This window comes from Acinetobacter sp. MB5 (genome assembly GCF_003261585.1).
In the GTDB taxonomy this organism is placed as follows: domain Bacteria; phylum Pseudomonadota; class Gammaproteobacteria; order Pseudomonadales; family Moraxellaceae; genus Acinetobacter.
The window spans coordinates 1-230,686 of the sequence record NZ_POVU01000004.1 but is presented as its reverse complement, the minus strand read 5'-3'; the positions used below and the strand labels follow the sequence as shown (position 1 = coordinate 230,686).

Below are 230,686 nucleotides of genomic sequence, written 5' to 3'. Positions count from 1 at the left end.
CGCATGACCATTAACCGCGCCTTACGTGAATTGACTGAGCAGCGCTTTTTGACCCGTATTCAGGGTGTGGGTTCATTTGTGGCGGAGCGACAAAACGAAGCTGCATTATTCCAGATTGACAATATCGCCAAAGAGATTGAAAGCCGTAACCATCGCCATCGTTCCGAGATTATTTTGCTAGAACAGATTCGGGCCAACAAAGAACAATGTCTGCAAATGCAGGTCGCGATTGGGCAAAAACTCTATCATTCAATTTTGATTCATTTTGAAAATGATATTCCTGTACAGCTCGAAGATCGCTTGGTCAATGCTGCGCTGATTCCCAATTATATTCAGCAGGATTTTACCCAAATCACCCCGAATGATTATTTGGTAAAACGTGTGCCGATTAGTCAGGGCGAACACATTGTGGAAGCGATTTTAGCCAATGCCAAAGAATGCAAATGGTTAGAAATCAGCAAAACCGAGCCATGTCTTTTGCTGAAGCGTCGGACTTGGACAGGGGAGCATATCGTGTCGAGCGCCCGCCTGATTTACCCAGGCAGCCGTTATTATTTGAAAGGAAAATTTACCCCAACCACGCGTTATTAACTTGTCTAAAAAACAGGTCAAGTTGTACAGGTAATCTGGGGGATGCGCTAAAAAAACACCTTAAAAAATCGATAAATGAGCCATTTTGGTGCGCCTAAAAACAGCGTTTTTTGCCTAAAAAATGACAGTATAATGAAATTGATCATAAAAATATTATTATAAAATAATATCTTATTAAATTTTTATAAAAATTTTAGCCCTTTCTCTATTTTTTTAAAAAAAACTGATTTATATTTCGACTTGTATATACAAGTTTATACATGTACAGGATGTAAAGAGCGCCATTTTGATGCGCTCTTATAAAGCGAAACGCAACGGTAGCGAGTAAATACACGTGGGAAATATGATTTCGGAACAGCTTAAAGCTGAAGCAAACCACAACAAACAGGATTTTGCAGTGGAGACTCATCTCTCCTATGCACAAGAAAATAACAGCGCATGGATGACCTATCTCGCACAGATTGAACGTGTGAAACCGTATCTGGGCGACCTCACCAAATATATTGATACCTTAAAAAATCCAAAGCGTGCGCTCATTGTGGATGTGCCTGTGGTGATGGATGACGGTTCGATTCGTCATTTTGAAGGCTATCGGGTACAGCACAACTTATCTCGCGGCCCAGGTAAGGGCGGGATTCGTTTTCATCCCAATGTCGATCTCAATGAAGTGATGGCGTTGTCGGCATGGATGACCATTAAAACAGCGGTACTGAATCTGCCATTCGGTGGCGCAAAAGGCGGCATTCGTGTTGATCCACGTCAGTTGTCAGATGCCGAGCTTGAGCGTTTGACTCGCCGTTATACCAGTGAAATTGGTCATATTATTGGCCCTCAAAAAGATATTCCAGCACCCGATGTCGGCACCAATCCGCGTGTAATGGCATGGGTCATGGACACCTATTCGATTGAACAAGGGCATACCGTGACAGGTGTGGTGACAGGGAAACCTGTGCACTTGGGCGGTTCTTTGGGTCGTGTCAAAGCCACGGGTCGTGGTGTGTTTGTCACAGGTTGTCAGATTGCACAGAAAATTGGTTTGTCGGTTGCAGACAGCCGCGTTGCTGTACAAGGCTTTGGTAATGTCGGCAGTGAAGCCGCGATTTTGTTTGCTGAAACAGGTGCCAAAGTAGTGTGCGTACAAGACCACACGGGCACCATTTTTAATGAAGCAGGTTTAAATACTCAAGCTTTACAACAGCATGTGCAGCAGCACGGTGGCGTGGCAGGATTTGCCGATGCGACTGAAATTGAAGCAGAAGCATTTTGGGATGTTCAAGCCGAGATCCTGATTCCTGCGGCACTCGAAGGTCAAATCACCGCAGAACGTGCAGAAAAACTACAGGCACGTTTGGTTTTAGAAGGTGCTAATGGCCCAACCTACCCAGAAGCGGATGATATTTTGCATCGCCGTGGCATTATTGTGGTGCCAGACGTGATTTGTAATGCAGGCGGTGTGACCGTGAGTTACTTCGAGTGGGTACAGGACATGTCGAGCTTCTTCTGGAGTGAAACGGAAATTAACCAGCGTCTCGATACCATCATGCGTGATGCGATTGCCGATGTCTGGAACAAGGCACAAGAAAAGAGCTGCAATTTGCGGACTTCAGCCTATATTTTGGCGTGTGAGCGCATTCTCATGGCACGTAAAGAACGCGGGATTTACCCAGGAAAATAATTTAATGCAGATTGTGCCCAAGTGGCGCAAACTGGAAATGGACTCAGTTTGAATAGGGGTGAAAATTTCCCCCTATGCATCATCTGATGGCAGGTGAACTTGCCGTCAGACCTCTATGAACAGGGTGCTAAGTGGTTTAGCCCCACATAGAACAAACGCGACACAGTGCTGCCGTGGCTTGCTTGGTGCATAAAATGAAATTGGCTATTTTTCAATGAATTAGAGGTTAATATGAATCAGCCAATGACGATTACCCGTAATGACTTTAACCAGTGGATGGTGCCTGTATTTGCACCTGCCAATTTTATTTTGGTACGTGGCGAAGGTTCACGTGTCTGGGATCAGCAAGGTAAAGAATATATTGATTTTGCTGGGGGAATCGCGGTCAATGCATTGGGGCATGCCCATCCTGTTGCGGTACAGGCATTGACTGAACAAGCACAAAAGCTTTGGCATATTGGTAACGGTTATACCAACGAGCCTGTTTTACGTTTAGCGAAACAACTGACCGATTCAACGTTTGCCGAAAAAGTCTTTTTTGCCAATTCAGGCGCGGAAGCCAACGAAGCGGCGCTGAAACTGGCACGTAAATATGGCAATGACAGCGGTGTTGAAGGCAAAAACCAGATTGTGGCGTTTAACAATGCCTTTCATGGTCGTACCTTATTTACCGTGACTGCGGGCGGTCAACCGAAATATTCACAAGATTTTGCACCATTACCAGAAGGCATTCAGCACGTTGCTTATAACGATTTAGACGCAGCGGCTGCGGTGATTAATGACAAAACTTGTGCGGTGATTGTTGAACCAATTCAGGGTGAAGGTGGTGTGTTACCTGCCGATGCTGAATTTTTAAAAGGCTTGCGTGAATTGTGTGATCGTCACAATGCCTTGTTGATTTTTGATGAAGTACAAACAGGCGTTGGTCGTACAGGTGCGCTGTATGCCTATATGAATACCGAAGTGGTGCCTGATGTCTTGACCACAGCCAAAGCGTTGGGCGGTGGTTTCCCAATTGGTGCCATGCTGACAACTGATGCTTTGGCAAAAGTGCTGACTGTGGGTTCACATGGAACAACTTACGGTGGCAATCCATTGGCTTGTGCGGTTGCCAATGCGGTGTTTGGCTTTATTAATACACCAGAAGTGCTTGAAGGCGTGAAAGTGCGTCATCAGCAGTTTGTCGCAGGCATTGAAGCGATTAATGCTAAATATCCTGTATTTAGCCAAGTGCGTGGCGAAGGTCTGTTGATCGGCTGTGTACTTAAAGATGAATATGCAGGTCAAGCGAAACAAGTCACCAATCTGGCTGCCGAAGAAGGATTACTGGCACTGGTGGCAGGTACAGACGTGGTGCGTTTTACGCCATCGCTGATTATCCCTGAAGCGGATATTATCGAAGGATTACAACGCTTTGAACGCGCTGTTGCCCGTCTCGTAAAATAAGGATATTGCCCCATGATGATCGTACGCCACGCCGAGCACCGCGATTTAGACGACATTTATCAGCTTGCCACCAAGGCAGGCACAGGCTTGACTTCCTTGCCACCAAATAAAGAGATCTTGTCGGCACGAATCGAACGAACCCGTAACACCTTAAACGGTGAAGCCAGCAAACATGAACAGGGTTATCTGTTCGTGCTGGAAGACCAGTCCAATGGACGTGTGGTCGGGGTCAGTGCCTTGGAAGTCGCGGTTGGTCTGACCGAGCCGTGGTACAACTTCCATGTCGGTACGCAGGTGCATGCGTCGAAGGCGTTGAATGTCTATAAAGTTTTGCCAACACTGTTCTTAAGCAATGACCATACAGGTTATAGCGAACTGTGTACCTTGTTTCTTGATCCCGATTATCGGCATAGCAACAATGGCAAATTTCTGTCGAAAATCCGCTTCTTGTTTATTGCGGCATTTCGTCAGTTCTTTCAACAACATCTACTCGCAGAAATGCGTGGGGTATCCGATGAGCAGGGGCGCTCACCATTTTGGGATGAACTGGGTAAGCACTTCTTTAATATGGACTTCTCTACAGCGGATTATTTAAGTGGCATCGGGCAAAAAGTCTTTATTGCCGAACTGATGCCGCGTTATCCGCTATATGTGGACTTGCTGCCTGAGAGCGCACGCAATGTGATTGGTAAGGTGCATCCGCAGACGTTGCCTGCCTACCGTGTGCTGGAGGCAGAAGGTCTGCGTTATCAGGGTTATGTCGATATTTTTGATGCAGGGCCGACCATTGAAGCGGAACTGGATGACTTGCGTGCCGTCAAGGATAGCCGTTTGGTTAGCGTCAGCATTGGTGCAGTCGACAGTAAAAAATCCCGTTCCCATTATTTAGTTGCAAACGAAGCGTACTACGACTATCGCGCCTTGCTGATTCAAGGTCAATTGCACGATGAAACGCTGTATTTAACTGCCGAGCAGGCACAACAGCTTGAAGTAATTGAAGGGCAGTCAGTACGTATTTTGGCACTTAATCCATTGGAAAAATAACATGTCAGAACAGGCTTTATATATTGCAGGAACATGGCTGCAAGGGCGAGGTACGTCCTTAGAAAAAACCAATCCTGTGACCAATCAGTTGATTTGGAAATCAAATTCAGCAAATTCAGCCGATGTGGATGCCGCTTGTCAGGCAGCCCGCAGCACATTTAAACACTGGGCGCGTCAAAGTTTGGACGCGCGTGTTGAAGTCGTCCAACGTTTTGCCAGTTTGCTTGAGCAGAACAAAAGCCAGTTGGCGGAAGTCATTAGCCAAGAAACCAGTAAACCCTACTGGGAAACCTTGACCGAAGTACAAGCCATGATCGGGAAAGTGGCGATTTCGCTACGTGCCTATGAACAGCGTACAGGGGCGAGCAGCACGAGCATGGCAGATGGTGTGGCATCGTTACGTCACCGTCCACACGGTGTACTTGCTGTGTTTGGCCCATATAATTTCCCTGGGCATTTACCCAATGGACACATTGTCCCTGCATTGATTGCGGGCAACAGCATTGTGTTTAAACCGAGTGAACTCACCCCGTGGACTGCCGAAGAAACTGTGAAGTTGTGGCAACAGGCAGGTTTACCTGCGGGTGTCTTGAACTTGGTGCAAGGTGGTCGTGAAACAGGTGAAGCGCTTGCACAACATGCTGAAATTGATGGCTTATTGTTTACGGGTAGCGCCAATACGGGCTATCAGTTAAATCGTCAGTTGGCAGGTGCGCCTGAGAAAATCTTGGCACTGGAAATGGGCGGCAACAACGCGCTGATCGTGGAAGATTTTGAAGATGTCGATGCTGCGGTGAATGTCGCGATTCAGTCGGCCTTTATTTCTGCGGGACAACGCTGTACCTGTGCCCGTCGTATTTTGGTGAAACGTGGCGCACAAGGTGATGCGTTCATTCAGCGTTTGGTTGAAGTGGCTGGCAAGCTCCAGATTGGCGCTTGGGATGCTGAACCACAACCCTTTATGGGCGGCGTGATTTCATCGGTTGCGGCTGAGCGTATGTTACAGGCACAGCAAGCCTTTGTTGATTTGGGTGCAACCTCATTGCTCAGCATGACCCGTTTACAAGCCGACAGCAGCTTACTCAGCGCAGGCATTTTAGAAGTGACAGACGTTGCGAATGTGCCTGATGAAGAATATTTCGGCCCATTAACTTGCATTCAGCGTTATGACGATTTTGCACAAGCAGTAGAACTGGCGAACAAAACTCGTTTTGGCTTGGCAGTCGGTCTGATTGCAACGCAACGCGCCTTGTTTGATGAGCTGTTGATTGAAGCGCGTGCAGGGATTGTTAACTGGAACAAACCATTAACAGGTGCATCGAGTGCTGCACCGTTTGGCGGTGTCGGTGCATCGGGCAACCATCGTCCGAGTGCGTTCTATGCAGCAGATTACTGTGCATGGCCAATGGCTTCACTGGAAACAGACAGCCTGAGCTTGCCTGAAAAATTAACACCAGGGTTGGTGTTGGAATAAGCCACGGAAATTGGAGAAGAAAATGTTAGGTTACGAAGTCAATTTTGATGGTTTAGTTGGCCCCACCCATCACTATGCAGGTTTGTCGTTTGGCAATGAAGCCTCAACCAAACACCGCAATCTGGTGTCGAACCCGAAACTTGCGGCCAAGCAAGGTTTAGCAAAAATGAAAGCCCTCAGTGATTTGGGCTTGAAGCAAGGTGTGTTGGTGCCGCATGAGCGCCCACATTTGCCGATGTTACGCAAACTCGGTTTCCGTGGTGATGATGCCAGCGTGTTGGCGCAGGCGATGCAGTACGCACCGCAACTACTCTCGTCACTCAGTTCAGCGTCGTGCATGTGGACAGCTAATGCTGCAACCGTGTCACCGTCTGCGGACAGTGCCGATGGACGGGTGCATTTTACCGCAGCTAACCTGAACAACAAGTTTCACCGTTCGATTGAAGCCGACACCACTTCACAGGTTTTAAAGGCAATTTTCCGTGACGAGCAACATTTCGCCCATCATGCAGCGTTGCCGCAAGTGGCACTGTTTGGTGATGAAGGTGCAGCCAACCACAACCGTTTGGGCGGGAGCTATGCGGATCGTAGTGTGCAGGTGTTTGTCTATGGACAGCAGCATTTTAATGGTGAAGCAGGGCCAAAACGCTATCCAGCGCGTCAAACCCGCGAAGCCAGTGAAGCGATTGCACGTTTGCATCAGTTGGATGCTGCGCACACCGTTTTTGTGCAGCAACATCCTGACGTGATTGATCAGGGCGTTTTCCATAATGACGTGATCGCGGTGAGCAACCAGCAAGTATTGTTCCACCATCAACAGGCATTTTTACATCAGGCTCAGGCGCTTGATGAAATCCGCCGCAAAATGGCGACCATTGAGCAAGAACTGATTGCGATTGAAGTGCCGACTCAGCGTGTTTCGGTGGATGATGCCGTTGCGACGTATCTGTTTAATAGTCAGATTTTGACCCGTCCAGATGGTGGTATGAGTATTGTTGTGCCTGAAGAATCTCGCAAAAATGCAGCAGTTTGGGGCTACCTCAATGACATGATTCAAATGGGCACACCAATTGACGACATTAAGGTGTTTGACCTGCGTGAAAGTATGCAAAACGGCGGCGGCCCTGCGTGCCTACGTTTACGTGTTGCATTGAATGAACAGGAATTACACGCGGTGAATCCGAAAGTGTTGATGAATGAACAACTCTTTACCGCACTGAATCAATGGGTGGATCGTCATTACCGTGACCGTTTAACCCAAGCTGATCTGGTTGATCCACAGTTGTTGATCGAAAGCCGTCAGGCACTCGATGAGCTAACGGTGTTGATGAATTTAGGTTCAATCTACCCATTCCAACAAATTTAGGCGGGGCAGTGATGCAGGATTTCTTGGCGATGACGCTCAGTGGACAATTCCCTGAGCCACAGCAGGGGCAGCAGCACGGTTTTACTTGGCATTGGTTGGCTGAAGGTGTACTGGAACTGACCCCAGTACAGGGCTATCACAAGGTGGTGGTGCTTTCGGCAGGCATTCATGGCAATGAAACTGCGCCGATTGAATTGCTGAATCAGCTTTGTTCCGATTTGTTTTCGGGCAAGCTCAGCTTGCAGGTACGTTTGCTGATTATCTTGGGCAATCCAGACGCGATGCGTCAGGGCGAGCGCTACCTGACGGCTGACCTGAACCGCATGTTTATGGGCGGTGTCAGTGGCTTTGCGGAAAGTGCTGAAACTGCACGTGCCAAAGGCTTAGAGCAACTGGTGCAGCATTTTATGCAGCAGAGTGACCCACAGGCGGTTCGTCTGCACTATGACTTGCACACCGCCATTCGTGCATCACTTTTTCCGACCTTCGGTTTACTACCTTATAAAACCGAAGCGTTCGATCCTGAATTTTTAAGCTCACTAGAGGCTGCCGATCTGGATGCTCTGGTTCATCACCAAAGCCTTGGACGCACTTTTAGCCAGTTGACCGCAGAAACCTGCCAAGCCTCTAGCTGCACGCTGGAGCTGGGCAAAGCTTTGCCATTTGGCTGCAATGACCTGACTCAGTTCCAAGCAACGGATGCCATGTTACGCAGTGTGGTGGCAAATCAACCTTTACCACGACGTGGTAAAACCAGTGCGATGCGTCAGTTCAATGTGCAGTATTCACTGCTCAAACAACATGATGACTTCAAGCTGTACCTCAGTGATGATGCCCCGAATTTTACCGTGTTCGAGCAGGGAGACTTATTGTGTACCCAGCAACAGCAGGAAACACGGGCGCAGCACGCCAAAGAATGGATTTTATTTCCTAACCCACACGTACAAAAAGGACTACGTGCAGGGCTGATGCTGACAGAGGATTGAGGGGCTTAGCCCCCAACATCGAACAGCACAGAAATGAATGGATATCATGACCAGTTGACAATAGCGCAACGCTTGCTTAGGAGTGGCGATGAATCGGGAACATAACGATAATCACGCATTAATGGGGGATGGTGATCTGATTGGTCATCATCATTTGGCAGAAGAACCGCATCTTGACCGTGCCTTAACCAACCGACATATCCAGTTGATCGCCATTGGAGGTGCAATCGGGACGGGACTGTTTATGGGTTCGGGGCAGACCATTTCTTCCTCGGGAACCTCGGTCTTACTGACCTATATGATCGTTGGCTTTTTCTTCTTCTTTGTCATGCGTGCCATGGGAGAGTTGTTGCTGTCCAACACCAACTATAAGTCATTTGTGGATTTTGCCACTGCTTATTTAGGCCCGTGGGCAGGCTTCTTTCTAGGTTGGTCGTACTGGCTGGGTTGGATCGTCACCGCCATCGCCGATATTATTGCCATTGGCGGTTATATGCAGTTTTGGTATCCCGACTTGCCTGTCTGGTTGCCTGCCTTAGCCACTGTGGGCATTTTGACCACACTCAACTTGCTGACCGTGAAAATGTTTGGTGAAACCGAGTTCTGGTTCGCCATGATCAAGATTGTCGCGATTGTTGCCTTCCTCATTTTGGGGATTAGCTTGGTGAGCATTGGCTTTGTTTCACCGAATGGTGTGAAAGCATCGCTGTCACATGTCACCAATCCCGATGCCTTTTTACCGCATGGCGTGACAGGCTTCTTAGGTGGCTTCCAAATGGCGGTATTTGCATTCTTGGGTATTGAGCTAGTCGGAACCACCGCAGCAGAAACCAAAAATCCTGAACAATCTCTTCCAAAAGCCATTAACTCGATTCCTTGGCGGATTCTGTTGTTCTATATCGGTGCTTTACTGGTGATTATCTCAGTCATTTCTTGGCAGCATGTTGACCCAGCACAAAGCCCATTTGTAGCGATGTTCAAACTGGTTGGACTGACTGCGGCAGCCTCTGTGGTGAACTTTGTGGTATTGACCTCAGCGATGTCTTCGGCGAACAGCGGTATCTTTGCCACCAGCCGTATGCTGTATGGTTTGGCGGTTGAAAAAGACGCACCGCAACGCTTTAAAACCTTGTCGAAAGGCAAAGTCCCTGTGCAAGCGATTTTATGTTCAATGGGCTGTGTGGTCGCAGGAACACTGATTCTGTTCGTTACACCAAATGTCATGACTGCCTTTAATATCGTGACCGCATTTACTTCGATTTTAACGGTATTTGCCTTTGCCATGATCTTGCTGTCGTACTTGGCTTACCGCAAACAACGCCCTGATTTGCATGAACAATCGGTTTATAAAATGCCAGCAGGGATTTTTATGAGCTGGGCAGGCATTGCATTTATGGTGTTTGTCGTGGCGATTCTGTGTCTTGATCATGATACGCGTATTTCACTGTTCGCTTCACCAATCTGGTTTATCGGACTATTGATTGCTTATAAGCGCCGTGGTCGTAAAGACAGCGAACGCACTTGGATTTTGGAGAATGGTCGTCGCATTGAATCTGAACAAGAATAAAAAATAAAACCGAACCATCAGCAACTGCCTTGTTTCGGGGGAGATGGGCAGTTGCTTCCCCTAAAAATATCAATATTCATCAGCAATACACCTGACTCGGTTTTGCACGGGGTGGGGATAACAAAATCAATCTATTAAAAAAATTTATTATTTACGGGAACATCATCATGAACAAAAAAATTGCACAACTGACGTTAATGCTTGGGTTTGCCTGTTCTAGCCTGCAACCTGTCCTCGCAGCCTTACCGTTGACCAATCAGATTTCCGCACAGCAAACCATCGCGCCACAAGCCAATGCATGGGTGGAAATTAACGTACAGGCCTTTGAGCAAAATATTCAGACTTTACATCAGCAGTTACACGACAAAAGCCAAATTTGTGCAGTAATGAAAGCCGATGCCTATGGGCATGGCATTGCTTTACTGATGCCGAGCATTATCAAACTGAATGTGCCTTGCGTCGGAATCACCAGTAATGCCGAAGCCGCAACGGTGCGTCAAAGTGGTTATACAGGACGCATTTTGCGCTTGCGTGCCGCCACTGATCATGAGATTCAAAATGCCGCATCGCTGCATGTTGAAGAGTTATTGGGGAACTTTGAACAGGCACAGCGCTTATCTCAATGGGCAGCGCAGCAAAATCTGACTTTGGCCTATCATTTGGCGTTGAACTCAGGCGGTATGGATCGTAACGGTTTAGATTTGCAAATGCCTGAAGCCAAGAAGCAGGCACTTGCCATGACCAAATTGCCGCATTTAAAACTGGTCGGCATCATGAGTCATTATGCGGTGGAAGATCAAAACTATGTGCGTGAACATTTGGCGATTTTCAATGCACAAACCAACTGGCTGATTCATACCGCCAAACTCGACCGTAAGCAGTTGACTTTACACACCGCCAATTCCTTTGCGACCTTGACTGTGCCTGAGTCACATCTGGATATGGTACGGGCAGGTGGTGTGTTGTATGGAGACAGCATTCCTGAGCGCACCGAATACCAAAAAATCATGAGCTTCAAGACCCAAGTCGCAACCGTCAATCATTATGCCAAAGGCACAACAGTGGGTTACGACCAGACCTATACTTTAAAGCGTGACTCGTACTTGGCAAACTTGCCTGTAGGTTACTCGGACGGTTATCGCCGTGCTTTTAGTAACAAGGCGTATGTGTTGATTCGTGGGCATAAAGTGCCTGTGGTTGGACGAACTTCCATGAACACGACCATGGTGGATGTCACTGATTTTCCAGATATTCGTGCTGAAGATGAAGTGATCCTGTTCGGACGACAAGGCAATGTCGAAGTCAAGCAAAGTGATCTTGAAGAATATAATGGTGCGCTACTTGCCGATGTCTACACGATATGGGGGAACTCCAACCCGAAAGTCGCGGTTCGGTATTAACGCTGCATTGAATTAATTTAATACATATTTCTACCCATAGACCCTCAAAGTTATGACAACTTTGGGGGTGTATTTTTTATTGCAGATGATTGAGAGAATTGATCCTGAATCTGTGATATAAATAAAATCGCTCTTTATAATTAAAGTCTATATAAAGTATTGTTTTTCTATAAAGATTTACATGAAGCTGCTTTCATCGCTATTTACACCCTCTTGGTTTTTCTCCCAGAGGGAGAAAGAAAATCAACAATGAAAGTCGCTTATTCAAAAGTCAGAAGCTTATTTTGTTTAGATATCAAATCGAACCTATTTTTAAAGGTGTATCATGCAGCAGCTTATTGCAGGTGCAAATACGGTTTTAGCGACCCCGTCAGTCGAGCTTGTAATCCGAGCGCGTATTCCCCAAGCCATAGATCTAGACATTACTGCCTACCTGCTGGCGCAGACCACGCAAAAAGTCCGTGGCGATGCCGACATGATTTTCTATGGACAAACCCAAACTCCAAATCAAAGTGTGCAATTGTTTGAAGTGGGGAGCAAACCCGATGTTGTAACCCGCATTCGTATCAATACCACATTGCTCGACAGTGCCATTGGTAAGATCGCGATTTGTGCCACGCTCAATGAGTCCGCGCACATTCGCGATGTGCAGCAACTCAGCATTGATTTACTCAGCGATGGTCATGTGGTTGCAACATCCGAGATCAATACTCAGAGCAAAACAGAAAAGGCACTGATTTTGGCGGAAGTGTATAACCACAATGGTCGCTGGAAATATCGTTTTGTCGATCAGGGCTTTAACGGTGGTTTAAAACCACTGGCAGAAAATTTTGGTGTCGATGTGGCTGAACCATCGGCGGCGCCTGCACCACAGCCAAGTCCGAGCGCTGCGCCACCAAGTTCAAACCCAAGCAGCAATCAGAATATTTTTGGTCAGCCTGTCAGTTCGACCACAGCCACGCCAAATGCCCAACCGACACCGCCACCCAGTTCGATTAATTTGTCCAAGATTCGTTTAGATAAACCCAATTCATCGATTAACCTGACCAAGCACAATGGTTCGTTTGGCAAGATTGAGGTAAATCTGAACTGGAACCGCTCAGGGGGAGATCGCAGCAAGAGTTTCTTCCGTAAACTCAGTGCTTCGCAATCGGTCGATCTGGACTTGGGTGCGATGATTGAGATGCAAAATGGCGCGATTCATATTATTCAGGCACTGGGTAACCGTTTTGGCAGTTATGAAAAATCGCCTTATGCCGAGTTGCAAGGCGATGACCGCACAGGCTCAGCCTTAAATGGTGAAAATCTGTGGATCAATGGTGAACATTGGGATCAGATTAAACGTATTGTTATTTATACATATATTTACGAAGGCGCAGCAAACTGGGCGGCAACCGATGCTATTGTAAACATGAAGCTTCCCAATCAGCCTCCGATTGAAGTGCCTGTCAATGAAGGCGGCTACCTCAATACCTGTGCCATTGTGGAATTAAAAAATGTCGGTGGGCAAATTCAGGCCAACCGCCAAGTGCAATATTTTCATGACCAGCAAAAGCTCGATGAACACTATGGCTTTGGCTTTAGATGGACGGTCGGGCGTAAATAGTTGAAATTAGAGGAAACAATAAAATGGCCATTACATTAAATAAAGGCGGCAATCTTTCACTCAGCAAAACTGATCCGTCATTGACTCAAGTACTTGTGGGTTTGGGCTGGGATGCACGTGCAACCGATGGCGTGGACTTTGATTTGGATGCTTCGGCATTTTTATTGGGTGCGAACGACAAAGTACGTGGCGAACACGATTTTATCTTTTATAACCAACCGCGTTCACCTGAAGGTTCAGTCGAACACACTGGCGACAACCGCACAGGTGCGGGTGATGGCGATGATGAAAGCTTAAAAATTGATTTAACCCGTTTACCTGCCGATGTACAAAAAATCATTTTTACCGTGACCATTCACGATGCAGAAGCGCGTCGCCAAAACTTCGGTCAGGTGCAAAATGCTTTTATCCGCATCGTAAATAATGCTTCACAACATGAGATTGTGCGTTTCGACTTAAATGAAGATTATTCAACTGAAACCGCAATGGTGTTTGGTGAGTTGTATCGTCACAACGGCGAATGGAAGTTCCGTGCAGTTGGGCAAGGTTATGCAGGTGGTCTACGCATGATGTGCCATCAATATGGCATCAATATCTAACTGAACAGGCTACATGAAGCATTTTCGGTTTGGTGATCGGCGCGATGTTTGTTCGATCACTGACCATTTGCCTAGTTGAAAAAGGCACGTTGGATGCCTATATATTTTTAGAGCATGGTGCACACTATGCGATTGGCGCGCTGGCATTGATTATGCTCGCGAGTGGTACGGGTGTGCATGTGCCTGAAGTGGTCACTGGTTTGATCGGGATTGCCTTGATTGTCTGGGCAGTTTTATCTTCGATCTCTTATAGCAAAAAACAACAGTAATTTAATTTGATACAGCAGAAGGAAATTTAAATCATGGCAATTAACTTGTCTAAAGGCGGCAACATTAACTTATCGAAAACCGCACCGAGCATGAACCTTGTTGATCTTGGTTTGGGCTGGAACCCGCGTGTGACTGATGGTAAGGCATTTGACCTTGATGCTGTGGCATTCCTTGTCAGTGAAAGTGGTAAAGTTCGTCGTGATGCCGACTTTATTTTCTTTAACCAAAAACAGTCAGACTGTGGCTCAGTGGTTCACAACGGTGACAACCGTACTGGTGAAGGCGATGGCGATGATGAAACTGTATCGGTTAATTTAGGCAAAGTGCCTGCGGATGTGGCAAAAGTGATTTTTGCGGTGAACATTCACGAAGGTCAGCAAAACGGTCAAAACTTTGGTCAGGTCGACAAGGCTTATATCCGTGTCTTGAACAAAGACAATTCCAACGAAGAAGTGGCACGTTTTGACTTGTCAGAAGATGGCAGCACAGAAACTGCAATGATTTTTGGTGAATTGTACCGTCACAACGGTGAGTGGAAATTCAAAGCTGTTGGTCAGGGCTTCAATGGCGGTTTGGGCGCATTGGCTGCGAGCTATGGCGTAGCGGTATAACCACGCTGTCACGGTGCTAAAAGAGCAATCTTTTAGCACTTGAAAGACTGTCTAGCCGCAGTTTTTCAAGTGCTAATCGACAAGACCAATACACATGGAACTCATCTCAGGGCAAAAGCTCCCGCTGAAAAACTTATTCGAACAACAGCAATTTCGTATACGCGTTCAATTCAATACCCCACATCACCTTGATCTGTCCTGTTTTGCTTTAGACCAGCGGGATCGACTGATTCATGATGATTACATGGTGTTCTATAATCAGCCGAGTTCGCCAAACAAAGAGGTTCGTTATAGTCAGGCAGGCAGTATTCATGAGTTTCAAATTGATTTAGCCAAAACCAATCCCAACACCGTTTCCCGTCTGGTGTTCTGTGCCACATTGGACAATCCACAGCTCAGCATGCACGATATTCAAAGTGGTGTGGTGGAGCTGATTAACAGCAAGTCTGAAGTCGTTGCCAGTTACCGCCTGCTTGGTAGCAGCTTTCGCCAAGAAAAAGCTTTGATGTTGATTGAAATCTATTTTAAAAATGATTTATGGCGTCTGGCTGCGATTGGTCAGGGCTTTGGTGGTGGTTTACAGACCTTGGTGGAACACTTTGGCGCTGAAGTCAGTGCGGCTCCGACACCGCCTAAAACGCCGACCATTTCAACCGTCGATCTGCGTAAAAAAGTGGTGCTCGATAAAATTCAGGCGACTGCGCCACAACTGCTCGACTTAACCAAAAAGTCTCTGATTAGTCTGGAAAAAAATCAGCTCATCGGCGTGAAGGCACGAGTGGCTTTGGTACTGGATTATTCAGGTTCAATGCTGGGTCAGTATCGCCGTGGTGATGTGCAGCGTGTGCTGGATCGGGTGATGCCACTGGCGGTCAATTTTGATGATGATGCCAATTTTGAATGTTGGGCATTTGCCGAACGTCCCTTACGTTTAAGTGATGTATCGCTGGACAACCTGCACGATTTTATTAACCAAGAACAGGGCGGTTATAAAAAATGGCAGGCAGGTGCGTGTATCAACAATGAACCTGCGGTGATACAGGATGTGGTGCAATATTTCCTGAAAGAACAGCCGAGTGATTTACCTGTTTATATCGTATTTATTTCCGATGGCGGTGTGGGCAGTGCGGCTCAGATCAAACGCTTGCTGCGTGAAAACTCCAATCAGCCGATTTTCTGGCAGTTTATCGGGATTGGTGGACGGGGTTATGGAGTCTTGGAAAAGCTCGATACGCTGACCGATCGGGTCGTAGACAACTGCAATTTCTTTGCGATTGATCATTTGCAAAGCCTGCCTGAAAGTGAACTCTACGACCTGATGCTGCAAGAATTTCCACAATGGCTGGAACAAGCCAAAGCCAAACAAATTTTAAATTAAGAGGATCACAAGATGGCTGAATTTAATCTGGTCGGTAGCCCTGAACCATTTTTACATGTCTCAATGCGTCAGGGTGAAAAGATCTACTGTGAATCGGATGCCATGGTGATGATGGAGTCTAACTTAGAGTTGGGCGGCCAGTTACGTGGAGGGTTGTTTCAGTCCGTGATGCGTAAATTCACCACAGGTGAATCTTTATTCCAGCAAGAAATTAAAGCGTCGTTTGGTGCGGGTGAATGTTTATTGTCTCCAAACCTTGATGGTGACATGCAAATCTTAAATATTGGTCAGCAGCAATATGTACTGTCTGACGGTGCATTTGTGGCCTCGACCGAACAGGTCAATGTCAAAGCTAAAGTCCAGACTAACTTGGGCGGTAGCCTGTTTGGGGACAATGGCGGTTTTGTAGTGATGGAAACTTCTGGGCAAGGGCAACTGTGTATTTCAGGTTGCGGTACGCTGATGGAAGTTGAGGTCAATCCGCAAAATGGTGAAACCGTGATTGATAATGGGCATGTCGTGGCGTGGGATTCATCGCTTAGCTACAACATTGGCATGCCAAGTTCCCGAAATCGTGGCATGTTGGGGAATTTGTTAAATAGTGTCACCAGTGGCGAAGGCATGGTTTTGAAGTTTCAGGGCTATGGTAAAGTCATCATCTGTTCGAGAAATCGCAACAGTTATATTACTTGGTTGGCGTCAGTACTTAATTTAGGCCAACGATCATAAAATAGGAAAAAAAATGAGCATTAGCTTAGTTAAAGGTCAGAAAATCTCACTAGAAAAACAAGACGGTTCCAGCTTATCTAAAATCTTTTTAGGTGCAGGTTGGGACGTTGCTAAAAGTGGTGGTTTGTTTGGTATGTTTGGTGGAGGCAATAAAAGCATTGATCTGGATGTTTCAGCGATCACCTTCGATGCCAATAAACGCCAAGTCGACAATGTCTATTTTGGGCAATTGCGTAGCCGTGACGGCAGTATTGTGCATTCAGGCGATAACTTGACAGGTGCAGGCGATGGCGATGACGAAGTCGTACATGTGGATTTGAGCCAAGTGCCAAGCAATGTTCAATCTATTGTGTTTACCATTAGTAGTTTCCGTGGGCAAACCTTTGAAAAAGTGGAAAATGCCTTCTGTCGTTTGGTCGATCAGAGTACCAATCAGCAAATCGCACACTATAACTTGTCTGCAAAAGGCAACTATACCGCGCTGATTATTGCCAAAGTCTATCGCCATGACGGTGCATGGAAAATGTCGGCACTCGGTGAAACCTGTAATGGTCGTACCTTGCATGACATCGTGCCACATGTGGTGAATTATCTTTAAAATCAAAAAATAGAATGATTTTAAAAAGCCTGAGTGATGTTGGTCGCTCAGGCTTTTTTGTTCTGATTAAATAATTTTCAGTGTGGCAAATATCGGTATAGTTTTACAGTAGAAATATCCTAGATAGCGTCTTATAGAAATTATGCACCAGCGCTCATCGTGTGAATTTATGAAGAATTTTGTCCTCAGCAAACGGCATACAATCGCTAATCCTTGGGGCGGTAGGACCTGTAGGATATTTTCTTAAACTACGAAGTATATTGGATCAAGAATGGGTATTCAGGAAGGACGTACCTTGCATCAGGCAGGTATCGCTCGGCATGGTTCAAAGCGAGCAATGACACAATCAAGAAGCGGAAGCACTACAAAGTCCCTCTTGCAACCGATGCGTATGGATTATCGATTAATTTTAAAATCACTGGAGTGAAGTCCATGCCAGCCAAGTTGCAGGACAGTTGAACTCTGAAATAGGTTAGATGAATTATCTGATTACACATAAAAAAGGTGAAGATTCAGAAAAAATCAGGATCTTGACAATGAAGCAATGTATTTTGCCTATCATTTAAATGGGGTCAGATACGAAGAGAAAAATTAAAATTTGATAAGTACTTATATCGCTTATGGTATTTAGCTGAAAATATCTTTGCGAGATTAGCCGCCCGATTTGATAAGCTGGCACGAAATTATCAGTCTATGGATTACATTGTTTGCATGTTGATTTTCTGCAAAGCCAGATGAGGATACATCCTAATTTAATTTCTATTTAAAATATAATATTTTTTTTAAATAAAAAATATTATTAATTGTATGGACTCATAATTTAATAAAATTAAATACTACTAAAAATAATAAGGAATTTATGTGCTAATTAAATATAGTGAAAGTAGATACTACTAAAAATAATAAGGAATTTATGTGTTAATTAAATATAATGAAAGTAGATACTACTAATAAATATAAGGGATTTAAACTATGATAAAATTCCAATTTGTTTTGCTTTAATCATTGCCTTTGTTCTCGTATTTACAGATAACTTTTTATATATATTTTTAAGATGACATTCAACTGTATGAATAGATATACAGAGCTTATCTGAAATCTCTCGATTACTTAGACCAGAAGCAATGAGTCTGAGAATAATAGATTCTCTTTTTGAAATTAAATTATTTTCATTACTTTGATTTTTAATGATTTTATTTTTTAATTTATGAATCAGATTGTGTCCCATGATCGGGTCAATCGGAAACCCTCCTTCTAAAAAATTCTTAATTGCGATCATCATTTCGATGTCACTTTTGTGTTTAAGAATATAACCTGATATGCCTTGGTCAATACATTTAATAAAATTCTCTTCTTCTTCATTTGAGGAAAATGCTAATATTTTTATGTTTTTAATTTTTTTTTGAACATCTGATAAAAAATCATATCCCTTAGGATGGTCTAAGTCCAAAAAGCAAATCAGCAGATTGTCTTTATCATAACTATAATTCAGGTGATCAGTGAAACGGATGTTCTCAGATTTTATTCCTATTTGAAGAAGGATTAAATTTAATCGCATCCGAAGCGTTTCATCATGCATAAATATAAGCGCAAAATCTTTCATAGACATAGTTTATTCCTTTTATTTTTAGATACATTATCATCACTGGAATTGGTTATTTAAATACCAAATTTTAAGTATTTTTCACTTAATTAATACTTAAAAATTTAAAAATTTTTATTAAAAATAAATCTATGTTTTATATTGATTTAATTCTGTTTTAAAAAATATGTTTAATATATATATTTATTGTTTGGAATGTGCACTTATAAATTACTTGTTTCTAGGGATGTGATTCATTTATTTAAAAAAAGAGAATTATAAAACTTATAAATAAATTTGAAGGGTACGATAATGAATAAATTTTATCGATTGGTGTGGGATGAACTCACCCAATCATTTACAGCCGTATCAGAAATAGCAAAAGCCAAAGGGAAAAAATCCAGTAAGAAAACTTTGTTGGCAGCAACAACCGTATTGTCTTTAATGGGGGGAGTACAAACAGCACATGCTGACTGTCTAGCTGATCTAAGTGCATATATACCTATTTTAGGCTCAGCTACTGTATCAGCATTATGTACTTCAGAAGATACAGCATCAACTGCGGCAGTGTCATCAGCAAGCTCAGCAACGGCATCTGCTAGCTCGGCGACAGCTTCCGCTAGTTCTGCAGCAAATTCTTTAAGTTCAGCAATTGCATCACAAAGTTCAGCGACGAACTCACAAAGTTCAGCTGTTGTTGCTTCGACAGCTGCGATCTCATCAGCCAGTTCAGCAACGAACTCGGCTAGCTCAGCAACAGCGTCAGCAAGTTCGGCAACAGACTCCTTAAGCTCAGCGACAGCATCAGCAAGTTCGGCGACTGTATCAAGTGATTGGGCTATAAGTTCAGCATATTATGCTGGAGCAGCATCAACTTCGGCGACAGCATCTGCGAGCTCAGCAACACTAGCAAGTGGTTATGCTGATGCAGCATCGACCTCAGCGGTATCATCAGCGAGCTCAGCAACGGCATCTGCTAATTCAGCGACACAGGCCTCTACATCAGCAGTATCGTCGGCCAGTTCAGCAACACTAGCAGGCGGTTATGCAGATGCAGCGTCGACCTCAGCGGTATCATCTGCAAGTTCAGCAATTCTAGCTGGTGGTTACGCAGATGCAGCCTCTACATCAGCAGTATCATCAGCGAGTTCAGCGACTCTAGCAGGCAGTTCTGCAAGTGCAGCTGCTATTTCTGCATCTTCAGCCTCTACCTCTGCAGTATCATCAGCGAGTTCAGCGACTGTAGCAGGCAGTTATGCAAGTTCAGCTTCTACCTCAGCAACAGCCTCTGCAAGTTCGGCAACCTCAGCAGCAGAATCGGCATCTACAGCGGTAGCGGCTGTAAATAGTATTGATGAAACATTCCGTAATAGTTCTTCATATAAAGATTTAACAAATCAAATGAATAACAATAGAAAAATAGCAGCGCAGGGTATTGCTGGTATTGCGGCTATGAATAATATTCCAACTCCTGCTGAAGCTGGTGCGACGAGCTTTGGTATGGGCTATGGATATTTTGATAGTCAATCTGCAATTGCAATTGGTGCAAGTCATTATTTCGAAAATGGTTTTGCAATCAAAGGCTCAGTATCTAGCGGGTTAAATGATGCCAATACAACCGCTGTAGGAGCTGGTGTTTCTTATACTTGGAAATAAATAAATGTTCGTAATCCAGTATTTTTTATAGACAGATTAAATAGTAGAGTCTAAGGACTCTACTATTTTTTAATTTTTAAAGGCATAAAATAAAAAGGTAATTCAATGAAGAATAAAGATTTATATGTTGGGATTAGTTTTCATCTTGATGAGGGATCTGTAAGTGATATTTTTGCCAATGGTGCATTGCAGAACATCTTTTTCTTATATTTTTTATTGAAAAAAATTCCTTTTATTAAAAAAGTGAGCATTGTTTATTTGGGGAATAAATCAGAGCCTCACGGAGGGCTGATGCTCGATGAGTTGGGCATTGAGTTTGAAAATTTGAATGATGTTGCAGGGCAATTAGATCTGCTTATTGAAGGAACAGTGATTATTGAGCCTGAGCATGCCAAGGCAGTGCATGACCGAGGTGGGAAAGTTGTAAGTTATAGAATCGGCAATGATTTTGTTTTAGAAATGCAGTCTTTTCTCTTCGATCAGAAAGGTGGGCGTTTTTTTAATGGTGCAGAATTCGATGCAGTTTGGACAATCCCTCAACATGAAAATACATGTAAGTCTTATTTTTCAATCATGTTGCGCTGCCCGATCACGATTTTACCGCATATTTGGTCTCCGATTTTTTTAGATAAGTCGATTGAGCAGCTCAAAGGCAATCAGATTACATTTGGTTATCAGCCTAGAGTGGGCAAAAAACGTGTCTCTAATTTTGAAGCAAATCGAGATATTGTGAAGACCTGCTATATTCCAGTCTTGATCTGCGAAAAACTGTATCGTGAAAATAAAGACTGTATAGAGCATGTCTATTTATGTAATACCTATGATAAAAAAGACAGATTGGCATTTTTCAATTTTATTGGTCGGACTGATCTTGTTCGAGATAATGTGATGACGGTTGAAGGGAGATATAAAATCTCAGATTTTCTGTCTCGATATACAGACATTGTGGTCGCACACCAGTGGGAAAATGCCTTAAATTACGCCTATTATGAAGCTTTATATGGTGGATACCCATTGGTTCATAACTCACCCATGTTACCAGTAGGATACTATTATTCTGAATTTGATGCAGAGCAAGGCGCTACGATTTTATCTGATGTCATTGCTTCTCATGATTTGAATCATGCGGCTTATGTAAAGTCTGCGAAAGATTTTCTGGAAACTTTGTCTGTTGATCATCCATCTAATATCGAAGCTTATGCAAAAGCTATTCAAGAGCTAATGTAGGATAAAATAAAAATATATTATATTCAGTATTTTAGTTGATTTTTTTTGACTGGTTCTCTGAATGAGATGTAACCATATTTTTGCTCTCTGAAACTATGTTGGGTATTAAGATCCGCTTATTTATGATTTTTAATGGCTGGCACTTTTTCTATTACTTTTACTTCTGTTAAAAACTTGAAGCGCCACAGCCCATCGTTAAATTTATTTTGAGCATCATCATTCTTGGGCTGACATCAATATTGAGCTACATGGCTTTATTCAATGTGGAAGCTTGGCTTAAATACCATAAAAAATATTTGAAAGATTGAGCTAAAAATTCAAGCAAAATGTTCATCTGTACCCATATATCGGTGTGGTTTTTCGGGGTTGAACTGTCTTTGTAAAAATCGCCTAAACTGTTTAGGCGCGCTCATTGAAATTTTAGGCATAAAAATATTATATCTGATCAGTCTGTGTTAATAATGATTTGTTTTTATTCTATTTATATTTTTTTATTTTTGACTTATTGGTATTTATTTAAAATAAAAACTTCAAATAGTATTTTTCAAAATTTTAATTTTAGGCTTTGGATTTATTTGACGCATTTTTCGCGCCAAAAAAACACAGTTTTAATTTTTTTGACCTGCGTTTGTGCAGTTTAAAAATGATTCTAATGATAAAAAATAGTGCACAAAAAATAAATTTACAATTAATTGCCTTTTCAAAGTCTTTTTTTGGGTTTTTCTAAAAAGCATGCAATTTTATAAGTTATTAATTTAAAAATAAAAAATATTTAAAATGTGAATTTATTGTGCTTTTTTAATGCAATTTGCACTAAAAAATATCGTTCAAAAAATGTTTGACATGTCAAATAAATTGATGCATTTTGAATCTAAAATTTACGCCATATTTATAATCTGAGGTGGGTGTATGGATAATATTTTTTGTAAAAAAATGGCTTTAGGTTCAGGGGAAACTAAAGTTGCGGTGAAAGATAGTATTCATATTCAGGGGTTTCAAACTTTAGCTGGAAGTCAATCTTTATTAAATAGTGATAAAGCTAAACATAATGCTGAAATCATCGATTTAATCATAAAAAATAATTGTCAAATCGTGGGGAAAACCAATTTGCATGAATTGGCTTTTGGAATTACAGGGATTAATCATTTTACTGGAACGCCGATTAATCCGAAGTTTCCAGAGCTGATTCCTGGGGGGTCTTCAAGCGGTTCAGCGGCTGCAGTCGCTGCAAAATTAGTTGATTTTTCAATTGGTACAGACACGGGTGGCTCAATCCGAATGCCTGCGGCTTGCTGCAATATTTTTGGGTTAAAACCGACATTTGGCCGAGTGAGTCGCAAGGGGGTTTTGCCTGAGCAAACGTCTTTGGATTGTGTTGGCCCTTTTGCCAATGATTTGCCTACGCTGATTCAGGCGATGCAGATTATTGACCCAAGTTTCAATGGAGAACTTGTTCAAACTTTATCGGGTCAGGCACCAAAACTGGTGGTTCTGGATGTGTCTGCCACCGATGAAGTTTGGCAGACCGTGAAAATGTTTCTCAACGCTGCTGGATTTGAACATGCTCCCCACGTTCAGGTCGAATTGTTTGATGAAGCATACCGCGCAGGGATGCAAATTATTAATTATGAAACTTGGCAGGCGTTTGGTGAGCTGGTGGCAACAGGTGATGTTGCTCCTGATGTTGCCAATCGACTGCTCAAAGCTTCTGAGACCACTTTGGATGAAGTGGCGGTTGCCAATCAGATTCGAGACAAGTTTAAGCAAGCCATAGATGATCTTTTAAATCAGTATGATGCTGTTGTTTTACCGACTTTACCTCAAATTCCGCCCAAGGTTGCAGATGCTGAAAACACGGTCGCATTTTTGAATATGACGGCACTCATTCGACCATTTAACTTGTCTGGGCATCCTGCAATCACACTTCCATTGCTGTCAGAACAGTACAACCCAGTTGGGCTTCAAATCGTCACCAAAAATCATACAGATGAACAGTTATGTGCCATTGCGACATATCTCAGCTGTGCAGCACTCAAAAATAGTTAGGAGCGGAACCGTATGAATGGTCTATCTATGGTTGGTGTTAGTAATAACATCACCGATGATGTTGATTTAGAAACTCTTTGTCAGGAAATCAGAGAGCGGGCAATCACAGGTGAGTTTGATGAGCAAGGCTACATCTCCCTCGACATTATCGAAAAGTTGAAAAAAATCGGGGTGTATCGTGCGTTGGTTCCTGCACGTTTTGGTGGCGATGAAGTTACACCGCGTGAGTTTTGCGAATTAATTGAAAAACTGTCTATGGCCGATGGTTCGGTCGGTTGGGTCGCCAGCTTTGGGATGAGCCCAGCGTATTTGGCGGCTTTACCAGAAGCGACTTTGGCGGAAATCTATCAATATGGCCCTGATGTGGTCTTTGCTGGCGGTATTTTTCCACCGCAACCTGCGGAAGTGACCGAGAGCGGCATGATCGTAAATGGTCGCTGGAAATTCTCCAGTGGTTGCATGGGCGCAGACGTGATTGGGGTGGGTATTTCACCTGTACGTGGACAAGAAACACAAGGCTTGCCGCGTATGGCAGTCATGCCAGCCGATCAAGTTCAGATTGAAATGACTTGGGATACCGTGGGCCTCAGAGGCACAGGTAGTCATGATCTGATCGTGAAGGATGTACTGGTCAAAGAAAACTGGACTTTTGTTCGTGGTGAAGCATCGAAATTACCTGAACCATTTTTCAAATATCCATCTTTGTCATTTGCAACACAGGTGTTGACTGTGGTGGGCATTGGCGTTGCGGCTGCGGCACTTGAAGAATTTAAAAAGCTTGCACCAGGAAAATCCTCCATTACAGGTGGTGCACAGATTGCACAGCGCCCTGTCACACAATACGAATTCGCACAGGCTGAAGCCGAATTTTTAGCATCGAAAGCATGGTTTTATCAATCGATTGATGCCGTATGGGATGTGATTTTAAAAGGTCAGCAACCGACGCCTGAGCAAATTAGTCAAATGCGTTTGTCGTCCACGCATGCTGCACGTGTCGCTGCCAAAGTTGCCCGCAAAATGCAGATGCTTGCAGGCATGACTGCGATTTATACCAACAATGTGTTTAGCCGTTTTGTCAACGATGCCAACGTGGTGACACAACATGCCTTTATGGGGGATGCAACCTTACTCAATGCAGGTGCAATGAGCTTTGGAATCGACCCAACCCCTGGATATTTATAAGTTTAGAAGCTGAATTAAGGAACTACCATGGAAACGAAAAAATCATTACGTGTGCTGTTTTGTATGGGCATTAACCAGAATTTCTTTGATGCACCGCCAGCAGAAGCCAAAGCAGTCTGGGCGGCATTTGGAGAAATGTGGCATGGCATTCATGACCTGCCAGGGGTAACCGTCTACGGCAGTCTGGATGATGACCAGAGTATGGTTGGCCCAAGCGCAGGTTGGCCGTGGACAACGTATCTGTTGGCGGATGTGCCAGACATTGAGACTGTCCATGCGGCATGCAATCTGTTCCGCACCACCGTGGTGGGTGAAGGGCCGTACAAGCTCTGGAAATATTGCAAAGTTGAAGCACGCGTGGGTCGTGAACTGATTATTCAACGCTAATTTGGGGTGAACTGAGCATGCAGCAATGGGAACAGATTCTTCAACGTCTTGAAAAGCTTGAAGCCAGCAACAGCATTCGTAACTCAATGAATCGTTATATGCAGATTTGTGATGACTTAAATGCAGCGACCAATCTGGATGAGTTGATGGATCTGTTCGATCAGGATGCGATCTGGGAAGGAGTGGGTGCTCGCTACAAAGCCAGCTTTGGCCGCTATGAAGGCAAAGACAAGATAGCCGCCATGTTTGCCAGCTATACGCAGCAAGACGCGCACTTCGCCATGAATGCTCATTTTGTCAGTTCAGAACAAATCGAGGTGCAAGATGACCATGCAACAGCACACTGGCTCATGCTGCAAACCTCAACATTTCGAGATCAGCGTGCACATTTAAATGCCGCCAAGCTCAGCGTTGCCTATAAAAAACAAGCCGATGGTCAGTGGAAAATCGCGCATTTTCAAACTGAAAACATCTTTAGTCGACCAGTTTCATATTGGGAGAGTGACGCGACTCTTCCTGTACCAAACGCAGATAAAAATTAAGGAATACCCAGATGAACAGTTTAATTCCAGTCACACCGATTGAAACCGATTACAACGAACTTGTCCAAGCGGATCGTGTCCATACCTCTTTGTACAAAGACGAAAAAATCTTTACTGACGAGATGGACAAAATCTTCTGCAACACTTGGGTTTGGGTGGCACATGCCAGCGAAATTCCAGAAGCGGGCAGTTTTAAAACCATCAATATTGGTCAGCAACCTGTCGTGGTGGTGCGAGATCGTAAAAAACAGGTGCATGTTTTATTGAACCGTTGCCGTCACCGTGCAGCAACCGTGTGTGAACACAAAAAAGGTAAAACCAACAGCTTTGTCTGTCCGTACCACGGCTGGAGCTATGCCCTAGATGGCACGCTGCGCGGTGTTCCTGCACCTGAAAGCTATGGCGAATGTCTGGATAAAAGCGAATTTCCATTGGTGAGCCTGCGTGTTGAAGAATACCAAGGCATGATTTTCGCGTCATTTAAGCAAGATATTGAACCGTTGGTGGACTTCCTTGGCCCTGCTAAAAAATGGATGGATCTGTTCATGAAACAGGGCGCGGGCTATCCAATTAAAGTCTTGGGTGAACACCGTTTCCGCTTCCCGGGCAACTGGAAAATCCAGCTCGAAAACACTACCGATGCTTACCATTTCCCATTGGTGCACAAATCATTCTTGAGTTCGGTCGATGAACAGACTGAACGCATGTTGGACTTTGTTCGTGGTCCGGGTTATGTCGAAGATTTGGGCAATGGTCATAGTGTGATGGTGATGATTCCTGAACTGATTGATCTTGAAGAAGAACTTATGGAACGTGATATTCCAGAACGTTTTGAAGATTTGGCTCAGGCCTTACGTGACGAAGGTCATGAAGAATTACAAGTGCGTCGTATTGTGCGTGCGGTGGGTGGTTCGGGCTTTAACCTGAATTTATTTCCGAACATTGCTTGTTCAATGGCATTTTTCCGTGTTCTGCAACCTGTTTCAGTCGATGAAACCGAGATTCACCATTCTGTCATCACCATGGATGGCGGCCCGCAAATTGCCAATCAGTACCGTTTACGTCTGCATGAACATTTCCAAGGGCCTTTGGGTTTTGGAACACCAGATGACTCAGAAGCATGGGAACGTGTTCAGCACGGCGCACAGGCAGGGCATGATTTGTGGATTATGTTGAACCGTGGTCTACCAGGTGAAGTGAAAACGGAAGATGGTCTCAAGAGTGATGTCAGTGCTGAAACAGGTATGCGTGCTGCATATCAGCAATGGAAAAAAATGATGACTGCCTAATCGGATCAAAGGAAAAACAAGATGAATATTAATTTGAATTTACTCAATGAAGTGACTGCTTTTATCTGGTCTGAGGCGGACATGCTCGATCATGGTGAATACCACAACTGGCTCGATCTTTGGGCGGAACAAGGCAAGTACATTATCCCGATCGACCCACAACTGACCGATTATGAAAATAGTCTGAACTATGCCTATGACGATCACCACATGCGTAAATTGCGTGTGGAGCGTCTGGAAAATGGCGAAGCGATTTCAACAACACCGAAAGCCAACACCATCCGTTCGATTTCACGCGTGCGGATTTTGCAGGAAGAAGGCGATGCTGTGGTACTGCGCTGTGCGCAAAACCTGCGTGAATTCCGTAAAGAAAACTTGCGCCACTACACGGCTGATGTGACGTATCACTTAAGTCGTGAGGCTTCGGGCGATTTCAAGATTCAGCGCAAAGTGGTGAGCTTGATTAACTCGACCGATACGCTGTCAGGCATTAGTTACATTCTATAAAGAGGAAGAAAGGTCATGGAAAAAGTCGCATTGGTGACTGGCGCGGCATCGGGTTTGGGCAATGTGATTGCAACCTATTTGGCAAGTTTGGGCTATCAGGTGATTGCTTCAGACACTTCTTTGGAAAAAGCTGAACAAGCGATTGCTCAAAGTGCCTATTCAGCCAATATGCATCCGTTGAAACTGGATATTTCGGTTGAGTCGGACTTTCATGCAGCAGTGCAGTGGCTTGAAGAAAAATTTTCTCGATTGGATGTGCTCGTCAACAATGCTTCTGTGACCAAAGCAACGCCTGTTTTAGACATTACCGCTGAGGAATTTGACTGGGTTTCTCAAATTAATCAACGCGGGACATTTCAGTCGTGTCAGATTCTGGGCAAGTACATGGCAGCTAAAGGCTATGGACGCATCATCAATATGGCCTCTTTGGCTGGACAAAATGGGGGAACCGCAACGGGTGCCCACTATGCAGCCACCAAAGGCGCGATTGTGACCCTGACCAAAATCTTTGCCAAACAGTTTGCAGCGCAAGGTGTCACGGTCAATGCCATTGCACCGGGGCCAATGGATTCACCTGCGGTACGCAGTATTGTCCCTGCCGAAAAACTGGATCAGTTTATTGAAAATATTCCAGTCAAAGCTTTGGGCAGTATGCAGTTTATTGCGGAAACCATCGGGCTTTTAGCCAGTGAAAATGCGTCGTTTGTGACAGGCGCAACGTGGGATATTAATGGCGGTTTATTTATGCGCTAAGCCTGAAAAGGGGTTGAAGCAAATAAATAAAGGATGGTTATGATGACAGAAACATATCAAGTAATTGTAAAAGACCGCCATATTGAAGGCGGAAATGTCGCGGTATTGGCATTGCAAGCAGAGCAAGGTCAAACCCTGCCACAAGTTGAGGCGGGTGCGCATATTGATCTGCATTTGCCGAACGGGTTGATTCGCCAATATTCATTGTGTCAAAACCCAGCAGAGCGGAACCTGTTTCGTTTGGGGATTTTAAATGACCCTGAGTCACGTGGCGGTTCGCTTTGCGCATTTAACGACATTCAGCAAGGCATGCAGTTGCAGGTCAGTGCGCCGCGTAATCTATTTCCACTGAGTCCAGCCAAACATAGCATCCTGATTGGTGGTGGTATTGGCATTACCCCACTGATTACCATGGCGTATCAGCTTAAGGCGCAAGGGGCTTCGTTTGAACTGCATTATTGTGGAAAAAGTGCAGTAAGTAGTGCCTTTGTCGATGAGTTAAAACAAGGCGAGCTTGCCGCTTTTACCCATTTTCACTTTAAGGAAGAAGGCGCAAATCACCGCGAGTTTTTCCAAAATAGCCTGAAAGATGTAGATGCCGCCAGTCATATTTATACCTGTGGCCCCAATGGTTTTATGGACTGGATCATCAATCTGGCACAGTCACAAAACTTCCCTGATGCACAAATTCATAAAGAGCATTTTCAGGTGGATACCGACCTGACTGGGGATCGTTTTGAAATCGTGGCGCAGCGCAGTGGCAAAATTATTGTGGTCAATGAAGATGAAACGATTTTGGCAGCCTTGGGGAAAGAGGGCATCAAAATTGAAATGTCCTGCGAGCAAGGGGTGTGTGGAACCTGCATGTGCGATGTGATTGAAGGTGAGCCTGACCATCGTGATGTGTATTTCACAGATGAAGAAAAAGCCAGCAATGAACAGATTTTGGTGTGTTGTTCACGTTCAAAAACACCACGTTTAGTTCTTGATATTTAACACGTTGAACCACCAAGGGGTCTCAATGTGGTGGTGGGAGATTAATAATGAATGCATCGCAAGACATCAAAGTGGCTCAGCTTGATCCATTACAATTTCGCCGTGCACTGGGGAATTTTGCAACAGGCGTGACCATTGTTACGGCTCAAAATGCCCAAGGCGAAAAAGTTGGGGTAACGGCCAACAGTTTTAATTCAGTTTCGCTCGATCCTGCGCTGATTTTATGGAGTATTGATAAACGCTCGACCAGTTTTCCTGTATTTGAGCAGGCGAGCCATTTCGTCGTCAATATTTTGTCAGGTGCTCAGATTGAATTGTCGAATCGCTTTGCCCGAAAAAATATTGATAAATTTGAAGGCACTCAGTTTCATCACGGAGCGGGTTTTGCCCCTGTACTTGATAATTGCTCGGCGGTATTTGAGTGTGAACGTCACCAAGTTTTAGAAGGTGGTGATCACTGGATTATTGTGGGTAAAGTGGTCAATTTCACTGACGAGGGGCGTAGTCCTTTGCTTTATCATCAAGGGGCTTACTCAAGTGTAATGCCGCATCCGAGTTTAGGACTTGCTTTGGAGGCATGTACCGATTCGGCAAAAAAAGAGCAGCTTTTCCAAACCCGACTGTATCGTAATGCGGGCTTTCTGATGAGTCGTGCCATGCAGGGTTATTTGAAGCGTTATGCACCGAAACAAATGACCTCTGGTTTGCGTACCAGTGAAGCCCGTTTGCTGATGGTACTTGCAGGTGAAACGGCTACCTCAAAAGAGGAATTGCTGCGGGATGTTGCGGTTCCGATGCTGGAAATTGACCGCGCTACTGAAATTCTGGAAAACATGAATTTGCTGGAAAATCATGAAGACTTTTTTGCCTTGACAGAAAAAGGTAAAGAGGCGGCAGAGCAGTTATTTGATATTGCCGATGGTCATCAAACAGAAGTCTTTAAAAAGTATAGCGATCAGGAAAAAGAAGCGTTCTTTACGATTTTAAGAGATTTGATTGGTTTTAATGCTTAAAAAATTCGGTGCAGAACAAGTCAATATTTAACTGCTTTCATCATGCTCTTTATTAGACTTCTTTCATCAGCCCTTTTTATTTCTCCCTATGGGAGAAAAATAAAGAGGGTGTAAGTAATGATGAAAGAAGTCTATTTTTTATATTAGAACAAATAAAGAAGATGTTGATTAAAATGAAAGTGAGTTTTTTAATATTGGCTTGTTTTTATTTTATAAAATAAATCATTTAATGTTAAATAAAAATCAAAAATCTTCTCTTATATTTGTCTATCAATATTTTTTTATAGCTTATATTTAATCTGATTACTCATTTAAATAAAAATTACGCTGATTTAGGGTTAATTTTTTGGTGCATTAAAAATTATTATTCTGTATTTATGTAACAAAATATAAGCGAAATACTCGTAATTTAATAGAAATGTCAGTTAAATATTGCTGTTTAAAAAATAACAGGCTTTGTTTAATAAAAAACCAAAAAATGCTGCACTAGATTGGTGTTTATACGGTTTGATTGAGTTTTTGATGGAAATTTGAGCAAAATTGGTGCACCTCATAAAATTGACATGTCAATTAAATAAATAGATATTCATATTATATCTACGGCGCAAAACGATTTTTTTGAGGGGTTGTTATGGGTAATTCTGTTTTATTTTCGAGGAATATGAATAAAACCTATTTAATGGTTTTATTGGGGGTGGCTGGTTTAAATAGTGCACATGCTGATTTTTTTAGTGACAGTAAGACTTCTATTTATTTAAGAAACTTTTATGTCGATCGTGATTATTATGAAGGTGGAAAATCGAATATTGGGAGCTGGAGCCAGGCAGTATCAACCAAGTTTGAATCGGGTTATACCGACACTCCAATTCAAGTCGGTTTGGATTTAACAGCACAGTATGCATTTCGTCTCAATAATATGTATGATACTCGGGATGATATGGTCTTGCCTTATAATAAAAGCACAGGCAAGCAAGAGCGTGACTATTCAAAATTTGGTGCAACCTTAAAGCTCAAATACAGCAAAACAGAATTAAAAGTGGGTGAACTCTATCCAACCACACCTGTGATTTTTATCGACGACTCACGCCAGTTGCCCACCACCTATATGGGGGCAATGCTTGAATCTAAGGAAATTAAAGATCTAAAAGTCACTCTAGGTCGTATCACGCGCATTAATGCCCGTAACGATGATGAATATGAAAAAATGACTTTGTTTAAACCAGGCGTCATTGATCCAAAAGATCCAACTAAACAAAGTGATGGGATGAATCTGGTGGGTTTGGATTACAACTTTACACCTTCGATTTCTGGGGCGTACTGGTTTGGTCAGTTAGAAGATATTTATCATCAACACTATGTAAATCTGGCGTATTCTACCGCAGTCAAAAGCACCAAGATTAAACTGGATGGGCGTTATTTTAATAGTTCAGAAGATGGCAGCGCGATTGACGGTAAAGTTGATAGCCAGTCTTTTGGTCTGATGACCACTTTGAAAAATGGCATGCATACCTTGGCATTCGGTGCACGCAAAAACTACGGTACAACCAATTTCCCAACCATTGGAAACTATCCGCCGCAACCGTATTTACATGCATGGTCGAACCTCGGGTTTATCGCACCCGATGAGTTGATGTGGCATGTGGCTTATACCTACGATTTTACCGATGCGGGTGTCCCTGGTTTGTCGACAACTTTCCGTTATTTACATGGTACAGGTATGTCACGCACCAAACTGACAGGAATTGCTGGTTTGCCTGATAATAAGGAATACGAAAAAATTGCAACCGTTGCCTATATGGTGCCAAAAGGCAAATTTAAAGGTTTAGGCTTGCAGGCATCTTATATTGTTGCGGATCAGAAGTATCAGTCTTCAAACAACAATGTAGGGAATAAATTTAAAGAAACCCGTTTAATTGTCAGCTACAAATATACGTTCTAATGTGGGGTTGATGGGAAGAAAAGAGTCTCTTTGGGAGGCTCTTTTTTTATGTCTATCGCGTTGTTTTTTAGGCTGTGAATAGTTGATTAAAATAGTATTCTTTTTGAGCATTTTTTTGTATGATTGATTCATCATAGGGCATAAAAAATATTTGAAATGTATATGTAATTATAAAAAGACAAGGAGGGATAATATAATTTTAAGTAATTGATTTAAAATAATTTAAAAAATAATTTTATTCTCAATAATGGCATGGAATGTGCATTAATTAACTCTGTAATATTTTTGATCTTTCAATTAAATTTCTAAGCGTTCGGCAAATAGGAGGATTTGGGATGAATTTGATCAAAACAGTAGTGTTTACGTCGATCTTAGCAACCACAGTATCAACAGCATTTGCTGATATTAAAGTTGGGGTGATTAGTTCAGCCAGTGGCCCAGTGGCCATGGTGGGAATTCCACAAAAAAATACCATTGCTTTATTGCCAAAAACCATTGGTGGGCAACGCGTGCAATACATCTCGATTGATGATGCCAGTGACCCAACCGCATCGGTCAAAGCGGTCAATAAACTCATCAAAGAAAACAATGTTGATGCGATCATTGGGCCATCAGGTTCTCCAAATGTCATGGCCGTGATTGGCACTATTGCTAAAGCAGGTGTTCCATTGCTTGCGCCTGTTGGTACTTCTGCGGCGGTTTTACCGATGAATCCTCAGAAAAAATGGGTGTTTAAGACCACACAAAATGATGATTTGATTGCATCTGCCTTAGTGCAGGACATGGTGAAGCGAAAGATCAAGACCTTAGGTTTTATTGGTACGGCTGATCCGTATGGTGATAACTGGAATAAAGTGATTACGGCATTGGCGGCAAAAAATGGCATTAGCGTTGTTGCCAAAGAAAGCTTCCAGCGTCAGGACACCTCATTAACAGGTCAGGCACTGAAACTGATTGCCAAAAGACCACAGGCAATTTTGGTCGCAGCACCAGGCAGTTCGGCAGTCACGCCGCAAGTCGCACTCTATGACCGTGGATATCGCGGGCAAATGTATCAAACTCATGGAGCGGCTCTCGATCAGTTCCTGAAAATGGGCGGGGAAAAAGTCAATCACACCATTTTGGCTGCAAGCCTGATGCTGGTGATTAATGAGATTCCAAACAACAATCCATCTAAGCCTGTTGCACTGACTTATATGAATAATTACAAGAAGTTATATGGAGATTACCCAGCAACATTCGGTGCGAACGTTTACGATGCGGGACTTCTGTTGCAACGTGCAGTTCCTGTTGCGTTGAAGAAAGGAAAACCAGGCACTCTACAATTCCGCCAAGCATTGCGTACCGCGCTTGAAAATACAAAAAACCTTGCAGGGACTCAGGGGGTATACAACATGACACCAATGGATCACAGCGGATTTGACCAGCGTGGTCGCGTCATGATCGCTGTCCTGAACGGACACTGGAAGTTGCTGAAATAATCTTTTAGCCAACACTTTTACCTATCAGCTGAATTTTTTTAGGGGAAATTTTTCTCCTAGAGGGCGCTTTTTCTCTAAAAAATACGAAGGTTAGGCGTATGGATTTAAATATTGCGTTAATTCTTGGTCAGGATGGTATTACTAGCGGTGCAATTTATGCCTTGCTCGCGCTGTGTATCATTCTCGTGTTCACCGTAACACGCATTTTGTTGATTCCGCTGGGTGAGTTTGCAGTTTTTGGCGCTTTAACACTGGCGTCGATCCAAGCAGGCACACCGAGTCATGTGGTGTGGTTAGTCAGTGCTTTATATGTGATTAACCTTGGATTAGATGGATACAGCTATTTAAGACATCAACAGGCTTTTCACTGGAAAGCGAAAGCAGGGTTGGGGGCTTATATTCTGATTTTACTCGGCTGTATGTATAAATTGCCGCTGGCAAACATGCCGATGTTTTTCCAGATTTTACTGACCCTTGCCGTGATTACACCGCTCGGCCCAATGATTTATCGAACCTGTTTCCAATCTTTGGCTTCTGCAAAATCACTGGTGTTATTGATTGTTTCTATCGCAACTCACGTCACACTGGTGGGTCTGGGATTAATCATTTTTGGTCCAAATGGTGCGCAAACTACACCATTTAGTAATGCAACGTTTGATGTGGGCAGTTTAACTGTAAACAGCCAGACGCTGTGTATCTTAGCGGCTTTTCTTATTTTGATTGTGGCGCTGTGGTTTTTCTTCTCCAAAACCTTGTATGGCAAAGCACTACATGCCACTTCAGTCAATCGTGTTGGCGCACAGCTCATGGGGATTTCTCCGATTTTTGCAGGCAAGCTGACCTTCTCGTTGGCAGCATTTATCGGGGCTTTATCGGGCATTTTAATTTCACCGATTACCACCTTGTACTATGACTCAGGCTTCCTGATCAGCTTAAAAGGCTTTGTTGGTTCGATTATTGGCGGTTTGGTAAGTTTCCCTGTCGCAGCGATTGGTTCAATTGTGGTGGGGCTGATCGAATCATTTTCGATGTTCTGGGCCAGTGATTATAAAGAAATTATCGTCTTTACCATCATTATCCCGTTTCTCATCTGGAAATCTTTAACGTCGCGTCACTCAGAGGAGGATGGGGAATGAAAGCAAAATATATCTTCTTCGGTTTTATCGTACTGATGTTCATCAGCCCTGTCGTGTTACCTGCCTACCAAGTGACATTAATGAACTACATTGGCTTGAATGCCTTAGTGGTGTTGGGGTTGGTGCTGTTAACAGGTGTCGGTGGCATGACCAGTTTTGGTCAGGCGGCGTTGGTCGGCATCGGTGCTTATGCAACAGCCTATATCACCGCAACTGAGCAGCTACCGCATTGGTTGAGCTGGACAGCAGGCAGTCCATGGGCGGGTCTGTTGATTGGTCTGATGATTACCATGTTCTCTGCACTGATTGTTGGCTGTATGACTCTGAAACTTTCAGGACATTACTTGCCACTAGGTACGATTGCGTGGGGTATCTCGCTGTATTACCTCTTTTCCAATATCGATGGTTTGGGTGGCCCGTCAGGCATGTCCAACATTCCGAGCATTAGCATCTTGGGTGCAGCCGTCGACAGCAGTAACAAGATGTTCTACCTGATCTGGGTGATTTTATTTGCCGCGATTGTGGTCACCAAAAACTTGCTGAATTCGCGTGAAGGTCGTGCGATCCGTGCCTTAAATGGTGGTCAGCTCATGGCTGAGTCAATGGGGGTAAATACCTTCAGATCGAAAATGGTGATTTTTATGATCGCTTCAATTTTCGCGTCTATCTCAGGCTGGTTGTATGCACATAACCAAGCTTTTATTAACCCAACACCATTTGGCTTGCAGGCGGGGATTGATTACCTGTTCATGGCATTGCTTGGCGGTGTAGGCAGTATTTGGGGAGCCATTTTAGGTGCGGGTATTTTTACCATGGCACGTCAATGGTTACAGGATTTTCTGCCGCTGATTTTTGGTGCAGAAGGGCACTATGAAACGATCGTGTTTGGCTTGCTGATCATTGTACTCATGCAAAAAGCACCATCGGGCTTGTGGCCGCTCTTGATGAAATGCATTCCACAGCGCTTTAAAGCCAAAGATCAACACGTTTCAATTCAACCACCCACCCGTGAATTGCCATCTTTAGAGTTGCCTTTAAAAGGTTCAGTGATTTTGGAAGCGAAAGATGTCACCAAAAAATTTGGGGGGCTGGTCGCGAACAATCAAATGAATCTAACCATTCATGCAGGTGAAATTCTGGCGTTAATCGGGCCAAACGGTGCAGGCAAAAGTACCATGTTTAACCAGCTTTCAGGTGTCGATGAGCCAACCAGTGGCGACGTAATTTTCCAAGGTAAAAAAATCAATGGCTTGGGCTCACGTGAAATTGCAAAACGCGGCTTAAGCCGAACATTCCAGCACGTGAAAATCTTGCCTGAAATGACCGTTCTAGAAAATGTCGCGATTGGCGCCCATCTGCGTGGGATTAAAGGCGTGATGGCGTCGATTTTGCAGTTCGACCGTGAAGAAGAAAACAACCTGTTAAATGAAGCCAAACTGCAACTTGATCGTGTTGGCTTGGGTGAATTTCTATATACCGAAGCAGGCAATCTGGCTTTGGGGCAACAACGGATTCTGGAAATCGCACGTGCCTTGTGTGCACGACCTTCATTGCTACTGCTCGATGAACCTGCGGCGGGTCTACGTCTCAAAGAGAAACAGGCGCTGGCAGATTTGTTGATCAAGCTGCGTGCTGAAGGCATGGCAATTTTACTGGTTGAGCATGATATGGACTTCGTGATGAATCTGGTTGATCGCATTGTGGTGATGGAATTCGGACAAAAAATTGCGGAAGGTTTGCCTGAAGAAATTCAAAAAAATGAGGCAGTTCTTGAAGCGTATTTGGGAGGTGCAGCATGAAAATTGTAGAAGCGAACGACCAAGGCAAAAGCCTGCTGGAAGTGAAAAACCTCAGTGTGAACTACGGCAAAGTTGAAGCACTCAACAGCTTCAACATGCGGGTCAACGAAGGGCAAATCGTGTCGGTGGTCGGGCCGAATGGTGCAGGAAAAACCACGCTGTTGTCTGCGATTATGGGCGTTTTAGGCTCTAAAGGTGATGTCGAGTTTGACGGACAAGTCGATCAGTGCCCGCAAATTGAACGCATGGTGGTGCGTGGTTTGGGGTTGGTACCCGAAAAGCGCGAGCTGTTTAGTTCGATGAGCATAGAAGACAATTTGATGCTGGGTGCTTTTCAGCGCTATCGCCAAGGTGATCGCAGCTATAAAGACACGCTAGAGCATGTCTACAGCATTTTTCCGCGTCTCAAAGAGCGTCGTGTTCAGGAAGCGGGCACTTTGTCGGGTGGTGAGCGTCAAATGCTGGCAGTGGGTCGGGCCTTAATGGCAAAGCCGAAGCTGCTGATGCTCGATGAACCGAGTCTAGGGCTTGCACCTTTGATTACCCGAGAAATTTTTAAAATTATTGACCAGTTACGTGGCCAAGGCGTGTCGATTTTGTTGGTTGAACAAAACGCACGTGCTGCCCTGAAATTGGCTGACTACGCCTATGTACTGGAAATGGGCGAGTTGTCAATGGAAGGCAAAGGCAGCCATTTGGTTGAAGATCCACGCATTATTGAAAGCTATTTAGGTAGTAACAGTAAGCATCAAGATGTATTAGCGGTTTGAGGTAAGTAAGAGATGGATAAACAGGCCAAGATCTGTGTTTTGGGTGCAGGTGCAATCGGTTGTACAGTGGCTGCGCGATTAATTCTCGCGGGTTTTGAACATGTAGCTTTGGTGGCACGCGGTCAGAACCGCACCGTATTGATGGAACACGGCATTCACTTGACCGATTTAACGGGTGAGCATCATGTTTACCCCGATATGGTGGTGGAAGATATTTCTAGTCTGCCAGCGCAGGATGTGGTGTTTATTGCAACTAAAGCCGATGCCCTTAAAAATGTGGTGGATGGTTTAAATACGGTCTTGCATGAAAGCAGCCTAGTGATTCCTCTGATGAATGGCATTCCATTTTGGTATTTCTATATTGGCCAAGAACGCCAAGAAATCCAGTCGATTCAATGCCTTGATCAGGATGAAATGCTGATTCAGAAGTTCCCGTTTCAGCAATTGATTGGTTCGGTGGTGTTTATTACTGCGGAATTGCTCAGTCATGGCGTGGTGAAATCCAATAATCCCTATCTGTTGATTTTTGGTGAGCCTGAACACCAGAAAACCCCACGGATTGAAGCCTTGGCAGCCTTGTTTGCCGACACCTCCATCGAAGCGCGTGTGGTGGACAATATCCGCGATCAAATTTGGACCAAAGTCATTGCTAACTTGAGTTCTAATCCTTTGTCAGTGGTGACAGGTGCAACACTGCAAGACATTTATTCGCATCCGAAGCTGCATACCCTCGTTACGCAAATCATGCAGGAAATTCGACTGGTGGCCGTGAGTTACGGTGCACGAATTTCGATCGACCCGCACAGCTTTTTAAAGCTCGGTGCACAAATGGGCGATGTGCATACTTCCATGTGGCAAGACTACCAGCACAAACGACCACTCGAACTCAACAGTATTGCCATGGCCGTTTTTGAACTGGCAGAGCGTTATGAATGTCAAATGCCGATTACCCAAAACATTTGCAGCTTGACCCAATATCTCAGTGAACAATCACGAACAACAACAGCATGTTAAGAAGGAATGGATAATGAATACACAAGTCAATACAGTGAAAAATATGTCTCAGGAAGAATGGGATTTACGTGTGAAATTGGCACAGTGCTATCACTTGGTCGATTTTTTTGGGTGGACAGAAACCATTTTTAACCATATTTCTGCGCGTTTGCCGGGTGAACAAGAGCATTACTTGGTGAATCCGTTTGGTTTGAACTACACCGAGATTACCCCTGAAAACTTGTTGAAAGTCGATCATACAGGTCACAAAGTTGAACCGTCCGATTACGATGGCAACCCTGCTGGTTTTGCGCTGCACAGTGCGATTCACACGGCGCGTGAAGACATTTTTTGCCTGATTCATACCCATACGACGCCAATCAGCGCAATTGTTCAGAAAAAACAAGCTTTTAAACATGACAATTTCTATGGCGCACAGCTTTATGGTCGTATTGGCTACCATGCGTTTGAAGGGATTACCTTATTCCAAGAAGAAAAACAGCGCATGATCGAAAGCTTGGGCGACAAGCATATTTTAGTGTTACGCAATCATGGCATTGCTGTGGGTGAAAGTAGCATTGAAAAAGCCTTTTTCTTGCTTTGGACAGTACAGCGTGCAGCAGAAATTCAGTGCCAAGCCGACGCGATTGGCGGCGAAGATGTGTTGTTGGAAGAAGACATTAAGGAAAAATGTGCAGACCTCACCGCAATGTTGATTCGTGAGAGTGGTTTTGCAACCAAATTCTTTGATGCCATGGTTCGTAAAATGGATGCTTCTAAAAAAGCATAATCTTGTTTGGGTAAGGTGAGGATAATGAAATGCAAAATCTCATTTTAAAAGAAACCATTAAAACGGCATCTGCTTGGCTCGGCAAAGATCTCAAACACGATCAGCGCTGGCAATATGTGTTTTCAGAACATGATCTGGCAACTTTTGATCAGCTTGTTCGGCAGCTAGAGCAAAAAGGTCTTGCTGCCCCTGACTTTACCCAAGAGGATTTTGTGATCCAAGATCCAGCATTATTGTTACTGATTGGAAAATGGGTCAATGAACTGGAACATGGTTTTGGGTTTTGTGTACTCAAGGGGCTTTCCTTGGAGCGATATACTGAAGCTGAGTTAGCCAACATCTATTATGGTTTAGGCTTGTACATGGGTTTACCCGTGACGCAAAACCCGAGAGGTGACTTGCTCGGTGTGGTGGCGAATGTGGGAGACAAAACCCAGAAAACCACACGAACCTATGAAACCAACAGCTATTTGCCGTATCACACCGATTTATCCGATGTGGTCGGGTTGCTGTGTATTCGCAAGGCAAAAGAAGGGGGTCTCAGCAGTCTGGTCAGTGCCAGCATGGTCTATAACCACATTTTGGAACATTATCCTGAATATCTGGGATATTACTATTACCCAACTTATTGCGACCATTTGGGGGATGATCAGCCAACCCTCACCCCAATTTTTAGCTATCACCAAAACAAACTCAGTTGTCGCTATTTACGCGCTTATATTGAATTGGGGCATGAACGAAAAAATGTGCCCCTTGCTGAAGTTGAAAAGCAGGCACTCGATATTTTTGATGGGTTTATTCATCATCCTGATTTTCGCCTAGATATGATGCTTGAACCGGGTGACATCCAGTTTTGTAATAACTATGTCGTGATGCATTCGAGAACGGGGTTTGAGGATTATGATGAACTCGAACAACGCCGAAAACTCTTAAGATTGTGGCTCAAAATGCCCAATGCACGGGAGCTTGCACCTGATTTCCCAGGCCGAAATGGCATTGCGAAAAAAATTGAAGTGGCTGCATAAAGTGCAGGTTGCGCATGCATTTAAGCTGTTGATGATGGCTTTATGAGTGGGTAACTTAATGATTGACTCAAAGGTAGGTTTGATTGAAAAGTAAGATAAAAACGAAGTTGGAGAATAGATCATTAAATTCATGTTATCGTGTAGATGATTCGGCTAGAATCAATAATGGACAACGGTTTTACACTCTTTTTTATTCGATAACTTTGGAATTTAGTTAAACAGATGTCAAACAAATATTCGAAATATTTTCCAGTACATGATGATTTTAATATAGATGATTTTCCATACTATTGGATTGCACAAGTCTATGGGCTTTATATTAATAAAATGGATGACTCGCTTAAAAAATACGGTCTCGACAACTCGCGACGCCGCATTATTTTAGCGTCTCATGCGCGACCAAATGCCAGTATTTCTGAACTTGCAGAAATGTCGATTATCAAAATCCCGACTGCGACAAAAATCATCTACCGTTTAAAAGATGAAGGCTTACTCGATACCTCTGAGTCTGAAGTGGACAGTCGTGTTACACGGGTGAATTTGACCGAAAAAGGCCATGAGATGGTGATTAAAATTAATGAAATTACTTCTTTATTATTTAATGATAGCTTTTCGGGTTTAAAACCAGGCGATATTAAAAAGCTCAATGAAAGCCTGAAGACCATTAAACATAATTTGGAGTGATTGACTCGATTTTAGAGGGTAAATTCGATTAGATACAGAATCAGTTGATTGATTTGATGAATATAAAAATGATTTTCCGATTTGGAATCAAGGGTAATCTGTTATAGATAGCCCTTTACATAACTTTTAAATTAATCATTTAAAAAGAAAAAAGGCGCTTACCTTTCGATAAGCGCCTTTTGAATTTGGAGCGGGAAACGAGACTCGAACTCGCGACCCCAACCTTGGCAAGGTTATGCTCTACCAACTGAGCTATTCCCGCATATTGAGCAGTTTTTACTAAAACTTACACTTAAAACACCAAATCTGGAGCGGGAAACGAGACTCGAACTCGCGACCCCAACCTTGGCAAGGTTATGCTCTACCAACTGAGCTATTCCCGCGTGACGCATATATTACATCAAGTAGATTTAGAATCAATAAGTTTTCAGGTTTTCTTGAACTAATTGCATAAAATAAAAGCAAAATCCTCAAAATTGAGGCTAAAAAACAATTCAGCCGATGCATTGATGAGAAAGCCCTGTGAATCCAAGAAAAATTGCTATACTCAAAACAAAGATCTTTTTGTACGACAGGACAGTTTCTCATGACTTTAGAGCAACAACTCATCGAACGTTTACAACAACTCCAGCCGACTCATTTGGAAGTCATCAATGAGTCATCAGGGCACGGTGGTTACTATCCTGGTAAAGAATCACATTTTAAAGTGGTGATTGTCAGTGAAGATTTTACAGGGCTGCGCGCTGTACAGCGTCATCAAAAAATTTATGCCTTAGCTGCCGAATTGCTTGCTCCAAGTGCCATTCATGCTTTAGCGATTCATGCCTATTTGCCAAGTGAGTGGGAAGGGCAAGCCCCAGCAAGTCCTGAATGTGCTCATGCACCTAAAAGCTAAAGGTGCTGCATGACGACTTTTTTGTTACTCAAGATTGTGCATGGCATTGGCATTTTATTGTTGCTACTGATGTTGACCTTAAGCTCCTTACGTTTGTTTCGTATGAAGGATGAACAACTCGCAGGGCAAACCCCGCGTTTTGTGATTGCGCTCCAACATTCAACCATTACCTTGTTATTGCTGACGGGTGGTGCATTATTGTGGATGAAACATTTTCAGGTGCAACCTTGGTTTTATGCAAAAGCCGTTTTGTTTGTGGTGATGTTTTCTTCACTGATCAAAGCTTTTCGCCGTAAAGAGGGAATTTTGCTGGTGCAGCGCCGCGCAGGTATCGTGATTGCTTGGATTGCATTGTTCGCTATTTTACTTTTAGTGAAGATTCAACCAGTATTTACATAATTGTTGGACAGCTTTAATCACGGTCAAAAGGCTCTAGGTTAGACTAGAGCTTAAGGCCATTAAAATAATTAGGATAGAACTATGCTGACACGCGTCATTTTTAATCAGAAAGGTGGTGTTGGAAAATCAAGTATTACCGTGAATCTTGCCAGTATTAGTGCGCAACATGGCTTGAAAACATTGGTGATTGATCTTGATCCACAGTCTAACTCGAGCCAGTATCTGCTTGGAGATGCTGCAAGTTTTAATGGTCGCCAGCAGGCACTAGAGCCGAATATCGAAAGCTTTTATCAGGAAGTTTTGGGCACAGCCAATAAAAGCCTGATTGGGAACACACTCGGGGCTTTGCTCAAGTCTCGTTCGCAAGGTTTGGAAAGTTATACACATCAGTCACCTTTTAATCATCTGGATGTTTTGGTGGCAAGTCCAAGTCTTGGCGCACTGGAACATAGCCTACAAAGTAAACATAAAATTTATAAATTGCGTGATGCGATTGGCGAGCTTTCGGGTAAATATGACCGCATTTATATCGATACACCCCCTGCATTTAATTTCTTTACCTTATCTGCATTAATTGCGGCCGATCGTGTGTTGATTCCATTTGATTGTGACGTATTTTCCCAACGTGCTTTACAAACATTGATTGAAAATATTCTAGAAACGCAAGATGATCATAATCAGCGACTGGAAATCGAAGGGATTGTCGTGAACCAGTTTCAGGCTCAGGCAAAGCTGCCACGTGAGGTGGTTCAGCAACTCAAAGATCAAGGTTTGCCTGTCTTGGACAATATGTTACCGCCATCAGTCCTCATGAAAGAATCTCATCACAAGAATAAACCTTTGATTCACCTCGCACCTGAGCACAAACTAAGTCAAGCTTATTCGGCTTTGTTTGCGGAAATAGAACAACTTCCTTGAGGTGGAATATGAAAAACTGGGCAATCTTAACCAGTACGATATTGGGTTTGGCATTGACTGGCTGTGCTACGGCACCCATTCAACCGGATTATGTTTCACCAACCCAGTATCAGGCATTGAATTGTACGCAGTTGCAAAGCGAATATAATCGGATTCAGCAGTATCTAGAACATGGCGTAGAGCCAGAAAAGCGCACAGGTGTTGGCGTTGGTGTAGGTTTGGGCGGAGGTTTTGGTCGAGGAGGTTGGGGCTTTGGTCCAACAATTTCATTAAATCTGGGACAATCTTCAAGTACGAAACGTTCGGAAACAGCGCAGTTGCTTGGGCAACAAGATGCGATTGTACAAGCTGCGCATTTTAAAAACTGTCCGATTGCGACGGTGAAAAAACAGTAAGTATAAAAAAGGTCGAAACATCGACCTTTTTCTTTTTTAGAGTGATTTTTGACGTGATTTTTTTGCACTGAATTTAGCACGGGCAAACTCAAAAATCGCAGGCAACAAGCTAAAAACAATAATTCCAAGCATCAGGTGGCTAAAGTTGTCTTTGACAAAAGGACGCGTGCCAAAGAAATAACCCACAGTAATAAATGAGCCAACCCATGCCAAGCCACCAATGGCATTAAAAGTTAAAAAATGTTTATAATTCATGCGCCCTGCACCCGCAACAAAAGGGGCAAAAGTCCGAATGAAAGGCATAAAGCGCGCAATAATAATGGTTTTTCCACCATGCTTCTCAAAGAATTGATGTGTTTTGATTAGGTGATCCTTATGAATAAAGCGGGATTCCATCTCAAAGATACGTGGCCCAATATGACGCCCGATATGATAATTCAGCGTATCGCCAAGGACTGCGGCAATAAACAGTAAAGCAATTAAGACCCATGGATCCATTTGACCTGTCGATGCGGCTAAAGCACCTGCTGCAAATAGCATACTGTCCCCTGGTAGGAAAGGCATGACCACAAGGCCTGTTTCGACAAAAACGATCAAAAACAGAATTGCATAAATCCAGACACCATATTGTTTAATAAATTCAAGTAGATGTTGGTCAATGTGTAGAATGAAATTGATAAGTTCCATGAGGGAATGGCAGCAGTAAAGTGTGGACTAGATGCTAGCAGTCCCTACATGGAATGTCAGTAACCAAGCCATGCAAAGTTACGATTTAGCACATTTTATTTTTTGGTATATTGTTTGCCGTCAATCACAGCTTGCCAGTGTCCTTTGAGTAAATAGGGTGCTTTATCAATTTTAAAGCGATTGCCAAAGTCAGTATTCCCAACCTGAATATAGTGGGTGTCTAAGGCCGTAATGGGTGCGGTAATGTCCGATTGTTCTTCACTTTCAGATTGGCTGTGTGCAGTATGTTGTTCTTGATGCTGGCTTTCATGATATTGCAATTGCCCATCACGGTGAATCTGGAGTTCACTATGAGGACTTTGCCAAGTGCCAATCCAGTTGTCTTGACCTTTAAAAATCGGATTAGTTTGAGCACAGGCAATTAGCGGTACGCAGCATCCAACAATCATCATAAGACTCAGTAGTCGCATTGGTTCACCTATTTCATTTGTTGTTTTAATTCTAGTGTTGAGCAATTTAAGCTAAAAATCATTTCAAGATTTACATCACAAGCGTGAACGAATTTTTTAGAGTTGTGAAAAAATGCAGTTTTTAAGTTTGTTTTAACGAAAAGGCTTGGCTGTATAGTCATTGGCTATATAAAAAAAGGACTCGAGAGAGTCCTTTTTGGGTTTAGAGAAATTCTCTAAATCTTAGAAACGTGCTTTAGCGTTTAGACCAACAGTGTCTGTATCTAAAGTATTGCCATCAGTTGCATTTGCTTTCACATAAGAAGCACCAACTGAAATTGCTGGAGTTACGAAGTAATTTACGTCAGCACCCCAAACGTGGTCGAAACCAGAGTCAAGCTGAGAAGTATCAGCAAATGAAACACCAATGCTTAATGCTGGGTTCAAGAACAAATCAGTTTTTAAGCTATAAGCACCACGATCACTGTTGAAGATGCCTTTTGCTTCAAAGCCAAGTGACATGTTTGTGCCATCGATTGCACCTACATATTTTGCACGAGCAGTCGTGAAGTCTTTGTTATTGCTGAAAGTTGACTCGCCAAATGATTTCGCAATACCGTAGCTCAAGACATCAGATGTATCGAGTGCAAATGGATTTGTGCGAGTGTAACCTACTGCAAGCAAGAAGTTGTCAGTTGGCATCGCACCGACTTCTAATGCATAACGTTCGCCATTGTTGTCTGGAGAAACCGCATTTTTACCATCTGCATCTGTGTGGTTATACGATGCGCTTGCATATAACGGAATTGATGAAGTGTAAGGTGTTGTGAAGTATGCCTCACCTTTTAAACCATAAGTACCGACTTGGTAGTCTTCACCATGTTTTACGTTATATTGTTCATATGTATATGCAGCAGACACGTTAGATGCTTTGTTTAAGAACGCAGCTTCAGCTAAAGGACCTTTAGTTGCATCAACGTCTTTAAAGTAATAAGTACCTTTAAGGTCACCAGTGTAGTTTTGGTCATTTGCAGTAGTATTTAGATATTCAGACTGACCTTGTACTTCAAATTGGTACGCGTGAGCACCAGTCATTGCGCATAGAACTGCAGCGGCTAAACCGATTTTTTTCATGTTGAGTTCCAGTATGTTTACTTTGATTCTTGAGGTTATTCTATTGTTACAAAATATTAAGTCAATGAATGTAAATAGATTATATTTGTAATTAGAGTCATAAAAATTTAACAATGATTAAAAAAACATCATATAAAATTATTTTTTTTCATCTTGAAATTTATCGTATTAACAATCAACTATCCAAAATATGAATGAATTGTGTAAGAAAAATTGATCATTTAGTATACATCTTATGATCGTTTAAAGTGATTAAAAATCATATTTTAATTCGTAAAAACACAAACAGAAGCAGATGTAATAATTCTTATTATGCAAATAATTTACATTTTTATTTGAAGTTTCATGCATTAAAATTATAAAAATCATAGTGTTGATAAATTATTCTATAATTACATTATGTTACTTTAATTACACATGATTACATTGAAAATTACAAAACTACGTTCAGAAAAGCAAATGATTTCTAAATGAATTTAAAAAAAAGTGATTCTGTTAAAAAATAGGGACTCAATATAAAAAAGAGACGCAGAGTTAGACCATGCATCTCGATCAAATGAGGAGCTAAAAAAGGATTAGACAGTCTGTAAAAGTGGTTTTAAGAAACGTCCAGTATGAGAAAGGGTAACCTCTGCAACTTGTTCAGGCGTACCTTCAGCAATAATTTCCCCTCCGCCTGAACCTCCTTCAGGCCCTAAATCCACAATCCAGTCCGCGGTTTTAATCACATCCAGATTATGCTCAATCACCACAATGGTATTTCCTTTGTTGCGAAGCTCATGCAAGATATCGAGCAGCTTGGCAATGTCGTGAAAGTGTAGACCCGTTGTTGGTTCATCCAGAATATACAGGGTTTTACCCGTGTCGCGTTTTGCCAGTTCGCGTGCCAGTTTCACCCGCTGTGCTTCACCACCAGACAGGGTAGTAGCTGCCTGACCCAAACGGATATAGCCCAAGCCAACCTGCATCAAGGTGTCTAAGCGGCGGTGAATGACGGGAATCGCATTAAAGAACTCGGCGGCATCTTCAACCGTCATGTTGAGCACATCGGAAATGTTCTTGCCTTTATAGCCGACTTCTAGTGTTTCACGGTTATAGCGTTTGCCATGACAGGCATCACAAGGGACGTACATATCAGGTAAAAAGTGCATCGCGACTTTAATCATACCGTCGCCTTCACAGGCTTCACAGCGTCCGCCTTTGACATTGAAGGAGAAACGTCCAGCACTATAACCACGGGCTTTTGCTTCAGGAGTCTGAGCAAACAGTTCACGAATCGGAGTGAACACGCCTGTATAGGTGGCAGGGTTGGAACGTGGTGTACGTCCAATCGGGCTTTGATCAATATCAACCACTTTATCGAGATGTTGCAAACCATCAATCGACTGGTATTTTTCCGCAGTTAGTGTGGTTGCACCGTTGAGTTCGGTTGCTGCAAGTGGCAATAAAGTACGGTTAATTAAAGTCGATTTGCCTGAACCTGAAACGCCTGTGATACAGGTCATCACGCCTAAAGGCAGGTTTAAGGTGACATTTTTCAGGTTATGTCCAGCCGCACCGCAAAGCTGAATAGTATTTTCAGGGTTCGGTGGGGTCACGCGTTGTTCAGGCACTGCAATTTTCAGTTTGCCTGCCAAGTATTGACCAGTTAGCGAGTTTTTGTTTTTTGCCAGTTGTTTGGCTGTGCCCTCGGCAATAATTTCCCCACCATGGACGCCTGCGCCAGGGCCAATATCAATGATATGGTCGGCGGCACGAATCGCATCTTCATCATGTTCAACCACCAGTACCGTGTTGCCCAAGTCACGCAGGCGAATCAGGGTTTGCAGCAGGCGATCATTGTCCCGTTGATGCAGACCAATCGACGGTTCATCGAGGACATACATCACGCCCATTAAGCCTGCACCGATTTGTGAAGCGAGTCGGATGCGCTGTGCTTCACCCCCTGACAAGGTTTCAGCCGAACGCGATAGGCTCAGGTAATTGAGTCCGACACTGACCAAAAATTGCAGGCGTTCACGAATTTCCTTAAAGATTTTATCGGCAATTTCGCCTTTTGCCCCTTCAAGGTTTAAGTCTTGATAATAGCTTGCGGCATCGCCAATCGACATGCGAGTGATGTGTTCAATGCTGTGGTCTTTGACTTTGACATGCCGTGAAATTTCATTCAGGCGTGAACCACCGCAGGCATCACAGGCGGCATTGGATAAGTACTGTGCCAAATCATCACGGATATAGTTGCTTTCGGTTTCGCGGTAGCGGCGTTCCAGATGGGGCAACACACCTTCAAATGCCATGACACGACTGTGTTTACGTCCGCGTTCATCAATATAGCTCAGGTCGATTTTCTCTTTGCCTGTACCATTCAGAAATTTCTTTTGGGTGTCTTTACTGAGGTCTTGCCACGGACAATCTAAATCAAAGCCGTAGTGGGCAGCGACTTTTTCTAACATGCTGTAGTAGTAAGGACGCTGACGATCCCAGCCACGAATCGCGCCTTGATGGATGGAAAGATGCGGATTGGGAATGAGTTTTTCTGCACTGAAATGGCTGCGTGTGCCTAAGCCATCGCAGACAGGGCAAGCGCCAAACGGGTTATTGAATGAGAACATGCGTGGTTCAAGTTCTGCCACGGCACGGTCACATTCAGGGCAGGAGTGACGTGCTGAAAACACGCGGTCAGGTTGTTCGCCTTTCATCCACGTTAAAATCGCCAAGTCTCCGCCTAGACGCAGGGCAGTTTCAAAGGATTCGGCCAGACGGTTGCCGAGATCATCACGCACTTTAAAGCGGTCGATCACCACTTCAATGCTGTGTTTTTTCTTTTTATCCAGCTCGGGTGGGCTGTCGATGTCAATGATTTCGCCATCGACACGAGCACGCACAAAACCTTGGCTTTGCAGTTGTTCAAACAGGGTGCTGTATTCGCCTTTACGCTCACGCACCACAGGGGCAAGAAGCATCAGTGCGGTGCCTTCTTCCAAGGCTTTAACGGCATCGACCATTTCAGAGACGGTTTGTGCCACCATCGGCAAGTCGTGTTCAGGGCAATACGGTGTTCCGACACGTGCATAGAGCAAACGCAAATAGTCGTAAATTTCGGTAATGGTTCCCACAGTTGAGCGTGGGTTGTGGCTGGTGGATTTCTGCTCAATGGCAATCGCAGGGCTTAAGCCTTCAATCGAGTCGACTTCGGGTTTTTCCATTTGTGATAAAAACTGGCGGGCATAGGCAGACAGTGATTCGACATAACGGCGTTGCCCTTCGGCATAGAGAGTGTCGAATGCCAGTGAGGATTTTCCTGATCCCGAAAGTCCCGTAATCACCACAAATTTATCGCGTGGAATATCAAGGGACACATTTTTTAGGTTATGGGTACGTGCGCCTCGAATACGGATATGACTGTGACTCATAAGATCTCTCGGTAATAAGCAAGTAGAAACTGCTATATGATAACGATTTAAAATTGTTCAAGCTGTAACAAAACGATTTTAGGCGTCAGATTGTGTCGGGTAAATGAAGAAGGAAAATAAAAATGTGGATTGCAAAACTATTGATTGCGCTGATTGGCATTTTACATGTCTATATTCTGGTTTTAGAGATGTTTTTATGGGACAAGCCCCAAGGTTTAAAAGCCTTTGGCAACACCTTGGAAAAAGCCAAACAGACCAAAGTTTTGGCACAAAATCAGGGGCTATATAATGGCTTTCTTGCTGCGGGATTGTTTTGGTCATTGCTGGTCAGCGACCCTGATTTTTCCCGCGCCATTACCACCTTCTTTTTAGGCTGTGTGTTGGTCGCAGGGATTTATGGTGGACTCACTGCCAGTAAGAAAATTATTTATATTCAGGCTGTTCCAGCATTTCTGACTTTGTGTGTGCTGTATCTGGTCTAGATCGGGCATTTAGAAATAAAAAAAAGCACAGGGAAACCTGTGCGATGGAGGAAAGCCAATCAATTTAAAACTAGGCACAAGTGCGATGAAATTCGCGCTCGAAAATGGATTCAACCTGTTCAAAAGCAAGCTGACGCGGTTGTTGGTGTGCAAAAGCATAATGAATCACGCGTTGCTCGAGTTGCGATAAAAACAGTTCATAGTCGTGTTGGAAATGACTGAAATCGAGCAAGTCTAAATGCTTGGAATGGTTGCAGTTATAGCGCCCGATAAAATCAAGCATCTGCTTTTGAATGTCCCGATCTGTAAAATACAACAAGTAAGTGGCGGCTGAACCACAGTGTAAACAGCCTTGATGAATATAGATTTCTTCATGATTAAACCAGCATTGTCGCAGGGTAATCATGGCTCTGAGGGCTTCTGTACCTTGTGTTTCATTGGGCATGATGGTCATCTCAAGATTAATTGATAATGATTATTATTTATATCTTGAGTGATTGTTGCTGCAAAAGCAAGCAACAATTGCAATAAAACATCGGCAAGTGCTGTATTGTTTGTAAAATGCAGATCGGAATGGGTAAGGTGGAGAAGGATTTATGTGGGCATTAGCATTTAAATGTATGTTGGGCGCGTTGGTGGTGCTACTGATTTCAGTGCTGTCGAAAAGCAAGTCTTTTTATATAGCAGGGCTTGTGCCACTGTTCCCAACCTTTGCTCTGATTGCCCATGTGATTGTGTTTCAGCAGCAAGGGGCGGATGCGCTGCGCCGTACTGCACTGTTTGGCTTATGGTCACTGATTCCGTATGCGATTTACCTGATTGTGGTGTATCTGCTCGCCACCCAAATGTCCGTGTTGAGCTGTTTAAGTCTGGCAACACTGGCTTGGGCAGTCGCAGCAGGAATTTTGTTGTATGGCTGGTATTTATGGGCTTAATCGCTGGCAGATTGCTGGTTACTCACAGCAATACCAATGGAGGCTGAGACAATCAGCAATAAAGCAATCCACTGGAAAACCGTGAGTTGTTCAGCCAGTAAAATACAGCCTGTGAGTGCAGCAATCACAGGGGATAGACTGGTTAAAATACTATAATGCAGTCGTGCCAAATGCTTGAGCGCAATCAAGTCCAGTGCATAAGGCAGAGCTGTGGCTAAAATTGCAATCATCAGTCCAAGCCACCAATATTGCACCGCAAACAGTTCATGTGGATGTTGCCAGAGTTCCAAAGGCAATAGCAGCAGCGCGGAAAAGCTAATCGCAATACTGAGCATGTGCATGCCGATATTTTGCCGAACCACCTTATGCCCAAAATAGATATAGGCTGCCCAAAACAGACCTGCCCCAATCGCAAGGCACATGCCGATAAAAGAAAAATCTTTGCTGTGCTGTCCCCAAGGAATAATCAACACAATTCCTAAAATTGAACAACTCACCCAAATCAGATCACGGCGGCTTTGAATCGAACATAAAGCCAGCCCTAAAGGTCCAATAAACTCTAAACCAACTGCCAAGCCTAAAGGTAAGTGACTCAGCGAATTGTAAAATAACAAGTTCATGAGCCCCAATGAGGCGCTATAACACAGCAGATTTGACCAATTTAGGGTTTTAAATTTCGGAAGAATCCGCCACGAACGAAATATCACAATCACAATAATTGCGGCAAAACACAGCCGAAACATGGTGACGGTTAAGGGGCTGACATGGCTAAACAGTTGTTTGGCGAAACTGGCACTGACCTGATAAGACACCATCGACAACAACATGCAGGCTGTCGCAAAAAGTTGTGAATTCATGTTCGGCTTCTCCGAGAAAAAAAGTTCATTACGACAATGCCAAGAAAGACAAAAACCGCGCCGACAATAAAGTTCAGTTCAATGTGCTCATGGAGCAGAATCACACTAAACAGCACGCCAAAAATGGGCGTTAAAAATGAAAATATCCCTAGGCCAGAAGCCACATATTGCTTAAGCAGCCAGAACCAGACCAGAAAACTGGCAAAGGAAACCACCACAATCTGGAAGGTCAGACTGGTGAGTACCAGTGGGGTAAAATGAATTAGCGTCTGACCTGTCAGTAGTGCAAACAAGGACAGAATGATGAAACTACCAATCAGTTGATAACTTAGCGTTTGTGTCGCAGGTGCTTCGGATAATACGCTGAGCCGTACAGTGACCGTGGTCGTGCCCAAAGCGACACCTGCGCCAAGTGCCAAAGCATCCCCCCATAAAACCCGCTGAATGTCCTGTGAACTACTCTGGTCGTTCCATAAAAAAGCCACCAATAATCCAAAAAAGGTAATGCCAATGCCGAGCCATTGCATCCGATTCAGGCGTTCACTGGGGAGCTGGAAATGCAGTGCCAGTGCCACAAAAATCGGTGCCGTATACAACAGCACAATGCTGTGAGAGGCATAGGTATAATGGAGAGATTCTGCGACCAATAAAAATTCGAGTGAGAATAGCACCGCTACTTTGCAGCCTGCTTTGAATAAAGCTTTCTGAAAAAAGCCTGACAGAGCCTGATGGCGAAACAACAGAATGATGAGCAGGGCTGAGCAGCCTGAACGAATCGCAAGTTGCAAAATGGGGGCAATATCTGCTGCGACCATTTTCAGGAAAATCTGTTGCAAGCCCCAGATCATGGTTAAAGCTGTCATGATACTGCCTGCTTGTAGATCCAGCGATTTACGAAGTTCCATCGTTTTACCCACCACGGTAGAAGTGATGCTTGATATGCTAGCTTTGATCAGAATCAAAGATATAATCCAAAATAGACAATCGATCGCTCTTTTTATACATTCGGTCAAATTATGAAAAAAAGACTTGCCGCTAACTTGCAAGAAATGACGCCTTACAACGAGGTGCCTGCCAATCGCTGGATTCGTTTTGTCGATACCCAGTTGGGCGTGAGTTATAAGGAACATCGACATCGTTGGGGGGAGTTTATTTATGTATTTCAGGGCACACTGGAAATTAAAGTGGCAGGAATCAGTTATGTGGTTCCACCATCTTATGCCATCTGGCTGCCGCCTTATACGGAACATGGTTCGCTGAACTGGGGAGAAATGTCACACAGTGTTTTTTATATAGAACAGCAAGACTGTATGCATATGCCCAATAACACCTGTATTTTGATGACGACGCCCCTCATCCGTGCGCTGTTACAGCATTTACGACAGAATCCACCCGATTTTCCGTTGACTGAAGAAAACCGGCATTTGCTGTTGGTGCTGTCTGAACAGCTTAAACATGCCGATGTGATTGACAGCTATTTGCCGACGACTTCACATACCGCCTTGGCTGAATTATTGGATTATTTGCAGGCACATCCTGCCTGTACCGATTCATTGGCAGAATTGGCCGATCGGGTGCATATGACAGAAAAAACCCTGACCCGTTATAGTCAAAAAGAGTTGGGTATGTCACTACATGAGTGGAAACAGCGTATGAAGCTCATGCATGCGATAAAAATGCTGGAGCAGGGTTGTACAGTTGAATCTATTGCATTATCAGTTGGTTATAGCACGCCGACGGCATTTATTAATATGTTTAAAAAACGCATGCATTATTCACCGAACCAGTTTAGACAATTGGTACAGGCCTAACCTGGATCGGGAGTTGTTAGATTCATAACTTTTTTCTATATAAAAATTAAAATAATATCAATTACATAAATATAACAGCCCTCAAAAAGTAGATTGGTTAAGGTAAAACTGAATAACTGCGTGTGAGCAGCTATTTTTGAGGAGAAACAACAACAACGAGGGCTATCATGACTTCTGAAAAGCCAAAATGGTATGCCAATGTTTATCCACGGGTGTTTTTGAGTACCGTGATAATTATTGGGATTTTTCTTGCCTTGGTGTTATTGACACCCAATGCATTTGACTTGATTACCAAGCAATTGAATCAGTGGATGATCCATTCCTTTAGCTGGTTCTATGTGCTGTCAGTCGCATTGTTTTTAATCAGCTTAATTTATATTGCCTTGTCCAAAATGGGGGAGATCAAACTCGGCCCTGACCACAGTCAGCCTGAATATGGAAACGGTTCATGGTTTGCCATGCTGTTTACCGCAGGGATGGGAATTGGACTGATGTTTTTTGGGGTAGCTGAACCCATGATGCATTACGTCTCACCACCGACAGGACAAGGTAAAACTCTCGAAGCCGCACAGCAAGCCATGCGCATTACCTTTTTCCACTGGGGACTACATGCATGGGCGATCTATGCCGTAGTGGGATTGGCACTGGCTTATTTTGCGTATCGGCATGAACTTCCCCTAAAAGTCCGTTCGGCGCTGTATCCCTTGATCGGGCAGCGTATTTATGGGCCGTTGGGAGATGCCGCAGATACCTTTGCCACTATCGGGACGGTATTTGGTGTTGCAACTTCGCTGGGCTTTGGCGTCACCCAAATGAATTCGGGGTTGAACTATTTATTTGGCTGGCCACAAAGTACCACGATTCAGGTGGCTTTGATTATTGGGGTCAGTATTCTGGCATCGCTCTCGGTCTTTTTAGGACTGGACAAAGGCGTCAAGCGTTTATCTGAAATCAATCTATTGCTGGCGGTGGTTTTACTGCTCTTTGTCTTTTTGACCAGTTCCAGTATTTTCTTGCTGCAAACCACCATTCAAAACCTTGGTCAGTATTTATCGAATCTGTTCACCATGACTTTCAATCTTCAGGCTTATCAGCCGAATGGTTGGATTGGTGGATGGACGATTATGTACTGGGCATGGTGGATTTCATGGTCGCCATTTGTCGGGATGTTTATTGCACGGGTTTCCCGCGGGCGTACCATTCGCGAGTTTATTGTGGGCGTGTTGCTGATTCCGACAGGCTTTACCGTGCTCTGGATGGGCTTCATGGGCAATGCAGCCTTGTTCAATGTGATTCATCAGCATAACGATGCTTTGCTGCTCTCGATTCAAAAAGACAGCTCCATGGCGCTGTTTGAGTTTTTGTCGACCTTGCCACTCTCAAGTGTGACCAGTTTCCTTGCCACCTTGCTGGTCTTACTGTTCTTTGTCACTTCAGCAGACTCAGGGGCTTTGGTCACCGATTATCTCACTGCGAAGAAAGATGGTTCGCCTGTCTGGCAACGTCTGTTCTGGACTGTGCTGATGGCGCTATTGGCGATCATTTTATTGCTGGCAGGCGGCTTGGGCGCATTGCAATCCGCAACGATTATGAGTGCTTTACCATTCTCGATTGTGATGCTGTTTATTTTGTGGGGACTACTGAAAGCCCTGCATTTAGACGCAACCAAAATGCAGGCACGTTTGTATGCGCGAACGACACCTCGTGCGATTCATAATCCACGAAGCTGGCAGCAACGTTTGGGCTTGATCATGCATTATCCACATGGGCAACGGGACGTTGAACAGTATATTCAACAGCGTGTGAGTCGGGCATTTGCCAACATTCAGCAGGAGTTTGAACGTCGTGAGTTACAGGTCAAGATTACCCAAGTTGAAGGCGAACATCAGGGCTTACAGCTTAAGGTCGACCATCATGATGAGATTAATTTTGTCTATCAGGTGATTGCGACTAACACCAATCCACCGAGCTTTTTGCAGAATGATACCACTCAAGAAGATTATTATCTGGCAGAGGTGTTCCTGAAAGAAGGGGGTCAACACTATGACGTGATGGACTGGACGGAAGATGACCTGATTCAGGATGTGCTGGATCAATACGAACGCCATCTCCACTTTTTACGGACTATTCGTCCACGTCCTTAAATGAATAAAAAATAAGGCTGCCATGTGCAGCCTTATTTTTTGAGCGTCTTTCATCAATCTTGTGCTGGTCGGGTTTTATCACTAAAGAATTTCTTGCGAATCCAGAAACTGACACTGACCAGTGAGATCAGCACAGGGACTTCGACCAGTGGCCCAATCACGGTGGTAAACGCCACAGGTGAAGCCAGTCCAAAGGTTGCCACTGCAACTGCCAACGCCAGTTCAAAGTTATTTCCCGCAGCAGTAAATGAAATGGATGTACTGCGTGCGTAGTTATTGCCGAGCCATTTGCTCATGGCAAAACTCAGGAAAAACATCACAATAAAGTAGATGGTCAGTGGAATGGCAATCCGTAACACATCGCTTGGTAAGCTCAGTACTTCACCACCTTTTAGACTAAACATCGCCACGATGGTAAACAGTAGCGCCAGTAAGCTGATCGGGCTGATTTTGGGTAAAAAATGGCTTTGATACCAATTTAAGCCTTTGGCTTTGACCAAGATGCTGCGTGTCAGAAAACCTGCAAAAAATGGAATACCCAAATAAATCAGCACGGCTTTGCTAATGTCGAGGAAACTGACATCGATCACCTGACCTTTTAAACCAAAATAGGGCGGTAAGAAGCTGAGGAAAAACCAGGCATAGGTACTGAAAAACAGGATTTGGAACAGACTGTTAAAGGCTACCAGTGCTGCAACATATTGATTGTCACCACAAGCCAGACCATTCCAGACCAGTACCATCGCGATACAACGCGCCAGACCAATCAGGATCAGCCCCGTCATGTATGCAGGTGAGTCATGCAGAAAAATCACCGCGAGCGAAAACATCAGTACAGGCGCAATCAGCCAGTTTTGCACCAAAGACAAGGTCAGGGTTTTCTTGTCTTTAAAAATTTCAGGCAACGCTGCATAGTCCACTTTGGCCAGTGGTGGATACATCATTAAAACTAGACCGATTGCAATCGGCAGATTGATCGTGCCGATACTCAAATGATTGAGGGTTGTAGAGGCTTGTGGGAGAAATTGCGAAATCGCAATGCCGAGTCCCATCGCCAGAAAAATCCACAGCGTCAGATTACGATCAAGAAACGATAAGCGAGATTGAGCCATAAAAAGGGTCATCTAAAAATTAATCACAGCAACGCACTGAACTTGACGCTGCTGCTGGTAATGAAAGGGGAGCTTGCTGCTGGACGATCTGTAAAATCTCAATACACCAGACTGGAAGTTGCTCATGCAGGCGGTAATAGACCCATTGACCTTTACGACGATCTTGGAGCACACCTAAATTGCGTAGCAGTGCCAAATGTCGAGAAATTTTGGGTTGACTGAGCTGAAGTTTTTCAGTCAGATCGCACACGCATAATTCCTGATGTTCAACGACCAGCAGCACTAGACTGAGGCGAGTTTCATCGGCAAGGCATTTAAAAAATTGAACTTGATCCATATTTTTAACCAGATACACGTTTTCCGTGTTCATCAATGATCTGTTCGCCATCTTCTTTAGTAAAAGCACCGAGCTGCGGCAACGGTAAAATATCCAGAACCACTTCAGATGGACGGCACAGACGCGTTCCTTGTTCAGTAACCACAAATGGGCGGTTAATTAAGATGGGATACTGTGTCATAAAATGCAGCAAAGCGTCATCCGACCAATGGCTTTCTTCAAGATGCAGGTTGGCATACGGTTCAACATTGCTACGTATCGCTTCACGTACGGTTAAGCCTGCATCAGCAATCATTTTCACCAGTTCTTCTTGGCTTGGCGGTGTTTTTAAGTATTCGATAACTTCAGGTTCTACACCAGTGTTTTGAATCAGGGCAAGGGTATTGCGTGAGGTTCCACATGCAGGGTTATGATAAATTTTAATGCGAGTTGACATGTCCGATACTCAAGATACACATTCGATAGAAAACATTATATATGAATATACGTATATATGAATGAAAAATGTGTACCCGATAAAAAAGCGCCGAATTTAGGCGCTTTTGATTTTGATCAACTTATTCTAGGTCAAGACTTGGCCAATGCTTTTGATGATAGGCACTGTCCCAGAACAGCCACTCCAGCTCGGCACCACGTCGGTAAGCCTGTTGCATTTTCGCCAAGGTATCGGCATCACAGCGTTCAGCCACCTTGTCGATGGTGGCAATCACATTACGAACTGCGTTATGAAATTCTTCACCTGCATAAGTGTCAATCCAAGCCTGATACGGGTTATTGGCTGCCGAATTTTCAACAATTGCCAGACCCACTTCAGCATAAATCCAGAAACACGGCAGAATCGCGGCAAGAACCACAGGGTAACTTTCCGACCATGCGGTTGCCAATAAAAATGAGGTGTAGTGATGGCAAGCCAAGGTCAAAGGGGTATTGGCAAACTGTTCAGGGCTAATCCCGAATTGTTGCATAAAGCCCTCATGCAAACTTCGCTCGACAATAATCGCTATTTTAGCACCTTCAGAAAATTGCATGATGTCATCGGCATCAAAGGCTTTGGCAGCCGCGACCGCCAGCACTCGGCCATAGGCCAGTAAATAGTGAGAATCCTGAACAATATAGTGCTGAAAAACTTCAGGTTTTAAGATGCCTTGTGCCAGTTCTTGATTAAATGGGTGCTGGACGATTTTTTGATATAAGGCAAGGTTGTTCTGCCAGAGCTGCTCTGAAAAACGCATCGTAACTCCATGATTAAGCGAAAACAGCAATATAGCGTGTTTTTCAGATTTAAATAGGTAAAAAAATAGAAGCAGGTATAATGTTGATTATTCCTTTCTGATACATGTGAACACAACATGTACGTTTTATCTTATAGGTCAGTTCCATGAAACATTTTCGTTTCTCATTTTTTTTCAGCATCGTCTGTCTCGGTATCGCAGCGTACTGGGGATTCACCCACGGTCCAGCCGCTGGGGTATCGACTATGCTGCAAGCACTGTCTGTGACCGCCATTTTGGCGATTATGGAAGTGTCATTATCTTTCGATAATGCCGTGGTCAATGCTTCGGTACTTCGCAGTTGGGATCATTTCTGGAAAATGATTTTCCTCACCGTGGGGATGATTATCGCGGTGTTTGGTATGCGTTTGGTGTTCCCGATTGTGATTGTGGCAGTGACTGCCAACATGAACATGATGGATGTGGTCAGTATGGCACTGAATGATCCAAAAACTTATTCGATGCGTTTGATTGAACACCATGCCGAAATTGCCGCTTTTGGTGGTTCATTCCTTGGCTTGGTGTTTTTAAACTTCTTCCTCGATGAAGAAAAAGACACTCACTGGTTTAAGTGGCTGGAACGACGCCTCACCAATTTGGCCAATGTACCTGCGATGTCAGTGTTTTTAACCCTGATTTCGTTATTGATCATGGCGCACAATGTTGTGGAAAGCGAACGGTTGGCCGTGACGCTGGCAGGGATCTGGGGCATTGTGGTCTATATTGGTGTACAAGTGCTAGGTCACTTGCTCGGTGGTGAACCCGAAGTCGATGAAGATGAAAGCAATGCAGGTAATGCAGCCAATGGTCTGATCAAAGCAGGAATTGGTGGATTTTTGTATCTGGAAGTGCTGGATGCTTCGTTCAGTTTTGACGGGGTGATCGGTGCATTTGCGATTACTTCTGATGTCGTGATCATCATGCTCGGACTGGCAATTGGTGCGATGTTCGTACGTTCCATGACGATTTATTTGGTCGAAAAAGGCACGCTAGATGCTTATATTTACTTGGAACATGGCGCGCACTATGCGATTGGTGCATTGGCCGTGATTATGTTTGCCAGTGGTACAGGCATGCACATTCCTGAAGTGGTGACAGGACTGATCGGAATTGCATTTATTGTTTGGGCAGTGATTGCTTCAATTCAATATAGCAAGCATCAGGTCGCTGATTAAGCCAAATTTCAGGAAAATGTATAAAATGGATGGGGTACAATAATTTTGTACCCCATTTTTTATGCTTTGCCCGTTTATCCTAAAGAGATTACAGACCGATATGATGAATGCTTTAGAACGCCGTTCCACCTTTGCCTTAAGCAGTATTTTTGCATTACGAATGTTGGGATTGTTCATGATTATTCCTGTTTTTGCAGTCGCAGGACAATCATATCAATACGCAACGCCAGCACTGCTTGGTCTTGCGGTGGGTGTTTACGGTTTATCTCAAGCCACTTTACAGATTCCATTTAGCCTTTTGGCTGACCGCTTTAGCCGTAAACCTTTGGTGGTGCTTGGCTTGTTACTCTTTGCTTTGGGCGGTGCGATTGCGGCCATGTCACATACCATTTACGGGGTGATTTTAGGACGTGCAGTGGCAGGTGCAGGTGCGGTGTCTGCGGTGGTGATGGCATTGCTTGCCGATGTGACCCGTGAAGAAAACCGTACCAAAGCCATGGCGACCATGGGCATGAGTATCGGGTTATCCTTTGTGGTCGCGTTTAGTATCGGGCCTTGGTTGACGCATATTGTGGGGATTTCAGGATTATTCTGGGTGACGACCATCATGGGGCTGTGTGCCATTATGATGCTGTTTTTGGTGCCGAAAACCACACGTCACCATCGTAATTTTGAACATGGTTATTTGCAGCAACTTAAACATGTGCTGAAAATGGCGGATCTGAATCGTCTACATTTTTCTATTTTTTCTCTCCATTTACTGCTCACTGCGATGTTCATTTATGTGCCATCGCAATTGATTGAATATGCAGGCATTCCTTTATCAAAACATGGTTTAGTGTACTTACCCTTGTTGCTGATCGGGGTATTCTGTTCATTCCCGAGCATCATCATTGCTGAAAAACACCGTAAGATGCGTGGCATTTTCTTGGGTGCGATTGTTGGCGTAGTGGTGGGTTTATTGGTACTAACTTTCGGTTATCACTCGAAATATACCTTGCTGCTTGGCTTAGGCATCTTCTTTGTCGCTTTTAACGTGATGGAAGCATTATTGCCATCTTGGTTGTCGAAAGCGGCTCCAATCCAATCCAAAGCGACAGCCATGGGGGTGAATGCCAGCTCTCAATTCTTTGGTGCATTCCTTGGTGGTACGCTCGGCGGTCAATTATTAATGTTACATAATGCGTCAACAGGTTGGGGTATTTTGACAGGAATTGCCGTGATCTGGACCTTGGTCAGCTTTGGTTTGAAGCAACCACGCTATTTATCTTCTGTGATTTTGCGTTTGCCTGAGGGTAAACAAACAGATGAATGGACTATCCAGCTTTTGGCAATTCATGGTATTGAAGAAGTGGTGGTCATGCTGGATCAGCAAGTCGCTTACGTGAAACTAGATAAAAAGCAGCTCGATGAATCTGCACGACAACATTTAACGCACTTGTTAGGCAAAGAGCTAGTCATTTGAAGATAACTCTTATAAAGTAAAACGTAGAAACATATAGGAAGATAGTAGCGAATGCGTGGTGTTAATAAAGTTATTTTAGTCGGTACATTAGGTCGAGATCCTGAAACTAAGACCTTTCCAAATGGTGGGTCTTTAACCCAGTTTTCTATCGCAACGAGTGATTCTTGGGTAGATAAAAGTACAGGCGAGCGAAAAGAACAAACAGAATGGCATCGTATTGTATTGCATAACCGTTTAGGTGAAATTGCACAGCAATATTTGCGTAAAGGCTCGAAAGTGTATATCGAAGGTTCATTACGTACTCGTCAATGGACAGATCAAAATGGTCAGGAGCGTTACAGCACTGAAATCCGTGGTGATCAAATGCAAATGTTAGACTCAACTCGTGGTCAGTCTGAACAGGGCGCAGGCGATAACTCTGGTTATGGTCAGCCTCGTTTTAACAATAACAATCAGCAAGGTGGTAACAACTACGGTGGTGGTTATGGTCAAAACACGGGCTTTAATAACCAGCCAGCGGGTGGACAAGGCGGTGGTTTTAACAACTATGGCGCAGGCAACAACAATGCGAACCAAGGCGGTTACAATAACCAAGCTGCGAAACCAAAACCAGCGGCAGCCCCTGCACCCGCAGATCTAGATGACGATTTGCCGTTCTAAAAGCGCTGAACTGAACCAAAATAAAAAATCTCTTATCTGAATAGATAAGAGATTTTTTTTATTGTTCCTAAAAAAGCATGCACTTTTAAAGCCAATATCGTTACTATAGCTGCTTGCGTTTTAGTTTAGTGTCATGACGTTTGGGAAATATGAAGATTGTTCAATTACTTTCAACTTTTGATCGCGCGACCATTGAGCGAAGTCGCGGATATATCAGTGAGATTGATGCCGAACAAATTTCAGTACATGCTCAACCGACCAACAAATGGTTAATCGAAGCCCAAGTTCAAGGGCGGCAGCCTTATCGCACCCGTGTGACGCTCGATGCCAATCAACAACAGGTTCTACAGACCCGTTGTAGTTGCCCCGTGGGCGATCACTGTAAACATGCTGCGGCTATCGTGCAGTATGCCGTGCAGCATCAGTTGATTGCTAGCTCACCTGCGCAGGAAAACCGTTCGGCGTGGTCGCAGCGTTTTGAATCGACACTTAATCACTTTCAGGTCAGCACTGAAACGCCTGCATTTTTAGATGAAAACCATTTTATTTATATCGTAGAGCGCCAGCAAACAGGGCTGAATACCCTGCAACTGTATAAGGTTCGCCGCAACAAACAGGGTGAATTGCGTGAAGCCAAACAATATACCAACTATGCCAATATTCTAAATTCACATGTCGATGCCACGGTGCAAGAACGTGTACTGTTTCAGCAAATTTATAGCGCATTAAATACCGAAAAAGATAATCAACTACCGCCACATACCCTAAGCCTCAAAGGCTTGCCAGCCAGTTTATTACAGCAAGCCGCACAGTCTGGCTGGTTATATGCTGACGATTATAAAACCGCTACATTGCAGTGGTCAGATGCGGTTTATCGACTGGATTTTACTTGGGAAACGCAGGCAGATGGCCAGTCCGAGCTGTTGATTGCCGACATTTATGCGCTTGGCAGTAAAAATGAGTTAAAACATGCGCCGCATATTCGCATTCTCAATACACAGCCGTTGAGTTATGTCGATACGAAACAGAAAACTATTGGTCGGGTCGATGCGGAATATCGTTATGAGATTATTGATGATTTGCTGAAAATGCCTGCGATTCCAAGTCATTTGCTGGGGCAAATGGAGCAGACTTTACAGCGTTATCGGGTCGATCAAAATGTAACGCTAGCATCCTCAGACAAAAAACTAAAAAAAATCTCAGGGCAGCCCAAAGCGGTTTTACGTTTTGGTGATCAGGTACAGCTTGATCGGATGTTCTCAAAAAATGAATTGGCTTGTGCCAGTGTATTTTTTGACTATCCTGCGGGGCGTGTCGCAGCCAATACACCTGAAGACAGTTTTGTCGGGCAGCAACAGCAAAAGCCTGTGCGGCAAATGCGTGATCTTGAAAAAGAACAGCAGTTATTGAAAATGCTGTGGGACAGCCTGCCTGATATTGCATGGCTGGAACAACTGCCACAGATTCAATTGCCACATGTCGATACAGGCAATTTACTGTGTATCGATGCGCATGAACTGATTGCGGCACTGTTACCTGTCAACCAGATTGAAGCCCTCGGCTGGACTGTCGAGCATGGCGCGCAAAGTCTGTTTAATTTACAGCTTGCCCAACATGTCGATATTGCCCTGAGCCAAGCCGATGAGCGTTATGAATGGTTTAACATCGGCATGACCATTCAGGATCAACGTGGCAATAAACATAATCTGGCGGAACTACTGGCACGTCTGATTCAGTTGCATCCGAAATTGCTCGACATGCAGCGTATGCATGAGTTTGATGAAGAACATTATTTTGTGGTTCCAATTGGCAATGCGCCGAGTCTGCTGATTTATTTTAAAGACATTAAGCCGATTCTGGTTCATCTGAATCAGTTGTTTAATCAGGATGATGACATTCAATTGGATGTCTATGATGTCGCGCTGCTATCTCAAGCCACCGATTTAAATTTGAATCTGTACCATGCCGATCGTTTGAAACAGTTTATTCAGCGTTTGCAGCAAGGAGAGCAGCAGGCTTTGGCAACGCCTGAAGGTTTCTGTGGAGAACTGAGAAGTTATCAACAGCAAGGTTTGGGCTGGTTGCAGTTTCTGACTGAAACCCGTCATGGCGGTATTTTGGCCGATGACATGGGCTTGGGTAAAACCGCGCAAACGCTCGCACATATCTTGTTGCAGCAGCAGGCAGGGCAGCTCAATAAAACCCCTGTGCTGATCATTTGCCCGACCTCACTGACTTCGAACTGGTTTAAAGAAGCACAAAAATTTGCACCGCAACTCAAAGTGCTGGTGTTGCATGGACATAACCGTCATGTGCATTTTCAGCGTTTGGCTGAATATGATGTGGTAATCAGTACCTATCCTCTATTGGCGCGTGACATTCATCTGTTGAAAGATCAAAAGTTTCACATGGCGGTGCTCGATGAAGCACATTACATCAAAAACCCGAATGCCAAAGTCTCACAAGCTGCGCGGCAGTTACAAGCACAGCATCGTTTGTGCCTGACAGGGACGCCGCTAGAAAACCATTTGGGTGAGTTGTGGTCGTTGTTCCATTTTCTAATGCCCGGTTTCTTGGGGACGCAAGACCACTTTAACCGCAAATACCGCTACCCGATTGAGCGACAGCAGCGTATTGATCTGCAAGAAAAACTGGTGCTGCGTACCCGTCCGTTTATTTTGCGCCGTCTGAAAAATGAAGTGGCGAAAGAGCTGCCGAAGAAAACCACCATTGAAGTCAATATCGACATGAATGATGCGCAGCTCAAGTTGTATGAAGCACTGCGTACCGCGATGCAAAGCAATGTGCGTCGCATTCTGGCGGAGCGTGGGCTAAAACGCAGTCATATTCAGATTTTGGATGCCTTGCTGAAATTGCGTCAGGTGTGTTGCCATCCTCGTTTATTGAATTTGGAAGGGATGAACAGTCACAAGATTCATTCTGCCAAACTCGATTATTTAATGGATACCTTGCCTGACATGTTGCAGGAAGGGCGTAAGATTCTAATTTTCTCACAATTTACCAGCATGCTCAGTCTGATAGGTGATGCCTTGCAAAAACAGGGCATTGAGTACGTCAAACTGACAGGTCAGACCCAAAAGCGTGATGATGTGATTCAGCGTTTCCAGTCGGGTGAAGTACCGATTTTCCTGATTAGCCTGAAAGCAGGTGGGGTGGGGCTGAACCTGACTGCTGCTGATACCGTGATTCACTATGATCCGTGGTGGAACCCTGCCGCAGAAGATCAGGCTTCAGATCGGGCATGGCGCATTGGGCAGGACAAACCTGTATTCGTTTATAAACTGCTGATGAATCAGAGTATTGAAGAAAAAATCCTGTTGATGCAGAAAAATAAGGCGCAACTGGCGCAGTCGATTTTATCGAAAAACAGTCAGATCAATACGTCCTTTAGTGAAGATGAATTACTGCAATTGTTTGATGCCACTTAATCGACGTGTTGCATCATCCCAATAAATAAAAAAACAGCGATGTTGGGGGACATCGCTGGGGGTAAAAAAGGGGTGTTGTTCAAGTTTTTGTGGTTTTAATTATTAGATTTCTTTCATAAGTCCTTTTTATTTCTCTTGCGCTGTATTGAAATATATTTCAATTTGGCTCAGGGAGAAAAATAAAGAGGGTGTAGACATTTATGGAAGAAATTTATTTGTCCAAAGTTTTACAGAGTGAGCAGATGGTGCCGCTATGTTTGTGTGAGAACATCACATCTGGGCGTTCATAGGCTTCATCGCACACCACGCAGCTATACACAGTTGCCACAGGTGTTCCCTCAGCGTCATAACGCGGTTCTTTAATGCCGTCATGCTCTTGTTTTATATAGTATTTTCCACCAGTCAGTAAGCCCATCACTGGAGTCAGTACAAAGGCAACCACAAGCGCAATCAATGGTGAGTAGGCTGCAAGGAAGCTCCCAAATAATCCGAAGAATGCTGCAATCGAAAGACCTGCTGCGGCAAGGAAAGCCACCATGCCCACAGGGTTGATGTTGTAAAGCATGTCGCGGCGGTATTCAGGTTCTTTCGGTGAAAGTTTCAAGACATATTTGTTGATGGCAATGTCAGTCGCAACCACCACCACCCAAGCAATTGCAAAGTTTGAGTAGAAGCCTAAGATTTTACCCAACACCGCGAACATGTTACCTTCCATGAGTGCGAGAGCAATCGCCAAGTTCACCAAGACAAAGATGATACGCCCTGGATAATGTTTGCTGATACGGGTGTACGCACTGGTCCACGCCAAAGAGCCTGAGTAAGCATTGGTCACGTTAATTTTGATTTGTGAAATCACCACCAAAATTACCGCCAAGGCCAAGGCTAACCAACCTGGAAGCATGTCATGGAAAGCGGCATTGAACTGTTGTACAGGTTCAGTGGCATTCACGCCTGGTAATTTGGTCAGCAAGTAGAAGCCTAAGAATGCACCGATGATTTGTTTGAGCGCACCCAAAATCACCCAGCCTGGCCCTGCGGAAATGACGGCTGCCCACCATTGTTTGCTGTTGTCTTTGGTTTTGGCTGGCATAAAGCGCAGGTAGTCGATTTGTTCACCAATTTGCATGATCAATGATAAACACACGCCTGCACCGAGCATAATCGCGGCCATATCCATCGGGGCAAAGCCGTCATGACCTGTAAATTGAGCAAACTGACCGACCAGATTTGGCTCTTTATTGATGAGGTATGCCACAGGGCCAATCATCAGAATCAACCAGACAGGAGTCGTCCAGACCTGTAATTTACTCAAGGCTTTCATGCCGTAAATCACCAGTGGAATTACCATAAAGGTTGAAAGCAGATAGCCTGCCCACAGCGGAATGCCGAGACCGAGTAGCAAACCTTGCGCCATGATCGAACCTTCGAGCGCAAAGAAAATGAAGGTAAAACTAGCAAAAATAATACTGGTCAGCACCGAACCGAAGTAGCCAAAACCTGCACCACGGGTAATCAGATCGAGGTCGATGTTATAACGTGCAGCGTAGTAGGCGAGCGGAATACCTGTCAGGAAAATGATGATTGCGGCAAATAAAATTGAGAACACGGCATTGGTGGTACCGTAAGACATGCCAATACTCGCACCAATCGAGAAATCCGCGAGGTAGGCAATGCCACCGAGTGCGGTAATCGCCACCACTTTCGGACTCCAACGTCTAAAACTGTGTGGTGCATAACGCAGGGTATAGTCTTCTAATGTTTCGTTGACTGCTTTTTGATTGTCACTGCTGCCTTGCAGGCTGTTTACATCTGAATGTTGAGATACGCTCATAATCGCCATCCTCCCCGATATCGATGCTGAATTTTTGAGTTGCATTCAGTGTGGCTTGTCAGGGCAAAATCGAAAATACGTTATATTGCGTATCTGTACGCAGGATAAAAGCATGGTCAAAATCGGTAAATTTTGGCAAAGTGCAAGCAGCACTTGAATGTTCATGCCTTGCTGGAATTCCATCATGCCGAAATCGCCAACGCCACCTTCAGCCCCGCAACGGGTGATTCCAACCCGCCGTGAGTACAACATTTGGGTGGCGGATGAGAGTATTGAAGATTTTGCCTTGCGCTATGCACCGCGCTCGGTACGGAAATGGTCGCCGTGGATGGTAACCAATACCGCCATGTCGACGGTGAGTTTTCTGGCGATGGAAGCGATTGGCGCGACCCTGCTGTGGCAATACGGTTTTAGCAATGCGTTGATGGCAGCGATTGTGGTGTGTAGCCTGATTTTTCTGACCAGTTGGCCGATCAGTTACTATGCCGCCAAATACAATGTCGATGTAGATCTACTCACCCGTGGCGCGGGTTTTGGCTATATCGGCTCGACCATTACTTCAGTGATTTATGCCAGTTTCACTTTTATTTTGCTAGCGTTTGAAGCTGCGATTATGGCGATGGCACTGGAGCTGGCGCTGCATATTCCACAGAGCATCGGCTATCTGATTTCCGCCCTGATCATCTTGCCTCTGGTGGTGAAAGGGGTTGGCTTTATCAATAAAGTTCAGGCGATTACCCAACCGATCTGGCTGATTTTACTGCTGTTGCCGTGGATCTTTGTATGGTGGAAACAGCCGCAACTGCTCGAACAAAGTATGCAGTTTGTCGGCATTACCTCACATTCAACCGCATTTAACCTGACGTATTTTGGCGCAGCCTGCACCTTACTGTTTGTGTTTGTGATTCAGATTGGCGAACAAGCCGACTATTTGCGCTTTTTACCACCGCGTGAGCAACATCCGCGTTCATGGTTGCTGGCGGTGTTTTTGGGTGGGCCATCTTGGATTATTTTTGGTTTTGTCAAAATCCTGATGGGCATGCTGCTGATGGTATTGGCTTATCGCTATGCCATCCCGCAGACTGAACTCAGTAATCCGACCTATCTGTACTGGTTCGCTTTTCAGCAAGGCATTTCCTCGGCAGATGTCGCGCTTTGGCTCACGGTGCTACTGGTGTGTCTAGCTCAAATCAAGATCAACATGACCAATGCCTATGCAGGTTCACTGGCATGGTCGAACTTCTTTGCGCGTTTAACTCATAGTCACCCAGGGCGGATTGTCTGGCTGATTTTCAATATCCTGATCGCCATCATGCTGATGGAAATGGGTATCAGCCATGCGGTTGAGCAGATTTTAGGGTTGTACAGCAATATCGCATTGGCATGGATGGGCGCGGTGGTTGCGGACTTAATCATTTGTAAACCTTTAGGATTAAGCCCAAAAGGCATCGAGTTTCGCCGTGCCTATCTGTATGACATTAACCCTGTCGGGGTGGGGGCGCTGCTGTTGGCATCGTTGCTGTCGATGCTGAGTTATCTGGGATTTTTCGGAGAACTGGCAAAAGGCTTGGCGAGTTTTATTGCACTGGGCACAGCCATGTTAAGTGTCCCGATCATTGCCTATTTGACCCGAGGGAAATATTACCTTGCCCGTCAGCCTGAAGCTTTAGCCATGACTTCAGTGGCAACCTGCGTGGTGTGTCAGCGTGAATATGAAGTGGCTGATATGGCCAGTTGTCCTGCGTATAACGGGGAAATTTGCTCCTTGTGCTGCTCGCTGGAAGCGCGTTGCCATGACCGTTGCAAACCGCATGCGCGCTGGTCGGAACAATGGAAAAGCTTGCTGATTCGTTACCTGCCGAGTACGTGGGCGCAGCGCCTGAATACCCGTCTGAGTCTGTATTTACTGGTGATGCTGAGTTTGGCGCTGGCACTGGCGGTCTGTCTGAGCTTGGTGTATTTGCAGGAAAAAAGCAGCTTGGACGCGATTCATACCGCAGGGCAGCAGCAACTGTTTGCCCTGTTTGTGAAAATTTACTGCATTTTATTTCTCTTGATCAGTGTAGCGGCGTGGTGGCTGGTGCTGAATGATGAAAGCCGCCGTAATGCCGAACAGGAAAGTGAACAGCAAAATAGTCTGCTCCTCGAAGAAATAGCGGCGCACGAAGTCACCTCACAACATTTGCAGGATGCACGGATTCAGGCAGAAAAAGCCAACGAAGCCAAAAGTCGTTATGTGATTGGGATTAGTCATGAACTGCGTACGCCACTGAACAGTATTTTGGGTTACAGCCAGTTATTGCAAAAGCAGGAAAAACTCTCGGAACAGGGTGAAAAGGCACTGGGCGTGATCAGTCGTAGCGGGCAGCATTTGACGTCATTGATTGATGGTCTGTTGGATTTGGCGCGCATCGAAACAGGCAAGATTTCCCTGAATATGGTGGATATCCATTTCCCTGATTTTATTCAGCAAATTGTGCAGATGTTTCAGCCGCAGATTGAGCAGAAGCACCTGAAATTTGTCTGTGAGATCAGTGAACACCTGCCGCAATATGTGCGTAGCGACAAAAAACGTCTGGAACAGGTGCTGATTAATGTCTTGGGCAATGCCCTGAAATTTACCCGAAAAGGTGAAATCCGTTTACAGGTCGATTACCGTTTTCAGACTGCCTATTTTACGGTTCAGGACACAGGCTGCGGGATTGCGAAGGAAGATTTACAGCGTATTTTCACGCCTTTTGAACGTGGGCGTAATGTGGTGCAGGGCGGTTTTTCGGGGACAGGATTGGGGCTGCCGATTGTTAAATTACTGGTGGATTTGCTCGGCGGACAACTGACGGTGAGCAGTGAGCTGAATCAGGGCACGATTTTTCATATCAAGCTGTATTTGCCATCCAAAGACCTGATTCATCCGATTCGTAACCTGCATAGCAATCAGATTGTGGGTTATGTCGGTGAGCGTAAACGGATTTTGGTGGTGGACAATGAAGCGGTCGATCGTGGTCTGGTCGCCAACTTTTTGCGCCCGCTCGGTTTTGAGTTGCAAGAAGCCGAATCGGGAATTGACTGTCTGCGCCAAGTGCCAATGTTTCAGCCCGACCTGATTCTGATGGATCTCAATATGCCGTTGATGGGCGGCTGGGAAACTGCACGTTTGCTACGCCAAAACCATATTACCAATGTGCCGATCGTGATTATTTCTGCTGATGCCAATGAACGTGCGGTGAATCCACAAGATGCTGTACTCACCGAAGATTTTCTACTGAAACCGATTGATCTGAATTTATTGCTGAGCAAAATTGGCGATAAACTGGATTTAACTTGGCTGAATGCCGAACAGCAAGCCCAGCAGCCCAATTTGCCAAATCAAATGCAATCGACTCAGCCAGCATCATCATCAAACTCAGAGAAAGTTACTGAAACATTATCAGCAACTTCAGTACAGAGCTTGCCGCAAGCTTTGGCACATTTACAGGAGGTGCTGAGTCAGGGCTATATCCGCGGGGCACAACAGGCGCTGCAACAATATCAGCAGGATTTTCCTGAACAGCAAAAATTATGGTTGCAGTTGGCACAATCTGTGCAAAAATTTGACCTCAAAATGGCCAAACAGCAGCTTCAGGACTTTAGCATTGATGAATAATCATGATGCGGTGATTTTAATTGTGGATGATGTGCCCGAAAATTTGGGGCTTTTGCATGAAAGCCTTGATCAGGCAGGCTATCGGGTGCTGGTCACCACCGATGGTTTAAGTGCGATTGAAATCGCCCATCGCTGTCAGCCCGACATGATTTTACTCGATGGCAACATGCCACACATGGATGGTTTTGAAAGCTGTTTGCAACTCAAAGCCAGTCCGATTACCCAACTCATTCCCGTGATTTTTATGACGGGGCTGTCGGAAACTGAGCATATTGTGCGTGGTTTTCAGGTCGGGGGGGTGGACTATGTTACCAAGCCGTTAAATATTGAAGAAGTGCTGGCACGGGTGCGTACACATCTGACCCATGCCAAGCTGTTACAGCAACAGAAACAGGTGATTGATGCCACTGAAACCGCGATTTTAGCCCTCGATGCGGAAGGGAAAATGTTGTGGCAAACCCAAAAAGCCGAGCAAATTTTAGAAGAATGTCTGCCTGACAGTGCAGGCTTTGCACAGGGACTCAAGCACTGGTTTAGCGAATTGAAACAGGACAAAGACCCGAAGCGTTTGATGAGTTGTAGCTATGCGACCCCTACGCAAAATTTACAGCTTTTGTTGCTGACACCGTGGCAAGCTGAACGCAGCAATCAAAATTATCTGGTGCAAATCAAACTGGCGACAGCGAATTTAAGCGTGGCAGATATTCTGAAGTTTTGTCCGCAACTGACGCAGCGTGAAGCAGAAGTCATGCACTGGCTGATTTTGGGAAAAACCAATAAGGATATTGCAGAAATTTTGGCACTGAGCCCTCGTACCGTAAATAAGCACCTTGAGCATGTGTTTGCCAAACTGGCAGTGGAAAACCGCACGGCTGCGGTGGCGTATCTGCATAGTCTGGTGCAGGATAAGGGGTAGATTGATCTGCGTTTGATGTACGCTTCAAAAATGGGATACGCGAAAATCTCATCCGCAACTTTTTGAGTCAAAAAAATATTTCTCATAAAAATAGACTTTGAGCAGACATGCTGCTCATCCTTGTGAAATATTGTTCAAGGCTTTTATATCTATATTCTGTAGGGATAGACGTCTTAAAACTTTAATTTTGTATAATAAAGTTTATGTTAAGTCGAACGTACTATTTGGAATAATTGCCCTAAAATGAGTTGGCGTATTGGCATCATTCGAGATGTGACCATAAAAGTTTTGTGTGCTTGTTTGACAGTAAAGATCGAAGCTTGGACTCATCATCACATCTTGTTGACTGTGCTTTTTAAAAATTAGTGCCATCTGTGTTGTGTAGTAATTCACCCAATCTAGAGGATGATTAAGTTCCGCATAGTCTTTGAGATTGTTATATAAGGATTGAATCTCTAACAGGATGGGTTCTATATTTAGATCAACCAACCAAATATTGATGTCCATCGCTTCAAATGGAATCAAGCTGTATGGTTCAGATGGATCAAAGCGTTCAACCTTATACAACTTTACCCCTTGTTCTGTATCGCTCGAACATAAGAGCTTTGTTTGTTGAATTTGTGTGTAGTGTGTGCCGACTTCGAGTTCTCGTAATTGCCTCGAAATGTTGAGGCATTGTGGTAAATGGCTAACATCTGAATGTCCAAATTTCTTAAATATTTCAACGGCTCGTGAAATCACATGATATTCGCCAGTCCCTGAAATAATGCCTTTTTCCCATTTATGGAGTTTTAAGATGGGATCGCTAGAAAGTTCGATGGATAGGTCTTCTTGTTGAATTGCTTTTTTTGTATCTGCTGCCACAATGATGCTATCATGCAGCTGAATTGCAATAATGAAAGTCATAATTTTATTATAAATCATTAATTATTAAATGCTTATTTTAAACTAAATCTACTTTCTATTCTTAAAAACATACAAATAAATATAGGTATATCTCAATGGCTGGTGGTTCTCAGATCATTATTGGTAAAGATGGTATTAAAATTATTACCCCTGCAAAGTTTGAAGCGAAGGCAGGGCAGCATAAGTTTGAGGGAGGAGAGAAAGTTGTTGCACCTGCAACAGTCCTGCCGACAGCTCCTGATACTTATAGTCATAAAGTGAATTATCAGTTTGAATATACGGATAGTGAGGGAAATAAAATAGCTTCACCAGAAAACATAGAAAAACAAGTATTTGTAATAGAAGATGATACCTCTAGATTACTGGTTCAACGAAGTATTAATCACCCTACAGAAGATACAACTTTACGGTTCCATACGGCAGAAGCTCAACCATTTACGGCATTATTATTCAACAGCGAACATATGATGTGGGATAAGCCTGACGATCCTTTTTTTAACGAAGAAGAAGTGGATGATGAGCCGTCATTTGATGATGATATTTCTAAAACCGATAATGATGAATAAAGATAATGGCATTACTTGAGTATAAAATTAAAGTTGTTGATGCAAGCAATAAGCCTTTGTTGAATTTTCCTATGGCGACACGCTATGTTGGTGGAAATAAAAAAAATAATAAGTTAACCAGTGATACTGATGGAACCTTAACTTTTCAATCAAATGGTCAACCTGTAGAAATATTTGTGTTAGCTCCGATTGATGAAAATGGTCAACCTGATATGACCAAATTTAAGGAAGATCATGACAATGATAATGCTTATTATCGAATTGGAACATTCAATTCATCTCAAAAGTTACCATCAATTATTAAGTCACCTTATTTTTTAACAGATTATGGTATTGCAAAAACAAAATTCATATTTTATGAAAATAAGCAAGATAAAAAAGTTTACTCTATACCATTGAATGTGAAAGTTGCTTATCTAGTGGGTGAGAAAAAAACAGCTCCACAGTTTATTGAAGTCATTAAAGAGGTGAAAAATGGTGAATTAAATATTACTTCTATCTTACATAGTCGAATACAAGTTCATCCATTTAAACCAGATAATACTCCTTTTAAGATTCCTCAAGGATATACTCCTCGATCTACTACACCAATTACAGTGCCTATCTATTTTGATATAAAAAGTAATAAAGGGAATACTGAACCTGATCAGCCAGATTTGCATGTGCCTATACCTCACGTTGGTAATGTAACATGTCAAACTTGTGGAAAATCATTGAAAATTGATCTTAATTTTATTAAGAGTATCGCACCAGAAGCTAAGAAAGATTTTCAAAATAATTTATTGTTAATCCCAGACTATTTAAAAAAATATTCAAGTAATACCTGTAGGAACTTAATTAATATTTTAGCACAAGGACAAATTGAAACTTTAGATTTTACAGCTCTAAGAGAATCGCTTAACTATACTAAAAAGACATTTAAAACACCTGAAAGAATATATTCAATTTCTCCAACTGCTATGAATGCAGGATTTGTAAGGAGGGGGATGGGAAAATATACATACAAACAGAAAATGGATTATATTTGGAATCATCTTGCAAATAATGATACAGCATATGGTTTTCATTTATATGGTAATGAATCTTACCCTAATAATGATTATAGAGGTCGTGGATTATTACATTTAACTCATTTTAGCGGTTATAAAGACTGTGCAGCAGACACAGGTTTGGATATCGTAAAGAACCCTAAATTGTTAGAAAAAGACTATAAGATTGCTATAGAAACTGGAGCATGGTTCTGGAAAAATAAAGATAATGGTGCGATTCTTAAACTTACAGCAAGTGAAAGTACACAAGTGAATTCAGATAGTATAACGACAGCTATTACTCTCTTAGTTAATGGTGGAACTATGAAATTAGCAGAAAGAAAAGCAGCTAAAAAATCTATAGCGAAGAAATTCATTGAAAAATATGGAGTGTGTAAATAATGATAAATAAGCTCATTCTTTGTGTGACTTTGTTTTTTATATGGTGTAATGGTTATGCAAAAAATTATCAACTAACGAATAGTATTTGTATTAAATCAGAGGTTGAAAAAGATTCATTAATTATATATAAAAGTGATTGTAATAGAAGTGAATATCTACTAGATGAATTTCAAGTGCCAAATGATATTCCTAAAATAGATTTTGTTTTTCTGGAAAATATAAATAATAGGAAATATATATTTTTGTCAATTTCATATAGTGAAAATTATAGAGATGAAAATAATAAAATAAATTATGCTGGTAAATATCATCTAAATTATGTTTATCAATGTGAAAAAGAATGTAAATTTGATAAAAAATTGTCAAATTTTCTAGGTAATGGTGGTAATCTTGTTGATATATCTAATAATAATATTCTATATGTTTTTCCTTATGCAATAGCTAATAATGTAAAAAAAGATCTAAATTCTAATTTTTTTAAAGATTGGATAAATAATAAATTAAAAAATGGAATCATAATAAATAAAACTGAAATTTATAGTGATTCAGGAGTGGATTCTAAAAAGTTGGGTTATATTATTCCAGGTGATAAATTCAATATTGTAGATGTTACTTCAAGATGGCTTAAAATTTCTTATAAAGCAAAAAACAAAAAAACAATAATTGGCTGGATTAATTGTGAGAGTACAAATGTTTGTAGTTAATATTTTAATTTGAAAAAGTTATATTTATAGAAATAAGTCTGGAGAGTCTTTTGGTTGGGGATTATGGCATGATCCTGCTTTAAAGAAACAGGGTTGTACCTAGTCTGCTGAAGAAACAAAAAAAGGGTATCTTCGTTTTCTAGAGTTATCTAAAAGATATGGTTATACCATGGAGCAAGCGAAATCTTTAACTAAATGGAAGGTGTAAAAAATGATGAGAATGTCTTTAATATTCCTATATTTAGTTTCTACTTTAAGTTGTGCAAAGCATAATGAAGGGTATATTAATCAGGCTGTTAAAAATGAAAAAGTATTTTACTGTTTTAATGATTCTTCATCTACAAAAAAAATTGTTTTTGATAAATATAGAAATAGGATATATCACTATCCATTTGACCACTATAACCAAGTTAAGGTTTTGAAAGATGAAAGAATAGATGATGAATATCCAGTATATAAAACAACTTATATAGAGGTTTTAGGCAAAAAGCGAATTGCAACTTTCACAATGACTACTCAGGGTAATGAGTTTTGGGAAGCAACTTATAAAGAAAATAAATCGAAAAAAGAATTTTCATTAGATACGAGTATTTATGATCTAACGAAATTAAATGCTATTTGTTTTGATGATATTAATAACTCTAACTAGATGAAATGAGCCTGCGAACAAAATAAATAGCTCGATGCTTTGAAATATGGCTAAAGCCATGTTTCAAAGTCGGGCAAGTTTGCGACTGCTGTATCTTTTTAGCCGTGACCAAGAACAGAGAAAGTACCAATTTTAATAATTTTAAGGGCGATCTGACTTTCATCATAAGTTTTATCTTTTGATTTTATGCTGAAATGAATAACAATTTTTGTGTGAAAGTGCAACGTGGTTTTGGTTGTATGGTACAGATTTAAACTTAAATAAACAAGCCGATAATAATTCTGTTTCAAAAATTAGTGTAAAAGTAAATGGTGGTGGGAATGGTAAAAAAGAACGCGCTGAATACAATAAAAGGCTTTTAAAAATAATGAATTATGTTAACTGCATTAATAAAAAGGATGGAATACTTTAGTTATGAAATTTTTAATTATCATTCTTACTATTTTATTTTCTAGATCTGTAATGGCAGAGCCAAAAGACGTTATTCATCAGAATTGTATTTTTAATAAAAAAGTCTGTCTATTTAATAAGGATGATAGTAAGTTTATATTTGCTAATGGTAAATATTATCCATCGGTCAGTTATTATTATAATAATATTATTATCAAACCAATAGATAAAATTAGTTTTCAGATAATAAATAGTTATACAGACTCATCTCCAGTAACTATTTATAGTACATTTTATTTAAAAGATAAAATAATATATCTTTATTCGATAAAAACCATTTCTTATCCAAATATCTCCCCAAGTGGAGCAAAACAAGTATGTAATATTTTTATAAAATCTATTTTTAATAAACCATTAGAATACTATGTAGATAGTAAAATTTTTGATTTAAGTGAAAGAGATAAAATTAAAGTATGTACTACTATTAAGAATAGGTAGAGCAGATATTTTCTGCTCAATTTCTTAAGATTTCCTAAAATTAACATAATACACTGTATGGGAAAAACTGTTGGAAAATCATTTTTAGCTCCCCAATATCGCCCTGCTCCAGAGATAACTACGGTAGCTATAAAAAAGGTAAAATACGTTTAAAATCAACAGCATTTTATGATGTAACAATTTTTTGGAGTTCTAAATGAAAAAATTATTGTTATTGATTTCTATTTTTAGTGTTTCTACTCTAAGTTTCGCTGAAACTGTAGAGCAAATACAAATTTTTAATGGTAAAGCACAAAAAAACTTATATATTATTGATAATAAAAATAATATTAGAAAGTGTAATGATGGTGGAAATTGTTCTGTTTTTTATAGGGCAGACAAAAAATATTGTAATAATCTAGCTAACATAAAAGACGATATTCAGGCTCAAGTCCGCATGAGATGGGAATGTCCTAGGTATGCATCAATAAATGAACTAAAAGAATATAGAGTACAGCTCACTAATAATCCTGTTTTTTCAGAATATATTTTTAATCTAGTGAAAATTTTTAGTAACTTTGAATATGTAAAAAAAGATAATAAAATTTTTTTTAGAAATATAGATACAACTGTTGGAATCAGTCCTAATAATATAATGATTCCAAAAGATATTAATGATATTGTGACAGATATTACTATTAATTTAGATAAAGAAAGCCGTATTATAAGTGAAATTTACAAACTTAAAAATGGAGAATTATTTGATAGAGTATATATATATAAAGGGGATAAAATAATAAAAATTATTGATACATCTACCAATTTTAAAAGCACTTCTGCTGAAGAATATATTTTTAGTTATTCTAAATAAACAAAATTCCGTATAAGAAAGTAAATTGAAAATGAGAAGGATTAGAATCAATAGTTAAGTTACTACATTAAATCCACAACTCGAATAATTTATTAAATAAGGGTTTTAGGAAGTTAAGAGTATTAAAAAGTATAGGAACCTCCTTATATGAAATAAAAAATTGATAATATTAACGTATTAAGAATAACAGAAGTAAAATTCAGGTAGATCATTCGAATTTTTGTTATGGATTTGATTGCATCAGAAGCAGCTAAAGTAACCGCGGGCCATACAATTTTTTGGAAAGCAGCATGAAAATTAAAATACTATTTTTAAATTTTATTATTCTACTAATTGCGACTGTTGGGCATGCACAGCCAAGTTCTTCTTTAATTAGTAATAATATTCATCCCAGATATAATTATGACTTAAGTGGATCATACCCTTCAATAAAGGGGGAGAAATTTAAAGAAGTAAATAATTCAATTTTAAAATTTATTACAGGGAACTTTGATAAAAAAGGTGAAGTATATCCAACAGAAATTAGTTTTAATAAATTATTCGAAAATAAATATATATTAAGTTTTTCGTTGGATTATAATATAAGCAATGCGACTGAAAGATATTTTAATAAATATTATACGTTGAGTCTAATAGATAAAAAAGAATTAAGTCTTGCAGAATATCTTGAAGCTAATAATATTTCTAAATATGATGTTTTGAATAGTATTAATAATGTTATAGGTTTATGTTTATCTAGTAGGAAATCACTTCCTGATTATTGTTCAGATATGACACTGCAGAGTTTAATTGAAAACAATACTAAAGTTGATTATTCTGATATTTCAGGTTTTTTTATCAAAAAAAATAGTATAGGAATTGGTATTGATTCTAATAAATTTACTACTACTTTTATTTATAATATAAAAACAAAAAAAACATTTATTAAATGAAATAAAACGGCTCTGTTACACTAGCTTGTTAATAAAGGCATATTCAACATGACTAGGTCTACAAAAAAAATCTATCGTATTCTAATTGGTTATTCTTACAAATAAGCTTTTATAAATCGAGTAAATATTTTAATTTGAAGAAAGTTATATTTATAAAAATAAGTCTGGAGAGTCTTTTGGTTGGGGATTATGGAATGATCCTTTAGGAAAGAAATCAGGTAAAACAAAAGATACGGTACAGGCAAAAAAAGGTTATCAGCGCTTTTTAGCAATGAGTAAAGATGTTGAATTTCCTTTTGGCTATACATTAAATAATCAAAAACAGAAAGTTAGTAGAAAACGTTATGGGTATAGTGCTAATGCCGCTAAAGAATTCGCAGAAAAGAGAGTTAATGAATTATGATTGTTAAATATATATTGTTTTGCATGCTTTTTTCAATAAGCATAAATCTTTATGCAAATAAGAATTTCTTTTGTTTATCTAACGGTGGGAAGACTATCTTGTTAGTCCCATCCACATATCCTAATATTGATGAAATCAAATATTATCCATATTTGAAGTCAATTAAACTTTCGAATATTGTAAAAACAGAATACGGGGATGATGAAGGAATAAATCCTGAAATTTATTACACAATGAATGAAATAATAAAAGGTAAAATTACGGGGAATTATACATTTATGTCCCAAGGTTACCTTGTGTATAGTGTGACCTATACTAATTTGAAAAATAAAAGAGAAATCAACTTTGAAAGAGAATATAATCTTCAATTAAAAGGCATTAATTGCCTATGAATTTATATTTAACTAAATAAATAGCTCGATGCTTTAAAACATAGCTGTAGCCATGTTTTAAAGCCGGGCAATTTTGCGACTGCTGTATCTATTTAGCCGTGACCAAGAACAGAGAAAGTACCAATTTTTAATACTTTTAAGAGGCGATCTGACATTAATCATAAGTTTTATCTTCTGATTTTATGCTGAAATGAATAACAATTTTTGTGTGAAATTGCAACATGTTTTATAAATATAATAATATTAATAAGGTAACTAAGAAAGATAATAGTAAAATTAATGAAGATACACTTACGAACAAAGTAACAGTAATAGTTAATTCTGGAATGAAAAAAGCTAAAGAAAGACGAGAAGAAAAACTAAATATAGCAAAAGCATTTATAGAAAAGTATGGAGAATGTAAGTGAGAAAATATATATGTATTTTATTTTTTTTATTATCCTTTAATGTCTTTGCTGAATCTAGCAAGTGCATTGTTTTTGAAAAAAATTATAGTCAATATGATAATCAAAATATGTATGATTTAGATGCTTACATAACCGATTGTCATAAAAAATCAAAAAAAATAGAAACTTTTGGATATTTTGGGGATAGTCCTAAAGTAAATTATTATTTTTTTCAAAAAAATAATAATATTAATCGCTTATTTATTTCTACTTATGTTCTCACAGATCAATATGAGGAAAATCCAAAATATGTATATGAAAATGGTAAATATAATTTTATAAGGGTGTTTGACTGCATTGATTTTAATTGTAAAGTTAATAAGAAAATGACAGATTTTCTTGGTGATGGTGCAAATTTAGTTGATTTTAAAAACCATAAAACAGTGTGGAAATATCCATATGTAACAGCCGATAGCTTAAAAAAAGAATTAACTTCTAATTTTTTTAAAAAATGGATGGAAAATCAATTAAAAGATGGAGTTATAAAAAATAGAACTGAAATATATAGTGATTCAGGAATAAATTCTACAAAATTAGGTTATCTTATTTCTGGTGATAAATTTAATATTGTGGATGTTACGTCAAGATGGCTTAAAATTTCTTATAAAGCAAAAAACAAAAAAGCAATAATTGGCTGGATTAATTGTGAGAGTACAAATGTTTGTAGTTAATATTTTAATTTGAAAAAGTTATATAAATGATATTTATTAGAGCTCTTGCATTAGTCAAAATTTAATCAGCGATAAGCTTCGATTCTTAAAGAAATATCAAAGTCTGAAATAGTCAAAAATGATACTGTTGCAAGAGGTCTATTTTTTGCATTAATAGTTAAAAAGGAAAAATTCTAATGAACAGTAAACTGATAGTTATTTTTTCAATTTTATTGATACTGACAGGTTGTGGTAAAAAATATACAATTACTCCAGATACTTTGTCTGTAGCTTATGTTAATCAAGAATACAAACAAACTATAAAAATATCTGGGGGAAAAGTTATTGATAAAGATATGCCGTTGGAAACAAACATACCTGATGATCTAGGAATCATTATTCAACCTTTGAATGATTTAGATGGATATAATATTATAAAAATACAAGGTGTTCCTAAATATAAAGGAAAATATACTATCCATATTTTAGCTGGATTTTATGGTGGTGGTGGTGCTGAAGTTAATAAAACATATAATTTAATGGTTCAATAATGAGATTAAAAATAAGATAAATCATTTGGATCTTTATATTAGACTTCTTTCATAAGTCCTTTTTATTTCTCCCTATGGGAGAAAAATAAAGAGGGCTTAAATAATTATGAAAGAAGTCTATTATAATCAATAATTAAATTGATTATAATATCTGCCAAATTAAAGCCCGATTCCCTTCAATCGGGCTATTTTATGTAAATAGCTATATTCCACTTATTTCATTAGACCATTAAAAATGGCATCACACTTGCGTTGCCTGTTCATTATTTCAATTTAAGGACGCAGCAAGACTTTACCCTGTTTACCTGAACTTAGACTACGTTTCACCGCTTGCTTAATTTCGGCAAAAGGAAAAATTGCCTCAACAGGTAGCTTCAACTCTTGGCTGACAAGGCGTTGCATAAGCTCAGTAATCAGGCGCTTTTTATCTGCCACACTCATGTTTTGGCTGACTTTACTGCCCCAAAAACCTTTTACGGTGGCTTGTTTAAAAATCAGATCCCCCGAAGCAATTTGCATTGGCTCGCCAAGCTGAGTCCCAAAGGAGACCAAAGTGCCATTTTCACCAAGCAGGCTGAGTAAGTCGGCACTGGCTTGTCCGCCAATCGAGTCCACCGCAGCCCGAATCGGTGCGCCCGCCACAATTTGCTCAACTTGCTGTTGCCAGCCATTTTGTGCAGTCGAAACCACATGCTGAATGCCCAAAGCCTGTAATTCAGCCACGGCTTCATCGCGACGCACAAGGTTAATGCTATGCACGCCACGCGACTGAGCCAGCATCGCTAGTGTTTTGCCGACTGTCCCATTCGCAGTATTCTGGATAATCCAGTCGCCTGTATTGACCTGTAAAAATTCCAGTAACATCAATGCACTGAGCGGCATGGCAATCAACTGTGCTGCAACTTCATCAGGAATGGAATCAGGCAGTGGAATGACCATACGGCTTGGGGCAATAAAATATTCTGCCCATGTGCCATGGACTGAAGCCACCGCAACCCGTTGTCCGACCTGTAAATGTTCAACTTCTGCACCAATCGCATCAATAATACCGACTGCTTCACTGCCACCAATCGCAGGGAAGCTAGGCTTATAACCATAGCGTCCACGTACCGTCCACAAATCATGATGATGAATCGGTGCAAGCAGGGTACGAATGCGTACCTGATCAGCCTGTAATTCAGGTACAGGTTGATCGGCTAAATGCAGCACCTCTTCAGGTTCGCCAAAGCGCTCATGAATTAAACTTTGCATGAACATTACTCCTGAGTTGGGTTCAGCATATTCTGTAATTGTTGATACGCTGCTGCATAAGGCGCGCGTAAACGTAAATTGGATTCACCTTGTGGACTTTGCACCACAATTGGTTTGGCATGACTAAAACGTCTGAAACCATGAACCCCGTGATAAGCGCCAATTCCCGATGCACCGACACCGCCAAATGGTAAAGTTTCAATGACCACATGGGTCATGACATCATTTACCACCAATGCGCCCGAAGTGGTTCGCTCAGCAAAATACTGTTGTGCTGCGGCATCTTCTGAGAAGTAATAGGCTGCCAGTGGGCGTGGATGCGCATTGATATAGTCAATCGCTTGTTGTTCTTGCTGATAGGTTTTAATCGGCAAGATCGGCCCAAAAATTTCTTCCTGCATCACCAGCATGTCATCGCTGACATTCAGCACCAAAGTCGGCACAATTTTACGACGGGCATCATCATGAGTGGCATCTTGAGTGTGTGCGGTCAAAGGAATCAAGATCGCTCCTTTGGCTTGAGCATCTTCTAAGACATGCAATAAACGCTGATAATGACGCGGGTTAATAATCGCGGTGTAATCAGGATTGTTTTGGAAATGGCTAAAGCTCTCTGCCATAAATTGCTGGGCGAACGCCACAAAATCCTGCTGTTGCTGTTCAGGTAACAACACATAATCAGGTGAAATACAGATTTGCCCTGCATTGAAGGTTTTCACCGTCAAAATGCGCTGCACAGCTTGTTCCAGCTTGGCATCAGATGCAATCAGCACAGGTGATTTACCACCCAGTTCCAAAGTCACAGGCACCAAATTTTCTGCGGCGGCGCGCATCACATGGCGCCCGACTTGGCTACTACCTGTAAACACCAAATGATCGAAAGGCAGTGCACTAAAGGCAGCACCCACCTCGGCATCACCCGTCACCACACCCAGTTCCAGTGCATCGAAATATTGCGGAACCAGTTCCGCCAATAACTCAGCCGTTTTTGGAGTGAGTTCAGACGGTTTAATCAGGGCACGGTTGCCCGCAGCAAACACACCTGCCAGTGGGCTAAATGCAAGATTCAGCGGAAAATTCCACGGGCTGATAATTCCCACCACACCGAGCGGTTGCTGATGAATCTCGGTACGCATCTCGGCATACGGTGCAGCCACAATTTCAGGTTGTGTCCACTCAGCCAGTTGTTCTTGGGCATAACTCAATGCAGCAACCGATGACAGAATATCTGACACCAAACTTTGGTAAGCACTGCGATGTCCAAAATCTGCTGAAATCGCCGCAATGAGTGCTTCACGATTTTCAATCAATAATTTTTTGGCACGTTCCAAACGGTCATGGCGTAGTTCCAGACTGGCTGGAGCCGCTTGGGTATGCGCTTGGCGCATGGTTGCCAAGCGTTGTTGTAAAGTTGAAATATCCATGTGACGTACTTAAGCCTCTGCATTCAATAAAACGAGAAGCTGTTCTGCGACGGCTTCCGAGCTGGCAGGGTTTTGTCCTGTCACCAAATGTCCCTCAGTCAAAATGAATGACTGCCAGTCTGCACCTTTTTGATAATGTGCACCTTGTGCCTGAAATTCATCTTCAATTAAGAACGGCACAACCTCAGTCAGTCCAACTGCAGCTTCTTCACTGTTGGAAAAGCCTGTGACATTTTTACCTGCCACAAAAGATTGACCTGCTGCTGTTTTGACATGTTTTAGTACCGCAGGGGCGTGGCAGACCAAGCCCATTGGTTTACCTGCGCGGTCAAAATGCTCAAGCAGTGCAATGGAGTCGGCATTTTCAGTCAAATCCCAAAGCGGCCCATGACCTCCTGGGTACATCACGGCATCGAAACCAGTCACATCAACTTCAGCAAGAACGTGGGTGTTTGCCAAGAGTGCTTGCGCTTCAGCATCTTGCTCAAAACGTCGGGTTGAATCCGTCTGGAAATCAGGTTCGTTACTTTTCGGGTCAAGTGGTGGTTGCCCACCTTGTGGTGAGGCAAGGGTAATCTCTGCACCCGCATCTTTAAACACATAATACGGTGCAGTAAATTCTTCCAACCAAAAACCTGTTTTATGACCTGTGTTGCCTAAGCGGTCATGTGAAGTGAGTACCATTAAAATTTTCATCATATTCTCCAAAATGCCTTAGGTGGTCGCTTGACCGAGCATAAATTCTGTTGCCCGCAGTGCATCGTGCATCGGGTCTTTGCTTTGACTGAGTTTGCTGAGCAGGGCAGCACCGAGCCACATCTGATACAGCACTTGTGCGGTGGCAGCAGGATTGCTGCATAGCTGCATCGAAGCTTCATCGACACCGCGTTGTAGTAATTCACTGAGGCGAGCGAGAAGGACTTGCACGCCTTGATTCATGATTTCACGCATATCTTCCGATAAATCAGCGACTTCAGCTGCGAGTTTTACTATCAGGCAGCTTTCAGCCCAGCCTGTATCAGGCTGCTCAGGGTCTTGAATCCATGCCTGAAAGTAGCTTAGGAGTTGCTCACGTGCTGACCGTTCAGGTTGATTCCAAAGAACCGAAAGACGTTGTCCATAGTTGCTGATGTAGTGTTGCAGTAGCTCGCAGCCAAACACCTCTTTAGACGCAAAGTAGTGATAGAACGAGCCTTTAGGAACACCACTGGTTTTTAAAATTTCCTGCAAACCGACACCGACAAAGCCTTTGCGCAGTACCAGCTCAAAGCCTGTATCTAAAATATGCTGTCGAGTTTGTTCTGCTTTTTTGCTCAGGGTCATCAGGTTACCTATTTAGAAATAGACCAGTCGTCTATTTATTAGATTACAGCAAATTATTTTCTTGTCAATTGTGTGGTCTCGAAGAAGGTGGATGAGTAAAAGAGTGCATTAATGCTTCTAAATTCAAATACTTTGGCGAAAATTCTCAAGATTAAAGTTTGAGATTTTTTACAAAAGGCTACAATTGTGATGAATTCGCCTGATGATAAATTTTGCTCAGAATGAAATCGAGAAACATCATATATAAAACTTAAATGATGAATGTTGCTCATTTAAAAATTGCCATTTTTGCTGATGTTTTTTCAGCTTTTGATGAAATATGGTCATATTTGTGTATTTTATTTGATCAATAAAAAATTAACTCAATGAAAATAAAAATGTATTTCTATAAATGAGTAAAATTAATCTAATTTTTAAAAACATGAAAATTATTGTTTAATAAAACTCAACGATAAAACATAAATGTTGAGTATTGCCATGAGTAACACCACTGCACAAGCACGACAACAATATGCAGGTTTCAAAGCAGATCACGTCGGAAGCTTTTTACGTCCACAGCGCATTAAACAGGCCCGTTTAGATTTGGCGGCAGGCAAAATTAGCCAAGCTGAGTTGACCCAAATTGAAAATGAAGAAATTATTCAACTGGTTGAACAACAAAAACAAAATGGCGTGCATGCCATTACCGATGGCGAACTGCGCCGCGCGTGGTGGCACTTTGACTTTATGGAACACTTGGTTGGGGTTGAAGGTTTCGACGAAGCAGAAGGTTATAAATTTAAAGGCGTTGAAACCAAACCGCATCAGGTACGTGTCATTGGGAAAATTGATTTTGCCGATACCCATCCACATTTACAGCATTTCAAATTTTTAAAAGATGTAGTGGGTGATGATGCTGAACATGTGGCGAAAATGACCATTCCAAGCCCGAACATGTTTTTGCACCGTAAAATCCGTTGTTCTAATGAGTTTTATGCCAACAACTTGCAAGCCTATGCAGAAGATTTGGGGCGTGCTTACCAAAAAGCAGTGCGCGCATTTTATGAAGCGGGCTGTCGTTACTTGCAACTTGATGATGTGTACTGGGCATTTTTGGTGTCACAACAACGTCAAGATGAAGAACAGCAATTTGGTGAAAGTACGAAAAGTCTGGCAGAAGCCTGTGTCACAACCTTGAATTTGGCGTTGCAAGACAAGCCCGAAGATTTGGTGATCGGCATGCACATTTGCCGTGGTAACTTCGCATCAACATGGATTTATGAAGGCGGTTATGACGGTATTGAAGACTATATCTTCAAACATTTGCAGAATATCGACCGTTATTTCTTGGAATATGACAACGAGCGTTCAGGCGGTTTTGCACCATTGGCAAAACTCAAAGGCAGCAATGCCGAAGTGGTCTTGGGTCTGATCACTTCTAAAGTGGAACAGCTTGAAGATAAACAGGAAATTGTGGCGCGTATACGTGAAGCTGCACAGTATTTACCGCTTGAACAGTTGGCACTTAGCCCACAATGTGGCTTCTCTTCGACCGAAGAAGGCAACAGTGTTGCGTATGAAGCGCAGTGGGAAAAACTACGTCTAATCAATGAAATTGTTGCAGAAGTCTGGTCATCTGCTCCGCAAGCGAGCAGCAAAACATCGTTTGCTGTTGAATGCTAATCTGACTGAAAAGGCTGCATTCAATGCGATGCAGCCTTTTGCTATTTTTCTTGTGTCTGGGTGTTTGCTAAAATACGTCTTTAGATTGATCTCCCTGCGCACATGTCGGCACTTTCGCATTATTTGCAACAGCAACAATTTTGTCTGATTCTTGAACAGATCGTATCGAAACGTGCGACTTTGCCTTCGGTTGCCAGTTTGGCAGGTTTGCCGTGTGTCATGGCTTTTGCAGATCGTGTACATGCCGATGATGATCCATCCCCCATCTCTTTAGCGAACAGTGTTAGCCCTGAGCAAGCCAAGTTATTACATTTCTCAGGTAAAGCACGTGATATCAAAGATTTAGAACAGTTTATTCAGCAAGCCAAACAACAAAATATGCGTGATGTGTTGTTACTGACAGGGGACAAACTCAAGCAGCATAATTTTGGCAAACAAGACCCGCTGCAACGCACACGCTATTTAGAGTCAGTCAGTAGCCTGATGTGGGTGAAAGCGCATGCACCCGACATGTACTGTGGTGTAGCGTTTAATCCCTTTAAATACACCGAAAGTGAAGAACAGGCCCAGTACTTAAAATTTCAAAAAAAACAGCGTGCTGGCGCAGATTTTGTGATTACCCAGTTGGGGTATGATCTTTCTAAGATTCTAAAATTTAAACAGTTTGTAGATCAAACGACGCAGCCTTGTCCAGTCTTGGCCTGCGTGATGCCGTTGACCTATCGCCGTGCCAAATTTATGATCAAGCAAGAAGTGGCAGGCATCGAAATTAGTCGTCATTTACTACAACATCTAAAAGCTGAGCTACAGCAAGATGCAGCATGGGCAGAGCAGCGGGTGTATGCGCGGGCAGCGCTACAAATCTGGATTTACCGACATTGGGGACTGGCAGGCATTCATGTCTCAGGCTGTCAAAACCCAGAACAGCAAGCCTTACTTGAGCAGGCATTGGCTCAGTACGAAACATGGACGCTTGAGCAGTGTGTGATGGAATGGAATCATCTGTGCAAGATTGTGCGTGGCGATGAAATGCAGCCTGATTTATCAGCAGCCTACCCACAGCAGCAGCCTTCGGTGTTGAAATATCAAATGCTACAAGTGACGCATGACTGGTTCTTTGACAGTACATTGGCACAAAACATTGGTCGATGTGTCTTTCGGTTAAAATTCTGGCAAAAAGGCTTAGCAGCGAAAAGTATCTTGTCGATTGAACATGCCAGTAAACATGCTGTCGTTGGCTGTGAAAGCTGTGGGCAATGTCGTTTGGCAGAAACGCTGTATATTTGCCCTGAAACCTGCCCAAAAGGTTTAGCCAATGGCCCCTGTGGTGGTACGCGTTTGGATCGCTGTGAATTTGCGGATCGTGAATGTATTCACAGCCAAAAATATCGTTTGGCCAAACAGCTCAAGCAGCAGGCGCTTTTGCGTAATGAATTGATTCCTGCCGTACCTGTCGAAGTCCGTCAGACCAGCTCATGGGTGAACTGGTTTCAGCCAAAAAATCAGTGATTTTTCTATAATTATTTTTGAAAATTTCAAGGCAAAATTTATTGCAAAAAATGACTGTAAAAGAATGTAAAAAAACGAATTATGGTATTTTTTAACAAGGCATTTGCTAGCAACTTCGCACATAATGAAAAAAATGGGCTAAAAAACGGATAAAACATTGGATATTGCAGTCATTGGTAGTGGCATGGCTGGGCTTGCCACAGCACGAATTCTCAAAGATGCAGGACATAATATTACCGTATTCGAATCGTTGCCCGGACGTGGCATGGACAGTCATACGGTTGAATTTGATGGGGGAATTATCGATGCGCCATTGCGTGTCATGAACCCTTATCTTTGGAAAAATACCTTAAGTCTTGCAACGCATTTAGGCATTAAAACTTTTCCAGTACGTACTTATATGGCATGTAGCTGGTTGTTTGAAGATAAAACAGAAACGTGGTTAACCACGTCACGCGCACCGATTGGGAATTTCCCGATCATCAATAACCGTAAAGGTTTACAACAATACGGTGTGCGTTTGGTCAAAGGCATGCTCCAGCTGAAAACTGCGATTCACCGTTTCTTTAAATCAAAAAACCAGAATATTACGCTCACCGAATTTATTAATAAAAACGACATTGAAGAAGTGTTTTGGCATGGTGCGGTGATGCCTGTGCTTTACACGATTTGTACCTGTAACCCGAAAACCATTGGTGAATGGCCTGCAAAACCGCTACTGGTATTTTTAAGCCAGTTGACCAGTGGCGTTGAGTTACTGCGTTTACAAGGCGGTACACCTGCTTTTGTTAACAAGTTGATTGAAGGGATCACGATTCATAGTGGTGCTGCGGTCACTAAGGTTGAACTTAAAGACGATAAAGTCTTTGTGGAAAATCAGGCAGGCACACAGCAATTATTTGACCGTGTGATTGTGGCAACTCCAACCAATAAAGTGGAAGACTTTCTTAATCCAGAACAGTTTGCTGAAGATTTGCAGCTCTTAAAACAGTTCCGTTTTGAAGAAGGTGACTTGGTGATTCATACCGATGCCACTGTGATGCCGCCACGTCGTAAAGACTGGGCAGTGCTGAGCTATATGATGGACCGTAAATTTACCCGTCAGCAATTTACGGTGTGGATGAATGCAATTGAGCCAACTTTGGTGGGTAAAAATCCTGTGTTCCAAACATGGCGTCCAGTGACACCGATTGATCCGAAGAAAGTCATTTCAACGGTGAAATTGAGCCGTGCTGTGGTGAATTCACAAACTGTGGAATTAAGCCAAGAATTGCAACGTCGTCAAAAATCATCTGATCGCAAAGTGTATTTCTGTGGTTCATGGGCATGTGATGGCTTGCCAGTTCTTGAGTCTGCGGTGACTTCAGCGATGCAAATTGCTAAAAATCTGGGTGCGCCAATTCCATTTGTAGGCTTAAAACCAAAACCAGAAGTTGCACCAGAATTAGGTTACTAATTTGCGCTTATTGCAACGGCTACGCCAAAAACTCCCCAAGCATAAGTATGCGATAGATACCGAGATGCTGGGGGATTCTGCAACACTGGCGTGGAGTAATTTGGGCTTGTGGTCGTCACAAGCCCAAACTTATGTCGAGGCCTGTGAACAGCTTGCAGCACATCTCGCTCAAAGTATTCAACTCTCAGCACAAGATTGCCTGCTCGATTTAGGTTGTGGGCATGGAGCAAGTTTGCAATATTGGGCGCAGCATTATGCAGTGCAGCATATTGAAGCCATTGAAATACAAACGGCATGTATTGAAAAAATTCAGCAGCAAGCCTTGGCTTGTGTGCGTGAGTTGCATCAGTGTTCGTTTATGAATTTAAATGCGGCAAACTTTTCTCAGAAATTTGATGCCATTGTTTGTTTAGATGCACTTTATCATTATGATCTGCATCAATTTATTGCACAGATCCCCGCACTGTTACAACCTCAAGGTCGCATCGCCTTTCACTATTTGCAGCTTAGTGAAAATTGGTCAAATGCCAATTTTTTGAGTCAGCAACATGATCAATATTTATTAAAACTGGCCGATGTTCAGCTCAAGCATTTAATGCCACAAGCTCAATTACAACAATTACTTGAGCAGCAAGGTTTTAAGCAAATCCAAATTGAAATTTTATCTGAGCCTGTATTGGGTGGCTTTGCCGATTATGTTCAGCGACAACCTCAATTTCATGGTTTTCAGCAGGACTTGAATGCCTTAAAAATCCAGATGACAGGCAAACTTTGTCAGCAACTTAGACAAAGTCATCGGATTGATTATGTGCAAGTCAGTGCAACTTTGGCTTAATCCAGCGTTGTCCAAAGACATTAATCACTAATCCTGAAATAATCACGGTAGTCGCGATCATTTGATTGATGCTGAGATGCTCTCCCAAGAAAATGGCTGCGGTGATCAGTCCCACTACAGGCACGAGCAAGGTCAGTGGTGCAATCATTGAAGTTGGGTATTTACTCAGTAAGTAGCCCCAAAGACCATAGCCCATAATAGTGGCAATAAAGGCGAGATAACCCAACACAAAAATCTGATGGGCATGGGCATGCTGCAAGCTCCAAACAATTTTGTCAGGACCTTCAAATACCCATGAGCACAGAAAAAATGGCAAAATGGGAACCAGTGCACTCCAAACCACCAAAGACATTGGGTTGACCTGATGCTGTTGCACAATGACTTTATTGCAAATATTGCCGCATGCCCAAGATAACCCCGCAGCTAGAACCAAGAGCAGGGGGATCATCGGAAGATCAGTTTTACTGCCTGTATGGGATTCGACAGCCAGTAAGATAATGCCCAATACTGCAATCGCCATCCCAGCATAATGATGACGCTGGATTTTTTCTTTCAGTAAAGAGTGACCAAGCCATAAGGTAAAAAAGGCTTGTGCTTGTAACAGCAATGAAGCCAAGCCAGCGGGCATTCCCAGATGGATTGAAAGAAACAGTAAGGCAAACTGCCCAAAACTAATGCTCATGCCATACGCGATTAACCATTTAAGCGGAATACGAGGTGCGCGAATAAAAAATAAGGCAGGAAAGGCAACTGCACTAAAGCGTAATCCTGCGAGGAGTAAGGGTGGAATTTCTGCGACCCCAAGTTTAATCACAACAAAATTGAGTCCCCACGCGAAAATGATACACAGCGCTAAACAGAGATCTTTAATTGACATGGTAATCATTGGATTTTATCAAATGGTTGAAACGTATTTTAAATACACCCAGCCTAAGCATAGCTTAAAAATTGATTTTTAATGCAATAAAAAAAGCCCCAAGTTTTTTAAAACTTGGGGCTTTTTGAATTTGATGGTGCCGACACACGGATTCGAACTGTGGACCTACTGATTACAAGTCAGTTGCTCTACCAACTGAGCTATGTCGGCAACGTGGCGAGAATTCTACTGGATTTACGTAAAAGGTCAAGCCAAAAAATAAACAGTTGTTGAATTTTTAATAGTAAAGGGAGAATTTTCTCACCCTTTACCAGTTTTTCTATGACTTAGAATGAGTAGCGTAAACCTAAAGTTACGTCATTTGAACTCATTCTTGCTTTGATATTTTCTTCCACGCTTGTCTCTGAGTTATTCCAAGAAGATTTTCCTGCATCAAGATAACGATAGCCCAAATCAATGCTGAAATTCGGGTTGATGGTATATCCAACACCGAGACCAACACTCCATGCGAAATCATTGGTAGTTTTAGCTTTTGAGAAATTATCGTTATGAGCAGTTGTTTTTATACTTGCGTTACCTAGACCTAAAGAGATGTATGGGGTAAAAGCACTTGTGTTTTTAAAGTCATAGTAACCATTCAGCATCACAGTCTGTACTTTTGTACTAAGCTGGCAGCTTGTACAGACTTCTGAGAAGTTAAAGTCTGCAGTATCGTGATAGGAATATTCTAATTCAGCACGTACAGGGATATTATAGACAGGTGCTAAATTAAAACCATAAGCAATTGAACCAGTAAAAACCGATTGTGAACCACTTTTACCTGATATATTTGTTCCTTCAGAATTCGAATATCTCTTGTTATGTGCATCTTCAATACCAACACCTACTTTAGCTGAAACATAAGCAGACTCAGCTAAAGTCGCAGTATGACCAGAAATGCTAATAGTGAGACAAGATAGAGTGATAGCTGACAAAGTAAGCTTTTTCATTGTTGTGAACCTTTTGGTTAGTGTTAGTTGTTAAACTTGTTATTTATTAAGTTTTACGTATTTTACAAAAAAAGTACAAATTATCAATAAATAATTCATTTTTATTTAATCGAACAATAAAAAAAGATGGCATAAGCCATCTTTTTTGAAATGAAATCAGGTTCTTTCGATTACAAGCGCATTTCAATGCCTTGAGCTGCCAAGAACTGTTTTGCTTCAGGAATGGTGTATTGCCCAAAGTGGAAAATGCTGGCGGCCAAAACTGCATCGGCACCGCCTTTTAAAATTCCATCTGCCAAGTGTTGCAAATTACCTACACCACCAGACGCAATCGTTGGAATCGTGACACGATCATTAATGGCACGCATAAGTGGAATGTCATAGCCTGCTTTGGTGCCATCGGCATCCATACTGGTAATCAGGAGTTCACCCGCACCGTAGTCTGCCATTTTAACGGCCCAGTCAATGGCATCAATCCCTGTTGGCTTACGGCCACCATGGGTAAAGATTTCCCATTTATTGTCGCCTGTTTTTTTGGCATCAATCGCAACTACAATACATTGAGCACCGAAGCGTTGAGAGGCTTCCTGAACAAATTCAGGATTAAAGACGGCAGCCGAGTTAATGCTGACTTTGTCTGCGCCAGCATTGAGCAATAAGCGAATATCTTCAACTTTACGGACGCCACCGCCGACGGTCAATGGAACGAAAACGCTTTCTGCCATACGTTCAACCGTACGATAGGTGGTGTCACGACCATGATGCGTTGCAGTAATGTCGAGAAAGGTGATTTCGTCGGCACCTTGTTCGTTATAACGACGTGCAACTTCAACAGGATCACCTGCATCACGAATATCTAAAAATTGTACGCCTTTCACTACGCGGCCATTATCAACGTCAAGGCACGGAATAATACGTTTTGCAAGCATTGTGACATCCAAATGTATCGGTCTATAGAAAGAAAGTTCCCGAGAGAGGGTGACATCTTGGTAAACTATGCGCACATTCTACCAAACTTATTTTGTTTCACGCAGGTTTTCTATGTCGGTTTACACTCCTTTGAGTTTAGATGAAGTTCAGCAATTTTCTGCAGCCTATGGATTGGAGGTGATTGAACTCATTCCAATTCAAGGCGGGATTCAAAACACCAACTATTTTATTGTCACCAAAGATCAAAATCAGTTTGTGTTGACCGTCTTTGAAAATGAAACAGAACAAAGTGCAGGGGAATTGGTTCCTGTCCTGCAACAGTTGGCTGCACATGGGGTTCCAGTGGCGGCACCACTATCACATGGTGGTCGTGCGATTCACTATATTGTGGGGAAACCCGCACAAATTGCTCCACGAGTTTGGGGTGAGCATCCTGAAACCACCACAACTGCACAAGTGGCGCAAATTGCTACAGCTCAAGCCAAACTGCATGTTGCATTGCAAGATTTTCCACTCACCCGTAGTCATAGCCGCGGTCATAGCTACTGGACTGAGATTGGTCAAAACTTAAAAAGTCATATGTCAGCAGAAGATGCTGCACTGATGGAACAGGTTTATGCCGTGTTTGCTGAGTATCAAGCCCAGTATCCACAGCGTCCAAAAGGCTGGGTACATTCGGATTTGTTCCGTGACAACACTTTATTTGAAGGCGATGAGCTCAAAGGAATTCTAGATTTCTTTGAATTAAATTTCGATGAGTTGTTGTTTGATGTTGCGATTACCATTAATGACTTCTGTAGCCAGTTCCCGAATGTCGAGTTAGATGCTGACAAATTGCAAGCGTATTTAGATGCGTATCAACAGATTCGTGTTTTAACTGCCGATGAACAGGCTTGTTTGAATGTTTACTTGGCAATGGCGGCTTGTCGTTTCTGGTTCTTGCGTTTAAATGTCGCGCGTTTGAATGCAGAGCAAGGACGTGGCGGTGATGATGTGCATTGTAAAAACCCAAATGAAATGCGTGCCATGTTGCAGCAGCGTTTAAGTCGTGTGACTGGAGCATAATCAAAAATGCGTGATCAAGGCCGCTTAGTTGAATGGTTTGATGATCAAGGCTATGGATTTATTCAGCCCAATGATCTGAGTAAGCCGCGTGTTTTTTTACATATCAGCGATTTTACCCATCGTGGCCCACGTCCAATTTTAGGATGTGCACTTGATTACGCAGTGATGGCAGATGAGCGCGGGCGCTTTCGCGCCAAGCAAGTGGTTTATCTGAAAGCAAATCAAACTCGTAAGGCGGCTGAAAGCAAAAAACAGCCGTCTGGACAGCCGTTGCATCCCATTGTGATTATTGTGGTGATTTATGCGCTGTTTTTAGTGTTGGCAGCGGGTTTGAATGCTGTACCGAGTTGGTTGCCGCTATATGTCTTGTTGGTGAATGCCATATGCTATTGGCAATATATGCAAGATAAAGCTGCTGCCCAGCAAAACCAGCGCCGTGTGCCTGAGAAAACCTTGCATTTGCTATCACTGCTTGGTGGTTGGCCTGCCGCATGGTTTGCACAACAAAAGTTACGTCATAAAACCCAAAAGCAACCTTTTCGCCAAATTTATTTTGCGACCATTGTGCTAAATATCATACTGTTATGTATTTTTATTGCATTGTTACCAAAAATTATGCATTAGATGAAGGAGCGGTGAATGCAAAATGAATTTGATTTACAACCGAAACGCAATCTGACGTTTCTGTTGTATGTGCTGTATGGTTTTGCAATTTTTTCCGCAGGGATTTTGGCTGTGGTTGCCTTGATTGTGAATTATGCCAAACGCGATGATATGCGTGGCACCATTTACGCGAGTCACTTTACTTGGCAGATTCGCACGGTGTGGTGGTACTTGTTTTGGAATGTGGCAGGTGTGCTGCCTTTTGGCTATTTATTTTTTAGTTTTGATCAGCCTGATGTATTTATTGGTGGATTATTTGCGGCATTGGTGTTTTGGGGGCTGGTCGCAACAGTCTCTTGGATTTGGATTGTCTATCGTGCAGTGCGCGGCGTGATTGCCCTGAACGATGAACAGCCGATGTATTCAAACTAATTGCCCTAACAAAAAAAGAGCTCTGATGAGCTCTTTTTTATGACTTTCAGACTTAGATTTTGTCTTCATCGAGCAAGATCTGAGCATCACGAAGATTTAAAGAACCTTCATAAATTGCACGACCTGTGATCGCACCAAGAATGCCAGGTTTGCCTTTTAATGTGCGGACATCATCAAGATTTGTTACACCACCAGAAGCAATAATTGGTAGGCCACAGTATTCAGCCAATGCTACGGTTTGTTCAACATTAACACCTTGCATCATGCCATCACGCGCGATGTCGGTATACACAATGCTCGATACACCTGCATCGGCAAAGCGTTTTGCAAGATCAGTCGCTTTCAAATCAAGCACATTTGCCCAACCATCTGTCGCAACGTAACCGTCTTTGGCATCGATACCGACAATAATGTGTCCTGCAAATTTCTTGCATGCTTCTTCCACAAACTCAGGTTCTTTAGCTGCTTTTGTACCAATAATCACAAAAGAAACGCCTGCTTCCAGATAGTGCTCAATGGTTTCAAAAGAACGGATACCACCACCGATTTGAATTGGTAAATCTGGGTACGCTTGCGCAATCGCCTCAACCACGTTTTTATGAATTGGTGTACCTGCAAAAGCACCATTAAGATCAACCAAGTGTAAACGACGTGCGCCTTCATTCACCCAATGGGTTGCTGTTGCTACTGGATCGTCAGAGAAAACGGTATCATCCTCCATACGGCCTTGTTTTAAGCGGACACATTTACCATCTTTCAGGTCAATCGCAGGGATGATTAGCATGCTTTCGCTCCTTGCATCATCATAAATTTAAATTGGCTACATATTATCAAAGTATTGATCAATCGCTAAGCCTTGGATGCTGAAGCTTCAAGTATTCTCATGATTTTTTGTTGTAATTGTGGGTTGAGAAGTTGATGTTGATATAAATATTTAAAAACAAGAAACGCTGCATAAGCATCTGCGGCAGCATAGAGAATCTGTTGAAGACTGAGTTGTTTCACGGACCAATTGGATGTGCTGACTTTTTTACTTTTGGTTAAATAGCGTTGAAATAGAAGTGCAATCGCTGTTTGTATGCCGACTTGGGAATTATAGCCAAAACTTGAGAAGCTTTTTGACAGATCAATGTGTGATTCGAGTTCAATTCCTTTGCTGCGAAAACTACTGCTATCATTTTTTAAGCCGAATCCGACTTTAAGTTGATGTTCATTTTCCAAAATCGGTTTTAAGAAGCCGAGAATGTCAGGGGAAACCTGAAAAAGATACGCTTTTTCTGAGGTAGCAAGTTGCACGAGATGTGGCCCTGTTGATTTTTCTCCGACTTTAAATGTCGGTTTGGATTCGGTATCGAATCCCAAAATAGCGGCTGAATATAGCTCTGTTTTAATCGCTAAACATTGTTCGATCGTTTGAATAATCAAGATATGCTTCGCATCTAAATTTTGAAATGCAGGGAGGGTCTTGATGTGCTCTTTGGTTAAAAGCGTTGGTTTATGTTGCATTTCCATTGAATTTAGCTCAAGTCTATCAAGTGAGAGCTTAAACGTTTTTGTTTCAATGAAAAAGCCAAGTGAAAACACTTGGCTTTGAAATAAATATTCTATTTATTCAGCTTATCTATTCATCCGTTTCATTCATCAGTTCCATTTGGAGCTGTTGGCTTTTTTGAACATAGTTCTGATAAGCAGGAATAGAGATGACTGAAATTACCAAGATACTGATTGGGAAAAGGATAATATAGATCCAAGCCAAGACTTTTTCCCAACCTTGGGTAATACGAGGTGAACCATAGTTATTTTGAGTTTCATCACCTTTTGCACAGCTTAGGTAAATAAAAAACAAGAAATTCACCAGTGGTACGAGACTAAGAAGAGATAACCAACCTGTTTGATTACGATCATGTAAACGACGAATGGAGAAAACAAAGCTGAAGTAGATCATTGCAATATAAACAATGACAAAGAGTCCACCGAAGATATAGATCGATGAACCTGTTGATGATTTGGTTAATGCTGGAATCAGTAGTGCTGCGATAATCGCCAAAAAGAATACGAAGATTGCGAGTAACATGTTCCAACCTAAATAAGATAGTCGGCCAAAACGTCCACTTGCATTAAAACCTGAATCATTTGTTTGAAAATGAGATGACATTTTATTTTCCTGTAGTCACTGATTTTTTTAAATTAATTTTTAAAAGATAAATTATGTGGTTGTAATTTAAAGCGGTTGCATAATAAGCAAAAAATAATGGGAAATAAATAGAAAGGCACATTAAAAACAAATCAAGCCAATATAAATTGGCTTGATTTTGAATCGTTAAAACAAGTTAAAAAGGATTAAATATCCCATTCCACAAAGTTTTTGAGCAGTTGCAAGCCTGCGGTATGACTCTTTTCAGGGTGGAATTGTGTGGCAAACAGGTTTTCTTTCAAGATTGCGGTACAGAACTCAATTCCGTAGTCACACGTTGCAGCGACAACGCTTGCATCTTTCGGTTCAACATAATAGCTATGAACAAAATAGAAGCGGGCATCTTGCGCGATGTCTTTCCACATTGGATGGCTTGGGTCACGTTGATGGACTTGGTTCCAGCCCATATGTGGAACTTTTAAACCTTCAAGCTTTGGAAAGTGTTTCACCACACCTTCAAAAATACCGAGTGCTTCACTACCACCATTTTCTTCTGAGCTTTCAAGCAAGGCTTGCATGCCGACACAAATCGCCAATACAGGTTTATTGAAAGCAGCATTACGAATCACTTCATCAATGCCTGCTTCACGCATACCCTGAATACAGTCACGCATAGCGCCAACGCCAGGGAATACAATTTTATCCGCTTGAGCAATCAGTTTGGGATCATTGGTCACATCAACTGTTGCACCGACATACTCTAGGGCTTTTGCCGCAGAGTGAAGATTGCCCATGCCATAGTCAAGTAAAGCGATACGGGTCATTATAAGCTCCCTTTGGTTGAAGCGATGCTATCAGCAGCACGCGGATCAACTTCACAGGCCATACGTAAAGCACGCGCAAAGGCTTTAAAGACACTTTCAATTTGGTGGTGGCTATTTTTACCTTTCAGGTTATCAATATGTAGCGTCATGAGTGCGTGATTGACAAAACCTTGGAAAAACTCGGAGAATAAATCGACATCGAATGTACCAATGCGTGCGCGGGTAAATGGAATATCCATAAACAAGCCAGGACGGCCAGAAATATCCACAACAACGCGTGATAAAGATTCATCGAGAGGTGCGTAGAAATGTCCGTAGCGGCGAATGCCTTTTTTGCTGCCAAGTGCTTGAGCAAAAGCCTGACCGAGGGTAATCCCACAGTCTTCTACGGTATGGTGATCGTCAATTTCCAGATCGCCGTCGCAATGGATGTCGATGTCAAACAGACCATGTCGCTTGATTTGATCAATCATATGGTCTAAAAAGGGAACACCAGTATTTAATGTGCCTTGACCCGTACCATCGAGGTTAACCCGAACTCGAATTTTGGTTTCGTTGGTATTTCTGACCACTTCACTGATACGTTGCGTCATAGACACATTCCTCAAAAACGTCAAATTTTGCGATAAAAATAGCTGTGAGATTGAACACAGCATATTAATTTGCTCAGGAGGGTTAATCAATGCCTATTACCGTACATGCTTATACTTCTATTCCAAATGAAGATATACGCAATCAACTTGAGCGCTTATATGATACCAGCCCTGAGTTTAGTGATGGTCAAGATGCCATGAAGCAGCTTGAACAAGACCTGACTCAGTATACCCTACTTTATACTGCAGAATTTAATAGCCGCATTATTGGTGCACTCTGGTCGACAGGTCAGGACGAAGAACGGATTTTACAAAATATTGTGATTCATCCAGCCAATCGTGGGCGTGGTGTTGCAGAACGTTTGGTGGCTGAGGTTTGCCGCATGGAAGAAGCCAAGCAAGTCCATAAGTTTATTGCAGGATGTGGCGCGATTTATCGCTGCCTAGTCCATTTAGGAAAACTGCCAACAGCACCGTTGATTCCTGAATAAACTAAAAATACACACGGATATACAAATTTTTTAATTTAGTGCTTGACGGGTGATTAATTAAGTTGTTTAATACGCCCACATTGGCGCGATAGCTCAGTCGGTAGAGCAACGGATTGAAAATCCGTGTGTCCCCAGTTCGATCCTGGGTCCCGCCACCATAATTTGTGTTTTCAATCCCTGATTCCTAAATCAGGGATTTTTTTTGCTTAAAGCTTAGTCAAATAGTTTTAAAAACATAATTTTACGTTGACAGTGATCTGAAGTTCAGGCTTAATACTTTCCATTCGGCGCGATAGCTCAGTCGGTAGAGCAACGGATTGAAAATCCGTGTGTCCCCAGTTCGATCCTGGGTCCCGCCACCATATTCGAAAAGCCCCAAGCATAAGTTTGGGGCTTTTTTTATGCTTGATATTTTGCATTTTGCTTTATGATACAAAAATGACAAAGATAAAAAATCTAAACAAGAATCATTATTAAATATAATGGTGGATTATTGTTGTTGAGCATGGATATGCCAGAAAAACCCAAAAAAAGCTTAGATGAATTACATGCGAGTGTTTCTGTTCCAGATACACAGGCGGGCTTTTTTAAAAAATTATGGGCATTTTCTGGGCCAGGTGCATTAATTGCTGTTGGATATATCGATCCTGGGAATTGGGTCACTGCTATTCAGGGTGGAGCATTTTACGGATATTTGCTGTTATTTGTGATTTTACTGTCTAGTCTCATTGCTATGTTATTACAAGCCTTGTGTGGCAAGCTCGGGATTGTCACAGGCATGGATTTGGCTCAAGCGACGCGTGTGTGGGCTGGGCCAAAATATGTATTGATTCTATGGTTTGTAGCTGAACTTGCTATTATGGCAACTGACTTGGCTGAAGTGATTGGGACAGCAATTGCCTTTCATTTATTGTTTGGAATTCCACTTTTTTGGGGAGTGATATTGACCTTACTGGATACGTGGTTACTCTTTGTGCTGCTATCATATGGGATTCGAAAACTGGAAGCAGTGGTTTTTATATTGATTCTGACGGTTTTTGCAATCTTTGCTTATGAAGTATTTCTTGCAGCACCGAACACCACCAGTATCATCCGTGGTTTTCTACCTAACCCTACAATTTTTACAGCAAAACTCGAAGGGTATGATTCGGCTTTATTAATTGCTTTAGGGATTGTTGGTGCAACCGTAATGCCGCATAACCTGTATTTACATTCGGCATTGGTTCAGTCACGCAATTATGTGCGCTCAGATCGGCAACATTTACGTGAGGCAATTCGTTTTGCAACATGGGATTCTAACCTGCAGCTGAGTTTCTCTTTTATCATAAACTGCTTGTTATTGATTTTAGGCGCAGCGTTATTTTTTGGGCATGGTGTTCAGCAGGCTGGGCACTTTTCTGCATTGTATGCATCTTTGCAAGATGAAAATGTGGTTGGGCATATTGCTAGTGTGACGTTATCCACTTTGTTTGCAATAGCTTTACTTGCTTCAGGTCAAAATTCGACGATTACAGGAACATTGACGGGGCAGGTGGTCATGCAGGGTTTTTTACAACTCAATATTCCAGCTTGGCTACAGCGCAGTCTGACACGAACAGTGGCGATTTTGCCTGTATTACTGTGTTTGTATTGGTGGGGCGATCGTGAGGATGTGCTGGAAAACTTGTTGGTTTACTCGCAAGTTTTTTTGAGTCTGGCATTGCCTATGTCGATGATCCCTCTGATTTATCTCACATCAAGTTCGAAAGTGATGGGAGAGTTTGTTAATTCTAAGCCCACACAAATTCTTGCAGCTTTGTTTGCTGCACTTTTGCTATTTTTAAACCTATTATTGATTATTGGGTTGTTTACTTCTTAATCTGAGATTAAACGTTTCCCCAAACAGATGGCGTCGACTTCTTCATAGCCAAGCTGATCATAAAAATGGCTGACCACAAGATTTTCCTGACGAATTAAAAGCTGGACTTTCGGACAGCCAATGGCAATCAAACGCTTTTCCATTTGCTGAACTAAGGCGGTGGCAACCCCTAGGCGCTGATAATGCGGATGCACTGCTAAATAATGAATCCAGCCGCGATGTCCATCGTAGCCTCCCATAATTGAGGCAATAAGGAGTTGGTCTTTTTCTGCAACTAAAAATAAGCCGTCTTTTTGCTGAATTTTACGGAAAGCATCAATTTCTGGATTGTTCCATGGGCGGGTCAGATTGCACATTTCCCACAGTGAAACGAGGTCTTCAATATCTTGGTCTTGAACTTTGCGAATGACGAACATAATTTTTATATCATTAGAATGGTTCTAATTAAAATAATCAAAAAATGTGGGTTGTGTAAGGTGTTTTAGACAAAAGAAAAGAGGCATGTTGTTACATGCCTCTTTTTGAAGATTCAGCCTAAAACCGAATTAAGGCAGCATTTTGCCTTTTTCTTCAAAGTTAGTGTGCCACTCAACAGCTTCTTTAAGCAGGTGAGGGGTATGGCCACCTTTTGCACAAGCACGGTCAAAGTAGTCATTCAGCGCAGCCTGGTAGTCTGGATGTACACAGTTGTCGATAATCACGCGTGCGCGTTCACGAGACGCAAGACCACGAAGGTCAGCAAGACCTTGTTCAGTTACTAAAATATCAGTGTCGTGTTCTGTGTGGTCAACGTGGCTCACCATTGGAACGACAGAAGAAATGTCACCACCTTTTGCAATTGATTTGGTTACGAAAATTGCAAGGTGTGCATTACGTGCGAAGTCACCAGAACCACCAATACCATTCATCATTTTGGTACCGCCAACGTGTGTTGAGTTCACGTTACCGTAAATGTCGAATTCAAGCGCAGTGTTAATCCCGATAATACCTAAACGACGTACCAATTCTGGATGGTTTGAAATTTCTTGTGGACGAAGTACAAATTTGTCCTTGTATGCTGCAAGGTTGCCAAATACACGCTCACCACATTTTGGAGAAAGAGTCATTGAACAGCCAGAAGCAAATTTCATTTTACCAGCATCAATTAACTCGAAAGTACAGTCTTGAAGTACTTCTGAGTACATGACAAGATCTTCAAAGCTAGAGTGTTTAAAACCAGTCAATACCGCATTGGCAATTGAGCCGATCCCTGCTTGAAGTGGTGCAAGGTTATGCGGTAAACGACCTTCAGCCACTTCTTTTTCAAAGAAGTCGATCAAGTGGTTGGCAATTGCTTGAGTTTCTTCGTCTGGATCAGTCACGTTTGATGGTGAATCTGGAATATCGCTAAATACAATACCCACAACTTTTGCTGGATCAAACTTGATGCCTTTTGTACCAATACGTTCTTCAACATGCGTTAAAGGTACTGGGCCACGATTTGGGCGTGATTCAGGAATATAAACGTCATGCACACCTTCAAAGTCTGTGCTGACAGAGCTGTTGATTTCGATGATGAGTTTATCTGCAAACTCAACAAAGCTTGCTGAGTTACCTACAGATGTCGTTGGGATAATGAAGTTATCTTCAGTAATCGAAACAGCTTCAATCACCGCAATATCAGGACGTTTTAACGTCAGGTTACGCATTTGTTCTACAGTTTCAGACAAATGCTGGTCAATAAACATCACTTGACCGTTGTTGATGGCTTTACGAAGTGTATTGTCAACTTGGAATGGCATACGACGTGCTAAAGCACCAACTTCTGTGAGTTGTTTGTCTAAATCGTTACCTAAGCTTGCGCCTGTAATTAAAGATATCTTTAAAGGATTTGTTTTTGCGCGCTCAACCAAAGCCAAAGGTACTGCTTTTGCTTCACCAGCACGAGTAAAACCGCTCATCCCTATTGTCATACCATCCTGAATTAGTTCTGCTGCTTGCTTGGCTGAAATGACTTTGTCATGTAATGAAGCTAAGCGAATACGATCTAATGACATGTTCTACTCTCAAAAAAAATGGATTTTTAAGTTATGCAGAGGCGATTCTACCCTCTGATTCACGAATTTTCATGCTCGTTAGGCTAAGGTCTAATTTTTAAAATAAATATAAATATCAAGGAAATAAATGATTTTTAAGTGATTGAAATAGTTGAAAAATTAAAAAATAAATCAAACATTTGTCTAAAATAAAAATGATTAATAAATCATCATTTTATTTCTGGTCTGTAATGACTTTTGCCAACCGTCCAAAAAAGGGGTTGAAGTTTTATAATTTTTCAGGTTTTGGAATTGGTAAAGAAATAATCGCTTCAAAACCACCTTCTGCACGATTGTGTAATGTAAGTTCGCCTTGGTGAATGTCAACAATTCGTTTCACAATTGCCAATCCTAAGCCGCTGCCTTGAATGGTACGGGCACTATTTCCTCGTACAAATGGTTGCATGAGTTCTTCAATTTGATCTTCTGGGATACCTTCACCATGATCGGCAACACAAATCTTAATATTGTGATTTGTCTGATCTACGATGGCGGAGAGTTCAATTGGCTCTGCACCATAACGTTTTGAGTTGTTGATTAAGTTCCCAATCAGGCGTTTGAGCGATAAACTGCGTGCAGGAATAATCGGTAATGGTTCTGGATTAAAGCGAATATCGAGAGGGCTAAACTGTACGACTAACTCTTGTAGTAAGGTGTTAATGTTAGTCGCGGAGAGTTCTTCATCAGATCCATCGCGCATATAAGAAATGAACTGATTTAAAATCGCATCCATATCTTCAACATCATAAATCAGACCATCCCGTAAAAATTCATCAGGTAACATTTCAGCGGTCAGGCGAATACGAGTCAGTGGTGTACGTAAATCATGTGAAATTCCTGCGAGCATGATTCGACGGTCTTTTTCAGTCTGTTCAAGCGTATAAATCATGTGGTTAAACGCTTGATTGACCTCTCGGATTTCAAGTGGTCCGTGATTAGTCGTTAAGTACGGTGCTTTACCTGTTTTACTATAACTATTCGCTGCATTTTGTAAGCGTTTTAGCGGGCGGTTTAGCTGGCGAACCAAAGTCAAAATAATGATTGCCGATAAAATCGGAACACCTAGAAACCATCCCAAAATCAGCTCTAAACTATAGTTCGCGTAATTTTTTAAAGGTTCACGAATCCATCCACCATGCATATTGGGTGTTTGTACCCAGATACTGGGTGTAGGTTTGAATTTGAAAAAGACGGTGACATCTTTCGGGTCTGCATTAATTGCACTGGCTAAACTTTTTTCAATGCGATCTGTAAAAAAGTCAGCAATAGGTTTGTCCACAATGGCGGGTCGCTTACGTGGATCGGAAATAAACTCCACACCTAAACGTTTATTGAGCCATGTATCAACAGGAATTTCCTGACCATTATGTATGATTTTAAAATTGGGATTATGGATAATCTCAGATTCAATTGCGAGATAACCTGCGTGTTGCTGGAGTTCAGGCAAATAGAGTGTGCGCCAAATAAACCAAAATGACATAAACAGACTAAAGCACACCACAAAGGTAACAAGCACTGTGGTGCGTAGCGCGGCCGAACGTGGTTTGAACTTATCTAAAAAGCGTTCAAACTGAGTTCGAGGTTTAGCGTAATAACCCGAAGCATCAATAATGATGTCCTTCGGGTCAATTGGCTCAAGACTCACGTCAGATCGCCTTATTCAGCGCCATCTGGAACAAAGACATAACCTACACCCCAAACTGTTTGAATATAACGTGCACGGGCAGGGTTATCTTCAACGAGGCGGCGTAAGCGTGAAACCTGGACATCAATAGAACGTTCCATGGCGCCCCATTCACGACCACGTGCAAGGTTCATCAGTTTGTCACGGGTGAGTGGTTCGCGTGGATGTTGTACCAAAGCTTTAAGAACGGCAAATTCACCTGTGGTTAACGTCACGACTTGACCTTCACGGGTCAAGGTACGAGTCGATAAATCAAGTGACCAAGGGCCAAAACTCACTACTTCCATATGTTGGCTTGGTGCGCCTGGAACTTCACGGACTTGGCGACGTAGAATCGCGCGAATACGTGCAAGTAGCTCGTTTGGATTAAATGGTTTTGGCAAGTAATCGTCTGCACCTGCATCTAGACCAGAAATACGGTCGGCATCGCTGCCACGTGCAGTCAACATAATGATTGGCGTGTCGATATTCGATTGGCGTAAACGGCGGCAGATGCTTAAACCATCTTCCACAGGCAACATGAAATCGAGCACGATCAGTGAAAACAACTCACGTTGTAACAGGCGATCCATCTGAGTGGCATCGTGGGCGGTTTTAACGACAAAGCCTTTGTCTTCTAAAAAACGTTGCAATAAAGTACGAAGGCGAACGTCATCATCTACCACTAAAATTCGTTCAACGCGATCAGTGTCGTGAAGTGCGACATCTTTATTGTCAGCAGGTACCACTAAACTCATGAAGTGCTCCCTTGATTATCATTTATATAATAGTCGATGCTTTGAGTATAATGCTTTCATATTACTTATTGCTATGTATTAATTTGCTCAAATTAACAAATATATACAGTCGCCTACGATATTTTACCTAAATTTTATTCAATTGATTTTATTCAGCTCTTTTTTCAAAATACAAGTCCTGTCAACAACGGAAAAACCAAAAAACAGCTGAATTATGATGATAATTTTAGTTTTTGGGCATAATTTCTGTAGATTTTACGAGCATGGTCTTTATAATCACTGCTTTTAGTTCTATTCCTTATGGGATCAAACACGATGACTGACCTCGTTCAGCAGTTGGCAAGCGAGCTTGCCGTACGTCCGAACCAAGTAGAAGCTGCGATTCGCTTAATTGATGAAGGCGCAAGTGTTCCGTTTATTGCTCGCTACCGTAAAGAAGTCACCCAAGGCTTAGATGATACACAACTGCGTCAGCTCGATACGCGCTTGAGTTATTTGCGTGATCTCTATGAGCGTCGTGAGAAAGTAATTCAATCATTACAAGAACAAAACAAGCTGAATGATGACTTATTGGCACGCGTGAATGCGGCGGAAACCAAGAATGCGCTTGAAGAAATTTATGCGCCATACCGTCCAAAACGTACCAGCAAATCGTTCAAAGCCAAAGAAGCTGGTTTAGGCCCTGCCGCAGAAAAAATCTTGACTGAACAGCTTGAACCAACGGCTGCAGTTGCAGGTTTTGAACATGCAGACTACCCAGATGTTGATAGTCAGCTCGATGCGATTCAGCACATTATTATTGATGACTGGGCGCAAAATATTGCACTGACCACAGAATTAAAAGCGCTATTTGCAAAAACTGCCATTTTAAAAAGTGCAGTAGCTTCTGATGAGAAAAAAGAAGTTGGCAAAAAGTTCCGCGACTACTTCGAGTTTTCAGAGAATCTGAACAAAGTACCATCGCATCGTTTATTGGCCATGTTGCGTGGTCGTCAAGAAAATGTCTTGGGTTTAAAGGTTGATGGTGAAGATGATGCAGCGATTGCACGTATCGAAACTGAATACAATCTCGATCAAGTTCAGCCACAAGCTCGTCAGGATTTCTTAAAGCAAACTGCAAAACTGTTCTGGTTGGGTAAAGTACGTCCGCAAATCGAACATTCTTTATTGACTGAGAAACGTTTGGCGGCTGAAGCAGAAGCAATGAACGTATTTGCTGAAAACTTACGTCATTTGTTGTTGTCTGCACCAGCAGGGACACGTTGTACACTGGGTGTTGACCCTGGTATCCGTACAGGCGTGAAATTGGCGGTTGTGAATCAGTCGGGTGATGTGGTTGCACACAGCACGATTTACCCATTTGCACCAAAAGAAGATAAAGCAGGTTCAATTGCTGAGTTAGCACGCCTTTGCCGTGAACATCAGGTTGAATTGATTGCGATTGGTAATGGGACAGCAAGCCGTGAAACCGAAGCTGTAGTCGCTGAAATGATGGCACAAAACACCGATCTTCAATTGACCCGTATTACGGTCAGCGAAGCTGGTGCATCAGTCTATTCAGCAAGTGAGCTTGCATCACAAGAATTGCCAGAACTTGATGTTTCAATTCGTGGTGCAGTGTCGATTGCGCGTCGTTTACAAGATCCATTGGCTGAGCTTGTAAAAATCGATCCAAAATCAATTGGTGTCGGTCAGTACCAACACGATGTCAACCAAACAGGTTTGGCAAAAACGCTAGATGCCGTGGTGGAAGACTGTGTGAACGCGGTGGGTGTGGATGTGAATACCGCATCGGCAGCAATTTTGGGTTATATCGCGGGTCTAAACAAAGCGATTGCACAGCAAATCGTAGACTATCGTAAAGAAAATGGTCGTTTCGATACGCGTCAAGGCTTGAAAAAAGTGCCTCGTTTAGGTGAGCGTACCTTTGAACAAGCGGCTGGTTTCTTACGTATTCAGGACGGTGCTGAACCATTAGATGCTTCTGCTGTTCACCCTGAAAGTTATGGTTTGGTTGAAAAAATCGTCGCGGCTAAAGCAACGACAGTGAAAGATATGATCGGCAATACTGAAATTATCCGTCAGGTCGATGCGGATCAGTTTGTGGATGAGCAGTTTGGTTTGCCGACCATTAAAGATGTTTTGGCTGAACTTGAAAAACCAGGTCGTGACCCACGTCCAGAATTCCGTACAGCGAAGTTCCGTGAAGACATCACTGAAGTTGCACAGTTGACTGAAGGGATGGAGCTTGAAGGTGTCGTGACCAATGTCACGAACTTCGGTGCTTTTGTCGATATCGGTGTGCATCAGGATGGTTTGGTTCACATTTCTGAATTGGCGAATGAATTTGTCTCTGATCCGCATAAAGTGGTGAAACCAGGTCAAATCGTGAAAGTTCGTGTGATTCAGGTCGATGCAGAGCGTCATCGTGTGAATTTGAGTATGCGTCCAGAAGGTTCTCAAGCGCCTGCGAAACCACAGCGTCAACCACGCCGTGAGCAGTCTGCTGATCAGGCGGATCGTAAGCCAAAACGTTCGCAGCAACCACGTAAAGAGCAGGGTGATCGTCCACAGCGTCAAGGTGGTCAGAAACCTCAAAGCAATAAACCACAAGAACAGAAAATTGGTGGTTTAGGTGCGCTGTTGCTACAAGCAGGTATTAAAGGTTCAAAATAATTAGAACTGAGAAAACCTCCCTTCGGGGAGGTTTTTTTATGCAATTAAATTAAAAAAATTGAAAGAAGAAAGGCATAACAATCATGGATATCGAAACTTTGAAGCTATTGGCAGATTACAATGTTTGGGCAACCACAAAACTGAATCAGACATTAGCCGATGTGAGTGATGCTGATTTTTATCGGGATAGTGGCTTATTTTTTCAAAGTATTTTTGGGACTTTAAATCATGTATTGCTTGGTGAGCATGCGCTTTGGTTTGCACGTTTTGCAGAAGGACATTCACCAACATTAACGCTGAATACGATTGTTGAACAAGATCGGCATGTGCTAGTTCAGGCATTGCAGGAGAAAGCCAGCAATTGGTTAATATTCCTAGATGAGCTTGATCCTCAGCGTTTGACAGGAACTTTGGATTATCAAACTTCAACAGGTCTGCCGAAATCCTTGCCTTATGCAGCGACTTTATTGCATGTGTTTAATCATGGTACACATCATCGTGGGCAGAACAGCGCAGCCTTAACGGCAATGGGATATCCATGTCCAGAATTGGACTTGGTATATATGTTGGTTGAACAACAAAATCGTTGAGGATGGAATGATGACCAAGCCTATCTACTAGACTTGGTCAGCTCAGTCATTACCAATGTTCACCAGGGAATAATCGCGCATACGTACGTTGTACCCAATTCAATTTTTCTTGTTCACCGACAGAAGCGCTAGAGCTAGGGAACAGATTAAAGCCAATTGACATTAACTTGTTATTGATTTCAGGCGCAACGGCATAAGTGATTGAAGATAAATAGCCCAAGTGAGTGGCAATTTTCTTTGGTCTTTTCACAATGGCATAGGCCACCAAATCCGCTGCCTGCTCAGGTGAAAGTGTTGGGACATATTTATAAATTTTGGTCGGTGCAATCATTGGCGTGCGTACCAATGGCATATACACCGTGGTAATTGAAATTTTATGTGAGTGTACTTCGGCAGATAAGCAGCGGCTAAACGCATCAAGAGCAGCTTTAGAGGCTACATAAGCTGAGAAGCGTGTTGCATTGGCTAACACGCCAATTGAACTGATATTAATAATCTGGCCATGCTTACGTTTAATCATGTGCGGTAAAATGTTTAACACTAAGCGCACAGCACCAAAGTAGTTGAGCTGCATGGTGCGTTCAAAGTCGTGGAAACGGTCGAGCGATTCGTGTACTGCGCGGCGAATAGAGCGTCCCGCATTGTTAATCAGAATATCAATATGATCGACATCGGCTAAAATCTGTTTAGATACCGCATCAATCGCGTCCATTTCATTGAGATCGCACGGATAAACAGAGGCTTTTCCTCCTGCTTGTTCAATTTCTGCCTTCACTTCCAAAAGCTTTTCTTCTGTACGAGCGATCAATAACACGTGAGCACCTGCACTTGCGAGTCTTTTTGCGACAGTCATGCCAATGCCACTTGAAGCACCTGTCACTAATGCGATTTTATCATGCACTTTCTCTTGGAATAGTTTTTCAAGTTTCTTATTCACGTGTTTAGCCTGCCTCGATTCAATCTAAAGTAAATTGGGGGTATCTAATTATTTTATAGGGTGTTGGTGGCTCCCTCTAAGTTGAAATATAGAGGTTGCTAAAAAAGCATACAACCAAAAATGGTGAGAAATCTAGGGGTAAGTGTATGAATTTATAAACAATAAATAGAGTAAATACTCTATTTATTTTGATATTGATTGATTAAACCATGAAAATGTCCTATGGTCTATCAAGCATGTTGAAGATGCGCTAAAAATAGGCAATTTGTTTAAATTCAAGCCAGTTCATTGTTATTGGTTGCGTCGTTATTTAAACAAATTCCTTAAATTGAAATATACCGTTCATATTTCAGGTTTAAGTTATACGGACTAATTTTTTATATATGCAGTTCGACAATGAATTGTCACAAACTGCAGGCATGATCTGGGCGATAGTCTTATGTTTTTGCCTGAATCATCGTATAATGCGAGCAATTTTTGTCGCGGTTTGCGATGTGTTGCTTTTTCAATTGAGGAGTCCTAAGTGGCCCAATATATTTATACGATGAACCGAGTGTCGAAGATGGTTCCGCCTAAGCGCGAAATCCTCAAAGACATCTCTTTATCATTCTTTCCAGGCGCTAAAATCGGTGTACTTGGTCTTAACGGTGCAGGTAAATCGACTCTACTCCGAATTATGGCGGGCGTAGACAAAGACTTCTCTGGTGAAGCACGTGCACAACCTGGAATTAAAATTGGCTATCTAGAACAAGAACCACCACTAGACCCAAATAAAGATGTTCGTGGCAACGTTGAAGATGGCGTACGTGAAGCATTAGATGCTTTGGCACGTCTAGATCAAGTGTTTGCTGAATATGCAGAACCAGATGCAGACTTTGATGCCTTAGCCAAAGAGCAAGAAAAACTTGAAGGCATTATCCATGCTTGGGATGCTCATAACCTCAATAATCAGCTTGAAATCGCTGCGGATGCATTGAACCTTCCTGCATGGGATGCTGATGTCAGTCTGCTTTCAGGTGGTGAGCGTCGTCGTGTTGCGCTTTGCCGTTTGTTATTGTCTAAGCCAGACATGTTGCTTCTTGACGAACCAACGAACCACTTGGATGCTGAATCGGTTTCTTGGTTGGAGCGCTTCCTTAAAGATTTCCCAGGCACGATTGTGGCGATTACGCATGACCGTTATTTCTTGGATAACGTGGCCGAGTGGATCTTGGAGCTTGACCGCGGACACGGTATTCCTTACCAAGGTAACTATTCTTCTTGGCTTGAACAGAAAAATGCCCGTTTAGAGCAGGAAAACAAACAAGAAGAATCTTTTGCTAAAGCATTGAAAAAAGAACTTGAATGGGTTCGTTCAAATGCCAAAGGTCAGCAAAAGAAAAACAAAGCGCGTATGGAACGTTTTGAAGAGCTTAACTCTCGTGAATTCCAGCAACGTAACGAAACTTCTGAAATCTACATTCCACCTGGCCCACGTCTAGGCAACAAGGTTGTAGAAGTTGAAGGCATCAGCAAATCGTTTGATGGTCGCTTGTTGTATGAAAACTTGTCATTCACTGTGCCACCAACAGCAATTGTCGGTATCGTAGGTCCAAATGGTGCGGGTAAAACCACACTATTCCGTATGATGACAGGTGAACAACAACCTGACACAGGTACGGTGACTTTGGGTGATTCGGTGAAAGTGGCGTATGTGGGTCAGATTCGTGACACACTGGACGACAACAAAACCGTTTGGGAAGAAGTGTCTGGTGGTTTAGACATCTTGAAAGTTGGCGATTACGAGATTGCTTCTCGTGCTTATATCGGTCGCTTTAACTTTAAAGGTCAAGATCAGCAAAAACGCGTAGGTGAATTGTCAGGGGGTGAGCGTAACCGTTTACAACTTGCAAAAATCTTGCAGCAAGGCGCGAACGTGATCTTACTGGATGAACCATCGAACGACTTGGACGTAGAAACTTTACGTGCACTTGAAGATGCAATTTTGGTGTTCCCAGGGACTGTCATGGTCGTATCGCATGACCGTTGGTTCCTTGACCGTATTGCGACACACATCTTGTCCTTTGAAGATGAACAGCCAGAATTCTACACGGGTAACTATACCGAGTTTGAAGCCTACCGCCGTTCTAAGTTAGGTGATGATGTTCAGCCGCATCGTAAAAAATACAAAAAAATCAGTGGGTAAATGACACTGATTGCAATTATTGCTGGGATCATAAGCTGCACATTACTGATTGTGCAGCTTGGTTCTCTTTTGATTGCTTTTCGACGACTCAATTCTCCAGTTCATTCTTCTAAAATAAAAAACACACCGCACATTACACTGATTAGACCACTTTGTGGTCTAGATAATTTTGCAGAAGAATTACTTTTATCCTGCTTTAAACAGGATTATCCATGCTATGACATCCTTTTTTGCGTTGCTTCCGAACAAGATCCCGTGATTCCTTATGTGAATCGATTGATTGCCTGTCATCCTGACATATCCGCCAAACTTCTAATTGGAAATGATCTAATTACGAAAAATCCGAAACTCAATAACATTGTGAAAGCGTGGCAGAGTACATCTGCACAATGGGTTGCGATGGCGGACAGTAATTTGCTGCTCCCACCAGATTATTTAAGCTCATTGATTTTGAGCTTTAATGAGCAAGATACAGGATTGGTGAGTTCACCTGCGATTGGGATTCGACCAAAAAATCTGTGGGGTGCAGTTGAAGCAGCATTATTGAATACACATCAGGCACGTTGGCAGTTTTTATCCGATGCAATCGGTCTCGGATTTGCACAGGGCAAGACCCTGTTTTGGCGAAGAGATGTTCTTGATCAGCAGGGTGGATTAGCTGCATTGGGAAATGAATTAGCCGAAGATGTTGCATCGACAAAACTGGTGAGACGTGCAGGTTTGAAAGTCCATTTAACACCACATCCTTTTGCTCAGCCGATTGGTGAACGTACATTACGTGCAGTTTGGGATCGTCAATTGCGCTGGGCGCGTATTCGTCGGTTGGGCTTTTTTTGGTTATTTATTCCTGAAATACTGTTAGGCTCTCTGCCTGCCATGACCAGTCTGATGTATCTGGCTTATTTACAGATGATCCCTTGGATACTTCCTGCTGCGGTCTTTATTTTATGGTATGGCGCTGAGTGGATGATGGCGAGACAGCTCCGTTGGCCACATAGTGCCAGAGATGTCTGGGCAATGATTATTCGTGATATGCTATTACCATTGTTATGGCTATGGTGTTGGGCAGGTCGCAGTTTTGTATGGCATGGTAATGCCATGAGTGGATCTGCCTCTGCAACAACACAAGAGCATAAAGAGGTGGAGCATTAATCCATGTTTGATCTCTCAACCACGGAAGCCTTAATCAAAGCACATGGCTTGTTGCTTTTAACGCCTTTGGCTGTGATTGAAGGTCCAATTGTGACGGTGATTGCAGCTTATCTGGCACGTCTCAACTATTTCAGTCTGTTGGCAGTGATTGGCGTGGTGATCACGGCCGATCTGATAGGTGATATTTGTTTTTATCTGGCTGGTCGTGGCATGGTCAAGAAGGGTGGTGTTCCACCAAAATGGATGCAACGTTTAGGGCTGAGTCCAGCCAGACTAGATGGTCTGATTCGTAAATTTGATGTAGAGGGCGGTAAACTTATTGTTATCGGCAAACTCACACATTCAGCGGGTATGGCAGTTTTGTTGGGCGCTGGTATTGCAAGAATGCGTTTTATTCCTTTCATTTTTTACAGCACGATATCGACGATTCCTAAAAGCCTTTTATTTGTTGCAATTGGTTATGGCTTTGGAAATTTCGTTAGTCAGGTAGATCACTGGTTTGCTGTGGTTTCTTTGATTTTGTTGGTTATTATTGTTTTAGTCAGCATGTATTGGCTGAAGAGAACCTCATGAAATTAAGTTGTATTATTCCTGCCTACAATGAAGCACCCCGTATTGGAAAAGTACTTGATGCAGTTTGTGGACATGCGTTTGTCCATGAAATTATTGTTGTGGATGATCAGTCTACAGACAATACCGTTGAGGCCGCACAACGGTCTGGCGTCAAGGTAATTTGTTTAGATCAAAATGGCGGTAAAAGTAATGCTGTTGCGGCAGGGATTTCTGCTGCATCGGGTAGTCATGTGCTTTTGCTCGATGCTGATCTGATTGGGTTGACTGCACTGGACATTACCACGCTGGTTGAACCAATATGGTCAGGTCTAGCCGACGTGTCTTTAAGTCTGCGCGGTAATAGTCCATGGCCGTGGCAGGTGATTGGATTGGATTATATTTCAGGTGAGCGTGTCTTCAGACGTGATCAGGTGGTGAAATATCTGGATGAAATTGGAACATTGCCCCGTTTTGGTTTAGAGGTCTGGTTAAATCATTTATGGCTTGCAGATAACTCCAGAATTAAAGTTGTGCGTTGGCCAGATGTGATGAGTCCGTATAAAGCGAAAAAAATGGGATGGTCGCAAGGCGTTATCGCGGATATTCAAATGCTGCGTGATATTTTTAATACCGTTCCATTACGTAAAGCCACCATGCAAATTATGAAAATGTGGGCTAAACAAAACAAAGTGAAGAAGATTTTACAGTCCAATCATGGCTAACTCACCATTGGTGATAGTTACAACTTTTTTCATGGGAATGATGTTCATTGCATCATACGAAATACAAAAATTAGCCGTTCATTGCTGCTAACTCAAAAACCAGCTTTAGAGCTGGTTTTTTATTACGAAAAGTAGGTTTGCTGAAACTGACTGTCTAATAAATCTTGTGCTGGCAAGTGACCGTTGCTTGCTGCCAATTGGAGCCATTTTTTGGCTTGTATTAAATCTTGGTTTAAACCGAGTTGTCCATTTAAATAGCAGAGTGCCAATTGGTATTGTGCATCTGGATAGCCGCGACTGGCTGCACTTAAATAATTCCAAAGTGCATTTCGTTGATAATTATATTCTAGTGTCTGCTCAGGATGTTGTTGGAGTAAGTCTTGATAATGTTGTGCTTCTAGAAACTCATCCATGGCTTCTGTACTTTGAATAGGTAGCTGATCATCTGATACAAGTAAATGAAACTTATCAAATAAATTGTGAATCTTAAACATTTTCTATCCTCCGTTGATATGAATGTTGATGGTTTTTTTATTGTTATATTTCTCCTGATGTGCTGCTTTTATCTTCAATATAGCGCTGTGTCTTTGTCTTGAATAGAGTCGTGCATTTAAATTTTTTCAAATTGCGTTCAGCGCATGATTTGGTTAGACTCGGCACGATTGGTGCTGTTGTTCATGGAAATCATGTCACGTTTAACGGTTTGGGTCATGCTACTGGCTTGTTTGTTTACATTTCAAAGTGTTTGGAATGTGGCTGCGGCATTTTGCATCCATGAAAACCAAGCTGTGATCCAGCAAACTCTAACAGAACACTTTGGACATCACCAACTGGCATCAGAGCATCGTACACAGCATGTGAAGGTATTGACTGCGATACAAGATTCGCCTGATGTTCAAGATCATAGTGACCATTTACCGTCATTTTCACCTGTGATGACCGTGGCACAAGCGCATATGCTTGTTCCGCATCATATTTCTACGCAAGTACTGCGGCATTATGACTGGAACAATTTATACCAGTCACCTGATTTGTTTGCTGCCAATCCACCGCCTGTTTTTGCCCCGCTATTGGTGGGGTAGCCGAAAAATCGCCCACCGTAATCTTTTTTAATTACGGGGCAAAACCATGTCTTTTTCTTTATTCCATGCATCCGCATGGCGTTGTAGCATGCTGCTTGGTGTCTACAGTCTGGCAACTTCTGTGGGTTATGCCGCAGAGCATCCGCTGACTTTTCAGCAAGTTTTGACTCAAGTTGAGCAATATCAGGTGCAGCAAGGGCTATGGCAGGCACGTGAAAACATTGCCAATGCGCAGCAACAACAGAGCCGCTTGTGGGAAAATCCAAGTCTTTCAGTACAGCAAACGGGTTTTGGTTCAAGTGAAGATCGTGAACTTGAAATCAATCTATCGCAAAAAATCGATCTGTTTGGTGAACACCGTGCAGCTCAGCAGTTGGCAAAACTGGAGCTGAGTCAAGTCCAACTTGATCGACAACTTTATCGGGCACAGTTGCAACTGGCACTCAAATATCGCTGGGTGCAACTCGCAGTGTTGCAACAAGAGCAGCAACTGACTCGGGCACAACTGAAAAGCAGTCAGGCATTACTCGATGCCACCCGTCTGCGCTATCGGGCGGGGAGTATTTCCCAGCTCGATGTGGATCGTGGTTTGATGGCGCACATCGACAATCAACTGCGAGATCAACAGCTACAGCAAAGTGTACAGATCGCCAAACGTCAGTTGGCACATTTATGGGGTGAAAACAGCAACGCTGCCTTTGATCTGAAACTTGAAAATCCACTCAGCAGTACAGAATCTGCCGTTGAGCAGCATCAACAGAACAACCTGATGAATCGTAGTTTGCAATTGCAAAGTCAGCAACAGCAAGCACAGCGTCAGCATTTACGTGCTCAAGCTCGCCCCAATCCAACCCTGTTGGTGGGCATGGTGCGTACTCAAAGTGCCAATCAAAATAATACTGAACAACAATTGCGTGTTGGTGTGGAAATTCCACTCACTTTGTTCAATCGGCAGCAATATGCCCAACAGATGGCACAGAGCAAAGCCGATTATTTAGATTATGCGCAGCAGCGTTATCAGCAAAATACAGAGCATTTACTTGAAACAGCATTGTTGGAGCTACGCAATTTAAATCAGCAACTCAGTTTGGTCAAAGATCAACAAATTCCATTGTCGGAGGGCATTTTACAAAAAATTTTGCAAGGTTTTCAGGCAGGTAAATATGCCATGAGCGATGTGCAGCAGGCGAATTTGCAATTGCAGCAACAGCGATTGCAACAGGCACAGCTTTTTAAAACAGTCTGGCAAAAAGCACTTGAGGCCGAGAGCTTGGCTTTGGGAATTGAGCCGAGTGTGGTGGGTGCAGAAGATGCCATTGCTCAGATTCAACAGCGTTTTTCCGCTAACCTTGTAGGAGCACAATAATGTCAAATTCAATACAAAAATCGCAATGGCTTTGGGTGGTGGTAATCATTCTCCTGACGGTGGTGTTGGCGGCGGGGTTATTACTCAGCAATCAAAAAGAGACCCACGCTGAAAGTGAAACTGAGCATAGTGAGCAGAAAGCAGCAGGGCATGCCGATGAGCCTGAGGGTGTGGAATTTAACGCGGCACAAATGCAGCAGCAGGGCATTCAACTGGCACAAGTCGCCTATGGTGAGGTCAAGCAAAGTGTCAGTTATCCTGCGACGTTGTTGGTGAATACTGATCAGCAAGCACATGTTTCGCCAAGTTTTGCAGGGCGTGTGGAGCAGGTCAATGTTGAAATGGGTCAGCAAGTGAAACGTGGACAGGCTTTAGCGACGTTGTTTGTGCCTGATGTTGTCGATCAGCAGGCTAGCTTAAGCATGGCACAGCAAAATTTGCAGCTTGCCGAGCAGGATTATCAGCGTGAACGCCAGCTTTGGCAGCAGGGAATTTCTGCCAAGCAGGATTATCAGCGCGCTTATAGTAGCTACCGCCAAGCACAAATTACGGTGCAGGCAGCACGTTCGCGTTTGAGCGCATATGGGGTGAATGCCAACAGTCAGGGGCGTTATGTATTGTATGCTCCGATTTCTGGGGTGATCAGCAATAAAGACTTGGTGGTCGGGGAAAATGTGCAGCTCAGCGATCAACTATTTACCATCGATCAACTGGGGCAATTGTGGCTCGAATTTGTCTTGCCAAGTTCAGCGCAGAACTTACAACCTGAGCAAAAAATCCAGTTTAAGTCCTTACAAACAGGCAAGATTTTCCAAGCTCAGATTCAAAGTTTAACGGTCGAAGCGGACAAATCCTCTGGGCGTTTAAAAGTTCGTGCCAAAGTGCTGGAGGCTTCGAGCGAATTACGTCCCAACCTGATGGTCAATGTTTTGTTCGATGCCGAACAGCCGAAACAGGTGCTACGGGTTGCCAAAACCGCCGTGCAACAGCTTGAAGGCAAACATGTGGTTTTTGTGGCAAAAGCCGAAAAGGATAAAATCCATTTTCAGCCTGCTGAGGTTCAGTTGGGTGCATATTCGAGTGATGGGCAATGGGTCGAAATTGTGTCGGGACTCAAAGCTGAGCAACGTTATGTTTCGGCAGGCAGTTTTGTGCTGAAGTCGGAAATGGAAAAAGGCGAGGCTGAGCATGGACACTAAACTGCCACAGCCTGAAAGCTGGTTTGACCGAATCATTCAGTTTGCTATTCAAAATGCCCTGTGGGTGATGCTGTTTACCTGTGCTTGGATTGCAGTCGGTGTATATAGCTATCAGAAACTCTCGATTGATGCCGTGCCTGACATTACCAATGTGCAGGTGCAGATTAACTCGCAAGCCAATGGATTCACTGCGCTAGAAGTCGAGCAGCGGATTACCTATCCGATTGAAACTGCGATGGCGGGCATGGCGCATTTGCAGCAGACCCGTTCCATTTCCCGTTATGGGTTGTCGCAAGTCACGATTATTTTTGAAGATGGCACGGATATTTACTGGGCACGGCAACTGATTAGCCAGCAACTTCAACAAGCCAAAGCTGAGTTACCCGAAGGAATTGAACCGCAACTTTCACCGATCTCAACAGGTTTGGGCGAGATTTACCAGTGGGTGATTAAGGCTGAGCCGAACGCCAAAAAGCCTGATGGGCAAGCTTATACTGCAATGGATTTACGCGAGATTCAGGACTGGATTGTGCGTCCGCAGTTGCAGCGGGTGCAAGGTGTGGCGGAAATTAACAGTATTGGCGGTTATAACAAAACCTATGTGGTTGCCCCTGATTTAAAACGCCTACAACAACTGAAAATTCCACTGAGTGATGTGCACAATGCACTGCGTGATAACAATGAAAACCGTGGTGCAGGATTTATTGAGGACAATGGACAGCAGCTCACGGTGCGTGTCCCAGGCGTACTGAATTCACTACAGGATATTGAAAATATTAGTGTTGCCAACAAAAATGGTCTACCGATTCGGGTAGCAGATGTCGCACGAGTTTCCATCGGGCATGATTTGCGTACAGGCGGTGCAACTTACAATGGTCAGGAAACCGTGCTGGGTATCGCCATGATGATGATGGGGGAAAATAGCCGTACTGTTGCCCAAGCGGTACATGCCAAAATGCAGCAGATTCAAAACAGCCTGCCCAAAGGTGTGGTGATTGAAACCGTGTATGACCGTACTTCACTGGTGGATAAAGCCATCAAAACCGTGGCGAAAAACCTGATTGAAGGTGCAGTGCTGGTCATCGTGATTCTGTTTACTTTCTTGGGAAATTTCAGGGCTGCGCTGATTACCGCCTGTATTATTCCACTGGCGATGCTGTTTACCCTGACAGGCATGGCAAAGCAACAGATCAGTGCCAACCTGATGAGTCTGGGTGCACTGGACTTCGGCATCATTATCGATGGCGCAGTCGTGATCGTAGAAAACTGTATTCGGCGTTTGGCAGAGGCTCAGCACCGAACAGGCAGATTGTTAACCCGTAGCGAGCGATTTCGTGAAGTGTTTTTAGCGGCGAAACAAGCGCGCCGTCCGCTGATTTTTGGGCAAGCCATTATTATGGTGGTGTATTTGCCGATTTTTGCCTTATCAGGCGTGGAAGCGAAAATGTTCCACCCGATGGCATTTACCGTGGTGATTGCCTTGGTCGGGGCGATGATTTTGTCGGTGACCTTTGTACCTGCGGCAGTGGCGTTATGGGTGACGGGTAAAGTGCAGGAAAAACCAAGCCGCTGGATGCTGAACTTACAACAAGGCTATGCCCATATTTTAGATCGTGCTTATCAATATCGAATCGTCGTGTTAACCGCAGCACTCAGTTTATTGGTACTGACAGGGGTACTCGCGACTCGAGTCGGCAGTGAGTTTGCACCGACCTTGAGTGAGGGCGACTTTGCAGTGCAGTTGATGCGTGCACCGAGCACAGGCATTGAACAGTCATTGAAAATGCAAGAACAAGCCGAGCAGCAGCTCTTGCAAAAATTCCCTGAAATTAAAGCCATCTTTGCTCGTACAGGCACGGCTGAAGTCGCAACTGATGTCATGCCACCCAATATTTCGGATGGGGTGATCTTACTCAAACCGCATGAACAGTGGTCAAATCCAAATGAAAGCATCGATCAACTCCGTGAGCGCATGCTGAAATTTGTCAGCACTTTAGCGGGCAATAACAGCGAATTTTCTCAACCGATTGAACTGCGTTTTAATGAGCTGATTTCAGGCATTCGCAGTGATGTCGGTGTAAAAATCTTTGGTGATGACATGACTGTACTGAATCAGGAAGCTGAAAAAATTGCCCAAAAACTGCGAGGAATTTCAGGGGCAAGTGAAGTCAAAGTGGAGCAAACATCAGGGCTGCCTGTGCTGAATGTCGCGATTGATTCTGCATTGGCTGCGCAATATGGCTTGTCGGTTAAATCAGTTCAGGACTTGGTCGCGAGCAGTGTCGGTGGGCAAAATGTCGGGCAGATTTTACAAGGCGATCGACGTTTTGATTTCGTGGTACGCTTGCCTGAGGAATCACGTAACGCTCAGCAATTGGCTCAACTACCGATTCAGTTGCCGAATGGTGGGTTGATTCAACTCCAAGATATTGCCAAAGTTGAGCAGGTCTTGGGTTTGAGTCAGGTCAGCCGCGAACAGGGAAAACGCCGTGTGGTGGTGACTGCCAATGTGCAGGATCGTGATTTGGGTTCATTTGTGGCAGAGATGCAGCAAACCTTACAGCAACAGCCATTACCGACAGGTTACTGGCTCGGTTTTGGTGGGCAGTTTGAAAATCTGGCTTCGGCAAAAGCCCGTATGCAGATCGTCATTCCTTTGGCTTTGCTGATGATTTTTGCCTTGCTCATGGCGGTTTTTTCTAATGTTAAGGATAGCCTGTTGGTGTTTAGCGGTGTGCCATTTGCCTTGTCGGGTGGTGTAGTTGCGCTTTGGCTGCGTGATATTCCCTTGTCAATGTCAGCAGGCATTGGATTTATTGCACTTTCAGGTGTTGCAGTCCTTAATGGTTTGGTGATGCTGAGTTTTATCAAGGAATTGCGTGAAAACTATGCGGTGCACCGTGCCACATGGCAGGGTGCTATTTTGCGTTTAAGACCTGTGTTGATGACCGCCTGTGTCGCATCTTTAGGTTTTATTCCGATGGCGCTTGCGACAGGCACGGGTGCAGAAGTGCAACGACCTCTGGCGACTGTGGTGATTGGTGGGATTCTATCTTCAACGGTGCTGACTTTGCTGTTATTGCCTGTGATTTACCGTTGGCTGAATGAGAAATTCAGCTAAGTCTTTTTAAAATAATCACGTTGGACAAAGTTCAGCATTTTGTCTAACGTGGTTGTGATTACCATAAAAACAGGAGTTCCTGTATGAGTGGACACCATCATGGTCATGAGCATCATCATGCTGTTGTGACCGAAAATAATTCAAAAAAACTATGGCTGGCATTGGGTTTGACCAGCAGCTTTTTAGTCGTTGAGATTATTGCGGGGTTTTTGACTCAAAGTTTGGCATTGCTGTCAGATGCAGCGCACATGTTTACCGATGCTGCTGCTTTGGCAATCGCATTGATTGCGATCAAGATTGGCAAACTGCCTGCCGATGATAAACGGACGTTTGGCTATCAACGCTTTGAAATTTTAGCAGCACTGTTTAACGCACTGATGCTGTTCATTGTGGCACTCTACATTTTATATGAAGCTTATATTCGCTTTAGTCACCCACCCGAAATTCAAAGTCAGGGGATGTTGATTGTTGCGGTCTTGGGACTGATCGTTAACCTGATTGCCATGAAAATCTTGATGTCGGGTGCAGAAGATAGCCTGAATGTGAAAGGGGCGTATCTGGAAGTGTTGAGTGATGCTTTGGGGTCGGTTGGGGTGATTGTTGGTGCAGTGGTGATTGATTTGACCCAGTGGGTTTGGGTGGATACGTTGATTGCAGTGCTGATTGGTATGTGGGTGTTGCCGCGTTCTTGGCTCTTGCTCAAACAAAGTATCAATATTTTGCTGGAAGGTGTGCCTGATGAAATTGATATTGAGGCACTACGCCAAGACTTGCTCTCACTGGAGGGGGTGGAAAGTATTCATCAGTTAAAAGTTTGGGCAATCAGCTCGAAGAATATTCACCTTGCGGTACATTTATATGCCCCGCAGGCCGAGCGTAATCATTTGTATGATGAAGCTACCGAAATGCTGACACATCGTTATGGCATTCGGCAGGTGACTTTACAGATTGAAGAAAATCCCTGCCATTCTCATGAACATTTGCATCAGCATTAAGGTTCTATAAATGCCATTCATGATTGCAGTCACGGCATTTCCATGCTTTTTGTGACTGCAAGAAACCTTGCATCGACACTTTGAAGTTCGGTAACTGACGCCAAAATAGTAAGCCTGAACCTACAGTCACGACAAACACCACACCTGTGGCGATTTGCAGAATCGGGCTTGCACCTTTGGCAAAAATCCACATTACCATACATGCAACTACAAGAAGTAATAACAAGAAAATAGAAAATACCAACACCACCAGACTTTTTGGAATTTCTGGACGGACGGCATTCGCGCCTTGAGCAACAGGCATAATTTTAGCGCTTTGGCATTGTGGGCAACGGTATTGCATAAACACTCCCAAATCAATTTATGGTTATTTTAGCGAACTTCATGACAAAGCAAAAAGTTGAGTCGAAAAAAAACCACTGATCAGGTCAGTGGTTTTTTAGAATCTGGCGTCCCTACGGGGATTCGAACCCCGGTTACCGCCGTGAAAGGGCGATGTCCTAGGCCTCTAGACGATAGGGACTTATTGAGGCAACACTTATGAGGTTTGGTGGAGCCAAGCGGGATCGAACCGCTGACCTCTACAATGCCATTGTAGCGCTCTACCAACTGAGCTATGACCCCAGTCTGTGTGAGCGCAATATTAGGGGCATTCCACTCACACGTCAAGCAAAAATATTACTCAGTCGCTTCGGTTGCTTCATTTTTCGGCAATTGAATGCTTTCATTGAGTTTTTCCCAAACTTTAAGCTCTTTTTTACTTGGGCCACCCACGATTTCAAGGGCACGACGCAGGCGAGCATAGGTTAAGTCTGGGCCGATGGTGACCATGGCTTGCATGACAGGGGTAGAACTGGTCGAACCTGCAATCGCAATAAAGAATGCTGGCATAAAGTCACGCAGTTTAATGCCCATTTGGTTGGCCAAGTCCATCAGGATTTGACTGACCGTGTCATTGTTCCATGTGAAGATTTTTTCCAGACGCCAGATGGCAAACTGTAAGCTTTGACGAACTTGTTCTTGGCTGAGTTTTTTGCTTTCAAACATTTCAGCGGTGATGTTTGGCATGTGGTTAAAGTAGAACGCTGACCAGTTTACAGCTTCTGACAACAAGTTGATCCGTGGCTGAATCGCTGCTGCAATATCTTCCAGTTTTTTGCTGTCATTTTGCCAAGTCAAAATGCGCTCAAGCAGTTGAATCGGGCTTAAACCTTTAATCCACTGACCATTTAGCCAGTTGAGTTTGTCTACATCAAACACTGGACCACCCAAAGACACACGGTGAATGTCAAAATTGTCCATCATGTCCTGTAAGGTAAAGACTTCACGTTCGTCAGGCATTGACCAGCCCATGCGACCCAAGTAGTTCAACAAGGCTTCTGGCAATACACCGATGTCACGGTAGTAGTTGATTGAAGTCGGGTTTTTACGTTTAGACAGTTTTGATTTATCTGGGTTACGCAATAACGGCATGTGGCATAGCTGTGGCATGTCCCAACCGAAATATTGGTAAAGCAACTGGTGTTTCGGTGCAGAAGGTAACCATTCTTCGCCACGGAAGACATGGGTAATTTGCATGAGATGGTCATCGACTACGTTTGCCAAGTGGTAGGTTGGCAAGCCGTCAGTTTTGAGCAAAATTTGCATATCCACTTGTGCCCAAGGAATATCCACCTCACCACGCAGTAAATCATTGACCTTACAAATGCCTTCTTCGGGCACTTTCATACGAATTACATGCGGTTCACCTGCTTCAAGGCGACGCTGAACTTCTTCTTGTGAAAGTTTGAGACCGCGACCATCGTATTTTGGAGATTCACCGCGTGCTTGCTGTTCTGCACGCATTTGATCCAATTCTTCTGCGCTGGCAAAACAGTAAAATGCGTGTCCTTTTTCCACCAACTCTAAAGCATATTGTTTGTAGATATGCATACGCTCAGACTGACGGTAAGGTGCATGTGGGCCACCAACATCTGGACCTTCAGACCATTCGATACCTAACCAGCGTAATGAATCCAGAATCATTTTTTCTGATTCAGGGGTTGAACGTAGCTGGTCAGTATCTTCAATACGTAAAATAAACTCGCCGCCATGTTGTTTGGCAAAGCACAAGTTAAACAATGCAATATAAGCTGTACCTACATGAGGGAAGCCTGTAGGAGATGGCGCAATACGAGTACGGACTTTCATAATGGATTCAGTTTTAAACTCTAATGCGGGCTATTATAACGAAAAAAGCCCTGTAAAACGTGAAAAAACCAACGTAATACAGGGCGAGATTCGAATTGATCTGTGCTGTGAATTAAGAGTCGCGTGTTGGGAATAATGCTTGAAGAAGTCGAGAGAAGCGTTCATGTTGATAAGCGAAAAAACTTTGGCTTGGCTGTACATGAATGGCATTTAAAATCTTGATGCTATCTAGATCTGAGTCAATGGCTTTGGTGTTTTGCTTTTGTCGACTCAGTTCTTTTTCAATTAAAGATGGGTGATGGGTATTTTTATTGAGTGTACTGGCCGCTTTACTCAAAAATTTATCATTTTTATTTTGGATGACATTCGCATAGCTGCCTGTCACACCTAAACCAAGGCACAACCCAAAAACTACACTACGAAAATATGTCATAAAATAAAACTCCAGAAAAATTAAAGCGACTGTTTTTGTTATTGCCTAAATGTACATCGGTACGGCGGCTGTATTTCCAGTGACTACTATAGCGTACATTCATATAAAATAAAGTGTATTTATTTTACAAAACGATGACATGAAGTATTTCGATAAGTAAAGAACAGGTCATAAGTGTTTTTTAACAAAGAACTATGTAGTCAAGATGAATATATTCTGAAAATCCAAGTTACATTGTAATCGTGCTAGCAAATGATCATTCAGGTTGGGCCTTAAAATCATCATACTTTTGGATTCATTTTCTTAAACACAATAAAATCACCGATCATGATTAGACAGGAATTCAAAGATAAAATTCGGGTCTTAGACATTGGATGAAAATTTATTTAATTCTAGGATAAAATTTTGATCTTTGTGATGAATAAAAAACAGCACCATTTGGTTTTTAATATGTGGAGTTTTTGAGGGAATTTATTCAAACTTATAAGCCACTTACTTTCGGACATCTGCTTTAAGTAGTGATTTGCTGGTTTTTTTAACAAAAAACGGAAATAACTATCGCAAAATAATATTTCCGTACAAAAAGCCGTTTGGAACTTGAATGAAACATGGAGATAATGTGCAATTACATTTTCCATTCGCGATTTCCGTTTGTATGTCACATATTTCTGTATTACTTCATGAAACTATAGATGCGTTGTTAGCAGATCGTCATACAGGAATTTATGTCGATGCCACTTTTGGGCGTGGTGGGCATAGTCGGTTACTCTTGTCAAAACTCGATGCCAATAGCAAAGTGTATGCGTTTGATAAAGACCCTCAGGCACTCGCCGTTGCTGCCGAATTAGAACAACAAGATCCACGTTTTAAAATTATTCATGCCAGTTTTGCCGATCTGCAACAGGAATTAAATGCGCTTGGGATTACCCAAGTCGATGGCATTATGGCCGATTTAGGCGTGTCTTCCCCGCAACTGGATCAGGCTGAACGTGGTTTTAGTTTTATGCAAGATGGCCCTTTAGACATGCGTATGGACAATTCACAAGGGCAAACAGCCAGTGAATGGTTGGTGAATATTGAAGAAGAAGCTCTAGCAAACATTATTTTTCAGTATGGCGAAGAACGTTATAGCCGTCGTATTGCACGAGCAATTAAACAGGCGGGAACCATGACGACAACAGCGCAGCTCGCAGAAGTGGTGAAAGTCGCCCATCCGAAATGGGAAAAAAATAAACATCCTGCGACCCGAACTTTTCAGGCGATTCGTATTGCCATTAATAAAGAACTCGATGATATTGAAGTCTTTCTCCCCCAAGCGGTTGAGATGTTATCAGCACAGGGTCGTCTAGCCGTGATTAGTTTTCATTCTTTGGAAGACCGTTTGATTAAGCAGTTTATTCAAAAAGAATCCACTTTGGCTGAAGATAGTGGTTGGGGAATGCCTCAACAGCAGGTCGATACACGTCGCCTGAGAAAAATTGCACGGGTTCGTGCCAGTGAGCAAGAAGTTAAGAGTAATCCTCGCTCACGTAGTGCGTGGTTACGTGTAGCTGAACGATTAGACAAATAATAAAAGGCGTGCAATGAATACAGCGGTTGTTGAAGAAAAACCAGTCAAAAATCGGATTGTGCTAAAAAAAGGGCTGACCTATTTGGTATTGGTTTGCCTGATTTTTATCAGTGCAATGATGGTCGTCTTTGAAGTGTATGAATATCGACATGATTATCGGCAGATGAGTAGCTTGCTGCGAGGTGAGGATGACTTAAATGCTGATTGGGGGCGTTTGTTGATTGAACAGCAGACCTTTGGCGCTACAGCCCAAATTGGGACACGTGCCGTGACACAGCTCCGTATGTTTTCACCATCACCTTCGGATACTGTCGTGATTTCTCTTCCTTCAACAGCGCAAAAGAATTAAGGTCAGCTCAATGACTGAAAAACGAATGAATTTAAAACGCAAAGCTACGGTTTCTGTGACTGAAAAAAGCGAAATCGCTTTTGATCAATGGCGCTTTTATCTGTTGTGGGGCATTGTCTTAATCTGCTTCATTGCTTTGGTGTTTCGTGCGTTTTATGTGCAAATCATTAATCGTGATTTCTTGCAAAATAAAGCCAATGCACTGATTTTACGTGATGAAACCATTAGGCCGATGCGTGGGATCATTAGTGATCGTAATGGCGTGCCGCTGGCAATCAGTACCCCGATCATGAAAGTGGTGATGGATACGCGTGATTATTTTGATAATAAAAAACTCTATGATGAAATGACTGCGCCTCTTAAACCGGGTGAGCGTCGAAAACCAAAACAAAAACTCCCTGATAAAGATTTTGACCTCGATGAACTCGCCAATGTGGTCGGTGTGGATGCAAATTGGCTAAAAAAGGAGATGCAGGCACATCCGAGGTCGCGTTATTTGGTATTGAAAACTGAAGTACCACCACCACAGGCTGACTTTATCTTAAAGCACAACTTCCAAGGGATTTATACGGAAAAATCCTATAAACGTTTCTACCCGCAACCGCAGCCCAATGCACAGATTATTGGTTTGACCAATAGCGATGGTAAAGGGGTTGAAGGCTTGGAAATGAAGCTGAACAAGAAGCTAACAGGGATTAGCGGCTTGCAAGTGAATGTTCGAGATAAATACGGCAACCGAGTCAAAGATCCTGAAGTGATTAAACCTGTACAGGCGGGTGAAAACTTTACTTTAAGTATTGATTCACGCTTACAGTACATCATGTATCGTGAGCTGGCAGCGGCGGGGGTAGCAAATAATGCACGCTCAGCCACTGCAATTGCGGTGGATGTGAAAACGGGTGAAATTCTGGCAATGAGCAGCTGGCCATCGTATAACCCGAATGACAAAGATGGTTTGAATAATAAAGATGCCATGCGTAACCGCGGGGCAATTGACATGTTTGAGCCAGGTTCAACCATGAAACCATTTACCATTTCTGCGGCACTGGAGAGCGGTAAATATACAACAACCACGACGATTAATACTTCGCCAGGTTCAATGCGAATTGGTAACCATATTATTCATGATACGCATAACTATGGTGTGTTGACGTTGGGCGGAATCATTATGAAATCTTCCAACGTAGGGGCAGCAACGATTGCGTTGTCGCTGCCAACACCGACCATTCCAACCTTCTTTAAACGCGTTGGATTTGGTCAGCGTTCTGCGGTGCATTTCCCTGGGGAAAGTCCAGGTTTAATCTTGCCATCGAAATACTGGAATGCCTCTGAAATCGGTACCATGGCTTATGGTTATGGCCTCAATGCAACAGTTTTACAATTGGTGCAAGGTTACGCCATGCTGGCAAACCATGGTGTGGAAATGCCACTTACCCTGTTTAAGTTGAATAAACCTGCTCAAGGTAAACAGGTTCTTGACCCTAAAATTGCCAATGAAGTGCTGCTGATGATGGAGCAGGTGACTCAGCCAGGCGGTACTGCAGTTCAGGCGCAAATTCCAGGTTATCGTGTCGCAGGGAAAACGGGGACAGCACATAAACTCAATGCTGACCGCCGTGGGTATTCTAAGACTGAATATCGTGCATTGTTTGCAGGGGTTGCACCTGTGAGTAACCCTCGTATTGCGATGGTCGTGGTAGTCGAAAATCCGCAAGGGACGTATTATGGTGGTACGGTTTCTGCACCTGTATTTGCACGCGTTATGAAAGAATATTTACGCTTGCTCGATGTACCACTCGATAAACCATTACAAGCCCCTAAAATTCAATAATTGGTGAGTTTTCATGTCGATTACGTTGCAACAGATTTATCCTGTTGAGTCAGTTCAAACTTGGATGACCCAAGCGTTTGGTGGGTTTTGTTTAGATAGTCGTGCTGTTGAAGTGGGGCAAATTTTTATTGCCCTGAGCAGTTATTCACAACCTGAAAAAACGTTGGCCTTTGCTCAAGCTGCATTACAGCAAGGCGCGATTGGTGTCATTGCAGAGCAGGCTTTGGCACTAGAAAACTGTCTGGCGTGTCCAGATGTACGTCTGAAAATGGGTGAATGGCAAAAAGCCTATTTACAGGCAACTGCGCCGACTCCAGATCTACGTATTTTGGCAGTCACGGGGACTAATGGAAAAACCACCATTTCCCGTTTAATTGCGGAATTGATCAGTTCTCAGGAACAGCGTTGTGCGGTGATGGGAACAACAGGGAATGGGATTTTACCAAATCTGGAAACGTCGACACATACTACGGTCGATGCCATTCATCTGCAAAATTTATTGCACAGTTATGCTGAACAGGGGGCAAGCTTTGCATCGCTTGAAGCTAGTTCACATGGTCTGGAGCAGGGTCGTTTAAATGGCTGTGATATTGAAATTGCGGTGTATAGCAATTTAAGTCGTGACCATCTGGATTATCATAAAACGCTAGAAGCGTATGCAGAAGCTAAATCCCGCCTGTTTGCATTCCCCACACTGAAATATGCGGTGATTAATCGGGATGATGCGTATGCAGATGTGATGTTAACCGCAGCCCGTCAAAATCCTGCACAGCCGAAAATTTTCACTTATGCAATTGAACAACAAGCTGATTTTTATGTGTCAGATTTAAGTTTTAGCTTGCAGGGTGCACGTTTTACCTTACATAGTCCAGTCGGGCAGTTTACAGTCCATAGCCCGTTGCTTGGCAAGTTCAATGTTGAAAACCTCTTAGGCAGCTTAATTGTAACGTATGCGGCAGGCTTTGACTTGGCTGAATTGGTTGCTGCTGTTCCAGAATTAATAGGCGCTCCAGGACGTATGCAAGTGTTGCGCGATCAACAACGCTTGTTTGTGGTGGATTATGCACATACCCCTGATGCTTTGGTTCAGGTCCTGACCAGTTTACAGCGTCATGTTGAGCACCGTTTATGGGCTGTTTTTGGTTGTGGTGGAGACCGTGACCGTGGCAAGCGCCCACTGATGGTTCAGGCAGCACTTGCTCATGCTAATCCAGTTCTGTTGACTTCGGATAATCCCCGCACTGAAAACCCTGAACAGATCTTTGCTGATATGAAGCAGGGAATTGATTTTAGCCAGCATGAAGTACACGAAATTCATGATCGCCGTGAAGCAATTAAGTTTGCTGTCGGGCAAGCACAAGCAGGCGATATTGTGGTGATTGCAGGCAAAGGACATGAAAATTATCAGGAAATCGATGGCGTTCGTCATTGGTTTGATGATGTGGTAGAAGTAAAAGCGGCTATCGATCATCGGCACGGAATGCTCACCGCGTATTCAGCTTTGGAAAATTAACGCACATGCATACATCGACCACCAGCACTGTTCCCTTGATGCCTTGGACAGCTGCTGAACTCCAACAGGCGACGCAAGGCTACTGGTATCAAGATCAGCAGCCTGAGCAAACGATTAAGCGGATTTTAACCGATTCACGTCATGCCGAAGCAGGTGATGCCTTTTTGGCACTGAAAGGTGAGCGTTTTGACGCCCATGATTTTGTACAAAATGTTGTGGCACAAGGTTGTCAGGTGGTGATTGTTGAGCGTCCGATTGAGCAGCTTGATATTGCTCAATTGGTTGTTGCCGATACGCGTTTGGCTTTGGGGCATTTAGGACAATTTCGTCGTCAACAATGTCCTCATCTGAAAGTCTTGGCACTGACAGGTAGTAGTGGTAAAACCACGACCAAAGAAATGCTCGGCAGTATTTTGTCTCGCTTGGCACCAACACTGATTACCCGTGGTAACCTCAATAACGATTTGGGTGTCCCGATGATGTTATTGGAACTACGTCCAGAACATCAGTATGCCGTGATGGAACTCGGCGCCAGTCATGTCGGTGAAATTGACTACACCTCAAATCTGGTACAGCCACAGGTCGCTGGCATTCTCAATATTGGGACTGCTCATCTGGGTGAGTTTGGTGGGCGTGAAAAGATCTGCCAAGCCAAGTCTGAAATTTATCGTCACATTGCTGTTGAAGGCACATCCATTGTACCTGCTGCCGATGACTTTACAGCTCAAATCAATACGGCTGTGCAAACACAAAAACGCTTAAGTTTTGGTGAAGGCGGTGATGTTTTTGCTGAGCAAATTCAACTGCATCCGCAATCAGCCAGTTTTGTTCTCAATACGCCACAAGGTTCAGCATCCGTTGAGTTGCCTTTTGCAGGATTGCACAATGTGCAAAACGCTTTAGCTGCCTGTGCGTTTGCCTTAGCGATTGGTGTTTCCCTTGAAGATGTTGTGCAAGGTTTGCAGCAGGCAAAAGGGGCAAAAGGACGTCTGAATTTTATTCAGCATGAACAATACTTATTGATTGATGATACGTATAATGCCAACCCAACTTCCATGCGTGCCGCAGCTGATGTACTGACTCAGCAGCAGGGCATTAAAGTCATGGTGATGGGAGATATTGGTGAGCTAGGTGACAGTAGCCGAGATGAACATTTCGCACTTGGTCGTGATTTAGCTCAACGCCCATTAAATTATCTGATTGCTGTGGGTGAGTTTGCAGATGCTACTGTTACAGGTGCTGCTGCGGATCACTGTCACGCATTTAAAACTCAGGCAGAAGCTCTGCCTTTTTTAATCGATCTTGTACATAAGCATCAACCTCAGAACATGAGTTTCCTGTTTAAAGGTTCTCGTTATACCCATATGGAGACGTTGATGGCTGATTTGAGGGGGAAGCTGTAAATGCTTTTATGGCTATTTGAACATTTGGCAGGATTTGATAGTTCTTTCGGTGTTGTTCGTTACTTAACTCTACGCGCTTTATTGAGTGTATTAACGTCATTGTTAATAGGCCTATTTTTAGGGCCAGTCATGATCCGAAAACTGCGTGCGCTGAAATACGGTCAAGCTGTAAGTTCTTTTGCACCAGAAAACCATGCCAAGAAAATGGGTACACCAACCATGGGTGGGGTGTTAATCCTGCTTTCGATTGGTATTAGTACGTTGCTTTGGGCGGATTTATCTAACCCTTATGTGTGGATTGTACTTGGAGTCATGGTGATTTTCGGTGCAGTCGGTTGGGCTGATGACTGGATTAAAATTCGTTATAAAGACAATGCAGGTTTGCCTGCACGTAAAAAATTCTTTTGGACATCGGTTGCATCTTTAGGTGCTGGAATTGCCTTATATGTGATTGCAATCAATCAGCATAGTCCTGTTTACACCCACAATATGCTGGATTTGCTGATCCCATTCTTTAAGACGTTGAGTATTCCATTTTCAGTGATTCCATTTGGACTTGCCTTTATTGCCTTTACTTATCTGGTCATTAATGGTGCCTCTAATGCGGTTAACTTAACCGATGGTTTGGATGGCCTCGCAATCATGCCAGTGGTCTTGGTAGCAGCAGGTCTAGGTGTATTTGCCTATTTGTCAGGTGATATTCGTTTTGCCAATTATTTGCATATTCCTTATATCAAATATTCTTCTGAATTGATTGTGATTTGTGCGGCCATGATTGGTGCAGGCTTGGCATTCTTGTGGTTCAATGCCCATCCAGCGCAAGTATTCATGGGGGATGTCGGTGCGCTGGCACTCGGTGCAATGCTCGGTACAATCGCCGTGATGGTTCGTCAGGAAATCGTATTTGCGATTATGGGTGGTGTCTTTGTAATGGAAGCGATTTCAGTCTTCCTGCAAATTGGTTCATTGCGCATGCGTAATAAGCGAGTTTTCTTGATGGCACCATTGCATCATCACTATGAAAAACAAGGCTGGAAAGAAACCCAAGTTGTGATTCGTTTCTGGATCATCACAATTATTCTGGTGGTTGTTGGCTTAATGACGTTAAAATTGCGTTAATCCCAAATCCAATGCAAAAAAGCTGGCTTCGGTCAGCTTTTTTATTTGTCCTTTCACTGGAGTTAAAACACGATGCAAGTGCTGATGTGCCCTGTTTGCCGAGATTCACTGACCTTAAATGCAAGAACTTGGCGTTGCCCGCAGGGGCATAGTTTTGATTTAGCCAAACAAGGTTATGTCAATTTGCATGTAGTACAGCATAAGCACAGCAAACATCCAGGAGATACCCCAGAAGCAGTCGATGCTCGACGTGCATTTCTATCCGCAGGTTTTTATGCGCCGCTACGTCAGGCTGTGGAGCAGTTATTGGAGCGTTATCAGCCAAAAACATTGTTGGATATCGGTTGTGGTGAAGGGTATTACACCAGTGCCATGCAGTCTCATGTAGAACAGTGCGTTGGTGTGGATATTGCCAAAAGTGCAGTACAGCGGGCGGCAAAACTGAATCAGGCGGTGACTTGGGTGGTGGGAACGGGTGCAGTTTTGCCTGCTTTAGATCAGTCGATTGATTTGTGCAGCAGTTTGTTTAGTCCAATTCCTCAGCCAGAAATTCTGCGCATTCTAAAAAATGATGGTTTGTGTCTGGTGGTGACGCCTGCACCTCGTCATTTATATGATTTACGCGAAGCACTGTTTGAACAAGTCAATCTGCATGAGCCAGAAAAATTTGTGGCACAGATGAGCGAAAACTTTGAGTTGATTGAGTCGTCTGTAGTTGATGCTGAACTCAATTTACAACAGCAAGATATTGTTAATTTACTCGCAATGACGCCTTATGCTTACAAAGCCAAACCTGAAAAACGTCAGGCTTTGGAACAGCGTGATCATCTGCAAGTTACTGCCAGTTTTCAGCTATATTTATTTAAAAAGAAAGCCGTCATTTGACGGCTTTTTACTTTTAGTTCACCTGATTAATCAGTTGTTCTAAGGCATCAGGGCTAGATTTTTTACTGCCAGTTGGTGCTTGAGAACCATTCATTTTAGGTGGCGATTTTTCTGAAGGAATCAGCGTTTTTTCATCAGGGAGATCTGAAAAGTCTTCTTCATCTTGTTTGCGGGAAGTCGTGCGACTCACTGGTACAGGATGATAGGTTGGTCGTGCTAAAGGTGGAGCAATACGGTTTTGATGACGATCAGTTTGAACGACTGTCGATTGGCCATGAGTAATTGGCGCTTTGGCATTTTTGTCTAGAGTGACCCATGCTGATGGTGTCCCTTGTAAAGAACGAGCCATGAAATTTGACCAGACAGGTAAAGCTGCAACGCCACCATATTCACGACGACCGAGTGTGGTTGGCTGGTCAAAGCCTACCCAGGCGACGGCGACCAATTTTCCGTTAAAGCCTGCAAACCATGCATCTTTTGCATCGTTGGTGGTTCCTGTTTTTCCACCCAAGTCATCACGTCCGATTTGTAATGCTGCACGTCCAGTACCAAGTTGAATTACGTCATGTAGAATATTTGCCATGTCGAAGGCAGAGCTGGATTTAATAATGCGCTGTGCTTGGCGATATTCACTTCTACGAGTATCCGCTGTTTCAAAATGTACCTGAGCCTGTTGTTTAAATGCTTCATCATCAGGTGTATTTGCTTGATCTGTAGAGACCTGCTTGTTGTCATCGTTGATGCAAGAAATACAGGCGTATTCAGGATTTGCCTTATAGATGGTTTTTCCATAAGCATCTTCGATATGATCAATAAAATAAGGCTCGACTCGGAAACCACCGTTGGCAAAAGTAGCGTAACCTGTTGCCATTTGCACAGGCAGAACCTGTGGTGTACCTAACGCGATCGTAAAATTATTGGGAATTTGATTTTCTTGTAAACCAAAGTCCATCAAGAGTTGGCGTGCACGTCCGACCCCCACACTTTGTAATAACCGTACAGATACAGTATTTCGTGATAAATACAAAGCGCGGCGTAATGGAATAATACCAAGATAACGGCCATCTGAATTTTTGGGTGACCATTTGCCAATAGTGATTGGACTGTCATCCACCATGGTATACGGTGTCATGCCACGTTCAAGTGCCAGTGCATAAATAAACGGTTTAATCGTTGAACCTGGTTGACGCCAGCCTTGTATTGCACGGTTAAAGGTGGATTGAGCATAGCTGTAACCACCGACAACGGCTTCAATTGCACCATTGTTTGGGTTAAGTGCAATCAATTGCCCTTGTACTTTTGGAATTTGTACAAGAGACCAGATCGTCTTATTTTCATTTGGACGTAAACGAACAATATCATCTACTTTAACAATTTGAGATGCATGTGTTGGTTCTGCACCAACGCTATTGGCATTGTGATAAGGGCGTGCCCAAGACATGCCTGACCATGGTACAGTGACCACTGAGCCGTCTTTTAATTCTGCTTCAAAACTGTTTTTTTCAACTTTAAGGACTTTCGCAGGATAGTTATTGGCATAAGTGAAGAATTTTGCCAGAGAAACCCCGTGGGCTTCTGCACCACGCCAACCATGTCGACGATCATAAGCTTCTAAACCATCTTGTACAGATTGTTCAGCATATTCCTGACGTTTACTGTCAATCGTTGTATAGATCTTAAAGCCAGAATCGACAGCTTTCTCACCGAACTTTTTTACGATTTCCTCACGAACCATTTCACCAATATATGGATAGCGAGTCAGTACCCCACGATCTGGCATGTCTAAGTTTAAAGGCTCTTCGATGGATTGCTGATACTCTGCTTGATTGATATACCCGAGTTGGCGCATACGTCCCAAAATCCAATTACGTCGTTCAAGTGCACGTTCAGGATTTGCCACAGGGTTATATTTAGACGGTGCTTTCGGTAAACCTGCAATCATTGCCATTTGTGCGATGCTAAGCTGATTCAAATTTTTGTTATAGTAAATTTTGGCTGCTGCCGCGATTCCATAGGCATTTTTACCCAAGAAGATTTTATTCACGTAAAGTGTGAGGATTTCTGGTTTAGTTAGGTTTTGTTCGATTTTTCGTGCCAGAAAAATTTCAGTCAATTTACGCTTGAGTGTACGTTCAGGGGATAAATAATAGTTCTTCGCCACTTGCATGGTAATGGTTGAACCACCCGTTTGTGTGTCTGAACCTGTGATACTTTCACTTACAGCTCGCCCTAAGCCTTTAAAGCTAATTCCGCTATGTTCAAAGAATGAAGAATCTTCTGCTGCCAAAAATGCCTGAATAAAATGAGGAGGAATTTGTTTGTACTCTACAGGTACAGACAGTTTTCCTCCATATTCTGCAATCAATTGATTGTCAGCAGTATAAATCTGGATAGGTTTTAAGAGCGGCGCTTTTTTAAGACTGCTCATTTCAGGGAGAGACGGGGCAATGTACAGATACATGCCATAAAAGCCCATTGGAATCAAAAGAATTATTATCAGCAAAAACAGAAAAATTGGATGAATTCGACCTGAACAAGATAGATTTTTCATAACAAGTAATATTTAATATGGAAAATGGGCGATCGGAGTTGAGTATATCCGATGATCAGTATAGCCGAGAAAAGCCTTGGTCAGGGTATTATATACGTTATTATCTAGACGAAATGCGTTGCGTGACAAGGTATTATGCTATTCTAAATAAAAAATAACAGGAATAAACATCGTGCTAAGGTTATATCGTAAACCGAATAAGGGGTTAATAGGAGTTGATATTAGTTCAACTTCTGTAAAAATGCTGGAGCTCTCGGTAAAGAATGGGCGCTATTGTGTAGAAAGCTATGCACTTATACCTTTACCAGAAGGCACCGTGGTCGAAAAAAATATTATTAATTCTGAAGCAATCGCCGATGCTTTAGAGAAAGCTGTTGAGGCAGCAAATCCATCTACCGTTAATGTTGCTTTTGCCATACCAACGTCAAGCGTTATTCATAAAATCATTGAAATGGATGAGGATATGACTGATGACGAGCGGGAAGTTCAAATCCGGATGGATGCGGAACAATACATTCCATTTCCGCTCGATGATGTTAGTTTGGATTTTGAGGTGTTGCCTGACAAGCTGTCTCGAACAGATCGGGTTAATGTCCTTTTGGTGGCAACCCGAACAGAAAATGTTGAAGCACGTAATGAAGCGCTGATTTATGCGGGTTTGACAGCAAAAATTGCCGATGTTGAAAGTTATGCAATGGAACGTGCTTTAGGTGTGTTCGCAGATACTTTACCACTCGGAACAAGAGTCGTTGCGATTCTAGATATCGGTCATTCGATGACAACATTATCTGTGATACACGATGGAAAAAATGTTTACACCCGTGAGCATGTTTTTGGTGGTAAACAACTGACCAAAGAAATTCAGAATCGTTATGGTTTGTCATATGCAGAGGCAGGACGGTCTAAAAAAGAACGGACTTTGCCAGATGACTTTGATGCCGAAGTACTTTTACCATTTATGGATAGTATTGCTCAACAGGCTCAGCGCTCCTTACAATTATTTTTCTCATCTTCGCAATTTAATGATGTTGATCATATTCTATTAGCAGGTGGGACAGCGAACCTACCTGGTTTAGCAAAAGTATTACAACAACAATTAGGTTATCGGGTCACTGTCGCAAATCCATTCCTGCAAATGGGTTTTTCCCCACAAATTAATCTTAAAAAAATTGAAGATGATGCTTCCTCTCTACTGATTGCTTGTGGTTTAGCGTTAAGGAGTTTTGATTAATGTCAAAAATAAACTTGCTACCTTGGCGTGACGAGCTACGGGAACAGCGTAAAAGAAATTTTGTTTTGATCTCAATTATGGTTGCTGTATTAGGGGTGTTTGCAGTTTTTTCAGCGTGGATGTATTTTGATCAGAAATTGAGTGGTCAAGAGGATGCGAATCAGTTGATTACTTCAAGTAATCAAGAGCTTGATCAGAAACTAAAATCACTTGAAGGTCTACAAAAACAAACACAAGCGATTGTTGAGCGCATGAAGCTGATTCAAAATTTACAAGCTCAGCGTCCAATTACAGTACGTCTTGTTGATCAATTGGTTCGTACAATTCCAAATACAATGTACTTAACCAAATTTGAGCGTGTAGGTGATCATTTTACCATTGAAGGGAAAGCTGAAAGCCCGAATGTTGTTGCTGATTTTATGAGAAATTTAGGTGGGTCAGTCTGGTTTCGTAATGTATTTATGAAGTCATTTGATGCCGCAGACAGTAAAACAAATCAACAGGCACAAACTTCAGTTGTACCACGCGTTGAAGAGGGGTATGGCCGTTTTGTTGTGACTGCTGATTTAGGACAAATTGCACAAACTGCAGAAGATGAGATGGCTTCAGAACCTCAAACAACAAAAGGGGCTGCGAAAAAATGAGTCAAGAACAATTAGATGAGTCAACTGGAAATGCAGTCAAGCCAACCAAGAATAAAATGACATTAGATCGTTTTTTAAAGCAATTTAATTCGTTGGATGCTTCTAATTATGGTGGATGGCCCATTTCGGTTAAAGTTACCTGTTGGATCTTTATTTTTCTTGTGGTTTGCTTTATTGGTTATTTTGTATTAATTAGTTCTAAACTGGATTCAATTGCAACTGCTCAAGCACAAGAAGCGAATTTGCTCAATGAATATCGAGAAAAAGATTCAAAATTACGTAACTTACAATTGTATCAAAAGCAATTGGTGAAAATGCAAGCTGACTTTAATCAGCAATTACAGCAACTGCCTAAAGAGTCAGAAATTCCTGGATTAGTTGAAGATATTAACGTTACTGGAGTGACAGCAGGCCTTAAATTTAAGAACATTACCCTCGAACCTGAAGTGAAACAGCAGTTCTTTATGGAACAGCCAATCTCAATTCAGGCCGTCGGCGATTATCATTTGTTTGGGCAATTTGCGAGTGCAATTGCAGCTTTACCACGTATTGTCACGTTACATGATTTTTCAATTGTCGCTGGACAGGATGATAATAAAAAATCTGATATTCCAGTGGTTAACTATACATTACATGCGAAAACTTATCGTTATCTTGGAGCAGATGAGCAAGATGCTGCTTCTGCACCTAAAACAGGAGCAGCAAAATGATGAATAAACGTCTTATCGTTGCTTTATTACCTGTTTTTCTCATGGTTGGTTGTGGTTCTCGTATTGATGTCGTGAATGATGAAATGGCAAAAATTCGTAGTGAACCACCAGCACCCATTAAACCAGCACCGACTTTTGAACCTGTTCCACAGTTTGAATATGCTGCGCAGAATTTACGCAGTCCATTTTTACCACAGTCTTTGTATACTGAATTAAAAATCATGGCTGGCAAGCGAGTTTATCCAGATTTCTCTCGCCAACCGCAACCTTTAGAGAGTTATGCGTTAGAGACTATGACTTTTAAAGGTAGTTTACGTAATGCAAATGGACAAATTGTTGGCTTGATCCAAACATCTGATGGGCAGGTTGAGCAGGTACAAGTTGGAAATTATATGGGTCTGAATCAAGGACGTATTATCAAGATTACACCGACACAAATCGATTTGCTTGAGATTGTTTCAGATGGTCGAGATGGCTATATTGAACGACCTCGTAGTCTTGTACTTGTCGGACCTGCAGCGTAATTTGGGGAATAATAATGAAAAAATCTGTAAAAAAAATTGGGGATATGCAACGAATGAAGCCATTTATTCATCAATTTGCTTTGGGTGCAGTCGCAATGGCAATGGTTCAGATTGCAAATGCCGCGGTTGCGATTACAAATGTTGTGCCTTTACAAATTCCAGGTCAAGGTACCGAAATTCGTGTCATGTTTAATGGCTTGCCACCTCAACCACAAGCTTATCAGGTTGAGCAACCATCGCGTCTAATTCTGGACTTCGATAAAGCGACACAGTCACTGAAACAAACCTCTATCCCTGTTTCAACGGCAGAAGCAAGTTCAGTGGATTTAGCTGCAGATGCACAACGTGCACGTTTAACGGTTAATTTAAAAAAAGCTGGAGCCTTCACAACACGAGTTGAAGGTAATACCTTTATTTTAAAAATTAATAATGCGTCTGCATCACAAGATCATGTTGCTCCTCTACCAATGGTAAACCCGCAAGGTATTAATAATGTTGGTTTTCATCGGGGAGATAAAGGTGAGGGGCAAGTTGTTATTGATTTATCTAACCCGAATACGCCTGTAGATGTTAAACAGCAGGGTAGTAAAATTGTTGTACGCTTTTTAGGAAATAAGATCCCAACTGCGTTGACACGCCGCTTAAATGTCAATGACTTTGCAACGCCAGTGTCATCGGTAGATGCCTTTAATGAAGGTCGTAATGGAGTTATCAATATTCAATCGAATGGTAACTTTGACTATATGGCGTATCAAACAGATAATCGTCTAATTATCAGTGTTGCAAAGAAAGAAGAAAAATTAGCGGCTAACACCAATTCATTGCGTGCTAATGATAAATATACAGGGAAGAAAATCTCTCTTGACTTTCAGGACATTGAAGTTCGTCGCGTTCTACAGTTGTTAGCTGATTTTACAGGTGTCAATATTGTTGCATCTGATAGTGTTCAGGGGAATATTACGTTACGTCTTAAAGATGTTCCTTGGGATCAAGCTTTAGATATTATTATGAAAGCTAAAAACTTGGATAAACGTCGGACTGGTAATGTTATTTGGGTAGCCCCTACCACTGAGTTGATTAAATCTGAGGAAGATCAAGCGAAAGCATTAGCTCAGCATATGAAACTTGCACCACTTCAAACAGAAACGATTCAGTTGAATTATGTTAAGGCAGCTGATGTTAAAACCATGATTGATGATGCTACTAAACTGGCTAAGACGACGAACAGTGGAAATAATACAAACTCATCAACAGATGAAGGTATGCGTTCTTTGCTGAGCCCTCGTGGGGCGATTGTTATTGATACTCGGACCAATACAGTCATTATTAGTGATACTGCTGAGAAAGTTGAGCAACTCAAAAATATTATTAAACAGATCGACATGCCTGTAAAACAGGTGATGATTGAGGCGCGTATCGTGCGTGCAACTACTGATTTTTCTAAATCGATTGGTGTGAAATGGGGTTTGGACTCAAGTAGTGTATCGAGTAGTAGTGATAATTTAACTACTCGTTGGAATAATAAATATAATGGTCAAAGTGATACAATTACAGATAATTTGGGTGTTGATTTTGGGGCATCCAGTTCAAGTTCAGGAACGAGTGCAGCAAGTTTAGCCTTTGGCCTAATAAGTACAGCAGATAGTTTATTAACCTTGGAATTGTCTGCTTTACAGGCTGACGGTCAGGGTGAGGTGATTTCGACACCAAAAGTGATGACGGGTGATAAACAGGAAGCCACGATTAAGTCAGGTACAAAAGTCCCGTATTCAACGACTAGTGCAAACTCTGGTACCACAACTACGTTCCAAGATGCGAACTTGGAACTTAATGTAACGCCAAGTATTACACCAGATGGTAATGTTCAAATGAAATTGAAAATTACTAAAGATACAGTGGGTTCTTTGACAAGTGCGGGTTATGTAATTGATACCAATGCATTACAGACTAACGTTTTGGTTAACAATGGTGAAACCGTTGTCTTGGGTGGTATTTATGAAGATACACGTCAAAAAGATGTGAGTAAGGTTCCATTCTTAGGAGATTTACCTTGGATTGGTAACTTGTTTAAGTCAACGACAACAAGTGATAGTAAAAGTGAGCTTCTCATTTTCATTACACCACGAATTGTGGATGACACCGTTTCTAGAAATCATTAATATAAAATCATAGCTGTAATTGAGTAGGTGGCTCCTTGCCAAACAAAGCAATCAATACCCTGCCAAATATTTATTTGGTGGGGCCCATGGGGGCTGGAAAGACAACTGTTGGTCGACATCTTGCAGAGCTTTTAGGTCGCGAGTTTGTTGATAGTGATCACGAAATTGAACGAAAAACGGGTGCTTCTATTCCATGGATTTTTGAAAAAGAAGGTGAACTGGGATTTCGTCAGCGAGAACAATTGGTCATAGATGAATTGACCAAGCGTTCGAATTTAGTGCTTGCGACAGGTGGTGGGGCTGTAACTCAATTGTCAAACCGCAATGCTTTGAAGCAACGAGGCATTGTGGTGTATCTTTTTGCACCTGTTGAAGTGCAGTTACAACGCACATATCGTGATAAAAACCGCCCTTTATTGCAAGTTGAAAACCCTGAACAGCGGTTACAGGACTTGCTGACTTTACGAGATCCTTTGTATCGAGAAGTTGCACATTACGTGATTGATACTCATCAAGGTGGTGCACGGGAACTGGCTCAAAAAATTCTCAAAGATATTGCAGTACATTATTCAATTTAAATAGTCTTGGTTTTCGTTATGCAAACGTTATATGTCGAATTGGGTGATCGTCGTTACCCAATTTATATTGGTAGTCAGCTCAATCCTGAACAGTTACTTGCACCCTATATTTTGGGTAAGCAAGTCATGATCGTTTCAAATGATACGGTTGCGCCACTATATTTAGAACATTATCAGCAAGCATTGCAAAACTTGGGTAAAACAGTTGCGCATTGTATTTTGCCTGATGGTGAGAAATATAAAGATATTGAACATCTGAATCTTATTTTTGATGCTTTATTGTCTTCAGGATTTAACCGTGACTGTACTGTGCTAGCACTTGGTGGCGGTGTGGTTGGTGATATGGCAGGATTTGCTGCAGCGAGTTTCCAACGTGGCGTTTATTTTGTACAAGTGCCGACGACATTACTATCACAAGTCGATTCAAGTGTGGGTGGAAAAACAGGCATTAATCATCCATTAGGTAAGAACATGATTGGGGCATTTAAACAGCCACAAGTTGTTCTTGCGGATATGGCTCAGCTCAAAACACTCCCGTCACGTGAATTATCTGCAGGTTTGGCAGAAGTGATTAAGTATGCACTTTTGGGCGATGTAGATTTTCTGGCTTGGCTCGAGCAGCATATGGATGCATTGGTTGCTGGGGATGAAACGCTACTGGCAGAAGCAGTGTATCGTTCATGTGCGCACAAAGCACGAATTGTCGCGAATGATGAAAAAGAGCAAGGTGAGCGAGCTTTATTAAATCTTGGGCATACTTTTGGTCATGCAATTGAATCCTATCTGGGATATGGGGTTTGGTTGCATGGTGAAGCCGTTGCTACAGGGATGGTGATGGCGGCAGATTTATCTTGTCGAATGGGTTGGATCTCAGAAGCTGATCTGAATCGTGCTAAAACCTTGATCCAGCGAGCGAAATTGCCAATTAAATGCCCAGTGATTCCGCTAGATGAATTTTTATCCTATATGTCACATGATAAAAAAGTCTTGAATGGGCAGTTGCGTTTAGTCTTGATGCGTACATTGGGACAAGCAATGATTACCAAAGATTTTGATGTTGAATTAATGCAGCAAGCCATTTTAGCAAATCAGGAAAAGGCATAAACATGTCAAACCAATTTCCAGCAGATACAATCCTTATACGTCGAGTTTTATTGATTGGTGGAAGTATCTGCTTGGTGGTTGCAAGTGGCTTTTTATTTTTAACGGATCATCATCCGTTGAAACGAGAATCTGTGCCTGTTGAAGAAGATGTACAGCCGCAGTTTCAGGCTGAAAAATTATCGGCGATTCCTGATCTGGGTGTTCTTATGGATCAGGTGCGTCCATTGCAGCAAACGACGAGAGTCGTGGCATCAGATCAGCATGGTTTAGAGTTTCGAGGTACGCATTTTGTTCAGACGAATTTGTCAAATTATAGTTTAGAGCTGTTTGAGACTAACAAAGAGGAAATCATTAATGATTTCTTGGATAAACGTCAAGATCGGAGTGAGTTTGTTTATTTGCGTCTCTCAGCAGAGCATCAGCCCGATCGTTATGTCTTACTGTATGGTTTGTTTGCTCAAGAGGTTCAAGCACAAGAGCAATTACAACAGTTAAATTTAGGTTTACCAAAATCAATACATCCTAAAATTGTACAAATCAAAGACTATCTGGATTTTGTAAATGATATGGGGACTGAAGAGGCTTCAAGTCAGCAACTTTATGCAGTTCAGTTAAAGCCTGTCGCAATTCCGCGCCCACAAGTTGTTCCTCCTGTATCAAGCAGTTCAGTGCCTGCAATGAGTTCGCCTGACAGTCATGCGGTACAAACAACGGTTACACGTCGTGATAATGAAGGGAAAGTCGTGAGTGTAATTAAATCATCAGGAGTAGAGGCTTCAGAGTCTCGCTAAAAAGCTATGATTTGTTTTGGTGCATCATGTTTGAAATAATTTGTCTGAAAAAAGTCCTAAAATAAAGCAAAAAATAAACAAATTGTAAAAAACGCACAATTATAGTGCTATTATTGATCGTGCTAATTTTGATTAAAAGCAGTTTTTTCTACTTATTTGTCTGAAATATATAAAAATTGTATGTGAATTGTGCTATTTGGCATGTTTTTTGCTTAAATGGTGCATGAGTTGAGTTAATTGTCCTCGTTTTGGAGCAAAAAAATTCAATGTGGGCGTAAAGCCTCATATTCCAAACAATTCGATTGTAGTGCAGAAAAGCTATTTTTGTCATAAAAGTAATGCAAGATAAGTCTAAAAGAGGCTATTCTTGAGAGCTGCCTGCGCACTTCTGCTGTGTGGTTTGAGGCTTAAGTCGCTAAGGGAATTTGATATATGTGATGCTCATAGAGCAATGTTGAAAGAAGGGTACGCTATGCACATGCCATCGCCAAACACTGTAGCTCCCGCTCAAGGTTTATACCAACCTGATGAGTTTAAGGATAACTGTGGATTTGGGCTTATTGCCCATATGCAGGGAGACGCCAGTCATCATCTTGTGAAGACAGCGATTCATAGTTTAAGCTGCATGACGCACCGTGGTGGGATTGCCGCCGATGGTAAAACAGGAGATGGTTGTGGCTTATTACTTGCCATGCCAAAAGCTTTTTTCCGTGAAGAAGCTAAAAAACTTAGCGATATTACCTTAAGTGAAATTTTTGCTGTTGGTACTGTTTTTCTAAATCTTGACCCTGCTTTAGCACAACATTCAAAAAATGTGCTCACCAAAGAACTGGATGAAGAAGGTCTACGTGTTATTGCTTGGCGTGTTGTGCCAACCAATAACGATGTTCTTGGTGAAATTGCATTACAGTCTTTGCCTGCATTTGAACAAGTGATTGTTAACTGCCCAATGGGTGTGTCAGAGGTTGAATTTAACCGTAAGTTGTTCATGGCGCGTCGCCGTGCAGAAGAAGCGCTTGTAAATGATGCTTCATTTTATGTGACAACATTAAGCTCAAATGTCATTACTTATAAAGGTTTGATGATGCCAGCTGCCATTGCTGACTTCTATACAGACCTTGCCGACGAGCGTTTGGAATCTCATATTGTTGTGTTCCATCAACGTTTTTCAACCAATACCTTGCCACGTTGGAAATTGGCTCAACCATTCCGCTATTTAGCGCATAATGGTGAAATCAATACTATTACTGCAAACCGTAACTGGGCACTTGCACGTACACCAAAATTTGAAAACCCATTACTCCCTGGTTTGACCAACTTAAATCCAATTGTCAATTTGACAGGTTCGGATTCTTCAAGCCTAGACAACATGCTTGAAATTTTAGTGGGTGGTGGCATGGACTTGTTCCGTGCGCTACGTATGCTTGTACCACCAGCATGGCAAAACGTTGAAACCTTAGATGCCGATTTACGTGCGTTCTATGAATTTAACTCTAAACACATGGAAGCATGGGATGGCCCTGCAGGTCTGGTCATTCAAGATGGTCGTCATGCGATCTGTATGCTTGACCGTAACGGTTTGCGTCCAGCACGTTGGGTGATCACCAAAAATGGTTACATCACCCTTGCATCTGAAATTGGCGTATGGGACTACGAACCTGAAGATGTTATTTCTAAAGGTCGTGTAGGTCCAGGTCAAATCTTGGTGATCGATACCGTAACAGGTAAATTGTTAGACACCAATGATGTTAGCTCTCACTTGAAAAAGATGCGTCCATACCGTCAATGGTTGCGTGAAAATGCAGTACGTCTACAAGGTAGTCCAGAGCTTGAAGAGCATTTATGTGATAAAGGCTTAACAGGCGATAACCTGAAAACTGCTCAAAAAATGTTTATGGTGACATTTGAAGAGCGTGATCAATTGTTGCGTCCTATCGCAGAAAGTGGTCAGGAAGCTGTGGGTTCAATGGGTGATGATACGCCAATGGCGGTATTGTCTCGTCAAGTACGCCACGTTTCGGACTTCTTCCGTCAGCAGTTTGCTCAGGTAACCAATCCACCAATCGATCCATTACGTGAGTCGATTGTGATGTCACTTGAAACTTGCATGGGACGTGAGCAAAACGTATTTGAACAAGGCCCTCAGCATGCAGAGCGTCTGATCATCTCAAGTCCAGTGCTTTCAAATTCAAAAATGCATCAGTTGCGTACGTTGGGTCGTAAAGGCTATGACATTGCCGACATCGACTTGAACTACCCTGAGTCAGAAGGTTTGGAAGCTGCGATTGTACGTATCTGTGAAGAATCTGCACAGGCCATCCGTGATGGTAAAACTTTACTGGTGATTTCAGATAAGAAAATCCGTGAAGGTTACTTACCTGCCAATGCCGTTTTAGCGACTGGTGCGATTCATCACCATTTAGGTAAAACAGGCTTACGTACTGATGCTAACCTGATCTTGGAAACCGCAGTTGCACGTGATCCACACCAATTTGCAGTGATCTTGGGCTTTGGTGCAACCGCGATTTACCCATATTTGGCTTATGACGTCATCAATGATTTGATTGCGAAAGGCGAATTATTGGGTGACCCGATCCACGCACAAGCGAACTTCCGTAAAGGGATTGAAAAAGGCTTGTTGAAAGTTCTCTCTAAAATGGGGATTTCAACCGTTGCGTCTTATCGTGGTGGTCAACTCTTTGAAGCAGTCGGTCTGTCGAAACAAGTTGTAGACAAGTGTTTCACTGGCGTACCAAGCCGTATTCAGGGTGCGACATTTGTTGATCTTGAAAATGACCAAAAACAATTGGCAGATTTGGCATGGAAAAACCGTAAGCCAATCGACCAAGGCGGTATGCTGAAATTTGTGTTTGGTAAGGAATATCACGCATTTAACCCTGATGTGATCAATGCTTTACACAAATCTGTACGTTCAGGCAAATACGAAGACTTTAAAGAATATGCTGAGTTGGTGAATAACCGTCCAGTGGCAACCATTCGTGACTTATTTAAGTTGAAAACCACGAATTCAATTGCACTCGATCAGGTTGAATCGGTTGAAGCAATTCTACCGCGCTTTGACTCTGCGGGGATGTCTTTGGGTGCGCTTTCTCCAGAAGCACACGAAGCAATTGCGATTGCAATGAACACGATTGGTGGTCGTTCAAACTCTGGTGAGGGTGGTGAAGACCCTGCGCGTTACGGCACAATTCGTAACTCGAAAATCAAACAGATCGCTTCTGGCCGTTTTGGTGTAACCCCGGCATATCTAACTTCAGCAGAAGTTTTGCAGATTAAAGTTGCTCAAGGTGCAAAACCAGGTGAAGGTGGTCAGTTACCGGGTGGTAAAGTGAATGGCTTGATTGCTCGTTTACGTTACTCTGTACCGGGTGTAACGCTGATTTCTCCACCGCCACACCATGACATTTACTCGATTGAAGATTTGTCGCAGCTCATCTTTGACTTAAAACAAGTCAATCCAAAAGCGATGGTATCGGTGAAACTGGTTTCTGAACCAGGTGTAGGTACGATTGCAGCGGGTGTTGCCAAAGCTTATGCCGACTTCATTACCATTTCAGGTTATGACGGTGGTACAGCAGCTTCGCCATTGTCTTCAATTCACCATGCGGGTTCTCCGTGGGAATTGGGTCTAAGTGAAGCACATCAAGCACTTCGTGTGAATGACTTGCGTGGTAAGGTTCGTGTACAAACCGACGGTGGTTTGAAAACGGGTCTGGATGTTGTAAAAGCAGCTATTTTAGGTGCGGAAAGCTTTGGCTTTGGTTCAACACCAATGATCGCTTTGGGTTGTAAATACCTACGTATCTGTCACTTGAACAACTGTGCAACTGGTGTCGCAACTCAGCAAGATAACTTGCGTCAGGATCACTATATCGGTGAACCTGAAATGCTGATCAACTTCTTCCACTTTATTGCGGAAGAAACACGTGAATGGTTGGCAGCGCTCGGTGTTGCTTCATTGAAAGACTTGATTGGTCGTGTGGACTTGCTTGAAGTATTACCAGGTGAAACCGATAAACACGCGCATCTTGATTTGACTCCATTACTTGAGTCACATCCTGCGGCGGAAGGCAAAGCGCAATACTGCCAAACTCAGGGCAATGCACCATTTGATAAAGGTGTTCTTGCTGAGAAAATGGTAAGTGAAGCACTTTCTGTGATTGAGTCAGGTCAGGGCGGTGAGTTCTCTTATGCGGTAAGTAACTGTGATCGTTCGATTGGTGCACGCTTGTCAGGTGAAATTGCTCGTCGTTACGGCGATTTGAGCATGGAAGCACATCCAGTCGTGTTGAACTTGACAGGTACAGCAGGTCAATCATTGGGTGTTTGGAATGCGGGTGGTTTGCATATCAAACTTGAAGGTGATGCCAACGATTATGTCGGTAAAGGTATGGCAGGTGGTCGAGTGTCGATCTTCCCACCAAAAGGTTCACCATTCCAGACACAAAATACAGCGATTATCGGTAATACTTGCTTGTATGGTGCAACAGGCGGTAAGTTGTTCGCAGCAGGTACGGCAGGTGAGCGTTTCGCAGTTCGTAACTCTGGCGCATTCGCGGTAATTGAAGGTGCGGGCGACCACTGTTGTGAATACATGACAGGCGGTATCGTGACTGTATTGGGTAAAGTAGGTCACAACTTCGGTGCAGGTATGACAGGCGGTTTTGCTTATGTCCTTGACCTTGACAACGACTTTGTTGACTACTATAACCACGAGTTAATTGACTTAACACGTATTTCAACCGAATCGATGGAAGACCATCAAGAGTTCTTGCTTCGTATTCTGGATGAGCATATTGCTGAAACAGGTAGTGCTTGGGCGTATAAGATCCGTAATGAGTTTGATTTTTACAGTCGTAAGTTCTGGTTGGTAAAACCAAAAGCAGCTAACTTATTGACTTTGTTGAAAACAACCAAAGCAGATCCTCAATAATTCCACTACTCAAGTATTGATAGGCAGGTGTGAGTAACGGGAGCGTTATTCACACTTACCCACGGAGAGAACAATGGCAGAGCGCCTAAATAATGACTTTCAGTTTCTGGATGTAGCACGCCAAGATCCAGAGAAAAAAGATATTACTGTCCGCAAAGAAGAGTTTGTGGAAATTTATAAACCTTTCACAGCCGATGTTGCTAAAAACCAAACCCATCGTTGTTTAGGTTGTGGTAACCCATACTGTGAATGGAAATGCCCAGTACATAACTACATTCCGAACTGGTTAAAACTGATCTCTGAAGGTCGTATTTTCCAGGCAGCGGAATTGTGCCATCAAACCAATACTTTGCCTGAAGTCTGTGGTCGTGTTTGTCCTCAAGACCGTTTGTGTGAAGGGGCTTGTACCTTAAATGACGGTTTCGGCGCGGTAACAATCGGTAATGCTGAAAAATATATCAACGACACAGCCTTCGCTTTGGGCTGGCGTCCAGATATGTCTAGCGTGAAATGGACAGACAAAAAAGTTGCCATCATCGGTGCAGGGCCTGCAGGTCTGGGCTGTGCTGATATTCTGGTACGTAATGGTGTTAAACCTGTTGTCTTTGACAAGCGTCCTGAAATTGGTGGTTTGCTGACCTTTGGTATTCCAGAATTCAAAATGGAAAAAGACGTGATGAAACGTCGCCGTGAAATTTTCCACGGTATGGGCGTTGATTTCCGCTTAAATACTGAAATTGGTACAGACATCACTATTGAGCAATTGCTTGAAGAATACGATGCAGTCTTCATGGGTATGGGAACATACACTTACATGAAAGGTGGATTCCCTGGTGAAGACCTTGATGGAGTCTATGATGCGCTCGACTTCTTGATTGCCAACGTCAACCGTTGCCAAGGTTGGGAAAAAGAAGCATCTGAATACATCAGCATGGAAGGCAAGAAGGTTATTGTACTTGGCGGTGGTGACACTGCGATGGATTGTAACCGTACTTCGATTCGTCAAGGTGCTGCTGAGGTGACTTGTGCTTACCGCCGTGATGAAGAAAACATGCCTGGTTCACGCCGTGAAGTGAAAAATGCGCGCGAAGAAGGGGTGAACTTCCTGTTTAACCGCCAACCAATTGAGGTTGTCGGTGAAAATGGCAAGGTGACAGGTATTAAGGTTGTCACGACTCAATTGGGTGAGCCTGATAGTCGCGGCCGTCGTAGCCCAGAGCCAGTCCCAGGTTCAGAAGAAATTTTAGCTGCTGATGCCGTGTTGTTAGCTTTTGGTTTCCGTCCAAGCCCAGCAGATTGGTTTGAAGGTGCAAATATTAACTTAGATGGTTCTGGTCGCGTTGTTGCTGCTGAACAGCAACAATTTAAGTTCCAGACTTCAAACCCGAAAATCTTTGCGGGTGGTGACATGGTGCGTGGTTCTGACCTTGTTGTAACTGCCATTTGGGAAGGTCGCCAAGCTGCCGAAGGTATCTTGGATTATTTGGATGTTTGATCTAAATAAACCCTAAAGTAAAACCCCAATTTCGATTGGGGTTTTTTTATATTTATAGGACTTATTAAACAGAGGTTACAGCTTTGCTTCACATCAATGTAATATTTGTGGTGCGAGAAATGTTTTTTAGATGAAATCTTATCAATTAAATATTATATATTTTTGATTAATTTAAATTTTTTTTATTAATTGAAAGTCTTGTTTTATCTTTAGTTATTGTTGTGAAAGTAATTACTTGTTACAAATGATAATAACTTCACAAATTGTAAGATTTCCCTATAAATGATCACAAAGTTGTGGGGTTGATTACAAAAAAACGTATAAAATGGGTTAATAATTGACAAAAAATGTCACTTTGTATCGTGTGCTTGCTAAAAGTAACCGTATAAATGATCCATTGGAGCAATAAAAAAAATTAAACCTTTTAAAATCAAAGCTCTTAAAAATCTGGCATAGTCTGTGCTATTATTGCAATACAAACAAACTGTATAAGTAAATTATACAAAGAAAATAACTTCCGTTTTTTGGAGAATGTCTATGAACGCTCAAAAGGGTTTTACTTTAATTGAATTGATGATCGTTGTAGCGATCATTGGTATTTTGGCTGCGATCGCGATTCCTGCGTACCAAACATACATCGCAAAATCTCAAGTGACTCGTGCTGTTGGGGAAGCGGGTGCACTTAAGACAGTTGTTGAAGACTGTTTAAACAATGGTCAAACAACAATTGGTTCGGCTTCTGGAACATGTATTATTGGCGCAACTGGTTCAAATATTTTAACTGGTGCTGCGCAAAGTGGTGAAACGATTGCAACTGGTACAGGTGTTCCAATTGTTGCATTCCAAACAGGTGGTGCTGCAACAATTACAGCAACATTTGGTAACTCAGCTGCAACAGCTTTAACAACAACTCCTGCAACAATTGTTTGGACTCGTACAACTGATGGTACATGGACTTGTGCAAGTACTGCTGATGCGAAATACAACAGTGTTTCATGCCCAGCATAAGTAAAATAAAATAAAAAATGCACCTTTAAAGGTGCATTTTTTATGTCTGAAAGAAGTGTGGAAGTAATTAAAACTCAAAAAAAAGTCTTCTTGAAGAACGAAATATTTTGTTAATTTGGCATGTATGAATTAAATGTCACGTGCTTTTGGATAATTCGGTTTCAAAACGAAAGCGAGAAAGGATTTATAAAAATTAACGCATATTTATAAAGAATATTAAATTTGGGGGCTGGGGACGTTAAAGAGGGTTATTATGGAATAATTTAAGCAAATCGAGGTATAAATTATCATGCCGATGATTGAAGCGATACTCCGTTTCTTTAAGATGCAAATAAAACATCCTTTTCTCAATTCCATTAAACTTACTGAGCCGCTTCTTTGCATAACCCCAAAAAGACTCTATGCCATTAATATGACGTTCTCCACAGGCAAATTCATTATCACCATGATTGACTCTTAGGTGCTTGTCAAAACCTATATCAACCAGACCATCATAGCCTCTCCATCCATCTGTATTGATGACTGAATCAAGCTCAATATGCCCACGTATAATCCCTTGTAGTGTGGCTTTGGAGCAATCAGGCACAATCTCTGTATATACATTTCCATCTCGTTTGAGTAGCCCAAATACAATGGTTTTTCCTTATGCACCACGACCTCGCTTACCACGGATACGTCGAGCACCGAAGTAAGATTCGTCAAGTTCAACAATGCCATTAAAGGGAGATATTTCTTCACACTGGATCGCAATTTTTTTACGTAATTTGATATAAATTGTATTTGATGGAACGTAGAGAAATATCGGTGAGTTTAGCTGTATCTGATGCCGTAAAATCCATGGCAAAAAAGCGAATGATCTGCCTGAATTTTGCTTTCATAAAAAGAAGTTACCATACTTTTTAATATGCTTAACTTCCTAAGCCCCTAATTTTTTGATTAGATCGATTAAAAAGATAAAACCCGAGCAAGCTCGGGTTTGGTATCTTGGGCAAACATCCAGTTTAGCCACATCCTTTCTTTGTCGTTCCATTGACAGCTCAGCATACAATCCGTGTTTGAACAAATCCGTTGTTCGTTTCCATTTGCTGATGGCGTTATATTAATAATGTGAGTGGAATCACAATAGACGAAAATATCGTTAATTGATGTAAGCATTTTCTTACAAAAGTAGAACTTCATTTTGTTTAAAATAGATAAGTTGAGATTTTTTGTTTAAAAAACCTAATTTTGAACAAAAAATGATATGTTGAATAAATCTGCAACAAAAAAGTGCAAAAGTCCTTGCACAACTATACGGTCTTCTATACAATGCGCCAATCGGTTCAAGGCCGATAACTAAAAACTTACGAATCACCAGATCGTAAGATGTTGATGCGGGATGGAGCAGTCTGGTAGCTCGTCGGGCTCATAACCCGAAGGTCGTTGGTTCAAATCCAGCTCCCGCTACCAATTCAATAAAGCTATGCAACTTTATTGAAGCTAAATGAAATTTTAGTTAAAATATTGCATCGTTAATGCGGGATGGAGCAGTCTGGTAGCTCGTCGGGCTCATAACCCGAAGGTCGTTGGTTCAAATCCAGCTCCCGCTACCAAGATTCTTTCGAGAAGGCTCACAGACAGGTGGGCCTTTTTGCACAATGGGCATTGCTTGTTGTGACAGATGGGGCGAATTAACGCCCTTTTTTATTGGCTATCGTGTAGTGTCGACATCAATTGGTCAAAAAATCGTGTTTCACTACCAAAGGTTGCATCGGTGTTTCACCGATTGTTGTATTGCACAAAAATGACGAGAGTACATGAAACTATCAAATAAAACCCAAGCGTTACAAGATCTAATCGCCCCTGCAGTGAGTGCTTGTGGTGTGGAGCTCTGGGGAATTGAATTTCTACCTCAAGGTAAGCGATCTTTATTACGCATCTATATTGATAAACCAGTTGATGAAAATGCTGAGCCTGTCATCAATGAAGATGGTGAAGTTGAGCGTGGTCGTGGCATTGGTGTTGAAGACTGTGTGAAAGTGACCCAGCAAGTGGGTGCAATGCTCGATGTACATGACCCGATTTCAGGTGAGTATGCGTTAGAGGTTTCTTCACCAGGCTGGGATCGTCCATTCTTCCAGTTGGCACAGTTGCCAGATTATATCGGGCATCAAGTGGCTTTGCGCTTGATTAGTGCTGTCGATAACCGTCGTAAATTTCAGGCAAAACTTGTTGCGGTTGATTTAGAAGCTGAAACTATTCAGGTGGAAGTGGAAAAACAACAGGTTCTTGAAATTGATGCGCATAACATCGACAAAGCAAACTTGGTTTATCAAGACTAAATTATTAAGAAAATCTGAGATATAGGTGACTTATGGGTCGTGAAATTCTTACCGTTGCAGAGACGGTTAGTAATGAAAAAGGTGTAAGCCGCGAAGCCATCTTTGAAGCACTTGAACAAGCGTTAGTTGCTGCGACTAAGAAAAAATTCTACGAAGGCACAAATTCGGAAGAAGCTCGCTTACGTGTTGAAATTGATCGTAAAACAGGTGACTACCGTACTTTCCGTCAATGGGAAGTCGTGGCAGATGAAGATCATGAAATGCCAGCTTGCCAAGATGCAATTTCTGATGTTGATCCTGCAAAATGGTCAATTGGCGATATTCGTGAACTTGAAGTTGAATCGATTGAGTTTGGTCGTATTGCAGCGCAGATCGCGAAACAAGTGATTGTTCAAAAAATTCGTGAAGCTGAACGTGCATTGGTTGCTGATGCGTATGCCGCTAAAGTGGGCGAGTTAATCTACGGTGAAGTGAAAAAACAAACCAAAGATGGCTTTATTATCGATTTAGGTGACAACGCTGAAGCATATTTGGCGCGTGACCAAATGATTCCAAAAGAAATTTTGCGTCCAAAACAACGTGTCAATGCGATTCTTTATGAAGTAAACCGTGAAGGTCGTGGTGCACAGTTGTTATTGTCTCGTTCGCATCCTGACATGCTTGTTGCTTTGATGAAAAAAGAAATTCCAGAAATTTCTGAAGAAATCATTGAAATTAAAGCAGCAGCGCGTCAGGCGGGTGTTCGTGCTAAAATTGCAGTGAAAACCAATGATCACCGTATTGATCCAGTAGGCGCATGTATTGGTATGCGCGGTACACGTATCCAAGCGGTTCAGTCAGAACTTAATGGTGAGCGTATTGATGTTGTGGTGTGGTCAGACGATCCAGCGCAATATATCGCAAGTGCATTGGAACCTGCTGATGTATCAGGCATTGTGATTGATGAAGATGCAAAAACAGCAGACATTATTTTTGCAACCAGCGATCAGTTGGCTCGTGCAATCGGTTCTCAAGGTCAAAACGTACGTTTAGCGTCTGAACTGACTGGCTTTAAGCTCGACATGATGCTTGAAGATGAATACCGTGCGCGCCAGCAAAATGAAGCACAACAATATTTAGACATGTTTGTAACACGTTTGGATATTGATGAAGGCTTGGCGATGGCATTGGTTGAGATGGGCTTTACTTCACTTGAAGAAATTGCTTACGTTCCTGTTGAAACATTCGATGAAATCGATTTGGATGAAGACACAGTTACATTGTTGCAATCACGTGCGAAAGAAGCTGCTTTGGCAGATGCTTTAAAACAGCAAGAAAATGTACAAGAGCCAAGTGAAGAATTACTCAATATGCAAGGCATGACTCAAGAGATTGCGTATGCACTTGCTGGTCGTGGCATCGTGACCATTGATGATTTAGCAGATCAAGCTACCGATGATATCTCTGATATCGAAGGTTTAAATGCTGAAGCTGCAGGTCAATTGATCATGAAAGCGCGTGAATCATGGTTTAACTAGGAGGTGGTGAATGACGGACAAGTCGATTAAAGAATTGGCGCAAAGTGTAGAGCGTTCAGTTGAAAAACTTCTAGAACAAGTTCGTGATGCCGGGCTGCCACAGCGTCGTGCCGACGATATCATTACTACAGAACAGCAAGATACCCTTGTCAGCTATTTGAAGAAAGTTCATGGGCAGGACAGTGGTAATGCAGGAAAAATCACGTTGAAACGTAAAACAACCAGTACAGCAAAAGTTGCAAGTACCTCAGGTAAAGCGAAAACCATCAATGTAGAAGTACGCAAAAAACATACTTTTACCAAGCCTGACCCTGAACAGATTAAAGCTGAAGCAAAAGCGAAGCTTGAAGCTGAAACTAAAGCGCGTGCTGAAGCAAATGCACAACCACGTGCAGAAGAAACACGTCGTGAAAATAACGCGACAGCTACTTTAGAAGCAATGCGTGCTGCGCATAAGCAAGATAAAGTTGTGGAAAGCCCAAAAACTGCGGTTGTGGTGAAAAAGCGTGGTGGTGGTACATTGAAACCATTACCAAAACCAGCAGAAACAGCAGAACAGAAAAAAGCGCGTGAAGCACAAACTGCTCAGTTAAAAGCAACTGAAGAAGCAGCTCGTCGTAAAGCGGCTGAAGAAGCGCAGCAACGTACGCTTGAACAAATGCGTAAAATGGCATCGAAATATTCAAATGACGATGCAACCACGACAATTCGTGTGATTGATGATTCTCCACTTGCGGCTGGTCTTGTTGGTCAGGCGTATGAAGATTCTTTCAATCAGGAAGACCGTGAAATTAAACGTGGTGGTAACTCGAAAGATACACGTGGCGCGAAAAAAGGCGGACGTAATCAAGAAGAGCAAAACTTCCAGAAATCACATCATAAACGTGGTTTGAAAACGAGCCAAGCTAACAAGCATGGTTTTGAAAAACCAGTTAAAAAACAAGTATATGATGTTGAAATTGGTTCAACTATTGTCGTTGGCGACCTTGCACAGAAAATGGCTGTGAAAGTTCGTGAAGTGATTAAAACACTCATGAAAATGGGTGAGTTAGTGACTCAGAACCAGTCAATCGACCAAGATACAGCTGCACTTGTTGTTGAAGAAATGGGTCATAACCCGATTCTTGTTTCTGATACTCAAGCTGAAGATAACTTAATTGAAGCTGCTGAGCAAAAACGTGGTGAGCTAAGTACTCGTCCGCCAGTTGTAACAATCATGGGTCACGTTGACCATGGTAAAACGTCATTGCTTGACCGTATTCGTCGCTCTAAAGTGGCTGCGGGTGAAGCAGGCGGGATCACTCAGCACATCGGTGCTTACCATGTGGAAACTCAAAAAGGGATTATTACCTTCCTCGATACTCCGGGACATGCAGCGTTTACCGCTATGCGTTCACGTGGTGCGAAAGCAACGGATATTGTGGTACTTGTTGTTGCAGCAGATGATGGCGTAATGCCACAAACTGCAGAAGCAATTGACCATGCACGTGCGGCAGGTACGCCAATCATTGTTGCGATCAACAAAATGGATAAAGAATCTGCTGATCCAGATCGCGTATTGAATGAATTGACGACCAAAGAAATCGTACCTGAACAATGGGGCGGTGACGTTCCAGTTGCAATGGTTTCAGCGCACTCAGGTCAAGGTATTGATGAACTTCTTGATTTGATCTTGATTCAGGCAGAAATGCTAGAACTTCAAGCTTCTGAAGAAGGTGCTGCGCAAGGTGTTGTAATCGAAGCACGTGTTGACAAAGGTCGTGGTGCTGTGACTTCGATCTTGGTACAAAACGGTACATTGAATGTAGGTGACTTGGTTCTTGCTGGTTCATCTTACGGTCGTGTACGTGCCATGTCTGATGAAAATGGTCAGCCAATTAAATCAGCGGGTCCTTCTATTCCTGTGGAAATCTTGGGTCTTCCAGATGCGCCAATGGCAGGTGATGAAGTTCTTGTAGTGAATGATGAGAAAAAAGCGCGTGAAGTTGCTGATGCGCGTGCTGACCGTGAACGTCAAAAACGTATTGAGCGTCAAAGTGCAATGCGTCTTGAAAACATCATGGCGTCTATGGGCAAGAAAGACATCCCAACCGTTAACGTTGTGTTGAAAACTGATGTACGCGGTACTTTGGAAGCATTGAACGCAGCATTGACTGAATTGTCTATGGACGAAGTGAAAGTACGCATCATCAGTTCAGGTGTGGGTGCAATCACTGAATCTGATGTGACTTTGGCAGAATCTTCTGAAGCTGTATTGCTTGGCTTTAACGTTCGTGCCGATGCAACTGCACGTCAGAAAGCGGATCAAGACGGTATCGACATTCGTTACTACAGCGTCATCTATGAATTGATCGACGACGTGAAAGATGCCATGAGCGGTAAATTGGCACCTGAACATCGTGAGACTATTTTGGGTATTGCACAGGTTCGTGAAGTGTTCCGTTCAAGCAAGTTCGGTGCGGCTGCGGGCTGTATGGTTATGGAAGGTGTTATTCACCGTAACAAACCAATCCGTGTCTTGCGTGAAGATGTTGTGGTATTCCAAGGTGAGCTTGAATCTCTTCGTCGTTATAAAGACGTGGTGGACGAAGTTCGCGCAGGTATGGAATGTGGTCTTGCCGTGAAAGGTTATAAAGACATCAAACCACTCGACAAGATCGAGGTGTATGATGTTCAAATTGTGAAACGGAGTCTTTAATGGCGGGTAGTCAACGTCTGAAGCGTATGGCTGATTCAGTACAACGTGAGTTGTCAGAACTGATTCGCCAAGAGCTGAAAGATCCACGCCTAGGTGGTTATGTGACCATCTCGGCGGTGAAAGTCAGTGCGGACATGGGTTATGCTGAAGTTTATGTCACTGTAATGGGACGTGAACTGGGCGATGAGCAAAGTGAAGCAGCAAATAAAGAAACTTTAGATGTATTAAATAAAGCTTCTGGTTTCTTGCGTCATGAGTTGAGTCGTCGTATCAAGACACGTATTACGCCAAGATTGCGTTTTCACTATGACAAGACCAATGCTTATGGTAACTATATGTTTGGTCTGATTGCAGAGGCAGTCAAAGACTTGCCAGAGCAGGATAAAGAATAAGAAAAAGCCACCTTCGGGTGGCTTTTTTATGATTGGGCTTTAAGTTATTTCTATATTTTATTCAATGAAAATAATGAACTAATCGATAAAAGTATAAAACTTATTCATCAGGTGTTTGGCTAAAGCGTTTTTCACGTTTTTGTGCCTGACGCTGCAAACGATAACGATCCCAGGGTAAAGGACGTTCAATTGCTTCAGGCACATCACCACTTAAAGAGCGGAGTTTAAGGTGCAATGCAGCCTGTGCGATCAGGTTTGCAGATACAGGTGCTGTAATAAAAGCCAGTAAGGTAATCAGTAATTCAGCAAAACCAAAATGTCCCTGAAATGCCCAATAGATCATCGCGGCAATTAGAAAGCTTCCTAAACCGAGCGTACTGGATTTGGTTGGTGCGTGCAGACGTGTAAACAAATCGGGCAGGCGGACTATCCCAATGCCACCGACCAGCATAAAAAAACTACCGACCAGCAAGAAGAATGACACCAAAATTTCCATCAATAATTGCATCTTTCATTCTCCTGCTTAGTCAATCACATGACCTGTGGTGAAATAACGTGCCAAGGCAACCGTAGACACAAATCCCAACATGGCAACCAATAACGCACCTTCGAACAATTGTGTGGTTGTCCAGTAGATGCCGAGGACAATCACCAGACCTGTGGCATTCAAAAATAGTGTATCGAGCGCCAGTAGTCGGTCGACAATCGAAGGGCCGAACACTAAACGCACTAAGCATAACAACATGGAAATACAAATCATGATTAAACAAATGCCTAAGACATACGGCAAAATGATCATATGCTTTCTCCTTGTTTAACATTGAAAATTTTCAGTAAAGGGGCTTCGTAGCGCTGTTTAATCTGATCAATTTCAGCCTGAGGATCACCACAGCTCAGCGCATGAACCAAAATGTCTCCGCGTTCCTGATCGATCCCTGCACTGACCGTTCCAGGAGTGGTCGTAATGATCATTGCTAGCAGGGAATTGACTTGTTCATGCTGTGTGTTGAGCGGAACACGAAACCATTTCGGTTCGAGTTTATCCGTTGAGCCCAACACCAGTTTAGCCACGACAAAGTTCGATACCACGACATCACGAAGAACCACAAAAAACAGGTGAGTGGCCGTTTTCCAGTCGATGTTTGGCGTGCGGGTAATAAAATTTTGTAAGAGTTTGGGAATGATGATGGCCTGAAGGGCAGCAAGTAACAGGTCTGAAGCATCTAGGCTATGCGACAGAATCAGCCAAGAGCCAGCGACCACGACTGACACAAACGGGTGAGGGAAGCAACGATCAATCCAAGCGAGTTTTGCCATGCTTAGTGCTCCACAGACTGAAGTTTGAGTTGATCATGATCAGCGGTTTTTGGAGAATCTTTTAATTGATTCAACTGCTCATGAATCTGCTGCTGTTTGTATAACGAAATATGTTCACCATGCAAACTATTCGGGCTAATGATGCTTGGAATAAGATGTGCATTGGCATCGGCATTTTCACCGCCATATTTTGTTTCAGGAATATATTCAGGATCAAAAGGCTCAACACTAATAAATTGCCCATTTTGATCACGTTTTAGAATATGTTGCTGATAGAAACTTTGCTGTTCCAGTTGTTGACTGGCTGCACTGAGATAACGCTCAATCGGTTGTGCCGCAGCAACATAAGCGACTAACAAGCTTAAGAGTAAATACAGCGCATAATCATTGCCTTTAGGCGCAATTGCAGGCAGCGTCTGATAGGTTTGATAAGCTTCGGTTTGAGGATTATCTTCAGGTTCACTCGATTGCCAAAACAGAATAAAACCGACACGAATGAACGCGACAAGACTGAGTAAGCTCACGATCAGCACGCCTGCAATAATCCAGAGCTGTAAAGGATGATGCTGGGTGGCATGTAAAATGAAGACTTTACCCAAGAAGCCACTAAAAGGAGGTAAACCCGCCATCATCAAGGCAATAATAAAGAAGCAAATTGACAGGCGTCGTTCTTGCTTCATGCGTGGTGCAACGACCAGATGGTCTTTGAACTCGCCACGTTGTGCGGTAATCCAGCCACAGAGCAAGTAAAAAGCAGCACCAATCACGGTACTATGGAACAGATAATATAAACCTGCTGACCATGCTTCAGTTCGATGTAAACCAATCGCAATGCAAATTGTTCCGAGTGAAGACAAAATCATAAAGCCCACAAAACGTCGTAAACGCAGTGCGCCAATTGCTCCAATGACGCCATAAAGTGAGCTGATTAAACCTAAAATCAATAAGATATCAAACAGTGGGTTGGCATGATCATTCAGGAAAATGATTGAATTGACCCGTAAAATCGCATAGAGGCCGACTTTGGTCATCACTGTGAAAATAGCCGCAACAGGCGTACTGGCAACGGCATAGGTTTTGGGTAGCCAGAAACCCAAAGGCAATACCGCGGCTTTAATTGCAAACACGGTAAAGAGTAAATAGCCACCTGCCTGAGCCAATGCCGCCTGATCAGGAGCAAGGGTTGGAAATAAACGCGCAACATCGGCCATATTCAGGCTGCCAACACTGGCGTAAATCAGTCCTAGACCGATCAGGAACAGTGCGCTGGCGAGTAGGTTAATCACCACATAGTGAATACCCAACTGGAAACGGGCTTTACCTTGTCCGTGAATCAGCAAGACATAAGATGCCATCAGCAGAATTTCAAAGAAAACGAACAGGTTAAACAGGTCGGCAGTCAGGAAAGCACCGCAAAGTCCCATCAGCAAAAACTGGAACAAGGCGTGGAAATAGCGTCCACGTGCATCCCAACCTTGGCTGGCGTAGGCAATAATTGGAAACGCCAAAATATAGGTCAGCAGCAGCATAAAGGCTGACAGGCGATCCAGCACCAAGACAATTCCAAAAGGTGCAGACCATTCACTCAGTTGGTAAACACTAATTTGCCCTGTGCTGGCATGCATGAGATAACTAATTGCAGTGATCAGACCCAGCCCAGTGGAAATAATGCTGATGCCGCGTCGCCATTTTTGCCGATGATCCAGTGCCAGTTGACCCGCCCCAGGATTGCCTAAAAGCAGCAGCAAGAACCCTGTAAATGCAGGAATTAAAATACTAAAAATCGGGGTGTGTTGTTGCCAAAAATCAAACCAAGCCATCATGATGCTTTGTCCTCACTCGGGTCATCACGTAACTCGGTCAATTCTTTGGAATCCACATGGTCTGTACCAGACTCATAGCGGCTGCGTAAAGCCAGTTGCACAATAAAAGCCGTTGTTGCAAAACCAATCACAATTGCAGTGAGCACCAGTGCTTGTGGCAATGGGTCGGTCACATGAATGGTTTGGGTTAAAATCGCAGGGGCATTCACCTGAATGCGTCCCGTGGCAAAAAGAAATAAGTTTACGGCATAACCAATCATGGCTAAGCCGAGAACCACAGGGAAAGTACGTGCACGTAGCAGCAAATACACACCTGTAGCAACCAGTAATCCGATTCCTGAAGCAATCAGTAGTTCTAAGCTAATCATTGTATTACTCCTTCGGAATAGGACCAGAAATGTTGGTATGGCGCGAGTCACCCAACACTGAAATCATGAGCATGGTTGCACCCACGACCGTAAAGTAAACCCCTAAGTCAAACAGGGCAGCAGAAGCAAAATGCAGCTTTCCAAGCACAGGTAAATTCACATAAACATGAGCACTGGTTAAAAATGGGCGTGACCAGAACCATGCCAGAACACCTGTGACACCTGCGATGCTTAAGCCTGTGCCAATCCAGATTTCATACAAGCGTCCTGATTTGGCTTTGATGAGTTGCTCGGCATAATCCTGACCTAAGGCAATATATTGAATGATCAAGGCCATGGCGGTAATTAAGCCTGCAATGAAGCCACCGCCTGGGTAATTGTGTCCGCGCATGAAAATATACAGACTGACCACCAAGGCTACAGGCAATACCCATGATGCTGTAGTTCGTACCAGCAGTGGAGAAGGGTTAAAGCGATAGGTCAGACCTTGGGTAATGGTGGTGCCATGTGTCCGCATACCATCCATGAGTGACAAGGTTCCAATTGCTGCGATACCCAATACTGTAATTTCGCCGAAGGTATCGAAACCACGGAAGTCGACCAAAATCACGTTGACGATATTGGCGCCACCACCTAACGGTAGAGATTGCTGAACAAAGAACCAAGAAATCGAATTATGATCGCGGGTTAAAATCAGCCAAGTGATCCAGCCAATCCCCAGACCTGCAACAATCGCGATAATTGCATCGCGCCAGCGTTGCGTCTGTGTAGATTCATAGGGGGTGAGCTGCGGCAATAAAGACAAGCTCATCAACAGCAGCACAGTGGTGACCACATCAACTGTGATCTGGGTTAAAGCCAAATCAGGTGCTGACAACGCCACAAAGGTCATTGTGACAACTAAACCTGCTGCACCGCTAATCAGCACTGCTTTAATCCGTTCATGGTGAAACCACAGCATCATCCAGCAGGCACTGAACAGCAATAACCACAGCAGAATGGCAATCCATGAGGCTTGGGTGAGGAGATGTGTACCCGTCCGTAGCGAAGCTGGGTACAGTGGCAGTGCTACCATGATCACGGTAAAGGCAATAATCCAGAACAAGTAATGTTGTAATTTGCCTGTTTCGGTTTTCAGTTTGACTGTTCGTGCGAGGCAAACGATCTGGTGGACAAGGTATTCAAAAATCAGTTTGCCTTGCAGTTTGCCCAGATAATCTTCCATGTCGATACGGCGAATCAGTGCGCCACGACTTAAATGGAAATAGAAAGTTGCACCGCCAAACAGCGCGATAATACTCATGATGAGCGGAATGTTAAAGCCATGCCAAATTGCCAAATGGACACCGTGAAATGAATCCAGTTGGAGAGAAGCGCGAGTCACCTGATTGACAAGAGGTTCGGCAAAGAAAGCAGGGAATAGCCCCACCAAAATACATAACAGGGTAAGTAAAATAATCGGGCCATGCATGCCGAGCACAGGTTCATGCGCTTCTGGATTCGGGATTTGATCTCCCACAACACCATCGAAAAAGACGCCGTGCATCATCCGAATCGAGTAAGAAACCGCAAAAATTCCTGCCAGTGTGGCAACGCCTGCGCCTAAAATCAGGCTGAAACCAGATAAATGCTGCACCAGTTGGGTAAAGAACATTTCTTTGGATAAAAAGCCATTGGTGAGTGGAATACCTGCCATGGCTGACGCGGCAATCATGGTCAACGTGCCTGTAAACGGCAGTAAATACCACACGCCCTGTAGTTTTTTCAGGCTACGCGTACCTGTTTCATGATCAATAATCCCCGCAATCATAAACAGCGCTGCCTTAAAGGTCGCGTGGTTAATGATATGGAAAATGGCGCCTGCGACTGCAAGGGGTGAACCCAGACCTAACAGACACATGATCAGTCCCAAATGGCTGATGGTCGAGTAGGCCAGTAAGCCTTTGAGGTCTTCTTTGAAAATTGCAAAGAAAGCCCCAATCGCAAAGGTGGTCAGACCGACAATCGTCACGAGGTTGTGAAATAAGCTAAAGCCGACAAAGATCGGCAGGAGGCGTGCCACCAAGAAAATCCCTGCTTTGACCATGGTCGCCGAATGCAAATAAGCTGAAACGGGGGTTGGTGCTGCCATGGCATTTGGGAGCCAAAAATGAAACGGGAACTGCGCACTTTTGGTAAATGCACCGAGGAGAATCAGTAAAAGTGCAGGTACAAATAAAGGCTGTGTTTGCAGGCTTGGGCCGAGCGCCAGAATTTGATCGAGCTGGAAGCTGCCTGCCATTTGTCCAAGCAGCATAAAGCCCCCGAGCATTGCCAGTCCCCCCATCCCTGTAATGAGGAGTGCCATGCGTGAGCCACGCTGCGCGGCATCATAACGATGCCAGTAAGCAACTAATAAAAATGAGGAAATACTGGTGAGTTCCCAAAAAACCAACAACATGATCAGATTGTTGGAGAGGGAAATTCCAAGCATGGCTGCCATAAATAGCATGAGCAGACCATACAATTTACTCAGGGAGTTTTTCGGCCCTAAATAATAGTAGGCATAAATAAAAATGAGTGTGCCGATGCCACTGATGAGCAAGCCAAACAGCAGCCCCAAGGCATCGAGACGGAAACTGAAATTAATCCCCAGTTCTGGAAGCCATGACCAAGTTTGCAACAGGGTTGCGCCATGGAAGACAGAACTGGACTGACTGAGCAAAAGCCCAAAACAACTTAAACTAACGCTGATGGCGGCCAACATGTTGAGCAGGCGAGATGCCTTAGATAAACATGAAACCAATCCAGTGCCAAAGAGCAAAGGTAACAGTATGATAATGGCTAACACACCTGAATCCCTAGTTGTAAATTAGGTCATGACCTAAATGCTATGTTTCTTTTAAAAATCAGAGGCGTGCAAGGGGCATTCCAATATTCAATTTCCAAAAGCCGAAGTGCGCTCTACTCGGTTGAAACCAAAAGATCGACTGGGTCGAGTGACTAGATTATGTGCTGCACTAAAATAAGTGCAAGATTATTCTACATTTTTTGAATACTAAAGCCAGCCTTTTTCGAGCTTATTCTGGTGCTTTCCCGATAAATGCCTATTCTCATTATGATTTTTTTTCAAATAAAATTGTTACAGAATCAAGCTAGCTTTTTAGATGGGGTTAAGGGGTTGAAATGGCACGGGATTTGAGCGGATTTTTCTGCTTAAGTTGTTGGATTAGATCATAAATATAATGAATATTTAAACTGGTTTTGGCGCGGGTGCAGGCCACATACAGCAAACGTAATTCTTCATCACTGATTTTGTGGTCGTGGGCATTGAGTTTGAACTGATAGTCATCTTCCAGATGCACCCGATCCCATTCTAGACCTTTGGCTTTATGCGCAGTCGAAATCACATAGTCCGCTTCTTGAATCGAGGTGATTTTTTCCAAGGCACGTTTCAGTGGTGCCGTGCCATGATCATCTACCAGTTTGACTAAAGGTTTAATGTCACTGCCTTCATTGGTTTCACAGTATTCATGCACGTCATGCCATGAATTGAACCAAGCTAGTTCGGGCACATCGGTCACGCGTTTGCCTTGTTTTAAGATACTCGCAGCATCAATAAAGCGGTTCAGTCGGGCATGATCGGCTTGCAAGCTGACTTTTTCACCACTGACCAAACCTGCTAACAGTAATTCCATCGCACGTGCATTGGTACGGCATAAAATCGCATCGCGTTTTTTGGTATGTGGTTTGTTGAACACGGAAGATTGTCGTTCAGGATTGCCATGCAAGGGAACGGTTTCTTTCAGCCCACCCAGTAAACTGTTGGCAACCTCGGCAATCGGTTCACCAAAACGAAATGAAGTGGTGAGGCGTGATTCGGTCAGCGGCAGCTTTTGCATGGCATTGACTGCACCGCGCCATGCATAAATTTGTTGATGGGCATCGCCAACATAAATCACTTGAGTATTTTTTTGTTGCAGCAAAATTCCGAGCATGAGCGGGTCAGCATCTTGCGCTTCATCAAACAGAATATAGTCTGCGGGAATATACGGTTCAGACAGCGCCCACAGTTTTAAATAAATATCATGCCCAATCCCTGCCTGGTGCTGTGGATTGACCGAATCGAGCCAACGGCGTTCAAGGGCAGGATACAAATGCTGTTGCAAGGCGGTTGCATCATCGGGATGCAGCCAGCTTGGCACCTGAATATGGCGCGGCGCAGGATACTGTGAACTGGTCGCACAGAAGTAACCCACAGCATTGACCACGATACTGGCAAGGCGACTCGGCATGAGCGCGTATTTTTCGTAACGTCCACCCATCAAACGACGCAGGGTAATTGGTTCAAGCCGATATTCTTTAGCCAGAAAACTTGGACTGAGACGAGGTAAACGCAATTTGTCGGTAATGTTGCGCGGCACGCTGCGGTAGGCAAGCGAGTGAAAGGTACGGCTGTCGACATTGCGGTGAAACTTTTGTTGGGCTTCACTGGCAATGGCTTTGTTAAACGCCAGATACATGCCGCGCCGTTCGGGCATGGCAGCACTGATCATTTGCAGGGTGGTGGTTTTACCTGTGCCTGCGTAGGCCACCACTTTAAATGATTCGCCACGAAGCGCATGCTCAATGGCGATCTGCTGTTCGGCAGTCGGTTTAGTGGGCTGCACGATTGGCCTTTTCAACCAGTCCTGATAAACCTTGACGGCGTGCCAGTTCATTCAGCACGATTTGCGGGTCAATATCAAAATAACCGAGCATCACAATGCTGTGGAACCACAGGTCAGCCACTTCGTAGATCAGGTCATTTTTATTGTCTTCGCTGGCATGGCTGGCAAAGTCTTTCGCGGCAATCACCGTTTCAATGCTTTCTTCGCCAACTTTTTCTAAAATCTTGTTCAGCCCTTTGTGGTAGAGCTTTGCGACATAAGAACTGTCAGGATCAGCCGCTTTACGCTCAATCATCATTTTGCCCAAGTAGTCGAGTACATCGACAGTTTCAGCCTGTGCATTCGATACAGACATGGCAAGGGTATGTGGATTGCTCGATGCGGTATTGTGGTAAATCTCGTTCGGGTCTTTGAGTTGTGCATCAACAATTTCCCAACCGTTTTCAGTCAGTTTGCGATAGAAACACGATTCACGACCTGTATGGCAAGCAATGCCGCCATGTTGTTCAATTTGCAGCACAATCACGTCAGCATCGCAGTCGAGACGAATTTCATGCACAGTCTGGAAGTGTCCAGACTCTTCGCCTTTATGCCAGAGTTTTTGACGTGAACGGGAAAAATACACCGCCTGTTTTTTCTCGGCAGTCAACGCAAGCGACTCGCGGTTCATCCATGCCACCATCAAAATCCGTCCAGTATGATGATGCTGTGCAATCGCAGGAATCAGACCTTGTTCGTTAAATTTTACTTCATCGAGCCATTGCATATTGTTCATGGAAAATCACCAAATATCTTGCGTGGAATAAAAGAGGCTTAAATTAAGCAGGGCTATAGTGTACGGCATCTAACCAATTTTCCAAAACCAATATTTCAGCATTTTGCCGCAGCCAATTTGAACCTAGGGCAATTTTTTCCAATACCGTGTGTTGTTTGTCGTGATGCACTCCATCCATCACACACGCTATTTCACCGATCAGGACAGATATTGCATGGTTGCTTTTTCAAATGGTTTTTTTCTCAGTCTTTCTTTATGTTTGGATATTGGCATTGCCAATATCGCCATGATGACCCTCGCCATGCAGCGCGGCTATGCACAGGGTTTTTGTTTAGGACTTGGAACCTGTGTGGGCGATTTGCTCTATGCGATTGGTGCATTATTGGGGATGAGTGTGTTGCTGCAATTTACTCCAGTCAGATGGTTACTCTGGATTGGCGGTGGGGCAATCTTGCTGTGGTTCACGTTTAAAATGGGTCGAGAAGCTTTGCAATCCCATCAACAGATTGATTTAAACCATTCGATCCATCCGTCTAGTGCATCAAAAGCCTTCCGCAAAGGGGTTGTTTTGGCTATGTCCTCACCCACAGCCATTTTATGGTTTGCAACGGTGGGCGGTGTGCTGATTTCTCGCTTAGGTCATCAAGGTACATGGGTTGTCGTGTGGTTTCTCGCGGGTTTTTTTGTGGCAGGTTTATTTTGGGCAGCAGTGTTATGTGCTGTGGGAAGCTTTGGCGGGAAAGTCTTGGGGAAAAATCTGCTGCGTTATTCTTATATGGCTTCAGCCGTGATTTTTGCCTATTTTTCAGTGTACGTGATGGTTTCTGGGTATCGAGAATTTTTTCCGACTTAAATGGAGTTGCTGTGCGTAATCATGCGGCGTAATCCCCATGATTTTCTTAAAACTTTGAATAAAATGACTTTGATCATAAAAACCCAGTGCAGTTGCAGCATCAAGTGAATGCACACGCTGACGCAGTAAATCACGTGCGCGGTGGATTCGGAGCTGCATGTGATATTGCAATGGTGGAATACCAACAAATTTCTTAAATGATCGTATCAAGTAATATTTGCTTAAACCACTGATTTGGCTGAGTTCATCTAGCGAAATTTTTCGGGTCAACTCAGTCCGCATATAGTCCTGAAGCAGACGAATAGCATGACTGGTTTGATGATCTGCAAATTGAGGAGATTGAAACAGTGAAGCACAGAGCAATAAAAAAGCCTGTTGGGTTTGCTCGGTTGAATGTTGTTGTGTGAATGACTGAATATATTGAAATAATTCAGGATGATGTAGAACACCTTCAGTCAGGACAGGGGCTGAGTGGCCGCTACTCAGATGATTCTCACGGATCACATCAATCAGCGCATGTTGGGGGATGTGAATGCTAATAAAGCGTGTGGGTTGCTCGGCAAAAGTTGAAGATTGGATCGATTCGGGATTATAGCAAGTCACTTGCCCAGACTGGACAAAACTGGTTTTACCATTCAGCCAAATTCGCTCTACCCCTGATAGATTGGCGCTGAGGATATATTCTTGATGCGAATGTTTTGGGTAATTATCCTGATAGGCGAGTGTAGTGCAACATTCAATCTGATTCAGGCTAAACCACTCCGAAGATTTTAGCATCATGCCTCCTTTAAGCTCTGTCTAAAACGACCTTTAACCTGAACATTTTTCTGTCTGAAATGCTGAGGTCACGGATGACTGAGCAATCTCAGTATAGTCGAGTTGTTGCAGGGCATTGGTTTTTAAGCCTGAAATAGTGATCGCCATTTGTCTGCGGAAATACGGAATTCGATACATCAGTGGAAATAGCACATCACGCATTTGGCTTGCCCAACGCAAATCGGATTGATATAGCGGTGTGAGTAAACGGCTGAGGCTTTGATAGAAGAAAGTTGAAGAACGCCGTACTTGATGATAATGCTGCCACAATTTTGCCCAGTCGAGTTGCTGCTGTGCATAGCTGTGTTGTACCGACTGTGACAATGCCCATGCATCTAGCAAAGCCATATTCGCGCCTTGTCCGAGTTGTGGACTCATGGCATGTGCGGCATCGCCAATGACTCCGATGCGTCCCTGACCATATTGCGACATCACCACATCGCGGTATTGTGCTGAGAGCCACGTGGTCGATGATGTTTGAGTGACTTGCTCGAGCCAGTCTGCGGCTTTACTCCAACGTTTGGACACTTGCTTGAGCCAAAGCTCACGCTGCTGTTCCTGTTGAAGAAAATCTGGCAATTTCGAACTTGGCAAACTCCAGAACACACTGGACAGGCGTTGTTCAGGTGCAGTGGGAATCGCCCCCGTCGGCAAGATGCCCATCATGATCTGACTGGTATCGTAAAACTGATGCAGAATTTCACGATCAAACTGCTGACACTCAGGCACAATCGTCCATGCTGCTCCCCAAGGATAAGGCTGATCAATCTTGACCCATGCCGATGGGCGCAGTTGACTACGCGCACCATTCGCGACAATCACTGCATCAAACGCAGCATCGAAGGAGTGTTGCTGAGCATCTTGTCCGATTAGCCGTACCTGTTCAGGGGATTCTTGTAGTTGTTGAATATCATAGCCCATGTACCACGTGATGGCATCCCGATGCTGATTGACTGCGGTTTGCAGCACATGGCACAAGGTTGCACGGTGAATGCCTAACCCTTTGTAATGATTGTCTGCTTCATGATAATGGCTGTCCACTAACAGACGACCATCGGCAAGCTGACCTTCCAAACCTGTGACTTTCGCCCCCAACTGGCAGGCATGTTCGAGAACACCCAAATGTTCAAACACAGCTAAACCCGCAGGTTGTAATAACAAACCCGCGCCGACAGGATCAAGATGTTGGGCTTTTTCAAAAATACTGACTTGAAAGCCTTGTCGGGCAAGTAGGGCAGCGGTAGCAAGTCCTGCGGTTCCTGCGCCAATAATGGCAAAATGGAGCGTTTTCATTCGAATGACTGATCGTAGTTTTCTATTATTTTGCTGTATTTTGAACATGTTGCAGGGGATTTGTAAATCAAAAAATGCAGGCAATCAGAATGGAATGGTGATTTAAAAAGAGAGATGCTGCGATGTGATGCACGCCATTGCTGAGTTTTTGGGATAAAAAAAGCGGGACATGCCCGCTTTGATCATCGACTTAACGCACAATCCGCCAAAGTGCAATCAGACTTGCTACAGCAATCAGTGGAATCGACACAAACCACGGACTAATCATGGCAATGCTGAGCAAAATTGCGATCATGCTGCCAAAAATCCAGCTGCGTTTTTGTTGCTGCTGCATCTGCAAACGCAAATGTTGTAATTCGCGTAACTGCTTGTCTTGCCATGCCGACTGATTTTTTAAACCATTCAGGCTGTCTACAATCAGCGCGGGAATATCCTGAGCACCTAACAGTAGGTCAGGAATTTGCTGCCCTAACTGTTTGATATTTTTCACAGGATCCATATTGGATTTGACCCATTCGGTCAGAATCGGTTTTGCCAGTTTCCAGATATCCAGTTCAGGATAAAGATCGGTTCCCAAACCCTCTACGTGCACCAAAGTTTTGAGTAATAGCATCAACTGCGGTGGAATTTCCAAGTGGAAACGACGGGCAATATCCATGACCTGAATTAGGATACCTGCAAAATCCAGCTCATGCATGGGCTTGGAAATCATCGGGCCAACGGTACGACGCATTTCACGGGCTAGAGCATCCTGATCAGTGCCTGGTGGAATCCAGCCTGCCTGATGCACCACCTGAATCAGTTGCATGAAATTGCCATTCATCACGGACAGCAACATACGGGCAACGGTCATCTGGTCTTGTTTAGACAACTCACCCATGATGGCGCAGTCAAGGGCAATATAGCGTGGTTGCTGTGGATTAATGGTTTCCACAAACACGTTGCCAGGGTGCATGTCGGCATGGAAAAAGTTATCGCGAAAGACTTGGGTAAAGAAAATGGTTAGGCCTTTTTCTGCCAAGTCTGCACGGTTCATACCGAGACGGTCAAAAGTTTCCGTATCTGAAATGGGTACGCCCGTAATACGTTCCGCCACCATCACATCGGTGCTATCCATATACACATCAGGCACATACATCATGCTTGAGCCTGTAAAGTAATGGCGCATACGACGGGTATTGTCGGCTTCTAAGGTCAAATCCAGTTCATTCAGAATGGTTTGGCGGTAGTTCTGAATAATTTCTGAGAGATGCAGAGCACGCGCTGCTTCAAGACGATTTTCAAGCTTATGCCCAAGCCATGTCAGAATTTCAAAATCTTGCAGAATTTGCGCACGGATATTTGGACGGGTGACTTTGACCACTACTTCACGCCCATCATGCAGGGCAGCGGTATGGACTTGTGCAATCGATGCCGCAGCGAGTGGCTGCTCATCAAAACGGGAAAATAGAGAATTGATCTCTGCTTTCAAGGATTGCTGAATGCGCATTTTGGCGACATCGGCATCGAAGGGTTTGACTCTATCTTGCAACAAGACTAACTGCTGCAAAATTTCAGGGGCAATCAGGTCACGGCGGGTCGACAATAGTTGCCCGAGTTTGATGGCTAACGGCCCCATATCCTCCAGTGCTTCTTTGAGCTTAAGCGGATTTTTTCCTTGTCTGCTTGACCATGCTGCAGGGTGCAAGCGAATCAGTTTGAGTAAGGGGCGCGCCTTAATGGGGATGTCTTCCGCAGCAACCAACGTATCGAGTCGATAATGTGCAGCAATGCGCCACAGTTCGAGTAAACGGGAAATATGCGGAATCATTAAAGCGGTCACCTAATCTTGTTTTGGGAGAATTTTCTGCTGTAAGGCCTGAAATTTGGCTTCCAGTCGGTCAATATTTTGTTGCAGGGCACGTGTGCCTTGTTGCAGTTCATCCATTTGCCAGCGTGGGGCAAATAAACCACTATCTTCTTTTAAGCTATCTTCGGCAAAAAACAGTTTGCTTTGGAGTGAGCGCTTGGCAAGGTTGGGTAGCTGCTGAATTTTACCGAGTTCATGGGCCAGTGTTGGGCCAATCCACGGTGACAAATGGGCTGCCAAGTCAGGTTCAATGCGCTGCAAAATGTCTTGCAGGCTTTGTAACAGGCGAAAATCACCTTGTACGGGAATCGTGCCGACTTCTTTGTCCAGTAATAATTTCAGTAGCTCAACCACATTGGCAACCTGTAAGGTGGTGTTGGCGGTGCTTGGACTTTGTTTTGGATCGAAAGGGCGTTGTTCAAACACACTGGGCGTTTCACTGTGCCCAGTCGCCGTTGGCTCAAGGCGCAGGGTATTTTCATCAAAGAAAACATCAACCGAGAGTTGTGGTGAGGCAATCACCACACGGAGCAGTTGCCCTTGGAGTTGATTGAGTTGGATGCGTGTAATCGCGTCAAGGTCAATCACACGATTGACCAGACGTTCAGCAGCACCTAATGCAAGAATTGACCACATCAGGGGCGTCCTCGATTAGAGTTTGAAACCACGGTGAACTGCAACGATACCGCCAGTCAGGTTATGGTAGTCACAATTCTGGAAGCCTGCTTTTTCCATCATGCCTTTTAAGGTGCGTTGGTCTGGGTGCATACGAATCGATTCAGCCAGATATTTGTAGCTTTCAGAATCATTCGCTACCAATTTACCCATCACTGGGAGTGCGGTAAATGAATACAGATCATAGAGTTTAGAGAATGGTTCAAATACCGGTTTAGAGAATTCTAAAATCAGTAAGCGACCACCTGGCTTCAACACGCGGAACATTGATTCAAGCGCTGCATCTTTATCGGTCACGTTGCGTAGACCAAAGCTGATGGTCAACAGGTCAAAGCTGTTGTCGGCAAACGGTTCTAAAGTTTCGGCATTCGCCAATACGAAATCAACATTGGTACAGCCAGCATCAAGCAAACGGCTACGACCGACATTCAGCATCGATTCGTTAATGTCGGAAAGCACTACATGGCCTTGAGGGCCAACTTCACGACTGAAGACTTTGGCAAGGTCACCCGTACCGCCTGCAATATCTAGCACGTGCTGACCACGGCGTACGCCAGACATGTTAATCGCGAAGCGTTTCCATAAACGGTGAATCCCGAATGACATCAAGTCATTCATAATGTCGTATTTGCTGGCAACCGAGTGGAACACTTCCGCAACTTTTTGTGCTTTGTCTTCGGTACGTACCGTTTTAAAACCGAAATGCGTGGTGTCACCGACATTGCCAGTTTTGCCTGCGCCACGTGGCAGGTTGTAATGCGGCACTTGTCCTGTAATTGGGGTGTCTTGTGGTGCTTGGTTCAGGGTCTCTTGTTGACCTTGTGGAGTCCCTTCAGGAAGAGGCGAGGTTAAAAAAGGACTAACTTTATTAGAATTTTCTGTCGACTCATTGGCTGTATTTGGCGTTGGGTGTTCGTTCGACATGAGTCTCTCCTCATTCACCTGTATAAGAAATTAGGGAGCATGATGACAGATTATGCAAAACTTTGCAGTGATCATCATGCTTGAATTGATGAATAATATACAGAAAAAAGTCTGCTTTGTGCGGGCCGATTATTGAAAAGGCTGTGGATCGCCTGCGTGGACACGATGGATCACTTGGCGTTCCTGCGCACTAAAATCACGGACAAATTTCTCTGCGGACTTGAGTGGTTTCATGGCAGTAAAGCCTTCATCCATAAAGTCATACATCATTTGAAAATGGTGTTTATACGCCACCGATTTACACATTTTAAAGGCGGTATGAACCATAAATGAGCGCAAATAACGGTCTAAATAGTGCCCAAACTCATCCGCCATACTCAGTTGCGTTAAACGTAAATCAGCCTGATCGAGCTGCAAATACGTCTGACGCATGATTTCGTCATTGAGGGCTTGATTGTGCGGATAGTTTTTTTGAATATGTGCAGCAACCTGCTCATCGAGTTCGACCGCATAAATTGCCAGTAAGATGCCGTGAGTGCCTGCTTTAATGGCATTTTCAGGAATAAATTTTTCGGCTTTATGCGCGTGTTTGAGCAGGCGTTCGATCTGCTTGGCTAAAATGTCGAAATCGGGGCCACCATAGAGGCGGTTGACAAAATAATCGGCCATGAGTCGATTATTTTTTTCGGAAAATAAACCTTGATGGGAATGTTTTAAACGATTTTTCTGCCATTGTTGTACGTCTTGTAGGCGTTGGAATAACACTGGATCTTGATGGTATTGCAATTGTTTATAGCGTTGTAGCAACTGATCTAATGCACTGAGCTTTGACATTTCTCAAAAATTACTGAAAAAAGAAAGCTATATTAAAGCAGTCGGTCTGCTGAATTCTATATTTTTTGCAAAACTACGTAGTTGAACTGTGATTTACAGGCATTTTTGTTGACGACTAAGCAATATAGCCTGCTTCGCGTCCGATCATATCGCGTAAGCCTTGAACCAAGGCCTCAATCAGCTTTTCGATGACTAAACGCTGTCCTTTACGTGAGGCATACACCAGTTGCACGGTACCTGTATTGGACTGCCATTCGGGAAGAACTTGAACCAGATTGCCATTCTCCAAATCTTTTTGAACCGTCAAGATCGGTAAGTCAGCAATGCCTAATCCATCTTTTACGGCATAGTACACACCCGCCAAGTCGTTACATTTCAAACGCGGTTCAAAATGAAAATCAGCAGTTTCACCTGTAGCCAAATGCTGTAAATGCCAAGTGTAACGGCTTTTCATGAGACCCAAAGCTACGGCAGGGTAGTGTACCAATTCCTGATAATTCTGAATTTCGTGTCCTTGCAGTAAGCTTTGACTGGCCACCAGACAATGGGTGGTTTTGACCACATCCCGTACGATTAAACTTGAATCTTCATTCGGGTTGAAACTGGTACGAATCGCAATGTCGATATTGTCATGTAACACATCGACACGGCGACTGGTCAGTTCCAGTTCGAGTTGGACTTTCGGGTATTGTTTTAAAAAAGCATTCAGAATCGGGCGAATCTGAAACTGCATCATCACATTCGGGCAGCTAATCCGAACCAGACCTTGCGGCTCACTTTTTTGTTGTAAGAGTACGTTTTCACTGTATTCGATTTGGTTGACGACTTTTTGGCATTCTTCATAGAACTGCTGACCGAGTGGCGTGACCTGAAAGTGTCGTGTGGTGCGTTGAATCAGTTTGATATTAAAGCGTTCTTCGAGTTCTAGAATCCGTCGGCTCAGTTTGGATTTGGTGATGTGTGTTGCTTCACTGGCTGCGCTAAAGCCACCATGTTTGACGACCAAATAAAAATAATAGTAATCATCAAAGATATGCATGGCGAATTCCTGTGTTCGGACAACGGCTTGATTGTAACGGAAGTTGTTTATTGCATATATAAGATAGTGCTTCTTATTTTTATGGATTTTTTGACTGCCGAGTAACAAGTAAAATTATCTTCTAGATCAACTGAGGATTCCGACATGAAAAAAGTCATTGGGCAATATCGGACACAGCAAAAGCATTGGGTGGGCGATGGGTTTCATGTCAGCACCTTATTTTCTTATGACCGTTTAGGGCAAGTGTTAAGCCCATTTTTGATGCTCGACTACGCCGCACCTGAATTTTTTAGCCCAACCAATACGCCACGTGGGGTCGGCGCACATCCACATCGTGGTTTTGAAACCGTGACGATTGCCTATAAAGGTGAAATTTCGCATCGTGACTCGCATGGCGGTGGTGGCACCATTCAAACAGGTGATGTGCAATGGATGACGGCAGGTGCAGGCTTGCTGCATGAAGAACTGCATTCTGAGGCGTTTACCCAGCAAGGCGGTGAGCTGGAAATGGTACAGCTTTGGGTGAATTTGCCTGCCAAAGACAAAATGACCAAAGGTAAATATCAAGCCATTACCCAAGCGCAGATTCCTTCAATTGCACTGGATGATGCAGGCAGTTATTTGCGGGTGATTGCAGGACAATATACCGATGCACAGGGTGCAGCTTCAACCTTTAGTCCTGTGAATGTCTGGGATATTCAACTGGCGGCAGGGCAACAGCATGAATTTAACGTTCCTGTTGGGCAAACCAGTATTGTGGTGGTGCGCCAAGGCACAGTGCGGATTAACCAGCAGTATGACGTGACAGATCACAGTTTTGTGTTGTTTGACCGAGACGATGCTGCGCCCATTCAGATCAGTGCTGAACAGGGCGCAGGGATTCTGATTTTGACAGGACAACCGCTGAATGAACCGATTCAAGGTTACGGGCCGTTTGTCATGAACACCCAGCAAGAAATTATGCAGGCGATTCATGACTTTAACCGTGGTGATTTTGGCGAGATGTAATCATACTCGCCAAAGTCGGCATTATTGAACAGGAGCGAAAATCTGCGTTTCGATGGCAACACTGCGTAAAAGCGTTTTAGTCACAGGTGTCTTTTGACACACCGCGAGGAGCTTCTGACGCAATTCATCGTTCAAGGGTTGCTCAAATGTGACATGACGCTGAATGTGTTCTAAGCCATCTCGATGGCTTAGAAACTCTGCTGATACGCTAAATTCTCCCAAGTCGATGCCTTTATGTTTGGCATACATACGTAGAGTGATCATGGTGCAGGCGACCAGACTGCTGCACAGCAGATCATAAGGGGCTGCCCCTTGGTTTTGCCCTTCTAGGTGTTCAGGTTCATCAGTAAAAAACTCATGTTTTCCACATCTGATGAGTCCTTTCCATTGTTCAGGTAAGGCTTGTACTTGGCTATGACCGACGACACTCATTTTGATGCCCTCATATGTGCTGGAAAGTCAGGTGCTTTGAGGCGTTCACCTGGGTAATCTGGAATATTTCCAAAACGATCATCTTGTGCGAGCCATTGTTGATGGGCTTCTTTAATCCCTTCCTCAGTGCGCCCCACATAATTCCACCACAGTAAAATTGGCGACTTAAAGGGTTCACCACCAATGAGCAATACACGGCTTTCAGCAGCAAGGCTCAAGCTCAACTCAGTAGAACCTGTTGCGAACACCATCATGTTTTCCGTGGTGAGCGTTTGTCCGTTGACTTGAGCAGAACCCGACAACAATAAAACGCCATATTCAAACTCCGCATTTAGACTGAAGCTCGTTTGATGGGCCTGCTCTGCGTAGAGATCCACAGCCAGCAGTGGGCTATAGACTTCAACAGGAGAAGTTTGCCCCAAAAACTCTCCAACCAAAACTCGACATTCAATCTGATCCTGCTGTACGACAGGAAGATCAGGGTAATGCTGAAATTTTGCAGGCATATTGAGCTGTTCATCGGGGAGGGCAATCCAAAGCTGGGCAGTATGGAGCTGCGTTTCATTGGGTGGAGTGACTTCCGTATGTGAAATCCCATACCCCGCGGTCATGAGATTCACCTGTTTGGGCTGAATCAACTGCTTCGAGCCTAAGCTGTCAGTATGCATGAGTGTGCCTTCAATCATCCATGTGAAGGTTTGTAGGCCCATATGCGGATGTGGGCCAATGTCTAGACCTTGCCCCTGTGAAAATTCGACAGGGCCTGCATGGTCGAGAAAGCACCAAGCCCCAATCATGCGTTTGTCACGGTGGGGTAAGGCACGTGCGATGACCGTTCCTTGCCCAATTTCGGCACGGCGTAAATGAAGTTCTTGTCCTTGAAGCTGCATATGATGTACCTATTGTTGTGGCTGTTCTTAAAATAATGTTAGCAAGCTTTGATCCGTGTTCTTGTGCTGGTTTGATAAATCATCATCCCATAAATAGAAAAATTTATACAAGATGTTTGAGTAAAGGTGAGGTTGTGCTACATAGCTTTGCAAAAAAATATTCTATACTACGCGCTTTATTTTTCACCTGTTTTGCTCATGATGCAAAGAATCCTGTTTTTGGTCATCGCTGTGCTTTTAGCGCTGTCTTGGCTATCTCCATATCACTATACGCCTTGGCTGACGTTCTCGAGTGAACTGTTTGCCTATGCTGCGGCTCTATGTACTTTGGCACTTTATATCGATAAACCATTGTATTTACCCAAGCTCAATCTACCACTCTTTGCCATAGCGTGTATTCCATTTGTACAGTGGGTATTGGGCATCGAGTTTTATTTTAATAAAGCACTACTCTCTGGGTTGTATCTTTTTGCCTTTGCCATGATGGTGGTACTTGGTTTTAATTTGACTCAAGACCCTGAGCAGCGTGAAAAAATCTTTAAAGGATGGAGTCTGCTGGTTTTTGTGGTGGGTTTAATCACTGTGGGGATTGCTTTATTACAATGGTTACATCTAGATCATGATGTTCCTGGGATTATGCCTTTGCGTGGTAACCGTCCTTATGGGAACTTTGCGCAGCCAAATAACATGGCAACTTTCCTGATGATGAGCCTCATGGGCGCGCTTTATCTGTTTGAGAAGCGGGTTTTACCAACGTGGTTAGTGACTTTAGGTGCGTTATTACTCACGTTCACTATCGCACTGAGCCAGTCACGTACGCCGTGGGTCGCTTGTGTGGTATTGAGTGCTTATCTGTTTTTTAAACTCTCAGCAGAGCAGCGCTTTAAACGCTACCATGTGGTGTTGTGGGTCGGTCTCTATGTGGGCAGTTTACTCGCTGTACCGATGTTAAATACAGTATTGGTGCATGTTGGGTTATCTCATTCTGAAATGTCAGATGTGATTGAGCGTGCCAGTTCAAGCCATTCTCGTTTTAGTATCTGGATGCAAATGGTTTATGCCATTCAGCAACATCCGTTACTGGGCTATGGCTGGAATCAGACGAGTTATGCACAACTGGTCGGTGCAGATTTCCTTGAGCATAATGAGCGAACGAACAGTGCCCATAACCTGATTCTCGAATTGTTGGTCTGGAATGGGGTGATTTTGGGGACAGCGATTGTTGGTTTTGTCGCTTGGTGGATCTGGAAACTCAACAAACAGGTGAAAAAGAGTGAAGCCTTAGTGGCTACGCTAATGGTGTGTTGTGTCCTGATACATGCCATGTTTGAGTTCCCACAAGATTATGCGTACTTCTTATTGCCAGTCGGGTTCTTGCTGGGGGTGATCCAAGCTCATGGCACCTCATTCAAAACCTTCAAATGGGTGGCAAATTTCAATACGGCCATCTTGGTGATCTGTATTTTATTGTATGGCTTAATCTGGCGCGATTATTTAACTTCGATCGATGCGCTCAATCAGGGACGTAAACATTCTGATCAGGGCATTCCTGCGGTGAAGCCGTATCGTATTTATGTATTAGACCAGTTTGACCAACGTGCAGACTGGTATTATCTGAATCGTTTTAGTTCTTTAACACCGCAGCAGTTGGAACGTTATCATCATGTGGTGGTGATTACTCCAACGCATTATGACTTATATAAATATGCCCAGCTTTTAGCCTATAACGGACAAATGAAAGAAGCTGAGCACCAGCTCGAATTGATTCATGGTTTATATCAGGTGAGCCATCCTTATGGTCAGTTATTGCTTGATCAAGACCACAATGGACATTCACTGCATTAAGTATTAAGCCAATAAAAAAGCTGCTACAGGGCAGCTTTTTTATTATTAGACTTCTTTCCTAATTGTCTACACCCTCTTTATTTTTCTCCCTGAGCAAATTGAAATATATTTCAATGCAGCGCAAGAGAAATAAAAAGGACATATGAAAGAAGCCTATTCATCCGACATATTGCTTTGAATATAGTTTTCGATTCCAACACTCTCAGTGAGATCAATTTGGGTTTCAAGCCAGTCCCAGTAATCTTCTTCAGACTCTAGAATTTCCTGAACTAAATCACGTGATACATAGTCCTGTAACTGTTCAGATAATGCTACAGCATGTTTGAGGACTTCGATGTTTTCTTTAACTTTGCGCACATCGCAATGTAATGCTTCAAGCGTATGCTGACCAATATACAATTTACCCAAATGCTGTAAATTTGGCAGACCTTCTAAAAATAAAATCCGTTCAATGACTTTGTCTGCATGCTTCATTTGGCGAATAGATTCTTTGTATTCTGCCGAACCAAGTTTTTCAATGCCCCAGTCGTTAAACATGCGTGAATGTAAAAAATATTGATTGATTGCAGTGAGATGGTGATACAACACCTGATTCAACTGATTAATAACATCACGATTGCCTTTCATTATTATTTCTCCGCAAAAAATGCAAGCCTCAACAGATTAAGGCAACAATAAGTTCATCTTAACCAATAAGTTGCATTGCTGCGAGTAATTTATAGAACGGCAAATGAAAATCACCATCAGATGGTATTTTTATGTGCTTGATAAAAATAACATTTCAGGGAGTCGCGGACAGGCGAGGGGAAATACTCGTTATTGTATTATGCTGCCACGGAAATTTTTGCGGCAATTGCTGCCAATTCTTCACTGATGATACTACGTGCTTCAGGTACACAGCGCCCACAGCAGGTTCCTAAATCGAGTAAATCACGAATTTCTCGAAAAGTTTCTGTGCCGTTAGCAACTGCATCTTTGATATCTTGGTCAGTAATCCCGCGACATAAACAAACATACATGTGCGCACCTATGGAAAGATAAATACGATTACTGATATTATTGATAATTGTTATCGTTTGTCAACTGGTTTCATCTTAAGTTTAGCGAAACTCTTATTGAGTTTTTGAATGAAAAAAAACCACCTGATCGGTGGTTTTAAATTAGCTCGGGCTTAAGGAATAATCACGATCCCGTCCATTTCCACTAAAGCACCCTTAGGTAAGCTTGCCACGCCTAATGCTGCACGAGCAGGGTAAGGCTGTGGGAAGTATTCACCCATAATCTGGTTGACGAGTTGGAAATTTGATAAATCAGTCAAGAAGATATTCAACTTTGCAAAGTCTGCTAATGATCCGCCTGCTGCTTCACAAACCGCTTTGATATTGTCAAATACACGACGAATTTGTGCTTCGATACCATCTACCAATTCCATGCTGTATGGATCTAAACCGATTTGTCCAGAAAGATACAATGTATTCCCAACTAAAATGGCTTGAGAATAAGTTCCAATTGCAGCAGGTGCATTTTCAGTATGAATCACTTGGCGTGACATGAATATCTCCTTTACAAATTCAATGACCTATATCAATTGATATATATAACACAATCGATGCAGGATGATCGGCCTAATTTATACAACTTTATGCTGTGTTTCACTAATTGTAACAGGTGTATCTTGACGTAGAATTCGAGGGAAACCAAAGTGCAGACGTAATTCACGGATGACTTTGGCAATTTCTTTACGGTTGTTCACAACGACATTGACATAGGTTTTATTGTCTTGTGAAATCACCATTTCCACACCAAATTTGGCTTTACGACATTGATAAATCAGGTCAGAAATTTGTTCGTCATTCATGCTGAGGTCAATGCATAAATATGCGGTGAAGCTGACATCATCGACATCATAATCGCTCCACTGCAACGGCATAATATTTTCAGGATGGAGATGTTGCTCATGCAATAAGTTGTAGCAGCGTTCACGGTGCACAATCAGACCACGACGTGATAAATGCCCCTGAATTGGATCACCTAAAATTGGGTTGCAACAACGCGCATATTTAACATCAATGCCATCTGTGCCTTGAATTAGACGATGTGAGCTGGTTTCTTCTTCCACCTGACTATCGATAGAGAAGAGATGATTGGCAACCAGTTGTGGTAATAAGTCACCTACAGCGATTTGTTCGTATAGCGTATTTGGATTATCGAGATGTCGCCAAGCAAGAACATTAGTCCAGTCATCTTCCGAAAGTTCATGGCTTGAGCTGTTAAACATACGCAAAGAACGGTCAAGAGCTTGTTTGCCGATAATCCGTTGTTCTTCTACATCCTGTTCACGCAAGATATTCTGAATGGCACGGCGTGCTTTTTGTGTGTTGATGAAGCTTAACCAGTCAGGGTTTGGTGTTGCCAAAACATCCGTTAAAACTTCAATGACTTGACCACTGCTCAGCGGTGTCGAGAGGGGTTTGGTTTCACCATCAATTTTCGCCCCAATGGCATGGTTGCCTAAAAACAGGCTGGCTGCATAAGCAAAATCAACAATCGTTGCACCTTGTGGCAGTTCATGTAGATGCCCATGTGGTGTATACACCCAGATTTTTTCCTGATGCAAATAGTCGAGCAGGTCATTAAAGGTGGTTTTTGCACATTCATCGTCAATCAGTGTGTTTAGATTCTGCATGGATGCTTGAATGGCAGAACGACAGGCTTGAGGTGCACTTTCACCCAAAACTACACCAAAACGAGCAGCTTTACGCATCAGCTCCGTTTGTATGGTTAATGAGAGGGTTGTTTTTTCACCCTTAAGTTTGATCATTAAGGATTGATTGCCACCTGGTAGTGGGCGGCGAATATGGTCATTAAATTCTAAAACCTGAAAATTCTCTCTCAAAACTTCAACAAGACGGTCACAGTCTGCAATACTGGTCAAAATAATTTCAAAGGTATGGCTGCGAGTCAGTTCTTGAAGATTGATGTCATTTTTTAAGAAATGTCGAATCAGTTCGATATTATTATTTTTCTTTTTAATACGACCTGTCAGTTGGTGTTGCTGGAGTAGCTGAGTCAGATTGTTTTCCCAGATTTGCTGGTATTCACAGCGTTTAGGTCGGGTCTGCTGAAGGGCTTGCTGGATTTTATTAAAAACGTCTAAATCTAAATTTTCATAACATAAATATTCGAGGTTATCCCCCATTTCATTCATGCCGACAATACGCGCCATCGGGACAAAAATATCAAACGTTTCTTGGGCAATACGTGCACGTTTATCTGGACGCAACGCATCAAGCGTGGTCATGTTGTGATAACGGTCTGCAAGTTTGATAATAATGACACGTGGATCTTGAAGCGTGGCTTGCAGAATCTTACGAAATGAAGCGGCCTTATTGACTTGTTTGTCGCTAGAGTGAGTCAGCTTGGTCACGCCATCGACCAGTTCAGCAACGACTTTGCCAAATTTGCTGGCGATTTCTTCTTTGGTAAATTCTGTGTCCTCAATCACATCATGTAGCAGCGCAGCCATGAGAGTTTGGGAGTCAAGACGCATGTGAGCCAAAATACTACAGACAGCAATCGGGTGTAGTACATAAGGTTCGCCACTTTTACGTGTTATGCCGCTATGTGCAAGGTCGGCGAAATCACAGGCAGCAAGTACGAGCTCGACATCTTTTTCTGACAGATATGCGTCAATAATCAGTTTAAGTTGTTGCTTGGCTTGGCTGACTTCTTCGCCTGGCATAAACCACCTTTTAAAAATGCTAAATCACAAATGGGAAACGTTAGCTCTTTAATGAAAAGCATTCTGTTGATCTTGTCAATTTGTCTTGTTGAAAAAAACCAAGAATTTTTCAATAAAGTTGATTGTTTTACTCAATTTTGCACCAGAAGTGAGCAAACAAAAAAGCCTAGTTGAACCAACTAGGCTTTTATTGCTGAAAACTTGAACTTAGAAAGTAAAGCCTTCTAGGTTTAAGTTATTCGCTGAAAGAGCAAGGTCAAGGCTTGATGCTTGATAGTCTTGCTCGCGCTGTTTCAAAATGTCTTTGCTTACATGACCCGCTGCAATTTCACGCAACGCCACAACGGTTGGTTTGTCATTGTCCCATTCTAAAGTTGGTTCAATGCCTTGACGTGATAATTGGCGCGCACGTTTACTTGCCACGAGGACCAATTCAAAACGGTTGTCTACATGGTCTAAACAATCTTCAACAGTTACGCGTGCCATAACAAATCTCTTACTGAGTTAAATTTAACTAGACTGTGCAGTATAAGGTGCTTTGCCCATAGACTCAAGTTTTAATCAATTTTCAGGGTGCAACAATTTTTCGATTAATTGCTGATGGCGCTGAGCTTGCTGAGTCATAGAGAGACGATTGGCGTTAATCACTGATTCTAAATCATGTAGTGCTTTATTAAAGTCATCATTGATAATCACATAATCAAAATTTACATATTGCTGCATATCGGTAATGGCGCAGCTTAAACGGTGTTCAATTACTTCAACGGCATCGGTTCCACGGTTTGATAAACGCTGGCGTAAGTCAAACTGACTTGGTGGTAAGATGAAAATCTGTTTAGATTCAGGGAATAACTTTCGAACTTGCTCAGCACCTTGCCAGTCAATTTCAAGTAAAACATCATGGCCTTTTTCGAGTTGCTGTTTTACAGTCATTTGTGAAGTGCCGTAATAATTACCAAATACTTCAGCATATTCAATAAAACCGCCATTATTCACTTGTGACAAGAAACTATCTTTTGTTGTGAAGTGATAATGTACGCCATCGAGTTCACCGGGACGTTGCCCACGAGTCGTATGAGAAACAGAAACATGTAAATTGGTTACACGTTCGAGCAGGGCTTTGACCAGAGATGTTTTGCCAGTTCCCGACGCAGCAGAAACGACAAACAATAGACCCGACATGATATTTTTTCCTGATATGATAAAATATCTTCTCTATTTTAGAGTAGAGCGCGGCTAAACTGAATACTTTAGCTGAGAAATTCAAAAAAACAGTCACTATGTGTCAGGTTGAGGAAGTTATGGAAATTGTATTGGCGAACCCACGAGGCTTTTGTGCAGGCGTTGACCGTGCCATTGCGATTGTCAATCGGGCACTTGAGTGTTTTCAGCCACCGATTTATGTGCGTCACGAAGTTGTACACAATAAATTTGTTGTTGATGATTTACGTCAGCGAGGAGCAATTTTTGTTGATGAGCTTGATGAAGTTCCAGACGATAACATCGTGATCTTTAGTGCGCATGGTGTCTCTAAGGCGGTTCAGCAAGAAGCTGCGCGCCGTGGCCTGAAAGTTTTTGATGCGACTTGTCCACTGGTCACTAAAGTTCATATTGAAGTGACTAAATATGCTCGTGAAGGTGTGGAAGCCATTCTGATTGGACATCATGGACACCCTGAAGTTGAAGGGACGATGGGGCAATATGATAAAAACAATGGCGGAGAGATTTATCTGGTAGAAGACGAGCAAGATGTTGCTGATTTGCAGGTGAAACATCCTGAACGGGTTGCCTTTGTGACGCAAACGACACTTTCCATTGATGATACTGCAAAAGTGATTGATGCATTGCGTGAAAAATATCCTAAAATTCAGGGGCCACGTAAGGATGATATTTGTTACGCAACCCAGAATCGTCAAGATGCTGTGCGGGATCTAGCAGAGAAGTGCGATGTGGTGTTGGTGGTTGGCTCTCCAAATTCATCCAACTCGAATCGTTTGCGCGAACTGGCTGAGCGTATGGGTAAGCCTGCTTATTTGGTTGATAATGCTCAGCAGCTACAACAAAACTGGTTCAATGCCAACAGTAAAATCGGCGTTACTGCAGGTGCATCTGCTCCAGAAATTTTAATTAAACAGGTCATTCAGCGTTTGCAGGACTGGGGAGCGCAAACAACAGAAGAATTGGATGGCCGAGAAGAAAATGTAACGTTTAGTTTGCCTAAAGAGTTGCGCATACATATTATACAGGCTTGATAGCACTTTATTTGTAAACGGATCGAGACTGATCCGTTTTTTTTGTTTTTTTTTCTAAATTATGTTGTTAAAATGTGATAAGAATCACATTAAAGTTGCACTTTTAATATATTCTTTTTAGATACTTTATGAAATTTATTTATAAGTTTAGATGCTTAATAAATAAAAATAGTTAATAAAAATTTATTTATTCTTCGATCATTTTAAAAAATGAGGGCAACATGAAATCCATTCAGGGTTTTACATTGTTTGAGTTAATTGTAGTAATAGTCATTATCGCTATTCTTTCTATACTTGCTATCCCAGCAATGTCCACGTTTTTACTTAAGCAAAATTTAAATGCAAGTACACGTGATTTGGTGATTGCGTTGGAAAAAGCACGCTCAAAAGCAGCGTTAGACCGTCGCTCAGTCACAATTAGTTTAAATTCCTCCTCAGCAGATACGGACAGTACTCTTAACTGGACCGCTTCAGGGAAGGCAACACTTGTTTCAACAACCACAGCAATTGTATTTCGCTCTGATGGATTGGTTCAGGATCCAACAACAACGACATCCCCACTGAGTTCCGATTTAACTTTGGTTTTATGTGATCAAACTCAAGTGAATGCAAAATACTCAAAAAAAATAATTCTTTCTCGAATGGGTACAGTTCAACAAGGTGATCTTGTGACGGGGGGCTGCAGTGCAAGTTAAATATCAGCAAGGTGTAGGGTTGTTAGAGGTCTTGGTGGCTTTATTACTTTTGGCGATTGCTGTTTTAGGGTTTGTTGCTTTGCAGTTACGGGCTGTAGAAGCAACATCTGAAGGTTTTAATCGTATTGAGGCAACCAATATTGCAAGAGATCTGGTTGAAAAAATCCGAATTAATAGCAGTTCAACAGCGATTACTGCATATGAAACTTATTTGTCGAGCCAGAGTGGTCAAGCTGCCTCAGTTATAGATTGTTATAGCACTTTTTGTACACCAGCTGTGAAAGCGGCATTTGATGTACATGAGGCATATTTAAGTGCAACGGATCTTGGAATGACATTGAACATGGTAACTTGCCCCGGAACGGCAAATGGTCGTGAATGTATTTATGTGGCTTGGAATAAGACAGATCCCGTAGATACTACAGCAACAACATCAGGTCACATTGCCTGTACAACCAGTGAAACCTCAAGTTTTTCATACAATGATAGTTCGACTTGTATCGTGATGGAGGCATATTGATGCGATTCTCACAACAAGGTTTGACGTTAATTGAACTCATGGTTTCTTTAGTACTGGGTCTGATTATTGTTGCAGCATCATTGATGTTATTTATTGCAGGTCAAAAGAGTTTTGCTTTACAGCAAGGAGCTGCGGATATTCAAGATAATGCCAATTTTGCATTAAATTACATAACAAAAGATATTCGGTTAGCAAACTTAAATAATTCATCAGCTCAAATGATCAGTACTTTAGCAAATGGTGGGATTGTTTTTAGCAGCGCCAATGTTGCAGGAATAAGTAGTTCAACGTTAGTTACACAAAGTGCCCTGAGTAGCACATCTAATGTAGGTGTAGATAGTGATCAATTAGTCATTCAATATCTCCCAACTCAAACTGGTGGTTTTGATTGTGAGGGTAATGAGATTACCAGTACGTCATCTTATGTGATTCAACGTTATTTTGTTCGTAAAGACACCAACGTCAGTAGTAATGAAACCTCTGCAACAGCATTAGCACTTGCTTGTGATGCAGGCCGCGCAACGAGCGCTGGTGTCATCTCGGATTTTGGAGATAGTGGACAGATTATTATGAAACGCGTGGACTATTTTCACGTTTTACTTGTGGTTGAAGACAGCTCTGGAAATCTTAGAGATATGACGGTTTCACAATATTTGGCTGGTGCAGCTACGGCTCGAATTCTTGGCGTAAAACTTGGGATTTTAGTACGTTCAAATCAATCGGTTGGCGTCGACTCAAATATTGATCTCTCGAAATCTTTTACAGTACTTGATCAGTCTGTGACTTTAAATAGCACTATTCAAAATCTTAAAACAAAAAATTTACGCCAAGTGATTACACAGACAGTTGCTATTCGTAACGCTTTAGGGGATCGATCATCATGATTTCTCGACGTTCTCAACAAGGTGCAACACTGGTTGTAGTTTTAATTGTTCTTCTTTTAATTACGATTATTGGAACATTGGCAATTCGACAAGGTTTGCTGTCTTTAAATATTGCAACTAATGGTCAAGCACAACAGCTTATGTTGACTAACTCTGATTCTGCGATTTTTACGGTACAAGATGCGGATAATTTGTCTCAAGAGTTGGCAACAAATGGCATGTTTGGATATATCCGAACAAGTAGCAACAAAGGTAAGGAGTTAGTGTTTTGTTATCGAGGGACAAATACAAATTTTTTTACAATTGCCAATGCTAGCATTATTAAATGGGAAACTGGAACAGCACCTAATAATAGTGAAATCGGCACGGCTGGCTATTGTAACCCAACAAGTTCGAATAATTATTATACAAGTGGCCGTGGTGCAGTCATGACGCAGATCACGGTTCAGTTTGAAGATTCATCTTCTGATGACACACCATTTTCAGGATCTGTCAGTGGAACAGATACTGACTCGGCCAAGGTAATGAGCAGTGAAAAGGCTTTAGTTCATGCGGTTTCTCTCATGCCAACTTTATCCTCTGCTTCGACATCCGATATTTATAGCTGTTTATCAACACATATGAATGACCCTGAGGTACCTTCTGGTTATACAGCAGCATCTGGAGCTGATGAAAGTGTTTCTGAATGCCTAGCAGATCTGAATGTACCTTTTACAACACATGTTTCTGAATACACATTAACACAAAGCCTTACAAGTAGCAGTTAGGGGAAAGTGATGAAATTTTTGATTCAACTTAAGCATATGATTCATCACTTTAAGCAAGCGATGGCAGCATTTTGCGCAGGCATAATGACACTATTGCTTTGCTTAGCTGTTCCTTTGGCTCAGGCTAGTGATATAGAGATTTATAAAAAAGCCACTGCCGGCACTGTAACACTTATGTTCCTGCTCGATAACTCGGGAAGTATGACAAGTAATTCAGATAGTACAGGGTTAACTCGGCTTGAACGAGTGCGTAATGGAATGATCACAGTACTTGCTGGGGGGGATGGTATTTCAAAAATTGATGATGATAAAGTCATTGGTTTATCAACATTTTATAATAGCTCTGCGGGTTATGTAATGGTGCCTGCGAGAGCACTGAGTACCGCAATTACAGGTGGAGGGACATATACTCAGAAAAAACCAATGGTTCAGAAGTATTATCCGAGTAGTACTAGTAGCACTCCTGTATATAGTTCATGTACAGCATGGAGTTCATATGCTACTTGTACTTCATGGGGAACTGCATCAACAACATCACCATCACTGAGTGGTTATAGTAATACAGCTTGTGCCTACGTAAATAGCAAGACTTGTACTTTATATTATACAAATACAAGTGTAAGCGTGACAGATCAGCGTACTTTACTACTTAGCTATATAAGTACTTGGACAGGAAGCGGTTCTACACCAACTGCAAATGCTTATGCTGAAGTAGGAGCTTATATGTTTGGCACCACTACAGCAACGACAACAACAGCCAGTATTCCCATGTATTTTACTTATAGTTCCTCATCTTCTACAACTATATGGTATAGCTGTGGCAGTAGTGGTTCAACGAGTACATCTAACTGTACAACAACATTAAGTAGTACACCGAGCACAAATGGTTATCAAACTACAGTGAGTGGAAACGATACTTATTATTATAAGAAAAGTCGTGGTACTACCACCTACTATTATCGTGAAAGTGTTTCTTCAAGCAGTAGTACAACCTATTATCAAAGTTGTACGGCGTATACATCTAGTGGTTGTACCTCATGGGGTAGTGCAACCACAACCAACCCAACAACTTCAAGCTATAACACAAGTTGTACGGTGAATAGCATAACAGGTAGCTGTGTCTATGAGACAAAAACGGTGACATCCTCACCTACAGGGAGTGGTTTCTCATATTCAACAGCCGACGCTAAAAACTCAGATGGCACAGCTTATACATCTCCAGTAAATACAAGTAGTACCGAATGTAGTGGACAAGGGATTTATATCTTAACAGATGGTGAGCCAAATGGCTCAAGTGTTACGATTGCTAAGAATCTAATGCAAAATGCTTTAACCAGTACTTATAGCGGTAATTTAACTTGTTCAGGAACTTTATTTACAGCAAGTTCGAGTTCCTCTACGGGATGGCAATGTATTAGTGACTTTTCACAATTGTTACGCAATAGAACCATCGCTGGTTCAACGAGCTCAGCTCAGTTAAATCCTTTAGGTGTTGATATTAAAACCGCAGTAGTTGGTTTTGGTAGTGACTTTAATGGAATCACATCGTATAGCAGTTCACTCACACAAGCGCAAAATCTTGCCAATATTAGTTCATCTTCTGCAAGTGATGATGTTAAAAATGCTGCGAGATTAGGTGTTTATGGTGGTGGTGGTTGGTATTCTGGTTCGAGTTCCAGTGATGTTGTCACTAGTGTAAACAACTTTATTACTTCGTTAACTACAGATATTCCTGCTGTTACGACTGGGGCATCATATATTCCAACAGATGAACTTAACCCAACAGTTGTACAAAATTATGCTTATTCTGCACAGTTTCAACCAACACCAGCTGAAGTATATCAATTGTGGTTGGGTAACTTGAAAAAATATAATGTTATCAGTGGTTTGATTGAGGATATTAAAGGTAATTCAATTGTTGATAGTAGTGGCACCTATGTTACTAACTATGATATTTGGTCGCAATATGTAACAGACTCCACGTTGGCATCGACAGGTGGGGTTGAAGGTGTGTTGCCTGTGGGTATGACTTCATCTTATGTCGCTAACCGTAAACTGTTGACGAACCGTGATACTAGTGGTGCTGTTACAACAACGACATTAAACCAAATTGGTTCAAGCTATGTGACCAATACAACTGATGCAGATCGTGGTTATCTTTTATCTTTGCTTGGCTATGTGATCAGTACCCCAAGTGATACGACCAGTTTACCAACGACTACAGCCGGTCTAGCAGCGTTAAGTACATTGAGACAAATTGGAGCAGTGATGCACTCAACTCCAGTATTGCTAACACAATCTGGTACAGTCACAACCACGAGCGGCGTAACGAGTAGTTCAAATCGTGACGATTATGTTTTGTTTGGTACAACACAAGGGGTATTGTCTGTTGTAGATGCAGATACTGGAGCTGAGCAATTTGCTTTTGTTCCAAATGAATTGATTACCACACAAAAAAGAGCGTTCCAAACCAATACTGCAACTACGGGTTTTAGTAGTTCGACATATCAGCCACTTTATTATGGAGTAGATGGTCCATGGACTGCTTATAGTCAGTATGTCTCAAATAGTGATGGTAGTTTAACTGTTGGCTCTTCTGATATTAGTGGAGCAACAGGCGAGGGTATGCAAATGGCTTATGGTGGTCTGCGTATGGGGGGGCGTAGTTATTATGCTTTGAATTTGCAAGATATGAGTAATCCTCAAATGGCTTTCCATATTGATCCTAATAATACTGCTGTTTATTGTAATAGTAGTTCTCAGACAGATACACCTGAAACATGTGCCAGTTCAAAAACTTATAAAGAACTGGGGTTTATGGGGCAAAGTTGGTCTAAACCAAGTGTGGGTTGGGTGAAATGGAAAGGCTCTAAACGTCTCGTGATGTTCGTTGGTGGTGGTTATGATGCTGGCGGTACAAATGGAGATGGTACGTTTAGTGGTAGTACTGGTGAAAGAACAGCTTTCGCTGGCTATGAAGATGAATATGCACAGACCAATAAAATTGGTGCGGGTGTGTATATGTTCGATGCTTTGACTGGGCAGCTATTGTGGTGGGCTGGTGCAAATGCGACGTCTAGTAATACAACCTCAGGTGTTCAATACACAACTTCAGCCAATATGAAATATAGCGTGGTTAGCCAGATTAAAACGGTTGATCGCGACTCAGACGGTTTGATTGATCATTTATATTTTGGTGATTTAGGTGGGCAGGTATGGCGTATTGATTTAAATAACACCTTAACTTCAACAACAGATACCAGCATGTTTGCAAAAACCCCTGTACGCTTGCTTAATTTAAATAATGGTCAGTACAGCCCACGTTTTTATGATATGCCTGCATTCTCAACTTATTCCTACAGTGGATCAAAGTTTGGTGTCATATCAATTGGTAGTGGGAATCATAGTTCTCCATTATTTGATACCTCAGATACAACTTATAAGAATGATGCGATTTACAATATCTATGATAAAGACGTTGCTCGCTCAGATCTATTTACAGTGAGTGGATCAAGCTATAGCTATGATTATAGTAGTGGAAATTTGAATACTCAGGATCTGACACTAAGCAGCTTGGGTAAACTGACAACCAATGCCAATACAACAGCAGTTGCTCCATATTCAACAACAGGAGGCTGGTATTATTATTTTGCATCAAGTATGACACAGGATGAGAAAATATTAACAACACCAACAGTATTAGATTATGACCTCTATGTAACTTCGTATGATGGTAGTCAAGAAGGTTCATCAGGCGATTGTGGTTCAGGCGTTAAGGGTGAAAGTTATGTGACTCAATTCTGTATGCCGTATGGAGTGTGTACCGAAAGCCAAATTGCCAGTTCTACATTTATTTCACATACTGCGATAGGTGTAGGTATTGTCGCACCGAGTGTTGGTTCTAGTAATAGTACAGGTACAAACAGAGCATTAATTACTTCAACAGGGACTTTGGCAAGTAGCTCAAGCACGGCAGCAGCAACTTATTCAACATCATTGGCATTAACGCCAAAGCGTTGGTTTGAAACCAGTAAATAGGGATGTTGAATATGAATAAACTTTCAGCATCATCTCAAAATTTGGGTTTTACCTTAATTGAAATGATGGTTGTTGTGGTGATTGCTGCGATTTTGGCAGCAATCGCAATACCTAGTTATCAAGAATATGCACGGCGATCACGTGCAGCTCAGGCTGAGCAGGAAATGCAACGTCTGGCGGTGTTACTTGACCGTTGGAAAGCCCGTAACTTTAATTACAAAGGGTTTGCAACAACATCGGAGACGGTCGGATCAACGTCTTCTTATCCTTATACCATTACAGTTACTGATTTATCGGCTGATTCATCTGGTTCAGTTTTGCTGACCAGTGATGATGCTGTAGGACGAAGTTGGGCTATTAAAGCAACTACAACGGATGCTAAAAGTTACAATTTTTTGCTGACCAGTACGGGTATGCATTGCAAAAATAAGACCAGTTTTGATTCGTACAGTAGCTGCGGTTCAAGTGGTTCAGAGAGTTGGTAATGAAAACGAGAAATCTGGGGTTTACTCTAATTGAGCTGATGATTGTGGTTACAATTATTGGGATTTTGGCAGCCATTGCTTATCAGGGTTATACAAAGTATAGAATTAAGACCAATCGCGTTGATGTTCAATCTGAGGTTATGCGAGTTGCAGGGCTTTTACAAAACTACAAATTGGTTAATCATAGTTATAGTGGTGCAACATTGACAGGCATTGGTGGAACAGCAAATTATCCTTCTTCGGGAACGGCATATTATACCGTTGTTTTAGTAATTGATGATGATAATCAAGGCTATACTTTACAGGCAACACCATCAACTTCGGGAATACAAAAAGATAATGGTGTCGTATGTTTAAATCAAGACGGGCAGAAGTACTGGTCACAAGGTGCAACGGCTTGTGCGTTGAGCAGTACATCAACTTGGGATAGTAACTAAAAATAAATTCAAAACTGTGGATAACTTAAATTTTGATCTTTCATTTGGGGTGAATATCACGTAAAATGCTGCCCTCTATGAAAGGGGTTTGAAGTGTTGCCGATGGTCGGCGCAGGGATAATCCGTAAAAATTATAAGGTTTTTATCATGGTTGTTATTCGTTTAACTCGCGGTGGTGCTAAAAAACGTCCATTCTATCAAATCGTTGTGACTGATAGTCGTAATGCACGTGACGGTCGTTTCATCGAACGTATCGGTTTCTTTAACCCTACAGCTCAAGGTCAAGCAGAAAAAATCCGTTTAGATGCTGACCGTTTCGCTCACTGGGTTGCACAAGGTGCTCAACCTTCTGAACGTGTTGCTTCTTTAGCTGCTCAAGCTAAAAAAGCTGCTGCTACTGCGTAATTGTAGTAGGTAGCCCATGACACCAACACAGAATGTTCCTGAAGATCGTATTCAGATTGGACAGCTACGTTCAGCGTATGGCTTGAATGGGTGGCTCTGGGTCTATTCCAATACAGAACCCATGAGCAACATCTTTGACTACCTGCCTTGGTACATTGAGACCAAAGCAGGTTGGCAAGTTGTTGATGTAAAACGTTGGAAACCACATGGCAAAGGCTTGGTTGTTGCGCTTAAAGGTGTGAGTGATCGCACGGCAGCAGACAATTTAGTTGGCGCAAATATCTGGATTTCAAAATCGCAACTGCCTCAACCGGGCGTGGACGAGTACTACTGGTCAGATTTGAAAGGCTTAACCGTGTTAGGTCTCGATGATGACGAACAGGAAGTGAATCTCGGTCAAATCCATGAACTGTTTGAAACAGGTGCAAACGATGTCATGGTGGTTCGTGCCACAGCAGACAGCGTAGACGCTGAAGAGCGTATGATTCCATGGCATAAAGATGTGGTACAGCGCGTTGATCTTGAAGCTGGTCGTATTTACGTCAATTGGGGCGTAGATTATTAATCCCTAAAGGATTCACACAGCAGGAAGAAAGAGGAGTCTGCGGTGTTTTTTGCAGTCATTACGCTTTTTCCTGAAATGTTTGAAGCGATTACAGCATACGGAATTAGCGGGCGTGCAGCAAAGCGTGACATTGTACAAGTAAATTGTATTAATCCGCGTGATTTTGCTGAGGGCAACTATAAACGTGTGGATGAACGTCCGTTTGGTGGTGGTCCAGGTATGGTGATGATGGCTGAGCCTTTGGCAAAAGCAATTCGTCATGCCAAACAGCTTGCAGAGCAAGCGGGAGCAGTTCATGTTCCTGTGGTGTATATGTCGCCACAAGGAAAGACCTTAAATGAACATGCCGTGCAAAACTTTATCGATTACGATGGTTTGATTGTGCTGTGTGGACGTTATGAAGGGGTAGATGAGCGTTTAATCCAGAAATATGTAGATCAAGAATGGTCGATTGGGGATTACGTTTTATCTGGTGGTGAACTTCCTGCAATGGTCTTGCTCGATAGCATTATTCGACGTTTACCCGATGCCATGTCAGATGAACAATCTCACATACAAGATTCTTTTGTGGATGGTCTGTTAGACTGCCCACAATATACCAAGCCTGACCATTTTGAAGGGCTAGATGTGCCAGAGGTACTTAAATCTGGACATCATGCCAATATTGAAAAATGGCGTTTTTTGCAGCGTTATCAACGGACTTTAGCGCGTAGACCTGAGCTGGTCGAGCAAGTTGAGTTGAGCAAGCAGCAAAAAAAATGGCTTAAAGATGAGCGAGGAAAGAGCAAAGATTAAGAATCTTTGCCCGAGCGCAAGACAGAAGCTGTGCTTCTGTACAAGGAAGTCGAGAATTTAACGCTTTCCTTGAACACCAGATAAGAAGTTGTACTTCTTTGCAAAGATGAACACATATCCAATGCGTTGATCTATGCATAAATTTGAAGCATTGCTTCAAATTCGGGACTTAAACTTGAGTTTAAGTCTTCTTTAATAGGCTCTTTGTGCATTGAAGTGGTCAAGCATAAAGAGAAAGATAATCGGGTCTATGCGCTTTAGCCTCTATACCCAGTGGATCTCAGACCTCTTCTGACCCACATATATTGGAGATACCCCATGAGCGGTAAGCATCCTTTAGTTCAAGCTGTTGAAAACGCACAGTTAAAATCTGACCTTCCTGCATTTGCTCCAGGTGACACTGTCATTGTGCAAGTAAAAGTAAAAGAGGGCGATCGTGAGCGTCTTCAGGCTTTTGAAGGTGTTGTAATTGCTAAGAAAAACCGTGGTTTGAACTCAGCTTTTACAGTTCGTAAAATTTCTAGCGGTGTTGGTGTTGAGCGTGTTTTCCAAACTCACTCTCCAATCGTTGCTAAAATTGAAGTTAAACGTCGTGGTGATGTTCGCCGTGCGAAACTTTACTATCTTCGTGACTTGTCTGGTAAAGCTGCACGTATTCGTGAAAAATTACCAGCTCGTAAAGCGTAATTCGCTTTATTTGAGTCAAGAAAATGCGCCAATTGGCGCATTTTTTTATTGCTGTTAATTGGTTCAAACAATAAAAATTCATCTGCTGAGAATACGTACATTCTTCTGCTGAAGATTGTTTAGGCTTTTGTTAAGATGGCGTGTCATTTTTGCTCACCATTTTTCTTATGTCAGTTGCTAAGCCTAAAATCCAGCGCCGTCCAATTAGTGGTGTATTTCTACTCAATAAACCTCTTGAGATTAGTTCGAATGGCGCATTACAAAAAGTGCGTTGGTTATATCGGGCAGAAAAAGCAGGGCATACAGGGGCACTTGATCCCTTGGCGACAGGGTTGTTACCAATCTGTTTGGGTGAGGCGACCAAGTTTTCGCATTATTTGCTCGATTCAGTAAAGCGCTATCAAACCACCGTGAAGCTTGGGCAAACCACGACTACAGGCGATGTGGAAGGTGAGGTTTTACAACAGCGTGCGGTACCTGAACTAACAACAGACAAAATTGAACAGGTACTTGAACAGTTCCGTGGTGATATTCAACAAATTCCACCGATGTATTCGGCATTAAAAAAACATGGCAAGCCCTTATATGAATTGGCGCGTCAAGGGATTGTGATTGAGCGTGAGCCACGTCCAATTACGATTTACCAATTACAACTGATTGAATTTACAGAAGACAGCTTAACTTTAGATGTGATTTGCTCTAAAGGCACATACATTCGTGTGTTGGGGGAAGATATTGGCGAGGCACTGGGCTGTGGGGGGCATTTAAGTGCATTGCATCGTACTGCAACAGGTCCTTTTGATTTGATTCCGAGCTACACCTTGGAATATTTGGAAAGTTTAACTGAGGCTGAACGTGAAGCATTGTTGTTGCCAGCATATGCACCTGTGGAGCATTTTCCGCAAGTTCAGATTCCTGAGGGACGTAGCAAATATTTCTGTAATGGGCTGGAAAGCAATATTGACCATGAAGCAGCAGAGCAAGTTTTGGTATTTGATGGCGAACGCTGTTTAGGTTTGGCTCAAATTACCGATAAAAAACGCTTAGTTCCTAAGCGAGTTTTGCATTTATGAGAAAAGTGATGATTACTGTATGGACACGATAACGATCTTAAGTCTGATTGGTTTTGCATTTACCGCAGGGGCAATTGATGCTGCTGTTGGTGGAGGCGGGCTGATTCAGATTCCGGGGATTATGAGTACTTTCCCCAACATGGCGACCGCTACGGTAATCGGAACCAATAAGGTTTCTTCTATTTTTGGGACAGGGTCAGCAGCCTTTACCTTTGCCCGCAAAGTAAAGTTGCAGTGGAAATTGCTGATTGTAATTGGGATTTGTTCGCTCATCAGCTCATTTGCGGGTGCGGCCTGTTTGTCTTTGATTCCCCAATCTGTATTACGTCCTTTTGTGTTGCTCATGCTGATCCTAATTGCCATTTATACTTTTATGAAAAAAAGTTTTGGACAGGTTGCAGTTGATTTACACATTACCCCGAAACTATTGGTGTTGGCTGCGATTGGTAGCTTGTTGATTGGTTTCTACGACGGGATTTTTGGCCCTGGGACAGGCAGCTTTTTCATTTTCTTCTTCATCCGCTTTTTAGGTGTGGACTTTCTGCATGCTTCGGCATTGTCGAAAATTGGCAACTTTATGACCAACCTTGCTGCATTGAGCTTTTTAATTCCAACAGGTCACGCTATTTTACATATTGGTTTGATGATGGCAGCTGCCAATGTGGCAGGCTCAGTGGTCGGGGTGCGTGTCGCGATGAAGTATGGCAGCGGCTTTGTACGTAAGATTTTCTTGGTTTTGGTGACGATTTTGATTTGCCGTATTGGTTATCAAACTTTTACTTCAGGTTAATCGGAAACAGAACTGAGTCATTATTCAGGTTCCAAGCATAAAATAAAAAGTGGCGTTGATCGCCACTTTTTTATATCTGATCTGATTTGAGCGAATTGAGTTGTTGTTCCACTTTTTGCTTGGCGCGTTGGGTGGTGTAAGTACAACCAATCGATGCAATGATAATGGTGGCAAGTGCCAGCCATTGTGTCCAAAGCAGATGTTCAGATAAAAACAAGACCCCTGAAAGTGCGGCAAAGGCAGGTTCTAGACTGGTCAATGTCCCAAAAACCAACGGACTTAAATGGCGTAATGCCACCATTTCCATCGAAAAAGGCAGAGCGCTGGCGAGAAATGCCAGAGCAATAAAATACAGCAAATAAGGTGGCTGTAAGACGGTGACAGGTGTTCCGATCCAGAGCGCAATCGGTAGCAGTACACAAGAACCGATGAACATACCCAAGCAAACGGTATGATTGCCCAAAATTCCTGAAGGGCGATTACCCGTTAAAATATAGACTGCCCAACAAGCACCCGCCCCAATCGCCAAGACAATTCCTACAGGATCGAGAGCCTGACCTGTCTGACTCCACGGAAAAAGCAGTACTAAGCCTAAAATTGCTAAACCAACCCAAACCAGATCATAGCGTTGCTTGGCATGCAGTAAAGCCACACTGAGTGGGCCAATAAATTCAAAGGAGACGGCAATCCCTAAAGGCAAGCGATGCAGGGACAAGTAAAACAGGGCATTCATGCCTGCTAAAGCCAAGCCATAGCCGATAATCGATGCCCAGCGAATTTGCTGCCATGCTACCCGCCAAATTTTGAAAAAAATTGCCAGCAACATAAACCCGAACAGAAGTCTGAGCGCGGAGATACTGAGTACGGGAAATGTCGCAAATAAAGCTTTAGCCAGTGAAGCACTGGTTTGCACACTGACAATGGCAACCATAAGTAGGGCGATGGATTGAACCGTCGTATTATTTTTAAAAAAGCCCATATTGGAATGATTTAACTAAATGGTAAAAAGTAGAAATAAAAAAAGCCACAACACAAGGCTGTGGCTTTTTGGGTGTTGAAGCTTAGAACAATACGCGAACGCGGATTGTACCTTCAACATCGTTCAGCATTTCTAGCGCTTCGTGAGATGCAGACGCGTCAACATCCATCACCAAGTAACCAACATCACCTTTAGTCATTAAAGTCTGACCAGAAATGTTGATGCCTTGCTCAGCAAACAAGTTGTTGATTTTTGACAATACACCCGGAATGTTTTTGTGGATGTGAAGTAAACGGTGTTTACCTTCAGTCATTGGCAATGCGATTTCTGGGAAGTTCACCGCAGAAAGCGTCATACCTTTGTCAGAGTAAGCTACAAATTTCTCAGCCACTTCTAAACCGATGTTGGCTTGCGCTTCCATGGTTGAACCACCCACGTGAGGCGTTAAGATCACGTTGTCTAGGCCACGAAGTGGAGAAACAAACTCTTCACCGTTCGCTTTAGGCTCTTTCGGGAACACGTCAACCGCAGCACCTGCAATGTGACCTGCTTTGATTGAATCTGCCAAATCTTCAATCACCACACATGTACCACGTGCAGCATTCAGGAAGATTGCACCTTCTTTCATTTTGGCAAATTGAGCTTTACCGAAGAAGTTGCGTGTAGATGGAACGTCTGGAACATGGAGTGTTACCACGTCAGCAGTTTCAAGCAATTCGTCTAAAGAACCGACTTGGCGTGCGTTACCCATTGGAAGCTTAGTTACTGCATCGTAATAAATCACGTGCATACCCATGCTTTCTGCAAGTACAGAAAGTTGCGAACCAATTGAACCGTAACCAACAATACCTAAAGTTTTTCCACGAGTTTCGAAAGAACCATTCGCAGATTTGTTCCAGCCACCACGGTGACAGCTTGCAGATTTCTCTGGCACGCCACGAAGTAACAGAATAGTTTCTGCAAGAACAAGTTCAGCAACCGAACGTGTATTTGAATATGGTGCGTTAAATACTGGAATACCACGGCTCATTGCCGCTTTAAGGTCGACTTGGTTTGTTCCGATACAGAAACAACCAACTGCGATCAATTTGTTTGCTGCTGCAAACACTTCTTCAGTCAATTGTGTACGAGAACGAATACCAATAAAGTGTGCATCTTGAATCGCTTCTTTTAAAGCTTCGCCTTCAAGCGCAGTTTTACGATAGTCGATGTTGGTATAACCCGCAGCATTTAAAGTGTCGATGGCATTTTGATGCACACCTTCTAACAATAAGAAACGAATTTTATCTTTAGGTAGTGATAGATGTTGGCTCATTACCGCTCCGCTACATAAGGCCAAATTTGGTCGCAATATGATAACATAGTGAGCAACAACTTGTTTATTTCTTGCTAGGCGTGTACACGATGAATGCTTCTGTCGCTTTATCACCTGACTTACTGACTCAACTGACGGCCATTGTAGGTGAAAATCGCATCAAAACTGATGCCGATAGCTTAGAAAACTGGGGTAAAGACCATACTAAGCACTTTGACCCAAATCCTTCTGTCGTGGTATTTCCATCGAGTACCGAACAAGTTCAGGCCATAGTTCAACTTGCGAATCAGTTCAATGTCGCAATTACACCATCGGGTGGTCGTACAGGTTTGTCAGCGGGTGCAGTTGCAGCCAACGGTGAAATCGTGGTGAGCATGGACAAGATGAACCAGATTCTGGAATTCTTCCCAGCAGATCGCATGGTTCGCGTGCAGACAGGCGTGGTGACAGAGCAACTGCAAAACTATGCAGAAGAACAAGGCATGTATTATCCAGTCGATTTCGCATCGGCAGGTTCAAGTCAGATTGGCGGTAACATCGGCACCAATGCTGGCGGTATTAAAGTGATTAAATACGGCATGACCCGTAACTGGGTGTTGGGTCTGACCGTTGTGACGGGTAAAGGCGATATCCTGCACCTCAACAAAGGCATGATCAAAAACGCAACAGGTTATGCGCTTCAGCATTTGTTTATTGGTGGTGAAGGGACTTTGGGCTTGGTGACAGAAGCTGAAATCAAGCTTGAGCGTCAGCCACAAGACTTGCAAGTGATGGTACTCGGTGTCCCTGACTTCGACGCAATCATGCCATTGTTACACGCATTCCAAAGCAAGATTGACCTGACTGCATTTGAGTTCTTTGGTGAACTTGCGATGCAAAAAGTTTTAGACAACGGTCATGTACAACGTCCATTTGAAACTCAATGTCCATTCTATGTGTTGCTTGAGTTTGAAGCGCCATACGAGCCGATCATGGACAAAGCCATGGAAATCTTTGAGCACTGCATGGAACAAGGCTGGGTACTTGATGGTGTGATGAGCCAAAGCCTAGATCAAGTCCACAGCTTATGGCGTTTACGTGAAGATATTTCAGAGTCGATTGCGCCGTTTATTCCGTACAAAAACGATATTTCAGTGTTAATTACTCATGTCCCTGCATTTATTAAAGAAATTGATGCGATTGTGACTGAAAACTACCCAGACTTTGAAATCTGCTGGTTTGGTCATATTGGTGACGGTAACCTGCACTTGAACATCTTAAAACCTGCGGATTTGACTAAAGATGAATTCTTTGCCAAATGTCAGGTGGTGAACAAGTATGTGTTCGATACCGTGAAAAAATATAACGGTTCAATTTCGGCTGAACATGGTGTGGGTATGACGAAAAAGCCTTATTTGCAATACAGCCGTTCTGCTGAAGAAATTGAATATATGAAAGCCTTGAAGAAAGTTTTTGACCCGAATGGTTTAATGAACCCAGGCAAATTATTTGATCTTTAAGACTTGATTGAATAGAAAAAATTCTGCTAAAAGCGTGTCGAAAGATGCGCTTTTTTTACGAAGGATTATAAATTTATGGGTATTTCTGATGAATTTAAAAAGTTTGGAGCAAAACAAAAAAATATACAGTGGTCTGTTTCAGCATTTAACGATAAAGATGAGTTAGTTGTTAGTATCTGGGGGCATCAGCCACTATTAGTATTTAATAAAGAAAGTCGTATACAGATATATAAAGATAAAGTATCAAGGTGGTCAGGGCTTGGAAATCAAGAGTTTAGAAAAAATATTGAAATCGCTTATCTTAAAAATTTAAAAGTTCGTCCAATTATTACGCTGTCTAAAAACTTTGAAGAAATTTTAAAAGGTGCAGATGGAAGTCAATTTAAGAATACATTTAATGCAAAACTCAATTGGGTTGGAATAGTTAAATTATGGGATGGTGAAAATTTTATTATAGAGTTTGTAGAGGAAAAGACATGAACATCGAAAAAAATATCCAACAACTTTTTGAACAACGCCAAGATATTCCGCTGTTTTATATTGAGAGTGGTAGCCGCTTATGGGGCATGGCAAGCCCTGACAGCGATTATGATGTTCGGGGGTTTCATTTACCTAGCAAAGCCCAGTATTTTGATTATAAGAAACATCGAGATTTGATCGAAATTATGGACGGTGATTTTGATTTTGTGTCCTATGACCTCGACAAAATGTTAGGGCTTTTGGCAAAAAGCAACCCAACTGTTTTGGAGTGGGTAAGGGCGCATATCGAATATCTCAATGTTGTGCCTGAATGGAATAGCTTTAAACAAGGACTACTGGAACTGATTGACTATAGTGCCTTGTATTATCACTATTTATCTTTGGCTGAAAATGGCATGAAAGTCATGCAAGTTGCCGATAACTTTACCTATAAAAAAGTGTTTTACTCGATTCGTGGGTTATTGTCGGCTGAACTGGCACTACAGGAAAGTATGCCTGCATTACTGATCACCGATTTGTTTGCCCAAATTGATCCGAATGATCCGCTACGCGTATGGGCGGAAAATTATTTAGAGATCAAAAAACAACAGAAAGAAAAAGCCGTGCTTTCGCAGGATGAGCAAACAGAAATTTTAAAGCAGTTAGAGTTTAAGCAAGCACAACTGGCAGCGCAAAGCATGCCAAAAGCCAATCGGCGTGAGCAACTAGATCAGTATTTGACAGATTATAGCCAACATTTAAAGCAGCATTTTTATGGCTGATTAGGATGCTAAACATCAAGGTCTACCATAAGCTCTTCAAAATAAAAAAGACGATATTTAAATCGTCTTTTTTTTCATAACTTCAAAAACCGAGTAAAACTTAACCGAAACGACCTGTAATATAGTCTTCAGTTTGCTGTTTTTTCGGGTTGGTGAAAATGTTGTTTGAGGTATCAAGTTCAATCAACTCACCCAAGAACATAAAGCCCGTATAGTCAGAAATACGCGCTGCTTGTTGCATGTTGTGCGTCACAATCAGAACGGTATATTTAGACTTAAGCTGTTCAATCAACTGTTCAACTTTTGCCGTAGAAATTGGGTCTAGAGCAGACGTTGGTTCGTCAAGCAACAACACTTCAGGTTTTAGTGCCACAGCACGTGCAATACATAAACGTTGTTGCTGACCACCAGACAAACCTAAAGCACTTTGATGCAATTTGTCTTTAACTTCATCCCACAACGCAACATCGCGCAATGCTTTTTCCACACGGTTATTCATCTCAGCTTTAGAGAGTTTTTCGTAATGGCGAATTGCATAAGCAATGTTTTCATAAATCGTCATTGGGAATGGAACTGGCTTTTGGAAAACCATCCCGATTTTTGCACGCAACTGGTTTACAGGGATGTTGTCTTGAAGAATATTTTGACCATCAAACAACACTTCGCCTTCAGCACGAAGTTTCGGGTAAATGTCATAAATACGGTTAAATACACGTAATAATGTTGATTTACCACAACCTGAAGGTCCAATCAGCGCAGTGATCTTGTTTTCAGGAATAATCATGTTGATGTTTTTCAATGCCTGACTATTGCCATAGTAGAAATTGAGATTACGGATATCAAGTTTTGCTGTTTCAGGAACAATTTTCGGTGTATTCATGGCAGAGTGAAACGCATGAGGTGGTTGCATTGTGGTGTTGTGTGTTGGCACCACATTTTGTGAATTTACTGAATTTGAACTAGATACTGTATTCATTTTATTTATCCTTTTTGATTAAGACTGTGCGAGATACGATACCGAGCACAAGGACAAAAAAGGTCATGACTAATGCACCAGCCCATGCCAGAGCGTGCCAGTCGTCGTAAGGACTCATTGCATATTGGAAGATCACCACAGGAACGTTCGCCATTGGCTGGAACACGTTGGTTGACCAATACTGGTTATTGAGCGCTGTGAATAGTAAAGGTGCTGTTTCACCTAAAATACGTGCAAGAGCGAGCAGGACACCTGTAACAATCCCTGACATGGCAGCACGGTAAAGCACCTGTTGAACAATCTTCCAACGCGGAATACCGAGTGCTTGCGCAGCTTCACGTAAAGTATTTGGAACGAGTTGTAGCATTTCATCGGTTGTACGTACGACAACAGGAAGAACCAAAAATGCTAAAGCGACAGAACCTGCAATGGCAGAGAAGTGTCCCATTTGACGAACCATCAACTCATAGACAAACAGACCAATTACAATGGATGGTGCTGAAAGCAAAATGTCGTTAATGAAGCGAATCCAGAAACCAAGTTTGGTTTCACGAGCATATTCCGAAAGGTAAGTCCCTGCTGCAATACCGATGGGTGTACCGACTAAAACAGCAACCGCACTCATTAAAATACTACCGAAAATTGCATTGAGTAGACCGCCTGTTTCGCCAGGAGGAGGTGTCATTTCGGTAATTAAACTTAAATGTAGTGCAGGCAAACCATTTTTAAGTGTTGTCCATAAAATCCACACCAGCCAAAACAGGCCGAAAATTGCGGTTAAAAAAGACAAGACTTTTGCAAGAGCATTTTTTGTTTGTCGAACTTTCCAAAGCGCGTTTGACATGATTACGCTCCTTCACGACGTGATAAACGTCCTAACATTACACGTGCAATTGCAAGCACAATAAATGTCACGACAAATAAGATAAAACCAAGCGCCATGAGTGAAGATAAATAAATAGTAGAGTCGGCTTCGGTAAATTCGTTGGCAATGGTTGCCGAAATCGAGTTACCTGGTTCAAGCAATGACAGGCTTAGCATATGGGCATTACCCAGTACGAAGGTAACCGCCATAGTTTCACCAAGGGCACGGCCTAAGCCGAGGAAGATGCCACCAAGTACAGAAGAACGGGTATACGGTAAAACGATGTCCCAAATCACTTCCCAAGTCGTGTTTCCAACCGCATATGCTGATTCAATCAGTGGAGTAGGTACAGTTGAAAAAACTTCCCGCATAATGGAAGAAACAAATGGAATGATCATGATGCTCAGCACGATGCCTGCTGTCAGCATGCCTAAACCAATTGGCGGGCCTTGAAAGAGTGGGCCAACAATCGGCCATGAACCCATATGTTCATCGACCCAAGGATAAACGTTATCTGCCATAAACGGCACAAAAACGAATAAACCCCACATACCATAAATGATTGATGGAATACCTGCGAGGAGTTCAATTGCTGTTGAAATTGGGGTACGAATCCACTTTGGTGCGATATTGGTAATAAAAATCGCAATACCAAAACTGACGGGAACGGCAATGAGCATTGCAATAAAAGAAGTGACCAATGTTCCGTAAATAGGAACAAGTGCGCCAAAATTTTTACCAATCGGATCCCAAGAGCTATTCCAGATAAATGAAAAGCCAAAAGTTTGAAAAGCTTCTTTCCCGCTCCAAAGCATGGAAAAGGATGCCGCTAGCATAATTACAAGCACAAATATGGCACAGCTTTTTACTGCATAGTGAAACAACTGATCATTACGATGATCTTTCGAGTCCGTTTCACTTTGTTTATCTAGTTCCATGGTTCTGTCTAGTTTCATCAGTGAGCATCTTTTATTTAGAAATAGAGTAAATCCAACAGAAGCGAGTTCTGTTGGATTCAAGAAAGAAACAAGGCATGGATTATTTTACGTTAATGTTTTTAATCCAGTAGCCTTCAATTTGTTTCACTAAGTTTGCTGGTAAAGGAATGTAGTCCAAAGAACGTGCATTTGCTTGACCGTGTTCAAGTGACCACTTGAAGAAGTTAAGAGCATCTTTGCTTGCTTGAGCAGATTTAGGCTGTTTGTGCATTAACACGAATGTTGTTGCAGTGATTGGCCAAGAGTTTGCACCTGGAGCGTTAGTAATAACGTTATAGAAATCAGGTGTTTTGCTCCAGTTTGCACCAGCAGCGGCAGCTTGGAAAGTTGCAGCATTTGGTTGTACAAAGTGACCTGCTTTGTTTTGCATTGCTGTATAGCTCATGCGGTTTTGAAGCGCATATGCAAGCTCAACGTAACCGATAGAACCTTTGATTTGTTTAACGTAAGCAGCAACACCTTCGTTACCTTTACCACCGATACCAGTAGGCCAAGAAATAGAAGTACCTTCACCAACTTTAGATTTCCAAGTTGGGCTAACTTTAGACAAATAGTTTGCCCAGTTAAAAGTTGTACCAGAACCATCAGAACGGTGAACAACTGAAATACGTTGGTCTGGTAGGCGTACAGAAGGGTTCAAACGTTGGATTTCTGGAGCATTCCACTTGTTGATTTTGCCCAAGAAAATGTCAGCAAGAACAGGACCAGTAAGACGTAAAGCACCTGGACGTACACCTGGAACGTTTACAACTGGAACAACACCACCGATAATTACTGGGAATTGTTTAAGACCTGCTGCATTCAAATCTGCAGGTGTTAATGGCATATCAGATGCGCCAAAAGTTACTGTGCCAGCTTTAATTTGAGCGATACCACCACCAGAACCGATAGATTGGTAGTTCACTTTGTTGCCAGTCTTAACATTGTAAGTTGCAGACCACTTAGACAGTACTGGATAAACGAAAGTTGAACCTGCACCCGTGATTTCTGCAGCATGCGCTGCGCTCAAAGATAGAGCAGCAGATGCAATTAGCGTGCTGAAAATTTTTGTAGAGAAGTTAGTCATAAAGATTCCCTGTATGGAAGGTATTTCCGTCTTATTGTTCTGCTTATTTTGATTGAGGGCAGAGAATGAGAAGGAACTAAATTGAGTGTTAAATTAAGCCAGTTGCGTGACAGGGAAATGACTAAAATATTTCAGTTTTATTACGGATGATTTTTCTTCAAATGATGTTGTATTGTGGTATTTCACTGCAATTTTAAAAAATAAAATTTATAGATGTATGAATATTTTTATGAATTTTCATTTTTTAAATCATTTTTGAAACGAGAGTAATTAAATTTAAATTACTGAAATAACGTTAAAAAATATTTTTAATTCTGCTTATTTTGAATATTTTTATGGAATCATCAATGTGTAGCTTTAAAAACAGAAAAATGATGTCACGATCTATCTGTTGTTCATAAATACATGTCGATTATGACAGTTGAACATTGGATTTCGCCTGTTATATGACAGGTAAGATCATCAGATTAATTATGACAAAATGTAATATTACAGAATGAGATGATGTTCTGGTATCGCTCAACTTCAGCAATTTTTACATTCCATTATCTGATTTACATCTTGTTGATGGAATGCCTATGCATATCTCATGTGTGTATTGTTAACGACGAATGCACAGGCAACCTCAATGGTTATTTCACAGGAATATCCTTCTGAATTACTTAATTTCTTGTATTAACAGTTCTTGTCTTAAAGCCAGTAGCTCGGGCAAGGTTTCCAATAATAGACTGATTTGTTTTAAAATCAGCAAGAAATCATCCGACAGGTGTTCTTGTTGAGACAAGGTTTTAATCTCAAGCAGTTTGTCTTGAATGTCTGTTTCAGGTAAAGGCCGTTGTTCTTGCAAAACAGCTTTTAAGGTCTGCTGACACCAAAGCATCAATTGCAAAATTTGTGGATCTTTGACCTGTTCGCGGTGACTTCCCAATGCCGAAATATAGCTGAGTTGACTATGGCTATAGACCAGATAACGAAACGCATGGTGAATCAGGGTCGGGTTGGGATGAGGTTCGGTACTTAAACTCGAAATCATACTCGACAGTTCGATTTGCTTGTTATGTGCAAAGCGTCGTGCCTCACGGTATTCGATACTGTTATTTTTTCCATGTTGATATTGATCAATCACGGCATCGAAATAGGCGAGGGTTGCCTGAGCTGAGTTTTTGATGTTGTTGGAAATATTACGAAAATTCCAGTCAGGCCAGATAAAACTGACCGCCAGCCATGCAATACCACAGCCAAGCAATGTGTCGATAATGCGCGGTAAAATAATTTCATAGCCTGCACCTTTGATATTGAAAATTAGCAGCACCATTAAGGTCGCCATCAGGGTTGCCATCGAGTATTTTTTGACGCGCAAATAGAAGAACAGCACACCACAAATCACAGTCAACAGCAATTGACCTTCGACACTCGGTACAAAATATAAAATCGGAATACCACAGAGCACACCCGACAGCGTGCCTAATGTTCGCATTTTCAAACGGGACTTGGTGGCAAAGTAACTAATTTGGCAGACAAATAAACTGGTGAGCAAAATCCAGTAGCCATTACGTGCAAATGGCAACAGGGAAATGATATAACCAACTAGAAACACTACGGCAATCCGCACTGCATGACGGAACAGGGCTGACTGTGGACTTAAATGCTGCTTGAGTTTTAACACCAGATCATGCCAACCGTGAATATCATCATCGAGGAGATTCAGGTCAGCCTCTAAGGTTGTACTGTTTTGAGGAACATGATTGAGCGCTAAAAGTTGCTGATGCAAGTTATGCAGATTATTTAAAATTAGCTGCAAATTTTTAACTTCAATATTGGCAGGGTGTAGCTGAATCCATTCATGCATGGATGCATCCAGATTTTTTAAAGCCAAGCTGTGTTCAGGATTGACGATATAGGGTTGCCGATTGAGGACACACTGCGCAATTTGTTCACATGCAATTGCATTCATCTGAATATTCTTTTGCATGCGAAAGATCAGATCGCTACGGCTAAAATTTTGCTGGATCTGTTGATAATGCAGGTAATTTGAGGTGGCTTGTTCATGAATATCTTGGGCTAGAAAATATAAATGCAGCCAGTAAATGGTATTTTTATTGGCGCGTGACGCTTTGAGTCGGGTCAGTAAGGCCGCTTTGGTCTGATTGAGACTTTGTACAACCGCGGTATTTTGTACAGATAAATCAAACAGCAGTTGTTCGACCAAATGCTGATGATCGGGATCAAATAGTTTGGATTTAAGCTGAAGGAGTTTGGCAATTTGCTGGAAACTGGTTGATAGATAGTCTTGAACCACTAATGTCGGTTTGAGCAGATAAAACACGATGGCTGCACAGCCATACCAGATTGCACCAAGCACAAAACAGCTTGGTTGCCAGTACCAGACATGCGGTTCACCTAGACCAAACATGGTGTAGATGGAGAGCAGCACAGTTCCAAATGAAATGGTGGCATAACGTTGCCCTAAGCCACCGAGTAAAATAAACCCAGCACTAGATAGCGATAAATACAGAATAAAAAAAATCGGGTAGGGATGCAGTAATTCCAAAATGAGGCTGGTAATAAAAAACAGCACACACACATAGAATAAATTGCGCAGGCGAATGGTGAGCCGATCATCGAAATCGGTCAGGGCTGCGGCAATTGTGCCGAGGGTCACAGGGACAATAAATTGTCCCAAGTGCAAATAATATAAACCAAGTGTTGTGCCGGTAAGCACGATACACATTTGCAAGCAATACATGATCAATGCATTGCTCTGGTAACGCTGAAGCAGGGAGTAGAAGCTATTCACGTCATTGATTTTTAGTTGATTGTGTCAGACTTAGACTGAACTTTTTTAAACTCCCTGTCAATTGAGCAATCTGATTATGGAATAACCCCACAGGCAATTCGTGCACCGCCGCCGCCTAAAGGTTTTGGTGTGTCGGAGTAGTTGTCACCGCCTGCATGAATCATAATGGCTAAACCATGCACATCGCGAAGTTTCAAGCGGGGGGCCAGTAATGTCTCGTTAGCATCACCGTTGGAGTCTGCTTGCAGAATTGGCAAATCTCCCATATGTCCTGTTAATGGGGTTCCATGGTGAGCAACATTGAGCGGATTAAAATGCCCGCCTGCAGCAAGGGCCGCCCCCATTTTTCCATCTTTCATGGCAGGTTCGCATGAGCCTTTTTCATGAATATGGAAACCATGTGTACCTGAAGGGAGTTGTGATAAATGGGTGATCATCACTAATCCGTGAGGAGAGTCTTCTAAGGTGATGGTCCCGATTCTTTCACCAATGCCAGAAGCACTTACGGCATGCATGGTGACTTGTTGATGTTCTGGATGTTTTGAGTAAGACCAAGATTGGCATCCTGCTAAAAATATTGAACTTAAAAGGCATATGCCTGTCAGTTGAAAAAATGGACGCATTATCATTATCCTGTTTTATTTTTTGCATCTTTTATTCAAGCAAACAAACATTGCCTCATTGTAAAGAATCAGGTGTTGCATGTATGAGTTTGTTATACGTCCCTGTATGAATTTGTATTATGGTGCTGTTGAAGACGGATCAGTGGTTTCAGTTTCTTGTTCGTGAACCCATTCACGCCAAATAGCCAGTAACACTGCCAGTACCACTGGGCCAATGAATAGCCCGATCAGACCAAAACTGGCAATACCGCCCAAGACACCAAACATAATCAGTAGGAATGGAACTTTGGTTGCGCCTGAAATGACCAATGGACGAATGACGTTGTCGGAAGTACTGACCACACAAACACCCCAAAGGAATACGCCAATCGCAGCAAAAATCTGACCTTGTGAAAATAACCACAAACTGACAGCGGTATATGACACAGGTGTCCCAAATGGAATCAGTGCCAAAACGAAGGTGAGAATTGTCAGCACCATCGGATTTGGGACATCAGCAACAAAATAACTGACACCTGCCAAAACTGCCTGAGCGACAGCAGTTAAGCCAATGCCGTAGACGACTGCGCGTGTTGTTTCTGAAATAGTGTCCAAATAATGGTGGATACGTGGCCCAATGACTTTTTCCAAGGCATTTTTGACTTGGTTGAGCAGGCTAACTCCATCGCGATAAAAGAAGAACAAAGAAAACAAGGCAAAAAATAATTTCACCAGATTACGGCTGATTTCACTTAACACAAAACGGCCATAATTGATGTGATTTTGCAGCAACAGCATAATGTTCTGCGTGAGGTTATGCGGATTATTGTTCAGTTCAGTGAGTGCACGCTGAATATCTTTGCCAACGACAGGTAAGTCGGTAATTAAAGGCGGAAGAGTAAAATGTCCTGAAAATAATTGTTGTTGGACTTCAGCGTAAAGTTGGCGACCTTCATGCTGCAAAATAAAAATTGCAAAAACAAATGGAATGCCAATCACTAAAATAATCAGGAATAACATCAGGGTCGCGCTGAGATTGGTGCGCTGTTCACCACATTTTCCAAGCACCCAACGATAAATGGGCCAAGTCATATAGGCAATAATGATGGCCCAGACCACAGGAATAATAAAATATTTAAGTACACTGAAACTTAAATACAAAAGGATAAAAAACAATCCAAACAATAAAATGCGATGTAATAAAATAGGAGCAGAATTTGGCACGTGCATCTCAAAATTAAGGTTGTTTTAATTTTAATATATTAACTGAAAAACACGTGGTGGCAAATTGATCTGCTCGCTATCCAGATTTAAAACCAAGCAGTAGGATCATCAATAATGGCATTGAGTAGTGGTTGCCATTGTTTCTGGATGGTCTGATACAGCTTTTGATGCTTGTCAAAAACACTTAAACCTTGCATTGCCAGTTGGCCATAAGCACTACGCTCGGAAATCCATGCCACAGGCTGTTGTTCGATTTTGCTAAAAAATTCCTGAATATTTTGTGAGCTGGCACTGTTGGATTTGACCCGATTGGCCAGTAAATGCAGTTCAACCTTACCTTTACGAACACGCTTAATTTCTTGTAAATGCTTGAGAAAACGACGCGTACTGTCGATATCAAAAAATGAAGGCTGTATTGGAATAATAATCGCGTGACTTTCGCTGATCAGGTGCTCGGCATGTTCGCCAGACAGTGCTCCTGGAGCATCGATAATTAAATATTCTAGATTTTTCGGTGCATCGCCAATCGATTTGTCATTGCGCCAGTCGAGTGACTGAATGGTTGGGCTTTGTTCAGGACGTTGTTTTAACCACTGTAAACTTGATTTTTGATTGTCTGCATCTGCAAGTGCGACACGATAATTTTTAGCAGCAAGGGCACTGGCAAGTGTAATGGCTGTATTGGTTTTGCCGCACCCACCTTTTTGGTTGGCAATTAATATAGTTTTCATGTCTGTTTAAAAAAAATAGAGGCTTGAGTACTTTAGCACTAATTTTCCAAGATTTAGCCTATGACATGACAAAAAGTCTCAAGCCTGTTTTAATGCGTCAATTTACATGAAGGAAATAGCGAATATGTCCATTTGGGTTGCCATGGTCATGGGTTTAGCAATCGGCATTATTTTGACGTACGCATTATTGTCCAACCTGAGGAATGGCAAAATTCAAGCGGAATATGAAGTTCAGATTTCCGAACTCAAACGTAAACATCAAAAAGAATTGCGACTGGTTCAGTCGCGAAGTGTCAACAGTAGCCGCGCCATTTTAAAAGGACGTATGGCTGAGCAGTTTGCCCCGATTTTTCCTGAGTTTGAATATTTGCCAAGTGATGCCAAATTTTTGGGCGATCCTGTCGATTATATTGTCTTTAATGGCTATAACACCTTTCGGGATGGTGATGGTCGTGCCGATGAAATTGAAGTGGTGCTGATCGATATTAAAAGTGGGAATGCCCGTTTGACCAAAGGTCAGCAAGCCATAGCCGATGCGATTAAAAAAGGACGGATTCGTTTTGAAACGATCAGGGTCGATTTCGACGATTAGATGACAAAATTACTACGCTTTTACTGGTATGAGTTACCATTTTTCCGCATTTATCTAGTCTGAACATTTTAAAATTTTTGAATCAGGTTGATTGTGGAAGAATGACGATGCAAGCCTTAAAGCGTTTTATGTTGGGTTTAGGGTTCGTACTGCTTGCCAGTGATAGTTTTGCATCAAATTCGGGTGCGGAATATAACATTGCCAATGGTTTGGCACCTGAAGTCAAATGGCAGTCGATTTCGGTGCTGAAAGCCTTTCAGGGCGATTTTCGGATTTTAAGTACCAAAAGTTATCACGATGATGAGCAAGCCAAGTTTTCCCCGATTGATTATGCGGTCAGTTGGGGGATGTTTGCTGATCCGTATTTTGCCAAACAGATTAGTGTGCGTCAGTACGATCGTTTCTTAAATTGGAAAATGAAAACCTTGCCTGTTTCGCCGCAGCAAGCCATGCAAATGGTGTCCAATATGCACATTATTCCTGCTAACCCAGATATTGCACAACAAATTAAGCAAGTAAAACGGGGAGATTTGGTGCGGTTACAAGGTGAGTTGGTTGAAGTCAAAGACCGTAATCTGGTATGGCGTTCTTCTTTGACCAATACCGATGTTGGAGATGGTGGTTGTGAGCTGTTTCGCGTGAGATCCATCCAATTGATTGGTCATCATCCTTTATGATGAACACCAAAAACAAAAAAGCATGGCAAAGGCCATGCTTTTTTATTTAAGCCATTTACTGATCTGGCGTATGGGCTTTCCAGTATTCAAGTTGTTCGGTGGCTTGAATCATCGGGGCTTTATCGACTTTGGTGGTCGGAGTTTGCTGCTGGCGTTGATCCCAATATTCATACATTAAACCTTGGATATAGCGACCTTGTTCGGTTTTTAAATCTAAGTCTTTAAGCATGTTGAGTGCTGAATGGATCTGATCATGTTTGCGCTGTTCTACAAACTCTGCGGTTAATCTGTTTTGTTGCTTGAGCTGTTCCAGTTCTGTACGCATTTCTTGCGTCATATCATGAAAGTTCTTGATAAAATTTTGCAGTTGTTGAATATCGTACGCATCATCAGGCGTTGCTGAAAACTGACGGATAGACGAGGGCGTACTGACTTCACTGGCTACTTGAGAAGTTGTTGTGCTGTTACTTTTATTTGTCGCTGACGCTGCAGCCTTTGTTGTGTTTTGATCATGTTCAGAATGTTTCTGACAGGCGACAAGACCAAAACTGCTCACCAGTATGGTTGCGAGCAGTGCAGAGCGAGCGGTTAGCTGCATCATAGATTTATCCAAATAGCATCGTGTTAAAATTGAATACACGACTTAGACCTGATCAATTTTGATGAAATCATAAGCATAGGTTAAATATGGAAAATCGATTTCATCGTCAGGGCGTTTACCCAAATAATCAAACACCACCTGCTCAAACTGTTGCTTGAGTTGCTGCTGTTGTTCGGCAGGCATCATGGCAATAAAACTGGTTGAAAGCAAACGTTTGCTCACCACTTGTTCAACGGTTCCATGATGTTGATGAATAAAGTGCTGTTCACTGCCCAATTTAAACCATGACTGATTTTGAAAGGCCTTTTTCCACTCACCACTATGGTAGCGAGGTGTATTGGCTTCTAAAGGCAACAGAATGTCTGCAATGGCTTTGACCCACGGCACACTGGTGTCGCGTTGATTCCAGATCAAGCCAAAATGTCCATGTGGCTTGAGTAAACGATAGACTTCAGCAAGGGTTTCCTTGTTGGAGAACCAGTGAAAAGCCTGCGCGGTTAACACAGCATCATAATGACCTGATTCAAGCGGAATCTGATCACTATAGGCGGTTAAGGTGGTCACATCGGGATATGCCACTTGAAGTTGTTGCTGCATTTCAATTACAGGTTCAACCGCCACAATATGCGGTGTCACTTGCTTGAGGTACTGGGTAAATTTTCCTGTTCCCGCAGCAAGGTCGATCACTCGTGACTGGCTGGTGAGTTCAAGCTCGCTACGCAGCCAAGACACAATTTGTAATGGATAGCTTGGACGGGTTTGCTGATATAAAGCAGCACCAGAGCTAAAGCCTTGCGCTGCGGTTGGATGAATAGTCGACATGATTTCATTCCTTGAATTTCTTTGGTTTTATTATAGAAAGCTCTGCTGCTATCCGCGTAGAAATAGCATTATTCATACAATTTAAAGTATTTTGCAAAATGTGCTGCGCCATAATGCTTAATACAACTTAAACAATTCACAAATGCATCTTTTCATGTTCGGCACACCTTAAAAATAACACTGTATCAAGAGGGAAAAAATCACATGAGTCAATCTGAACAAATTCCAAATCTGACCTTGCACAATGACTATGAAATTCCTGCTTTGGGTTTTGGTACATATAGTTTGAATGGGCATGCAGGTGTGCAAACCATGCAACGTGCTTTAGGGCATGGTTACCGTATGCTGGATTCGGCATTTAACTATGAAAATGAAGGGGCGGTGGGCCAAGCTGTTCGTTTGTCTGGACTTCAGCGTGATGAATTATTTATTACGTCCAAGCTGCCTGGTCGCCATCATCATTATGAAAAAGCCGTAGTGACCATTGAAGAGTCACTTTATCGGGCACATTTGAACTACTTTGACTTGTATTTGATTCACTGGCCAAACCCCAATCAGGGACTTTATGTTGAAGCATGGCAAGCCCTGATTGATGCGCAGAAGAAAGGGCAAATTAAGTCGATTGGGGTCAGTAATTTCTTGCCTGAACATCTTGAGGTTTTGAAAAAAGAAACGGGCGTGATTCCTGTGATTAACCAGATTGAATTGCATCCGTATTTTAACCAAGCCGAGCAACGGGCGTATCATCAGGAGCATGGTATTTTAACCATGGCTTGGAGTCCGTTGGGGCGTGCCCGTGATGTATTTCAAGAACCTGTACTGCAAGAAATTGCACAGCAACTTGGAAAATCGGTCGCGCAGGTGATTTTGAGATGGCAGATTCAGCTCGGTGTGATTCCAATTCCTAAAGCGACCAGTGATGAAAACCAGCTTGCCAATAAAGCGATTTTTCAGTTTGAACTCAGTGATGAGCAAATGCAGCAGATCAATGCTTTGACGCGTAGCAATGGTCGCCTGAAAAATCAGGATCCTGCGGTGTACGAGGAGTTTTAATCGCAGACCATCGGGATAGGCCCCATAGACCGTCCATTGGATTGTAAATGGCAGTTTGGCGGCACGTGGTATTCTGGATGATGTGGCCGATAATAGCCGTCAGGCTGCTGAATAATAATGACTTGTGGTCGATTAATGTCGACCTGAGTATCTTGGGCATCACTATTTACAAAAACACGTGTGGTGGATTCAACCTGCCGTGTATGTTCAGGGACAACAATACAGGCGTGTAGCGCCAATCCACAGCCGAGTAGGCCGATCCATTTGCTATTAAATTGCATCGCATCACCCAGTCTTTTTTTAGTTTTATTTTACTGTAAGTGACTTCGATGCTGGACTCAACTAGATGTGTGTTTCACTTTCAGAAATTTCAGGGAATTGGTAGAACTTCTGTAATTGTTTCACTTGGCTATGCAAGTGTTGGGCTGGTAAACGTGTTTCTTGCATGACAGTCACCCAAGCCATATGACAGCGTTTGAGTTCTTCAGCACTTTGGCACTGACGAATTTTCTCAATTAAACCCTTCGACATGAGTCCGCTGTACTGTTGCAGTGCTTCAATCATCATGTTCTGCATAGTCGGCAAGTTGCGAGCTAAGTTCAAACTCGGTGCTGGTGCAGTATTTAATTTGAAATCAGCTTCTTCTTGTTCGTCTGCAATTTCTTCTGCCAATGTTGGTTTTGGCTGCGGTTGTGCATAGCGATTAATCACTTGAGAGAGGATATTGCTGACGGTCGCTACAGGGGTAATATTTTCTGGTTTTATTTCTTCGACTGTTTCAATTTCTGGTTCAGGGAGTTGTTCTTCAATAAATCCCAAGCTCAATAAACTTTCAATCAGTTCAGGTTGCAACATGCGTTGCTGACTTGCTTCTGGCAGTTTATCGAATGCTTCTGTACCCAAAACGAACAACAATTGGCGCTGTTTCGCAGAAAGCAATTTTGATCGTTGTTGCAGTGCATCATTGCCTGCTGTTGTTTTAATGTATGACATGACCCAATTCCCCTCAAATTGGAATAATGCCAACATTCAAGCGTAGCATTGTGACAGCTTAATTAATTTGCTGAAATTTAGCTGAATTATGCGATGAAATGTCAGAATATGTGAATTTTATAGTTTTTCTGAAAAATCCGTTTTGGGATTAGGTCGATTGGTTTTAAACTATAAAAATCTGACAGCGGCGTGGCAAGATGTCATATTTTGCCCTGTTTTATCTCTCCTGCCTTTATACAATAGGCATTCGCCAGTCCCTCTTTTTTATTGCATTTTGGCTATCGCCAATTTTTATTTTCGGTGCGTGAATGGATAAGCAAATTATTTTTGAAGACGAACAAATCCGAGTTATTTTTCTAAAAGGAAATTCCAAAGAACTGATTTTTTCGTTTGGGGATTTAATTACTCGCGCCAAAGGCTTAACGATTAATGCAGAAAAGTCGTTGGCAAAATACGAATATAATGTGATTGGCGTGATGCCAAAAATTAAATCATGGTTTCCTGCTGAGAGCATGCAGGCCATGATGAGCGCTGTACAGCCGATTTTAGACCAGTTTGAAACGATTGTCGGTTATGGCGGTTCAATGGGTGGCTACGCGGCAATTAAATATTCTAAATTGCTGAAAATGAACCGCGTGATTGCATTTGTTCCACAGTACAGCATTGACCCGCAAGAAATTGAAGATCGCCGTTATACCGAATTTTTTGATGAAAGCTTGCATCAGGGTATGCACATTACCACGCAAGATGTCTGCGCAAGCAGTGAATATATTGTGGTATATGACCCTTACTATTCTAATGACCGTGAACATTATTTAAAAATCAAACATGTCTTGCCTCAGGTGCATACCTTACACTTGCCATTTACAGGGCATGAGGCACTTTCGGTTTTAGCCAGTTCAAGTTTGTTGAATGATTTTCTTCGCCATCCGTGGAATAAAAACTATTTCTATCAGCAAATGCGTACGGTCAAGAAAAAGAGCAAATTCTATTACCGCACCGTGATTAACAACCTGTTGTCACGTCATAGCGCAGCACTTGGGCGTATTTTACGTAGCAATGACTTGCAGTTAGATGACCAATATCTGGATGCCAACTTAAAGCAGTTGATTACCCGCATTATGCTGAGCCGTCGTCAGGTGAGCGAGCTGGATTTGCAAAAGCTGGGCATTAAAGTCAATTTGCCGCAGGATAATAATCCGAACCAGTTGCAAGACTGTTATGGCAATTATCTGGTGTTTAACATTATTAGCAATAAAATTGAAAGCTACCCAGATGAAGCGATTCGACTGAATCATAAATACCTGATTCCACTGCTGATTAAATCAAGCTGTATCGTCAAGATTGAACTGAACAACGAGCGCTATATCGTGGCGATGAATGACCGTCGTGTCATGAAGCTATTTAATGAAGATGATGCTTTGTCGATGGATATGAGCCCAATCGTTGTGAAGAAATATTCTGAATATTATGTGTTGAGTTACAAAGACCAAAATATGCGCTGCGATAGTTTGGGCATTTGTTATTTTGTTGAACCACCACTCTTGGATGAAGACAAATTTATCCTCGCATAAGTCGTTGAATGATCCATTTAAAACAGAAAAAATTTCGGTTTTTTCTGTTTTTTTATGGCTACGAATTTTGCACAAACTGAAATTGAATTGAGTCACTAGATTTTTGTAAGTTAGGCGCATAATTTTTATATAGGGGTGAAACATCCCGTGCATGCAGAAATATTATTAAGTTGCCAGTTAGTCCGTGCATTTTATGGGGTAGCCGCCTTACCCAATCTGGCTTATGTAGATCGTTTATCTTTTATCTCTCAAATTCGCCCAATCTCCGAAATTTCATTTGTATCCCACAGTATTCAGCAGTATGCACAGCATTGGTTTGATCGCTTGAAACAGCGCGGTATTCAAGAAATGCGCCTTGATTTAATGGGTTCAACTGCACTGATTTATACGCAATTTTCTGATGCCAAGATCACGGCTTGGCAGTCCAATTGGCAGCACAATGAACTGCAACACCAGTGGGAGATTGATTATCAGGAGTCGCTGACTGAACTGGTGACATTTCCACGCAGCGTACCTGAACCCAATCGTAATCAATTTCTTGCCTTGTTGCAGCAGTTAGAACATTTGGCTCAGGTCATTGGTGAAACCCAGTTCGCCCAGATTTTTCATCGGGCCGCGGGGATTTTGGCGCAAACCAGTCATAGTATTCGAGAGTTACAGCAACAGCTTTTTTCGGCAGCACAGCAAGCATGGGTGTTTGGTGGCATGGGTTCTTGGAATGATGCAGCACCGTATTTGGCGGCAGAGCAGGGTTTGGAACAGGACTATCAACATCTGACTGAGCAATTGCATCGACAGATCAGACAAGCTTTAATGTATGCAGTCAATTTCGCCAAAACATCATAAAGGACAACAACATGAGCCAGTTAAAAGCCGTATTTTTGGATTATGCCAGTTTAGATCAGAACGACTTGGACTTTAGTCCGCTACATGCTGCTTTTGCTGAGTTGCAATTGTATGGCACAACCCTGCCAGATCAGGTGCTCACACGACTGACCGATGCTGAAGTCGCGATTGTGAATAAAGTGGTGTTAAGCGCTGAAACGATTCAGCAATTGCCAAAACTAAAACTGATTTTAATTTCTGCCACAGGCACTAACAATGTCGATCTAAAAGCGGCGCAGGCACAAGGTATTGTGGTGTGTAACTGTCAGGGGTATGGCACGGCATCGGTGGCACAGCATGCCTTGGCACTGATGCTTGCACTGGCAACCAATGTGGTGAAATACAATCAGGCGGTGCAGCAGGGGCGTTGGCAGCAGGCAGAGCAGTTCTGCTTTTTAGATTTTCCGATTGTGGAATTGGCAGGTAAAGCGCTTGGTGTGCTGGGTTATGGCGAACTTGGACAGGAAGTAGCGCGTTTGGCACAAGCATTCGGCATGAAAATTTTGGTGGGAAATCTGCCAAATCGCCATCATGAGGGGCGTTTATCACTTGAAGAACTGTTACCACAGGTCGATGTGCTGACGCTACATTGCCCACTGAATGACAGTACTAAAGATCTGATTGCTGAAAAGGAACTGGCATTGATGAAGCCGAGCGCATTTTTGGTGAATACAGCGCGTGGCGGCATCGTCAATGAAACGGCACTGGCACAGGCTTTACAACAAGGCAAACTGGCAGGCGCAGCAACCGATGTTCTGACTGTTGAGCCACCTAAGCAAGGAAATATCTTGCTTGATTCTATAATTCCGAATTTGATCATCACCCCACATTCAGCATGGGGGAGTGTCCAAGCCCGTCAGCGCATTGTGCAGCAACTGACTGAAAATGCCGAAGGCTTTGCTTCTGGCAATATTCTGCGTCAGGTCAATTAATTAGTTGGCTTGACTTAAGGATTTTTGCTCAATTGGGACAGGGGTTGTATCGCTACGGTTACCTGTCACTACTTCTTTAGTTTGCTCCCATTTCTTTTCGGCGCCTTGTTGTACATCACTGGCTTTTTCTTGCATGACTTGCGTTGTTTCAGCGCCAAACGCTTTGGTATTGTCCCATTTACGTTGAATTTTCTCTGAGGCTTTGTCTGCACCGCGTTGTGTAGCATTGCCAATACGTTCTAGAGTTTGCCCTGTTTTATATAAAATCACGCGTCCCAAACTTGGATTGTCAGGCAGTGGTGCATTGGGAGTGCTGGGTTGAGTTTCAGTCATTGCAAAAACTGACGGTGCTGCAACGAGGCAACTGCTGAGTAAAAATAACTTGATTGGGCTTAAACGCATTGCAAGATCTCATCCTGTTGATGCCAGTCATTTTAGGATGAGATGAGGCGAATAGGTAGGAAAGTGAAGAAATTCATACGATAGGATAACGATTGAAAATCAATTGGTGTGACTAAACTCAGACTTGAGGAGTTGCAAAAAAGCTTCCCTTGCTTTGTGATGTACATCTTTATGCCAAAAAAACTGATTTTGAATCGCAGAAAAATGCTCAAACTGATATCCACAAATATGTGTCAGATTTTTATATTGTTCAAAAAGACTTTTGGGAATCAAGGCAACGCCTGAACCTGCACTGACACAACCCAAAATTGTGGCATAGCTGGTAATACTGGTGATCGGAAGAGAAAGGTTTTTAACTTTTAGCCATTGTTCCAAGGCCGCACGATAGGGGCAACCTTCAGTCCACATAAAAATTTCCTTACCAATTAAATCTTCCTGAGAGCGGATTTCGCCAAAAGAAGAAGGTGCAATCAACACCATATTTTCCTGATAAATTTCAAATTTATTGAGCAAAGGCAAGGTAATATCCCCCGCAACAATCGCACCATCCAGTTTATGTTGACTGACATCCTGTAATAACTGCTTCCATGTTCCTGTAATGATTTGCACTGAAACGTCAGGATGCTGTTGATGAAATTTTGCCAATAAATGCGGCAGGCGGGTCGTGGCAGAAGACTCGATGGCACCGATTCTTAAAGGGCCTGAAGGAGGAGTATCTGGATGAACGCTGCGTTTTGCTTCATCGCATAAAGCCAGAATTTTATGGCAATACGTTAAAAAGATTTCACCCGATGCCGTCAGTTTCAGCCGTTTTCCCTCACGGTGAAAGAGCGAAGTTTCTAATTCTTCTTCAAGTTGTTGAATACGGGTGGTGATATTGGAGGGTACGCAATGTAAACGTAGCGCAGCTTGAGACATACTGCCGCACTCCACAATAGTCTGAAACATTCTTAGTTGATGAATATCCATAATCATTCACTTAAACAGAATTAGATACTCAATATAAGTTAATTTTACACAATCATATAGCCGATTATGATGAAGGAAATTTATCTTCATGATTGCAGATCAGCGATGACTATTTCCGCACTTGTAAAAGCACCTCATTTCTCTGAGGCACTCAAACTTTATGTTTTTATTGGAATCACTGTGCTGTGTTGGGGATATTCACCGATTGGAGTACATCGTGCATTAGATTCTTATAGCCCCCAACATATTGCATTGCTTCGATTTTTAATCGCTTCGCTCTTCTTATTTTTACTTGTACTGAAAAAAGGGATTCAGCCTGTCCGCTGGAACGACTTGCCACGATTTGGGATGCTGGGATTATTCTCTGTCACCATTCATCATTTACTGATTAATATTGGGCAACAATATGTGACTGCGGTTGCATCGAGCATTCTGAGCCAGTCCATTCCGTTATTTACAGTCCTGATTTCTGCATTTCTGCTGAAAGAGCAGATTCGTGTTGTGCAGTGGATCTGTATTGTATTGGGACTTTGCGGTGCGATTTTGGTGATTAGTGGCGATCATGGGTTTAGCTTACCGAATGCTCATAGCCTAATGATTTTATGTGCAGCTATCGCATGGGGCATTTATTTTAATTTATATAAACGTTTTGCGCTCGAATACGATACGGTGAGCATGATGTGCTATGTCATCTGGTTGGGAACGTTACCTTTACTCTGCTATAGTCCACATCTGTACACGAGTGTTTTACATGCTACATGGCAAGCCAATCTTTCCGTAGTTTTACTGGGATTATTTCCGAGTGCATTGGCTTATTTACTTTGGGCTGAGGTTTTGCGGAATCTGCCTTTAACCCTTGCATCTAACTTTTTATATGTTACGCCAATCGTGGCAATCAGTTTGGCAATGCTCTTTTTGGGAGAGCGGCCTTCTTGGATCATTTTGTTTGGCGGAATGATGATTGTTGCCAGTATTGTTTGGATGAATAAATCCAATCGGTGATTTGCATATCTTATTTTTATGAATAAAAAACCCGCTCTAATGCGGGTTTTTTAAATGTTCAAATCTTAAAAAATTTAGTGCTGCAACACACTGACATCAGCCACAGCAGTAAACAAATTACGCAACTGTGCCAATAAACGTAAACGGTTGGCTTTGAGTTCTGCATCTTCCGCCATCACCATCACGCCTTCAAAGAACGCATCGATTGGTGCACGAAGTGCAGCAAGCTTAGACAAGGCTTCAGTGTAATCTTTGGCTGCCAATAATGGCTCAACCACAGGATTCACCGCTTGAAGCTCAGCATATAATGCTTTTTCAGCATCTTCGACCAATTTGCTGGCATCCACAGTACCTTCAGGTGTTGCTTCTTTTGCAAGAATGTTGGCAACACGTTTGTTGGCTGCCGCAAGTGCTGCTGCTTCAGGTAGTGCGCGGAAGTGATTCACGGCATTGATACGTTTGTCAAAATCAAGCGGAGATTTTGGTGATAACGCCTGAACCGCTTGCAATACATCTACCGCAACCCCTTGGTCTTCATATTTGGCACGGTAACGACCTTCAAGGAAAGCAACCGCATCAGCCAAAGTCTTGCCGTGATCTTTCACAATCTCGCCATAACCTTGCAGTGCCAGATTGACCAACTCTTCAATAGTCACATCCAGTTCATTTTCAATAATCAGACGTAAAATACCAATCGCTGAACGACGCAGTGCAAACGGGTCTTTTGAACCTGTTGGGGCTTGCCCGATACCAAAAATACCCACCAAGGTATCTAAGCGGTCAGCAAGCGCAATGGTTGTACCCGTCTTGGTTTTTGGTAAAACATCGCCTGCAAATTTTGGTAAATACTGTTCGCCAAGGGCTTCGGCAACTTCATCATTTTCGCCTTCGATGCGAGCATAGTAAGTGCCTGCAATCCCTTGAAGTTCAGGGAATTCACCCACCAATTCAGAGGTTAAATCGCATTTTGCCAGTAAGGCTGCTTTTTCAGCATCAGCGGTATTTGCGCCTGTAATGCTTGCCAAAGCCACAGCCAATTTAGCAATACGCTCTGACTTGTCCCAAAGTGTACCCAATTGTGCTTGGAACACCATGTTGGCCAATTTTTCTTTACGAGAAGCAAGTGGTTGTTTTTGGTCTTGCAAGAAGAAGAATTCAGCATCGCTCAAACGTGGACGAACCACTTTTTCATTCCCTTCAATAATTTGAATCGGGTCTTTTGAGTCGATATTCGACACCGTAATGAAGTAAGGCTGTAATTTACCTTCGCTGTTTACCAAGCAGAAATACTTTTGGTTGTCCTGCATGGTGGTAATCAAGGCTTCTTGTGGCACAGCCAAATAGCGTTCTTCAAAGGTTGCGCGAAGGGCAACAGGCCATTCTACAAGTGCAGTTACTTCATCCAACAAGTCACTTGGCACAATCGCAGTCGCATTGACTTCATCAGCCAGTTTTTTCACTTGCTCTTGAATCAATTCCTGACGCAGTTCAAAGTTGGCAATTACATGGGCTTTTTCTAAAGCCGCCAAGTAGTCGTTCGCATGTGTCAAAGTGATTGCTTCAGGTGCATGGAAACGGTGACCATAGCTCAAGTTACCTGCAACGTGATCCTGAATCGTGGCAGGAATCACTTGGCCATCTTTCAGCAATACCACCCATTTTACAGGGCGAACAAATTCGGTACGGCTCGCTGCTGAACGCATGCGTTTTGCAATCGGTAAGCGATCCAAAGCAGTTTGCAAGATTTGCGGTAAAAGTGCATCAAGGCTTTGACCTTGAATGTCTTTGTAATAACACACTTTTTCAACTTTACCTGCTTGGAAGGTTGAAACCTGTTCTATGCCAATGCCTTGACCACGCATAAAGCCATCAAGCGCTTTCGTTGGTTTGCCTTCCGCATCATAAGCCGCTTGTACCGCAGGGCCATCAAAGCGTTTTTGTGTGTCAGCTTGAGCGCCATCGACATCGACAATTTTTAAAGCCAAACGACGTGGTGCTGCATAAGCTTCAATTGAAGCAAAGTTTAAACCTGCTTCCTGTAAGCCTTTGACCGTTTCAGCCTGTAGGGCATCGCGCAAAGTTTTTAAGCTTTTTGGAGGAAGTTCTTCACAGCCGAGTTCAAATAAAACAGTATGTTGAGTCATTATTTGTTCTCCGTTTTTGCAGCTTCTGCGTCGGCTTGTGCTTGTAACTGTGCTAAGACTTCATCACGTAAATGCGGCTCTGCCATTGGGAAGCCCAACTTGGCACGCGCTTGGACATAACTTTGAGCAATGGCACGTGACAATCCACGAACACGTAAAATATAACGCTGACGTTCGGTCACCGAAATTGCACCACGTGCGTCCAGCAAGTTAAAGGTGTGTGATGCTTTCATCACTTGTTCATACGCAGGTAATGGCAGCTCAGCTTCAATCAGACGGTTGGCTTCTGACTCGTAAAAATCGAAGAATTCAAACAGTTTTTCAACAGGTGCGTATTCGAAGTTATAGGTCGATTGTTCTACTTCGTTTTGATGGAACACATCGCCATACGTCACTGTGCCAAATGGGCCTTTTGTCCAAACCAAGTCATACACCGAGTCAACCCCTTGCAAATACATGGCAAGACGTTCAAGACCATACGTAATTTCGCCTGTCACAGGGTAACATTCGATACCACCCACTTGTTGGAAGTAAGTGAACTGAGTCACTTCCATACCATTCAGCCAAACTTCCCAACCTAAGCCCCAAGCACCAAGCGTTGGAGATTCCCAGTTGTCTTCTACAAAGCGAATGTCATGGGTTAAAGTGTCAATGCCGATGGCTTTGAGTGAGTCCAAATACAACTGCTGAATGTTATCTGGATTTGGCTTCAAGACCACTTGGAACTGGTAATAATGCTGTAAGCGGTTCGGGTTTTCACCATAGCGGCCATCTTTAGGGCGACGAGAAGGCTGTACGTAAGCCGCGTTCCAAGTTTCAGGGCCTAAGGCACGTAAGAATGTTGCCGTGTGGAATGTCCCTGCGCCAACTTCCATGTCATAAGGTTGTAAAACAACACAGCCTTGCTCGGCCCAGTAATTTTGTAAGGCAAGAATTAAGCCTTGAAAAGTATCAATATGCGAGATGGCGCGACTCATGTAGCATCCACGAATTATGAGAAAAATTGTCCCTAAGTATAAGGATTTTGTAGGTAGGTGGCAAAGACTTCTATGCAAAATTGCCGATCGTCAGAGAAATGATGAGGAAGATAAATTTTGCATGTAGATTCAGCATTTCCTCATCAAAGTCATCAAAGAGTTTTCTGATATTTATAATATATAAAGTAAATACATCTTTAAGATTCACACCGTATAATATTTTTCCATAGAGTAAAAAGAGCAGGGAAGATGCGGCTACGTTTAGACATTTTAAAACCCAATTTTAAATTGCTGCCTGTCAGGGAACGCGTGTTGTGTGCGCTTGGTGCCTTACTCGGACTCGCGATTTCATCCGCTTTTAGCTGGTGGGCGTTGGGTGATTTTAATGCGTGGTACATTGCCCCAATGGGGGCATCTTCCGTCTTGTTATTTGCTGTCCCTTCTAGCCCTTTGGCACAGCCGTGGAATATTGTGGTCGGAAATACACTTGCCGCATTGATTGGTATTTTATGCGCACAATATATTCCCGAAACTACACTGTCATTTAGCCTAGCCGTTGCACTGGCGATTTTTGTGATGATGAGCAGCGATTCCTTACATCCCCCGAGTGGAGCAGTCGCGATGACCGCAGTCTTGGGCGGAGCATCAGTGCATCAGTTGGGCTTTAAATTTATCGCTTATCCTGTTTTGTTAAATTCATTGTTACTTTTGGCTGTTGCTGTCATTTTTAATCGTGCCATTGGACGCAGTTACCCAAACACTGCACAACTTAATCCGCGTAGCAAAGACCCGACACCAGAACAAAAAGTTAGTATTCAACCCCAAGACATTCAAGATGTTTTAGCGCATCAAACCGAGCTACTCGATATTAGCCAATATCAGCTTGAGGAAATTATTTTACAGGCACAGCGCCATGCTCAACAGCGCTCTCCACAGATTTACGCCTGCCAAGATATTATGAGTCGTGATTTAATCACCCTAAATGCTCAAGATGAAATTCAGCAGGCTGTTGCCAAATTCAAACAGGTTAATCTGATGAGTTTGCCTGTGATTGATGATGCAGGAAAATTATTGGGAACACTGGCACTCTATGAAGTTGTGGAATGGTTTCAGTCGGTTGCTGATCCACGCGCACCACACCAAGATTTTGTCTATCAGATTATGCAGCGCCAAGTGGTTACGGTTCAGCCTGAACAACCGTTATACGACCTCATTCCTTATTTTGTGGAACGTTCATTTAATTATATTGCTGTGGTTGAGCAGCAACGTTTAGTTGGAATTATTAGTCGTGCCGATATGATTGCGGCGTTACAGCGACAACTGCTGATGCAACAGGCATAAAAAAACCACGACTTTCGGGGGAAAAATCGTGGCGAAACTTTAAAAACTTAGCGATAGCGTTCGTCATTCACCGTACGAATCGGTTGTTGATAATACGCTGATGTATTTGAAAGTCTCGGTTGTTTTGGCATGACGAACCATAAAACCAAATAGACTAAAATGCCAGGAAATCCTGAACTTATAATCGAAACCAAAACAAAGATAACTCGCAGCAAGTTGGCATTCCAACCAAACCGTTCAGCAATACCACCCATCACACCCGCAATGATTTTTTGCTGATTTGATCGGTATAATCCTGAGTTGCTCATTCAAGTCTCCTTTGCTATTCAAAACTGTTTATTCTTAAGCGAAGAAACAGTGAATAATGTCTTAGAAAATATATGGAGATGGAGTTTTAAATTTCTAGTCTGTACCTGCAAAAAAATGCGTTAATTTATGTAATTTTTTATCAGGATAAAAATTGTTTTGATTACAATGCCTGAAATTAATGTGCCATTTGGTGCATATCTTCCCTCTAGGCAAGTCATATGTTGAATTCTCAAAAATTTATAAAAACAATAAGTTATTCGGCATTTGTTTTAGGTTGTTCCTTCCAACTTGTCGCATGTAGCCCCAAAAATACCTCATCAGAAAGCGTCACTCAGTCTCATCAGTCGGTGAGTACAAGCCTGTCATTGCATCATTCGGCAGAAGGTCAAAAGCTGTTGGATGTTGCTGGTCGAAGTTCTATGCCAGTGCAAGCACAGCATTCCAATGCCCACTATGTTTTGACGCCATTGGAAAAGAAAATGGTCGGGCGGTATATGGTGACCATTTCTTGCCAAGATCCGATTGCGCGTTGCGATGCTGGGCAACAAGGCTCTGTTGAATATATTTTGAATTTAATGGAAGATGGCTCAATTTTTCGACTGATCAAAAGTTTTGGTCGTGTGTATGCCGACACGCGTGCAACACAAGACTATCGTGATGATCACTGGGAAATTGTTACGGAAAATCAGAAGAAATATATTCTGGTTTATTTTAAGGAAGGCTTACGTTTTTATTACTTGATTGACGAAAAAGGCAATTTGGTCATGGATAGCCAGCGTAATTTTGCAATTAACAAAACGATCTTTGAGCATGGTCATCCGTATACGTTAAATAATTATTATTTGGTACGTGCTAAAAATTAATTTGAATCAAAAATAAAGTGTTTAAGTTAGATGGTGTGTTGCCATTTTATTGAGGCAAAAAAAAACCTCTCAAAAAGAGAGGATTTTTTAGAATCTTGGTGGGTCGTCCGCGACTCGAACGCGGGACCAACGGATTAAAAGTCCGCTGCTCTACCACCTGAGCTAACGACCCCTAACGGGTTCAATTCGATAAATGGTGGGTCGTCCGCGACTCGAACGCGGGACCAACGGATTAAAAGTCCGCTGCTCTACCAACTGAGCTAACGACCCATATCGTCTTGATGGAGCGTATTGTAGCAAGATCTTGAGCGATGGCAAGAGGATTTTGCAAGAAAATGAATCAATTGTTTACAAAATCCACAAATTTAAGATTTTTGGCTAAAAAAACGGCCTAAAAACGATAATGATACTGTTGAATGAGTGCGAATATCTCATCACTGAGTACGGCATAAGTCTGGGTCTGTGGCAAATAAACCAAAATAGTATCTTCACATTGTGCCAGATCAAAACCTTGGCTCTTTAATTTTTGCTTTGGATACTTGAAGGTGCTGGTTGTTTCAAGTTGATCTTGAATACGTAAAAAAATGGGAATCGCATAGGCAGGGAGGGCTTGTTTCAAATCTTGCCAAAGTGCACCGAGATCTAATTGATCCAGAGTCATTCCTGTTGCTAGGCTGATGCTTGCCATACCAGCGCGTCCATTGGTTTGTGGAATTTCCACGCCATAGACCACAGCTTCATTAATCAGAGGGTGATCACACAAGATTCCTTCAACCTCTGCGGTCGACACATTTTCACCTTTCCAACGGAAAGTATCACCTAAGCGATCAACAAATTGAGCATGGCGAAAGCCTAAATTTCGTACCAAGTCGCCACTATTAAAGTAGGCATCTCCCTGTTTAAAGACATCTTGCAAGATCGCAGCACGATTTTTTTCAGCATCGGTATAGCCATCGAAAGGCGAGCGGCGGGTAATTTTACCAATCAACAAGCCAACATCACCTTTGCGGACAGGTTGGCAAAATCCTTTGGCATCACGAATCGGCTGATTTTTTTCCTGGTCATATTGCACAATGGCAAAAGGCGTTGGTGAGAATCCAATGGTATTGTCAAAATTAAGTAAATTGCTAAAACCAACGTTACCTTCGCTAGAGGCATACATTTCCAGAATTTCGTGAACAGCAAAGCGCTGTTTAAATGTGTGCCAAATATTAGGACGCATGCCATTACCAATCATTTTGCTGACTCGATGCTGCTGGTCTTGTGGAGATGCGGGAGTATCCAGTAGATAACGGCAAATTTCGCCAACATAACCTAATGCGGATGCATCAAATTCACGAACATCTGACCAGAACTGGCTTGATGAATATTTTCGGCGAGTAGCTAGAGCTGCACCGCCAGCAATGACTCCACACCAGCACACGACGATACCTGTGGCGTGGTACATTGGCAAGGGGGCGTATAACACATCATTTTGATTGAGGTTCAGCACGTGCCCATAGGTGCCGAATGCCAAAGTCCAGCGCCCATGATTGAAAATGACGGCTTTCGGTAAACCTGTTGTGCCAGAAGTGTAAATATAAAACAAACCATCTTTTGAATGGGTGCGTTTGGTTGTAGTTGTATTGAATTCAGGAAAGGGATGCGCACAGTTGGCTAAATTTAAATAACCTTGTGGTGCTGTGCCTTGTTCTTTCAGGGTTTCAGTATCTGCAAACCAGTATAAAACCGTATTTTCATGGAGTTCAGGGCGAATTTCATCAAATATGGCGTGATATTCCTCTCCAACAATAACTGCTTTGGGTTGCACTAGTCGAATACTGTGACTCAGCACTTTGCCAGATTGTGATGTATTTAATAAAGCAGAAATTGCTCCAATTTTTGCCAAGGCGAGTATGCTCGCAAAGAACTCTGGTCGGTTGCTGAGCATTAATGCAACTACATCACCTTTTTGAATGCCTTGAGCTAAAAAGTAGTGTCCGATCTGGTTGGCCCATTGATTAAGTTTTTGATAACTGAATTGTTGCTTTTCGAAAAATAAAGCAGGGCGCTCTGGGAATCGTTGAGCAGTCTTTTCAAAAGCGACGGCAAGCCCTGTAGGTGTTTTTGCACCGCGTAAATAAGCCTGACTTAAACCTGATGCAATGTGAGGAAGTTTAGGCAAGACCTGTGGGATTTTTTGGAAAATGTCACTCAATTTAATTGTATCTGAAGACGGTTTCATCACGTGCCTGCGCTAAGAAAAGATAGGAATAGAGTAAAGCAGTTGCCTTAAAACTAAAAACCGCTTCTCGAAGGAAGCGGTTTTAGATCGGATTTATTCAGTTGGTGTTGTTGCTTTTTTTGGTGGACGGCCACGTGGGCGACGAGGAGGTCGAGCTGCAGTTTTGTCCTTGGCTTCAGCTTTGCTTGCTTTTGCGGTTGTTTTACTTTCTGCTTTAGCTTCAACAGCTTCAACAGCTTCAACAGCTTCAACAGCTTCAACAGCTTCAACAGCTTCAACAGCTTCAACAGCTTCAACAGCTTCAACAGCTTCAACAGCTTCAACAGC

Annotated in this window: 213 protein-coding genes, 11 tRNA genes and 3 pseudogenes (1 of these 227 cut by a window edge); 138 read left to right on the top strand and 89 right to left on the bottom strand. The window is 42.7% G+C overall.

Going from position 1 to position 230,686, the window contains the following annotated elements:
* The 17 genes and pseudogenes from hutC to C1A47_RS17650 form a co-directional block, all read left to right on the top strand.
* Positions 1 to 591, top strand: the 3' portion of a protein-coding gene (gene hutC / locus C1A47_RS07610; protein ID WP_111894093.1) for a histidine utilization repressor. 180 nt of this gene lie to the left of the window's left edge; only the last 591 of its 771 coding nucleotides appear in the window; its start codon lies beyond the left edge, outside the window; it ends in the stop codon at positions 589 to 591.
* 442 nt (positions 592 to 1,033) lie between these two features.
* Positions 1,034 to 2,266 carry a Glu/Leu/Phe/Val family dehydrogenase gene (locus tag C1A47_RS07605; protein WP_413772953.1) on the top strand — a complete coding sequence of 411 codons (1,233 nt, stop codon included), beginning with the start codon at positions 1,034 to 1,036 and terminating at the stop codon, positions 2,264 to 2,266.
* A 231-nt stretch (positions 2,267 to 2,497) separates the two neighbouring features.
* Positions 2,498 to 3,712, top strand: coding sequence for an aspartate aminotransferase family protein (locus tag C1A47_RS07600; RefSeq protein WP_111893995.1), 1,215 nt, complete (start codon positions 2,498 to 2,500; stop codon positions 3,710 to 3,712).
* A gap of 12 nt (positions 3,713 to 3,724) precedes the next feature.
* Entirely contained in the window at positions 3,725 to 4,756 is a 1,032-nt protein-coding gene (astA, locus tag C1A47_RS07595) for an arginine N-succinyltransferase (protein WP_111893993.1), read from the top strand.
* 1 nt (position 4,757) lies between these two features.
* A complete protein-coding gene (gene astD, locus C1A47_RS07590) occupies positions 4,758 to 6,230 on the top strand; it encodes a succinylglutamate-semialdehyde dehydrogenase (RefSeq protein WP_111893991.1) in 1,473 nt (490 codons plus the stop codon).
* A 22-nt stretch (positions 6,231 to 6,252) separates the two neighbouring features.
* The gene (astB, locus tag C1A47_RS07585; RefSeq protein ID WP_111893989.1) at positions 6,253 to 7,596 is read left to right on the top strand and encodes an N-succinylarginine dihydrolase; all 1,344 of its coding nucleotides are present in this window, start codon (positions 6,253 to 6,255) and stop codon (positions 7,594 to 7,596) included.
* 11 nt (positions 7,597 to 7,607) lie between these two features.
* Positions 7,608 to 8,582 (top strand): succinylglutamate desuccinylase, encoded by a 975-nt coding sequence (astE, locus tag C1A47_RS07580; RefSeq protein WP_111893987.1) that lies wholly within the window; start codon positions 7,608 to 7,610, stop codon positions 8,580 to 8,582.
* Between the two features lie 88 nt (positions 8,583 to 8,670).
* A complete protein-coding gene (locus C1A47_RS07575; protein WP_111893985.1) occupies positions 8,671 to 10,149 on the top strand; it encodes an amino acid permease in 1,479 nt (492 codons plus the stop codon).
* Positions 10,150 to 10,316: 167 nt separating this feature from the next.
* Positions 10,317 to 11,549, top strand: a complete 1,233-nt coding sequence (alr, locus tag C1A47_RS07570) for an alanine racemase (protein ID WP_111893983.1) — start codon at positions 10,317 to 10,319, stop codon at positions 11,547 to 11,549.
* A 325-nt stretch (positions 11,550 to 11,874) separates the two neighbouring features.
* Positions 11,875 to 13,155, top strand: a complete 1,281-nt coding sequence (locus C1A47_RS07565) for a TerD family protein (protein WP_111893981.1) — start codon at positions 11,875 to 11,877, stop codon at positions 13,153 to 13,155.
* 23 nt (positions 13,156 to 13,178) lie between these two features.
* Positions 13,179 to 13,754 (top strand): TerD family protein, encoded by a 576-nt coding sequence (locus C1A47_RS07560; RefSeq protein WP_045793410.1) that lies wholly within the window; start codon positions 13,179 to 13,181, stop codon positions 13,752 to 13,754.
* 20 nt (positions 13,755 to 13,774) lie between these two features.
* Positions 13,775 to 14,023 (top strand): annotated as a pseudogene (locus C1A47_RS07555) (DUF475 domain-containing protein); the annotation flags it as partial.
* Positions 14,024 to 14,056: 33 nt separating this feature from the next.
* Positions 14,057 to 14,635 carry a TerD family protein gene (locus C1A47_RS07550; protein ID WP_111893979.1) on the top strand — a complete coding sequence of 193 codons (579 nt, stop codon included), beginning with the start codon at positions 14,057 to 14,059 and terminating at the stop codon, positions 14,633 to 14,635.
* Between the two features lie 94 nt (positions 14,636 to 14,729).
* Positions 14,730 to 16,013: a VWA domain-containing protein gene (locus C1A47_RS07545; protein WP_111893977.1), complete on the top strand. Its 1,284-nt coding sequence runs from the start codon at positions 14,730 to 14,732 to the stop codon at positions 16,011 to 16,013.
* Between the two features lie 12 nt (positions 16,014 to 16,025).
* Entirely contained in the window at positions 16,026 to 16,742 is a 717-nt protein-coding gene (locus tag C1A47_RS07540) for a TIGR00266 family protein (protein WP_111893975.1), read from the top strand.
* A gap of 13 nt (positions 16,743 to 16,755) precedes the next feature.
* A complete protein-coding gene (locus tag C1A47_RS07535) occupies positions 16,756 to 17,340 on the top strand; it encodes a TerD family protein (RefSeq protein ID WP_111893973.1) in 585 nt (194 codons plus the stop codon).
* 271 nt (positions 17,341 to 17,611) lie between these two features.
* The gene (locus tag C1A47_RS17650) at positions 17,612 to 17,767 is read left to right on the top strand and encodes a hypothetical protein (protein ID WP_162625925.1); all 156 of its coding nucleotides are present in this window, start codon (positions 17,612 to 17,614) and stop codon (positions 17,765 to 17,767) included.
* 543 nt (positions 17,768 to 18,310) lie between these two features.
* Here the strand turns inward: C1A47_RS17650 and C1A47_RS07530 are convergent.
* Positions 18,311 to 18,949 carry a response regulator transcription factor gene (locus C1A47_RS07530; RefSeq protein WP_111893971.1) on the bottom strand — a complete coding sequence of 213 codons (639 nt, stop codon included), beginning with the start codon at positions 18,947 to 18,949 and terminating at the stop codon, positions 18,311 to 18,313.
* Between the two features lie 285 nt (positions 18,950 to 19,234).
* On the opposite strand from C1A47_RS07530, the gene C1A47_RS07525 reads away from it, so the two are divergent.
* The 20 genes from C1A47_RS07525 (at position 19,235) to C1A47_RS07430 (ending at position 41,137) form a co-directional block, all read left to right on the top strand.
* Positions 19,235 to 20,578: a YadA-like family protein gene (locus C1A47_RS07525; protein ID WP_111893969.1), complete on the top strand. Its 1,344-nt coding sequence runs from the start codon at positions 19,235 to 19,237 to the stop codon at positions 20,576 to 20,578.
* A 105-nt stretch (positions 20,579 to 20,683) separates the two neighbouring features.
* Complete coding sequence (locus tag C1A47_RS07520; protein ID WP_111893967.1) at positions 20,684 to 21,805, top strand: DUF2827 family protein; 1,122 nt, start codon at positions 20,684 to 20,686, stop codon at positions 21,803 to 21,805.
* Positions 21,806 to 22,714: 909 nt separating this feature from the next.
* Positions 22,715 to 23,851, top strand: a complete 1,137-nt coding sequence (locus tag C1A47_RS07515; RefSeq protein WP_111893965.1) for an amidase — start codon at positions 22,715 to 22,717, stop codon at positions 23,849 to 23,851.
* Between the two features lie 12 nt (positions 23,852 to 23,863).
* Positions 23,864 to 25,033: an acyl-CoA dehydrogenase family protein gene (locus C1A47_RS07510; RefSeq protein ID WP_111893963.1), complete on the top strand. Its 1,170-nt coding sequence runs from the start codon at positions 23,864 to 23,866 to the stop codon at positions 25,031 to 25,033.
* A 27-nt stretch (positions 25,034 to 25,060) separates the two neighbouring features.
* Entirely contained in the window at positions 25,061 to 25,420 is a 360-nt protein-coding gene (locus tag C1A47_RS07505) for an IacB protein (RefSeq protein WP_111893961.1), read from the top strand.
* A 17-nt stretch (positions 25,421 to 25,437) separates the two neighbouring features.
* On the top strand, positions 25,438 to 25,962 hold the full coding sequence (locus C1A47_RS07500; RefSeq protein WP_111893959.1) for a nuclear transport factor 2 family protein: 525 nt from the start codon (positions 25,438 to 25,440) through the stop codon (positions 25,960 to 25,962).
* A gap of 11 nt (positions 25,963 to 25,973) precedes the next feature.
* Complete coding sequence (locus C1A47_RS07495) at positions 25,974 to 27,251, top strand: aromatic ring-hydroxylating oxygenase subunit alpha (protein WP_111893957.1); 1,278 nt, start codon at positions 25,974 to 25,976, stop codon at positions 27,249 to 27,251.
* A 21-nt stretch (positions 27,252 to 27,272) separates the two neighbouring features.
* Positions 27,273 to 27,758 carry an aromatic-ring-hydroxylating dioxygenase subunit beta gene (locus C1A47_RS07490; protein WP_111893955.1) on the top strand — a complete coding sequence of 162 codons (486 nt, stop codon included), beginning with the start codon at positions 27,273 to 27,275 and terminating at the stop codon, positions 27,756 to 27,758.
* 15 nt (positions 27,759 to 27,773) lie between these two features.
* Entirely contained in the window at positions 27,774 to 28,511 is a 738-nt protein-coding gene (locus C1A47_RS07485; protein WP_111893953.1) for an SDR family NAD(P)-dependent oxidoreductase, read from the top strand.
* Positions 28,512 to 28,553: 42 nt separating this feature from the next.
* Complete coding sequence (locus C1A47_RS07480; protein ID WP_111893951.1) at positions 28,554 to 29,507, top strand: PDR/VanB family oxidoreductase; 954 nt, start codon at positions 28,554 to 28,556, stop codon at positions 29,505 to 29,507.
* Between the two features lie 47 nt (positions 29,508 to 29,554).
* Positions 29,555 to 30,520 (top strand): p-hydroxyphenylacetate 3-hydroxylase reductase component, encoded by a 966-nt coding sequence (locus C1A47_RS07475; RefSeq protein WP_111893949.1) that lies wholly within the window; start codon positions 29,555 to 29,557, stop codon positions 30,518 to 30,520.
* Between the two features lie 661 nt (positions 30,521 to 31,181).
* A complete protein-coding gene (locus C1A47_RS07470) occupies positions 31,182 to 32,459 on the top strand; it encodes an OprD family outer membrane porin (protein ID WP_227539748.1) in 1,278 nt (425 codons plus the stop codon).
* A gap of 335 nt (positions 32,460 to 32,794) precedes the next feature.
* Complete coding sequence (locus C1A47_RS07465; protein WP_111893945.1) at positions 32,795 to 33,940, top strand: ABC transporter substrate-binding protein; 1,146 nt, start codon at positions 32,795 to 32,797, stop codon at positions 33,938 to 33,940.
* Positions 33,941 to 34,038: 98 nt separating this feature from the next.
* Entirely contained in the window at positions 34,039 to 35,076 is a 1,038-nt protein-coding gene (locus C1A47_RS07460; protein WP_111893943.1) for a branched-chain amino acid ABC transporter permease, read from the top strand.
* Positions 35,073 to 36,875: an ABC transporter permease subunit gene (locus tag C1A47_RS07455; protein WP_111893941.1), complete on the top strand. Its 1,803-nt coding sequence runs from the start codon at positions 35,073 to 35,075 to the stop codon at positions 36,873 to 36,875. The genes C1A47_RS07460 and C1A47_RS07455 overlap by 4 nt, the downstream gene beginning before the upstream one ends.
* A 32-nt stretch (positions 36,876 to 36,907) precedes the next feature.
* Complete coding sequence (locus C1A47_RS07450) at positions 36,908 to 37,645, top strand: ABC transporter ATP-binding protein (protein ID WP_319921965.1); 738 nt, start codon at positions 36,908 to 36,910, stop codon at positions 37,643 to 37,645.
* Positions 37,646 to 37,657: 12 nt separating this feature from the next.
* Positions 37,658 to 38,659, top strand: a complete 1,002-nt coding sequence (locus C1A47_RS07445; RefSeq protein WP_111893937.1) for a ketopantoate reductase family protein — start codon at positions 37,658 to 37,660, stop codon at positions 38,657 to 38,659.
* A 13-nt stretch (positions 38,660 to 38,672) separates the two neighbouring features.
* Positions 38,673 to 39,428, top strand: coding sequence for a class II aldolase/adducin family protein (locus tag C1A47_RS07440; protein ID WP_111893935.1), 756 nt, complete (start codon positions 38,673 to 38,675; stop codon positions 39,426 to 39,428).
* A 29-nt stretch (positions 39,429 to 39,457) separates the two neighbouring features.
* Positions 39,458 to 40,453, top strand: coding sequence for a TauD/TfdA family dioxygenase (locus C1A47_RS07435; RefSeq protein WP_111893933.1), 996 nt, complete (start codon positions 39,458 to 39,460; stop codon positions 40,451 to 40,453).
* Positions 40,454 to 40,675: 222 nt separating this feature from the next.
* Positions 40,676 to 41,137: a MarR family winged helix-turn-helix transcriptional regulator gene (locus C1A47_RS07430; RefSeq protein WP_111893931.1), complete on the top strand. Its 462-nt coding sequence runs from the start codon at positions 40,676 to 40,678 to the stop codon at positions 41,135 to 41,137.
* Positions 41,138 to 41,323: 186 nt separating this feature from the next.
* Here C1A47_RS07430 and C1A47_RS07425 read toward each other — a convergent pair.
* Together C1A47_RS07425 and C1A47_RS07420 are read right to left on the bottom strand one after the other, a co-directional pair.
* Positions 41,324 to 41,399, bottom strand: a tRNA-Gly gene (locus C1A47_RS07425).
* Positions 41,400 to 41,444: 45 nt separating this feature from the next.
* A tRNA-Gly gene (locus C1A47_RS07420) sits at positions 41,445 to 41,520 on the bottom strand.
* Positions 41,521 to 41,723: 203 nt separating this feature from the next.
* Here C1A47_RS07420 and C1A47_RS07415 point away from each other — a divergent pair.
* The 4 genes from C1A47_RS07415 (at position 41,724) to C1A47_RS07400 (ending at position 43,744) form a co-directional block, all read left to right on the top strand.
* A complete protein-coding gene (locus tag C1A47_RS07415) occupies positions 41,724 to 42,032 on the top strand; it encodes a BolA family protein (protein WP_111893929.1) in 309 nt (102 codons plus the stop codon).
* Positions 42,033 to 42,041: 9 nt separating this feature from the next.
* Complete coding sequence (locus C1A47_RS07410; RefSeq protein WP_111893927.1) at positions 42,042 to 42,431, top strand: SirB2 family protein; 390 nt, start codon at positions 42,042 to 42,044, stop codon at positions 42,429 to 42,431.
* A gap of 81 nt (positions 42,432 to 42,512) precedes the next feature.
* On the top strand, positions 42,513 to 43,349 hold the full coding sequence (locus tag C1A47_RS07405) for a ParA family protein (RefSeq protein WP_111893925.1): 837 nt from the start codon (positions 42,513 to 42,515) through the stop codon (positions 43,347 to 43,349).
* A gap of 8 nt (positions 43,350 to 43,357) precedes the next feature.
* Entirely contained in the window at positions 43,358 to 43,744 is a 387-nt protein-coding gene (locus C1A47_RS07400) for a hypothetical protein (RefSeq protein WP_111893923.1), read from the top strand.
* Positions 43,745 to 43,780: 36 nt separating this feature from the next.
* Here the strand turns inward: C1A47_RS07400 and C1A47_RS07395 are convergent, their stop codons facing one another.
* The 4 genes from C1A47_RS07395 to uvrA form a co-directional block, all read right to left on the bottom strand.
* Entirely contained in the window at positions 43,781 to 44,431 is a 651-nt protein-coding gene (locus C1A47_RS07395) for a DedA family protein (protein WP_111893921.1), read from the bottom strand.
* A gap of 95 nt (positions 44,432 to 44,526) precedes the next feature.
* The gene (locus C1A47_RS07390; protein WP_111893919.1) at positions 44,527 to 44,901 is read right to left on the bottom strand and encodes a hypothetical protein; all 375 of its coding nucleotides are present in this window, start codon (positions 44,899 to 44,901) and stop codon (positions 44,527 to 44,529) included.
* Between the two features lie 222 nt (positions 44,902 to 45,123).
* Positions 45,124 to 46,014 (bottom strand): porin Omp33-36, encoded by an 891-nt coding sequence (gene omp33-36 / locus C1A47_RS07385; protein ID WP_111893917.1) that lies wholly within the window; start codon positions 46,012 to 46,014, stop codon positions 45,124 to 45,126.
* A gap of 575 nt (positions 46,015 to 46,589) precedes the next feature.
* A complete protein-coding gene (gene uvrA, locus C1A47_RS07380) occupies positions 46,590 to 49,427 on the bottom strand; it encodes an excinuclease ABC subunit UvrA (protein WP_111893915.1) in 2,838 nt (945 codons plus the stop codon).
* 122 nt (positions 49,428 to 49,549) lie between these two features.
* On the opposite strand from uvrA, the gene C1A47_RS07375 reads away from it, so the two are divergent.
* Complete coding sequence (locus tag C1A47_RS07375) at positions 49,550 to 49,909, top strand: DUF1304 domain-containing protein (RefSeq protein WP_111893913.1); 360 nt, start codon at positions 49,550 to 49,552, stop codon at positions 49,907 to 49,909.
* A 70-nt stretch (positions 49,910 to 49,979) separates the two neighbouring features.
* Here the strand turns inward: C1A47_RS07375 and C1A47_RS07370 are convergent, their stop codons facing one another.
* Positions 49,980 to 50,354 (bottom strand): hypothetical protein, encoded by a 375-nt coding sequence (locus C1A47_RS07370; protein WP_111893911.1) that lies wholly within the window; start codon positions 50,352 to 50,354, stop codon positions 49,980 to 49,982.
* 151 nt (positions 50,355 to 50,505) lie between these two features.
* Here C1A47_RS07370 and C1A47_RS07365 point away from each other — a divergent pair, with 151 nt between their 5' ends.
* Complete coding sequence (locus tag C1A47_RS07365; RefSeq protein WP_111893909.1) at positions 50,506 to 50,844, top strand: GlpM family protein; 339 nt, start codon at positions 50,506 to 50,508, stop codon at positions 50,842 to 50,844.
* Here C1A47_RS07365 and C1A47_RS07360 read toward each other — a convergent pair.
* Together C1A47_RS07360 and C1A47_RS07355 are read right to left on the bottom strand one after the other, a co-directional pair.
* Positions 50,841 to 51,701 (bottom strand): EamA family transporter, encoded by an 861-nt coding sequence (locus C1A47_RS07360; RefSeq protein WP_111893907.1) that lies wholly within the window; start codon positions 51,699 to 51,701, stop codon positions 50,841 to 50,843. The two genes, C1A47_RS07365 and C1A47_RS07360, sit on opposite strands and share 4 nt — an antisense overlap.
* Entirely contained in the window at positions 51,698 to 52,606 is a 909-nt protein-coding gene (locus C1A47_RS07355; RefSeq protein ID WP_111893905.1) for a DMT family transporter, read from the bottom strand. The genes C1A47_RS07360 and C1A47_RS07355 overlap by 4 nt, the downstream gene beginning before the upstream one ends.
* A gap of 111 nt (positions 52,607 to 52,717) precedes the next feature.
* On the opposite strand from C1A47_RS07355, the gene C1A47_RS07350 reads away from it, so the two are divergent.
* Both C1A47_RS07350 and C1A47_RS07345 read left to right on the top strand, forming a co-directional pair.
* A complete protein-coding gene (locus tag C1A47_RS07350; RefSeq protein WP_111893903.1) occupies positions 52,718 to 53,512 on the top strand; it encodes an AraC family transcriptional regulator in 795 nt (264 codons plus the stop codon).
* 167 nt (positions 53,513 to 53,679) lie between these two features.
* Positions 53,680 to 55,656, top strand: coding sequence for a BCCT family transporter (locus C1A47_RS07345; protein WP_111893901.1), 1,977 nt, complete (start codon positions 53,680 to 53,682; stop codon positions 55,654 to 55,656).
* Positions 55,657 to 55,709: 53 nt separating this feature from the next.
* Here C1A47_RS07345 and arsB read toward each other — a convergent pair whose 3' ends face one another.
* From arsB to tenA, 4 genes are all read right to left on the bottom strand, one after another.
* Complete coding sequence (gene arsB, locus C1A47_RS07340; RefSeq protein WP_111893899.1) at positions 55,710 to 56,768, bottom strand: ACR3 family arsenite efflux transporter; 1,059 nt, start codon at positions 56,766 to 56,768, stop codon at positions 55,710 to 55,712.
* Positions 56,769 to 56,787: 19 nt separating this feature from the next.
* On the bottom strand, positions 56,788 to 57,105 hold the full coding sequence (locus C1A47_RS07335; RefSeq protein WP_111893897.1) for a metalloregulator ArsR/SmtB family transcription factor: 318 nt from the start codon (positions 57,103 to 57,105) through the stop codon (positions 56,788 to 56,790).
* Positions 57,106 to 57,109: 4 nt separating this feature from the next.
* Positions 57,110 to 57,541, bottom strand: a complete 432-nt coding sequence (arsC, locus tag C1A47_RS07330; RefSeq protein ID WP_111893895.1) for an arsenate reductase (glutaredoxin) — start codon at positions 57,539 to 57,541, stop codon at positions 57,110 to 57,112.
* Positions 57,542 to 57,662: 121 nt separating this feature from the next.
* Entirely contained in the window at positions 57,663 to 58,337 is a 675-nt protein-coding gene (tenA, locus tag C1A47_RS07325; protein WP_111893893.1) for a thiaminase II, read from the bottom strand.
* 146 nt (positions 58,338 to 58,483) lie between these two features.
* Here tenA and C1A47_RS07320 point away from each other — a divergent pair, with 146 nt between their 5' ends.
* The 4 genes from C1A47_RS07320 (at position 58,484) to C1A47_RS07305 (ending at position 65,125) form a co-directional block, all read left to right on the top strand.
* Entirely contained in the window at positions 58,484 to 59,551 is a 1,068-nt protein-coding gene (locus C1A47_RS07320; protein WP_111893891.1) for a DUF475 domain-containing protein, read from the top strand.
* A gap of 100 nt (positions 59,552 to 59,651) precedes the next feature.
* A complete protein-coding gene (locus tag C1A47_RS07315; RefSeq protein ID WP_111893889.1) occupies positions 59,652 to 61,016 on the top strand; it encodes an MFS transporter in 1,365 nt (454 codons plus the stop codon).
* Positions 61,017 to 61,067: 51 nt separating this feature from the next.
* Positions 61,068 to 61,676 (top strand): single-stranded DNA-binding protein, encoded by a 609-nt coding sequence (gene ssb, locus C1A47_RS07310; RefSeq protein ID WP_111893887.1) that lies wholly within the window; start codon positions 61,068 to 61,070, stop codon positions 61,674 to 61,676.
* Between the two features lie 149 nt (positions 61,677 to 61,825).
* Positions 61,826 to 65,125 (top strand): DEAD/DEAH box helicase, encoded by a 3,300-nt coding sequence (locus C1A47_RS07305; RefSeq protein WP_111893885.1) that lies wholly within the window; start codon positions 61,826 to 61,828, stop codon positions 65,123 to 65,125.
* A gap of 211 nt (positions 65,126 to 65,336) precedes the next feature.
* Here C1A47_RS07305 and C1A47_RS07300 read toward each other — a convergent pair whose 3' ends face one another.
* Positions 65,337 to 66,956: a purine-cytosine permease family protein gene (locus tag C1A47_RS07300; RefSeq protein ID WP_111893883.1), complete on the bottom strand. Its 1,620-nt coding sequence runs from the start codon at positions 66,954 to 66,956 to the stop codon at positions 65,337 to 65,339.
* 163 nt (positions 66,957 to 67,119) lie between these two features.
* On the opposite strand from C1A47_RS07300, the gene C1A47_RS07295 reads away from it, so the two are divergent.
* Positions 67,120 to 70,599 carry an ATP-binding protein gene (locus C1A47_RS07295; protein WP_111893881.1) on the top strand — a complete coding sequence of 1,160 codons (3,480 nt, stop codon included), beginning with the start codon at positions 67,120 to 67,122 and terminating at the stop codon, positions 70,597 to 70,599.
* The gene (locus C1A47_RS07290; protein WP_111893879.1) at positions 70,592 to 71,515 is read left to right on the top strand and encodes a response regulator transcription factor; all 924 of its coding nucleotides are present in this window, start codon (positions 70,592 to 70,594) and stop codon (positions 71,513 to 71,515) included. The genes C1A47_RS07295 and C1A47_RS07290 overlap by 8 nt, the downstream gene beginning before the upstream one ends.
* Before the next feature lie 201 nt (positions 71,516 to 71,716).
* Here C1A47_RS07290 and C1A47_RS07285 read toward each other — a convergent pair whose 3' ends face one another.
* Entirely contained in the window at positions 71,717 to 72,421 is a 705-nt protein-coding gene (locus tag C1A47_RS07285) for a hypothetical protein (protein ID WP_111894091.1), read from the bottom strand.
* A 95-nt stretch (positions 72,422 to 72,516) separates the two neighbouring features.
* Here C1A47_RS07285 and C1A47_RS07280 point away from each other — a divergent pair, with 95 nt between their 5' ends.
* From C1A47_RS07280 to C1A47_RS07220, 12 genes are all read left to right on the top strand, one after another.
* The gene (locus C1A47_RS07280) at positions 72,517 to 72,987 is read left to right on the top strand and encodes a hypothetical protein (RefSeq protein ID WP_111893877.1); all 471 of its coding nucleotides are present in this window, start codon (positions 72,517 to 72,519) and stop codon (positions 72,985 to 72,987) included.
* A 5-nt stretch (positions 72,988 to 72,992) separates the two neighbouring features.
* Positions 72,993 to 74,417, top strand: a complete 1,425-nt coding sequence (locus C1A47_RS07275; RefSeq protein ID WP_111893875.1) for a glycoside hydrolase family 19 protein — start codon at positions 72,993 to 72,995, stop codon at positions 74,415 to 74,417.
* Positions 74,417 to 75,121, top strand: a complete 705-nt coding sequence (locus C1A47_RS07270; RefSeq protein WP_111893873.1) for an SH3 domain-containing protein — start codon at positions 74,417 to 74,419, stop codon at positions 75,119 to 75,121. The genes C1A47_RS07275 and C1A47_RS07270 overlap by 1 nt, the downstream gene beginning before the upstream one ends.
* Before the next feature lie 211 nt (positions 75,122 to 75,332).
* Positions 75,333 to 75,770 carry a hypothetical protein gene (locus tag C1A47_RS07265; protein WP_111893871.1) on the top strand — a complete coding sequence of 146 codons (438 nt, stop codon included), beginning with the start codon at positions 75,333 to 75,335 and terminating at the stop codon, positions 75,768 to 75,770.
* 235 nt (positions 75,771 to 76,005) lie between these two features.
* Positions 76,006 to 76,182, top strand: coding sequence for a hypothetical protein (locus C1A47_RS07260; protein ID WP_162625924.1), 177 nt, complete (start codon positions 76,006 to 76,008; stop codon positions 76,180 to 76,182).
* A 2-nt stretch (positions 76,183 to 76,184) separates the two neighbouring features.
* A complete protein-coding gene (locus C1A47_RS07255) occupies positions 76,185 to 76,658 on the top strand; it encodes a hypothetical protein (protein WP_111893867.1) in 474 nt (157 codons plus the stop codon).
* Between the two features lie 196 nt (positions 76,659 to 76,854).
* Entirely contained in the window at positions 76,855 to 77,508 is a 654-nt protein-coding gene (locus C1A47_RS07250; RefSeq protein WP_111893865.1) for a hypothetical protein, read from the top strand.
* 290 nt (positions 77,509 to 77,798) lie between these two features.
* Complete coding sequence (locus C1A47_RS07245; RefSeq protein WP_111893863.1) at positions 77,799 to 78,440, top strand: hypothetical protein; 642 nt, start codon at positions 77,799 to 77,801, stop codon at positions 78,438 to 78,440.
* 501 nt (positions 78,441 to 78,941) lie between these two features.
* Positions 78,942 to 79,235, top strand: coding sequence for a hypothetical protein (locus C1A47_RS07235; protein WP_227539747.1), 294 nt, complete (start codon positions 78,942 to 78,944; stop codon positions 79,233 to 79,235).
* Between the two features lie 221 nt (positions 79,236 to 79,456).
* Positions 79,457 to 79,642: a hypothetical protein gene (locus tag C1A47_RS07230; RefSeq protein ID WP_111893859.1), complete on the top strand. Its 186-nt coding sequence runs from the start codon at positions 79,457 to 79,459 to the stop codon at positions 79,640 to 79,642.
* Positions 79,639 to 80,352, top strand: coding sequence for an SH3 domain-containing protein (locus C1A47_RS07225; protein ID WP_111893857.1), 714 nt, complete (start codon positions 79,639 to 79,641; stop codon positions 80,350 to 80,352). Before C1A47_RS07230 ends, C1A47_RS07225 begins: the two co-directional genes overlap by 4 nt.
* Before the next feature lie 176 nt (positions 80,353 to 80,528).
* A complete protein-coding gene (locus tag C1A47_RS07220; RefSeq protein ID WP_111893855.1) occupies positions 80,529 to 80,882 on the top strand; it encodes a hypothetical protein in 354 nt (117 codons plus the stop codon).
* Positions 80,883 to 81,155: 273 nt separating this feature from the next.
* Here the strand turns inward: C1A47_RS07220 and C1A47_RS07215 are convergent, their stop codons facing one another.
* Genes C1A47_RS07215 through C1A47_RS07200 form a run of 4 tightly spaced genes read right to left on the bottom strand, consistent with a single transcriptional unit; the run spans position 81,156 to position 84,880 of the window.
* Positions 81,156 to 82,133, bottom strand: a complete 978-nt coding sequence (locus C1A47_RS07215; protein WP_111893853.1) for a zinc-binding dehydrogenase — start codon at positions 82,131 to 82,133, stop codon at positions 81,156 to 81,158.
* 5 nt (positions 82,134 to 82,138) lie between these two features.
* Positions 82,139 to 83,557: a coniferyl aldehyde dehydrogenase gene (locus tag C1A47_RS07210; protein WP_111893851.1), complete on the bottom strand. Its 1,419-nt coding sequence runs from the start codon at positions 83,555 to 83,557 to the stop codon at positions 82,139 to 82,141.
* A gap of 9 nt (positions 83,558 to 83,566) precedes the next feature.
* The gene (locus tag C1A47_RS07205) at positions 83,567 to 84,253 is read right to left on the bottom strand and encodes a type 1 glutamine amidotransferase domain-containing protein (RefSeq protein WP_111893849.1); all 687 of its coding nucleotides are present in this window, start codon (positions 84,251 to 84,253) and stop codon (positions 83,567 to 83,569) included.
* Between the two features lie 18 nt (positions 84,254 to 84,271).
* Positions 84,272 to 84,880, bottom strand: coding sequence for a TetR/AcrR family transcriptional regulator (locus tag C1A47_RS07200; RefSeq protein WP_111893847.1), 609 nt, complete (start codon positions 84,878 to 84,880; stop codon positions 84,272 to 84,274).
* Between the two features lie 477 nt (positions 84,881 to 85,357).
* Between C1A47_RS07200 and C1A47_RS07195 the strand changes: the two genes are divergently transcribed.
* The 4 genes from C1A47_RS07195 (at position 85,358) to C1A47_RS07180 (ending at position 90,342) form a co-directional block, all read left to right on the top strand.
* Positions 85,358 to 86,542, top strand: a complete 1,185-nt coding sequence (locus C1A47_RS07195) for a 5-methyltetrahydropteroyltriglutamate--homocysteine S-methyltransferase (RefSeq protein WP_111893845.1) — start codon at positions 85,358 to 85,360, stop codon at positions 86,540 to 86,542.
* Positions 86,543 to 86,644: 102 nt separating this feature from the next.
* Entirely contained in the window at positions 86,645 to 88,051 is a 1,407-nt protein-coding gene (locus C1A47_RS07190; protein WP_111893843.1) for a methylenetetrahydrofolate reductase C-terminal domain-containing protein, read from the top strand.
* Positions 88,052 to 88,208: 157 nt separating this feature from the next.
* Positions 88,209 to 89,507 (top strand): FAD-dependent oxidoreductase, encoded by a 1,299-nt coding sequence (locus C1A47_RS07185; RefSeq protein WP_111893841.1) that lies wholly within the window; start codon positions 88,209 to 88,211, stop codon positions 89,505 to 89,507.
* Position 89,508: 1 nt separating this feature from the next.
* Entirely contained in the window at positions 89,509 to 90,342 is an 834-nt protein-coding gene (locus tag C1A47_RS07180) for an SAM-dependent methyltransferase (protein WP_227539746.1), read from the top strand.
* Here the strand turns inward: C1A47_RS07180 and C1A47_RS07175 are convergent.
* From C1A47_RS07175 to hisF, 4 genes are all read right to left on the bottom strand, one after another.
* Positions 90,323 to 91,219, bottom strand: coding sequence for an EamA family transporter (locus C1A47_RS07175; RefSeq protein ID WP_111894089.1), 897 nt, complete (start codon positions 91,217 to 91,219; stop codon positions 90,323 to 90,325). The two genes, C1A47_RS07180 and C1A47_RS07175, sit on opposite strands and share 20 nt — an antisense overlap.
* Positions 91,220 to 91,353: 134 nt before the next feature.
* A tRNA-Thr gene (locus C1A47_RS07170) sits at positions 91,354 to 91,429 on the bottom strand.
* Between the two features lie 116 nt (positions 91,430 to 91,545).
* Positions 91,546 to 92,208 (bottom strand): outer membrane protein, encoded by a 663-nt coding sequence (locus C1A47_RS07165; RefSeq protein ID WP_111893837.1) that lies wholly within the window; start codon positions 92,206 to 92,208, stop codon positions 91,546 to 91,548.
* 170 nt (positions 92,209 to 92,378) lie between these two features.
* Positions 92,379 to 93,137 (bottom strand): imidazole glycerol phosphate synthase subunit HisF, encoded by a 759-nt coding sequence (gene hisF, locus C1A47_RS07160; RefSeq protein WP_111893835.1) that lies wholly within the window; start codon positions 93,135 to 93,137, stop codon positions 92,379 to 92,381.
* Positions 93,138 to 93,249: 112 nt separating this feature from the next.
* On the opposite strand from hisF, the gene C1A47_RS07155 reads away from it, so the two are divergent.
* The 3 genes from C1A47_RS07155 to C1A47_RS07145 are packed head-to-tail and all read left to right on the top strand — an operon-like array spanning position 93,250 to position 95,238.
* Positions 93,250 to 94,203, top strand: coding sequence for a homoserine kinase (locus C1A47_RS07155; protein WP_111893833.1), 954 nt, complete (start codon positions 93,250 to 93,252; stop codon positions 94,201 to 94,203).
* Between the two features lie 6 nt (positions 94,204 to 94,209).
* Positions 94,210 to 94,827, top strand: coding sequence for a DUF1294 domain-containing protein (locus tag C1A47_RS07150; protein ID WP_111893831.1), 618 nt, complete (start codon positions 94,210 to 94,212; stop codon positions 94,825 to 94,827).
* A 15-nt stretch (positions 94,828 to 94,842) separates the two neighbouring features.
* Positions 94,843 to 95,238 (top strand): DUF4870 family protein, encoded by a 396-nt coding sequence (locus C1A47_RS07145; protein WP_111893829.1) that lies wholly within the window; start codon positions 94,843 to 94,845, stop codon positions 95,236 to 95,238.
* Positions 95,239 to 95,290: 52 nt separating this feature from the next.
* On the opposite strand, the gene hisA is transcribed toward C1A47_RS07145, so the two are convergent.
* The 5 genes from hisA to hisB form a co-directional block, all read right to left on the bottom strand.
* On the bottom strand, positions 95,291 to 96,022 hold the full coding sequence (gene hisA, locus C1A47_RS07140) for a 1-(5-phosphoribosyl)-5-[(5-phosphoribosylamino)methylideneamino]imidazole-4-carboxamide isomerase (RefSeq protein ID WP_111893827.1): 732 nt from the start codon (positions 96,020 to 96,022) through the stop codon (positions 95,291 to 95,293).
* A gap of 65 nt (positions 96,023 to 96,087) precedes the next feature.
* On the bottom strand, positions 96,088 to 96,750 hold the full coding sequence (locus C1A47_RS07135) for a 3'-5' exonuclease (protein ID WP_111893825.1): 663 nt from the start codon (positions 96,748 to 96,750) through the stop codon (positions 96,088 to 96,090).
* Between the two features lie 109 nt (positions 96,751 to 96,859).
* A complete protein-coding gene (locus tag C1A47_RS07130; RefSeq protein WP_111893823.1) occupies positions 96,860 to 97,393 on the bottom strand; it encodes a DUF805 domain-containing protein in 534 nt (177 codons plus the stop codon).
* 185 nt (positions 97,394 to 97,578) lie between these two features.
* The gene (hisH, locus tag C1A47_RS07125; RefSeq protein ID WP_111893821.1) at positions 97,579 to 98,196 is read right to left on the bottom strand and encodes an imidazole glycerol phosphate synthase subunit HisH; all 618 of its coding nucleotides are present in this window, start codon (positions 98,194 to 98,196) and stop codon (positions 97,579 to 97,581) included.
* Entirely contained in the window at positions 98,196 to 98,789 is a 594-nt protein-coding gene (gene hisB / locus C1A47_RS07120; protein ID WP_004898951.1) for an imidazoleglycerol-phosphate dehydratase HisB, read from the bottom strand. The genes hisH and hisB overlap by 1 nt, the downstream gene beginning before the upstream one ends.
* A gap of 89 nt (positions 98,790 to 98,878) precedes the next feature.
* On the opposite strand from hisB, the gene C1A47_RS07115 reads away from it, so the two are divergent.
* The 4 genes from C1A47_RS07115 (at position 98,879) to C1A47_RS07100 (ending at position 101,138) form a co-directional block, all read left to right on the top strand.
* Positions 98,879 to 99,280, top strand: a complete 402-nt coding sequence (locus C1A47_RS07115; protein ID WP_111893819.1) for a GNAT family N-acetyltransferase — start codon at positions 98,879 to 98,881, stop codon at positions 99,278 to 99,280.
* An 82-nt stretch (positions 99,281 to 99,362) separates the two neighbouring features.
* A tRNA-Phe gene (locus C1A47_RS07110) sits at positions 99,363 to 99,438 on the top strand.
* A gap of 128 nt (positions 99,439 to 99,566) precedes the next feature.
* Positions 99,567 to 99,642 (top strand) — tRNA-Phe (locus C1A47_RS07105).
* A 149-nt stretch (positions 99,643 to 99,791) separates the two neighbouring features.
* A complete protein-coding gene (locus C1A47_RS07100; protein ID WP_111894087.1) occupies positions 99,792 to 101,138 on the top strand; it encodes an Nramp family divalent metal transporter in 1,347 nt (448 codons plus the stop codon).
* Here the strand turns inward: C1A47_RS07100 and C1A47_RS07095 are convergent.
* The 4 genes from C1A47_RS07095 to ompR form a co-directional block, all read right to left on the bottom strand.
* Positions 101,135 to 101,554 (bottom strand): GNAT family acetyltransferase, encoded by a 420-nt coding sequence (locus C1A47_RS07095; protein ID WP_111893817.1) that lies wholly within the window; start codon positions 101,552 to 101,554, stop codon positions 101,135 to 101,137. The two genes, C1A47_RS07100 and C1A47_RS07095, sit on opposite strands and share 4 nt — an antisense overlap.
* A gap of 129 nt (positions 101,555 to 101,683) precedes the next feature.
* Positions 101,684 to 103,174, bottom strand: coding sequence for an acetyl-CoA hydrolase/transferase family protein (locus C1A47_RS07090; RefSeq protein WP_111893815.1), 1,491 nt, complete (start codon positions 103,172 to 103,174; stop codon positions 101,684 to 101,686).
* Positions 103,175 to 103,442: 268 nt separating this feature from the next.
* The gene (locus tag C1A47_RS07085; RefSeq protein ID WP_111893813.1) at positions 103,443 to 104,858 is read right to left on the bottom strand and encodes an ATP-binding protein; all 1,416 of its coding nucleotides are present in this window, start codon (positions 104,856 to 104,858) and stop codon (positions 103,443 to 103,445) included.
* An 11-nt stretch (positions 104,859 to 104,869) separates the two neighbouring features.
* Complete coding sequence (gene ompR, locus C1A47_RS07080; RefSeq protein WP_111893811.1) at positions 104,870 to 105,634, bottom strand: two-component system response regulator OmpR; 765 nt, start codon at positions 105,632 to 105,634, stop codon at positions 104,870 to 104,872.
* A gap of 315 nt (positions 105,635 to 105,949) precedes the next feature.
* Between ompR and C1A47_RS07075 the strand changes: the two genes are divergently transcribed.
* Both C1A47_RS07075 and C1A47_RS07070 read left to right on the top strand, forming a co-directional pair.
* Complete coding sequence (locus C1A47_RS07075) at positions 105,950 to 108,310, top strand: Tex family protein (protein ID WP_111893809.1); 2,361 nt, start codon at positions 105,950 to 105,952, stop codon at positions 108,308 to 108,310.
* An 83-nt stretch (positions 108,311 to 108,393) separates the two neighbouring features.
* Entirely contained in the window at positions 108,394 to 108,900 is a 507-nt protein-coding gene (locus C1A47_RS07070; RefSeq protein WP_111893807.1) for a DinB family protein, read from the top strand.
* Positions 108,901 to 108,949: 49 nt separating this feature from the next.
* Here C1A47_RS07070 and C1A47_RS07065 read toward each other — a convergent pair whose 3' ends face one another.
* Positions 108,950 to 109,837: an SDR family NAD(P)-dependent oxidoreductase gene (locus C1A47_RS07065; protein ID WP_111893805.1), complete on the bottom strand. Its 888-nt coding sequence runs from the start codon at positions 109,835 to 109,837 to the stop codon at positions 108,950 to 108,952.
* 523 nt (positions 109,838 to 110,360) lie between these two features.
* Here C1A47_RS07065 and ettA point away from each other — a divergent pair.
* The 4 genes from ettA to C1A47_RS07045 are packed head-to-tail and all read left to right on the top strand — an operon-like array spanning position 110,361 to position 114,448.
* Positions 110,361 to 112,022, top strand: coding sequence for an energy-dependent translational throttle protein EttA (gene ettA, locus C1A47_RS07060; RefSeq protein ID WP_111893803.1), 1,662 nt, complete (start codon positions 110,361 to 110,363; stop codon positions 112,020 to 112,022).
* Complete coding sequence (locus C1A47_RS07055) at positions 112,023 to 113,174, top strand: ceramide glucosyltransferase (RefSeq protein WP_111893801.1); 1,152 nt, start codon at positions 112,023 to 112,025, stop codon at positions 113,172 to 113,174.
* Positions 113,175 to 113,177: 3 nt separating this feature from the next.
* Complete coding sequence (locus C1A47_RS07050; RefSeq protein ID WP_111893799.1) at positions 113,178 to 113,747, top strand: DedA family protein; 570 nt, start codon at positions 113,178 to 113,180, stop codon at positions 113,745 to 113,747.
* A complete protein-coding gene (locus C1A47_RS07045) occupies positions 113,744 to 114,448 on the top strand; it encodes a glycosyltransferase family 2 protein (protein WP_111893797.1) in 705 nt (234 codons plus the stop codon). The genes C1A47_RS07050 and C1A47_RS07045 overlap by 4 nt, the downstream gene beginning before the upstream one ends.
* A gap of 122 nt (positions 114,449 to 114,570) precedes the next feature.
* Here C1A47_RS07045 and C1A47_RS07040 read toward each other — a convergent pair whose 3' ends face one another.
* Positions 114,571 to 114,942, bottom strand: coding sequence for a tetratricopeptide repeat protein (locus C1A47_RS07040; protein ID WP_111893795.1), 372 nt, complete (start codon positions 114,940 to 114,942; stop codon positions 114,571 to 114,573).
* 144 nt (positions 114,943 to 115,086) lie between these two features.
* On the opposite strand from C1A47_RS07040, the gene C1A47_RS07035 reads away from it, so the two are divergent.
* The 5 genes from C1A47_RS07035 to C1A47_RS07015 all read left to right on the top strand — a co-directional run bounded on the left by C1A47_RS07035 (position 115,087) and on the right by C1A47_RS07015 (position 122,211).
* Positions 115,087 to 115,530: a cation efflux protein, CzcI-like gene (locus C1A47_RS07035; RefSeq protein ID WP_227539745.1), complete on the top strand. Its 444-nt coding sequence runs from the start codon at positions 115,087 to 115,089 to the stop codon at positions 115,528 to 115,530.
* A 46-nt stretch (positions 115,531 to 115,576) separates the two neighbouring features.
* Positions 115,577 to 116,896 (top strand): TolC family protein, encoded by a 1,320-nt coding sequence (locus C1A47_RS07030; RefSeq protein ID WP_227539744.1) that lies wholly within the window; start codon positions 115,577 to 115,579, stop codon positions 116,894 to 116,896.
* Complete coding sequence (locus C1A47_RS07025) at positions 116,896 to 118,095, top strand: efflux RND transporter periplasmic adaptor subunit (RefSeq protein WP_111893791.1); 1,200 nt, start codon at positions 116,896 to 116,898, stop codon at positions 118,093 to 118,095. Before C1A47_RS07030 ends, C1A47_RS07025 begins: the two co-directional genes overlap by 1 nt.
* Entirely contained in the window at positions 118,085 to 121,216 is a 3,132-nt protein-coding gene (locus C1A47_RS07020; RefSeq protein ID WP_111893789.1) for an efflux RND transporter permease subunit, read from the top strand. Before C1A47_RS07025 ends, C1A47_RS07020 begins: the two co-directional genes overlap by 11 nt.
* Positions 121,217 to 121,299: 83 nt before the next feature.
* Positions 121,300 to 122,211 (top strand): cation diffusion facilitator family transporter, encoded by a 912-nt coding sequence (locus C1A47_RS07015; protein WP_111893787.1) that lies wholly within the window; start codon positions 121,300 to 121,302, stop codon positions 122,209 to 122,211.
* A gap of 4 nt (positions 122,212 to 122,215) precedes the next feature.
* On the opposite strand, the gene C1A47_RS07010 is transcribed toward C1A47_RS07015, so the two are convergent.
* The 5 genes from C1A47_RS07010 to C1A47_RS06990 form a co-directional block, all read right to left on the bottom strand.
* Complete coding sequence (locus tag C1A47_RS07010; protein ID WP_111893785.1) at positions 122,216 to 122,554, bottom strand: hypothetical protein; 339 nt, start codon at positions 122,552 to 122,554, stop codon at positions 122,216 to 122,218.
* A gap of 104 nt (positions 122,555 to 122,658) precedes the next feature.
* Positions 122,659 to 122,734, bottom strand: a tRNA-Glu gene (locus C1A47_RS07005).
* Between the two features lie 25 nt (positions 122,735 to 122,759).
* Positions 122,760 to 122,835, bottom strand: a tRNA-Ala gene (locus C1A47_RS07000).
* A gap of 54 nt (positions 122,836 to 122,889) precedes the next feature.
* Complete coding sequence (gltX, locus tag C1A47_RS06995) at positions 122,890 to 124,401, bottom strand: glutamate--tRNA ligase (protein ID WP_111893783.1); 1,512 nt, start codon at positions 124,399 to 124,401, stop codon at positions 122,890 to 122,892.
* Positions 124,402 to 124,513: 112 nt separating this feature from the next.
* Positions 124,514 to 124,834, bottom strand: coding sequence for a hypothetical protein (locus C1A47_RS06990; RefSeq protein WP_111893781.1), 321 nt, complete (start codon positions 124,832 to 124,834; stop codon positions 124,514 to 124,516).
* A 655-nt stretch (positions 124,835 to 125,489) separates the two neighbouring features.
* Here C1A47_RS06990 and rsmH point away from each other — a divergent pair.
* From rsmH to C1A47_RS06955, 7 genes are all read left to right on the top strand, one after another.
* Positions 125,490 to 126,404, top strand: a complete 915-nt coding sequence (gene rsmH / locus C1A47_RS06985) for a 16S rRNA (cytosine(1402)-N(4))-methyltransferase RsmH (RefSeq protein WP_111894083.1) — start codon at positions 125,490 to 125,492, stop codon at positions 126,402 to 126,404.
* Between the two features lie 13 nt (positions 126,405 to 126,417).
* A complete protein-coding gene (locus C1A47_RS06980; RefSeq protein WP_111893779.1) occupies positions 126,418 to 126,753 on the top strand; it encodes a cell division protein FtsL in 336 nt (111 codons plus the stop codon).
* A 10-nt stretch (positions 126,754 to 126,763) separates the two neighbouring features.
* Positions 126,764 to 128,584, top strand: coding sequence for a penicillin-binding protein PBP3 (ftsI, locus tag C1A47_RS06975; protein ID WP_111893777.1), 1,821 nt, complete (start codon positions 126,764 to 126,766; stop codon positions 128,582 to 128,584).
* Between the two features lie 13 nt (positions 128,585 to 128,597).
* A complete protein-coding gene (locus C1A47_RS06970) occupies positions 128,598 to 130,097 on the top strand; it encodes a UDP-N-acetylmuramoyl-L-alanyl-D-glutamate--2,6-diaminopimelate ligase (RefSeq protein ID WP_111893775.1) in 1,500 nt (499 codons plus the stop codon).
* A 5-nt stretch (positions 130,098 to 130,102) separates the two neighbouring features.
* A complete protein-coding gene (locus C1A47_RS06965; protein ID WP_111893773.1) occupies positions 130,103 to 131,500 on the top strand; it encodes a UDP-N-acetylmuramoyl-tripeptide--D-alanyl-D-alanine ligase in 1,398 nt (465 codons plus the stop codon).
* Positions 131,501 to 132,619 (top strand): phospho-N-acetylmuramoyl-pentapeptide-transferase, encoded by a 1,119-nt coding sequence (mraY, locus tag C1A47_RS06960; RefSeq protein WP_111893771.1) that lies wholly within the window; start codon positions 131,501 to 131,503, stop codon positions 132,617 to 132,619.
* Between the two features lie 72 nt (positions 132,620 to 132,691).
* A complete protein-coding gene (locus tag C1A47_RS06955; RefSeq protein WP_111893769.1) occupies positions 132,692 to 133,504 on the top strand; it encodes a putative RNA methyltransferase in 813 nt (270 codons plus the stop codon).
* A 13-nt stretch (positions 133,505 to 133,517) separates the two neighbouring features.
* On the opposite strand, the gene C1A47_RS06950 is transcribed toward C1A47_RS06955, so the two are convergent.
* Entirely contained in the window at positions 133,518 to 136,055 is a 2,538-nt protein-coding gene (locus C1A47_RS06950; protein WP_111893767.1) for a penicillin-binding protein 1A, read from the bottom strand.
* Positions 136,056 to 136,227: 172 nt separating this feature from the next.
* On the opposite strand from C1A47_RS06950, the gene C1A47_RS06945 reads away from it, so the two are divergent.
* The 11 genes from C1A47_RS06945 to C1A47_RS06895 all read left to right on the top strand — a co-directional run bounded on the left by C1A47_RS06945 (position 136,228) and on the right by C1A47_RS06895 (position 151,253).
* Positions 136,228 to 137,286, top strand: coding sequence for a pilus assembly protein PilM (locus C1A47_RS06945; protein ID WP_111893765.1), 1,059 nt, complete (start codon positions 136,228 to 136,230; stop codon positions 137,284 to 137,286).
* On the top strand, positions 137,286 to 137,930 hold the full coding sequence (locus C1A47_RS06940) for a PilN domain-containing protein (RefSeq protein WP_111893763.1): 645 nt from the start codon (positions 137,286 to 137,288) through the stop codon (positions 137,928 to 137,930). The genes C1A47_RS06945 and C1A47_RS06940 overlap by 1 nt, the downstream gene beginning before the upstream one ends.
* Complete coding sequence (locus C1A47_RS06935) at positions 137,927 to 138,640, top strand: type 4a pilus biogenesis protein PilO (protein ID WP_111893761.1); 714 nt, start codon at positions 137,927 to 137,929, stop codon at positions 138,638 to 138,640. The genes C1A47_RS06940 and C1A47_RS06935 overlap by 4 nt, the downstream gene beginning before the upstream one ends.
* Positions 138,637 to 139,164, top strand: a complete 528-nt coding sequence (locus tag C1A47_RS06930) for a pilus assembly protein PilP (RefSeq protein ID WP_171294350.1) — start codon at positions 138,637 to 138,639, stop codon at positions 139,162 to 139,164. The genes C1A47_RS06935 and C1A47_RS06930 overlap by 4 nt, the downstream gene beginning before the upstream one ends.
* Before the next feature lie 14 nt (positions 139,165 to 139,178).
* Positions 139,179 to 141,323, top strand: a complete 2,145-nt coding sequence (gene pilQ, locus C1A47_RS06925) for a type IV pilus secretin PilQ family protein (RefSeq protein WP_111893759.1) — start codon at positions 139,179 to 139,181, stop codon at positions 141,321 to 141,323.
* A gap of 35 nt (positions 141,324 to 141,358) precedes the next feature.
* Complete coding sequence (gene aroK, locus C1A47_RS06920) at positions 141,359 to 141,901, top strand: shikimate kinase AroK (protein ID WP_111893757.1); 543 nt, start codon at positions 141,359 to 141,361, stop codon at positions 141,899 to 141,901.
* 18 nt (positions 141,902 to 141,919) lie between these two features.
* Positions 141,920 to 143,005 carry a 3-dehydroquinate synthase gene (gene aroB / locus C1A47_RS06915; RefSeq protein WP_111893755.1) on the top strand — a complete coding sequence of 362 codons (1,086 nt, stop codon included), beginning with the start codon at positions 141,920 to 141,922 and terminating at the stop codon, positions 143,003 to 143,005.
* A 2-nt stretch (positions 143,006 to 143,007) separates the two neighbouring features.
* Positions 143,008 to 143,796 carry a hypothetical protein gene (locus C1A47_RS06910; RefSeq protein ID WP_111893753.1) on the top strand — a complete coding sequence of 263 codons (789 nt, stop codon included), beginning with the start codon at positions 143,008 to 143,010 and terminating at the stop codon, positions 143,794 to 143,796.
* A gap of 478 nt (positions 143,797 to 144,274) precedes the next feature.
* Complete coding sequence (gene gltB, locus C1A47_RS06905) at positions 144,275 to 148,750, top strand: glutamate synthase large subunit (protein WP_171294349.1); 4,476 nt, start codon at positions 144,275 to 144,277, stop codon at positions 148,748 to 148,750.
* 73 nt (positions 148,751 to 148,823) lie between these two features.
* Positions 148,824 to 150,245: an FAD-dependent oxidoreductase gene (locus C1A47_RS06900; RefSeq protein WP_111893749.1), complete on the top strand. Its 1,422-nt coding sequence runs from the start codon at positions 148,824 to 148,826 to the stop codon at positions 150,243 to 150,245.
* Between the two features lie 537 nt (positions 150,246 to 150,782).
* A complete protein-coding gene (locus C1A47_RS06895) occupies positions 150,783 to 151,253 on the top strand; it encodes a pilin (RefSeq protein ID WP_111893747.1) in 471 nt (156 codons plus the stop codon).
* 238 nt (positions 151,254 to 151,491) lie between these two features.
* Here C1A47_RS06895 and C1A47_RS06890 read toward each other — a convergent pair.
* Positions 151,492 to 152,131, bottom strand: a pseudogene (locus C1A47_RS06890) (IS1595 family transposase).
* A gap of 494 nt (positions 152,132 to 152,625) precedes the next feature.
* Between C1A47_RS06890 and C1A47_RS06885 the strand changes: the two are divergent.
* The 6 genes from C1A47_RS06885 to C1A47_RS06860 all read left to right on the top strand — a co-directional run bounded on the left by C1A47_RS06885 (position 152,626) and on the right by C1A47_RS06860 (position 158,181).
* Positions 152,626 to 152,702: transfer RNA gene (locus C1A47_RS06885), tRNA-Met, on the top strand.
* 66 nt (positions 152,703 to 152,768) lie between these two features.
* Positions 152,769 to 152,845, top strand: a tRNA-Met gene (locus C1A47_RS06880).
* 204 nt (positions 152,846 to 153,049) lie between these two features.
* Complete coding sequence (gene rimP, locus C1A47_RS06875; RefSeq protein ID WP_111893745.1) at positions 153,050 to 153,574, top strand: ribosome maturation factor RimP; 525 nt, start codon at positions 153,050 to 153,052, stop codon at positions 153,572 to 153,574.
* A 32-nt stretch (positions 153,575 to 153,606) separates the two neighbouring features.
* On the top strand, positions 153,607 to 155,091 hold the full coding sequence (nusA, locus tag C1A47_RS06870) for a transcription termination factor NusA (protein WP_111893743.1): 1,485 nt from the start codon (positions 153,607 to 153,609) through the stop codon (positions 155,089 to 155,091).
* A 10-nt stretch (positions 155,092 to 155,101) separates the two neighbouring features.
* Positions 155,102 to 157,789, top strand: a complete 2,688-nt coding sequence (infB, locus tag C1A47_RS06865) for a translation initiation factor IF-2 (protein WP_111893741.1) — start codon at positions 155,102 to 155,104, stop codon at positions 157,787 to 157,789.
* Positions 157,789 to 158,181, top strand: coding sequence for a ribosome-binding factor A (locus C1A47_RS06860; protein WP_111893739.1), 393 nt, complete (start codon positions 157,789 to 157,791; stop codon positions 158,179 to 158,181). The genes infB and C1A47_RS06860 overlap by 1 nt, the downstream gene beginning before the upstream one ends.
* Positions 158,182 to 158,281: 100 nt before the next feature.
* On the opposite strand, the gene C1A47_RS06855 is transcribed toward C1A47_RS06860, so the two are convergent.
* The 9 genes from C1A47_RS06855 to C1A47_RS17940 form a co-directional block, all read right to left on the bottom strand.
* Positions 158,282 to 158,689 (bottom strand): Na+/H+ antiporter subunit G, encoded by a 408-nt coding sequence (locus C1A47_RS06855; protein ID WP_111893737.1) that lies wholly within the window; start codon positions 158,687 to 158,689, stop codon positions 158,282 to 158,284.
* A gap of 15 nt (positions 158,690 to 158,704) precedes the next feature.
* Positions 158,705 to 158,980 carry a monovalent cation/H+ antiporter subunit F gene (locus tag C1A47_RS06850; protein ID WP_111893735.1) on the bottom strand — a complete coding sequence of 92 codons (276 nt, stop codon included), beginning with the start codon at positions 158,978 to 158,980 and terminating at the stop codon, positions 158,705 to 158,707.
* The gene (locus C1A47_RS06845) at positions 158,977 to 159,498 is read right to left on the bottom strand and encodes a Na+/H+ antiporter subunit E (RefSeq protein ID WP_111893733.1); all 522 of its coding nucleotides are present in this window, start codon (positions 159,496 to 159,498) and stop codon (positions 158,977 to 158,979) included. Before C1A47_RS06845 ends, C1A47_RS06850 begins: the two co-directional genes overlap by 4 nt.
* A gap of 2 nt (positions 159,499 to 159,500) precedes the next feature.
* Positions 159,501 to 161,321, bottom strand: coding sequence for a monovalent cation/H+ antiporter subunit D (locus tag C1A47_RS06840; RefSeq protein ID WP_111893731.1), 1,821 nt, complete (start codon positions 161,319 to 161,321; stop codon positions 159,501 to 159,503).
* Positions 161,318 to 161,689: a Na+/H+ antiporter subunit C gene (locus tag C1A47_RS06835; RefSeq protein ID WP_111893728.1), complete on the bottom strand. Its 372-nt coding sequence runs from the start codon at positions 161,687 to 161,689 to the stop codon at positions 161,318 to 161,320. The genes C1A47_RS06840 and C1A47_RS06835 overlap by 4 nt, the downstream gene beginning before the upstream one ends.
* 4 nt (positions 161,690 to 161,693) lie before the next feature.
* Positions 161,694 to 164,519: a monovalent cation/H+ antiporter subunit A gene (locus tag C1A47_RS06830; protein ID WP_111893727.1), complete on the bottom strand. Its 2,826-nt coding sequence runs from the start codon at positions 164,517 to 164,519 to the stop codon at positions 161,694 to 161,696.
* A 322-nt stretch (positions 164,520 to 164,841) separates the two neighbouring features.
* Complete coding sequence (locus tag C1A47_RS06825) at positions 164,842 to 166,389, bottom strand: UvrD-helicase domain-containing protein (protein ID WP_227539743.1); 1,548 nt, start codon at positions 166,387 to 166,389, stop codon at positions 164,842 to 164,844.
* Positions 166,325 to 167,113: a bifunctional phosphoribosyl-AMP cyclohydrolase/phosphoribosyl-ATP diphosphatase HisIE gene (gene hisIE, locus C1A47_RS06820; protein ID WP_111893726.1), complete on the bottom strand. Its 789-nt coding sequence runs from the start codon at positions 167,111 to 167,113 to the stop codon at positions 166,325 to 166,327. The genes C1A47_RS06825 and hisIE overlap by 65 nt, the downstream gene beginning before the upstream one ends.
* 43 nt (positions 167,114 to 167,156) lie before the next feature.
* Complete coding sequence (locus tag C1A47_RS17940) at positions 167,157 to 167,291, bottom strand: hypothetical protein (protein WP_264756262.1); 135 nt, start codon at positions 167,289 to 167,291, stop codon at positions 167,157 to 167,159.
* Positions 167,292 to 167,327: 36 nt separating this feature from the next.
* Here C1A47_RS17940 and C1A47_RS06815 point away from each other — a divergent pair, with 36 nt between their 5' ends.
* Positions 167,328 to 167,966, top strand: a complete 639-nt coding sequence (locus C1A47_RS06815) for a LysE family transporter (protein ID WP_111893725.1) — start codon at positions 167,328 to 167,330, stop codon at positions 167,964 to 167,966.
* Here C1A47_RS06815 and C1A47_RS06810 read toward each other — a convergent pair.
* The 7 genes from C1A47_RS06810 to C1A47_RS06780 all read right to left on the bottom strand — a co-directional run bounded on the left by C1A47_RS06810 (position 167,919) and on the right by C1A47_RS06780 (position 175,396).
* A complete protein-coding gene (locus C1A47_RS06810) occupies positions 167,919 to 168,746 on the bottom strand; it encodes a helix-turn-helix domain-containing protein (RefSeq protein WP_111893724.1) in 828 nt (275 codons plus the stop codon). The genes C1A47_RS06815 and C1A47_RS06810 overlap by 48 nt on opposite strands.
* A 30-nt stretch (positions 168,747 to 168,776) precedes the next feature.
* On the bottom strand, positions 168,777 to 170,075 hold the full coding sequence (locus C1A47_RS06805; protein WP_111893723.1) for an FAD-dependent oxidoreductase: 1,299 nt from the start codon (positions 170,073 to 170,075) through the stop codon (positions 168,777 to 168,779).
* 190 nt (positions 170,076 to 170,265) lie between these two features.
* Complete coding sequence (locus C1A47_RS06800; protein ID WP_111893722.1) at positions 170,266 to 171,885, bottom strand: ABC1 kinase family protein; 1,620 nt, start codon at positions 171,883 to 171,885, stop codon at positions 170,266 to 170,268.
* Positions 171,886 to 171,897: 12 nt separating this feature from the next.
* Positions 171,898 to 172,560, bottom strand: coding sequence for a hypothetical protein (locus C1A47_RS06795; RefSeq protein ID WP_111893721.1), 663 nt, complete (start codon positions 172,558 to 172,560; stop codon positions 171,898 to 171,900).
* Positions 172,561 to 172,575: 15 nt separating this feature from the next.
* Positions 172,576 to 173,523: a bifunctional demethylmenaquinone methyltransferase/2-methoxy-6-polyprenyl-1,4-benzoquinol methylase UbiE gene (gene ubiE, locus C1A47_RS06790; RefSeq protein ID WP_111893719.1), complete on the bottom strand. Its 948-nt coding sequence runs from the start codon at positions 173,521 to 173,523 to the stop codon at positions 172,576 to 172,578.
* Between the two features lie 129 nt (positions 173,524 to 173,652).
* Positions 173,653 to 174,357 (bottom strand): FFLEELY motif protein, encoded by a 705-nt coding sequence (locus C1A47_RS06785; RefSeq protein WP_111893717.1) that lies wholly within the window; start codon positions 174,355 to 174,357, stop codon positions 173,653 to 173,655.
* A gap of 115 nt (positions 174,358 to 174,472) precedes the next feature.
* On the bottom strand, positions 174,473 to 175,396 hold the full coding sequence (locus C1A47_RS06780; RefSeq protein ID WP_111893715.1) for a LysR substrate-binding domain-containing protein: 924 nt from the start codon (positions 175,394 to 175,396) through the stop codon (positions 174,473 to 174,475).
* A 144-nt stretch (positions 175,397 to 175,540) separates the two neighbouring features.
* Here C1A47_RS06780 and C1A47_RS06775 point away from each other — a divergent pair, with 144 nt between their 5' ends.
* Positions 175,541 to 176,404 (top strand): pirin family protein, encoded by an 864-nt coding sequence (locus C1A47_RS06775; protein WP_111893713.1) that lies wholly within the window; start codon positions 175,541 to 175,543, stop codon positions 176,402 to 176,404.
* Positions 176,405 to 176,425: 21 nt separating this feature from the next.
* On the opposite strand, the gene C1A47_RS06770 is transcribed toward C1A47_RS06775, so the two are convergent.
* The gene (locus C1A47_RS06770; RefSeq protein ID WP_111893711.1) at positions 176,426 to 176,836 is read right to left on the bottom strand and encodes an OsmC family protein; all 411 of its coding nucleotides are present in this window, start codon (positions 176,834 to 176,836) and stop codon (positions 176,426 to 176,428) included.
* Positions 176,833 to 177,711 (bottom strand): annotated as a pseudogene (locus C1A47_RS06765) (pirin family protein); the annotation flags it as partial. The pseudogene C1A47_RS06765 and the gene C1A47_RS06770, both read right to left, overlap by 4 nt.
* 213 nt (positions 177,712 to 177,924) lie before the next feature.
* Here C1A47_RS06765 and C1A47_RS06760 point away from each other — a divergent pair.
* Positions 177,925 to 179,571 carry a PglL family O-oligosaccharyltransferase gene (locus tag C1A47_RS06760; protein WP_111894077.1) on the top strand — a complete coding sequence of 549 codons (1,647 nt, stop codon included), beginning with the start codon at positions 177,925 to 177,927 and terminating at the stop codon, positions 179,569 to 179,571.
* A gap of 153 nt (positions 179,572 to 179,724) precedes the next feature.
* Here C1A47_RS06760 and bfr read toward each other — a convergent pair whose 3' ends face one another.
* From bfr to gmk, 6 genes are all read right to left on the bottom strand, one after another.
* On the bottom strand, positions 179,725 to 180,198 hold the full coding sequence (bfr, locus tag C1A47_RS06755) for a heteropolymeric bacterioferritin subunit Bfr (protein WP_111893707.1): 474 nt from the start codon (positions 180,196 to 180,198) through the stop codon (positions 179,725 to 179,727).
* A 197-nt stretch (positions 180,199 to 180,395) separates the two neighbouring features.
* Positions 180,396 to 180,590, bottom strand: coding sequence for a bacterioferritin-associated ferredoxin (locus tag C1A47_RS06750; RefSeq protein ID WP_111893705.1), 195 nt, complete (start codon positions 180,588 to 180,590; stop codon positions 180,396 to 180,398).
* A gap of 152 nt (positions 180,591 to 180,742) precedes the next feature.
* Positions 180,743 to 181,123, bottom strand: coding sequence for a RidA family protein (locus tag C1A47_RS06745; protein WP_004754460.1), 381 nt, complete (start codon positions 181,121 to 181,123; stop codon positions 180,743 to 180,745).
* Between the two features lie 78 nt (positions 181,124 to 181,201).
* A complete protein-coding gene (locus tag C1A47_RS06740; protein WP_111893703.1) occupies positions 181,202 to 183,313 on the bottom strand; it encodes a RelA/SpoT family protein in 2,112 nt (703 codons plus the stop codon).
* A 207-nt stretch (positions 183,314 to 183,520) separates the two neighbouring features.
* Positions 183,521 to 183,799, bottom strand: coding sequence for a DNA-directed RNA polymerase subunit omega (gene rpoZ / locus C1A47_RS06735; RefSeq protein WP_111893699.1), 279 nt, complete (start codon positions 183,797 to 183,799; stop codon positions 183,521 to 183,523).
* Positions 183,800 to 183,874: 75 nt separating this feature from the next.
* Positions 183,875 to 184,495: a guanylate kinase gene (gene gmk / locus C1A47_RS06730; RefSeq protein WP_111893697.1), complete on the bottom strand. Its 621-nt coding sequence runs from the start codon at positions 184,493 to 184,495 to the stop codon at positions 183,875 to 183,877.
* Between the two features lie 119 nt (positions 184,496 to 184,614).
* On the opposite strand from gmk, the gene ispH reads away from it, so the two are divergent.
* The 14 genes from ispH to C1A47_RS06660 all read left to right on the top strand — a co-directional run bounded on the left by ispH (position 184,615) and on the right by C1A47_RS06660 (position 197,706).
* Positions 184,615 to 185,565, top strand: a complete 951-nt coding sequence (gene ispH, locus C1A47_RS06725) for a 4-hydroxy-3-methylbut-2-enyl diphosphate reductase (RefSeq protein ID WP_111893695.1) — start codon at positions 184,615 to 184,617, stop codon at positions 185,563 to 185,565.
* A gap of 221 nt (positions 185,566 to 185,786) precedes the next feature.
* Complete coding sequence (locus tag C1A47_RS06720; RefSeq protein WP_111893693.1) at positions 185,787 to 186,260, top strand: Tfp pilus assembly protein FimT/FimU; 474 nt, start codon at positions 185,787 to 185,789, stop codon at positions 186,258 to 186,260.
* Positions 186,250 to 186,780: a type IV pilus modification protein PilV gene (gene pilV / locus C1A47_RS06715; RefSeq protein WP_111893691.1), complete on the top strand. Its 531-nt coding sequence runs from the start codon at positions 186,250 to 186,252 to the stop codon at positions 186,778 to 186,780. The genes C1A47_RS06720 and pilV overlap by 11 nt, the downstream gene beginning before the upstream one ends.
* A complete protein-coding gene (locus C1A47_RS06710) occupies positions 186,780 to 187,664 on the top strand; it encodes a PilW family protein (protein ID WP_111893689.1) in 885 nt (294 codons plus the stop codon). The genes pilV and C1A47_RS06710 overlap by 1 nt, the downstream gene beginning before the upstream one ends.
* Positions 187,661 to 188,431, top strand: a complete 771-nt coding sequence (locus C1A47_RS06705; RefSeq protein ID WP_111893687.1) for a pilus assembly protein PilX — start codon at positions 187,661 to 187,663, stop codon at positions 188,429 to 188,431. Before C1A47_RS06710 ends, C1A47_RS06705 begins: the two co-directional genes overlap by 4 nt.
* A 9-nt stretch (positions 188,432 to 188,440) precedes the next feature.
* Entirely contained in the window at positions 188,441 to 192,469 is a 4,029-nt protein-coding gene (locus C1A47_RS06700; protein WP_111893685.1) for a pilus assembly protein PilY, read from the top strand.
* 11 nt (positions 192,470 to 192,480) lie between these two features.
* Positions 192,481 to 192,954 (top strand): type IV pilin protein, encoded by a 474-nt coding sequence (locus C1A47_RS06695; protein ID WP_111894075.1) that lies wholly within the window; start codon positions 192,481 to 192,483, stop codon positions 192,952 to 192,954.
* Complete coding sequence (locus tag C1A47_RS06690) at positions 192,954 to 193,391, top strand: type IV pilin protein (RefSeq protein ID WP_111893683.1); 438 nt, start codon at positions 192,954 to 192,956, stop codon at positions 193,389 to 193,391. Before C1A47_RS06695 ends, C1A47_RS06690 begins: the two co-directional genes overlap by 1 nt.
* 147 nt (positions 193,392 to 193,538) lie before the next feature.
* The gene (rpsP, locus tag C1A47_RS06685) at positions 193,539 to 193,796 is read left to right on the top strand and encodes a 30S ribosomal protein S16 (protein ID WP_111894073.1); all 258 of its coding nucleotides are present in this window, start codon (positions 193,539 to 193,541) and stop codon (positions 193,794 to 193,796) included.
* A gap of 16 nt (positions 193,797 to 193,812) precedes the next feature.
* Complete coding sequence (rimM, locus tag C1A47_RS06680; protein ID WP_111893681.1) at positions 193,813 to 194,361, top strand: ribosome maturation factor RimM; 549 nt, start codon at positions 193,813 to 193,815, stop codon at positions 194,359 to 194,361.
* Positions 194,362 to 194,403: 42 nt separating this feature from the next.
* Positions 194,404 to 195,156 (top strand): tRNA (guanosine(37)-N1)-methyltransferase TrmD, encoded by a 753-nt coding sequence (gene trmD, locus C1A47_RS06675; protein ID WP_111893679.1) that lies wholly within the window; start codon positions 194,404 to 194,406, stop codon positions 195,154 to 195,156.
* Between the two features lie 318 nt (positions 195,157 to 195,474).
* Positions 195,475 to 195,843 carry a 50S ribosomal protein L19 gene (gene rplS / locus C1A47_RS06670; RefSeq protein WP_111893677.1) on the top strand — a complete coding sequence of 123 codons (369 nt, stop codon included), beginning with the start codon at positions 195,475 to 195,477 and terminating at the stop codon, positions 195,841 to 195,843.
* 167 nt (positions 195,844 to 196,010) lie between these two features.
* Positions 196,011 to 196,916 (top strand): tRNA pseudouridine(55) synthase TruB, encoded by a 906-nt coding sequence (gene truB / locus C1A47_RS06665; protein WP_111893675.1) that lies wholly within the window; start codon positions 196,011 to 196,013, stop codon positions 196,914 to 196,916.
* A gap of 19 nt (positions 196,917 to 196,935) precedes the next feature.
* The gene (locus C1A47_RS06660) at positions 196,936 to 197,706 is read left to right on the top strand and encodes a sulfite exporter TauE/SafE family protein (RefSeq protein WP_111893673.1); all 771 of its coding nucleotides are present in this window, start codon (positions 196,936 to 196,938) and stop codon (positions 197,704 to 197,706) included.
* A 70-nt stretch (positions 197,707 to 197,776) separates the two neighbouring features.
* On the opposite strand, the gene C1A47_RS06655 is transcribed toward C1A47_RS06660, so the two are convergent.
* Entirely contained in the window at positions 197,777 to 198,685 is a 909-nt protein-coding gene (locus tag C1A47_RS06655; RefSeq protein WP_111893671.1) for an EamA family transporter, read from the bottom strand.
* A gap of 82 nt (positions 198,686 to 198,767) precedes the next feature.
* Complete coding sequence (serA, locus tag C1A47_RS06650; RefSeq protein ID WP_111893669.1) at positions 198,768 to 200,000, bottom strand: phosphoglycerate dehydrogenase; 1,233 nt, start codon at positions 199,998 to 200,000, stop codon at positions 198,768 to 198,770.
* Between the two features lie 89 nt (positions 200,001 to 200,089).
* Between serA and C1A47_RS06645 the strand changes: the two genes are divergently transcribed.
* From C1A47_RS06645 to C1A47_RS06635, 3 genes are all read left to right on the top strand, one after another.
* The gene (locus tag C1A47_RS06645) at positions 200,090 to 201,499 is read left to right on the top strand and encodes an FAD-binding oxidoreductase (protein WP_111893667.1); all 1,410 of its coding nucleotides are present in this window, start codon (positions 200,090 to 200,092) and stop codon (positions 201,497 to 201,499) included.
* A gap of 75 nt (positions 201,500 to 201,574) precedes the next feature.
* Positions 201,575 to 201,979, top strand: coding sequence for a hypothetical protein (locus C1A47_RS06640; protein ID WP_111893665.1), 405 nt, complete (start codon positions 201,575 to 201,577; stop codon positions 201,977 to 201,979).
* Positions 201,976 to 202,740 carry a DNA polymerase beta superfamily protein gene (locus tag C1A47_RS06635; protein WP_111893663.1) on the top strand — a complete coding sequence of 255 codons (765 nt, stop codon included), beginning with the start codon at positions 201,976 to 201,978 and terminating at the stop codon, positions 202,738 to 202,740. Before C1A47_RS06640 ends, C1A47_RS06635 begins: the two co-directional genes overlap by 4 nt.
* 100 nt (positions 202,741 to 202,840) lie before the next feature.
* On the opposite strand, the gene pstB is transcribed toward C1A47_RS06635, so the two are convergent.
* From pstB to C1A47_RS06595, 8 genes are all read right to left on the bottom strand, one after another.
* A complete protein-coding gene (gene pstB / locus C1A47_RS06630) occupies positions 202,841 to 203,716 on the bottom strand; it encodes a phosphate ABC transporter ATP-binding protein PstB (RefSeq protein WP_111893661.1) in 876 nt (291 codons plus the stop codon).
* 1 nt (position 203,717) lies between these two features.
* Positions 203,718 to 204,560 (bottom strand): phosphate ABC transporter permease PstA, encoded by an 843-nt coding sequence (gene pstA / locus C1A47_RS06625; RefSeq protein ID WP_111893659.1) that lies wholly within the window; start codon positions 204,558 to 204,560, stop codon positions 203,718 to 203,720.
* Positions 204,561 to 204,562: 2 nt separating this feature from the next.
* Complete coding sequence (gene pstC / locus C1A47_RS06620; RefSeq protein ID WP_171294348.1) at positions 204,563 to 205,537, bottom strand: phosphate ABC transporter permease subunit PstC; 975 nt, start codon at positions 205,535 to 205,537, stop codon at positions 204,563 to 204,565.
* Positions 205,538 to 205,619: 82 nt separating this feature from the next.
* Positions 205,620 to 206,645 (bottom strand): phosphate ABC transporter substrate-binding protein PstS, encoded by a 1,026-nt coding sequence (pstS, locus tag C1A47_RS06615; RefSeq protein ID WP_111893655.1) that lies wholly within the window; start codon positions 206,643 to 206,645, stop codon positions 205,620 to 205,622.
* A gap of 658 nt (positions 206,646 to 207,303) precedes the next feature.
* The gene (gene yccS, locus C1A47_RS06610; RefSeq protein ID WP_111893653.1) at positions 207,304 to 209,442 is read right to left on the bottom strand and encodes a YccS family putative transporter; all 2,139 of its coding nucleotides are present in this window, start codon (positions 209,440 to 209,442) and stop codon (positions 207,304 to 207,306) included.
* Between the two features lie 74 nt (positions 209,443 to 209,516).
* Positions 209,517 to 210,065, bottom strand: coding sequence for a superoxide dismutase family protein (gene sodC, locus C1A47_RS06605; RefSeq protein ID WP_111893651.1), 549 nt, complete (start codon positions 210,063 to 210,065; stop codon positions 209,517 to 209,519).
* A 117-nt stretch (positions 210,066 to 210,182) separates the two neighbouring features.
* A complete protein-coding gene (locus C1A47_RS06600; RefSeq protein ID WP_111893649.1) occupies positions 210,183 to 211,274 on the bottom strand; it encodes an AI-2E family transporter in 1,092 nt (363 codons plus the stop codon).
* An 80-nt stretch (positions 211,275 to 211,354) separates the two neighbouring features.
* Positions 211,355 to 211,999, bottom strand: a complete 645-nt coding sequence (locus C1A47_RS06595) for a ParA family protein (protein ID WP_111893647.1) — start codon at positions 211,997 to 211,999, stop codon at positions 211,355 to 211,357.
* A gap of 124 nt (positions 212,000 to 212,123) precedes the next feature.
* On the opposite strand from C1A47_RS06595, the gene C1A47_RS06590 reads away from it, so the two are divergent.
* Both C1A47_RS06590 and C1A47_RS06585 read left to right on the top strand, forming a co-directional pair.
* The gene (locus C1A47_RS06590) at positions 212,124 to 212,591 is read left to right on the top strand and encodes a Holliday junction resolvase-like protein (protein WP_111893645.1); all 468 of its coding nucleotides are present in this window, start codon (positions 212,124 to 212,126) and stop codon (positions 212,589 to 212,591) included.
* Between the two features lie 128 nt (positions 212,592 to 212,719).
* On the top strand, positions 212,720 to 213,268 hold the full coding sequence (locus tag C1A47_RS06585) for a hypothetical protein (protein ID WP_413772952.1): 549 nt from the start codon (positions 212,720 to 212,722) through the stop codon (positions 213,266 to 213,268).
* Positions 213,269 to 213,323: 55 nt separating this feature from the next.
* Here C1A47_RS06585 and C1A47_RS06580 read toward each other — a convergent pair whose 3' ends face one another.
* Positions 213,324 to 213,869, bottom strand: coding sequence for a hypothetical protein (locus C1A47_RS06580; protein WP_111893641.1), 546 nt, complete (start codon positions 213,867 to 213,869; stop codon positions 213,324 to 213,326).
* 42 nt (positions 213,870 to 213,911) lie between these two features.
* The gene (locus C1A47_RS06575; protein WP_171294353.1) at positions 213,912 to 214,694 is read right to left on the bottom strand and encodes a class I SAM-dependent methyltransferase; all 783 of its coding nucleotides are present in this window, start codon (positions 214,692 to 214,694) and stop codon (positions 213,912 to 213,914) included.
* A gap of 201 nt (positions 214,695 to 214,895) precedes the next feature.
* Between C1A47_RS06575 and C1A47_RS06570 the strand changes: the two genes are divergently transcribed.
* Entirely contained in the window at positions 214,896 to 215,744 is an 849-nt protein-coding gene (locus C1A47_RS06570) for an aldo/keto reductase (RefSeq protein WP_111893637.1), read from the top strand.
* On the opposite strand, the gene C1A47_RS06565 is transcribed toward C1A47_RS06570, so the two are convergent.
* Together C1A47_RS06565 and C1A47_RS06560 are read right to left on the bottom strand one after the other, a co-directional pair.
* Entirely contained in the window at positions 215,741 to 216,025 is a 285-nt protein-coding gene (locus tag C1A47_RS06565) for a hypothetical protein (protein WP_111893635.1), read from the bottom strand. The genes C1A47_RS06570 and C1A47_RS06565 overlap by 4 nt on opposite strands.
* A gap of 61 nt (positions 216,026 to 216,086) precedes the next feature.
* Positions 216,087 to 216,737, bottom strand: coding sequence for a hypothetical protein (locus tag C1A47_RS06560; RefSeq protein WP_111894071.1), 651 nt, complete (start codon positions 216,735 to 216,737; stop codon positions 216,087 to 216,089).
* Between the two features lie 308 nt (positions 216,738 to 217,045).
* Here C1A47_RS06560 and C1A47_RS06555 point away from each other — a divergent pair, with 308 nt between their 5' ends.
* The 3 genes from C1A47_RS06555 (at position 217,046) to C1A47_RS06545 (ending at position 220,128) form a co-directional block, all read left to right on the top strand.
* Positions 217,046 to 218,311 (top strand): hypothetical protein, encoded by a 1,266-nt coding sequence (locus C1A47_RS06555; RefSeq protein WP_111893633.1) that lies wholly within the window; start codon positions 217,046 to 217,048, stop codon positions 218,309 to 218,311.
* A gap of 147 nt (positions 218,312 to 218,458) precedes the next feature.
* On the top strand, positions 218,459 to 219,157 hold the full coding sequence (locus C1A47_RS06550; protein ID WP_111893631.1) for a hypothetical protein: 699 nt from the start codon (positions 218,459 to 218,461) through the stop codon (positions 219,155 to 219,157).
* A gap of 11 nt (positions 219,158 to 219,168) precedes the next feature.
* Positions 219,169 to 220,128, top strand: coding sequence for a 2-hydroxyacid dehydrogenase (locus C1A47_RS06545; RefSeq protein ID WP_111893629.1), 960 nt, complete (start codon positions 219,169 to 219,171; stop codon positions 220,126 to 220,128).
* Here the strand turns inward: C1A47_RS06545 and C1A47_RS06540 are convergent, their stop codons facing one another.
* A complete protein-coding gene (locus C1A47_RS06540) occupies positions 220,129 to 220,530 on the bottom strand; it encodes a hypothetical protein (RefSeq protein ID WP_111893627.1) in 402 nt (133 codons plus the stop codon).
* A gap of 99 nt (positions 220,531 to 220,629) precedes the next feature.
* On the bottom strand, positions 220,630 to 221,499 hold the full coding sequence (locus tag C1A47_RS06535) for a LysR family transcriptional regulator (RefSeq protein ID WP_111893625.1): 870 nt from the start codon (positions 221,497 to 221,499) through the stop codon (positions 220,630 to 220,632).
* A gap of 105 nt (positions 221,500 to 221,604) precedes the next feature.
* Between C1A47_RS06535 and C1A47_RS06530 the strand changes: the two genes are divergently transcribed.
* Complete coding sequence (locus tag C1A47_RS06530; protein ID WP_227539742.1) at positions 221,605 to 222,501, top strand: DMT family transporter; 897 nt, start codon at positions 221,605 to 221,607, stop codon at positions 222,499 to 222,501.
* A 74-nt stretch (positions 222,502 to 222,575) separates the two neighbouring features.
* Here the strand turns inward: C1A47_RS06530 and glyS are convergent, their stop codons facing one another.
* On the bottom strand, positions 222,576 to 224,645 hold the full coding sequence (glyS, locus tag C1A47_RS06525) for a glycine--tRNA ligase subunit beta (RefSeq protein WP_111893621.1): 2,070 nt from the start codon (positions 224,643 to 224,645) through the stop codon (positions 222,576 to 222,578).
* Entirely contained in the window at positions 224,645 to 225,622 is a 978-nt protein-coding gene (gene glyQ / locus C1A47_RS06520; RefSeq protein WP_111893619.1) for a glycine--tRNA ligase subunit alpha, read from the bottom strand. The genes glyS and glyQ overlap by 1 nt, the downstream gene beginning before the upstream one ends.
* A gap of 249 nt (positions 225,623 to 225,871) precedes the next feature.
* On the opposite strand from glyQ, the gene C1A47_RS06515 reads away from it, so the two are divergent.
* On the top strand, positions 225,872 to 226,963 hold the full coding sequence (locus tag C1A47_RS06515; RefSeq protein ID WP_111893617.1) for an HPP family protein: 1,092 nt from the start codon (positions 225,872 to 225,874) through the stop codon (positions 226,961 to 226,963).
* Positions 226,964 to 227,010: 47 nt separating this feature from the next.
* On the opposite strand, the gene C1A47_RS06510 is transcribed toward C1A47_RS06515, so the two are convergent.
* Positions 227,011 to 227,271 (bottom strand): PspC domain-containing protein, encoded by a 261-nt coding sequence (locus C1A47_RS06510; protein WP_111893615.1) that lies wholly within the window; start codon positions 227,269 to 227,271, stop codon positions 227,011 to 227,013.
* A gap of 219 nt (positions 227,272 to 227,490) precedes the next feature.
* Between C1A47_RS06510 and C1A47_RS06505 the strand changes: the two genes are divergently transcribed.
* Entirely contained in the window at positions 227,491 to 228,135 is a 645-nt protein-coding gene (locus C1A47_RS06505) for a hypothetical protein (RefSeq protein WP_111893613.1), read from the top strand.
* Positions 228,136 to 228,231: 96 nt separating this feature from the next.
* Here the strand turns inward: C1A47_RS06505 and C1A47_RS06500 are convergent.
* The 4 genes from C1A47_RS06500 to C1A47_RS06485 form a co-directional block, all read right to left on the bottom strand.
* A tRNA-Lys gene (locus C1A47_RS06500) sits at positions 228,232 to 228,307 on the bottom strand.
* A 22-nt stretch (positions 228,308 to 228,329) separates the two neighbouring features.
* Positions 228,330 to 228,405: transfer RNA gene (locus C1A47_RS06495), tRNA-Lys, on the bottom strand.
* 121 nt (positions 228,406 to 228,526) lie between these two features.
* A complete protein-coding gene (locus C1A47_RS06490; RefSeq protein ID WP_111893611.1) occupies positions 228,527 to 230,359 on the bottom strand; it encodes a long-chain-acyl-CoA synthetase in 1,833 nt (610 codons plus the stop codon).
* 93 nt (positions 230,360 to 230,452) lie between these two features.
* On the bottom strand, positions 230,453 to 230,686 hold a 234-nt coding region (locus C1A47_RS06485), incomplete at its 5' end, for a hypothetical protein (protein WP_205669583.1).

Excerpts from the sequence above, each read along its gene's own strand:
- uvrA (WP_111893915.1), bottom strand. The coding sequence starts at position 49,427 with ATGAGTCACAGTCATATCCGTATTCGAGGCGCACGTACCCATAACCTA.
- mraY (WP_111893771.1), top strand. The coding sequence starts at position 131,501 with ATGCTTTTATGGCTATTTGAACATTTGGCAGGATTTGATAGTTCTTTC.
- C1A47_RS07500 (WP_111893959.1), top strand. The coding sequence starts at position 25,438 with ATGCAGCAATGGGAACAGATTCTTCAACGTCTTGAAAAGCTTGAAGCC.
- C1A47_RS07295 (WP_111893881.1), top strand. The coding sequence starts at position 67,120 with ATGCCTTGCTGGAATTCCATCATGCCGAAATCGCCAACGCCACCTTCA.
- C1A47_RS07410 (WP_111893927.1), top strand. The coding sequence starts at position 42,042 with ATGACGACTTTTTTGTTACTCAAGATTGTGCATGGCATTGGCATTTTA.
- C1A47_RS07025 (WP_111893791.1), top strand. The coding sequence starts at position 116,896 with ATGTCAAATTCAATACAAAAATCGCAATGGCTTTGGGTGGTGGTAATC.
- C1A47_RS07040 (WP_111893795.1), bottom strand. The coding sequence starts at position 114,942 with ATGTTTAAGATTCACAATTTATTTGATAAGTTTCATTTACTTGTATCA.
- C1A47_RS07095 (WP_111893817.1), bottom strand. The coding sequence starts at position 101,554 with ATGTTCGTCATTCGCAAAGTTCAAGACCAAGATATTGAAGACCTCGTT.
- glyQ (WP_111893619.1), bottom strand. The coding sequence starts at position 225,622 with ATGAGTCGCGCCATCTCGCATATTGATACTTTTCAAGGCTTAATTCTT.
- C1A47_RS07280 (WP_111893877.1), top strand. The coding sequence starts at position 72,517 with ATGGCTGGTGGTTCTCAGATCATTATTGGTAAAGATGGTATTAAAATT.
- C1A47_RS06600 (WP_111893649.1), bottom strand. The coding sequence starts at position 211,274 with ATGCACGTGCCAAATTCTGCTCCTATTTTATTACATCGCATTTTATTG.
- C1A47_RS06540 (WP_111893627.1), bottom strand. The coding sequence starts at position 220,530 with ATGCGTTTAAGCCCAATCAAGTTATTTTTACTCAGCAGTTGCCTCGTT.
- C1A47_RS07435 (WP_111893933.1), top strand. The coding sequence starts at position 39,458 with ATGCAAAATCTCATTTTAAAAGAAACCATTAAAACGGCATCTGCTTGG.
- C1A47_RS07355 (WP_111893905.1), bottom strand. The coding sequence starts at position 52,606 with ATGGAACTTCGTAAATCGCTGGATCTACAAGCAGGCAGTATCATGACA.
- C1A47_RS06930 (WP_171294350.1), top strand. The coding sequence starts at position 138,637 with ATGATGAATAAACGTCTTATCGTTGCTTTATTACCTGTTTTTCTCATG.
- C1A47_RS07070 (WP_111893807.1), top strand. The coding sequence starts at position 108,394 with ATGGATATCGAAACTTTGAAGCTATTGGCAGATTACAATGTTTGGGCA.
- C1A47_RS06570 (WP_111893637.1), top strand. The coding sequence starts at position 214,896 with ATGAGTCAATCTGAACAAATTCCAAATCTGACCTTGCACAATGACTAT.
- pstS (WP_111893655.1), bottom strand. The coding sequence starts at position 206,645 with ATGACTAACTTCTCTACAAAAATTTTCAGCACGCTAATTGCATCTGCT.
- C1A47_RS06840 (WP_111893731.1), bottom strand. The coding sequence starts at position 161,321 with ATGATGGCTTGGTTTGATTTTTGGCAACAACACACCCCGATTTTTAGT.
- C1A47_RS07190 (WP_111893843.1), top strand. The coding sequence starts at position 86,645 with ATGTCGGCACTTTCGCATTATTTGCAACAGCAACAATTTTGTCTGATT.
- rpoZ (WP_111893699.1), bottom strand. The coding sequence starts at position 183,799 with ATGGCACGCGTAACTGTTGAAGATTGTTTAGACCATGTAGACAACCGT.
- C1A47_RS07215 (WP_111893853.1), bottom strand. The coding sequence starts at position 82,133 with ATGCAAAGTTTAATTCATGAGCGCTTTGGCGAACCTGAAGAGGTGCTG.
- C1A47_RS07155 (WP_111893833.1), top strand. The coding sequence starts at position 93,250 with ATGTCGGTTTACACTCCTTTGAGTTTAGATGAAGTTCAGCAATTTTCT.
- rsmH (WP_111894083.1), top strand. The coding sequence starts at position 125,490 with ATGTCACATATTTCTGTATTACTTCATGAAACTATAGATGCGTTGTTA.
- C1A47_RS06690 (WP_111893683.1), top strand. The coding sequence starts at position 192,954 with ATGAAAACGAGAAATCTGGGGTTTACTCTAATTGAGCTGATGATTGTG.
- C1A47_RS07465 (WP_111893945.1), top strand. The coding sequence starts at position 32,795 with ATGAATTTGATCAAAACAGTAGTGTTTACGTCGATCTTAGCAACCACA.
- C1A47_RS07265 (WP_111893871.1), top strand. The coding sequence starts at position 75,333 with ATGATGAGAATGTCTTTAATATTCCTATATTTAGTTTCTACTTTAAGT.
- astE (WP_111893987.1), top strand. The coding sequence starts at position 7,608 with ATGCAGGATTTCTTGGCGATGACGCTCAGTGGACAATTCCCTGAGCCA.
- C1A47_RS07460 (WP_111893943.1), top strand. The coding sequence starts at position 34,039 with ATGGATTTAAATATTGCGTTAATTCTTGGTCAGGATGGTATTACTAGC.
- C1A47_RS07055 (WP_111893801.1), top strand. The coding sequence starts at position 112,023 with ATGACACTGATTGCAATTATTGCTGGGATCATAAGCTGCACATTACTG.
- serA (WP_111893669.1), bottom strand. The coding sequence starts at position 200,000 with ATGAGCCAACATCTATCACTACCTAAAGATAAAATTCGTTTCTTATTG.
- C1A47_RS06655 (WP_111893671.1), bottom strand. The coding sequence starts at position 198,685 with ATGGGCTTTTTTAAAAATAATACGACGGTTCAATCCATCGCCCTACTT.
- C1A47_RS06810 (WP_111893724.1), bottom strand. The coding sequence starts at position 168,746 with ATGATGCTAAAATCTTCGGAGTGGTTTAGCCTGAATCAGATTGAATGT.
- C1A47_RS06705 (WP_111893687.1), top strand. The coding sequence starts at position 187,661 with ATGATTTCTCGACGTTCTCAACAAGGTGCAACACTGGTTGTAGTTTTA.
- ispH (WP_111893695.1), top strand. The coding sequence starts at position 184,615 with ATGGAAATTGTATTGGCGAACCCACGAGGCTTTTGTGCAGGCGTTGAC.
- C1A47_RS07565 (WP_111893981.1), top strand. The coding sequence starts at position 11,875 with ATGCAGCAGCTTATTGCAGGTGCAAATACGGTTTTAGCGACCCCGTCA.
- C1A47_RS07455 (WP_111893941.1), top strand. The coding sequence starts at position 35,073 with ATGAAAGCAAAATATATCTTCTTCGGTTTTATCGTACTGATGTTCATC.
- C1A47_RS06900 (WP_111893749.1), top strand. The coding sequence starts at position 148,824 with ATGGCAGAGCGCCTAAATAATGACTTTCAGTTTCTGGATGTAGCACGC.
- gltB (WP_171294349.1), top strand. The coding sequence starts at position 144,275 with ATGCCATCGCCAAACACTGTAGCTCCCGCTCAAGGTTTATACCAACCT.
- C1A47_RS07430 (WP_111893931.1), top strand. The coding sequence starts at position 40,676 with ATGTCAAACAAATATTCGAAATATTTTCCAGTACATGATGATTTTAAT.
- C1A47_RS06660 (WP_111893673.1), top strand. The coding sequence starts at position 196,936 with ATGGACACGATAACGATCTTAAGTCTGATTGGTTTTGCATTTACCGCA.
- C1A47_RS06700 (WP_111893685.1), top strand. The coding sequence starts at position 188,441 with ATGAAATTTTTGATTCAACTTAAGCATATGATTCATCACTTTAAGCAA.
- C1A47_RS07090 (WP_111893815.1), bottom strand. The coding sequence starts at position 103,174 with ATGTCATTAGATCGTATTCGCTTAGCTTCATTACATGACAAAGTCATT.
- alr (WP_111893983.1), top strand. The coding sequence starts at position 10,317 with ATGAACAAAAAAATTGCACAACTGACGTTAATGCTTGGGTTTGCCTGT.
- C1A47_RS06560 (WP_111894071.1), bottom strand. The coding sequence starts at position 216,737 with ATGTCATACATTAAAACAACAGCAGGCAATGATGCACTGCAACAACGA.
- aroB (WP_111893755.1), top strand. The coding sequence starts at position 141,920 with ATGCAAACGTTATATGTCGAATTGGGTGATCGTCGTTACCCAATTTAT.
- C1A47_RS06940 (WP_111893763.1), top strand. The coding sequence starts at position 137,286 with ATGTCAAAAATAAACTTGCTACCTTGGCGTGACGAGCTACGGGAACAG.
- C1A47_RS07315 (WP_111893889.1), top strand. The coding sequence starts at position 59,652 with ATGATGAATGCTTTAGAACGCCGTTCCACCTTTGCCTTAAGCAGTATT.
- C1A47_RS07560 (WP_045793410.1), top strand. The coding sequence starts at position 13,179 with ATGGCCATTACATTAAATAAAGGCGGCAATCTTTCACTCAGCAAAACT.
- C1A47_RS06825 (WP_227539743.1), bottom strand. The coding sequence starts at position 166,389 with ATGAACTGGCACGCCGTCAAGGTTTATCAGGACTGGTTGAAAAGGCCA.
- C1A47_RS06740 (WP_111893703.1), bottom strand. The coding sequence starts at position 183,313 with ATGCCAGGCGAAGAAGTCAGCCAAGCCAAGCAACAACTTAAACTGATT.
- rpsP (WP_111894073.1), top strand. The coding sequence starts at position 193,539 with ATGGTTGTTATTCGTTTAACTCGCGGTGGTGCTAAAAAACGTCCATTC.
- tenA (WP_111893893.1), bottom strand. The coding sequence starts at position 58,337 with ATGCGTTTTTCAGAGCAGCTCTGGCAGAACAACCTTGCCTTATATCAA.
- C1A47_RS07270 (WP_111893873.1), top strand. The coding sequence starts at position 74,417 with ATGATAAATAAGCTCATTCTTTGTGTGACTTTGTTTTTTATATGGTGT.
- C1A47_RS07530 (WP_111893971.1), bottom strand. The coding sequence starts at position 18,949 with ATGTCTATGAAAGATTTTGCGCTTATATTTATGCATGATGAAACGCTT.
- C1A47_RS06750 (WP_111893705.1), bottom strand. The coding sequence starts at position 180,590 with ATGTATGTTTGTTTATGTCGCGGGATTACTGACCAAGATATCAAAGAT.
- rimP (WP_111893745.1), top strand. The coding sequence starts at position 153,050 with ATGAAACTATCAAATAAAACCCAAGCGTTACAAGATCTAATCGCCCCT.
- C1A47_RS06860 (WP_111893739.1), top strand. The coding sequence starts at position 157,789 with ATGGCGGGTAGTCAACGTCTGAAGCGTATGGCTGATTCAGTACAACGT.
- nusA (WP_111893743.1), top strand. The coding sequence starts at position 153,607 with ATGGGTCGTGAAATTCTTACCGTTGCAGAGACGGTTAGTAATGAAAAA.
- C1A47_RS07015 (WP_111893787.1), top strand. The coding sequence starts at position 121,300 with ATGAGTGGACACCATCATGGTCATGAGCATCATCATGCTGTTGTGACC.
- C1A47_RS06710 (WP_111893689.1), top strand. The coding sequence starts at position 186,780 with ATGCGATTCTCACAACAAGGTTTGACGTTAATTGAACTCATGGTTTCT.
- rplS (WP_111893677.1), top strand. The coding sequence starts at position 195,475 with ATGAGCGGTAAGCATCCTTTAGTTCAAGCTGTTGAAAACGCACAGTTA.
- C1A47_RS07490 (WP_111893955.1), top strand. The coding sequence starts at position 27,273 with ATGAATATTAATTTGAATTTACTCAATGAAGTGACTGCTTTTATCTGG.
- C1A47_RS07345 (WP_111893901.1), top strand. The coding sequence starts at position 53,680 with ATGACTTCTGAAAAGCCAAAATGGTATGCCAATGTTTATCCACGGGTG.
- gmk (WP_111893697.1), bottom strand. The coding sequence starts at position 184,495 with ATGTCGGGTCTATTGTTTGTCGTTTCTGCTGCGTCGGGAACTGGCAAA.
- omp33-36 (WP_111893917.1), bottom strand. The coding sequence starts at position 46,014 with ATGAAAAAAATCGGTTTAGCCGCTGCAGTTCTATGCGCAATGACTGGT.
- C1A47_RS07010 (WP_111893785.1), bottom strand. The coding sequence starts at position 122,554 with ATGCAATACCGTTGCCCACAATGCCAAAGCGCTAAAATTATGCCTGTT.
- C1A47_RS07275 (WP_111893875.1), top strand. The coding sequence starts at position 72,993 with ATGGCATTACTTGAGTATAAAATTAAAGTTGTTGATGCAAGCAATAAG.
- pstC (WP_171294348.1), bottom strand. The coding sequence starts at position 205,537 with ATGAAACTAGACAGAACCATGGAACTAGATAAACAAAGTGAAACGGAC.
- C1A47_RS06910 (WP_111893753.1), top strand. The coding sequence starts at position 143,008 with ATGTCAAACCAATTTCCAGCAGATACAATCCTTATACGTCGAGTTTTA.
- C1A47_RS07175 (WP_111894089.1), bottom strand. The coding sequence starts at position 91,219 with ATGTCAATTAAAGATCTCTGTTTAGCGCTGTGTATCATTTTCGCGTGG.
- ubiE (WP_111893719.1), bottom strand. The coding sequence starts at position 173,523 with ATGTCGAACGAACACCCAACGCCAAATACAGCCAATGAGTCGACAGAA.
- C1A47_RS07230 (WP_111893859.1), top strand. The coding sequence starts at position 79,457 with ATGTTTTATAAATATAATAATATTAATAAGGTAACTAAGAAAGATAAT.
- C1A47_RS17940 (WP_264756262.1), bottom strand. The coding sequence starts at position 167,291 with ATGGATGGAGTGCATCACGACAAACAACACACGGTATTGGAAAAAATT.
- C1A47_RS07545 (WP_111893977.1), top strand. The coding sequence starts at position 14,730 with ATGGAACTCATCTCAGGGCAAAAGCTCCCGCTGAAAAACTTATTCGAA.
- C1A47_RS06955 (WP_111893769.1), top strand. The coding sequence starts at position 132,692 with ATGCAAGTGCTGATGTGCCCTGTTTGCCGAGATTCACTGACCTTAAAT.
- C1A47_RS07525 (WP_111893969.1), top strand. The coding sequence starts at position 19,235 with ATGAATAAATTTTATCGATTGGTGTGGGATGAACTCACCCAATCATTT.
- truB (WP_111893675.1), top strand. The coding sequence starts at position 196,011 with ATGTCAGTTGCTAAGCCTAAAATCCAGCGCCGTCCAATTAGTGGTGTA.
- C1A47_RS06530 (WP_227539742.1), top strand. The coding sequence starts at position 221,605 with ATGACTATTTCCGCACTTGTAAAAGCACCTCATTTCTCTGAGGCACTC.
- ftsI (WP_111893777.1), top strand. The coding sequence starts at position 126,764 with ATGACTGAAAAACGAATGAATTTAAAACGCAAAGCTACGGTTTCTGTG.
- C1A47_RS06635 (WP_111893663.1), top strand. The coding sequence starts at position 201,976 with ATGAACATCGAAAAAAATATCCAACAACTTTTTGAACAACGCCAAGAT.
- C1A47_RS07390 (WP_111893919.1), bottom strand. The coding sequence starts at position 44,901 with ATGCGACTACTGAGTCTTATGATGATTGTTGGATGCTGCGTACCGCTA.
- C1A47_RS07400 (WP_111893923.1), top strand. The coding sequence starts at position 43,358 with ATGAAAAACTGGGCAATCTTAACCAGTACGATATTGGGTTTGGCATTG.
- C1A47_RS06695 (WP_111894075.1), top strand. The coding sequence starts at position 192,481 with ATGAATAAACTTTCAGCATCATCTCAAAATTTGGGTTTTACCTTAATT.
- C1A47_RS07440 (WP_111893935.1), top strand. The coding sequence starts at position 38,673 with ATGAATACACAAGTCAATACAGTGAAAAATATGTCTCAGGAAGAATGG.
- C1A47_RS06980 (WP_111893779.1), top strand. The coding sequence starts at position 126,418 with ATGAATACAGCGGTTGTTGAAGAAAAACCAGTCAAAAATCGGATTGTG.
- pstB (WP_111893661.1), bottom strand. The coding sequence starts at position 203,716 with ATGAATACAGTATCTAGTTCAAATTCAGTAAATTCACAAAATGTGGTG.
- C1A47_RS06950 (WP_111893767.1), bottom strand. The coding sequence starts at position 136,055 with ATGAAAAATCTATCTTGTTCAGGTCGAATTCATCCAATTTTTCTGTTT.
- C1A47_RS06990 (WP_111893781.1), bottom strand. The coding sequence starts at position 124,834 with ATGACATATTTTCGTAGTGTAGTTTTTGGGTTGTGCCTTGGTTTAGGT.
- C1A47_RS07130 (WP_111893823.1), bottom strand. The coding sequence starts at position 97,393 with ATGTCATCTCATTTTCAAACAAATGATTCAGGTTTTAATGCAAGTGGA.
- arsB (WP_111893899.1), bottom strand. The coding sequence starts at position 56,768 with ATGGCTCAATCTCGCTTATCGTTTCTTGATCGTAATCTGACGCTGTGG.
- C1A47_RS06760 (WP_111894077.1), top strand. The coding sequence starts at position 177,925 with ATGATGCAAAGAATCCTGTTTTTGGTCATCGCTGTGCTTTTAGCGCTG.
- C1A47_RS07600 (WP_111893995.1), top strand. The coding sequence starts at position 2,498 with ATGAATCAGCCAATGACGATTACCCGTAATGACTTTAACCAGTGGATG.
- C1A47_RS06720 (WP_111893693.1), top strand. The coding sequence starts at position 185,787 with ATGAAATCCATTCAGGGTTTTACATTGTTTGAGTTAATTGTAGTAATA.
- C1A47_RS06780 (WP_111893715.1), bottom strand. The coding sequence starts at position 175,396 with ATGCATATCTTTGATGATTACTATTATTTTTATTTGGTCGTCAAACAT.
- bfr (WP_111893707.1), bottom strand. The coding sequence starts at position 180,198 with ATGAAAGGCAATCGTGATGTTATTAATCAGTTGAATCAGGTGTTGTAT.
- hisIE (WP_111893726.1), bottom strand. The coding sequence starts at position 167,113 with ATGAACAATATGCAATGGCTCGATGAAGTAAAATTTAACGAACAAGGT.
- C1A47_RS07205 (WP_111893849.1), bottom strand. The coding sequence starts at position 84,253 with ATGAAAATTTTAATGGTACTCACTTCACATGACCGCTTAGGCAACACA.
- C1A47_RS07045 (WP_111893797.1), top strand. The coding sequence starts at position 113,744 with ATGAAATTAAGTTGTATTATTCCTGCCTACAATGAAGCACCCCGTATT.
- C1A47_RS07575 (WP_111893985.1), top strand. The coding sequence starts at position 8,671 with ATGAATCGGGAACATAACGATAATCACGCATTAATGGGGGATGGTGAT.
- C1A47_RS06965 (WP_111893773.1), top strand. The coding sequence starts at position 130,103 with ATGCATACATCGACCACCAGCACTGTTCCCTTGATGCCTTGGACAGCT.
- C1A47_RS07550 (WP_111893979.1), top strand. The coding sequence starts at position 14,057 with ATGGCAATTAACTTGTCTAAAGGCGGCAACATTAACTTATCGAAAACC.
- C1A47_RS07605 (WP_413772953.1), top strand. The coding sequence starts at position 1,034 with ATGACCTATCTCGCACAGATTGAACGTGTGAAACCGTATCTGGGCGAC.
- C1A47_RS07115 (WP_111893819.1), top strand. The coding sequence starts at position 98,879 with ATGCCTATTACCGTACATGCTTATACTTCTATTCCAAATGAAGATATA.
- C1A47_RS07375 (WP_111893913.1), top strand. The coding sequence starts at position 49,550 with ATGTGGATTGCAAAACTATTGATTGCGCTGATTGGCATTTTACATGTC.
- C1A47_RS06645 (WP_111893667.1), top strand. The coding sequence starts at position 200,090 with ATGAATGCTTCTGTCGCTTTATCACCTGACTTACTGACTCAACTGACG.
- C1A47_RS06770 (WP_111893711.1), bottom strand. The coding sequence starts at position 176,836 with ATGAGTGTCGTCGGTCATAGCCAAGTACAAGCCTTACCTGAACAATGG.
- C1A47_RS06505 (WP_111893613.1), top strand. The coding sequence starts at position 227,491 with ATGTTGAATTCTCAAAAATTTATAAAAACAATAAGTTATTCGGCATTT.
- C1A47_RS07250 (WP_111893865.1), top strand. The coding sequence starts at position 76,855 with ATGAAAAAATTATTGTTATTGATTTCTATTTTTAGTGTTTCTACTCTA.
- C1A47_RS06565 (WP_111893635.1), bottom strand. The coding sequence starts at position 216,025 with ATGCAATTTAATAGCAAATGGATCGGCCTACTCGGCTGTGGATTGGCG.
- C1A47_RS06545 (WP_111893629.1), top strand. The coding sequence starts at position 219,169 with ATGAGCCAGTTAAAAGCCGTATTTTTGGATTATGCCAGTTTAGATCAG.
- pstA (WP_111893659.1), bottom strand. The coding sequence starts at position 204,560 with ATGTCAAACGCGCTTTGGAAAGTTCGACAAACAAAAAATGCTCTTGCA.
- C1A47_RS07195 (WP_111893845.1), top strand. The coding sequence starts at position 85,358 with ATGAGTAACACCACTGCACAAGCACGACAACAATATGCAGGTTTCAAA.
- C1A47_RS07210 (WP_111893851.1), bottom strand. The coding sequence starts at position 83,557 with ATGGATATTTCAACTTTACAACAACGCTTGGCAACCATGCGCCAAGCG.
- rimM (WP_111893681.1), top strand. The coding sequence starts at position 193,813 with ATGACACCAACACAGAATGTTCCTGAAGATCGTATTCAGATTGGACAG.
- C1A47_RS06640 (WP_111893665.1), top strand. The coding sequence starts at position 201,575 with ATGGGTATTTCTGATGAATTTAAAAAGTTTGGAGCAAAACAAAAAAAT.
- C1A47_RS07360 (WP_111893907.1), bottom strand. The coding sequence starts at position 51,701 with ATGAATTCACAACTTTTTGCGACAGCCTGCATGTTGTTGTCGATGGTG.
- C1A47_RS07305 (WP_111893885.1), top strand. The coding sequence starts at position 61,826 with ATGAAGATTGTTCAATTACTTTCAACTTTTGATCGCGCGACCATTGAG.
- C1A47_RS06510 (WP_111893615.1), bottom strand. The coding sequence starts at position 227,271 with ATGAGCAACTCAGGATTATACCGATCAAATCAGCAAAAAATCATTGCG.
- C1A47_RS07485 (WP_111893953.1), top strand. The coding sequence starts at position 27,774 with ATGGAAAAAGTCGCATTGGTGACTGGCGCGGCATCGGGTTTGGGCAAT.
- astA (WP_111893993.1), top strand. The coding sequence starts at position 3,725 with ATGATGATCGTACGCCACGCCGAGCACCGCGATTTAGACGACATTTAT.
- C1A47_RS06895 (WP_111893747.1), top strand. The coding sequence starts at position 150,783 with ATGAACGCTCAAAAGGGTTTTACTTTAATTGAATTGATGATCGTTGTA.
- arsC (WP_111893895.1), bottom strand. The coding sequence starts at position 57,541 with ATGTCAACTCGCATTAAAATTTATCATAACCCTGCATGTGGAACCTCA.
- C1A47_RS06935 (WP_111893761.1), top strand. The coding sequence starts at position 137,927 with ATGAGTCAAGAACAATTAGATGAGTCAACTGGAAATGCAGTCAAGCCA.
- C1A47_RS06535 (WP_111893625.1), bottom strand. The coding sequence starts at position 221,499 with ATGGATATTCATCAACTAAGAATGTTTCAGACTATTGTGGAGTGCGGC.
- C1A47_RS07135 (WP_111893825.1), bottom strand. The coding sequence starts at position 96,750 with ATGGAAATGCAACATAAACCAACGCTTTTAACCAAAGAGCACATCAAG.
- C1A47_RS07290 (WP_111893879.1), top strand. The coding sequence starts at position 70,592 with ATGAATAATCATGATGCGGTGATTTTAATTGTGGATGATGTGCCCGAA.
- C1A47_RS07020 (WP_111893789.1), top strand. The coding sequence starts at position 118,085 with ATGGACACTAAACTGCCACAGCCTGAAAGCTGGTTTGACCGAATCATT.
- C1A47_RS06745 (WP_004754460.1), bottom strand. The coding sequence starts at position 181,123 with ATGTCACGCCAAGTGATTCATACTGAAAATGCACCTGCTGCAATTGGA.
- C1A47_RS07035 (WP_227539745.1), top strand. The coding sequence starts at position 115,087 with ATGATTTGGTTAGACTCGGCACGATTGGTGCTGTTGTTCATGGAAATC.
- C1A47_RS07220 (WP_111893855.1), top strand. The coding sequence starts at position 80,529 with ATGAACAGTAAACTGATAGTTATTTTTTCAATTTTATTGATACTGACA.
- gltX (WP_111893783.1), bottom strand. The coding sequence starts at position 124,401 with ATGAAAGTCCGTACTCGTATTGCGCCATCTCCTACAGGCTTCCCTCAT.
- C1A47_RS07150 (WP_111893831.1), top strand. The coding sequence starts at position 94,210 with ATGCGTGATCAAGGCCGCTTAGTTGAATGGTTTGATGATCAAGGCTAT.
- pilQ (WP_111893759.1), top strand. The coding sequence starts at position 139,179 with ATGAAAAAATCTGTAAAAAAAATTGGGGATATGCAACGAATGAAGCCA.
- C1A47_RS06555 (WP_111893633.1), top strand. The coding sequence starts at position 217,046 with ATGGATAAGCAAATTATTTTTGAAGACGAACAAATCCGAGTTATTTTT.
- C1A47_RS06815 (WP_111893725.1), top strand. The coding sequence starts at position 167,328 with ATGGTTGCTTTTTCAAATGGTTTTTTTCTCAGTCTTTCTTTATGTTTG.
- C1A47_RS07335 (WP_111893897.1), bottom strand. The coding sequence starts at position 57,105 with ATGGATCAAGTTCAATTTTTTAAATGCCTTGCCGATGAAACTCGCCTC.
- C1A47_RS06800 (WP_111893722.1), bottom strand. The coding sequence starts at position 171,885 with ATGATTCCGCATATTTCCCGTTTACTCGAACTGTGGCGCATTGCTGCA.
- C1A47_RS07505 (WP_111893961.1), top strand. The coding sequence starts at position 25,061 with ATGGAAACGAAAAAATCATTACGTGTGCTGTTTTGTATGGGCATTAAC.
- C1A47_RS06835 (WP_111893728.1), bottom strand. The coding sequence starts at position 161,689 with ATGATTAGCTTAGAACTACTGATTGCTTCAGGAATCGGATTACTGGTT.
- C1A47_RS07255 (WP_111893867.1), top strand. The coding sequence starts at position 76,185 with ATGAAATTTTTAATTATCATTCTTACTATTTTATTTTCTAGATCTGTA.
- C1A47_RS17650 (WP_162625925.1), top strand. The coding sequence starts at position 17,612 with ATGGGTATTCAGGAAGGACGTACCTTGCATCAGGCAGGTATCGCTCGG.
- C1A47_RS06855 (WP_111893737.1), bottom strand. The coding sequence starts at position 158,689 with ATGCAATTATTGATGGAAATTTTGGTGTCATTCTTCTTGCTGGTCGGT.
- C1A47_RS07480 (WP_111893951.1), top strand. The coding sequence starts at position 28,554 with ATGACAGAAACATATCAAGTAATTGTAAAAGACCGCCATATTGAAGGC.
- C1A47_RS07405 (WP_111893925.1), top strand. The coding sequence starts at position 42,513 with ATGCTGACACGCGTCATTTTTAATCAGAAAGGTGGTGTTGGAAAATCA.
- C1A47_RS07520 (WP_111893967.1), top strand. The coding sequence starts at position 20,684 with ATGAAGAATAAAGATTTATATGTTGGGATTAGTTTTCATCTTGATGAG.
- C1A47_RS07285 (WP_111894091.1), bottom strand. The coding sequence starts at position 72,421 with ATGACTTTCATTATTGCAATTCAGCTGCATGATAGCATCATTGTGGCA.
- hisA (WP_111893827.1), bottom strand. The coding sequence starts at position 96,022 with ATGCTAATCATCCCTGCGATTGACCTGAAAGATGGTAAATGTGTCCGC.
- C1A47_RS06490 (WP_111893611.1), bottom strand. The coding sequence starts at position 230,359 with ATGAAACCGTCTTCAGATACAATTAAATTGAGTGACATTTTCCAAAAA.
- C1A47_RS07515 (WP_111893965.1), top strand. The coding sequence starts at position 22,715 with ATGGATAATATTTTTTGTAAAAAAATGGCTTTAGGTTCAGGGGAAACT.
- C1A47_RS07075 (WP_111893809.1), top strand. The coding sequence starts at position 105,950 with ATGACTGACCTCGTTCAGCAGTTGGCAAGCGAGCTTGCCGTACGTCCG.
- C1A47_RS07470 (WP_227539748.1), top strand. The coding sequence starts at position 31,182 with ATGAATAAAACCTATTTAATGGTTTTATTGGGGGTGGCTGGTTTAAAT.
- glyS (WP_111893621.1), bottom strand. The coding sequence starts at position 224,645 with ATGACTCAACATACTGTTTTATTTGAACTCGGCTGTGAAGAACTTCCT.
- C1A47_RS07300 (WP_111893883.1), bottom strand. The coding sequence starts at position 66,956 with ATGAGCGTATCTCAACATTCAGATGTAAACAGCCTGCAAGGCAGCAGT.
- C1A47_RS07475 (WP_111893949.1), top strand. The coding sequence starts at position 29,555 with ATGAATGCATCGCAAGACATCAAAGTGGCTCAGCTTGATCCATTACAA.
- hisF (WP_111893835.1), bottom strand. The coding sequence starts at position 93,137 with ATGCTTGCAAAACGTATTATTCCGTGCCTTGACGTTGATAATGGCCGC.
- C1A47_RS07445 (WP_111893937.1), top strand. The coding sequence starts at position 37,658 with ATGGATAAACAGGCCAAGATCTGTGTTTTGGGTGCAGGTGCAATCGGT.
- C1A47_RS06775 (WP_111893713.1), top strand. The coding sequence starts at position 175,541 with ATGAAAAAAGTCATTGGGCAATATCGGACACAGCAAAAGCATTGGGTG.
- C1A47_RS06580 (WP_111893641.1), bottom strand. The coding sequence starts at position 213,869 with ATGATGCAGCTAACCGCTCGCTCTGCACTGCTCGCAACCATACTGGTG.
- C1A47_RS06795 (WP_111893721.1), bottom strand. The coding sequence starts at position 172,560 with ATGTGGTCAATTCTTGCATTAGGTGCTGCTGAACGTCTGGTCAATCGT.
- C1A47_RS06805 (WP_111893723.1), bottom strand. The coding sequence starts at position 170,075 with ATGAAAACGCTCCATTTTGCCATTATTGGCGCAGGAACCGCAGGACTT.
- C1A47_RS06515 (WP_111893617.1), top strand. The coding sequence starts at position 225,872 with ATGCGGCTACGTTTAGACATTTTAAAACCCAATTTTAAATTGCTGCCT.
- C1A47_RS06595 (WP_111893647.1), bottom strand. The coding sequence starts at position 211,999 with ATGAAAACTATATTAATTGCCAACCAAAAAGGTGGGTGCGGCAAAACC.
- astD (WP_111893991.1), top strand. The coding sequence starts at position 4,758 with ATGTCAGAACAGGCTTTATATATTGCAGGAACATGGCTGCAAGGGCGA.
- C1A47_RS07350 (WP_111893903.1), top strand. The coding sequence starts at position 52,718 with ATGAAAAAAAGACTTGCCGCTAACTTGCAAGAAATGACGCCTTACAAC.
- C1A47_RS07145 (WP_111893829.1), top strand. The coding sequence starts at position 94,843 with ATGCAAAATGAATTTGATTTACAACCGAAACGCAATCTGACGTTTCTG.
- astB (WP_111893989.1), top strand. The coding sequence starts at position 6,253 with ATGTTAGGTTACGAAGTCAATTTTGATGGTTTAGTTGGCCCCACCCAT.
- C1A47_RS07395 (WP_111893921.1), bottom strand. The coding sequence starts at position 44,431 with ATGGAACTTATCAATTTCATTCTACACATTGACCAACATCTACTTGAA.
- C1A47_RS07030 (WP_227539744.1), top strand. The coding sequence starts at position 115,577 with ATGTCTTTTTCTTTATTCCATGCATCCGCATGGCGTTGTAGCATGCTG.
- C1A47_RS07320 (WP_111893891.1), top strand. The coding sequence starts at position 58,484 with ATGAAACATTTTCGTTTCTCATTTTTTTTCAGCATCGTCTGTCTCGGT.
- C1A47_RS06585 (WP_413772952.1), top strand. The coding sequence starts at position 212,720 with ATGTTGGGTTTAGGGTTCGTACTGCTTGCCAGTGATAGTTTTGCATCA.
- C1A47_RS06850 (WP_111893735.1), bottom strand. The coding sequence starts at position 158,980 with ATGATCATTTTGCCGTATGTCTTAGGCATTTGTTTAATCATGATTTGT.
- hisH (WP_111893821.1), bottom strand. The coding sequence starts at position 98,196 with ATGACCCGTATCGCTTTACTTGACTATGGCATGGGCAATCTTCACTCT.
- C1A47_RS07165 (WP_111893837.1), bottom strand. The coding sequence starts at position 92,208 with ATGAAAAAGCTTACTTTGTCAGCTATCACTCTATCTTGTCTCACTATT.
- C1A47_RS07510 (WP_111893963.1), top strand. The coding sequence starts at position 23,864 with ATGAATGGTCTATCTATGGTTGGTGTTAGTAATAACATCACCGATGAT.
- hisB (WP_004898951.1), bottom strand. The coding sequence starts at position 98,789 with ATGACGCAACGTATCAGTGAAGTGGTCAGAAATACCAACGAAACCAAA.
- C1A47_RS07245 (WP_111893863.1), top strand. The coding sequence starts at position 77,799 with ATGAAAATTAAAATACTATTTTTAAATTTTATTATTCTACTAATTGCG.
- infB (WP_111893741.1), top strand. The coding sequence starts at position 155,102 with ATGACGGACAAGTCGATTAAAGAATTGGCGCAAAGTGTAGAGCGTTCA.
- C1A47_RS07495 (WP_111893957.1), top strand. The coding sequence starts at position 25,974 with ATGAACAGTTTAATTCCAGTCACACCGATTGAAACCGATTACAACGAA.
- ssb (WP_111893887.1), top strand. The coding sequence starts at position 61,068 with ATGCGTGGTGTTAATAAAGTTATTTTAGTCGGTACATTAGGTCGAGAT.
- C1A47_RS06970 (WP_111893775.1), top strand. The coding sequence starts at position 128,598 with ATGTCGATTACGTTGCAACAGATTTATCCTGTTGAGTCAGTTCAAACT.
- C1A47_RS07365 (WP_111893909.1), top strand. The coding sequence starts at position 50,506 with ATGTGGGCATTAGCATTTAAATGTATGTTGGGCGCGTTGGTGGTGCTA.
- C1A47_RS07415 (WP_111893929.1), top strand. The coding sequence starts at position 41,724 with ATGACTTTAGAGCAACAACTCATCGAACGTTTACAACAACTCCAGCCG.
- C1A47_RS06845 (WP_111893733.1), bottom strand. The coding sequence starts at position 159,498 with ATGGCAAAACTCGCTTGGATTGATCGTTGCTTCCCTCACCCGTTTGTG.
- C1A47_RS07540 (WP_111893975.1), top strand. The coding sequence starts at position 16,026 with ATGGCTGAATTTAATCTGGTCGGTAGCCCTGAACCATTTTTACATGTC.
- ompR (WP_111893811.1), bottom strand. The coding sequence starts at position 105,634 with ATGAGTTTAGTGGTACCTGCTGACAATAAAGATGTCGCACTTCACGAC.
- sodC (WP_111893651.1), bottom strand. The coding sequence starts at position 210,065 with ATGCGTCCATTTTTTCAACTGACAGGCATATGCCTTTTAAGTTCAATA.
- C1A47_RS07100 (WP_111894087.1), top strand. The coding sequence starts at position 99,792 with ATGCCAGAAAAACCCAAAAAAAGCTTAGATGAATTACATGCGAGTGTT.
- C1A47_RS07535 (WP_111893973.1), top strand. The coding sequence starts at position 16,756 with ATGAGCATTAGCTTAGTTAAAGGTCAGAAAATCTCACTAGAAAAACAA.
- C1A47_RS07370 (WP_111893911.1), bottom strand. The coding sequence starts at position 50,354 with ATGCCCAATGAAACACAAGGTACAGAAGCCCTCAGAGCCATGATTACC.
- C1A47_RS06590 (WP_111893645.1), top strand. The coding sequence starts at position 212,124 with ATGTCCATTTGGGTTGCCATGGTCATGGGTTTAGCAATCGGCATTATT.
- C1A47_RS06785 (WP_111893717.1), bottom strand. The coding sequence starts at position 174,357 with ATGTCAAAGCTCAGTGCATTAGATCAGTTGCTACAACGCTATAAACAA.
- C1A47_RS07200 (WP_111893847.1), bottom strand. The coding sequence starts at position 84,880 with ATGACCCTGAGCAAAAAAGCAGAACAAACTCGACAGCATATTTTAGAT.
- C1A47_RS07050 (WP_111893799.1), top strand. The coding sequence starts at position 113,178 with ATGTTTGATCTCTCAACCACGGAAGCCTTAATCAAAGCACATGGCTTG.